189 protein-coding genes and 4 pseudogenes are annotated in these 195,804 nt (G+C 58.3%); 132 read left to right on the top strand and 61 right to left on the bottom strand.

The window, feature by feature from the left end; all coding sequences use genetic code 11:
• Window positions 1-218: 218 nt before the first annotated feature.
• Window positions 219-575, bottom strand: coding sequence for a 6-carboxytetrahydropterin synthase QueD (queD, locus tag AACY07_RS19685; protein WP_019410510.1), 357 nt, complete (start codon window positions 573-575; stop codon window positions 219-221).
• A 205-nt stretch (window positions 576-780) separates the two neighbouring features.
• On the opposite strand from queD, the gene AACY07_RS19680 reads away from it, so the two are divergent.
• The 3 genes from AACY07_RS19680 to AACY07_RS19670 are packed head-to-tail and all read left to right on the top strand — an operon-like array spanning window position 781 to window position 3,094.
• Window positions 781-1,095 carry a PepSY domain-containing protein gene (locus AACY07_RS19680; RefSeq protein ID WP_133078948.1) on the top strand — a complete coding sequence of 105 codons (315 nt, stop codon included), beginning with the start codon at window positions 781-783 and terminating at the stop codon, window positions 1,093-1,095.
• Window positions 1,095-1,763: a response regulator transcription factor gene (locus AACY07_RS19675; RefSeq protein WP_133078949.1), complete on the top strand. Its 669-nt coding sequence runs from the start codon at window positions 1,095-1,097 to the stop codon at window positions 1,761-1,763. Before AACY07_RS19680 ends, AACY07_RS19675 begins: the two co-directional genes overlap by 1 nt.
• A complete protein-coding gene (locus AACY07_RS19670; RefSeq protein WP_339476954.1) occupies window positions 1,760-3,094 on the top strand; it encodes an ATP-binding protein in 1,335 nt (444 codons plus the stop codon). The genes AACY07_RS19675 and AACY07_RS19670 overlap by 4 nt, the downstream gene beginning before the upstream one ends.
• A gap of 20 nt (window positions 3,095-3,114) precedes the next feature.
• Here AACY07_RS19670 and AACY07_RS24335 read toward each other — a convergent pair whose 3' ends face one another.
• Complete coding sequence (locus AACY07_RS24335; protein ID WP_374105729.1) at window positions 3,115-3,870, bottom strand: methyl-accepting chemotaxis protein; 756 nt, start codon at window positions 3,868-3,870, stop codon at window positions 3,115-3,117.
• A 102-nt stretch (window positions 3,871-3,972) separates the two neighbouring features.
• Window positions 3,973-5,043: pseudogene (locus tag AACY07_RS24330) on the bottom strand (HAMP domain-containing protein); the annotation flags it as partial.
• Window positions 5,044-5,578: 535 nt separating this feature from the next.
• Between AACY07_RS24330 and AACY07_RS19660 the strand changes: the two are divergent.
• On the top strand, window positions 5,579-6,898 hold the full coding sequence (locus AACY07_RS19660; protein ID WP_133078952.1) for a Na+/H+ antiporter family protein: 1,320 nt from the start codon (window positions 5,579-5,581) through the stop codon (window positions 6,896-6,898).
• Between the two features lie 19 nt (window positions 6,899-6,917).
• Here AACY07_RS19660 and AACY07_RS19655 read toward each other — a convergent pair whose 3' ends face one another.
• The 5 genes from AACY07_RS19655 to AACY07_RS19635 all read right to left on the bottom strand — a co-directional run bounded on the left by AACY07_RS19655 (window position 6,918) and on the right by AACY07_RS19635 (window position 12,298).
• Entirely contained in the window at window positions 6,918-7,778 is an 861-nt protein-coding gene (locus AACY07_RS19655; RefSeq protein ID WP_339476952.1) for a pirin family protein, read from the bottom strand.
• Window positions 7,779-7,851: 73 nt separating this feature from the next.
• Window positions 7,852-8,268, bottom strand: a complete 417-nt coding sequence (locus AACY07_RS19650; protein ID WP_339476951.1) for an OsmC family protein — start codon at window positions 8,266-8,268, stop codon at window positions 7,852-7,854.
• A 134-nt stretch (window positions 8,269-8,402) separates the two neighbouring features.
• Window positions 8,403-9,623 (bottom strand): beta-ketoacyl-ACP synthase I, encoded by a 1,221-nt coding sequence (fabB, locus tag AACY07_RS19645; RefSeq protein ID WP_016781684.1) that lies wholly within the window; start codon window positions 9,621-9,623, stop codon window positions 8,403-8,405.
• 11 nt (window positions 9,624-9,634) lie between these two features.
• Window positions 9,635-10,150 (bottom strand): 3-hydroxyacyl-[acyl-carrier-protein] dehydratase FabA, encoded by a 516-nt coding sequence (fabA, locus tag AACY07_RS19640; RefSeq protein ID WP_003210552.1) that lies wholly within the window; start codon window positions 10,148-10,150, stop codon window positions 9,635-9,637.
• A gap of 249 nt (window positions 10,151-10,399) precedes the next feature.
• Window positions 10,400-12,298, bottom strand: a complete 1,899-nt coding sequence (locus tag AACY07_RS19635) for an ATP-binding protein (RefSeq protein WP_339476947.1) — start codon at window positions 12,296-12,298, stop codon at window positions 10,400-10,402.
• 251 nt (window positions 12,299-12,549) lie between these two features.
• Here AACY07_RS19635 and AACY07_RS19630 point away from each other — a divergent pair, with 251 nt between their 5' ends.
• From AACY07_RS19630 to AACY07_RS19595, 8 genes are all read left to right on the top strand, one after another.
• Entirely contained in the window at window positions 12,550-13,575 is a 1,026-nt protein-coding gene (locus AACY07_RS19630) for an NAD(P)H-dependent glycerol-3-phosphate dehydrogenase (protein WP_133078956.1), read from the top strand.
• Between the two features lie 18 nt (window positions 13,576-13,593).
• Entirely contained in the window at window positions 13,594-13,926 is a 333-nt protein-coding gene (locus tag AACY07_RS19625; RefSeq protein ID WP_133078957.1) for a DUF4389 domain-containing protein, read from the top strand.
• Window positions 13,923-14,372 (top strand): phosphohistidine phosphatase SixA, encoded by a 450-nt coding sequence (sixA, locus tag AACY07_RS19620; protein ID WP_339476942.1) that lies wholly within the window; start codon window positions 13,923-13,925, stop codon window positions 14,370-14,372. The genes AACY07_RS19625 and sixA overlap by 4 nt, the downstream gene beginning before the upstream one ends.
• A 125-nt stretch (window positions 14,373-14,497) precedes the next feature.
• On the top strand, window positions 14,498-14,941 hold the full coding sequence (locus AACY07_RS19615; protein ID WP_326397599.1) for a hotdog fold thioesterase: 444 nt from the start codon (window positions 14,498-14,500) through the stop codon (window positions 14,939-14,941).
• Between the two features lie 112 nt (window positions 14,942-15,053).
• A complete protein-coding gene (locus AACY07_RS19610) occupies window positions 15,054-15,854 on the top strand; it encodes an alpha/beta fold hydrolase (RefSeq protein WP_339476940.1) in 801 nt (266 codons plus the stop codon).
• Between the two features lie 12 nt (window positions 15,855-15,866).
• On the top strand, window positions 15,867-16,721 hold the full coding sequence (locus tag AACY07_RS19605; protein ID WP_339476937.1) for an alpha/beta hydrolase: 855 nt from the start codon (window positions 15,867-15,869) through the stop codon (window positions 16,719-16,721).
• Window positions 16,722-16,866: 145 nt separating this feature from the next.
• Window positions 16,867-17,685: a DUF4892 domain-containing protein gene (locus tag AACY07_RS19600; RefSeq protein WP_339476935.1), complete on the top strand. Its 819-nt coding sequence runs from the start codon at window positions 16,867-16,869 to the stop codon at window positions 17,683-17,685.
• A gap of 74 nt (window positions 17,686-17,759) precedes the next feature.
• A complete protein-coding gene (locus AACY07_RS19595) occupies window positions 17,760-18,809 on the top strand; it encodes an AI-2E family transporter (protein WP_339476932.1) in 1,050 nt (349 codons plus the stop codon).
• On the opposite strand, the gene AACY07_RS19590 is transcribed toward AACY07_RS19595, so the two are convergent.
• The 3 genes from AACY07_RS19590 to AACY07_RS19580 form a co-directional block, all read right to left on the bottom strand.
• A complete protein-coding gene (locus AACY07_RS19590) occupies window positions 18,806-19,276 on the bottom strand; it encodes an RNA methyltransferase (protein WP_133078964.1) in 471 nt (156 codons plus the stop codon). The genes AACY07_RS19595 and AACY07_RS19590 overlap by 4 nt on opposite strands.
• 165 nt (window positions 19,277-19,441) lie before the next feature.
• Entirely contained in the window at window positions 19,442-19,816 is a 375-nt protein-coding gene (locus tag AACY07_RS19585; RefSeq protein WP_019828707.1) for a YajD family HNH nuclease, read from the bottom strand.
• A 52-nt stretch (window positions 19,817-19,868) separates the two neighbouring features.
• Window positions 19,869-20,555: a spermidine synthase gene (locus tag AACY07_RS19580; protein ID WP_339476929.1), complete on the bottom strand. Its 687-nt coding sequence runs from the start codon at window positions 20,553-20,555 to the stop codon at window positions 19,869-19,871.
• Between the two features lie 82 nt (window positions 20,556-20,637).
• On the opposite strand from AACY07_RS19580, the gene AACY07_RS19575 reads away from it, so the two are divergent.
• Window positions 20,638-20,931 carry a hypothetical protein gene (locus AACY07_RS19575; protein WP_339476926.1) on the top strand — a complete coding sequence of 98 codons (294 nt, stop codon included), beginning with the start codon at window positions 20,638-20,640 and terminating at the stop codon, window positions 20,929-20,931.
• Window positions 20,932-21,158: 227 nt separating this feature from the next.
• Here AACY07_RS19575 and AACY07_RS19570 read toward each other — a convergent pair whose 3' ends face one another.
• On the bottom strand, window positions 21,159-23,204 hold the full coding sequence (locus tag AACY07_RS19570; RefSeq protein ID WP_339476923.1) for a S9 family peptidase: 2,046 nt from the start codon (window positions 23,202-23,204) through the stop codon (window positions 21,159-21,161).
• Between the two features lie 100 nt (window positions 23,205-23,304).
• Here AACY07_RS19570 and AACY07_RS19565 point away from each other — a divergent pair, with 100 nt between their 5' ends.
• The 6 genes from AACY07_RS19565 to AACY07_RS19540 all read left to right on the top strand — a co-directional run bounded on the left by AACY07_RS19565 (window position 23,305) and on the right by AACY07_RS19540 (window position 27,674).
• Window positions 23,305-23,799, top strand: coding sequence for an MFS transporter (locus AACY07_RS19565; RefSeq protein WP_339476921.1), 495 nt, complete (start codon window positions 23,305-23,307; stop codon window positions 23,797-23,799).
• Window positions 23,800-23,835: 36 nt separating this feature from the next.
• Window positions 23,836-24,612: a class II glutamine amidotransferase gene (locus AACY07_RS19560; protein WP_133078968.1), complete on the top strand. Its 777-nt coding sequence runs from the start codon at window positions 23,836-23,838 to the stop codon at window positions 24,610-24,612.
• A 12-nt stretch (window positions 24,613-24,624) separates the two neighbouring features.
• Window positions 24,625-25,158 carry a DUF2937 family protein gene (locus AACY07_RS19555; RefSeq protein ID WP_133078969.1) on the top strand — a complete coding sequence of 178 codons (534 nt, stop codon included), beginning with the start codon at window positions 24,625-24,627 and terminating at the stop codon, window positions 25,156-25,158.
• Window positions 25,159-25,303: 145 nt separating this feature from the next.
• Window positions 25,304-26,056, top strand: a complete 753-nt coding sequence (locus AACY07_RS19550; protein ID WP_339476918.1) for a 5-oxoprolinase subunit PxpA — start codon at window positions 25,304-25,306, stop codon at window positions 26,054-26,056.
• Window positions 26,053-26,757, top strand: a complete 705-nt coding sequence (locus tag AACY07_RS19545) for a 5-oxoprolinase subunit B family protein (protein WP_339476915.1) — start codon at window positions 26,053-26,055, stop codon at window positions 26,755-26,757. Before AACY07_RS19550 ends, AACY07_RS19545 begins: the two co-directional genes overlap by 4 nt.
• Complete coding sequence (locus tag AACY07_RS19540) at window positions 26,754-27,674, top strand: 5-oxoprolinase subunit C family protein (RefSeq protein ID WP_339476913.1); 921 nt, start codon at window positions 26,754-26,756, stop codon at window positions 27,672-27,674. The genes AACY07_RS19545 and AACY07_RS19540 overlap by 4 nt, the downstream gene beginning before the upstream one ends.
• A 105-nt stretch (window positions 27,675-27,779) precedes the next feature.
• On the opposite strand, the gene AACY07_RS19535 is transcribed toward AACY07_RS19540, so the two are convergent.
• Both AACY07_RS19535 and AACY07_RS19530 read right to left on the bottom strand, forming a co-directional pair.
• Window positions 27,780-28,958: a vWA domain-containing protein gene (locus AACY07_RS19535; protein ID WP_339476911.1), complete on the bottom strand. Its 1,179-nt coding sequence runs from the start codon at window positions 28,956-28,958 to the stop codon at window positions 27,780-27,782.
• A 21-nt stretch (window positions 28,959-28,979) separates the two neighbouring features.
• Window positions 28,980-29,825 (bottom strand): AAA family ATPase, encoded by an 846-nt coding sequence (locus AACY07_RS19530; RefSeq protein ID WP_016781663.1) that lies wholly within the window; start codon window positions 29,823-29,825, stop codon window positions 28,980-28,982.
• Window positions 29,826-30,031: 206 nt separating this feature from the next.
• Here AACY07_RS19530 and cysK point away from each other — a divergent pair, with 206 nt between their 5' ends.
• Window positions 30,032-31,006 (top strand): cysteine synthase A, encoded by a 975-nt coding sequence (gene cysK / locus AACY07_RS19525; protein ID WP_339476906.1) that lies wholly within the window; start codon window positions 30,032-30,034, stop codon window positions 31,004-31,006.
• 224 nt (window positions 31,007-31,230) lie between these two features.
• On the top strand, window positions 31,231-32,169 hold the full coding sequence (locus AACY07_RS19520; RefSeq protein ID WP_133078975.1) for an aspartyl/asparaginyl beta-hydroxylase domain-containing protein: 939 nt from the start codon (window positions 31,231-31,233) through the stop codon (window positions 32,167-32,169).
• 262 nt (window positions 32,170-32,431) lie between these two features.
• Here AACY07_RS19520 and AACY07_RS19515 read toward each other — a convergent pair whose 3' ends face one another.
• Window positions 32,432-32,659, bottom strand: coding sequence for a hypothetical protein (locus tag AACY07_RS19515; protein ID WP_339476903.1), 228 nt, complete (start codon window positions 32,657-32,659; stop codon window positions 32,432-32,434).
• Between the two features lie 681 nt (window positions 32,660-33,340).
• Here AACY07_RS19515 and AACY07_RS19510 point away from each other — a divergent pair.
• Complete coding sequence (locus tag AACY07_RS19510; RefSeq protein ID WP_339476901.1) at window positions 33,341-34,204, top strand: DMT family transporter; 864 nt, start codon at window positions 33,341-33,343, stop codon at window positions 34,202-34,204.
• A gap of 165 nt (window positions 34,205-34,369) precedes the next feature.
• Here the strand turns inward: AACY07_RS19510 and AACY07_RS19505 are convergent, their stop codons facing one another.
• The gene (locus AACY07_RS19505) at window positions 34,370-35,263 is read right to left on the bottom strand and encodes a DMT family transporter (RefSeq protein WP_339476899.1); all 894 of its coding nucleotides are present in this window, start codon (window positions 35,261-35,263) and stop codon (window positions 34,370-34,372) included.
• 142 nt (window positions 35,264-35,405) lie between these two features.
• Between AACY07_RS19505 and hrpA the strand changes: the two genes are divergently transcribed.
• The 4 genes from hrpA to AACY07_RS19485 all read left to right on the top strand — a co-directional run bounded on the left by hrpA (window position 35,406) and on the right by AACY07_RS19485 (window position 41,496).
• Window positions 35,406-39,317, top strand: coding sequence for an ATP-dependent RNA helicase HrpA (gene hrpA, locus AACY07_RS19500; RefSeq protein WP_339476897.1), 3,912 nt, complete (start codon window positions 35,406-35,408; stop codon window positions 39,315-39,317).
• 194 nt (window positions 39,318-39,511) lie between these two features.
• Window positions 39,512-40,633 (top strand): beta-ketoacyl-ACP synthase III, encoded by a 1,122-nt coding sequence (locus tag AACY07_RS19495; protein ID WP_339476894.1) that lies wholly within the window; start codon window positions 39,512-39,514, stop codon window positions 40,631-40,633.
• A gap of 30 nt (window positions 40,634-40,663) precedes the next feature.
• Window positions 40,664-41,275, top strand: coding sequence for an RNA polymerase sigma factor (locus tag AACY07_RS19490; protein ID WP_326397609.1), 612 nt, complete (start codon window positions 40,664-40,666; stop codon window positions 41,273-41,275).
• Complete coding sequence (locus tag AACY07_RS19485) at window positions 41,269-41,496, top strand: anti-sigma factor family protein (protein ID WP_339476891.1); 228 nt, start codon at window positions 41,269-41,271, stop codon at window positions 41,494-41,496. Before AACY07_RS19490 ends, AACY07_RS19485 begins: the two co-directional genes overlap by 7 nt.
• Before the next feature lie 120 nt (window positions 41,497-41,616).
• On the opposite strand, the gene AACY07_RS19480 is transcribed toward AACY07_RS19485, so the two are convergent.
• Entirely contained in the window at window positions 41,617-42,909 is a 1,293-nt protein-coding gene (locus AACY07_RS19480) for a putative porin (RefSeq protein WP_339476888.1), read from the bottom strand.
• A gap of 323 nt (window positions 42,910-43,232) precedes the next feature.
• Here AACY07_RS19480 and AACY07_RS19475 point away from each other — a divergent pair, with 323 nt between their 5' ends.
• On the top strand, window positions 43,233-44,357 hold the full coding sequence (locus AACY07_RS19475) for a GNAT family N-acetyltransferase (RefSeq protein WP_339476885.1): 1,125 nt from the start codon (window positions 43,233-43,235) through the stop codon (window positions 44,355-44,357).
• Window positions 44,358-44,375: 18 nt separating this feature from the next.
• Here AACY07_RS19475 and aqpZ read toward each other — a convergent pair whose 3' ends face one another.
• The 4 genes from aqpZ to AACY07_RS19455 form a co-directional block, all read right to left on the bottom strand.
• Window positions 44,376-45,077 carry an aquaporin Z gene (gene aqpZ / locus AACY07_RS19470; protein WP_133078984.1) on the bottom strand — a complete coding sequence of 234 codons (702 nt, stop codon included), beginning with the start codon at window positions 45,075-45,077 and terminating at the stop codon, window positions 44,376-44,378.
• A gap of 200 nt (window positions 45,078-45,277) precedes the next feature.
• The gene (locus tag AACY07_RS19465) at window positions 45,278-47,110 is read right to left on the bottom strand and encodes an ABC transporter ATP-binding protein (protein ID WP_339476882.1); all 1,833 of its coding nucleotides are present in this window, start codon (window positions 47,108-47,110) and stop codon (window positions 45,278-45,280) included.
• Between the two features lie 128 nt (window positions 47,111-47,238).
• A complete protein-coding gene (locus tag AACY07_RS19460) occupies window positions 47,239-47,802 on the bottom strand; it encodes a peptidylprolyl isomerase A (RefSeq protein WP_019828735.1) in 564 nt (187 codons plus the stop codon).
• Between the two features lie 161 nt (window positions 47,803-47,963).
• Complete coding sequence (locus AACY07_RS19455) at window positions 47,964-48,887, bottom strand: LysR family transcriptional regulator (RefSeq protein WP_133078986.1); 924 nt, start codon at window positions 48,885-48,887, stop codon at window positions 47,964-47,966.
• A 155-nt stretch (window positions 48,888-49,042) separates the two neighbouring features.
• Between AACY07_RS19455 and AACY07_RS19450 the strand changes: the two genes are divergently transcribed.
• The 3 genes from AACY07_RS19450 to AACY07_RS19440 all read left to right on the top strand — a co-directional run bounded on the left by AACY07_RS19450 (window position 49,043) and on the right by AACY07_RS19440 (window position 51,366).
• Entirely contained in the window at window positions 49,043-49,642 is a 600-nt protein-coding gene (locus AACY07_RS19450) for an FMN-dependent NADH-azoreductase (protein WP_339476879.1), read from the top strand.
• 261 nt (window positions 49,643-49,903) lie between these two features.
• Entirely contained in the window at window positions 49,904-50,764 is an 861-nt protein-coding gene (locus AACY07_RS19445; RefSeq protein WP_219262939.1) for a carboxylate/amino acid/amine transporter, read from the top strand.
• Between the two features lie 41 nt (window positions 50,765-50,805).
• A complete protein-coding gene (locus AACY07_RS19440; RefSeq protein WP_339476876.1) occupies window positions 50,806-51,366 on the top strand; it encodes an RBBP9/YdeN family alpha/beta hydrolase in 561 nt (186 codons plus the stop codon).
• Between the two features lie 85 nt (window positions 51,367-51,451).
• Here AACY07_RS19440 and AACY07_RS19435 read toward each other — a convergent pair whose 3' ends face one another.
• Window positions 51,452-52,738, bottom strand: coding sequence for a mechanosensitive ion channel family protein (locus tag AACY07_RS19435; protein WP_339476873.1), 1,287 nt, complete (start codon window positions 52,736-52,738; stop codon window positions 51,452-51,454).
• 192 nt (window positions 52,739-52,930) lie between these two features.
• Between AACY07_RS19435 and AACY07_RS19430 the strand changes: the two genes are divergently transcribed.
• Window positions 52,931-54,277, top strand: coding sequence for a DEAD/DEAH box helicase (locus AACY07_RS19430; protein WP_133078990.1), 1,347 nt, complete (start codon window positions 52,931-52,933; stop codon window positions 54,275-54,277).
• A gap of 510 nt (window positions 54,278-54,787) precedes the next feature.
• Here AACY07_RS19430 and AACY07_RS19425 read toward each other — a convergent pair.
• Together AACY07_RS19425 and AACY07_RS19420 are read right to left on the bottom strand one after the other, a co-directional pair.
• On the bottom strand, window positions 54,788-55,510 hold the full coding sequence (locus AACY07_RS19425) for a TorF family putative porin (protein ID WP_339476871.1): 723 nt from the start codon (window positions 55,508-55,510) through the stop codon (window positions 54,788-54,790).
• Window positions 55,511-55,700: 190 nt separating this feature from the next.
• The gene (locus tag AACY07_RS19420; RefSeq protein WP_003441690.1) at window positions 55,701-55,880 is read right to left on the bottom strand and encodes a hypothetical protein; all 180 of its coding nucleotides are present in this window, start codon (window positions 55,878-55,880) and stop codon (window positions 55,701-55,703) included.
• Between the two features lie 358 nt (window positions 55,881-56,238).
• Between AACY07_RS19420 and AACY07_RS19415 the strand changes: the two genes are divergently transcribed.
• The 3 genes from AACY07_RS19415 (at window position 56,239) to AACY07_RS19405 (ending at window position 58,505) form a co-directional block, all read left to right on the top strand.
• Entirely contained in the window at window positions 56,239-57,075 is an 837-nt protein-coding gene (locus AACY07_RS19415) for a CvfB family protein (protein WP_219262941.1), read from the top strand.
• A gap of 23 nt (window positions 57,076-57,098) precedes the next feature.
• Complete coding sequence (locus tag AACY07_RS19410; protein WP_133078993.1) at window positions 57,099-57,503, top strand: DUF2177 family protein; 405 nt, start codon at window positions 57,099-57,101, stop codon at window positions 57,501-57,503.
• A gap of 72 nt (window positions 57,504-57,575) precedes the next feature.
• Window positions 57,576-58,505, top strand: coding sequence for a DMT family transporter (locus tag AACY07_RS19405; RefSeq protein ID WP_339476868.1), 930 nt, complete (start codon window positions 57,576-57,578; stop codon window positions 58,503-58,505).
• Here the strand turns inward: AACY07_RS19405 and AACY07_RS19400 are convergent.
• Complete coding sequence (locus tag AACY07_RS19400; protein ID WP_338648450.1) at window positions 58,453-59,634, bottom strand: MFS transporter; 1,182 nt, start codon at window positions 59,632-59,634, stop codon at window positions 58,453-58,455. The two genes, AACY07_RS19405 and AACY07_RS19400, sit on opposite strands and share 53 nt — an antisense overlap.
• Window positions 59,635-59,737: 103 nt before the next feature.
• On the opposite strand from AACY07_RS19400, the gene ptrR reads away from it, so the two are divergent.
• Window positions 59,738-60,640, top strand: a complete 903-nt coding sequence (gene ptrR, locus AACY07_RS19395) for a putrescine utilization regulator PtrR (RefSeq protein ID WP_339476866.1) — start codon at window positions 59,738-59,740, stop codon at window positions 60,638-60,640.
• A 127-nt stretch (window positions 60,641-60,767) separates the two neighbouring features.
• Window positions 60,768-60,893 carry a PA1414 family protein gene (locus AACY07_RS19390; RefSeq protein ID WP_019828748.1) on the top strand — a complete coding sequence of 42 codons (126 nt, stop codon included), beginning with the start codon at window positions 60,768-60,770 and terminating at the stop codon, window positions 60,891-60,893.
• Between the two features lie 123 nt (window positions 60,894-61,016).
• On the opposite strand, the gene AACY07_RS19385 is transcribed toward AACY07_RS19390, so the two are convergent.
• The 3 genes from AACY07_RS19385 to speB form a co-directional block, all read right to left on the bottom strand.
• Complete coding sequence (locus AACY07_RS19385) at window positions 61,017-61,499, bottom strand: hypothetical protein (RefSeq protein WP_339476864.1); 483 nt, start codon at window positions 61,497-61,499, stop codon at window positions 61,017-61,019.
• A gap of 202 nt (window positions 61,500-61,701) precedes the next feature.
• Window positions 61,702-63,081, bottom strand: coding sequence for a sodium:solute symporter (locus AACY07_RS19380; protein WP_219262948.1), 1,380 nt, complete (start codon window positions 63,079-63,081; stop codon window positions 61,702-61,704).
• Window positions 63,082-63,176: 95 nt separating this feature from the next.
• Window positions 63,177-64,127 carry an agmatinase gene (speB, locus tag AACY07_RS19375; RefSeq protein ID WP_219262950.1) on the bottom strand — a complete coding sequence of 317 codons (951 nt, stop codon included), beginning with the start codon at window positions 64,125-64,127 and terminating at the stop codon, window positions 63,177-63,179.
• Between the two features lie 183 nt (window positions 64,128-64,310).
• Here speB and AACY07_RS19370 point away from each other — a divergent pair, with 183 nt between their 5' ends.
• Both AACY07_RS19370 and AACY07_RS19365 read left to right on the top strand, forming a co-directional pair.
• Window positions 64,311-65,204 carry a LysR family transcriptional regulator gene (locus AACY07_RS19370; protein ID WP_219262951.1) on the top strand — a complete coding sequence of 298 codons (894 nt, stop codon included), beginning with the start codon at window positions 64,311-64,313 and terminating at the stop codon, window positions 65,202-65,204.
• A 17-nt stretch (window positions 65,205-65,221) separates the two neighbouring features.
• Window positions 65,222-65,827 (top strand): tRNA-uridine aminocarboxypropyltransferase, encoded by a 606-nt coding sequence (locus AACY07_RS19365; RefSeq protein ID WP_339476859.1) that lies wholly within the window; start codon window positions 65,222-65,224, stop codon window positions 65,825-65,827.
• A 94-nt stretch (window positions 65,828-65,921) separates the two neighbouring features.
• On the opposite strand, the gene AACY07_RS19360 is transcribed toward AACY07_RS19365, so the two are convergent.
• Together AACY07_RS19360 and AACY07_RS19355 are read right to left on the bottom strand one after the other, a co-directional pair.
• Complete coding sequence (locus AACY07_RS19360; RefSeq protein WP_219262953.1) at window positions 65,922-66,320, bottom strand: YbaN family protein; 399 nt, start codon at window positions 66,318-66,320, stop codon at window positions 65,922-65,924.
• A 4-nt stretch (window positions 66,321-66,324) separates the two neighbouring features.
• On the bottom strand, window positions 66,325-66,912 hold the full coding sequence (locus AACY07_RS19355; RefSeq protein ID WP_095002653.1) for a UPF0149 family protein: 588 nt from the start codon (window positions 66,910-66,912) through the stop codon (window positions 66,325-66,327).
• 269 nt (window positions 66,913-67,181) lie between these two features.
• Between AACY07_RS19355 and recQ the strand changes: the two genes are divergently transcribed.
• Entirely contained in the window at window positions 67,182-69,311 is a 2,130-nt protein-coding gene (recQ, locus tag AACY07_RS19350) for a DNA helicase RecQ (protein ID WP_326397617.1), read from the top strand.
• A 119-nt stretch (window positions 69,312-69,430) separates the two neighbouring features.
• Window positions 69,431-69,865 carry a MarR family transcriptional regulator gene (locus AACY07_RS19345; RefSeq protein WP_133079003.1) on the top strand — a complete coding sequence of 145 codons (435 nt, stop codon included), beginning with the start codon at window positions 69,431-69,433 and terminating at the stop codon, window positions 69,863-69,865.
• Between the two features lie 97 nt (window positions 69,866-69,962).
• Here the strand turns inward: AACY07_RS19345 and AACY07_RS19340 are convergent, their stop codons facing one another.
• Window positions 69,963-72,146, bottom strand: a complete 2,184-nt coding sequence (locus tag AACY07_RS19340) for a patatin-like phospholipase family protein (protein ID WP_339476966.1) — start codon at window positions 72,144-72,146, stop codon at window positions 69,963-69,965.
• Between the two features lie 70 nt (window positions 72,147-72,216).
• Between AACY07_RS19340 and AACY07_RS19335 the strand changes: the two genes are divergently transcribed.
• Entirely contained in the window at window positions 72,217-72,504 is a 288-nt protein-coding gene (locus tag AACY07_RS19335) for a SelT/SelW/SelH family protein (RefSeq protein ID WP_339476964.1), read from the top strand.
• Here the strand turns inward: AACY07_RS19335 and AACY07_RS19330 are convergent.
• From AACY07_RS19330 to AACY07_RS19320, 3 genes are all read right to left on the bottom strand, one after another.
• Window positions 72,498-73,388 (bottom strand): DMT family transporter, encoded by an 891-nt coding sequence (locus AACY07_RS19330; protein ID WP_133079005.1) that lies wholly within the window; start codon window positions 73,386-73,388, stop codon window positions 72,498-72,500. The genes AACY07_RS19335 and AACY07_RS19330 overlap by 7 nt on opposite strands.
• Before the next feature lie 77 nt (window positions 73,389-73,465).
• Entirely contained in the window at window positions 73,466-74,224 is a 759-nt protein-coding gene (locus AACY07_RS19325; protein ID WP_339476856.1) for a helix-turn-helix transcriptional regulator, read from the bottom strand.
• An 18-nt stretch (window positions 74,225-74,242) separates the two neighbouring features.
• Window positions 74,243-75,697: a TrkH family potassium uptake protein gene (locus AACY07_RS19320; RefSeq protein WP_326397619.1), complete on the bottom strand. Its 1,455-nt coding sequence runs from the start codon at window positions 75,695-75,697 to the stop codon at window positions 74,243-74,245.
• 119 nt (window positions 75,698-75,816) lie between these two features.
• Between AACY07_RS19320 and AACY07_RS19315 the strand changes: the two genes are divergently transcribed.
• Window positions 75,817-76,380, top strand: a complete 564-nt coding sequence (locus tag AACY07_RS19315; protein WP_219262955.1) for an NAD(P)H nitroreductase — start codon at window positions 75,817-75,819, stop codon at window positions 76,378-76,380.
• A gap of 130 nt (window positions 76,381-76,510) precedes the next feature.
• On the opposite strand, the gene AACY07_RS19310 is transcribed toward AACY07_RS19315, so the two are convergent.
• From AACY07_RS19310 to AACY07_RS19290, 5 genes are all read right to left on the bottom strand, one after another.
• Complete coding sequence (locus tag AACY07_RS19310) at window positions 76,511-77,845, bottom strand: HAMP domain-containing sensor histidine kinase (RefSeq protein WP_133079009.1); 1,335 nt, start codon at window positions 77,843-77,845, stop codon at window positions 76,511-76,513.
• Between the two features lie 78 nt (window positions 77,846-77,923).
• Window positions 77,924-78,355 (bottom strand): Spy/CpxP family protein refolding chaperone, encoded by a 432-nt coding sequence (locus AACY07_RS19305; RefSeq protein WP_326397621.1) that lies wholly within the window; start codon window positions 78,353-78,355, stop codon window positions 77,924-77,926.
• Between the two features lie 142 nt (window positions 78,356-78,497).
• Entirely contained in the window at window positions 78,498-79,175 is a 678-nt protein-coding gene (locus tag AACY07_RS19300; RefSeq protein ID WP_019828766.1) for a response regulator transcription factor, read from the bottom strand.
• Between the two features lie 71 nt (window positions 79,176-79,246).
• On the bottom strand, window positions 79,247-79,546 hold the full coding sequence (locus AACY07_RS19295; RefSeq protein ID WP_133079012.1) for a YciI family protein: 300 nt from the start codon (window positions 79,544-79,546) through the stop codon (window positions 79,247-79,249).
• A 1-nt stretch (window position 79,547) separates the two neighbouring features.
• Window positions 79,548-80,144 carry a septation protein A gene (locus tag AACY07_RS19290; protein WP_339476852.1) on the bottom strand — a complete coding sequence of 199 codons (597 nt, stop codon included), beginning with the start codon at window positions 80,142-80,144 and terminating at the stop codon, window positions 79,548-79,550.
• A gap of 84 nt (window positions 80,145-80,228) precedes the next feature.
• Here AACY07_RS19290 and AACY07_RS19285 point away from each other — a divergent pair, with 84 nt between their 5' ends.
• The 8 genes from AACY07_RS19285 (at window position 80,229) to arfB (ending at window position 87,670) form a co-directional block, all read left to right on the top strand.
• Window positions 80,229-81,092, top strand: a complete 864-nt coding sequence (locus tag AACY07_RS19285; protein ID WP_133079014.1) for a PHP domain-containing protein — start codon at window positions 80,229-80,231, stop codon at window positions 81,090-81,092.
• A gap of 13 nt (window positions 81,093-81,105) precedes the next feature.
• Window positions 81,106-81,738, top strand: coding sequence for an L-threonylcarbamoyladenylate synthase (locus AACY07_RS19280; RefSeq protein ID WP_133079015.1), 633 nt, complete (start codon window positions 81,106-81,108; stop codon window positions 81,736-81,738).
• 128 nt (window positions 81,739-81,866) lie between these two features.
• Entirely contained in the window at window positions 81,867-82,565 is a 699-nt protein-coding gene (locus tag AACY07_RS19275; protein ID WP_162207958.1) for a segregation and condensation protein A, read from the top strand.
• Window positions 82,566-82,577: 12 nt separating this feature from the next.
• Entirely contained in the window at window positions 82,578-83,534 is a 957-nt protein-coding gene (scpB, locus tag AACY07_RS19270) for an SMC-Scp complex subunit ScpB (RefSeq protein WP_339476849.1), read from the top strand.
• Window positions 83,535-83,653: 119 nt separating this feature from the next.
• Window positions 83,654-83,845 carry a DUF1289 domain-containing protein gene (locus AACY07_RS19265; RefSeq protein WP_133079018.1) on the top strand — a complete coding sequence of 64 codons (192 nt, stop codon included), beginning with the start codon at window positions 83,654-83,656 and terminating at the stop codon, window positions 83,843-83,845.
• Between the two features lie 144 nt (window positions 83,846-83,989).
• Complete coding sequence (gene rluB / locus AACY07_RS19260; protein WP_133079019.1) at window positions 83,990-85,186, top strand: 23S rRNA pseudouridine(2605) synthase RluB; 1,197 nt, start codon at window positions 83,990-83,992, stop codon at window positions 85,184-85,186.
• A gap of 561 nt (window positions 85,187-85,747) precedes the next feature.
• On the top strand, window positions 85,748-87,166 hold the full coding sequence (locus AACY07_RS19255) for an amino acid permease (RefSeq protein ID WP_133079020.1): 1,419 nt from the start codon (window positions 85,748-85,750) through the stop codon (window positions 87,164-87,166).
• A 90-nt stretch (window positions 87,167-87,256) separates the two neighbouring features.
• Window positions 87,257-87,670 (top strand): alternative ribosome rescue aminoacyl-tRNA hydrolase ArfB, encoded by a 414-nt coding sequence (gene arfB / locus AACY07_RS19250; RefSeq protein WP_019828782.1) that lies wholly within the window; start codon window positions 87,257-87,259, stop codon window positions 87,668-87,670.
• A gap of 5 nt (window positions 87,671-87,675) precedes the next feature.
• Here arfB and AACY07_RS19245 read toward each other — a convergent pair whose 3' ends face one another.
• The 6 genes from AACY07_RS19245 to phhA all read right to left on the bottom strand — a co-directional run bounded on the left by AACY07_RS19245 (window position 87,676) and on the right by phhA (window position 91,911).
• Window positions 87,676-88,860: an MFS transporter gene (locus tag AACY07_RS19245; protein WP_326397625.1), complete on the bottom strand. Its 1,185-nt coding sequence runs from the start codon at window positions 88,858-88,860 to the stop codon at window positions 87,676-87,678.
• Window positions 88,861-88,895: 35 nt separating this feature from the next.
• Window positions 88,896-89,072 carry a hypothetical protein gene (locus AACY07_RS19240; RefSeq protein ID WP_019828784.1) on the bottom strand — a complete coding sequence of 59 codons (177 nt, stop codon included), beginning with the start codon at window positions 89,070-89,072 and terminating at the stop codon, window positions 88,896-88,898.
• Between the two features lie 86 nt (window positions 89,073-89,158).
• On the bottom strand, window positions 89,159-89,290 hold the full coding sequence (locus tag AACY07_RS19235) for a hypothetical protein (protein WP_257623040.1): 132 nt from the start codon (window positions 89,288-89,290) through the stop codon (window positions 89,159-89,161).
• Between the two features lie 231 nt (window positions 89,291-89,521).
• The gene (locus AACY07_RS19230; protein WP_339476843.1) at window positions 89,522-90,718 is read right to left on the bottom strand and encodes an amino acid aminotransferase; all 1,197 of its coding nucleotides are present in this window, start codon (window positions 90,716-90,718) and stop codon (window positions 89,522-89,524) included.
• The gene (locus tag AACY07_RS19225; RefSeq protein WP_048360736.1) at window positions 90,718-91,074 is read right to left on the bottom strand and encodes a 4a-hydroxytetrahydrobiopterin dehydratase; all 357 of its coding nucleotides are present in this window, start codon (window positions 91,072-91,074) and stop codon (window positions 90,718-90,720) included. Before AACY07_RS19225 ends, AACY07_RS19230 begins: the two co-directional genes overlap by 1 nt.
• 45 nt (window positions 91,075-91,119) lie before the next feature.
• Window positions 91,120-91,911 carry a phenylalanine 4-monooxygenase gene (gene phhA / locus AACY07_RS19220; protein ID WP_339476841.1) on the bottom strand — a complete coding sequence of 264 codons (792 nt, stop codon included), beginning with the start codon at window positions 91,909-91,911 and terminating at the stop codon, window positions 91,120-91,122.
• A 362-nt stretch (window positions 91,912-92,273) separates the two neighbouring features.
• Between phhA and AACY07_RS19215 the strand changes: the two genes are divergently transcribed.
• Complete coding sequence (locus AACY07_RS19215) at window positions 92,274-93,830, top strand: sigma-54-dependent transcriptional regulator (protein WP_133079024.1); 1,557 nt, start codon at window positions 92,274-92,276, stop codon at window positions 93,828-93,830.
• A gap of 34 nt (window positions 93,831-93,864) precedes the next feature.
• Here the strand turns inward: AACY07_RS19215 and AACY07_RS19210 are convergent, their stop codons facing one another.
• From AACY07_RS19210 to AACY07_RS19200, 3 genes are read right to left on the bottom strand one after another with little or no spacing between them, the layout of a single operon-like run.
• Entirely contained in the window at window positions 93,865-96,444 is a 2,580-nt protein-coding gene (locus AACY07_RS19210) for a T6SS phospholipase effector Tle1-like catalytic domain-containing protein (protein WP_339476838.1), read from the bottom strand.
• Entirely contained in the window at window positions 96,429-96,962 is a 534-nt protein-coding gene (locus tag AACY07_RS19205) for a DUF3304 domain-containing protein (protein ID WP_339476836.1), read from the bottom strand. Before AACY07_RS19205 ends, AACY07_RS19210 begins: the two co-directional genes overlap by 16 nt.
• Window positions 96,947-97,468: a DUF3304 domain-containing protein gene (locus AACY07_RS19200; RefSeq protein ID WP_339476834.1), complete on the bottom strand. Its 522-nt coding sequence runs from the start codon at window positions 97,466-97,468 to the stop codon at window positions 96,947-96,949. The genes AACY07_RS19205 and AACY07_RS19200 overlap by 16 nt, the downstream gene beginning before the upstream one ends.
• A 646-nt stretch (window positions 97,469-98,114) precedes the next feature.
• On the opposite strand from AACY07_RS19200, the gene AACY07_RS19195 reads away from it, so the two are divergent.
• The 21 genes from AACY07_RS19195 (at window position 98,115) to fliJ (ending at window position 122,768) form a co-directional block, all read left to right on the top strand.
• Window positions 98,115-98,855, top strand: coding sequence for a flagellar basal body rod protein FlgF (locus AACY07_RS19195; protein WP_019828794.1), 741 nt, complete (start codon window positions 98,115-98,117; stop codon window positions 98,853-98,855).
• Between the two features lie 45 nt (window positions 98,856-98,900).
• Window positions 98,901-99,686 carry a flagellar basal-body rod protein FlgG gene (gene flgG, locus AACY07_RS19190; protein WP_133075986.1) on the top strand — a complete coding sequence of 262 codons (786 nt, stop codon included), beginning with the start codon at window positions 98,901-98,903 and terminating at the stop codon, window positions 99,684-99,686.
• Window positions 99,687-99,710: 24 nt separating this feature from the next.
• Window positions 99,711-100,406: a flagellar basal body L-ring protein FlgH gene (gene flgH, locus AACY07_RS19185; protein ID WP_133075987.1), complete on the top strand. Its 696-nt coding sequence runs from the start codon at window positions 99,711-99,713 to the stop codon at window positions 100,404-100,406.
• A gap of 14 nt (window positions 100,407-100,420) precedes the next feature.
• Window positions 100,421-101,530, top strand: coding sequence for a flagellar basal body P-ring protein FlgI (locus AACY07_RS19180; RefSeq protein ID WP_133075988.1), 1,110 nt, complete (start codon window positions 100,421-100,423; stop codon window positions 101,528-101,530).
• 10 nt (window positions 101,531-101,540) lie between these two features.
• Window positions 101,541-102,800: a flagellar assembly peptidoglycan hydrolase FlgJ gene (gene flgJ / locus AACY07_RS19175; protein ID WP_326397628.1), complete on the top strand. Its 1,260-nt coding sequence runs from the start codon at window positions 101,541-101,543 to the stop codon at window positions 102,798-102,800.
• A 10-nt stretch (window positions 102,801-102,810) separates the two neighbouring features.
• Window positions 102,811-104,832 (top strand): flagellar hook-associated protein FlgK, encoded by a 2,022-nt coding sequence (flgK, locus tag AACY07_RS19170; RefSeq protein ID WP_338648396.1) that lies wholly within the window; start codon window positions 102,811-102,813, stop codon window positions 104,830-104,832.
• Window positions 104,833-104,846: 14 nt separating this feature from the next.
• Window positions 104,847-106,427, top strand: coding sequence for a flagellar hook-associated protein 3 (locus AACY07_RS19165; protein WP_339476829.1), 1,581 nt, complete (start codon window positions 104,847-104,849; stop codon window positions 106,425-106,427).
• A gap of 356 nt (window positions 106,428-106,783) precedes the next feature.
• Entirely contained in the window at window positions 106,784-107,710 is a 927-nt protein-coding gene (locus AACY07_RS19160; protein WP_326397631.1) for a ketoacyl-ACP synthase III, read from the top strand.
• Window positions 107,711-108,069: 359 nt separating this feature from the next.
• Complete coding sequence (locus tag AACY07_RS19155) at window positions 108,070-110,121, top strand: flagellin N-terminal helical domain-containing protein (RefSeq protein WP_339476827.1); 2,052 nt, start codon at window positions 108,070-108,072, stop codon at window positions 110,119-110,121.
• Window positions 110,122-110,276: 155 nt separating this feature from the next.
• The gene (gene fliD, locus AACY07_RS19150) at window positions 110,277-111,638 is read left to right on the top strand and encodes a flagellar filament capping protein FliD (protein WP_339476825.1); all 1,362 of its coding nucleotides are present in this window, start codon (window positions 110,277-110,279) and stop codon (window positions 111,636-111,638) included.
• 96 nt (window positions 111,639-111,734) lie between these two features.
• Complete coding sequence (gene fliS, locus AACY07_RS19145) at window positions 111,735-112,124, top strand: flagellar export chaperone FliS (protein WP_133075993.1); 390 nt, start codon at window positions 111,735-111,737, stop codon at window positions 112,122-112,124.
• Between the two features lie 16 nt (window positions 112,125-112,140).
• On the top strand, window positions 112,141-112,434 hold the full coding sequence (locus AACY07_RS19140; protein ID WP_019828807.1) for a hypothetical protein: 294 nt from the start codon (window positions 112,141-112,143) through the stop codon (window positions 112,432-112,434).
• Between the two features lie 180 nt (window positions 112,435-112,614).
• Window positions 112,615-114,096: a sigma-54 dependent transcriptional regulator gene (locus AACY07_RS19135; RefSeq protein ID WP_133075994.1), complete on the top strand. Its 1,482-nt coding sequence runs from the start codon at window positions 112,615-112,617 to the stop codon at window positions 114,094-114,096.
• A 207-nt stretch (window positions 114,097-114,303) separates the two neighbouring features.
• Window positions 114,304-115,422 (top strand): sensor histidine kinase, encoded by a 1,119-nt coding sequence (locus tag AACY07_RS19130; RefSeq protein ID WP_339476823.1) that lies wholly within the window; start codon window positions 114,304-114,306, stop codon window positions 115,420-115,422.
• Window positions 115,423-115,427: 5 nt separating this feature from the next.
• Complete coding sequence (locus AACY07_RS19125; RefSeq protein ID WP_339476961.1) at window positions 115,428-116,801, top strand: sigma-54-dependent transcriptional regulator; 1,374 nt, start codon at window positions 115,428-115,430, stop codon at window positions 116,799-116,801.
• Between the two features lie 244 nt (window positions 116,802-117,045).
• Window positions 117,046-117,378 carry a flagellar hook-basal body complex protein FliE gene (gene fliE / locus AACY07_RS19120; RefSeq protein ID WP_339476821.1) on the top strand — a complete coding sequence of 111 codons (333 nt, stop codon included), beginning with the start codon at window positions 117,046-117,048 and terminating at the stop codon, window positions 117,376-117,378.
• 15 nt (window positions 117,379-117,393) lie between these two features.
• Entirely contained in the window at window positions 117,394-119,181 is a 1,788-nt protein-coding gene (gene fliF / locus AACY07_RS19115) for a flagellar basal-body MS-ring/collar protein FliF (RefSeq protein WP_133075997.1), read from the top strand.
• Window positions 119,174-120,196, top strand: coding sequence for a flagellar motor switch protein FliG (gene fliG / locus AACY07_RS19110; protein ID WP_133075998.1), 1,023 nt, complete (start codon window positions 119,174-119,176; stop codon window positions 120,194-120,196). Before fliF ends, fliG begins: the two co-directional genes overlap by 8 nt.
• Entirely contained in the window at window positions 120,197-120,961 is a 765-nt protein-coding gene (gene fliH / locus AACY07_RS19105; RefSeq protein WP_339476818.1) for a flagellar assembly protein FliH, read from the top strand.
• Entirely contained in the window at window positions 120,951-122,309 is a 1,359-nt protein-coding gene (gene fliI / locus AACY07_RS19100; protein WP_133076000.1) for a flagellar protein export ATPase FliI, read from the top strand. Before fliH ends, fliI begins: the two co-directional genes overlap by 11 nt.
• Window positions 122,310-122,315: 6 nt before the next feature.
• Complete coding sequence (gene fliJ, locus AACY07_RS19095) at window positions 122,316-122,768, top strand: flagellar export protein FliJ (protein ID WP_339476814.1); 453 nt, start codon at window positions 122,316-122,318, stop codon at window positions 122,766-122,768.
• Window positions 122,769-122,865: 97 nt separating this feature from the next.
• Here the strand turns inward: fliJ and AACY07_RS19090 are convergent, their stop codons facing one another.
• Complete coding sequence (locus AACY07_RS19090; protein WP_339476813.1) at window positions 122,866-125,673, bottom strand: RHS repeat-associated core domain-containing protein; 2,808 nt, start codon at window positions 125,671-125,673, stop codon at window positions 122,866-122,868.
• A gap of 190 nt (window positions 125,674-125,863) precedes the next feature.
• On the opposite strand from AACY07_RS19090, the gene AACY07_RS19085 reads away from it, so the two are divergent.
• The 36 genes and pseudogenes from AACY07_RS19085 to AACY07_RS18910 all read left to right on the top strand — a co-directional run bounded on the left by AACY07_RS19085 (window position 125,864) and on the right by AACY07_RS18910 (window position 158,386).
• Window positions 125,864-126,169, top strand: coding sequence for an STAS domain-containing protein (locus tag AACY07_RS19085; RefSeq protein ID WP_339476811.1), 306 nt, complete (start codon window positions 125,864-125,866; stop codon window positions 126,167-126,169).
• Between the two features lie 2 nt (window positions 126,170-126,171).
• Window positions 126,172-127,509, top strand: a pseudogene (locus AACY07_RS19080) (ATP-binding SpoIIE family protein phosphatase); the annotation flags it as partial.
• A 30-nt stretch (window positions 127,510-127,539) separates the two neighbouring features.
• Window positions 127,540-127,902, top strand: coding sequence for an Hpt domain-containing protein (locus AACY07_RS19075; protein WP_339476810.1), 363 nt, complete (start codon window positions 127,540-127,542; stop codon window positions 127,900-127,902).
• Between the two features lie 76 nt (window positions 127,903-127,978).
• A complete protein-coding gene (locus AACY07_RS19070; protein ID WP_339476807.1) occupies window positions 127,979-129,181 on the top strand; it encodes a flagellar hook-length control protein FliK in 1,203 nt (400 codons plus the stop codon).
• A gap of 244 nt (window positions 129,182-129,425) precedes the next feature.
• A complete protein-coding gene (fliL, locus tag AACY07_RS19065) occupies window positions 129,426-129,917 on the top strand; it encodes a flagellar basal body-associated protein FliL (RefSeq protein ID WP_339476804.1) in 492 nt (163 codons plus the stop codon).
• Between the two features lie 9 nt (window positions 129,918-129,926).
• Window positions 129,927-130,895 (top strand): flagellar motor switch protein FliM, encoded by a 969-nt coding sequence (gene fliM / locus AACY07_RS19060; RefSeq protein WP_019828822.1) that lies wholly within the window; start codon window positions 129,927-129,929, stop codon window positions 130,893-130,895.
• Between the two features lie 47 nt (window positions 130,896-130,942).
• Window positions 130,943-131,407 (top strand): flagellar motor switch protein FliN, encoded by a 465-nt coding sequence (fliN, locus tag AACY07_RS19055; protein WP_133076007.1) that lies wholly within the window; start codon window positions 130,943-130,945, stop codon window positions 131,405-131,407.
• On the top strand, window positions 131,408-131,842 hold the full coding sequence (gene fliO / locus AACY07_RS19050; RefSeq protein WP_133076008.1) for a flagellar biosynthetic protein FliO: 435 nt from the start codon (window positions 131,408-131,410) through the stop codon (window positions 131,840-131,842).
• Window positions 131,842-132,585, top strand: coding sequence for a flagellar type III secretion system pore protein FliP (gene fliP / locus AACY07_RS19045; protein WP_133076009.1), 744 nt, complete (start codon window positions 131,842-131,844; stop codon window positions 132,583-132,585). The genes fliO and fliP overlap by 1 nt, the downstream gene beginning before the upstream one ends.
• 3 nt (window positions 132,586-132,588) lie before the next feature.
• Window positions 132,589-132,858 (top strand): flagellar biosynthesis protein FliQ, encoded by a 270-nt coding sequence (gene fliQ, locus AACY07_RS19040; protein WP_019828826.1) that lies wholly within the window; start codon window positions 132,589-132,591, stop codon window positions 132,856-132,858.
• Entirely contained in the window at window positions 132,859-133,641 is a 783-nt protein-coding gene (gene fliR / locus AACY07_RS19035) for a flagellar biosynthetic protein FliR (RefSeq protein WP_133076010.1), read from the top strand.
• A 6-nt stretch (window positions 133,642-133,647) separates the two neighbouring features.
• The gene (gene flhB / locus AACY07_RS19030) at window positions 133,648-134,784 is read left to right on the top strand and encodes a flagellar biosynthesis protein FlhB (protein WP_133076011.1); all 1,137 of its coding nucleotides are present in this window, start codon (window positions 133,648-133,650) and stop codon (window positions 134,782-134,784) included.
• Window positions 134,785-135,206: 422 nt separating this feature from the next.
• Complete coding sequence (locus AACY07_RS19025; RefSeq protein ID WP_339476799.1) at window positions 135,207-135,740, top strand: fimbrial protein; 534 nt, start codon at window positions 135,207-135,209, stop codon at window positions 135,738-135,740.
• A gap of 700 nt (window positions 135,741-136,440) precedes the next feature.
• Window positions 136,441-138,927, top strand: coding sequence for an outer membrane usher protein (locus AACY07_RS19020; RefSeq protein ID WP_339476796.1), 2,487 nt, complete (start codon window positions 136,441-136,443; stop codon window positions 138,925-138,927).
• The gene (locus AACY07_RS19015) at window positions 138,924-139,685 is read left to right on the top strand and encodes a fimbria/pilus periplasmic chaperone (protein ID WP_339476794.1); all 762 of its coding nucleotides are present in this window, start codon (window positions 138,924-138,926) and stop codon (window positions 139,683-139,685) included. Before AACY07_RS19020 ends, AACY07_RS19015 begins: the two co-directional genes overlap by 4 nt.
• On the top strand, window positions 139,678-140,274 hold the full coding sequence (locus tag AACY07_RS19010) for a fimbrial protein (RefSeq protein ID WP_445261391.1): 597 nt from the start codon (window positions 139,678-139,680) through the stop codon (window positions 140,272-140,274). Before AACY07_RS19015 ends, AACY07_RS19010 begins: the two co-directional genes overlap by 8 nt.
• A gap of 9 nt (window positions 140,275-140,283) precedes the next feature.
• On the top strand, window positions 140,284-140,778 hold the full coding sequence (locus AACY07_RS19005; RefSeq protein ID WP_339476792.1) for a fimbrial protein: 495 nt from the start codon (window positions 140,284-140,286) through the stop codon (window positions 140,776-140,778).
• A gap of 13 nt (window positions 140,779-140,791) precedes the next feature.
• Window positions 140,792-141,271 (top strand): fimbrial protein, encoded by a 480-nt coding sequence (locus AACY07_RS19000; protein WP_339476790.1) that lies wholly within the window; start codon window positions 140,792-140,794, stop codon window positions 141,269-141,271.
• A gap of 13 nt (window positions 141,272-141,284) precedes the next feature.
• Window positions 141,285-141,839, top strand: coding sequence for a fimbrial protein (locus tag AACY07_RS18995; RefSeq protein WP_339476787.1), 555 nt, complete (start codon window positions 141,285-141,287; stop codon window positions 141,837-141,839).
• A gap of 45 nt (window positions 141,840-141,884) precedes the next feature.
• Complete coding sequence (locus AACY07_RS18990) at window positions 141,885-142,823, top strand: fimbrial protein (RefSeq protein ID WP_339476784.1); 939 nt, start codon at window positions 141,885-141,887, stop codon at window positions 142,821-142,823.
• Window positions 142,824-142,943: 120 nt separating this feature from the next.
• Window positions 142,944-143,135: a hypothetical protein gene (locus tag AACY07_RS18985; protein WP_339476782.1), complete on the top strand. Its 192-nt coding sequence runs from the start codon at window positions 142,944-142,946 to the stop codon at window positions 143,133-143,135.
• Between the two features lie 45 nt (window positions 143,136-143,180).
• The gene (locus tag AACY07_RS18980) at window positions 143,181-144,125 is read left to right on the top strand and encodes a fimbrial protein (RefSeq protein WP_339476780.1); all 945 of its coding nucleotides are present in this window, start codon (window positions 143,181-143,183) and stop codon (window positions 144,123-144,125) included.
• Between the two features lie 126 nt (window positions 144,126-144,251).
• Entirely contained in the window at window positions 144,252-146,381 is a 2,130-nt protein-coding gene (gene flhA / locus AACY07_RS18975) for a flagellar biosynthesis protein FlhA (RefSeq protein WP_133076257.1), read from the top strand.
• Between the two features lie 11 nt (window positions 146,382-146,392).
• Window positions 146,393-147,709, top strand: coding sequence for a flagellar biosynthesis protein FlhF (gene flhF / locus AACY07_RS18970; RefSeq protein ID WP_095021423.1), 1,317 nt, complete (start codon window positions 146,393-146,395; stop codon window positions 147,707-147,709).
• A gap of 119 nt (window positions 147,710-147,828) precedes the next feature.
• Entirely contained in the window at window positions 147,829-148,656 is an 828-nt protein-coding gene (fleN, locus tag AACY07_RS18965) for a flagellar synthesis regulator FleN (protein ID WP_095028721.1), read from the top strand.
• On the top strand, window positions 148,656-149,396 hold the full coding sequence (fliA, locus tag AACY07_RS18960; protein ID WP_019828842.1) for an RNA polymerase sigma factor FliA: 741 nt from the start codon (window positions 148,656-148,658) through the stop codon (window positions 149,394-149,396). The genes fleN and fliA overlap by 1 nt, the downstream gene beginning before the upstream one ends.
• A gap of 202 nt (window positions 149,397-149,598) precedes the next feature.
• Window positions 149,599-149,970, top strand: coding sequence for a chemotaxis response regulator CheY (locus tag AACY07_RS18955; protein ID WP_019828845.1), 372 nt, complete (start codon window positions 149,599-149,601; stop codon window positions 149,968-149,970).
• 20 nt (window positions 149,971-149,990) lie between these two features.
• The gene (locus tag AACY07_RS18950) at window positions 149,991-150,779 is read left to right on the top strand and encodes a protein phosphatase CheZ (protein ID WP_133076019.1); all 789 of its coding nucleotides are present in this window, start codon (window positions 149,991-149,993) and stop codon (window positions 150,777-150,779) included.
• 62 nt (window positions 150,780-150,841) lie between these two features.
• On the top strand, window positions 150,842-153,010 hold the full coding sequence (locus AACY07_RS18945) for a chemotaxis protein CheA (protein WP_339476777.1): 2,169 nt from the start codon (window positions 150,842-150,844) through the stop codon (window positions 153,008-153,010).
• A 49-nt stretch (window positions 153,011-153,059) separates the two neighbouring features.
• Window positions 153,060-154,205: a protein-glutamate methylesterase/protein-glutamine glutaminase gene (locus AACY07_RS18940; protein WP_339476774.1), complete on the top strand. Its 1,146-nt coding sequence runs from the start codon at window positions 153,060-153,062 to the stop codon at window positions 154,203-154,205.
• Window positions 154,205-154,945, top strand: coding sequence for a flagellar motor protein (locus AACY07_RS18935; protein ID WP_133076022.1), 741 nt, complete (start codon window positions 154,205-154,207; stop codon window positions 154,943-154,945). Before AACY07_RS18940 ends, AACY07_RS18935 begins: the two co-directional genes overlap by 1 nt.
• Window positions 154,946-154,947: 2 nt before the next feature.
• Window positions 154,948-155,838 carry a flagellar motor protein MotD gene (motD, locus tag AACY07_RS18930; RefSeq protein WP_219261014.1) on the top strand — a complete coding sequence of 297 codons (891 nt, stop codon included), beginning with the start codon at window positions 154,948-154,950 and terminating at the stop codon, window positions 155,836-155,838.
• 38 nt (window positions 155,839-155,876) lie between these two features.
• On the top strand, window positions 155,877-156,665 hold the full coding sequence (locus tag AACY07_RS18925; RefSeq protein WP_133076024.1) for a ParA family protein: 789 nt from the start codon (window positions 155,877-155,879) through the stop codon (window positions 156,663-156,665).
• Between the two features lie 84 nt (window positions 156,666-156,749).
• Window positions 156,750-157,472: a CheW domain-containing protein gene (locus AACY07_RS18920; protein WP_133076025.1), complete on the top strand. Its 723-nt coding sequence runs from the start codon at window positions 156,750-156,752 to the stop codon at window positions 157,470-157,472.
• A 38-nt stretch (window positions 157,473-157,510) separates the two neighbouring features.
• A complete protein-coding gene (locus AACY07_RS18915; protein WP_133076026.1) occupies window positions 157,511-157,993 on the top strand; it encodes a chemotaxis protein CheW in 483 nt (160 codons plus the stop codon).
• Window positions 157,994-158,386, top strand: a complete 393-nt coding sequence (locus AACY07_RS18910) for a DUF2802 domain-containing protein (protein ID WP_133076027.1) — start codon at window positions 157,994-157,996, stop codon at window positions 158,384-158,386.
• Window positions 158,387-158,501: 115 nt separating this feature from the next.
• On the opposite strand, the gene AACY07_RS18905 is transcribed toward AACY07_RS18910, so the two are convergent.
• Entirely contained in the window at window positions 158,502-159,368 is an 867-nt protein-coding gene (locus AACY07_RS18905; protein WP_339476768.1) for a LysR family transcriptional regulator, read from the bottom strand.
• A gap of 108 nt (window positions 159,369-159,476) precedes the next feature.
• On the opposite strand from AACY07_RS18905, the gene AACY07_RS18900 reads away from it, so the two are divergent.
• Both AACY07_RS18900 and AACY07_RS18895 read left to right on the top strand, forming a co-directional pair.
• Window positions 159,477-159,890, top strand: a complete 414-nt coding sequence (locus tag AACY07_RS18900) for a VOC family protein (RefSeq protein ID WP_339476766.1) — start codon at window positions 159,477-159,479, stop codon at window positions 159,888-159,890.
• A gap of 29 nt (window positions 159,891-159,919) precedes the next feature.
• Complete coding sequence (locus AACY07_RS18895; protein WP_339476764.1) at window positions 159,920-161,197, top strand: amidase; 1,278 nt, start codon at window positions 159,920-159,922, stop codon at window positions 161,195-161,197.
• Between the two features lie 127 nt (window positions 161,198-161,324).
• Here AACY07_RS18895 and AACY07_RS18890 read toward each other — a convergent pair whose 3' ends face one another.
• Together AACY07_RS18890 and fliK are read right to left on the bottom strand one after the other, a co-directional pair.
• A complete protein-coding gene (locus AACY07_RS18890) occupies window positions 161,325-161,639 on the bottom strand; it encodes an EscU/YscU/HrcU family type III secretion system export apparatus switch protein (RefSeq protein WP_339476762.1) in 315 nt (104 codons plus the stop codon).
• Window positions 161,636-163,207 (bottom strand): flagellar hook-length control protein FliK, encoded by a 1,572-nt coding sequence (fliK, locus tag AACY07_RS18885; RefSeq protein WP_339476760.1) that lies wholly within the window; start codon window positions 163,205-163,207, stop codon window positions 161,636-161,638. The genes AACY07_RS18890 and fliK overlap by 4 nt, the downstream gene beginning before the upstream one ends.
• Window positions 163,208-163,452: 245 nt before the next feature.
• Here fliK and ccmA point away from each other — a divergent pair, with 245 nt between their 5' ends.
• The 14 genes from ccmA (at window position 163,453) to AACY07_RS18815 (ending at window position 176,821) form a co-directional block, all read left to right on the top strand.
• The gene (gene ccmA / locus AACY07_RS18880) at window positions 163,453-164,034 is read left to right on the top strand and encodes a cytochrome c biogenesis heme-transporting ATPase CcmA (protein WP_374105687.1); all 582 of its coding nucleotides are present in this window, start codon (window positions 163,453-163,455) and stop codon (window positions 164,032-164,034) included.
• Window positions 164,031-164,699, top strand: a complete 669-nt coding sequence (gene ccmB / locus AACY07_RS18875) for a heme exporter protein CcmB (RefSeq protein ID WP_133076033.1) — start codon at window positions 164,031-164,033, stop codon at window positions 164,697-164,699. The genes ccmA and ccmB overlap by 4 nt, the downstream gene beginning before the upstream one ends.
• Window positions 164,700-164,783: 84 nt before the next feature.
• Window positions 164,784-165,542: a heme ABC transporter permease gene (locus tag AACY07_RS18870; protein ID WP_339476756.1), complete on the top strand. Its 759-nt coding sequence runs from the start codon at window positions 164,784-164,786 to the stop codon at window positions 165,540-165,542.
• Window positions 165,539-165,715 carry a heme exporter protein CcmD gene (ccmD, locus tag AACY07_RS18865; protein ID WP_133076035.1) on the top strand — a complete coding sequence of 59 codons (177 nt, stop codon included), beginning with the start codon at window positions 165,539-165,541 and terminating at the stop codon, window positions 165,713-165,715. The genes AACY07_RS18870 and ccmD overlap by 4 nt, the downstream gene beginning before the upstream one ends.
• Window positions 165,712-166,173 (top strand): cytochrome c maturation protein CcmE, encoded by a 462-nt coding sequence (gene ccmE / locus AACY07_RS18860; RefSeq protein ID WP_133076036.1) that lies wholly within the window; start codon window positions 165,712-165,714, stop codon window positions 166,171-166,173. The genes ccmD and ccmE overlap by 4 nt, the downstream gene beginning before the upstream one ends.
• Entirely contained in the window at window positions 166,173-168,158 is a 1,986-nt protein-coding gene (locus tag AACY07_RS18855; RefSeq protein ID WP_339476752.1) for a heme lyase CcmF/NrfE family subunit, read from the top strand. Before ccmE ends, AACY07_RS18855 begins: the two co-directional genes overlap by 1 nt.
• A complete protein-coding gene (locus tag AACY07_RS18850) occupies window positions 168,155-168,691 on the top strand; it encodes a DsbE family thiol:disulfide interchange protein (RefSeq protein ID WP_133076038.1) in 537 nt (178 codons plus the stop codon). The genes AACY07_RS18855 and AACY07_RS18850 overlap by 4 nt, the downstream gene beginning before the upstream one ends.
• Window positions 168,688-169,164, top strand: a complete 477-nt coding sequence (locus tag AACY07_RS18845; protein ID WP_133076039.1) for a cytochrome c-type biogenesis protein CcmH — start codon at window positions 168,688-168,690, stop codon at window positions 169,162-169,164. The genes AACY07_RS18850 and AACY07_RS18845 overlap by 4 nt, the downstream gene beginning before the upstream one ends.
• Entirely contained in the window at window positions 169,157-170,359 is a 1,203-nt protein-coding gene (gene ccmI / locus AACY07_RS18840) for a c-type cytochrome biogenesis protein CcmI (RefSeq protein WP_339476748.1), read from the top strand. The genes AACY07_RS18845 and ccmI overlap by 8 nt, the downstream gene beginning before the upstream one ends.
• An 87-nt stretch (window positions 170,360-170,446) precedes the next feature.
• Window positions 170,447-170,842, top strand: coding sequence for a hypothetical protein (locus AACY07_RS18835; protein ID WP_339476746.1), 396 nt, complete (start codon window positions 170,447-170,449; stop codon window positions 170,840-170,842).
• 372 nt (window positions 170,843-171,214) lie between these two features.
• The gene (locus AACY07_RS18830; RefSeq protein ID WP_339476743.1) at window positions 171,215-172,882 is read left to right on the top strand and encodes a sodium:solute symporter family protein; all 1,668 of its coding nucleotides are present in this window, start codon (window positions 171,215-171,217) and stop codon (window positions 172,880-172,882) included.
• The gene (locus AACY07_RS18825; RefSeq protein ID WP_219261025.1) at window positions 172,864-172,995 is read left to right on the top strand and encodes a putative transporter small subunit; all 132 of its coding nucleotides are present in this window, start codon (window positions 172,864-172,866) and stop codon (window positions 172,993-172,995) included. The genes AACY07_RS18830 and AACY07_RS18825 overlap by 19 nt, the downstream gene beginning before the upstream one ends.
• Before the next feature lie 144 nt (window positions 172,996-173,139).
• Window positions 173,140-173,982, top strand: coding sequence for a PhzF family phenazine biosynthesis protein (locus tag AACY07_RS18820; protein WP_339476740.1), 843 nt, complete (start codon window positions 173,140-173,142; stop codon window positions 173,980-173,982).
• A gap of 127 nt (window positions 173,983-174,109) precedes the next feature.
• Complete coding sequence (locus AACY07_RS18815; RefSeq protein WP_339476738.1) at window positions 174,110-176,821, top strand: RHS repeat domain-containing protein; 2,712 nt, start codon at window positions 174,110-174,112, stop codon at window positions 176,819-176,821.
• Between the two features lie 50 nt (window positions 176,822-176,871).
• Here the strand turns inward: AACY07_RS18815 and AACY07_RS18810 are convergent, their stop codons facing one another.
• The 7 genes from AACY07_RS18810 to gcl all read right to left on the bottom strand — a co-directional run bounded on the left by AACY07_RS18810 (window position 176,872) and on the right by gcl (window position 185,687).
• On the bottom strand, window positions 176,872-178,809 hold the full coding sequence (locus AACY07_RS18810; protein WP_339476736.1) for a DNA topoisomerase III: 1,938 nt from the start codon (window positions 178,807-178,809) through the stop codon (window positions 176,872-176,874).
• 231 nt (window positions 178,810-179,040) lie between these two features.
• Window positions 179,041-180,048, bottom strand: coding sequence for a sulfate ABC transporter substrate-binding protein (locus AACY07_RS18805; protein ID WP_133076045.1), 1,008 nt, complete (start codon window positions 180,046-180,048; stop codon window positions 179,041-179,043).
• A 93-nt stretch (window positions 180,049-180,141) separates the two neighbouring features.
• Window positions 180,142-180,963: an ion transporter gene (locus AACY07_RS18800; RefSeq protein WP_133076046.1), complete on the bottom strand. Its 822-nt coding sequence runs from the start codon at window positions 180,961-180,963 to the stop codon at window positions 180,142-180,144.
• A gap of 39 nt (window positions 180,964-181,002) precedes the next feature.
• The gene (locus AACY07_RS18795) at window positions 181,003-181,902 is read right to left on the bottom strand and encodes an urea transporter (protein ID WP_339476734.1); all 900 of its coding nucleotides are present in this window, start codon (window positions 181,900-181,902) and stop codon (window positions 181,003-181,005) included.
• A gap of 144 nt (window positions 181,903-182,046) precedes the next feature.
• Window positions 182,047-182,937, bottom strand: coding sequence for a 2-hydroxy-3-oxopropionate reductase (locus AACY07_RS18790; RefSeq protein ID WP_339476732.1), 891 nt, complete (start codon window positions 182,935-182,937; stop codon window positions 182,047-182,049).
• A gap of 138 nt (window positions 182,938-183,075) precedes the next feature.
• Entirely contained in the window at window positions 183,076-183,858 is a 783-nt protein-coding gene (gene hyi / locus AACY07_RS18785) for a hydroxypyruvate isomerase (protein WP_133076049.1), read from the bottom strand.
• A 53-nt stretch (window positions 183,859-183,911) separates the two neighbouring features.
• Window positions 183,912-185,687 (bottom strand): glyoxylate carboligase, encoded by a 1,776-nt coding sequence (gene gcl, locus AACY07_RS18780; protein WP_326397663.1) that lies wholly within the window; start codon window positions 185,685-185,687, stop codon window positions 183,912-183,914.
• A 267-nt stretch (window positions 185,688-185,954) separates the two neighbouring features.
• On the opposite strand from gcl, the gene AACY07_RS18775 reads away from it, so the two are divergent.
• Window positions 185,955-186,395, top strand: coding sequence for a GlcG/HbpS family heme-binding protein (locus tag AACY07_RS18775; RefSeq protein WP_339476728.1), 441 nt, complete (start codon window positions 185,955-185,957; stop codon window positions 186,393-186,395).
• 139 nt (window positions 186,396-186,534) lie between these two features.
• On the opposite strand, the gene AACY07_RS18770 is transcribed toward AACY07_RS18775, so the two are convergent.
• Window positions 186,535-187,140, bottom strand: coding sequence for a TetR/AcrR family transcriptional regulator (locus tag AACY07_RS18770; RefSeq protein ID WP_219261031.1), 606 nt, complete (start codon window positions 187,138-187,140; stop codon window positions 186,535-186,537).
• Window positions 187,141-187,272: 132 nt separating this feature from the next.
• Here AACY07_RS18770 and AACY07_RS18765 point away from each other — a divergent pair.
• From AACY07_RS18765 to AACY07_RS18745, 5 genes and pseudogenes are all read left to right on the top strand, one after another.
• Window positions 187,273-188,016: pseudogene (locus AACY07_RS18765) on the top strand (DUF808 domain-containing protein); the annotation flags it as partial.
• A 55-nt stretch (window positions 188,017-188,071) separates the two neighbouring features.
• Entirely contained in the window at window positions 188,072-189,547 is a 1,476-nt protein-coding gene (locus AACY07_RS18760; RefSeq protein ID WP_339476726.1) for a tyrosine-type recombinase/integrase, read from the top strand.
• Window positions 189,548-189,731: 184 nt separating this feature from the next.
• Window positions 189,732-191,489 (top strand): hypothetical protein, encoded by a 1,758-nt coding sequence (locus AACY07_RS18755; RefSeq protein ID WP_339476724.1) that lies wholly within the window; start codon window positions 189,732-189,734, stop codon window positions 191,487-191,489.
• Between the two features lie 80 nt (window positions 191,490-191,569).
• The gene (locus AACY07_RS18750; protein ID WP_339476721.1) at window positions 191,570-193,492 is read left to right on the top strand and encodes a hypothetical protein; all 1,923 of its coding nucleotides are present in this window, start codon (window positions 191,570-191,572) and stop codon (window positions 193,490-193,492) included.
• Window positions 193,489-193,896, top strand: a complete 408-nt coding sequence (locus tag AACY07_RS18745; RefSeq protein ID WP_339476719.1) for a hypothetical protein — start codon at window positions 193,489-193,491, stop codon at window positions 193,894-193,896. The genes AACY07_RS18750 and AACY07_RS18745 overlap by 4 nt, the downstream gene beginning before the upstream one ends.
• Before the next feature lie 506 nt (window positions 193,897-194,402).
• Here the strand turns inward: AACY07_RS18745 and AACY07_RS18740 are convergent.
• A complete protein-coding gene (locus tag AACY07_RS18740) occupies window positions 194,403-194,906 on the bottom strand; it encodes a helix-turn-helix domain-containing protein (RefSeq protein ID WP_339476717.1) in 504 nt (167 codons plus the stop codon).
• A 174-nt stretch (window positions 194,907-195,080) separates the two neighbouring features.
• Between AACY07_RS18740 and AACY07_RS18735 the strand changes: the two genes are divergently transcribed.
• The gene (locus AACY07_RS18735) at window positions 195,081-195,488 is read left to right on the top strand and encodes a DUF6957 family protein (protein WP_339476714.1); all 408 of its coding nucleotides are present in this window, start codon (window positions 195,081-195,083) and stop codon (window positions 195,486-195,488) included.
• A gap of 42 nt (window positions 195,489-195,530) precedes the next feature.
• A pseudogene (locus AACY07_RS18730) lies at window positions 195,531-195,804 on the top strand (hypothetical protein); the annotation flags it as partial.

The raw sequence follows: 195,804 nt of genomic DNA, 5'->3' as shown, positions 1-195,804 counted from the left end.
GAAACGATGCATCGCCGATGGTAGTGTGGGGTTTCCCCATGTGAGAGTAGGTCATCGTCAAGATTAAATTCCAAACCCCCTGTCTGCTAACGCAGACAGGGGGTTTGTTTTTGGGCCGAGAAAAGTTTCGGTAAGTTTTAAGCAGTGATCAGTACGGTTTTACCTTTCGTCAAAGCAAAAAAAACCACCTTGAGAGGTGGTTTTTTGGAGCGATTTATTCAATCACCGTAGTAGATGCAACCACTGGTGCAGGTTTCATGAATTCGTATCGCAGATAATTCTGGTAGCAAAGGCTTGAGCTGTTGCCAGATCCACTTTGCCAGCACTTCGCTGGTTGGATTTTCCAGACCCGGAATATCGTTCAGGTAGTTGTGATCAAGCAGCTCATAAAGTGGTTTGAAAATCGCTTTGATCTCTGAGAAATCGCGAATCCAGCCGGTGGCCGGATCGATATCACCGCTTAAATGGATTGCCACCTTGAATGAGTGACCATGCAAGCGGCCGCATTTGTGGCCTTCAGGCACGTAAGGCAAGCGATGCGCAGATTCGAAGGTAAACTCTTTGAAAATTTCCACAATATTTATAGCTCTTGAAAGGTGACTATCGCCTGAGCGATGAATACAGGGCGGCAGTTTAGCAGTTAACGCCCAGCGCAGGTGCATACCTCCCGCAATCCGGGGGGTGGGGCAGTTGATTCAGCTTCAATTAAGCCAATACATTTATGCTCCATGTTTTTGATATCGCACAAATGACATTGAACGGAGGCCGCAGAGGCGAGTGATGACAGTGAACCTACGAGTTGGCGGATTTATCGTGTTGGTGTTCTCTGCGTTCTGTTCTTTGGCCATTGCGCGGGACCTGGGGCAGGACGAGGCGCTGCGTTTACGTGAGCAAGGCCTGATCCAGCCGCTAGAGCTACTGCTTCAAAAAGCCCTTGAGCGCCACCCGGGTGCAAAATTGCTGGAGGTAGAGCTGGAGGAGGATGACGACGTTTATGTTTACGAGGTCGAGTTACTTACGACCAGTGGCGTTGTGCGCGAGATCAAACTGAACGCCAGTAATGGTCAATTGCTCAAAGACGAGGTAGATGATTAATGCGGTTGCTGCTGGTAGAAGATCACGTTCCATTGGCTGACGAACTGATGGCCGGGTTAACTCGCCTTGGCTATGCAGTTGATTGGCTGGCCGATGGGCGCGATGCTCTTTATCAAGGGCAGAGTGAACCCTATGACCTGATTATTCTTGATCTGGGTTTGCCGGGGATGTCCGGTATTGATGTGCTCAAGCAGTGGCGCACACAAGGGTTGGCCACGCCTGTTCTGATTTTGACGGCACGCAGCTCATGGTCCGAGCGCATTGATGGCCTTAAAGCCGGTGCCGATGATTATGTAACCAAACCTTTTCATCCTGAAGAGCTGCAACTGCGGGTGCAGGCACTCTTGCGCCGCTCTCACGGTCAACCGAATCAGCCGTTATTGAAATCCGCAGGGCTGCAGTTGGATGAGGCACGTCAATGCGTACTCAAAGATGGGGCCGAGGTGCAATTGACCGCTGCCGAGTTCCGTCTTCTGCGGTATTTCATGTTGCATCCGCAACAGATCCTCTCTAAAAGCCACTTGGCCGAGCATCTCTACGACGGTGAGACTGAACGTGATTCCAATGTTTTAGAGGTCCACGTGAACCATTTACGTCGCAAGCTCGGGCGTGAAGTGGTCGAAACCCGTCGTGGTCAGGGCTATATTTTCGGCGCTGTCGGCCAGTGAAGTCGATCCAGAGGCGTTTGAGCCTGGGGTTGGTCAGCGTTCTGCTGGTTGCAGGTCTGGTCGTAGGCCAAGTCAGTCTCTGGCTATTTGAAAGTGGCCTCCAGCGTTATCTGGAGTCAGGCCTGAAAAACGACAGTGAGAACCTGCTGATAGCTTTGAGCCGTGGCCCCCAAGGTTTGCAGTTGGATGAACGACGGTTGTCATCTGCTTATCAGCGGCCATTTTCTGGACACTATTTCAGTATCGAGTTCGGTGATACTCACTGGCGCTCGCGTTCGCTTTGGGACGCTCAACTACCACGTCCCAGTGAGCCTGGGCTGAGCAGTGAGTTACAGCCCGGTCCAGAGGGGCAGATGCTGCTGGTCATGCGCAGTGATTACCAGCGCCTTGGCCAGGCGGTCTCCATCAGCGTTGCCCAGGACTACACACCCATACGTGAAAGTTTCAGGCAGGTTCAGCGGATCGGTCTGGGGGTGGGCGTCATGGCCCTGATTGTTATTTTGCTGTTGCAGCGTATTACCGTTCGCCGCGCTCTGCGGCCATTGGAAACTGCACGTAAACAAATCGCTCAGTTGCAGTCAGGTCAGCGCTCGCAGCTTGATTCGCAGGTCCCCCTTGAGCTTGAACCCCTGGTCACGCAAATAAACCACTTGCTGGCTCATACCGAAGACAACCTCAAGCGCTCGCGCAATGCGTTGGGCAACCTGGGCCATGCACTTAAAACCCCATTGGCGGTATTGATCAGCCTGGCCAACGATCCGCGGCTTGCAGCTTATCCGCAGATACAAACTACATTGCGAGAGCAGTTGGACCAGATACAGCAGCGCATGAGCCGCGAGCTCAACCGTGCGCGTCTTGCGGGCGATGCCTTGCCGGGTGCGCAATTTGATGCTGATACGGAGTTGCCAGGCCTCCTGTCGACCCTTGGCATGATTCACGGCGAGCATCTGCAATTGACGCACAAGGTTGCGCCGGGGCTGCATTTGCCTTGGGATCGGGAAGACATGCTCGAATTGCTCGGTAATCTATTGGATAACGCCTGCAAATGGGCGGACGCCCAAGTCGAACTGAGTATTGGCCAGACCGTGGACGGGTTTGTGATTGAAGTCCAGGATGATGGCCCAGGCATTCCTGAGGCCGAACGTGATCAGGTGTTCAGTCGCGGTACGCGGCTTGACGAGCAAGCCAGTGGTCACGGTCTGGGCCTTGGAATCGTTCGGGACATCGTTGAAGCGTGGGGGGGAGCTATGCAGCTTGAGACAGCTGAGATGGGCGGCCTGATGGTTAGAATCATGCTCCCAGGGCGAACGAAAAAGGCGACGACGGCTTAACACCGTCATCGCACGACGGATCAGACGCGAAATTGATCCATCAATTTTTGCTGCTGGTTGGCCAGTGAGTTCAGCGCCTGACTGACTCGGGCCGACTCATTGGCCTGTTCAGACAAAGACTCTGTTACATCCCGAATAGTGGAAACGTTGTTGTTGATTTCCTCTGCAACGGCACTCTGTTCTTCAGCCGCGCTGGCAATCTGCAAGTTCATGTCGGTAATCACGGTGACGGCATCACCGATTTGCTGCAAGGCCGTCACCGCCTGTCCTACCTGCTCCACACTGCCTTGAGCCTGGCGATGGCTGTTATTCATGGAGCTCACTACTTCCTGAGTCCCGGCTTGCAGTTGTTCGATGACCTGCCGGGTTTCCTCAACGGATTCCTGAGTCCGGCGTGCCAGGTTGCGGACCTCGTCGGCCACCACGGCAAATCCGCGCCCGGCTTCGCCTGCCCGCGCCGCTTCAATGGCAGCATTCAAGGCGAGGAGGTTGGTCTGTTCGGCAATGGCGCGAATGACCTCCAGTACTGAACCGATTTTTTCACTATTGGCAGCCAGCCCTTCAACTTGCGTCATGGCCACGCTCATATCTGCAGCCAGATGGTCGATGCTGGTCGTGGTGCGGTCAATGATCGTCAGCCCTTGTCTGGTCGCCTGATCGGCATCACGAGCGGCCTGAGCCGCCTGTGCCGCGCTGCGTGCGACATCCTGCGCCGTTGCGCTCATTTCATGGGAGGCCGTGGCCGCCTGGTCGACCTGACGGTACTGCTGCTCCATACCAGCGCTGGTCTGGGTGGCAATGGCCGCCGACTGATCGGCGGTGCTGCGCGCGTCCTGTACCGAGCGTTTGACTTCGGCAATGGTCGGTTGCAGTTTGTCGAGGAAGCGGTTGAACCAGCTGGCGAGCTGTCCAAGTTCGTCTTTTTTGTCGTATGCCAGGCGACGGGTCAGGTCGCCTTCGCCGCTCGCAATGTCTTCAAGCATGTTGGCCACGCCAAGAATCGGACGTGTGACGCTACGAGCCAGCAACCACACCAGCAGAAGCCCGATGATGGCTGCCAGAGACCCCCACGCCAGCTCGGTCAAGGCTCCGGCCCTGTTGCGCTCGTCCAGTTCTGCTTGCAGAGCCTGTGCCGGTCCGACCAGGACAGCTTCAGGCACGTCGAGCAATACGCCCCAGGATTTGCTGCCCGGGATCGGCAGGAAGGGAGTCAGGACTTTCAGGCGTTGCTCGCTGCGAATGCTTTGTACCTGATCACCTTTGGCCATCATGCGGATCAATTCAGCGCCATCACTGGTGTCTACCTGATCGAGACGCTGAGCAAGTTTGCTGGCATCTGCACTGAAGCCGGCGAGTATCCCGGCCGAGCTGATAATGCCAACGCGGGTTTCGCCGTCGTACAGTTTTTGGCTGGCTTGCAGGCTAATGGCCTGCAAGCTGTTGAGATTGATATCAACCGACAGTGACGCAATGACTTTTCCGTCAACAATCAGGGGGAAAACGATGCTGGTCAGTAGTACGTTTTGCCCGTCGATCTCATAGAAGTAGGGTTCGATGATGCACGGTTTGCGCGTAGTGCGAGGGCAGGTGAACCATGTGTTGTTGGCCTGGCCGCTGGGCCCGGTGCTGGTATCGACCATGTCTGATTCGGGCAGCGCCATCGAGCTCAGCTTGCCCGGTGTCGGCTGCGACCAGTAAAGGGCAAAGCGTCCTTTGTCATTGCTGCCCAGTTCTTTTTGATGGTCGAACAGTGAGTCCTTGCCATCCAGCGCGTTGGCTTCAAATACCAGCGACAGCCCCAGCAAGTCCGGATTGGCCTGCAGGGCCGCTTTAACCTGGCGCGTCAGGTCTTCACGCAAGTCAAAGGCGTCCAGAAAGCGCTTTTCAGATTGCTCGCGCAAGAAAAGGACTTGTCGGGCGAATCCATTTCCGTACTGGTAGGCATCCATAAACTGGCGACTGATTGCCAGTGCCTGGGCTTCACCTTGAGCCTCGATACGGGCTTGCGCAGACTCGTTCAGCATTCGTGAACTTGAGGCCTCTACCAGATCGGCAGTGTGATCCATGCGATAGAGAGAAAGTCCCACCAGCAGGGTGACTACGCCGATCAGGCTGAGTCCGGCGAGGAGGGTGATTTTCCATTGGATGGAAAGCTGTCTGAGCGACATGGATGCATCCTAAAAAGAGGCTTTCACTGTTAGCGGCCGCGGGATGTTTTTCTTTACGCAAAAACCTGACTTATTAGCGTTTTACCCGGTCTTGAAAACAGCGATTTAGCCCTTTAAATACTAGGGTTAAGGCCTGTCGGGATGGATTGGCCGGATGCCTTTGGCCTGCGCTTTGACAAGGCGCTGGAGGTGCTGCAAAGTGTGCGCCCCCAAAAAGGTCCACCCTTCCAGATCCGGCGATTGGAACAGTCGTCTTTTGCCCGAAATTTTCCGCTTTACGGTGTTTTATCGTGGTGCGCGCTATGAGGTTGTAATAATGAATGCAGTAATTGCCGCGGTCGGCATCATGCTGGTGCTCAGTTTGTCCCGTGTGCACGTGGTCATCGCACTGATTGTGGGTGCCGTTGTTGGCGGTCTCGTAGGTGGGCTGGGTATCGAGGCAACACTCAATGCTTTCAATGGCGGGTTGGGCGGTGGTGCTCAGGTGGCGTTGTCCTATGCCATGCTGGGTGCTTTTGCAGTGGCGATAGCCAAGTCGGGCATGGCCCATGCCCTGGCAGACAAAGCGCTGATGATGGTCAACAGGCAGCATGCGGCCGGTGGCAATCGTGTCAAATGGCTGTTGATTGGCTTGCTGCTGGTAGTGGCTGTTTCTTCCCAGAATATTCTACCGATCCATATCGCGTTCATTCCTTTGCTGGTTCCGCCCCTGTTGTATGTACTGACCAAGCTGAACATTGACCGCCGATTGATTGCCTGTGTCATGACCTTTGGCTTGATCACGCCGTACATGTTCTTGCCGGTGGGGTTTGGCAATATCTTTCTCAATCAGATTTTGCTCGCCAACGTCAGCAAAAGTGGCGTTGATATCAGCGGGGTCAATGTCACCCATGCGATGGCAATCCCGGCTTTAGGGATGTTGTTTGGGTTGTTGGTGGCGGTTTTCATCAGTTACCGCAAAAAACGCGAATATGACTTGGCCAAAATCGAACAGGTTGAACAGGTTGCCGTCAGCTATAACCCGCGCACCTTGCTGGTGGCAGGTGCGGCCATTGCGGCGGCGTTTATCATTCAGCTGTGGCTGGGCTCCATGATTATTGGCGCACTGGCTGGTTTTCTGATTTTTTCGGCTTCGGGGATCGTGCGTTGGCGCGAGACGGATGATTTGTTTACCGAAGGCATGAAGATGATGGCCATGATTGGCTTCATCATGATCGCAGCCTCGGGTTTTGCCGAAGTCCTGAAAGCCACCGGCGAGGTCAAATCACTGGTTGAAGCTTCTGCCGGCTGGATCAATAACAGCAAGGGCGTGGGTGCTCTGCTGATGTTGCTGGTTGGATTGCTGGTCACAATGGGTATCGGTTCGTCATTTTCCACTGTGCCGATCCTGGCGGCTATTTTTGTGCCGCTGTGCGTTCAGCTGGGTTTCAGTCCAATGGCCATTGTTTGCATCGTCGGCACAGCGGGCGCCTTGGGCGATGCGGGTTCTCCGGCATCGGACTCCACCCTTGGGCCCACTTCCGGCCTGAATATTGACGGCCAGCATCACCATATCTGGGACACCGTAGTGCCCACTTTCCTGCATTACAATTTGCCGCTACTGGCCTTTGGCTGGGTGGCGGCAATGGTTTTGTAAGGCCTCTGCGGGCCGGGCTTCAAGGCAGTTCGATGCGACCGGTTTCACCGGGTACTGTCGGCCAATGCCCTGTGGCCCAGCGGGTTCTAGCCTGTTCGATCAGGACTGGATCGCTGGCGACGAAGTTCCAGTTCATGCGGCGCGGACCATCGAGGGCGGCTCCGCCGATCAACACCATATGGCTGTCACTCATGGCGCACAGGGTCATGGCCTCTCCGGCAGGCAGTAGCACCAGGCAGCGTGGCTCGATGGTCTGGCCCTCCAGCTGCACTTCACCTTCCAGCACATACAGCGCACGCTCCGGGTATTCCGCCGGAACAAGCAGCGTCGAGGCCGTTTGCATCTGCACTTCGGCGTACAGGGTCGGTGAGAGCACCGGCACCGGCGAGCTCAAGCAAAACCCGGTGCCTGCAATCAGGCGAATCATTACTCCCAGGGTCTCACTGACGGGCAAGCTATTGGCATCATGATGGCTGTAGTGGCTTGCGCCTTGTTCGTGTTCCTTGGGAGAAGCCAGCCACACTTGCAGCCCATGCAGGCTTGAGCCTTGCGCCAGTATTGAGGCGGGAGTGCGTTCAACGTGAGCAATGGCCGCGCCCGCAGTCATCCAGCTGACTTCGCCGGGGCCAACCTGCTGGTCGGAGCCCAGGCTGTCCTTATGCTGCAGTTGGCCTTCAAACAGATAGGTCAAAGTGGACAGGCCGATGTGCGGATGCTGTCGGATATTCATCCCGTGGCCGGGTGGATAGTGGGTAGGCAGCATGTGGTCGAAGAAAACAAAAGGCCCGACGCTGCGGCACTTGGCCGAGGGCAGGGGGCGCAAGATCGGTTGGCCTTCGACATCTTCGGCCCGTGGCCGAATTATGGTCAATGTGTGCATTTGAAGGTGCCAGCGGGGGAGAAGCGTTGAGCATAACCCAACGCTTCCCGGGCCTGCAGGTAGAACCTGTGCGTTACTGGCTGAAAGCACCTTCAGATAGATGGGTCTCGATGGTGACCTCGGCGGTAGTCATCAATTTATGCACCGGGCACTTGTCGGCCACGTTGTGCAACTCATCGCGCTGGGCATCGGTCAGCACGCCTTTTAGCGTCAGTTTGACGTGCAGGGCGTATTTCCCTTTCTGTTCTTCGCTGGCGTCGTGTTTGACTTCGACCGTGACCCCGGTCAGCGGGATTTCCTTTTTTTGCGCATAGAGCTTGAGTGTCAGCGCCTTGCACGCACCGAGGGCGGCATCGAAGTAATCATGGGGAGAGGGAGCAGAACCGTCGCCGCCCAGGGACGTGGGCAAATCGGTGAAGACTTCGTGATCGTCGATTTTGATGCTGTGACGAAAACCCTCGTGGGATACGGTATTAACGGTAACAGTCATGGCAAACCTCGTAGTGGCAGAGATAACGGTCCTGATCTTTATAGAGCATCCCGGGAGCCATGCGTTCCATCATGCAAAAAAATGCCCCGGACTGGAAAACCAGCCGGGGCATTTTTATTTCGCGAGGGGAGGGCTTATTTGCCAGCCCAGCGCTTCAGTACCAGAGTGGCGTTTGTGCCACCGAAGCCGAAGCTGTTGCTCATCACATTGTTCAACGTGACGTTCTCGCGGGTCTTGGTGAGGATCGGCATGTCAGCGACAGTCGGGTCCAGTTCCTCGATGTTTGCAGAGCCGGCGATGAAGTTGCCTTCCATCATCAGCAAGCAGTAGATCGCTTCGTGAACGCCTGCGGCGCCCAGTGAGTGACCCGACAGGCTTTTGGTCGAGCTGATGGCCGGAGCCTTGTCGCCGAATACCGCGCGAACACCTTCCATTTCCTTGACGTCGCCTACCGGAGTAGAGGTGCCGTGGGTGTTGAGGTAGTCGATCGGGCCGTCAACGGTAGACATGGCCATCTGCATGCAGCGGATGGCACCTTCGCCGCTTGGGGCAACCATGTCGTAGCCGTCGGATGTCGCGCCGTAGCCGACGATTTCGGCGTAGATCTTGGCACCACGCGCCAGGGCGTGTTCCAGTTCTTCAACAACAACCATGCCACCACCACCGGCGATGACGAAGCCATCACGGTTTTTGTCGTAGGCACGGGACGCTTTTTCAGGCGTGTCGTTGTACTGAGTGGACAGCGCGCCCATGGCGTCGAACAGGAACGATTGGCTCCAGTGTTCTTCTTCGCCCCCGCCCGCGAAAACGATGTCCTGCTTGCCCAGCTGGATCTGCTCAACTGCAGTACCGATGCAATGAGCACTGGTGGCGCAGGCAGAGGAGATCGAGTAGTTCACGCCCTTGATCTTGAAGGGAGTGGCCAGGCAGGCAGAAACGGTGCTGCCCATGGTCCGCGTAACGCGGTACGGGCCAACGCGCTTGACGCCTTTTTCGCGCAGGATGTCCAGCGCCTCCATCTGGTTCAGGGTCGACGCGCCACCCGAGCCGGCGATAAGGCCGGTACGCGGGTTGGAGACTTGCTCCTCGGTCAGGCCCGAATCAGTGATGGCGTCTTTCATGGCCAGGTAGGCGTAAGCCGCTGCGTGGCCGACGAAGCGATAGATCTTGCGATCGATCAGCTCTTCGAGAGGCAGGTCAATGGAGCCGGAAACCTGGCTACGCAGACCCATTTCGGCATATTCCGGGTTGAATCGGATGCCAGGGCGACTTGCACGCAGGTTAGCGGAGACGGTCTCTTTGTCATTGCCCAGGCACGAAACGATGCCCAGACCAGTGATAACGACGCGGCGCATGCGGATAACCCTTAAAAGTTGTCAGTGGAAGTAAATACGCCGACCCGAAGGCCTTCGGCAGTATAAATCTCGCGACCGTCGACAGTGACCGAACCATCGGCAATGGCCAGGTTCAGCTTGCCCTTGAGGACGCGCTTGATTTGAATGTTATAGGTGACTTTCTTGGCGGTCGGCAAGACCTGGCCGAAGAACTTCACTTCGCCCGAACCCAGGGCACGACCGCGGCCCGGCAGACCTTGCCAGCCCAGATAGAAGCCGACCAACTGCCACATGGCGTCGAGGCCCAGGCAACCTGGCATCACCGGATCGCCTTCGAAATGGCAGGCGAAAAACCACAGGTCCGGGGTGATATCCAGCTCGGCGACCAATTCACCTTTGCCGTACTTGCCACCCTCTTCGCTGATATGGGTGATGCGATCCACCATCAGCATGTTAGGGGCGGGCAGTTGCGCGTTACCTGGGCCGAATAGTTCGCCGCGGCTACAGCGCAGCAAATCTTCCCGAGTAAAGGCGTTTTGTTTGGTCATGCGAGCTCCTCAATAATCCCATGCGGCAGGGTGGGGCAAATCTTCCCGACCAACTGAAACATACGAGTTCCAGTTCGCCAGCCTACACATAGACTATTGCGTTGTAGTGAAAGTCACAGCGCAAAGGGCAAGAATGTACACTTGTGCACTGAAAATTTAAATCGGGCCGGTTCAGTGGCCCATTCGGGTGCCTAAGACTGCCGCACTTTTGTGTTTAACGCCAGTCGCAGGTGGCCTTTTAGCCATAAGTTACTGGACCCAGCGCAGCAGAATTTGCTCCAGATCAGCTCGTTTGAACGGCTTGGCAAGGTAATCGTTCATTCCGGCTTGCAGGCAGGTTTCCCGATCACCCTGCAAGGCATTGGCGGTCAGGGCAATGATGGGCAGGGTCATGCACCCGGGCAGTTGGCGGATTTGCCGGGTAGCTTCGTAGCCATTGATGATCGGCAGGCGACAGTCCATCAGGATCGCGGCAAAGCGCTCGGTGTTGGCGAAATGAATGGCCTGAGCGCCATCACTGACCATGCTCACTTCGTATCCCAGGCTGCTCAGCATGGCTTCAATGACGGTCTGATTGACCTGGTTATCTTCCACCAGCAAGATTTTACGCCCGGGCGCACACGTCGCTTCCGGCTCAAGTTCAGGCCTTTGGCTGAGCTCTACGGGCTGGTGCAGTTCCAGCGGGATTTCCAGGGTGAACACGGAACCGCGGGTCTCTTCACTGGTGGCGTGCAGCGTGCCACCCATGCGTTCAGCCAACGTTCGGGCGATGGGCAGGCCCAGCCCTGTGCCGCCATAGCGCCGCGAAATCGAGCTGTCGGCCTGCTGGAAAGCGGTGAACATGGAGTCCAGTTTTTCGCTGTTGATGCCAATACCGCTGTCGCGTACGACACAGGTAAACCAGATCAATTCGTGGTCCAGCCGCTGCCAAAGCGGTTCGATACTGATCTGCCCGTGTTCGGTAAATTTCAGCGCATTGCCGATGAGGTTGACCAGGATTTGCCTGATCCGCGTCGGATCCCCCAGTACGTGCAAATCCTGCAAGCCTTCTGAGAGGGTCAGCTGCAAGTGCAGGCCGCGCTGTGCGGCGCTGTGCTGGAAAGCCTGAGCGCAATTGCTGACCAGTTCTGCGAGGTTGAAGGGGATGCGCTCCAGTTCAAGCGCTGACCGTTCGATTCGTGAGAAGTCGAGGATGTCGTTGATGACCTTGAGCAAGTGCTCGGTGGACTCAGACGCCAGGGCGGCATATTCAGCCTGTTCCTCTGTCATCTGCGTGGTTTCCAGCAGTTGCAGCATTCCCAGTACGCCATTCATCGGCGTGCGAAGCTCGTGGCTCATCATGGCCAAAAAGTCGGTTTTGGCCCGGTTGGCCCGTTCGGCTTCTTCGCGGGTCTGAATCAGCTGAGCAATGGCGGCATGTTGCTCTCGGCTGGCTTGCTCAAGCCCATCGGCCAGATTGTTGATGTGCTGGGCCAGACTGCCCAGTTCGCCATCGTCGACGACTGGCAAGGGCGTGGAGTAGTCGCCCTGCTGGATGGCCTTGACCGCTTTGCTCATGTCACTGATGGGCTTGGACAGGTTGGACGCCAGGCGCCTGGCCAACAGGTAGGTGAAGCCCAGGGCAAACAAGGCAAGGATCACGGCCTTGAGCAGGATTTCTTGTTGACGGGTGCTGAACGCCTCGCCGGACATGCCAACCAGTACCCGGCCCAGATAGTCTTCTACCGGTGCTGGTGTCTGATTATGACTGAGCAAGAAATACTCGCCCGAAGGGCTCTTCTGCAATCGCACTGACGCCTGGAACACTTCAACCTGCGAGCCTTGATCAGCGCCGGGCGGGGAGTGTTCTGCCTGTGCCAGCACCTCGTTTGTACGGTTCTGTACCTGCACAAACTGTACGTGGGGGATGTTCAACGAAGCGTTGATCAGGGTTTCCAGAACGTGGGTGTTCCCCGTCATGAGCCCGTACTCGGTGGCAGGCGCCAATTGGTTGGCGATCAACTGGCCTGTGTGCTTGAGCTCCTGGCGCAAATCCTGGATTCGTACGAACGTAAAAAAACTGATCAACAACAAGGTCAATAACAACGCCGGGCCCAGGCTCATCATCTGCGTGCGGGTGTGAATATCCCACCGACTGCGAGCCATCATGGCAGGGTGTCTCCGACAGTCACCTTGCAGCCAGCAAATACCTCTCCCATATACGTTGTCGTCCTTGACCTGCAGTCGTTCATGTTGAAGTGCAGCAAAGCTGCCTCTTGAAGGTGAGTACCTGAGCGGCATGTTAACCGAGGTCTTGCACTTTTTCAGTCAAAGCCATCTATATGCTATGGGGCTGGTCGCGGGGCATGTGCTCCGTATAATGCCGCCATTGCCACGCTAGATGGAAAACGGGATTGCATATGACTGAACAGCACGCTATTGCGGTCTTGGGAGGCGGAAGCTTTGGCACCGCCGTGGGCAACTTGCTGGCAGAAAACGGTCATCGTGTGTACCAGTGGATGCGCGATCCGGAGCAGGCCGAGGCCATTCGCCTGAATCGCGAAAACCCGCGTTACCTCAAGGGCATCAAGATCCATCCCGGGGTGGAGCCGGTTACTGATCTCAAGGCGACGCTCGATGCCTGCGAGCTGTGTTTTGTGGCCTTGCCGTCCAGCGCCTTACGCAGTGTGCTGGCCGAACACGCAGAGCGTTTGAGCGGAAAAATGCTGGTCAGCCTGACCAAGGGCATTGAAGCGCACAGTTTCAAACTGATGAGCGAGATCCTTGAAGAAATCGCCCCGCAGGCACGTATCGGCGTTCTGTCCGGGCCCAACCTTGCCCGTGAAGTTGCCGAGCATGCGTTGACGGCCACCGTGGTCGCCAGTGCCGATGAAGACCTCTGCAACCGCGTGCAGGCGGCATTGCATGGCCGAACATTTCGCGTCTATGCCAGTGCCGACCGTTTTGGGGTGGAGTTGGGCGGGGCGTTGAAAAACGTTTACGCAATCATCGCGGGCATGGCCGTGGCGCTGGGTATGGGGGAGAACACCAAGAGCATGCTGATTACCCGTGCCTTGGCCGAAATGACCCGATTTGCCGTTAGCCAGGGTGCAAACCCCATGACTTTCCTCGGCTTGGCGGGTGTAGGCGATTTGATCGTCACCTGCTCATCCCCCAAGAGCCGCAATTATCAGGTCGGGTTTGCCCTGGGTCAGGGCCTCAGCCTGGAAGATGCCGTCACTCGACTGGGCGAAGTGGCCGAAGGGGTGAATACCCTCAAGGTGCTCAAGGTCAAGGCACAGGAACTGAACGTCTACATGCCCTTGGTTGCTGGCCTGCACGCGATTCTGTTCGAGGGTTACACCCTGGATCAGGTCATCGGGCAGTTGATGCGCGGCGAACCCAAGACGGATGTCGATTTTATCTCCACCAGCGGTTTCAACTAAGCACCAAGGGAGCAGCACATGAACGACACTAAAAACGCACCCAAATACGAGTCACTCGTTTTGCGCGTGCTCTGGATGCTGGTTTTTTTGCTGGTCTGGCAAGTCGCGCAACTGGTGCTTGGCGGGCTGGTGCTGGTGCAGCTGATTTACCGTCTGATCTACGGAGCACCCAACGGTGGCCTGATGAATTTTGGCGACAGCCTGAGCCTTTATCTGGCACAGATTGGTCGGTTCGGCAGCTTTCACACCGAGCAAAAACCTTGGCCTTTTGCTGATTGGCCAGCCCCTCGTGCCCCGGAAGGTGAAGCACCTTACGCGCAGGCCGCCAAGGGCGAAGAGACCAAACCATGAAGATCTGGATCTTGCGTCACGGCGAAGCCGAGCCTCACGCCCGGCGCGATGCCGAACGCGAACTCACGGCCCATGGTCGTGAACAGGTGCTGCACAGTGCAGCCTTGCTGATTGGCCAGCCACTGGACAGCATTCTGGTCAGCCCTTATGTGCGGGCGCAGCAAACCGCTGAGTTGGTGCGCAAGGCCCTTGGTTTTACCAGCGACCTCATCACCGTGCCGTGGCTGACACCCGAAAGTGAGCCCAAGTTTGCGGTCAGCAAGCTGCCGGACAGTGGCAATGTACTGCTGGTCAGTCATCAGCCATTTGTGGGCGACTTGATCAGCCTGTTGCTGCATGGCCATTTGCGTCAGCCCCAGCCGATGCAGACGGCCAGCCTGGTGGAGCTTGAGGGTGAATGGCCGCTGGCTGGCAGCATGACCTTGATCGGTGTTCATCACCCCTGATCATTGCAGCGGTTGCACATTTTGGTCGTAGTGAAAGATAGTTGGGGCGGATGAATGGCATTTTGGTGGCTGTGTTGAGCGTCAATCACGCCGCCGCCCCTACTCACTGACCAAGGAATGACTGCATGATTTCGTGGACGACTCCGCCTGACCTGGCGCGCCTTAATGAATTGCGCAAAAACACCATTTGCGACGTGCTGGACATCACCTTCGATGCCTTCGATGACGACTCCATCACTGCAAGCATGGTGGTCGATCACCGCACCCACCAACCTTTTGGCCTGTTGCATGGCGGCGCATCGGTGGTTCTGGCGGAAACCCTGGGTTCGATGGCCAGTTTTATGTGTATCGATACCCAGAAATTCTATTGCGTGGGCCTTGAGGTCAACGCCAATCACCTGCGTGGCGTGCGCAGCGGTCGGGTGAGTGCAGTCGCACGCCCGGTACACATGGGCCGCACAACCCACGTCTGGGATATCCGCCTGAGCGACGACAGCGGCAAACTCAGTTGCATTTCCCGCCTGACCATCGCCGTTGTACCCCTGGGTGAAAACCCGCCAGCTCGGTGATCAAACGGCCAGATAATGGCCGTATTGTCGTCACTCATGGCGCATACGGTCATTGATATGAAGAATTTTCCTACAGACAATAAGGCGTACTTCCTACATTTGGACGCCTTGTATGTCTCGGCAGATTTTTTTCGCCCATGCCAACGGCTTCCCTTCGGCCACGTATGGCAAGTTGTTCAGTGCCCTTGCGCCGGATTTCAGCGTGACTCACCTGTCACAGCACGGGCATGACCCGCGTTACCCGGTGGACAACAATTGGCACAACCTCGTCGATGAACTGATTTACCACCTGCAACAACAAGTAGAACCCGTGCTGGGTGTGGGTCATTCTCTGGGCGGTATGCTGCACCTGCATGCCGCGATCCGTTGCCCGCATCTGTACAAGGGTGTGGTCATGCTGGATTCGCCCGTGCTGACGCGCACCGATCAGTGGGTGATTCGTGCGGCCAAGCGTTTTGGCCTGATCGATCGCCTGACCCCGGCCGGCCGCACTCTGGGGCGGCGCGAAGAGTTTGCCGACCGTGAGACGGCGCGAGCCTACTTTGCGGGCAAGTCACTGTTCCGCAGCTTTGACCCGGACTGCTTCGAGGCTTACCTGGAGCACGGGTTGCAACCTGTTGATGACCGCTTGCGGTTGAGCTTCGACCCGGCGACCGAAATCGATATCTATCGCAGCGTCCCTGACACCAGTCCCGGCAGGGCCTTTCAGTTGCAGGTCCCGCTGACGGTGGTGCGAGGGCGCGACAGTCGAGTGGTCATGAATCATCATGCCAAAGCCGTTTCGCGCATGCCCAATGGCGAGTCGCTAAGCGTACCGGGCGGGCACATGTTTCCGCTGGAGCAACCGCAGGACACCGCCCGCCTGCTCAAACAGATTTTTGCCCGCTGGGAACTTCGTCATTCCGGCCTTTGAAGAGCACTTTGCATGAGTCCTGTGGTTGAAGAAATTCGTCTGAGCCTGCCGCATATCGAGTTGGCTGCGCACATTTTTGGTCCCGAGGATGGCGTGCCCGTGATTGCCCTGCACGGTTGGCTGGACAACGCCAATAGCTTCGCCCGGCTGGCGCCAAAGCTTTCGGGCCTGCGCATCGTGGCGCTGGATCTTGCCGGACATGGCCATTCGGATCATCGCCCGCGCGGGGCAGGGTATGGGTTGGCGGACTACGCCTTTGATGTGCTGTGTGTGGCCGAGCAATTAGGCTGGGAGCGCTTTGCACTGCTGGGGCATTCGCTGGGGGCGATTGTCTCGGTGGTTTTCGCCGGATCGTTTCCGCAGCGCGTGACCCGACTGGCGCTGATTGATGGCATTGTGGCGCGCAGTGGCCCCGAAGGGGACGTGGCTGAGCGCATGGGCCAGGCCCTGCAGGCGCAACTCGGCCTGGAGCACAAGCGCAAGTCGGTGCACCCGACCCTCGGTCGCGCCGTTGAAGCGCGGATGAAAGGCCTGGTCGCCGTCAGCCGGGAAGCTGCAGAGTTGCTGGCCCAGCGCGGTTTGATGCCGGTCCCCGGAGGTTACAGCTGGCGTAGCGACATCCGCCTGACATTGCCCACGCCATTGCGCATGAATGACGAACAGGCCATGTCCTTTATTCGGCGTGTGAGTTGCCCTGCGATGCTGGTGGTGGCCGAGCAGGGCATGCTGGCCAGCCATCCCGAGCTGCTGGATCGACTACCCTTCAACCTGGAACGGTTGCCGGGTGGCCATCATTTGCACCTGAATGACGAAGCGGGGGCGATCCTTGTTGCAGACTGTTTCAATCGGTTCTTCGCCGTTCCTTGACTTGCGGCTACCAACTGTCGAGGCTTGGCGGGTTGAAATGGGAGACGACCATGATAGATCTCTACACCGCTGCGACCCCGAAAGGCCATCCGGTCTCTATCGTGAGGATGCTGAGCCACACGCTAGCTCTCGGTGAAGTATGCCGATGAAAATACCCAATCGTTTTATCCTGGCCTTGAGCCTGAGTTGCCTGAGCCCGCTACTCTGGGCCAGCGATGTGCCCGGTAGCCAGGATTTGCCTGACGTACCGCGTCTCGCGGATGCACAAATTGTCGATTATTCCGTCAAGCCTGACATCGAACGCATTTACCCGATGGGCTCGATCCGCAAGATCAGCGGTCGCCTGCGTTTTGAGGGGCAGGTCAATACCCGTGGCCTGACCACGGCCATCACCTACGAGCTGCCTGCAGAGCACTCGGCCACTGAAGCCTTTACCGCTGCCCGTGAGGCGTTGCAGGAACAGGGCGCCGAACTGTTGTTCTGGTGCCAGGCCCGTGACTGTGGCGAAAGCAGCCTGTGGGCCAATGAGGTTTTCGGTAACTCCAAACTGGTCGGTTCCGATGAGCAGCAATCCTACTTGTTGTTACGTCGCGCAGCTCCCCAGCAGAACCAGCTGGTTGCCCTGTACGGCATCAATCGCGGCAGTCGCAAAGGCTACCTGCATGTCGAGCAACTTCAGGCGAGCGCCGATCTGGGTGAACTGCTGCCTACTTCGGCTACCTTGCAGCGCCAGTTGAAAAGCACGGGTGAGCTGGACTTTCCCAAGCTTGCAGGTGAGCCGGATGCACAGTGGCTGACATTAATCTCCAGGGCATTGAACCTTGATTCAACTTCCCGAGTCAGTTTGACCGGGGCCAAGGCTTCCGCCTGGCGCGATGCGTTGATCAACAACGGTGTACGGGCTGCCCGAATGGAGCTTGGTGACAGCGATGCCAAAGGGCTGCGTATCGAGTTACTGCGCTAGACCCTTGTAAACGACGGCTACACTCTGGGTAGTCGTCGTCCTTCTTTGATTTCTGAATTTTCTGTGGAACACACATGCTCAATAACGATCGCCTGCTGGTGCAGATTCTGCTCCTGGTGTTGTTCGGTGCCAGCCTGTGGGTGATGGCGCCATTCTGGTCGGCCTTGTTCTGGGGCGCGGTGCTGGCGTTTGCCAGCTGGCCCCTGATGCGCCTGCTGACACGCTTGCTCGGAGGGCGCGAGTCGCTGGCTGCGGGCATCCTGACCCTGGGCTGGATGTTGTTGGTGGCCGCGCCGCTGGTGTGGCTGGGGCTCAACCTGGCAGACCATGTGCGCGATACCACAACCTTCGTCAAGGATGTTCAGCTCGAAGGCTTGCCCGACGCTCCGAGCTGGCTGGGCGGTATTCCCATCGTGGGCGAGCGCCTGGTCGGCATCTGGAACACCATCGACGAGCAAGGCGCTGCGCTGCTCCTGGCAGTCAAACCTTACCTGGGGCAGGTGGGCAACTGGTTCCTGGCCCGAAGTGCGCAGATTGGCGGCGGCATTCTTGAGCTGACGTTGAGTATTGTCTTTGTGTTCTTTTTCTACCGTGACGGGCCGCGGCTGGCGAGCTTCGTCCATGGTCTGCTTGAGCGACTGATTGGCGACCGTGCCGACTACTACCAGGAACTGGTGGCGGGCACCGTACAGCGTGTGGTCAATGGTGTGATTGGTACCGCCGCAGCCCAGGCGTTGCTGGCGCTGATCGGCTTCCTGATCGCGGGCGTCCCCGGCGCACTGGTGCTGGGGCTGGCAACGTTCCTGCTCAGCCTGATCCCGATGGGGCCGCCGCTGATCTGGGTTCCCGCCACAGCCTGGCTGGCCTGGAAAGGCGAGTACGGGATGGCGGTCTTCCTCGGTATCTGGGGCACCGTGATCATCAGTGGTGTCGACAACGTGCTCAAGCCTTACCTGATCAGTCGCGGCGGCAACCTGCCGCTGGTGATCGTACTGCTCGGTGTGTTTGGCGGGTTGATAGCCTTCGGCTTTATCGGCTTGTTTATCGGTCCGACCTTGCTTGCCATTGCCTACAGCCTGCTGGTGGACTGGAGCTCCAGCCAGCAGAACAAAGGCAAGGTCTAGCCGAACTTGGGGCCGGAGCGGGTGTTGTTGCCCTTGGCCAGTCGGTCGTAAAGCACCACATTGACCGTGGCTGCGAGGTTCATGCAGCCAGTGGTCGGGATGTAAATCACGTCTTCGCACCATTCCAGCACGTCTTTGCCCAGTGAGCCGTCTTCGGGGCCGAAAATATAGATCGCCCGGTCCGGATGGGTGTATTCAGGCAAGGAACGTGCGCCCTCGACCATTTCTACCGCGACCGGAATGCAGCCCAGCGGGATGATCTTTTTCAGGTCGTCGATGCCGATCAGCGGGATGTCCTGATGGATTTTCTTGGTATCGGTGACAAAGTCGCGAGCACGTTCGTAACGCTTGCCGGTGTAAAACACCGAGGCAACGCTGTAGCAACCAGCCGCACGCATCACCGAGCCGACGTTTTCTGGCGATTTGGGGTTATACAAACCAATGCAGCTGTACCGTTTGTTTGCCACTTGCCCGAGCCCTTGCGAAAAAAAGACGCGAGTATACGGCATTGGTACAGGGTGGGCTGCTATCTGTAGTCGCTGCCCCAGGCTGCGAAGGGATCTGTGGGGACTCCAAGAAAACGGGTTGCTCCGCAACCCTTCGCAGCCTGCGGCAGCGACTACAGCACAAGGCTATTCGTCTTTTTTCATCAGGCCGGCCAGTGCGGCGAACGGGTTGTGGGTGGCCTTGGCAATTTTCGGGCTGCTGGTGGAGCCTTCCGCAAAGTACTGCTGGTCGGTGTAGCGCGAGTGCTCATTGTCATGGCAGTACAGGCACAGCAGCTCCCAGTTGGAGCCGTCTTGCGGGTTATTGTCGTGGTTGTGGTCGCGGTGGTGAACGGTCAGCTCGCTCAAGCGCTTGCCGGCAAATTCACGGGTGCAACGGCCGCACACGTGGGGGTACATTTTCAGGGCCTTGTCGCGATAGCCCATTTCACGGTCACGCTGGGCATCAGCCAGAATGCGGTCCAGCTTGGCGGTGTGGGAGGGTGGATTCACCGAACTCATGGGTTCACCTTGTAAGACAAATGACGGTTATGTCGTTAAGTTTAGCTGTTGATCAGCCTTTGATTTTTTCTGCAATCCAGATGGTGTGTCGGGTGCCCTTGTTGCCGTGGGCAAACACCTGGACTTCTTCAGCCTTGAAACCGGCTTTGCGCAGCTTGTCCGAAAACTGTTTGTCGGCACTGGCAGACCATACCGCCAGGACGCCTTTTGGGCGCAAGGCCTTGGCGCAAGCACTCAGGCCACCCGCCGAATACAGCCAGCTATTGGCTTTTTGAGTCAGGCCTTCGGGGCCGTTGTCGACGTCGAGCATGATCGCATCAAACCCGTTGGGCTCGGCTTGCAGCACCTTGGCCACGTCTTCCATGCGGATCACGGTACGCGGGTCTTGCAGGGGGTTGCCCGATTTTTCGCCCAACGGTCCGCGATTCCACTCCACTACGCCTGGCACGAGTTCGGCGACCACCACTTCGGCAGCCTTGCCCAAATGCTTGAGTGCCGAAGCCAAAGTGAAACCCATGCCCAGACCGCCGATCAGTACCCGCGACTGCGGGCGGCCAGCGACTTTGCGGCAAGGGATCTCGGCCAGCGCGTCTTCGGAGCCGTGCATGCGGGTGTTCATCAGTTGGCCGCCGTCGCCGCCCTGAATCTTGATCACGAAGTCTTCGCCATACTCGAACAGGCACAAGGCGCCGCCGTTTTCGGGGATCGGAGTGGTGTCGAGCAAAACAAAACGTTTCATGGAAATCTCATTGAGGGGGGCAAAAACCGCAGGTTACGAGTAGCCTGAGGGCAGACAAGCCGGTCTGGCAACGGAGTGATTGATGAAACGCACTATTCTAACGGCCATTGCAGGGAGCGCGCTCTTGATAAGTGCAGTCCAGGCAACGGAATTGACGACTGTCCCGAGTGCCCCCGTGACTGCCGCGCCGGGTTCACCGGGCACTGCCACGCCAACCCCGTACCCGCAAATCACCCCGCGCGCCGTGCCCAAGCCGGTTGCCGGGAGTGGCAGCCTGATCCCGCTGCCCCCGATTGATCTGCCGCAACCGCCCAAAGACCAGCCGCTGCCGGGGCTTGAACTCAAGGACGGGAAGGGTAAGGCACTGCAAGACTGACCGTTCACAAGCCGCTGACGAGCAAAGCGGCAGATTTCATCGTCTGCCCCGCGTTTTTGTAGGAGTTGACGAGTAGAGCGAGGCTACGATCGAGATGGTGCGCCACTGCGACGCAGCGGTCGCAAAACCGGAACACGCGGTGTGCCTGATAAACCGTGAAAGCCGACTTTACGACTGCTTCGCAGCCGGACGCAGCCTCGCGCAACTCGTCAGCTGCTACGAGATGGTTAAATCCCCAGCACCTTGAACACAAATGCGTACTCCAGTGCCACGTCGCGCAAACCCTGATAGCGCCCGCTCATGCCGCCGTGGCCAGCTTCCAGCTCGGTCTTGAGCAGTAGCAGATGGTCGTCAGTCTTGGTGGCGCGAAGTTTGGCCACCCACTTGGCTGCTTCCCAATACTGGACGCGGCTGTCGTTGTACCCGGCAATCACCAGCATCGCCGGATACGCTTGTGCCGTGATGTTTTCGTACGGTGCGTAGGCTTTGATCCGGTCGTATACCTCAGGCTCTTGCGGGTTGCCCCATTCGTCATACTCGGTGACGGTCAGCGGCAAGTCCGGGTCGAGCATGGTGTTGAGCACGTCCACAAATGGCACTTCGGCAATCGCCGCCTTGAACAGCTCGGGGCGTTGATTGAGCACTGCGCCAATCAGCAGGCCGCCCGCACTGCCACCACTGATGACCAACTGTTCGCTTCGGGTCAGGCCCTGATCGATCAGGTGTTCGGCACAGGCGATGAAGTCGCTGAACGTGTTGTGCTTGTGTTCCTGCTTGCCTGCGCGGTACCAGGCCTCACCCAGTTCGCCGCCCCCGCGCACGTGGGCAATGGCAAAGGCTACGCCGCGATCCAGCAGGCTCAGGCGGGCGTGGGAAAACCACGGGTCGAGACTCTCGCCGTAGGCGCCGTAGCCATACAGGTAGAGCGGCACAGGCTGGCCCACTACGTCGCGCTTGACCACCAGGCTGATCGGCACCTGGGTGCCGTCCGGAGCGGTGGCCCACAGGCGATGGCTTACATAATCATCGGCATTGAAGGGTCCCAGCACCGGGGTTTCCTTGAGTACGACTTGTTCGCCGGTATTGAGCGTCAGTTGCCGTACTTGCGCAGGGCGATTCAGCGCCTCATAGCGCAGGCGGATGTGGGCGCTATCAAATTCCAGGCTGTCCTGAACATACAAGCTGTAAGCGGCGTCCGGCAATTGCACGCGATACGACGGCAAGCCGTTGGGGCGGACTTCGATGATCGGCAGCCCACCTTCGCGCAGGCTCAGGCACAAAGCTTGGGCGTTCAGGCTCAAGCCTTCCAGCATGACGCTGTCGTGATGGGCGATCAGAAGCTGCCAGTCATTGCGTGTCGGCACCTCGCCAAAGGCGTAATACAGCGCAAAGTTGATTCCGTCCTGGTTGGTGCGGATAAACCACGCCCATTGCCCCTCGTGCAGGCCGTGATCGACGCTGTAGTCGTGCCCTTCAACCCGTGCCGCCAGGCAGCTAAAGGCCTGGCGCGGCTGATTGGCGTCCAGTACCCAGCTTTCACTGGTGGTTTTGCTGTTGAGCAGCAGAATCAGCTGGCGCTCGGAACTCGAACGATAGCAATGCAGGAAAAAGCGTCCGTCCGGCTCATGAAATACCTCGTGGGCGTCTGTCTCGCCCAAGGTATGACGCAATAGTTTGTGCGGGCGATGGGTGTCGTCCAGTTCGGCAAAAAACAGCGTCTGGCTGTCATTGGCCCACGTCATGCTGCCATCACACTCTTCAAACGGCAGCTCGGTGACTGCGCCGGTGCTCAGCTCTTTGACAAACAGGCGATAGACCTCTTCGCCGCTGGTGTCCAGGCTATAGGCAAGGCGCTGGTGATCCGGGCTGATGCTGAAGGCGCCCAGAGAAATAAAGCCGCCCGCGGCCAAGGCGTTCGGGTCCAGCAGCAAGTGTTCTGCGTTTTCGTCGACCTGCTGGCTGTCATCGGCCGGGCGCGGGCAGCGGTAATGGCGAGCATACTCATCACCGGCGTTGGTGCGCGTGTAATACAGGTACGGCCCCCAGGGCGAGGGCAGCGACAGATCGGTCTCGCGAATTCGGCCCTTGATCTCTTGAAACAGCGTCTCACGCAATTGGGCCTGGTCGGCGAGTTGCTCCTCCTGATAGCTGTTTTCAGCTTTCAGGTAGTCCAGAACCTCATCGCTATCGCGATTTTGTAACCACGAGTAGGGGTCTGAACCCTCGACTTTATGTGCGATAGGGGCGCTATTTGCGTAGGCTGATTCGGTCATTGAGTGTTCTCTGAAACCTGCATGAAAAGAAGTGGAGCTGACGGCGTTGCAGCCGCACTGTCTAAAAGCCGTTATCATAGCGTCTCATTGCCTGCCGACCATGGATACCATGACCGAGAACGACTATCTGATCGCATGGGGCCTTTACGCCTTTGCTGCTGCGGGCTGCCTGCTCGTATGGTGCCGAATGACCCGCTTCATGTGGCGCTGGTTGCGCGAGCCGCTGCGTGTGTTAATGGCTGTATTGCTGTTTAGCCCGACCATCATTGACCCGGTCAAGGAGCAGTTTGCACCTGCAGTGGCGATCACCGCCCTGGACCTGGCCTTCAAAGTCGGCAACAACGTTTGGCGCGCCGTCTCTGACTTGCTGATGTACACCATTATTGCGTTTTGTGTGTACGCCGTATTTGCGTTGATCCGCTGGCCCATCGAGCGCGCCAGCAAGGCTCGCAAGGCACAGGCCGACCCGTCGGCACAAGCGGCTAAACACGATCCTGAAGACGACCAGCCTTTTGGCTCGGCTGGCAATGATCGTTATGTGCCACCTGGCGCCTCGCGTGCATCGGCCCCGTCCCGGGTCGAGCCGCGGTTGTAATCCTATTTCGTCGAGCCTGAATGCGAGTGTGCGAGCGTGTGTGAATTATTGGGCATGAGCGCCAACGTCCCGACCGATATTGTGTTCAGTTTCACCGGCCTGATGCAGCGTGGCGGGCGTACCGGCCCGCACCGTGATGGCTGGGGCATTGCCTTCTATGAGGGGCGTGGGCTGCGCCTGTTCCAGGACCCGGCCGCCAGTTGCGACTCCGAAGTCGCGTTGCTGGTTCAGCGTTACCCGATCAAGAGCGAAGTGGTCATCGGGCATATCCGACAGGCCAACGTGGGCAAGGTATGCCTGTCGAACACGCATCCGTTTGTCCGTGAGCTGTGGGGGCGCAACTGGTGTTTTGCGCACAATGGCCAATTGGCCGATTTGTCGCCGAGCACCCGCTTTTACCGCCCCATTGGCGACACCGACAGCGAAGCGGCGTTTTGTGACTTGCTCAATCGGGTGCGCGAAAAATTCCCCGAGCCGGTTGACGTCGAAAGCATCCTGCCGGTGCTGGTAGAGGCCTGCGCCGAGTTTCGCAGCAAAGGCGTGTTCAACTGCCTGCTCAGCGACGGAGACTGGTTGTTCTGCTACTGCTCGACCAAGCTGGCGCAAATTACTCGCCGCGCTCCATTTGGTCCGGCACGCCTGAAAGATGTCGACGTGATCGTCGATTTTCAGGCCGAAACAACGCCCAACGATGTGGTCACTGTGATCGCCACCGAGCCTTTGACCGAAAACGAAACCTGGACGCGCTACGAGCCGGGCCAATGGAGCCTGTGGCGACGCGGCGAATGCGTCAGCCAGGGCACAACCGAATAAGGATGGGCGGACATGTTCTTGAGCTACCTGCGGTTGGTGTTGTTTACCATTGGTTTGTTGATGGGTGTGCAAGTACCAGGGTTCATCAATGATTATGCCAATCGCGTCGAAGCTCATCTGATCGAGGCCCAGACCGGGCTGGCGGGTTTCCAGAACACTGCCAACCAGTTTTTCAAGGGCGACCTGCAAGCGTTGGTGGCGCATTACCAGGCCAGCGACGACCCGGTGTTTCGCAGTGATGCCACGAGCCTGGGCACCTTGCTGAACCGTCAGCGCCTGCTCGATGATCAGTTCCAGGCCATGCAAGGCCCGTGGTACATGCGCGCCCTGCAAGTGGCCTATGCGGCCGACCCGGCCATCCGCGAAGAAACCCTGAACGCCTACACCTATCAGGTGTTGCTGTCGCCGGGGGCAATCGGCTGGGCGATGGCGGGGGCCTTGTTGTTCTCCTTCGTCATTGAAGGGTTCTTGCGGCTGGTGGATTGGGTCGTGCTGGGCGGCAAACGCCAGCGTGAACGCCTGGCCCGTCGCGAGCGCAGTTACTAAGCTCACCCTGTTCCAGGGGCAGAGCGTGTTAAGCAATCAAATTTTTCTTATGCCCGAGTCCGGCTTTTATTAGTTGGACGAACGGCGTGCACCTGTCGAAAAATGGCCCGCACTTAAACTATAAAAAGACCACAGGAGCATCATCGTGAGCCGCCTGTTATTGAATTGCGACATGGGTGAGAGTTTCGGCAGCTGGACCATGGGCCTGGATGCCGACGTCATGGCGTTTATCGATTGCGCCAACATCGCCTGCGGCTTCCACGCGGGAGACCCGGGCATCATGCGCAAAACCGTGGCACTGGCCGTGGCGCATGAGGTGACAATCGGTGCCCATCCGGCGTATCAGGACCTGGCGGGCTTCGGTCGCCGCTCGATGGCCTACTCGGCGCAAGAGCTGCAAGACCTGCTGCACTATCAGATCGGTGCGCTGGACGGTATTTGCCGTGCCCAGGGCACACGGGTCAGCTACGTCAAGCCTCACGGCGCGATGTACAACGACATGATGGCTAATCCCGCGCAACTGCGGGCAGTGATCCAGGCCCTGGCCGCTTACGATTCAAGCCTGCCGCTGATGCTGATGGCCACACGTGACAACAGCGCTGCGCAGGCCATTGGTGATGAGTTCGGCGTGACCCTGTGGTTCGAAGCCTTTGCCGACCGCGCTTACGACAGTGCCGGGCGCTTGGTCTCCCGACAGTTGCCGGGTGCCGTGCACCACGAGGCGGATGTCATCGTGCAACAGGCCCTGACCATCGCAGCGGGCAAGGCGCTGATTGCCAGTGATGGCAGCGCCTTGCATCTGCACGCCAATACCCTGTGTGTGCATGGCGATAACGCCAGTTCAGTGGCTGCAGTGCAGCAGATTCGCGATGCCCTGAATCAGCAGGCGCAGGCATGAAGCCGCGTATCGAAGTGGTGGCTATCGATTGCCTGATGCTGCGTTTGTTCGATGAGATTGCCGAAACCAACATGCCCTGGATGCTGGCGCTCAGCGAGCGGCTGCGAGCCAGCTTTGCCGGGTACCTGATCGATCTGGTGCCGTCTTACACCACTATGATGGTGCATTACGATGGCCTGGCGCTGAGCCCGACCCAGGCCCGCGAGTTGATTGCCCTGGCGCTGACTGACCTGCGCCCTGAGACCCAAAACCTTGGGCAATGCCATGTTCTGCCGGTGTGGTATGACGTGAGCGTTGGCCCGGAGCTTACGTTGCTGGCCCAGCGCGCAAGTTGCCCGGTCAGTGAGGTTATTCGCCGTCACAGCGACCATGAGTATCAGGTGTTTGCCTTGGGGTTTGCCCCAGGTTTTGCCTTTATGGGGCTGGTGGAAGAAGCCCTGGCCGCACCGCGGCTGGCGACTCCGCGAAAACGCGTGGCCAGCGGAAGCGTCGGCATCGCCGAGCGCCAGACCGCTGCTTACCCGGCGCAATCACCCGGCGGCTGGAACCTTGTCGGGCGTACACCGAGCGCGCTGTTCGACCGTGAACGGGATGGCTACAGCCTGATGCAACCCGGCGATACGGTTCGGTTCGAGCCTGTTTCCCGCGCCGAATTCATTCGTCTGGGTGGCGACGATACTCCTCAGGAGGCACTGGCATGAGCCGTTTATTGATTCAGGCCAGCACCCCATTGTGCCTGTTGCAAGACCGCGGGCGCTTTGGCGTGCGGCATCTGGGCGTGACCCAGGGCGGGGCAGCGGACTGGTTGTCGATGGCGTGGGCAAACTGGTTATTGGGTAATTCGCCGGATGCGGCTGTTATCGAGATCACCCTTGGCGGCTTGACCCTGGTTGCGCAAGACGATTGCACCCTGGCACTGGCGGGCGCTGACCTTGCTGGCGCAGTGGACGGGCAGGTACTCAAGCCTTGGCGCAGTTTTGCCCTGAAAAAAGGCCAGACCCTGACCCTTGCCCAGCCGCTGCTCGGTGCCCGGGCTTATCTGGCCGCTCCTGGGGGATTTGAGGCGCCCCAAGTATTGGGCAGTTGCGCCACCGTGGCCCGCGAACAACTGGGCGGGCCGGATGGTTTTGGACGCGGGCTGGCGGCAGGCGCTGAATTGAATTATGCCGGGCATGGACAGCCGTTGCGCGAACTGGCCCGTGAGCTGCAACCCGTGTTCAGCCCCAATCCCGCGCTGGACGTGGTATTGGGTGCACAAATCGGTGCCTTCAGCGGCCAAAGCACGTTCGATGCCTTCAACAGCCCTTGGACCCTGGACACCCGTGCCGATCGAATGGGTATCCGTTTACTGGGGCCGGCTCTGGTCTATCAGGGCGCACCGATGATTTCAGAAGGGATACCGTTGGGGGCGATTCAGGTACCGCCCGATGGTCAGCCGATCGTGCTGCTCAATGACCGTCAAACCATCGGTGGCTACCCGCGACTGGGGGCATTGACGCCATTGGCACTGGCGCGACTGGCCCAGTGCTTGCCAGGGGAGGGGGTGACTATGCGCCCGACTACGCAAGAGGCTGCGCAGCGTCAGATGGTCGGGTTCATGCAGCGGTTCGTGCAGTAAATCTTGCAGGAGCGGGGTTGCTCGCGATTTCAGTCAACCCGGTGCATCAGGCATGTCGCGTTGATGCCATCGCGAGCAAGCCCGCTCCCACACGGTAAGCGCGTACTACTTGGCCAAAAACCGCATCCCTTCTTCCAGCCCCTCAAGGTTCAGCGGGTACATGCGGTCTTCGATCAGATCGCGCACGATCCCGATGGACGCCGTGTAGTTCCAGGTGTCCTTGGGGTACGGGTTAATCCAGATGAGCTTTTTGTACTTATCCATAAAGCGCTGCATCCACTTGTAACCCGGCTCTTCGTTCCAGTGTTCGACACTGCCCCCCGCATGGGTGATTTCATACGGCCCCATCGCCGCGTCGCCGATAAAAATCACTTTGTAATCGGCTCCGTACTTGTTCAGCAGGTCCTGGGTTGAAATGCGCTCAACCTGGCGTCGCTGGTTGTTCTTCCACACCGATTCATAGATGAAGTTGTGAAAGTAGTAGTACTCCAGATGCTTGAACTCGGTCTTGCAGGCCGAAAACAATTCTTCGCAGGTTTTCACATGGGAGTCCATCGAACCGCCGATGTCGAACAGCAACAGCAGCTTGATGTTATTGCGCCGCTCGGGACGCATCTGAATGTTCAGCAGGCCGGCATCGCGGGCGGTGTGATCAATGGTGCCGTCAATATCCAGCTCATCCGCCGCTCCCTGGCGGGCGAATTTGCGCAGGCGGCGTAATGCGACCTTGATATTGCGCGTACCCAGTTCGACCTGGTCGTCGAGATTTTTGTACTCGCGCTGCTCCCAGACCTTGGCAGCCTTGCCCTGGCGCGCGCCCGCATCGCCCACACGAATGCCTTCGGGGTGATAGCCACCCGAGCCGAACGGGCTGGTGCCGCCCGTGCCGATCCATTTGTTGCCACCGGCATGGCGCTCCTTTTGCTCCTCAAGACGTTGCTTGAATGCCTCGATCAGCTTGTCCAGACCACCCAGGGACTGGAGTTGCGCACGATCTTCGTCGCTCAGGGATCGCTCGAATTCCTTGCGCAGCCAGTCTTCCGGAATCAGGGCCTCAAGGTGTTCGTTGAGGTTTTGCAAGCCATTGAAGTAGGCGCCAAAGGCACGGTCGAACTTGTCGAAATGACGTTCGTCCTTCACCAGAATCGTGCGCGCCAGGTAATAAAATTCGTCCATGTCGGCGAAGGTCACGCGGTGTTTCAGGGCGTTGATCAGGTCCAGCAGTTCACGCACTGAAACCGGCACCTTGGCCGCACGCATTTCATTGAACAGATTAAGCAGCATGCTTATCGCCTTCTTGAAAAATCAGCGATTGGGGCGACGGCTCATAAACGCCAGGCGCTCAAGCAATTGCACGTCCTGCTCGTTTTTCACCAGCGCACCGGCCAGTGGCGGGATGGCCTTGGTCGGATCGCGTTCGCGCAATACCGCTTCGCCAATATTGTCGGCCATCAGTAGCTTGAGCCAATCCACCAGCTCGGAGGTCGAAGGTTTTTTCTTCAGGCCAGGCACTTTGCGCACGTCGAAAAAGACGTCAAGGGCTTCGCTGACCAGCTCTTTCTTGATGTCCGGGAAGTGAACATCGACGATTTTCTGCAGCGTGGTGCGATCCGGGAAGCTGATGTAGTGAAAGAAGCAGCGACGCAAGAAAGCGTCCGGCAGCTCTTTTTCATTGTTGGAGGTAATGATGATGATCGGGCGGACCTTGGCCTTGATCGTTTCATCTGTCTCGTAAACGTAGAACTCCATCTTGTCGAGTTCTTGCAGCAGGTCGTTGGGGAACTCGATGTCGGCCTTGTCGATTTCGTCGATCAGCAGGATGACCCGTTCTTCAGCCTCGAAGGCTTCCCACAACTTGCCCTTTTTCAGGTAATTGCGAACATCGTGCACCTTGTCGACACCCAGTTGCGAGTCACGCAGGCGGCTGACGGCGTCGTACTCGTACAGGCCCTGGTGGGCCTTGGTCGTGGACTTGATATGCCAGGTGATCAGCTTGCAGCCAAAGGACTCGGCCAGTTGCTCTGCCAGCATGGTCTTGCCGGTGCCGGGCTCGCCCTTGACCAGCAGCGGGCGCTCCAGGGTGATCGCTGCGTTGACCGCCAGCTTCAGGTCATCGGTGGCCACATAGGCGCGAGTGCCTTCGAACTTCATCTGTTATTCCTCAAACCATGACCCGGGCCCTGCATGGGGCAGGGCGGGGGAACTGAAAAGTATGTCCGACTATAACGCGCCGCCCGCCGAACATGAACGCAGACGCACCATTCAGTCTCTGAATGAAGCGTCACGTCATGACTGGACGCATGTCGGCGTGAGGCCTACCCTTGGGATCTTCCCAAAAGGTGCACAAGGACCCCGCCATGAGCCGCATTTTTGCAGACAACGCCCAATCCATCGGCAACACGCCTTTAGTGCAGATCAACAGCATTGCACCCCGTGGCGTGACAATCCTGGCCAAGATCGAAGGCCGTAACCCCGGTTATTCGGTCAAATGCCGAATTGGCGCCAACATGATCTGGGATGCCGAAAGCCGCGGCGTGCTCAAGCCGGGCATGACCATCATCGAGCCTACGTCGGGGAACACGGGGATCGGCCTGGCGTTTGTCGCAGCAGCGCGCGGTTATAAATTGACGTTGACCATGCCGTCATCGATGAGCATCGAACGGCGCAAGGTGCTCAAGGCGCTGGGGGCCGAGCTGGTGTTGACCGAGCCGGCCAAGGGCATGAAGGGCGCTATCGACAAGGCCGCAGAAATCCAGGCCAGCGACCCGGCGCGGTACTTCATGCCGCAGCAGTTTGAAAATCCGGCCAACCCGGCGATTCATGAAAAAACCACGGGTCCGGAAATCTGGAACGACACCGATGGGGGCGTTGACGTGCTGGTTTCTGGCGTCGGTACCGGCGGTACGATTACCGGGGTTTCGCGCTATATCAAGCACACCCAGGGCAAGCCGATTTTGTCGGTGGCAGTTGAGCCCATCACTTCGCCGGTGATTACCCAGGCGCTGGCGGGGGAAGAAATCAAGCCTTCACCGCACAAAATCCAGGGTATCGGTGCCGGTTTTGTGCCCAAAAACCTGGATCTGTCGATTCTCGACAAGGTCGAGCTGGTCAGCGATGACGAATCCAAAGCCATGGCCCTGCGCCTGATGCAGGAAGAAGGCATCTTGTGCGGGATCTCCTGCGGGGCCGCGATGGCTGTGGCAGTACGCCTGGCTGAAACCCCGGAAATGCAAGGCAAGACCATCGTCGTGATCCTTCCGGATTCGGGCGAGCGCTACCTGTCGAGCTTCCTGTTCAGCGACATGTTCAGTGAGCAGGAGCTGCACCAGTAAACACGGGCCTGTAGCCGCCGGCGCAGCCTGCGCCAGCGGCTACGGATGTTGCTGACCCACGTCAAACCGATTTGCTCCTCAACGTGCATAATCATTGGCTTTCGGAGGGTTCATTGCTCCGAATAATGGATTTGATGGGTTTTGTCCTACGTCGCTAGTGTTTATCATGGCCGGCTGCCACGTCGGGCTATTGGTGCCGCACGGTATTTTCGAGGAGTTGTTGCATGACCTTATCCTTCGCCATCAAGGCAGGGCTCATACTGCTGTTTGTCGGCAGCATCCTTTACGTGCATTTTCGCGGTAAGGCACGGCTGCCGGTGTTACGCCAGTTCGTCAACCACTCAGCGTTCTTTGCGCCCTACAACGCCCTGATGTACTTGTTCTCCGGCGTACCGTCCAAACCGTACCTGGACCGCAGCAAGTTCCCTGAGCTGGATGTCCTCAAGGACAACTGGCAAGCGATCCGCGAAGAAGCCATGCACCTGTTCGACGAGGGCTACATTCGCGCCGCAGAAAAAAACAACGACGCCGGCTTTGGCTCGTTTTTCAAAAAAGGCTGGAAGCGTTTTTACCTCAAGTGGTACGACAAGGCGTTGCCATCGGCCGAGTTGCTGTGCCCGAAAACCGTTGAGCTGGTCAACAGCATCCCCAATGTCAAAGGCGCGATGTTTGCCTTGCTGCCGGGCGGTAGCCACCTCAACCCGCACCGTGATCCGTTTGCCGGATCGCTGCGATATCACCTGGGGCTGTCGACCCCCAACTCCGATGCCTGCCGTATCTTCGTCGATGGCGAGGAATACGCGTGGCGTGATGGTGAAGACGTGATGTTCGACGAGACCTACGTGCATTGGGTCAAGAATGAGACCGACATGACTCGCGTCATCCTGTTTTGCGATATCGAACGCCCGCTTACCAGTCCCTTCATGACCCGTATCAACCGCTGGGTCAGCGCGCAACTGGGTAAAGCCACGGCGCCGCAGAACCTCGATGATGAGCGCGTAGGCGGCATCAACAAGGCGTACGCCTGGAGCAAAACCTTCAGCGATCGCTTCAGCGGCGTGGTCAAGCAGTGGAAGCGCCGCAATCCCAAGTTGTATCGCATAGCCCGCCCGATACTGGCAGTGCTGGTGCTGGTACTGCTGTGGCGTTGGTTGTTTGGCTGATTTCACAAGATAAAAAAACCGCTCATCAGTGAGCGGTTTTTTTTGGGGATTATTAAAGCGGGCTGCCTGCTAAAACACCTGCAGGTTCATCTGCTTTGCTGCCATTGACTGCAACGCGTAAAAAACGCTGCTGAGTGGCTGAAGTGGCCGCACCCAGGGGTTTACTCTCACTGTGGGGCTTGGTCTTTGGTAAGGCGGGTGTTGGGGTCGTGACCGGCATATCGCCACCATTTTGGTTGTTTATTGTACAGCGCAAATGATGCTAGTCCTTCTTCAGATCTATAACAAGCCGTCCGAATGCATCCAATTGAAACCCCAGTTCCTGATAGACCTTCATGGCTCCCTGGGCCGGTTCTTGAATTTCCAGCCATCGACTTCCCACCTTTTGCGCATAGTGCTCCACGGCAAGCATTGCCACTGCAGCTACGCGGTTTTTCAGCGGATGTCGGCTGTCGGGGTTGCCTTCCGGCCGGATAATTTTGGTTCGCAACCGGCTCTGGTTGGGGTTGGCGAAACACAGTCCGCAGAGCTCTGAGCCGCACCAGATGGATAAGTCGAATGACCAGGGTTCCCTGGCCTTCTACAGGGGGACTTCTTCCCATGAAAAGTGAACGCCATCCCCCCACCCATTGAATGCGTCAAGTGCCAGGGCGTCGATGGGTCTGAACACTATGGCTTCACCGGACTGTGTTGGCAGTGCGTTGGTCAGCATTGAGCAAGCTGCTGTCCTGGCCTGTGATTTAAAAAGCTGGTGCTTGAGCCGGATTCTGGGTTTTGGCATAGAGCTGTCTGAGCGAATGTGTAGCTCTTCGTGTTACTCGACTCTCGCCCATTCTTAATCAGTTGAGTCGTTGCATTTAATGTCGGGCGCTGGTTATAGTCGGCGCTCGATATCCTCTCTTCAAAAAGATCAGCCCATGCCGGTTTCCTTTCCACATAGCGTTGTCGTTTCAGCAGTCACTGCTGGCGTCGTGCCGTGTGCAAACCAGCAGCCTGCGCAGATCAGTCACTACCCACCTCCTGTCAGCCGCACTGTGGTGTACGTCGTCGTATCGCCACCGGGTGTTGTTGCGGGCTGAGCTGATCGCTCGGCTGCCCGTACCCGTCTAAAAAACCATTGAACTTCAGTTTCGGCTGAGTCGGCTTTTTTGCCTGATGACAGGTGTTATCCATGTTTTATATGACTAAAGAGTCCGCGCTGGCGGCTGCTTCCACGTGCCTGTTTGTACTGCTGTGGAGCAGCGGTGCGATTTTCTCCAAATGGGGGCTGGCTCACGCCTCGCCGTTTGCCTTTTTGTTGATCCGTTTTGCCATTGCCTTGATGGCTTTGGTGCTGATCATCCCGTTGATGAAGTTTCAGATGCCCCGTGGCGCCAGGGCGATCAGTTATGCGATGGCAACGGGTGTGGTGTTGCTGGCGGCGTATCAGATTTTTTATCTGTTGGCCCTGGACCTGAAAGTGACGCCCGGCGTCATGGCCACGGTGATGGGTGTGCAGCCGATTCTCACTGCCGTGATCATGGAGCGTAAACACTCCTTGAGCCGCTCCCTCGGGTTGCTGCTGGGGCTGGCCGGGCTGGTTCTGGTGGTGTACCAGAGCATCGGTCTGGCGGGTTTGTCGTGGGCCGGGATGTTGTTTGCCCTGTTGGCCCTTGCCAGCATGACGGCAGGGACTTTGATGCAAAAACGCATCACCCAGAATCCCCTCGGCACACTGCCGTTGCAATACCTTGCAGGTCTGCTGGTGTGCGCGGTGTTTGTGCCGTTCCAGCCATTTCACTTCGAGCACGGCGCGGGCTTTGTGGTGCCGGTGTTGTGGATGGGGCTGGTGGTTTCGGTGATGGCAACCTTGTTGCTGTACCGGATGATTGCCCGAGGCAACCTGGTCAACGTCACCAGCCTGTTCTATCTGGTGCCCGCCGTGACTGCGGTCATGGACTACCTGATTTTCGGCAACAAGTTGGCAGCGTTGAGTGTGCTCGGGATGGCCATGATTATCATCGGGTTGATGTTTGTGTTCCGTAAGACCACCTGAGTAAACCAAGCCCCCGTAGCAGCTGCCGAAGGCTGCGTTCGGCTGCGTAGCAGTCGTGAAATTTGTCACCTCGGTGCGGCTGATACACCTTGGATTCGGATTTCACGACCGCTTCGCGCTCGAACGCAGCCTTCGTACCTCGGCAGCTGCTTCGGGTGGAAAGGTTCAGGCAGCTTGTCTGGCTCCAGGCTTGAGCACCAGCCACAGCGCCACGGCGATCAGCAGCCCGCCATACAGGTGCGCCATTGACAGCGGCTCACCCAGGAACAGCGCGCCCCACAGCACGCCAAACGGCGGGATCATGAACGTCACGGTCATGGATTTGACCGGTCCAATACTTGTCAGTAAGCGGAAGTACAGGATGTAGGCAAATGCCGTGCACACCAGCCCCAGTCCCAGCAACGATAACCACACACTCATTCCACCCCAGCTCACCGGTGGCTGATTCATCACACTCAGGCCAAACAGGGGCAACAGGAACAGGGTTGCCCCAAGCATGCTGCCCAGGGCCGAAAGCCGTGGGTCAAGACCGCCTTGCTGGTCCAGCCAGCGGCGGGCCAGAAAGCCGGCAAAGCCATAAAAGGTGGTGGCCAGCAGGCAGGCGAGGGCGCCCATCAGCAAGTCCAGATTGAAAGCAACCGGCCCGGCCCGGGTCAAAATCCCTACACCGAGCAATCCCAGAAACACCCCGGCCATTTTGGTCAGGGTCAGTTTTTCGCTGAAAAACAGACCGCCAATCAACACGCCCATCAACGGGGTGGTGGCGTTGAAAATAGATGAGTAACCGGCAGGCAATACCTGGGCCGCCACCGAATACAGGGTGGCCGGAACGCCGGAGTTGATGACCCCCAGAATCAAAATGACCTTGAGCTTGCCGCCGAAATCCCAGCGCACGCGCATCAGCGCCAGGATCACCACCAGGCCCGTAGCGGCGATGGATACCCGAAAGAATGCAGTAGGAATGGTCCCAAGCACTGGTGCGATGATCCGCATAAACAGAAAGCTGGCGCCCCAAATGCCTGCTAACGACAGCATGCGCACCAAATCGACAAGTCTCACGGGATTTTCCTTAAAAGGTTTAAGCCGCGCAGTGTAGGGGATGCAGCGGACAAGACAACGCGCTAATTCCTACAGATTCGTGCATAAGCGCCCAAATCTGCGACAATCCGCCCCCTGCATTTACGAAGATTTTGCGCACCTGATGACTGACGAATCGCCTGCTATCGACCAACTGTTGAAAAACCTTGATCAAGCCATGATCGCCGATCGCCACAAGCTGCGTCGGCAACTCCATGAGCTGCGCAAAAAGCCTGACGAGGCCAAGCTGGCCGTTTGGGCCGAGCGGGTCCAGGCATCCTGTGCGCAGGTGACAGCACGGGCGGCCAGTGTGCCGTTGATTCGCTATGACGAAAATCTGCCGATTGCCGCCAAGCGAGATGAGATCAAGGCGGCGCTGCTCAAGCATCAGGTGTTGATTCTGGCGGGTGAGACCGGCTCGGGCAAAACCACCCAGTTGCCGAAAATCTGCCTTGAAATCGGCCGTGGACAGCACGGTCTGATCGGCCACACTCAGCCGCGCCGGATCGCTGCGCGCAGCGTTGCCAGCCGGGTAGCCGAAGAGCTGGGCACGCCACTGGGCGCATTGGTCGGCTATCAGGTGCGATTTGAAGATCAGAGCGATTCCAATACCCTGGTCAAGTTGATGACCGATGGCATCCTGCTGGCCGAAACCCAGCACGACCGCTATCTCGAGCGCTATGACACGATCATCGTCGACGAAGCTCACGAACGCAGTCTGAACATCGATTTCCTGCTGGGTTATCTGAAGATTCTGCTGCCTCGCCGTCCGGACCTGAAAGTCATCATCACGTCGGCAACCATCGATCTGGAGCGCTTCTCCAAGCACTTCAATGACGCGCCAATTGTCGAGGTGTCGGGCCGTACCTTCCCGGTCGAGACCTGGTATCGCCCGTTGACCTCCGAGCAGGACGAAGAGGGCAACAATGTCGAAGAAGACCTGAGTGTCGATCAGGCCATCATTGCCACGCTGGACGAAATTGCGGCCTTCGAGCGCAGTGAGCGCAAAAGCCCTGGCGACGTGCTGGTGTTTTTGCCCGGTGAACGCGAAATTCGCGATGCCGCCGACATGTTGCGCAAGGCGCAGCTCAAGCACACTGAAATTTTGCCGTTGTACGCGCGGCTGTCGCCTGCCGAACAGCAGCGGATTTTCCAGTCGCACCCGGGCCGTCGTGTGGTACTGGCGACCAACGTGGCGGAAACTTCGCTCACGGTTCCGGGCATTCGCTATGTGATCGACAGTGGTACGGCCCGTATCAGTCGTTACAGCTACCGGGCCAAGGTACAGCGCCTGCCGATCGAGGCGATTTCCCAGGCCAGCGCCAACCAGCGCAAGGGTCGCTGCGGCCGGGTCGAACCGGGTATCTGTGTGCGGCTGTATGCCGAAGAAGACTTTAACGGCCGCCCGGAGTTTACCGATCCCGAGATTTTGCGTACCAACCTTGCGGCAGTAATCCTGCAGATGCTGCACCTGCGTCTGGGCGAAATTACCGCATTTCCGTTTATTGAGCCGCCGGATGGCAAGGCGATCACCGACGGTTTCAACCTGCTGCAAGAGTTGTCGGCGGTTAACCGCGAGAATCAGCTCACGCCGCTGGGGCGCCAGTTGGCACGTTTGCCGGTGGACCCGCGCATGGGCCGTATGTTGCTCGAAGCCGCCAAGCTCGGCAGCTTGCAGGAAGTATTGATTGTCGCCAGTGCGATGTCGGTGCAAGACCCGCGTGAGCGACCGCCGGAGCGCCAACAAGCGGCGGATCAGGCCCACGCGCAATGGAAAGATGTCGACTCTGACTTCGCCGGTCTGATCAACGTATGGCGCGGCTTTGAAGAGCAGCGCCAGGCGTTGACGGCCAGCCCGTTGCGTAACTGGTGCCGCAAAAACTTCCTCAACTACCTGCGGTTGCGCGAGTGGCGTGATTCCCATCGGCAATTGAGCCTGATCTGTCGCGATATGCAGCTCACGGTCAATCAAGAGCCCGCCGACTACCCGAAGTTGCACAAGGCGGTGCTGTCCGGTTTGCTGAGCCAGATCGGTCAAAAAACCGAAGACGGCGATTACCTGGGCGCGCGTCAGCGCCGGTTCTGGATTCATCCCTCGTCGGGTCTGGGCAAAAAGCGCCCGCAGTGGTTGATGACCGCCGAACTGGTAGAGACCACCAAGCTGTATGCGCGCATGGTGGCCAAGATCGAGCCGGACTGGATCGAACCGCTGGCCGGGCATTTGATCAAAAAGAACTATTTCGAACCCCATTGGGAGAAGAAGCGCGGGCAAGTGGTGGCTTACGAGCAAATCACCTTGTTCGGCCTGATCGTGGTCGGTCGCCGTGCCGTGCACTACGGGCCGATTGACCCGGTACTGTCCCGTGAGTTGTTTATCCGTGAAGGGCTGGTGCGTGGCGAGATTCAGTCCCGTGCCAAGTGCCTGACCGCCAATGCGCAGTTGCTGGAGCAGCTCGACGAGCTGGAAGCCAAGGCCCGGCGCAGGGACATCCTGGCCGACGAAGAAACCCTGTATGCGTTCTATGACGCCCGCCTGCCCGCCGAGATTCATCAGACCGCGACCTTTGACAGCTGGTACCGGGTCAACAGCCAGAAAGACCCGCAGCTGTTGATCATGCGCGAAGAAGACGTGCTGGCCCGTGAAGCCACCGAAATCACCGCCCGGCATTACCCGGACACGCTGCACTTGGGTGATCTGACCCTTGAGCTGAGTTATCACTTTGAACCCAACCACCCCCGTGATGGTGTGACGGTCAAGGTGCCTGCGCCGTTGCTGCCGGTATTGCCGCCTGAGCGGCTGGAATGGCTGGTGCCCGGCATGATCGAAGCCAAGTGCATCGCTCTGGTGCGCAGTTTGCCCAAGGCGTTGCGCAAAAACTTTGTACCGGTGCCTGACTTCATCAAGGCGGCATTGGAGCGCATGGAATTTGCCCAAGGTTCACTGCCACAGACCCTGGGCCGCGAACTGCTGCGCATGACCGGTGCACGGGTCAGTGACGAAGCGTGGGCAGAGGCCGCGCAGCAGGTCGAAAATCATCTGAAGATGAACATCGAGGTGGTCGACGCTGATGGCAAGTTCCTGGGTGAGGGACGTGATCTGGCCGAGTTGACGGCGCGTTTCGCCCAGGCCAGCCAGGCGGCACTGGCCGTACCGCAAACGGCGAAAAACCAGCAGCCGGTGGAGGCCAAGGTGTTCGCCCCGGTTGCCGAGAAGACCCAGCAAAAGATCGCGGGCCTGTCGATGACGGTCTATCCGGCGTTGGTGGAAGAGGGCAATACGGTCAAGGAGGGGCGTTTCTCGACTCCGGCCGAGGCTGAATACCAACATCGCCGAGCCTTGCAGCGCCTGTTGATGCAACAACTGGCGGAACCCGCGAAGTTCTTGCGCGGCAAGCTGCCGGGGCTGACCGAACTGGGCTTGCTGTATCGTGAGCTTGGCCGGGTCGAAAGTCTGGTCGAAGACATTCTGCTGGCCAGCCTCGACAGCTGCATCCTTGAAGGCGAAGCGGTATTGCCTCGTGATGGTGCCGGGCTGGCCTCACTGGCCGAGCGCAAGCGCGGAGCCTGGACCGAGCATGCCGAAAAGCTGGCCAGGCTGACGCTGGATATTCTCAAGCTCTGGCACGGTCTGCAAAAACGCTTCAAAGGCAAGATCGATCTGGCCCAGGCGGTTGCCCTGAATGACATCAAGCAGCAGTTGAGTCATCTGGTGTATCCGGGTTTTGTCCGCGAAACCCCGGCCATATGGCTCAAGGAGCTGCCGCGTTACCTCAAGGCGATAGAAATGCGTCTTGAGAAACTGCCGGGCCAGGTTCAAAAAGACCGGGTCTGGAGCGGTGAGCTGAGCGGGCTTTGGGCGCAGTATCAAGCGCGTGCCACCAAGCACGCCCAGGAAGGCAAGCGCGACCCGCAGCTTGAGTTGTACCGCTGGTGGCTGGAGGAATACCGCGTGTCGTTGTTCGGCCAGCAACTGGGTACCAAGGTGCCGATTTCGGACAAGCGCCTGGGCAAGCAATGGAGTGTGGTGGACGCTTGAGCCCCTGTGACTTGTGGGAGCGGGCTGGCTCGCGATGCAGGCAACGCGATCGGGTACCTGTACCGTGTCGATGCAATCGCGAGCAAGCCCGCTCCCACGGAGATTGACCGTAACATCCGCAAATAACGCCAAATGCTGGCATTTATGGCAAACTTCGCGGCTATCGACAGCTGAATACATATAGAGGAACGACCGTGCATAACGTCGTCATTAGCGGCACCGGCCTGTATACCCCGGCCAACAGCATCTCCAACGAAGAGCTGGTGCAGTCTTTCAATACCTATGTGCAACAGTTCAACGCGGACAACGCCGAGGCTATCGAGGCCGGTGATGTCCAGCCTCTGGCCGAATCGAGCGCTGCATTTATCGAAAAGGCATCGGGCATCAAAAGCCGCTTTGTGATGGACAAGGACGGCATTCTTGACCCGCAACGCATGCGCCCGCACTTGCCGGCCCGTAGCAACGACGAAATGTCGGTGCTCTGCGAAATGGCCGTTGGCGCCGCCAAACAGGCGCTGGAACGAGCGGGCAAAACAGCTGCCGATATCGACGGCGTGATTGTGGCGTGCTCCAACCTGCAACGCCCGTATCCTGCGATTGCCATCGAGGTGCAACATGCGCTGGGCATTCAGGGTTTTGGTTTTGACATGAACGTGGCTTGTTCTTCGGCGACCTTCGGCATTCAGACCGCCAGCAACAGCGTCCAGTTGGGGCAGGCCCGCGCAGTGCTGCTGATCAGCCCTGAAGTGTGCACCGGCCACTTGAACTTCCGTGACCGTGACAGCCACTTTATCTTTGGTGATGCGGCGACGGCGGTGGTTGTCGAGCGTGCAGACCTGGCAACGTCCGAGCATCAGTTCGATATCGTCAGCACCAAATTGCTGACCACGTTCTCGAACAATATCCGCAACAACTTCGGCTTCCTTAACCGTGCTTCTGACGAGCCTGCTGACAGCCCGGACAAACTGTTCGTACAAGAAGGCCGCAAGGTGTTCCGTGACGTATGCCCGATGGTGGCTGAGCTGATCGGTCAGCATCTGCAAGAGAACCAGCTGGACGTTGAGCAGGTGAAGCGCTTCTGGCTGCACCAGGCCAACCTGAGCATGAACCACCTGATCGTGCGCAAATTGTTGGGGCGCGAAGCTTCCATCGAAGAAGCACCGGTCATTCTCGATACCTACGCCAACACCAGTTCGGCCGGTTCGGTCATTGCCTTCCATACGTATCAGGACGATCTGCCAAGCGGTGCGTTGGCGGTACTGAGTTCGTTCGGTGCCGGTTATTCGATTGGCAGTGTGATTTTGCGTAAACGTTAATCGCGCAGTGCTCGATCAGACGAGGTATCCATGACCGCTGCTGATGACTCAGAACTGCTCAAACGGCTGTTGAGTGGTGAGCAGCGGGCTTTTCGCGATCTGGTTAGCACCTATCAAAGCGCGATGCGTGCCGTGGCCTATGCGATCGTCGGCAATCGACATGCCGACGAGGTGGTACAAGACGCATGGCTTTCCGTAGTGCGCAATCTGTCCGGGTTTGAGGGCCGTTCCAGCCTGAAAACCTGGCTATTGACCATCACGGCCAATTCCGCAAAAAACCGCTACAAGCAAAATCGCCGTGAAGTGCTGCTCGACGATTTGCCTTCGCCTCACGGCACCATAGACGATGACCGGTTCAGCAGTGATGGCCACTGGTTGCTGGCCCCGTTTGCCTGGCACCAGGACACCCCCGAAGCCCTGCTCACGGAAGACGAGTTGCGCGAATGCCTTGAGCAAACCCTTCTCAGCCTGCCGCAGCTGCAGAGCAGTGTGCTGGTGTTACGCGAGCGTCAGGGACTTGAACTTGAAGAGATCTGTAATATTCTCGAACTGTCGCTCTCTAATGTGCGGGTGCTGGTGCATCGAGCCCGACTAAAAGTCTTTGCGACTGTGGAACACTTCGAGGAAACCGGCGAATGTTGAGCTGCAAACAGCAAGTAGCGCGCTCAAGCGACTATCTGGATGGCCAGCTGAGCGTTCGTGAGCGGTTGCTGGTGCGCCATCATCTGATGTTTTGTCCTAACTGCCGCCGTTTCATCAAGCAAATGCGTTTGATGAGCGCCGCGTTGAAAAAACTTCCCGAACCGTTACCCTCGGACCTTGAGCAAACGGTTGAGCGAATGATGCGCGAGCAATCGCGCTAAAGAAGAAGCATGGGCGAGGGTGTCGTCGGTGGATGTGATGGGGGGCCGACGCCAGCCTCGCTCTGCTGTTCTGACACAAAACGCCGAACGGGTTCGGCGTTTTGTTATGACGGGACGCTTTTAGAACTTGGCTTCCAGGTCCAGTTGCAAGGTGTTGGCCTTGGCATCTTTCTGGGTGGACGTTACGTAGTCAGCCTTGGTCAGGAAGTACGTCAGGCCAACACCAAAGTTCTTGTCGATTTCGTAACCCACTTTGAACTTGTGACCGCGTGAACCGGTAGTACCGTTGGCAAAGTCGGAGTCGGTGAAGGCGCCGACCACGGCGTTACGCTGAAGGTCGCGGTAGTTGTAGTCCAGGCTGAAGGCATTGAGCTTGCTTTTGAAACCCACCAGCCAGGCGTCGTCCTGATCGCTGTCGGTGGCGGCGTTGTGTACGTACTGGCCGTAAAGGGACAGAGGCAGCGGCAGGTTGGCGATATCGACCTGGCCGAAGCCTTCGTACAGGCGGAACTCGCTGGTGCTGTTGCCGTTAACGGCCAGGGCGCAAGGGGTTGTCTTGGTCCCGGTGGTAGGGCAGGCACTGTCCTTGTCATTGTCGTAGCTGTAAACGCTACCGCCCAAGGTCACTTTCAGGCTGTCTGTGGGGGCGAATTTTGCACCCAACTGACCTGCGTACAGACGCAAGTCATGACGGAATTGCACGCCGTCGCCGTCGACGTTGTCCTTGAGGGTGTAGTAACCGGCGCTACCGAACATCTCGACGCCGCTGTTCCCCAGGTTGTGCTTGTAAGTGGCAGCCAGGCCTTCGGGGTTGATATCGCTATCCCAGATCACATCACCCATGCTGACCCAGGGCTGAGCCATCTTGCCGGCGATCAGGTGCAGGTCCTTGACGGCAGTCGGGTGATAGTCGATGAACGCCATGTCCAGCCACAACTGCTTCTTGTCGAAGTAGTTATCCAGATCCTGGTTGGTGGAGCGCGCATCGTCGCCGCCGCCAGTGGCGATACGAATACCGGTGTTCACTTGCGGGTTGATTTCGGTGTAGGCACCCAGACGGGCACGAATGCGCTGACGATCCTTGTTCTTGCCATCGGACTCGCCATCAATCTTGATGTTTTCGTGACGAACCCGGACATCCCCCTTGAGTTCGGTTTTAGCTGCCCAGGCGACTTTTTGTTCGAAGGCGGTGAGGTCGGATTTTTTGACCTGATTGGCCGCAGCTTCTTGCTTGGCTTGATTCTCACTGGCGAGTTCAGTTTGCAGCTCGGAGTACTGAGCTGGCGAAATGGAACCGTTGGCTTTCAGCATTTCGAGCAGTCGGGCATCGACTGCTGCGCTGGCCGGAACGCTCATGGCCAGTACCAGGCCACCACACAGTCCAGCCGCAACCCGTGTAGAAACAAGACGCATTGTGAATCTCCCAGTGCAGAGGTGGCCTTGGCCACCTCAAGAAAAATCGGCCCTATACGGGCTCACGTTAACGAGGCTTGGGTGTGTCATGAGCGTGTTGGCAAACAGGTCACTCATAACCTCGTGATCTAAGAAGCGGCGCCAGTATCGCGGCTGGATATGACAGAAAAGTGGCAGTCTGATAGCAAGTCAGTGACACTCGCGGAGGTCGCCAAACCTGCAGGAGCCGGGCTTGCCCGCGCAGGCATCACGGCGTGACACCAGCGCCCACCTCGGTTGCGGTGCTACCATCGCGGCTCACATGTCGCGCCCGGGGATTCTCAATGCCGTTACAACGACTGGACAGCCTGTCCGCCATCACTGCTCAGGAATGGGATGGGCTGGTGCCGGTGGAGCAGCCGTTCTTGCGGCACGCTTTTCTCAGCGCGCTTGAAGACAGCGGCTGCCTGGGCCCGCATTCCGGCTGGCAGCCCGAGCACTTGCTGCACTACGAAAACGGGCGGTTGCAAGCAGCGTTACCCAGCTACCGCAAGTGGCACTCCTACGGCGAATATGTGTTCGATCACGAATGGGCGCAGGCCTGCGAGCGGGCGGGCATTGAGTACTACCCCAAGCTGTTGACGGCCATACCGTTCAGTCCGGTCAGTGGTCCTCGTTTGTTGGCCGCCAGTGCCGAGGACGGGATGGAGTTGCTGGCGGCTTTGCCCGGTTATCTTGAGATTGAAGGGCTCTCCAGTGCCCATATCAATTTCACCGATACGCTGGCCGATACAGCCCTGGCGCAACAGCCCGGCTGGATGCAGCGGCTCGGTTGCCAGTTTCATTGGCAGAACCGCGAGTACCGCGATTTTCAGGACTTTCTTGATGCCCTGAGCTCCCGCAAGCGCAAGCAGATGCGCAAAGAGCGCGAGCAAGTGGCCGCTCAGGGGTTCGAGTTCGAATGGTTGGAGGGTCAACAGGTCAGTGAGGCGCAATGGGACTTTGTCTACGCCTGTTACGCCAATACCTACGCAGTACGGCGACAAACACCTTACCTGACGCGGGCGTTTTTCAGTCTGCTGGCCGAGCGTATGCCCGAATCCATTCGCGTGGTCCTGGCCAGGCAGGGCTCGACCCCGGTAGCGATGGCGTTCAGCCTGATCGGTGGTGACAGTTTGTATGGTCGTTACTGGGGGTGCCTGGCCGAGTTTGATCGCCTGCATTTCGAGACATGTTTCTACCAAGGCATGGATTACGCCATTGCTCAGGGCATCAAGCGTTTTGATGCCGGTGCCCAAGGCGAGCACAAGCTGATCCGCGGCTTTGAGCCGGTGATCACTCACTCATGGCATTACCTGCGTCATCAGGGGCTGAAATCGGCTGTCAGTGACTTTCTGCAGCGTGAGCGGGCAGGGGTGCTGGCGTATGCAGAGGAGGCGAGGTCGGCGCTGCCCTACCGGCAGGCCTGAACCTCGCCGCCTTGATGCTCAGCTGTCCTGTTTGCCCAGCCATCGATAGGTCAGTGCGCCAATCGCTGCGCCCACCAGTGGCGCCAGCCAGAACATCCACAGTTGTTGAAGCGCCCAGCCGCCCACGATCAAGGCCGGGCCTGTGCTGCGTGCCGGGTTGACCGAGGTGTTGGTGACCGGGATCGAGATCAGGTGGATCAGCGTCAGCGCCAAACCTATGGCGATCGGAGCGAAGCCTGCAGGGACTCGCGTGTCAGTGGCGCCCATGATGATGAGGATGAACATGGCCGTCATCACCACTTCGCAGACCAGTCCCGAGATCATCGAGTAGCCACCGGGAGAATGGTCGCCATAGCCATTGGCTGCCAGCCCGCTTGCAGCCAGATCAAACCCGGGTTTGCCGCTGGCAATGAAGTACAGCAGTGCGGCGGCGATGATGCCTCCCAGAACCTGGGCCACGATGTAAGCGGGTAGCTCTTTTGCAGGGAACCGGCCACCCACCCACAGCCCGAAGGACACGGCGGGGTTCAGATGACAGCCTGAAATATGCCCGATAGCGAATGCCATGGTCAGTACGGTAAGGCCAAAAGCCAGTGCGACCCCTAGCAGCCCGATACCCACGTTGGGGAAGGCTGCAGCGAGTACTGCGCTGCCACAGCCGCCAAGAACCAACCAGAAAGTGCCTACCAACTCAGTTGCCGAACGTTTGAGCAAGGTCATTTGAAGGTCCCGGATAGATAAATCTATCGAGCAATTGAAGCTGCGTCGCGTCCTGCGGTTAACTACAGAACTCTCCCGAATCCTGTTTTAAGTACAGCACTCGCCCGGGTTTTTTCCAGTGCCATAAAAAACGCCAGAGACCTTTGAAACCGGGCGCTGGCGTGGTGTTTCACGGGCTTTACACTTGCGTGTTTTTGGTCTCAGTCGATGCCTACAAAACCACCCGTTTGATGTTGCCAAAGCCGTGAGTACAGACCTCCCCGTGCGAGCAGTTCACTGTGGGTTCCGGTTTGAGCGATATGGCCGTTTTCCAGCACCACCAGACGGTCCATGCGGGCGATGGTTGAAAGGCGGTGGGCGATGGCAATGACGGTTTTGCCCTGCATTAGGGTTTCGAGGCTTTCCTGGATCGCGGACTCGACTTCGGAGTCCAGTGCCGAGGTGGCTTCGTCCATGATCAGGATCGGTGCGTTCTTGAGCAGTACCCGTGCAATGGCAATGCGCTGGCGTTGACCGCCGGACAGCTTGACGCCGCGCTCGCCCACGTGGGCGTCAAAACCGGTGCGGCCCTGAGCGTCGGACAGAAGCGGGATAAACTCATCGGCCCGGGCTTTTCGCACGGCTGCCCACAGTTCTTCGTCGGTAGCGTCAGGTTTGCCGTACAGCAAGTTGTCACGAATCGAGCGGTGCAGCAGCGAAGTGTCCTGGGTAATCATGCCGATCTGTTCGCGCAGGCTTTCCTGGGTTACGTCGGCGATGTTCTGATCGTCGATAAGGATGCGACCGCCTTGCAGGTCGTACAGGCGCAGCAAGAGGTTGACCAGGGTCGACTTGCCCGCGCCGGAAGGTCCGATCAGGCCGATTTTTTCGCCGGGTTTTATCACCAGGTTGAGGTCGCTGATGATGCCGCTGCGTTTGCCGTAATGGAAGTCGACGTGCTCAAAGCGCACTTCACCGCGGCTGACAGTAAGGCGTGGTGCCTGTTCGCGGTCAGTGACGGCAATGGGTTGTGCAATGGTTTGCAGACCGTCCTGCACCATGCCGATGTTTTCAAAAATACCGTTGACCACCCACATGATCCAGCCGGACATGTTGACGATGCGGATCACCAGGCCGGTGGCCAGGGCGATGGCACCGACGCTGATCAGCGACTGGCTCCACAGCCACAGCGCCAGGCCGCTTGTGCTGACGATCAACAAGCCGTTCATGGTGGTGATCGTGACGTCCATGCTGGTGACCACGCGGCTGGCCAGCCGGGTTTTTTCGGTTTGCTCGATAATGGCTTCGCGAGCGTACTGTTGCTCGAAATTGGTATGGGCAAACAACTTCAGGGTGGTGATGTTGGTGTAGCCGTCGACGATACGGCCCATCAGTTTTGAGCGCGCATCGGAGGACACCACGGAGCGCTCTTTGACCCGGGGGACGAAGTAGTACAGGGCGCCGATGTAGCAGGCGATCCAGATCAGCAGCGGAATCATCAGGCGCCAGTCGGCTTCGGCAAACAATACCAGTGAGCTGATGGCGTAGATCAGCACGTGCCACAGGGCGTCGACCGCCTGAACGGCCGAGTCACGCAGCGAGTTGCCGGTTTGCATGATGCGCTGGGCAATGCGGCCGGCAAAGTCGTTCTGGAAGAAGTTGAGGCTTTGCTTGAGCACATAGCTGTGATTTTGCCAGCGGATCATGCTGGTCATGCTCGGGCTCAGGGTCTGGTGCACCAGCAGGTCATGCAGGCCGAAGAACACCGGGCGGATGATCAGGGCCACCACGGCCATCCAGATCAGTTCGCTGCTATGGACCTTGAAGAATTCGGTATTGGGCGTGCCCTGGGTCAGATCGATCAGCGTGCTCAGGTAGCTGAACAGCGAGACTTCGATCAGTGCCGCTATCAGCCCGATCACCAGCAAGGCGACAAACATGGGCCAGACCTGGCGCAGGTAGTAGAGATAAAACGCCCAGACAGTGCTGGGAGGGGCTGCGGTAGGGGCTTCGCGGAAGATATCGATCAGTTGTTCGAAACGGCGATAAAGCATGGGCACTGACGCCCGCAGCGCGGGCTCTCCTTTAGTTGACGTTACCCATCCCGTAGCAGTAACGCAGCCTCGTTCCTTCGGCAGCTGCTACGGGGCACAGGTCAAAGCTCCCTGCTGTGTGCAGCCTGTCAGTCGATACGCTTGGCCGACTTGATCAGCACCGGGTCGATCGGCACATTCTGCATGCCTTGTTTGGTGGTGGTTTGCGAGTTGACGATCTGGTCAACCACATCCATGCCATTCACCACCTTGGCAAATACGGCGTACCCGGCGTCACGGCCCGGATCCAGAAACGCGTTGTCTGCCACGTTGATGAAGAACTGGCTGGTGGCAGAGTTCGGGTTGGAGGTGCGAGCCATCGACAGGGTGCCGCGCACGTTATGCAGGCCGTTACTGGCTTCGTTCTTGATCGGATCGCGGGTCGGCTTTTGCGCCATCTGCGAGGTGAAACCGCCGCCCTGCACCATAAAGCCCGGGATCACACGGTGAAAAATGGTGTTGTTGTAGAAGCCGCTGTCCACATACTTGAGAAAGTTGTCAGTGCTGATCGGAGCCTTGACCGGATCCAGTTCGATTTCGATCTTGCCGAAGCTGGTATCCAGAACGACATGAGGTGCCTTGGATGTATCGGCAGCCATCAGGTTGGCAGCAAACAGCATGGCGCCAGCGGCAAGTGCAATTTTTTTAAGCATGGTTCAGTGATCCTGGAAAGTGGGGTGACTGTTCAATGCCACAAGGCAGTGGCGCCCTGTGGATTGAACCAATGCCCGTGCTACATCCGGTAGTGGCAGATGTTCACGGGCGGCGGGTGTTGGACAGGATATTCTCGAATCGGGTTCCTGCCCACTGATCTTCACGCTTGCTGCGGTGCTGCAAACGGTGCATCCAGCGGGGCCGTGTCAAAAGTTTGCAGCAGTTCAACCAGGATTTGTGTGGCAGGGCCCAGAGGCTTGTCCTTGTTGGCGTACAGGAAAAATACCGGGTGACGCTTGCCGCCCTGATTGAGCGGCAACGGTTTGAGCACACCTTCCTTGAGTTCGCGCTCGATCATGTGCCGCGGCAACCAGGCAAAGCCCAGCCCGCTGCCCACGAAGGCGGCCGCCGTAGCCAGGCTGCCGACGGTCCAGCGCTGTTCGGAGCCGAGCCAGCCCACGTCACGGGGCTGTTGGCGCCCGGAGTCACGAATCACGACTTGCAGCTGGCTTTCGAGATCCTGGAAATGCAGTTCCCGTTGCAGGCGATGCAGGGGGTGGTCGGGGTGAGCCACGGCAACAAACTCCACGGTGCTCAACTCGGTGCCCAGGTAACCGGGAATATTGAAGCTGCTGATGGCCAGGTCAGCCACGCCTTCGAGCAGGACTTCTTCGACGCCGGACAGCACCTCTTCGCGCAGGCGCACGCGGCAACCACGGCTTTGCGGCATGAAGGCGGTCAGGGCACGCACCAGCCGTGCATTGGGGTAGGCCGCGTCGACCACCAGGCGGACCTCGGCTTCCCAGCCTTGCTCCATGTGATGGGCGAGGTCTTCGAGCTGGCTGGCCTGCTTGACCAGTTGCCGGGAGCGGCGCAGCAGCACGCCGCCCGCCTCGGTGAGCACCGCCTTGCGTCCGTCGATCCGCAGCAGCGGCACGCCGAGTTGATCCTGCATGCGGGCCACGGTGTAGCTGACAGACGACTGCGAGCGATGGAGGACTTCGGCGGCTTGAGCAAAGCCGCCGTGGTCGACCACCGCTTGTAGGGTACGCCATTGATCAAGGGTCACGCGGGGCGCTTTCACGATGATTACCTCTGAATGGGAGTGCTGACAGGATACCGCTAAATAAACAGGTTTATAGATAGGTTGTAGCAAATAAATGCGCTTTTTAATCGAACCAATGCTCTCTATTCTCTGCGCCATCGCCTTACCGTATTTACAGATGGAGCTTATCCGCCATGTCCAACGTTCTGATCATTGAAAGCAGCGCACGCCAGCAGGACTCATTCTCCCGACAGTTGACCCGGCAGTTCGTCAGCCAATGGCAAGCGGCACATCCAACTGATCAAGTGACCGTTCGTGACCTGGCCCTGAACCCGGTGCCGCATCTTGATGCCAACCTGTTGGGTGGCTGGATGAAGCCCGAAGCGCAACGCAGCGCTGACGAGCATGTTTCCCTGCAGCGCTCCAATGAGCTCACCGATGAGCTGCTGGCAGCGGATGTACTGGTACTCGCGGCCCCGATGTACAACTTTGCGATTCCGAGCACTCTCAAGGCCTGGCTTGACCACGTACTGCGGGCTGGCGTGACGTTCAAGTACACCGAAACTGGTCCGCAAGGACTGCTGGTCGGCAAGAAAGCATATGTTTTGACTGCACGCGGCGGGCTATACGCGGGTAGCACCTCGGACCATCAGGAACCCTATTTGCGTCAGGTCATGGCCTTTATCGGAATTCACGATGTGACCTTTATCCATGCCGAAGGCATGAACCTGGGCGGTGACTTCCAGGAAAAAGGTTTAAACCAGGCCAAGGCCAGGCTGTCTGCAATCGCATAGGCTGTTAATCGACAGATAATCGCTGAATGGCTTAATCGCTTCATTGCTCCTTCAAGCATGCGGTTCGCGCATCGAACCTCCCTTTGCACTTTTTTGAGTGCTCGTACCCGATCAGCCATAGCGCCGGATCGGGTTTTTTTTGTCCGGGTTTTGCAGGGTGATGGTAAAGGTTGATGGAAAACCGCTAAGGTCGCGGACTTTCTGATGCGCTCGCGGGTGTTTTTGCCGGCAAGCCGTTTCGATTTCCTGGGCGAGAGATTCATGGGCTATCTGTTAATTGTCACCTTGATTCAAGCATTCTCCTTCAGCCTGATTGGCGAGTATCTGGCTGGACATGTCGACAGCTACTTTGCGGTGCTGGTGCGTGTGGTGCTGGCGGGGCTGGTATTCATCCCCCTGACGCGCTGGCGTCAGGTAGAGCCTGGCTTTATGCGTGGCATGCTGCTGATCGGTGCCCTGCAGTTCGGCATCACTTACGTCTGCCTGTACTTGAGTTTTCGGGTGCTTACAGTGCCGGAGGTGCTGTTGTTCACCATCCTCACTCCGCTGCATGTGACCCTGATCGAAGATGCCCTTAATCGCCGTTTCAACCCGTGGGCGCTGGTGGCGGCACTTGTAGCTGTGGCGGGGGCGGCGGTCATTCGCTTTGACAGCATCAGCCCGGACTTCTTTGGAGGCTTCCTGTTGCTGCAATTGGGCAATTTCACCTATGCCGCCGGGCAGGTGTTGTACAAGCGCCTGGTGGCGCGTTACCCGAGCGACGTGCCGCATTACCAGCGGTTTGGTTTCTTTTATCTGGGGGCTTTGGCAGTGGTGTTGCCGGCCTTCCTGCTATTTGGCAAGGCCAACTTCCTGCCTGAGGCTCCCTTGCAGTGGGGTGTTCTGGTATTTCTGGGGCTGATTTCTACGGCGCTGGGCCTGTACTGGTGGAACAAAGGCGCGTGCATGGTCAGGGTTGGCACGTTGGCTGTGATGAACATTTTGCATGTGCCGGTCGGCCTGTTGATCAGTTTGCTGATCTGGAACCAGCACGAGCCGCTGGGGCGACTGTTCATCGGCGGGCTGGTGATTGCATTTGCCGTGTGGATCAGCCGGCTAGACCGCAGGGCTGTGACGGTCTAAGGTCAACCACAGTCCATCTATCGCCTAAAGGGAGAGTCGGAATGACAGTCAGGGTGTTGATCTTGCCGGGCCTGTTCAATTCGGGAACAGAGCATTGGCAATCTCACTGGGAACAGCGCTACAGCGGGCTGCACCGGGTCAAGCAGGAGAACTGGGAAACCCCCGTTTGTACGGATTGGGTGCAGAACCTGCAGAAAAAGATCACCAAGAGTGAGCGTCCTGTGGTGCTGGTGGGCCACAGCCTTGCCTGCACGCTGATTGCCCGTTGGGCGCAGCAGCACCCCAAAGAGGCGCGACGTGTGCGCGGGGCACTGCTGGTCGCGCCCAGCGATACCGAAGCTGACAGTTGTCCGCCAGGCACAACGGGTTTCAGCCCGATGCCGCTCAATACCCTGCCTTTTGACGCAATTACCGTCGCCAGTACCAACGACCCCTATGTCACCCAGGAGCGGGCCAGCGCATTCAGCGATGCCTGGGGCAGCGAACTGGTATGGCTGGAAAATGCCGGGCATATCAATGGTGAGGGGGGGTATGGCAACTGGCCCCAAGGGATCGAGTTGTTGTTCAAGCTCACAGGCGATCCACAGTTCAAGCAAGCCTGAGCTCATTCCGGGTGATGGAACTGTGGGAGCAGGCTTGCACGCGATGGCATCACCCGAATCGCGAGCAAGCCCGCTCCCACAGGGTTCAATCGTCTTTGGACAGCTCCAGCGGAGTATTCAGCTTGCTCAGCAATCCTTTGCGCAGGTCATTGCCGCTCGGTTGCTGATACATGCTGAGCCCGAATTCGGGCAGCACTGACAACAGATAGTCGAAAATATCGCCCTGGATTTGCTCGTATTCGCTCCACACCGTGGTCCGGGTAAAGCAATACACCTCAAGGGGTACACCCTGTGGCGTGGCTTGCATCTGGCGGACCATGCAGGTCATGTTCGGTTGAATGTCGGCATGGCTTTTCAGGTAGGCCAGGGCATAGGCGCGGAAAGTGCCTATGTTGGTCATGCGCCGACGGTTGGCAGACATGGCCGCGACATTGCCCTGGGCTTCGTTCCAGCTTTTGAGCTCTGCTTTCTTGCGATGCAGGTAATCGCTCAACAGGCGTACCTGTTCCAGGCGCTGCTCCTGCTCATCGGTCAAAAAAGCAATGTCGGCGGCGTCAATAAACAGGCTGCGCTTGATCCGGCGTCCGCCGGACTGCTGCATGCCACGCCAGTTTTTGAACGATTCGGACATCAAACGCCAGGTCGGAATCGAGACAATGGTTTTGTCGAAGTTCTGTACTTTGACGGTGTGCAGGGTGATGTCGATTACATCGCCATCGGCACCGACCTGCGGCATCTCGATCCAGTCGCCTACGCGCAGCAAATCATTGCTGGTCAACTGCACGCTGGCCACGAACGACAACAGCGTGTCCTTGTAGACCAGCAGAATGACCGCAGACATTGCGCCAAGGCCGGAGAGCAGCAGCATTGGCGAGCGGTCGATCAGGGTTGCGACAATGATGATTGCGGAAAACACATACAGCAGCATTTTAGTCAGCTGAATGTAGCCCTTGATCGGCCGGGTCTTTGCGTAATTGGTGCGCGAATAAATATCGAGCAAGGCATCCAGCAGTGAGCTGATCACCCGCGTGAGCACAAAAATGGTTATGGCCAGCGCCAGGTTGCCAAGGAAGTGGCGACCGTTGTCGCTCATGTCCGGCACCAGGTTGCGTCCGAACTGCACCATCAGGGAGGGGGTCAGTTGCGCCAGGCGATGGAACACCTTGTGTTCGCGTAAATCGTTGATCCAGTGCAGGGCCGGCTGACGGCCCAGGATTTTGGTCACGCGCAACACCACGATGCGTGCTAGGTAACCGGCCAGCAGGGCAATGCCCACCAGAACGATCAGACCCAGCATGGCACTGACCCAGGGATGTTGATCCAGGTTTGCCCACAGGGTCTGGATTTGGGTCCAGAGTGGTTGAGTTTCCATAAGCTAAAACGATATCCCAGTAATAAATGGCCATGGGATTAGAGCACTTCAGAGCAATTTATGGGCTCAGGTTGGACTAAAGACCCTAAAAAACCATTTGTTTCATGCCGTTCGTGCAAAGTAACTCGGCCTTGGCGCTCGAAACCGTTACTCTATGCCGCTGATTTTTTGTATTTCTTCGAGGTAGCACCCGTGTTTTCCGATTTCGCCCTGCACGAACGCCTGCTTAAAGCTGTGGCCGAGCTTAAATTTGTCGAGCCTACGCCTGTGCAAGCAGCGGCCATCCCGCTCGCGCTCGAAGGGCGTGACCTGCGGGTTACAGCTCAAACCGGGAGTGGTAAAACTGCCGCTTTCGTACTGCCGATTCTGAATCGTCTGATTGGTCCAGCCAAAATCCGCGTAAGTATCAAAGCGTTGATTCTGCTGCCGACCCGCGAGCTGGCACAACAAACGCTCAAGGAAGTTGAGCGTTTTTCGCAGTTCACGTTCATCAAGTCCGGCCTGATCACCGGCGGTGAAGACTTCAAGGTCCAGGCCGCCATGCTGCGCAAGGTGCCGGATATCCTGATCGGCACCCCGGGGCGTTTGCTGGAGCAACTGAACGCCGGCAACCTCGACTTGAAAGAAGTTGAAGTGCTGGTACTCGACGAAGCCGACCGCATGCTCGACATGGGCTTCTCCGAAGACGTCCAGCGTCTGGTCGACGAGTGCCCTAATCGCCAGCAGACCATGCTGTTCTCGGCCACCACCGGTGGTTCGGGTCTGCGCGAGATGATCGGCAAGGTGTTGAACAATGCCGAGCACTTGCAGCTCAATCAGGTCAGCCAGCTGAACGCTACCACGCGTCAGCAAATCATCACCGCTGACCACAACCAGCACAAAGAGCAGATTGTTAACTGGCTGCTGGCAAACGAGACGTATCAAAAAGCGATCGTTTTCACCAATACCCGCGCTATGGCGGACCGTATCTACGGTCGTCTGGTGGCTCAGGACTACAAAGCGTTTGTCTTGCACGGTGAAAAAGACCAGAAGGACCGCAAGCTGGCCATCGACCGCCTGAAGCAGGGCGGCGTCAAGATTCTGGTAGCCACCGACGTGGCGGCCCGTGGCCTGGACGTTGAAGGCCTGGATCTGGTGATCAACTTCGATATGCCACGCAGCGGCGACGAATACGTGCACCGTATTGGTCGTACGGGTCGTGCGGGTAACGATGGCCTGGCCATCTCGTTGATCTGCCACGGCGACTGGAACCTGATGTCCAGCGTCGAGCGCTACCTGAAGCAGAGCTTCGAGCGCCGCACCATCAAGGAAGTCAAAGGCGTTTACGGTGGTCCGAAAAACGTCAAGGCCTCGGGCAAAGCTGTTGGTGTGAAGAAGAAAAAAACCGACGCCAAGGGTGTCAAGAAGAAGTCGGGCGCCAAGGCTCCGACCAAGCGCAAAATTGCCAACCGCCCGAAGACCGATGCACTGTCGTTGGTCAGCAAGGACGGCATGGCTCCGCTCAAGCGCCGCAAGCCAGAAGCACCGGCTGCTGAATAAAGCGCAGGTGTAACCTACAAAAAACCCGGCCTGTGCCGGGTTTTTTGTTGCCTGAAAAGCCTGCTGGCGCTGCGGTTTTTCAGGTAAGTCGAGGTGATGCCATCGCGAGCAAGCCCGCTCCCACAGTGAAGGGGGAAATCACAGGTTTTGAAGACGCCCCAAAACCTGTGGGAGTTGGCTTGCCTGCGATGCTGGCGCTGCGGTTTGTCAGGTAAGTCGAGGTGATGCCATCGCGAGCAAGCCCGCTCCCACAGTGATGGGGGAAATCACAGGTTTGAAGACGCCCCCAAACCTGTGAGCTGACTTGCCCGCGATGCTGGCGCTGCGGTTTGTCAGGTAAGTCGAGGTGATGCCATCGCGAGCAAGCCCGCTCCCACAGTGATGAGGGAAATCACAGGTTTTGAAGACGCCCCAAAACCTGTGGGAGCTGGCTTGCCTGCGATGCTGGCGCTGCAGTTTGTCAGGTAGATCGACTTCGCGAGCAAGCCTGCTCCCACCATAAATCAGGGCTCAGTAAAAAGTCCGTTCGGCCTTGAATGTCAGCAAGCCATCACACTGGGCGTTTTGCCCCGAATACGCTGAACAGTCTGTGCCGTCCAGGCTGGAGTCGCTGTAGATCAGGTCCAGGTCGATGCCCATCCAGGGGCGGGAAAATTTTATCGACCAGTCATTGAAAGCACTCACGCGGCCACCATCGGCAATGGATACGGGGGAGCCCAGTTGGTGGGTGGTGTATTTCATGCTCACTCCGATACCGAAGGGCTGGTTGACACCCAGGTCGGCAAACAGCGTGCTGTCGCGTCGGTCCGGGTCGTTGCTGAAGGCGGCGCCAAAGCGCGTGCCCAGCACGGTCAGGCCGGCAAAAATCTGCTGACTGTCCAGTGAGTCGAGTTTGGGGTAGCTGTAGTGGATTACCCCCAGCTCATAGCTCAGGGTTTGGTCGAAGGGGTGTTTGTAGCCCAGGTAGGAATCAACTTCCAGATTGCTGCCAGGCTTGATGCCCATGGTGGGTGCCCATTGGCCTGCGTACCAGCCACTGTCATGGGTCAGGTCCAGGCCGCCATGAAAGGTCGAGCCGGGGCTTGTAGGCTTGACCAGGCCCTGAGCCATGCTGCGGCTGGGCTGTGTGGCCAGTTTGAGGTCGAAGTTGCCCAGTGCGCGGGAAAAGACCTGTGCATCCACAATCGTGCTGGCCAGCAACGTGCCGGTCAGCAGTACCGCCCGTGTGAGCATAATCGGCTCCCTATATGGGCTCAAAGGCTTGATTCAGAGCCTTTGGAGCATACGCAGGAATATCGGCAATAAAGTGCCGTTCGTCGATTTATCGATTCGAATCAGGGATGTGGCGCAAGGGTGGGATAAATCGATAGTCCTAGCGCCTTGGAAGGCAAAGCGCAAGAGGACCAGATGACGCGAGGGGGTATTACTTCTTGCCGAGCGTGATTTGCTTGGACGGGCCAAAAGTTTGGCCGCTGACGCCTTTGTTGATTTGCTGGATCTCGCCGCCGGATTTCAAGAATGCTTCGATTTGAGCATTGATGGAATCACTGGTTTCTACAGCGGGAGCTGGCTTTGCTTTGCTGGCAGATGCTTTAACGCGCATGGCGGCTATTGACCTTTAGAAAATAACTTGGCCAGCGATAGTACCAGAAATACTTGACAATTGCTTGTTAAATATCTTCGTAAAATAATAGAGGTGGTGTCGGCGAAGACATAAGCAAGTGTCTAATTGCCTGCTAACTCGCTGTTTTAATTCATAACAGTGGAGGGATTTTAAACATGTTCAGGTGCTGCCGGACGGGAGGGTGGCCTCCTGCAGGCTGACGAGTGGCAGCCTGACAGCGTTAGAAAATCCTGATAAATCAAACCTTTCACAGATTTTTTGAATACCGGGTCGCGGCGCTCCAATTTGCCCCCCTAAACTCGGGTAGAATGCCGCCTACGTAATGAGGGTATTGGACATGGCTTTAATCGGTCGCTACAACAGTTTGCAAGTGGTTAAACATACAAGTTTTGGTTTGTATCTCGATGGCGGGGCAGACGGCGAAATCCTGTTGCCGAATCGTTATATTCCCAAAGATATTCCCAGTGAAGATGAAGACTGGCTCAACGTATTTGTTTATTTGGACAGCGCTGACAAGTTAATTGCCACCACTGAAAAACCAAAAGTTCAGGTCGGTGAGTTCGCCAGTCTTAAAGTGGTTGAAGTTAACAGCATTGGTGTATTCCTCGATTGGGGTCTGCCAAAAGATTTGCTGCTGCCGTATTCCGAAGAAAAACGCCAGATGACCGCCGGCGAATATGTCGTGGTGCACGTCTACCTCGACAAGCACACACGCCGTATCACCGCGACTGCCCGCCTGGACCGTTATCTGGACAAAACCCCGGCCAACTATCAGGTAGGCCAGGAAGTTGATCTGTTGGTGGCCGAGGCCACGGACATGGGTTTCAAAGCCGTGATCAACAACAAGCACTGGGGTTTGATCCACAAAAATGAAATCTTCAAGTTCATGCGTGCGGGCAAGCAAGAGAAAGGTTTCATCAAGGAAATCCGCGCTGACGGCAAAATCAGCCTGAGCCTGCAACCGGTCGGCCAGGAAGCAGCCAGCAGCCTGAACTCAAAGATCCTCAGCAAGTTGCGCGACAATAACGGTGTGCTGGCAGTCAGCGACAAAAGTGCTCCTGAAGTGATCAGCAACCATTTTGGCGTCAGCAAGGGCAACTTCAAAAAAGCCATTGGCGCGCTGTACAAGGAAGGCAAGATTGCGATCCACCCGGACCGCATCGAATTGATCTGAACTGACGCAGGGAGGCTGGCGAGATGAGCAAGGCAGTGTGGGCGTATATCGGTGCGTTACTGGCTTTTCTGGTGCTCGACGGCCTGTGGCTCGGCGTGCTCATGAGCTCTACCTATAAAGAGCTGCTGGGCTCGTTGATGCTGGCGCAGCCCAAATGGGGCCCGGCCATCGTGTTCTATCTGATGTACGTGCTGGGCGTGGTGTTCTTTGTCGTGCTGCCGGCCCTTGCCCGGGCCAGTGCGCGCAGAGCTGCACTGGCCGGCGCGTTCTTCGGGCTGGTCGCCTATGGCACTTACGACATGACCAACTGGGCGACGCTGCAAGGCTGGTCTGCCCAGTTGGCTTTGATGGACATGGCGTGGGGCGGGTTGTTGACCTGTCTTGCTTCATTGTCGGGTTACTGGACGGCCCGCAAGCTGGCGTCCTGACTCTATTTTTTTGCACGTTAAACACTGTGCTGTTCTGCATTTGTGCGGGCGTAGCTTTTTTTCGGGTGGACTATGAGTGTTACGCGGCGTGCAACGGATGCATTCGCACTGCAGGTCATGCTGGGCTTATGCCTGATCTGGGGCGTGCAGCAAGTCATCATCAAAATTGCCGCACCCGACATCGCCCCCGTGATGCAAGCGGCCTTGCGCTCAGGTATTTCGGCGCTGCTGGTGGGTCTGTTGATCTGCTGGAAGGGTGGCTGGAGCCAGGTGCCCGCCACCTGGCGTGGCGGCTTGCTGGCCGGTAGCCTCTTCGGCCTTGAGTTCTTTTTCATTGCCGAAGGGCTGCAACTGACCAGTGCTGCGCATATGTCGGTATTCCTCTATACCGCGCCCATTTTTACCGCCCTCGGAATCAACTGGCTGTTGCCCAGCGAGCGTTTACGGCCGTTGCAATGGCTGGGGATCATTCTCGCGTTTGCCGGGATAGCCTTTTCTTTTGCCGGGGGGATTTCGTTCGCCAACATGGACCGCAACATGCTGCTGGGCGATGTCTACGGGATTCTGGCAGGCATGGCCTGGGGGGCGACCACGGTGGTAGTGCGCGGCTCCCGGTTGTCGGAAGCGCCAGTCACCCTGACCCTGTTCTACCAACTTGTCGTAGGTTTTTTCGGATTGTTGGTAATTGCAGCGGCCAGCGGCCAGATCACCCATGTCAGCCTGACCACCGTCGCAGTGGCCAGCGTGTTGTTTCAGGGTTTGGTTGTGTCGTTCTTCAGCTACCTGGTGTGGTTCTGGCTGCTCAAGCGCTATATGGCTTCCAATCTGGCGGTGTTCTCATTCATGACGCCCCTGTTTGGCGTGACCTTCGGTGTGCTGGTGCTTCACGAGCCCCTGAGCGTCAACTTTGTGGTGGGTGCGATTCTGGTGCTGTGCGGCATCACGTTTGTCAGCGCTGAGCAGTGGGTGCGCCGCAAAGTGCGCGCTCTGCTGGGGCACTGATCGACTTCCAGGCAAGCACGCCAGCAAGCAACAGCCCGCTGGCGGCAATGATCAACGCCGGTTGCAGTCCACCGCTGAAATGGCTGCTGAGGGCTGCCAGCAATGGTCCGGACAACTGGCCCACGGCAAAGCAGGCGGTCAACAGGGCTGCGTTTCGGGCGGTGGCGCGGGGCGCCAGATCCCGTGAGCGCTGCATGACCAGCGACATGCAGGCCAGAAACGGCGTGCCGCACAGGATCACACCCAGGGCCAGGCCCGCGCTGCTCGGTATCAGGCACGCAAGTACGCCAAAGGCCTGAACCCACAGCGCGCCCATCAGCCAATAACGGGTGGTGGCAGGGCGATGACGACGAAAACTGATCAGTACCACGCCAATCGCGGCGCATAGCCCGAAGGCAGGCCAGAACAGATCGGCTTGCCATTGGCCGTGAAACCGTGCGTTTGCCATCTGTGACAAAAACGTCGCAGGAATGATGTACCCCAGGCCATACAGCCCATAAATCGCCCCCAGTCGTGCGATTCCGGGTTGGCGGCTGTCAGGTGCTGAGGTGTGGGTTTGTGCGGCAGTCGAAGCCGGTTGTGGCAGGGCGGGCCAAATCACCAGCAGCATCAGCAGCGCCGCCACGGCATAGATCATCCAGAGGGTGGCCGAGTTTTGCCCGGTTACATTGGCTGCCAGTGCCAACAAGCCGGTAAGCATCACGCCAAGACCGGGCCCGGCAAACACCAGGGCGCCCAGGCGTGGCCGATTTTCAGTGAGAGCTATGTGCTGACTAAGCGCGGTAATCATGACCATCACCCAGGCACTGGCGATACCGGAACCAAACCGCAAGAGCAGGTGCGGCCAAAAACCGTAGGCCCAGTACGAAACCAGAGTCAGCAGGACACACAGCCACAGGCCAGTGTGCAAACGGCCGCGCACCTGCTCCGGGCGCCGGGCGCGCATGGCATCCAGTGCACCGAGCAGATAGCCAAGGTAGTTGGCGGCAGCAATCAGCCCGGCGCCGGTCAGGTCGATCTGTCCTTCACCAATCAAGTGAGGCAGTTGCGGGGTCAGGGAGAAGCGTCCAATGCCCATGGCCATCATGAGCGCGATAAAGCTGGCGAGTAAGCGGATCAGGGGCGACATGCTGCAGGTTCCTGGGTGAAGGCAATGACCGTCAGGCTAGTGCTGTTTGACTTTCCTTAAAAATGAATAATAGTGAGTGACTTATTCAGTTTTGGAGAATGCTGTGGAATTCAGCCAGCTACGGATTTTTCAGGCTGTGGCCCAGGAAGGATCGATCACCCGTGCGGCTGAGCGCCTGCATCGTGTGCCTTCAAATCTGTCGACTCGGCTCAAGCAGCTTGAGGAGCAGATGGGCGTCGAGCTGTTCGTGCGTGAGCGCCAGCGCCTGCAGTTGTCTCCTGCGGGGCAAGTGTTGCTGGACTACACCGCACGGCTATTTGCCCTTCACGATGAAGCCCTGAGCGCCGTTCAGGGGGGCGTGCCTTCGGGCAAGTTCACGCTGGGGACGATGTACAGCACGGCGGCGATCCACTTGCCGGGTCTGCTGGCGCACTATCACCGCACGTATCCGGCAGTGAGTTTGCACGTTCAGTCGGGCCCCAGCGGCGAGTTACTCGAAGGGCTGCTGACGGGGCGTCTGGATGCCGCGCTGGTGGATGGCCCGCTGGAGCTGGCCGGGCTGGACGGTGTGGAGTTCTGTGAAGAGAGCCTGGTGCTTATCAGCGATCTGGACCATCCACCGATTGGCCGTGCCCGGGACGTACAAGGCAGGGAAGTCTTTACCTTTCGTCAGGGCTGTTCATATCGCGCCCGGCTTGAAGCCTGGTACGCCAGCGACCGTGCCTCCTTGGGGCGGGTGATGGAGATCGAGTCCTATCAAGGGATGCTGGCGTGTGTGGCGGCGGGTTCAGGGGTGGCGCTGATGCCAGCGTCGATGCTGGCCAGCTTGCCGGGGCGAGAAAATGTCAGGATACATGCCTTGAAACAACCTTTTGCCAGCGCCACAACATGGTTGATGTGGCGAAAAGGCATGATGGGCGCCAACTTGAATGCGTGGATTGAGCTGCAGCAGACGGCGCCGTTGCCAAATGGGGCTGTGTCGCCGCAACTCAAGGTGCTGCCTTGAGTCAGATATGTAGGAAATTAGCCTAAAGTTCATTGACCTTAGGCAAGCATTGAGTAGGACTTAGGACTATTATCTGTGTGAAGCGACCACAGAATTCCCGTCGCCAGAGTGACCCCAAGGGGGATATATGAAAGACAAACTGCAAACCTGGCTTCATGACGTTGGTGTTGCGCTTGGCCTGATCGAGCCGCCACTGCAGCCTGTGCCGATTCCTGTCGATGACACGCGTCGCCGTCCACAACGTCGCCGCTAAGGCCTGATTGCACGTTAGACCAGCGCGCTGGTCGTGTTTCTTTCGGTCCTTGATCGGCGAAAGGGTTGTGTGCTGCAAAAAACAAAAAGGGCAGTGTGAGCTGCCCCCTCCCTCCAGGGTTTTTCAGCCCATGGTGAAGCGCACGCTGTAATTGAGTGGCGCTTCGTCTGTTTTCTCCGTTACCCGCGCTTCACATTTCACATCGTCCATGCCTGTAGAGGTTGCGCTGGCTGATCGCGTAGCGCTCAGTGCCGGCTTGAATACGCCGAATGACTGGGTAACTCTCAGCGCCGTGGTAAAGGTGCATTCCCGATCGCCATTGGCATATGAAATGACTTCGCGCAGTGTTGCAGGGGTTTTTCGCGGGTACCCGAAGTTGGTCTGATAGTTCGCTTCAAAGGAATGCTCGCCATACGGGTCTACATCAAAGAAGCCGGGGGCGGCCAGTGAAAGCTCCCAGCTCGAACGGTTGAGCTTGAGCGCTCCCGAAGTGTTATTGACGACTTCGAATGTCAATGTGGTGACGTCGGCTTGAGCGTTGACGCCGGTTAGCGCCAGGGTGCAAGCCATGACAGCGGTGGCCAGAGAGTTGTTTGAGTGGGTCATGTGTTAAGTCCATTTAGTGAGTTGCACGTTGCTTGAGGGTGTGCGGCGACATCCCATGTGGCCGCTTTTCAAGCGTAGTTGGACTCATTGATGGGCTGGCAGAGATAAGGCGATGTATGGGCGGGGTATTGGTATTCGGGGGTGTATGAAAGAGGAAAACGGGTACGACCTGTCACGTCGTACCCGTCGAACAAAGGGTTTATCAGGCGGCGCTCACCACCGAAGCAGGGCGTCGATCCATCAGGCTGACCACGACAAAGCTGATCAGCGCCACGCCCAGGCTGTAATAAATGGGCGTGTTGGCTTCCAGGCCATCCTTGAGCATGAACCCCAGTGCCGTGACAAACCCCAGGCTCATGCTGGTGATGGCGCCCGCAGTGGTGGCCCGCTTCCAGAAAATCGCCCCGATCAATGGCACCAGCATGCCGCCGACCAGCAGGTTGTAAGCCAAGGTGAGGGCGCTGATGACATCAGAAACCACTAGGGCGATGCCCAGTACGGCAAAGCCTGTCAGCAAGGTAAACAAGCGGTTGATATTGAGGCTCGATTGCTTGCCGCCACGCAGCCTTGGCAGCAGATCCTCGGTCAGTACGGTGGAGGCTGCCAGCAAGCCAGCGCTGGCGGTCGACATCATGGCCGCCAGGGCCGCAGCGATCACCAGGCCGCGAATACCATCTGGCAGCGAGACTTTCACGATGGCGGCGAAAGCGTTGTTGACGTTGTCCAGGTCCGGTAGCAGCACGTGGGCGGCCATGCCGATCAGCGCGCAGGTCAGGCCGTAGAGGATGCAATACAGGCCTGCGAATGTGCCCGCGTACTTCGCCACCCGGGCCGTTTTGGCGGTAAACACACGCTGCCAGATGTCCTGGCCGATCAGGATGCCGAAGAAGTAGATCATGAAGTAAGTGATGATCGTGTCCCAGCCGATGCTGGTGAAGCTGAAGTTCGATGCGGGCAGCTTGCTGACCAGCTCGTCCCAGCCGCCGACGCGGTACAGGCAGATCGGCAGCAGTACGAACATCAGGCCGATGGTCTTGATCGCAAATTGCACGATATCTGTCAGGGTCAGCGACCACATGCCGCCAATGGTCGAGTAAATCACCACCACGCCGCCGCCCAGCAGAACGGAAATCCAGAAAGGAAGATCGAACAGGACTTCCAGTACGGTGCCAATGGCCAGAATCGAGGTCACGCCAATCATCAGCGCGTAGGCCAGCATGATCACCGCGCTGGCCTGGCGGGCCATCGGGTTGTAGCGCTTCTCCAGTACCTGGGTCACGGTGAATATTTTCAGCTTGAGCAACGGCTTGGCCAGGAACAGGTTCAGCGCGATGATCCCGCAACCCAGTGCGGCACACAGCCAGAAGCCTGAAATCCCGTGCACATACCCCAGGCGCACGGTGCCGACGGTAGAAGCCCCGCCCAGTACCGTCGCGGCCATGGTGCCCATGTAGAGGGTCGGGCCCAGGTTGCGGCCTGCGACCAGATAGTCTTCGTGGGTCTTGGCCTTGCGCATGCCGTAGTAACCCAGCACCAGCATTGCCGCAGCGTAGATAAGGACGACCAGTAGATCTAAAGCCATGATGGCGAATCTCCGATTATTTTTTTTATGGATGCAGCAGGCACGGTGGCTTGGTGCCGTAAAGCGCAAGGCTTGATGGCATCGCAAGGATGTCCTTATCGATGTACAACGCCGGGCAGCACGCAGAGCATTTCGTACAGCAGGTTGGCGCCCAGTAACGAGGTGTTGCCGGTGGTGTCGTAGGGTGGCGAGACTTCTACCAGGTCGCAGCCGACCAGGTCGAGGCCTTGGCAGCCGCGGATGATTTCAATCGCCTGAATGGTGGTCAGGCCGCCGATTTCCGGAGTGCCGGTGCCGGGAGCCCAGGCCGGGTCGATGCCGTCGATATCAAAGCTGAGGTAGACCGGGCCGTTGCCGACTTTTTCGCGCACCTGTGCCATCAGGGGCTCCAGGGACTTGTGCCAGCACTCTTCGGCCTGCACCACGCGAAAGCCCTGGTTGCGGCTCCAGTTGAAGTCTTCGGCGGTATAGCCCTGGGCGCGCAGGCCGATCTGAACCACGCGGTCACAGTCCAGCAGGCCTTCTTCAACGGCGCGGCGGAAGGTCGTGCCGTGGGCGATTTTCTCGCCGAACATATGGTCGTTCACATCGGCGTGGGCATCGATATGCACCAGCCCGACCTTGCCGTGTTTTTTGTGCATCGCCCGCAAAATCGGCAGGGTAATGGTGTGGTCGCCACCCAGGGTCAGGGGGATGACATCGTGCTCAAGGATTTCGTCGTAGGACGCTTCGATGATGCGCACCGCATCCAGCAGATTGAAGGTGTTGATCGCCACATCGCCAATATCGGCCACGGACAGCGAGTCGAACGGCGCGGCGCCGGTGGCCATGTTGTAAGGGCGGATCATCACCGATTCGGCGCGGATTTCCCGAGGACCGAAACGGGTGCCGGGGCGCAGCGAGGTGCCGATATCCAGGGGCACGCCGACAAAGGCCGCGTCCAGGCCCTTGGCCGATGGCAGGTGGGGCAGGCGCAGCATGGTGGCGATGCCGGCGAAGCGCGGCATTTCATTGCCGCCCAGTGGTTGATGAAGAATTTTGTCCACGGGTAAGGCCTCGTCGTTTGTTGTGGTTATGGCGTTCGATTCTGCGAAAGGCGCGAGGCGGGAAGAATCGCTGTGGACAAATACTTAGTTCAGGTTTTTCTAAACTAATGGCGGTAGACTCTGGCTCTCAACGTCGCCTGTATGGTGAGCAAGTCCGCTCCCGCCGTGGCAAGTGAGTGATTGATGGCCAGCGCTTTACCCGATCTGAAACTATTACGAATATTTGCCAGCGTGGTCAGGCACCAGGGTTTTGCCAATGCGCAACAGGCGCTAAACCTCTCGACCTCGGCCATCAGCACCTATATGAGCCAACTCGAAGCCAGTCTGGGCCTTGTGCTGTGCCATCGCGGGCGCGGCGGGTTCAGCCTTACCAGCAAGGGCGAGCTGTTTCACCAGGAAACTCTGCGCCTGTTGGGTGAGCTGGAAGGTTTTGAACAGTACGCCGCAGCACTCAAGGGTGAGTTGCGCGGCACTCTGAACCTGGGGGTTATCGATTCCACGGTCAGCGACAAGGCCTTGCCCTTTGCCGAGGCCATTGGCGCCTATAGCCAGGAGCACCCGGCGGTGCATCTGCATTTGTCGGTGATGAGCCCCTACGAATTGCAGCTTGGCGTGCAAGATAACCGCCTTGATCTGGCCATCGGTGCGTTTTCGACGCGCATGAGCGGGCTGGTTTACCAGCCCCTTTATCGTGAGCAGCACTGGTTGTACTGCAGCACACGGCACCCCCTGTTCAGCGAGCGGCGCATTCCCGAGCCGGTGATTACTCAGCAGAGGATGGTGGGGCGCGGCTATTGGAGTCAGGCCGAACTGGCGCGTCACGGCTTCAAGCACAGCGCGGCGACGGTCGACAGCATGGAAGCACAGCTGATCCTGGTGCTTTCGGGTGCTTACATTGGTTATTTGCCCGAGCATTACGCAGAGCCCTGGGTAGAGAAGGGCGACTTGCGGGTGCTGCTCCCCGCGACCTTTGGCTATCAGGCGCCGTTTTCGATGATCGTGCGCCGTGGTCGCAGCCGAGAACCGCTGATTCAAACCTTCCGCGACCTGCTCAAAGCACAGCTTAATCAACCTTGAACGAGAGCTTTATTCCCATGTCACGCGCCCAATGCCCTCGCTGCTTGCGCCCGCAATCGCACTGTTTGTGCGACTTGATTCCACGCCTCGACAGTCGCACCCGTGTGTTGCTGTTACAGCATCCGAGCGAGGTCAATCATGCGTTGAACACTGCACGGCTGGCAGCGCTGGGTTTGATCAATGCCGAGTTGCTGGTGGGCGAAGTGTTTGAGGATCTGGACAGGTTGCTCAATCCGCCGGGGTATCAGGCGCGGTTGTTGTTCCCGGGGGATGATGCACAGTTGCTCCAGGCGAGCACTGCGCCAGGCGAAAGCCTGCCATTACTGCTGGTAGTGCCGGACGGAACGTGGCGCAAGGCCCGCAAGTTGTTGCACCTCAACCCTTTGCTGGCACAGTTGCCACGGGTCACGCTGCCCGAAGGTGCGGTGTCGCGCTACCGACTGCGCAAAGCGCCGGGGCCGGGCGCATTGTCGACTCTGGAAGCCATCGTGCAGGCGCTGGAAATCCTGGAGCCGCCCACGTCGTTTGCGTCGTTGCTGCGCCCGTTCGAGGCGTTGATCGAAGGGCAGATCAAAGCAATGGGCGCTGAAACCTATCTGAAAAATCACGGGGACAAGCCGTAACGTGTGGGAGCGGGCTTGCTTGCGATGCGGGCGGGGGGTATGTCAGGGAAACCGGGTTGATGCGATCGCGAGCAAGCCCGCTGCTACAAAGGTTTCAGGGTTTTTCGAGGGTTTTTTGACGCAGGATGTAAATGCTCACCAGCACCGCGCTGGTCAGCATGAACCCACGTGCCCAGGGTAAAGGCACCAGATAACACGACACGCCGATACTCAACCACATCAGGCCAATGGCGTAGACCTTGCCTTTGAGCGGGATGCCGTTGCCATCAAGGTAGTCGCGGATCCACGGCCCGAGTCGAGGGTGTTCGACCAGCCAGTGATAAAAGCGCGGCGAGCTGCGGGCAAAGCACGCGGCAGCCAGTAGCAGAAAGGGCGTTGTGGGCAGGACAGGGAGGAAGATGCCGATCACTCCCAACGCCACGCTCAGCCAGCCGATGGCAAACAGAACGTGGCGCAGCAACCGCGAACGGTTGCCGAAATCGGGAGGTGTCACTGAATCAGTGGTGACGTGGCTTGAGGATCGCAGGCTTTTCGTCCGGCGCCTGGCACAGCAGGTACAGGGCAGTCAGCGCTTCCGGGATCTGGACGATCATGTCGTCCATCAGGTTGGCATCCTTGGCGATGTCTTCGAACTCAGGCTGATCATCGAACAGGCCCGAACCCACCATGATTGGCAGCAGCATTTCGCTGACTTCTTCTTCAGCGGTTTCGAACCAGGCGGCTTCGCGCATGAATACGCCTTCCATGAAGCCTACACACCAGCCGCGCAGGTCGGAATCATCCGGCTCGTCGCCCAGGTCCAGGTCGCATGGCAGTTCGAACTCTTCATCGGACGCCAGTTGGCGGGCGATGTGAGCCTTGAGCTGGATCAGCGTGCCTTCGATTTCGGCGCGCTGGGCGTCGTCTTTGTAATGTGGGGCTTCGGAGAAGATTGCGTCGATCCACTCACGCTCAGGCACTTCTTCGGAGCAAATGGACAGGGCAGTCAGATAGCCGTGGGTGGCCACGTAGTCCAGCGCCTCGTCATGCAGCTCGTCGGCGTCGAGGAAGGCTTGCAGGCGGGTTAGTTGCTCAGCGAAGGACATTAAGTGCTACCTAGTAAATAAACGATAGTGAATTCTAGGCTTTCTTGAGCTTCCAAGCCAGTCGCAGGGCACATTTGCCATCAGTTCCCGGTTATCGGTGTTGCAATTACACAACCCGCAGCGGGGGAGTGCTCGGGTATACTGCCGCGTTTTGTGATGCCCTGCGTCAAATGTAGCGCGCCGGTGGCCAGTGCCCGAACCTTTTCAAGGTTTGCGGCCGTGCCGGATCGCGCTGGCGCAGGGGTGTTTCGGCGATTTCTGGAGTTTCTATGCTCGAACAGGCTCAACGCGTACTCAAAGACATCTTCGGCTACGACAGTTTCCGTGGTCGTCAGGGTGACATCATTGAGCGCGTGGCCAGTGGCGGTGACGCCTTGGTGCTGATGCCTACCGGCGGCGGCAAATCCCTGTGCTTCCAGGTACCGGCATTGTTGCGTGATGGCCTGGCCGTGGTGGTTTCGCCGTTGATCGCCCTGATGGACGATCAGGTGGCAACCCTTGAAGAACTCGGGGTGGCGGCTGCGGCCCTGAACTCGACCCTCAGCGCCGAACAGCAGCGTGATCTGGCCAACCGCATCAAGCGCGGTGAGGTCAAAATGCTCTACCTGGCGCCCGAGCGTCTGGTACAGCCGCGCATGATGGCGTTTTTGCAGAGCCTGGACATTGCCCTGTTTGCCATCGACGAAGCCCACTGCGTATCGCAGTGGGGCCACGATTTCCGTCCGGAATACCTGCAACTGGGCCAGTTGGCCGAAGTGTTCCCCAATGTGCCGCGTATCGCCCTGACCGCCACGGCAGACAAACGCACCCGCGAAGAAATCGTTACCCGCCTGCATTTGCAGAACGCCGAACGCTTTCTGTCGAGCTTTGACCGGCCCAACATTTTTTATCGCATCGTGCCTAAAGAGCAGCCGCGCAAGCAGTTGCTGGCGTTCCTCTCGGAGCGACGCAGCGACGCGGGCATCGTGTATTGCCTGTCGCGCAAAAAGGTCGATGAAGTGGCGAAGTTTCTGTGCGAGCAGGGCTTCCCGGCCTTGCCGTATCACGCCGGTTTGCCGAGTGATACCCGGGCCGCCAACCAGAAGCGCTTCCTCAACGAGGAGGGGCTGATCATGGTGGCGACCATCGCGTTTGGCATGGGGATCGATAAATCCAACGTACGTTTTGTCGCGCACCTCGATTTGCCCAAGTCCCTTGAAGCTTATTACCAGGAAACCGGTCGGGCAGGGCGTGATGGCCTGCCGGCTGACGCCTGGATGGCCTACGGTCTGCAAGACGTGGTGATGCTCAAGCAAATGCTGCAAAACTCCGAGGGCGATGAGCGACACAAGCGTCTGGAGCACCACAAGCTCGATGCCATGCTGTCGTTGTGCGAAGAAACCCGCTGCCGTCGTCAGACCCTGCTCGCGTATTTTGATGAAGACATGCCGCAGCCTTGCGGGCATTGCGATAACTGCATGGATGGCGTTCAAACCTGGGATGCCACCGAGCCTGCACGTCAGGCGCTTTCGACGATTTATCGTACGGGCCAGCGTTATGGCACCGGGCATTTGATTGACGTGTTGCTGGGTCGAGAAAACGAAAAAACCCGCAGCATGGGTCATCAACACCTGTCCGTATTCGGTGTTGGCAAAGACCGCAGCGAAGGCGAATGGCGCACGCTGTTCCGCCAGCTGGTAGCCCGTGGCCTGGCCGACATTGATATCGAAGGCTATGGCGGCTTGCGGTTGAGCGACACCTGTCGCCCGTTGCTGCGTGGCGAAGTGACCCTGGAACTGCGTCGCGAGCTCAAGCCGCAAACTTCGGTCAAGAGCAGTTCTGCCAGCCCTGCCAGTCAATTGGTGCGCGGCGAAGAGCGCGAGCAGTGGGAAGCCCTGCGTGCGTTGCGGCGCAAGTTGGCGGAAGAACACGGCGTGCCGCCTTACGTCATCTTCCCCGACTCAACCCTGCTCGAAATGTTGCGCAGCCAGCCGACTTCCTTGTCCGAGATGGCAACGGTCAGCGGTGTGGGCGCGCGCAAGCTGGAGCGTTACGGCGAGGCGTTCCTCGAAGTGCTGGGCGGGCAGGCCGAAACGCCAAAAGTGGTGGCCGATATCCGTCACGAGCTGATCAGCCTGGCCCGGGCCGGCATGACTCCGTTGCAGATCAGCGGGCAATTGCAGTGTTCTGAAAAGAATGTTTACACAATGCTGGCCGAGGCCATTGGTCGTCAGGAGCTTTCGCTGGAACAGGCGCTGGACTTGCCTGAAGACCTGATGGAAGAAGTGCAGGATGCCTTCCTGGATGGTGAAGGTGAATTGCCGAGCGTGGCCAGCATCGCCGAGCAGTTCAAGGGCCGTGTACCGGAAGGTGTGCTGTATTGCGTACGTGCGGCGCTGCAATCTGAGTTTGAAATGTGACCATGTTGCTGATTTTGTAACGAATGATTGACTTGCACCTCTTGCCTATGAGCAAGCGGCATGCTTAGCTGACTAATAATTAGCTTCACTCTATTTTCAGTCTAATCATCGAGTTTTTTATGCCGTTAACCGATCAGCACCGTTTTGGTATGCAACTGGCCCAAATGTCTCGTGGCTGGCGTGCCGAGCTGGATCGTCGTCTTGCCGGTCTGGGGTTGTCCCAGGCGCGTTGGCTGGTGCTCTTGCATCTGGCCCGCTTTGACGAAGCGCCGACTCAGCGCGAACTGGCCCAAAGCGTTGGCGTTGAAGGTCCGACCCTTGCTCGTTTGCTCGACAGCCTTGAAGCCCAGGGCCTGGTTCAGCGTCACTCGGTGGTTGAAGACCGTCGCGCCAAGAAAATCGTCCTGAGTGATTCTGCCCGTCCGTTGATCGAGCAGATCGAAGCCATCGCCACGGCGTTGCGCCAGGAGCTGTTTGTGGGCATCGATGAAGAAGAGCAGCGCATTTGCCTGCGCGTCCACAAGCGCATTCTGGATAACCTCGAGAAGAACTGATGTAGACCCGTGGGAGCGGGCTTGCTCGCGATGCAATCGCGGGCAAGCCCGGTTCCCGCAAGTTCTGTGCTGTTTACAGCTCACTGTGAGCGGGCTTTCAGAACGTCTGCCCCAAGTTCAGATACAACGCCTTTTGGTCATCATCGTTAAAGCCATAGCTGAAGTTCAGCGGGCCCAGCGGTGTGTCGAAGCCGATAAAAATACTCGCCGCATTGATATAGCCGCTGTCGAACTCGTTGTCGTTGTTCCAGGCGCGCCCACGCTCCAGCGAGGCACCGGCATACAGCGGGAAATCAAACGGCAAATATGAGCGCGGTGTGAGGCGACGATAGTACACGGCCCGCATCAGGCTGATGTTCTGCCCCGAGATCCCGTCCTCCCTGAACCCGGACAATTGCCGTGCTCCGCCCAGCAGGAAGCTGGAGGTCACCACATTGGCCTTGTCCAGCGTGCGCCCGTAGCGCCCGCCCAGAATCCAGGTGTCGGGCCCTGAACTCAGGGCCTTGTCCAGATTGAACTCCCACTGACGATAACGCTCATCCGAGCCAAGCCCCGGTTCGAATTGGCGCACGCTCAGGCTGATGTCTTCACCCGAGTGGGGGAAGTACACGTTATCCAGAGAGTCGAAGGAGTATTTCAGGTCGTAGAAGCCTTCGTTGAAGCTGGTACTCGGCAAGTCACGGTCCCCAATTCGCACGTCGGCCTTGCCCCATGCCTCGCCCACTCCCAGACGGATCTCGCCGCTGTTGCCGATTTGACGACCAAAATTGAGGCCAAAGCCGTAACGCTCAAGTCGGTATTCGGCAATGGGGTCGTTGTCGAGGATGGCTTCCACGTTTTGTGACTGGGCGTTGATGTAGGGCGCAACGAAGTAGCGCGATCCCGCATCCAGCGGCTGGTAAAACTCGCTGTACAGCTCTTGCTTGTCGCCAATCTGCACCCGCGTCAGCCACTCTGCGCCCAGGGTATTGATGCCGTTGATGCGGTAACTGGCGCCGATATTGAACGCGCTGTCGCCGCGCATATCGTCAGACAGGTTCAGTCCCAGGCGCAGATAGTCGGTGCCGCTGCGTTTGCCGCGGGCGCTGATCACCAGGGTGCGATCCTTGCCCTTGTGCACCACGCGGTATTGCACCTGATCGAAGTAGTCCAGCCCGTACAACGTGCCCATGTCCCGTTGCAGGCGGCCCAGGTCCAGCGGTTCGCCAATGGGCTGGCGAATGTAATAGCGGATCACCGAGTCGCCGATTTTAGAGTCGTTTTCGATCTTGATCGCGGTAATGACCGGGGTGCGCTCTTCGGCTGAACGGGCCTCGGCCAACTGCGTGCTGGAGTCATGGCGCAAGCTGGCCAGGCGTTTTTCGAGAATCTGCGTGGCGCGGTAGCCGGCGTTGATAATGTCTTGCGAGCGACCAAAATCAGTGGCGCCATAACTGGCCAGTGCGGGCTGAATCAGGATGTCATCGGGCTTGAGTGACGCAAGCTGTATCTCGGAGTTGCTGCGGGTCATCAGGGTGATGGACTGATTGAGGATGTCGAACACGGTATTAAGTTGTTTGCGCCCGCGAAGCGGGGTGCCGATATCCACCACGATGACCATGTCCACGCCCATCTCGCGGGCCACATCCACGGGAATATTGTCGACCATGCCACCGTCAACCAGCAGTTGACCGTTGATCTCAACCGGGGCGAACACCGCCGGGATCGACATGCTGGCGCGGATCACCTGGGGTAGATGGCCTTTGCGAAACACCACCTTTTCACCGTTGACGATATCGGTGGCGACGGCGCGGAACGGGATCGGCAGCTTGTCGAAATCACGGATGTCGCTGCTGTGGGCCAACAGGCTTTCGAGCAGCAACGCCAGATTCTGGCCCTGAATCACGCCCAATGGCAGGCCCAGACTGCCATCATCGCGGAAACTGAGTTTTTGTTTGACCAGAAAATCGCGGTCATCCTGCTTGCGCCGAAACGGTACGTCTTCGCGGGCCGGGGCATCTGACAGGGCTTCTTGCCAGTCGATACCCAGCGCGAGCTTTTCCAGCTCATCGATCTTGTAGCCCGAGGCATACAGGCCGCCGATCACAGCTCCCATGCTGGTCCCCGCAATGGCATCGATCTGGATGCCTTGCTCTTCAAGGGCCTTGAGTACGCCGACGTGGGCCAGACCGCGGGCCGCCCCTCCGGACAGCACCAGGCCGATTTTGGGCTTGCCCGCTTCGGCGGCAAACAGCACCAGGGGACATAAACACAGGAGTAAACAGCTCAGCAGGCGGCGCATCATGAATCTCTGGGCAAGCGACAAAGGCGGCTATTATAGCGGCGCCTTTCCTACAAGAGCCTTTGAAATCATGCCGTCGAACAAACCCGAAATCGTCATCACCTACTGCACCCAATGCCAGTGGCTGCTGCGTGCTGCCTGGCTGGCCCAAGAGTTGCTCAGTACGTTTGCCGAAGACCTTGGCCGGGTCGCGCTGGAGCCTGGCACTGGCGGGGTGTTTCGCATCACCTGCGACGGCGTGCAAATCTGGGAGCGCAAGGCCGATGGCGGTTTTCCCGAGGCCAAGGTGCTCAAGCAGCGGGTTCGCGACCAGATCGACCCGCAGCGCGACCTTGGGCACAACGACCGGGCTCAGTGAGCCGCGGCATCCAGCGCGGGCTTGCCTGGAGCAGGGCCGCCGGCCATGCGGCTCGACACCACGATCGCGACAATAATCAGCAGCCCGCCCAGTAGCATGCGCAGCGAAGGTGTTTCGTGGAACAACAGCCAGGCCAGGGTGATGCCATAGACCGGCTCCAGGGCAAAGACCACGGCGGCAGTGCGCGCCTTGATCACGGCGAGGCTGGCGACGAACAGGCTGTGAGCCACGCCCGTGCACAGCACGCCCAGCAGGCAGATCCACAGCCAGTCCAGCGGGCGGACATCGCTTAGCTGCGGGGCGGCAAATGGCAGCAGGCACAAGGCGACCACCGCGTTTTGCCACATCGCCGCCTGCACGGCGGGCACCCGGCCCGAGTTGGCCCGGTTGTTCAGTGACAGCAGGGAGAACAGCAGGCCCGAGGCGATCGACCACAGCAGCCCTTCGGTCGCCTGGCTGGCCAGATCGAAGCTGGGGGTGACGAGGATCAGTCCGACGCTGACCAGTACCACCAGAATGATTTCGTTGAGCCGAATGCGTTCGCGAAAAATCAGCCCTTCGAGAATCACCGTGAATGCCGGAAAACTGGCAAAGCCCAGGGTGGCAATCGCCACCCCGGCGATCTTGACCGAGATAAAAAAACTCACCCAGTGCCCGGCCAGCAGTAAGCCGCTCAACAGCAGGTTGCGGGCATCGCGCAGGGTCAGCGTGTACCAGCTGCGTTTGGCCAGACCGGCGAAGCAGACAAGGGCCAGAACCGCAAAGGCGGCGCGGCCAAAGACGATGATTGCAGCCGAAGCGGCCGCCAGCTTGCCGAATACGCCCGTCAGGCCAAACAGCAAGGCACCGATATGCAGGGCACCCAAAGCGGTACGCGGAGTCATTGCAATCCTTAAATCAATACGGGCAAGGCGTTCAGTTTAAGGGGCGGGGCGGCGGGCTGTCTGTCGTGAGACTGGCGTCAGTTGTCGCCAGACTCGCGGCGCAGCACCGAAGGCGAGGCTCCGAATTCCCGGAGCATGGCGGCTGCAAAAGCGCTTTGTGAACTGTAACCGACGCGGCTGGCGACTTCGCCAATGGGCAGGGTGCTGTGGCGTAACAGCGTCAAGCCGCTGTACAGGCGGCGTTGGCGAATGTAGTCCATGGGCGTTTGCCCGCTCTCGCTGACAAAGCGACTGTGCAAACGGGCGCAGGAAAGACCGGCAATCTGTGCCAGATCTGCAACCTGAAGCGGGTAGGCTGCATTTTGTGCGATGTAGGCATCCATCGCGGCATAAGGCAGGCGTCGGGCTTGTGCCTGATCAGGCGCGAGCGGGTTCAAGCTGGCCAGCAGCAGAATCGCACCTTGGCGGGCAATCAGCGGATCACTCACAGGACTGCTGGCCAGCCAGCTCACCAATTGGTGTTGCCTGGGGTCCAGGACCAGGTGACCGGTCGTGTCGAGCAAGCGACGGCTGGCATCGGCGTGCTCGCCCAGGGTTTGCCCGAGCCAGTTTTGTCCCGGAACATCAAGCACCAGGCAGTGGCTGCCTTGCGGGCTGCCGCAGGTGTGGTGAGCGCCTGCGGGAATAATGATCAGATGCTGCTGACGTAACAGGCTGGCGCGTCCGTCCACTTCGAAATCGAGTTTGCCGGACAGACTGATCACCACCTGCGCGTGCTCATGGCTGTGAGCAATCACCTCTTGGCGGTAATGACGCAGTGACAGGATTTGGTCCATGGCGACCTCATGTGTGGATCAGTGCCGCCAGAATGCCGGAATGCACAGTACGAACACGGTAATGATCTCCAGGCGACCTAGCAACATGCCCAGGGACAGAATCCACTTGGCTGCATCCGGCAGGCTGGCGAAGTTGCCGGAGGGGCCAATGGTTTCGCCCAGCCCCGGTCCAACGCCGGACACTGTACTGGCGGCGCCGGTGAGGGCGGTCATCCAGTCCAGCCCCAGCAGCGAAAGGGCCAGGGCGATCACGCAAATGGTGATGGCAAAGAAGAACGAAAAGGTCAAAATCGAGCGTACGATTTCTTCGTCGAGGCGGTGGCCGTTGTACTTCTGCTTGATCACTGCACGAGGGTGGATCAGCTGATTAAGGTTGGCCTTGAGCAGGATGTAGGCGACTTGAAAACGGAAAATCTTGATTCCGCCAGCAGTCGAGCCCGAACATCCGCCAATAAAGCCCAGATAGAAGAACAGCATAAGCGAGAAATTGCCCCACAGGCTGTAGTCGCCCAGAGCGAAACCTGTGGTTGTAACAACCGACGTCACGTTGAGCGCCACATGGCGGAAGGCGTCCCAGTAAGGCATGTTGGTGGTCCACCACAGCCAGGCGCTGAGTACGATCCAGGTCACCAGCAGCAGGCCCAGCAAGCCTTGAACCTGCTGGTCCTTGATCAGCGCCTTGCGATGGCCGCGCAAGGTGGCGACATACAGGGTAAACGGCAAGCTGCCCATGATCATCACGGCGATGGCCACCCAGTGCACTGCCGGTTGTGACCACTTGGCCAGCGACTGGTCGGAGGTCGAGAACCCGCCGGTGGAAATGGCCGACATGGCGTGGTTGATCGCGTCAAACACACTCATGCCTGCCCACCAGAACGCCAGGCTGCCGATGATGGTGATGCCGACATAAGCGGCCACAATCAGTCGCGCCACCATGTGCGAGCGGGGCATGACCTTTTCGGATCGGTCAGACGATTCGGTCTGGAACAGGCGCATGCCACCGATTCGCAGCAGGGGCAAAATCGCTACCGCCATGCCGATAAAGCCAATGCCACCCAGCCAGTGCAGCATTGAGCGCCACATCAGAATGCCGGGGGACATGGTGTCCAGCCCGCTCAGGACCGTGGAGCCGGTGGCGGTAATGCCGGACATGCTTTCGAAAAATGAGTCGGTGTAGCTGATGTGCTGCGTCAGCAAAAATGGCAGTGCGGCGAAGATGCACACGATGACCCAGCTGGACACCGTCAGCAGGTACATGTCCCGTGGACGCAGGTGAACCTGCTCGGGGCGCCCGGGTATCACCAGCGCCAAACCTGCAATAAAGGTAATCAGGCTGGCCCACAGGAAAGATGGCAAGTCGCCCAGGTGGTCGTAAATCACCAGGGTCAACATGGGCACAGCCATGCTGATCGCGAGCGTAATCAGGAAGATGCCGATAATAAAACCGATGATGCGTAAGGTCGGCAACGCCATGAAGTCAGCTCGGGGATGAAAGAGGGGCGCCATTCTACCTGTGGTCTGGGCTATGTAAACTGCCAGGCCCTCGGGAGATACCGTTAGAATAGCCGCACATTTTCTTCAGGAGGTGGCCAATGGAGGCTCTCGACGCTTTGCTCAACCGTGTTTCTGCCCCGCGCTTGCTTGATCCGGCGCCGACGGCCGAGCAACGTGAAGTACTGTTTGCGGCCGCCTTGCGTGCGCCGGACCACGGGCAGTTGCGTCCTTACCGTTTTTTGACGGTTGAAGGCGAAGCGCGCAACCAGCTGGGTGAAATACTTGCCGAGGCCGTGCAGGCCCAGGGCGGCGAGGTGACACAAGCGGCATTGGACAAGGCTCGCGCCATGCCTTTGCGCGCACCGTTGGTCGTTGTGGTGATTGCCCGTTTGCAGGATCACTTCAAAGTTCCGAAGTCCGAGCAACTGATTACGGCAGGCTGTGCAGCCCATGCCATTGAACTGGCAGCTTTTGCCCAGGGCATTGGTGCGGTATGGCGTACCGGTGAATTGTCCTATGCGCCACATGTGGCCAAGGGACTGGGGCTGGGCGAGGGCGAGGAAGTGGTCGCGTTCTTGTATCTGGGGACCGCGCAGAACGAACTGCGTACCGCGCCGAAAGTGGATAGCGCCGAGTTCGTGAAGGCGTGGCCGGTCAAGTAATCCCGGATCTATAAACCTGTGGGAGCGGGCTTGCTCGCGAGGGCATCACCGCGGTCATCCAGACAAACCGCGTCGTCTGCATCGCGAGCAAGCCCGCTCCCACAACAGCAGTGCAAATGCCGCATCAGATTTACAGATTGCCGTTGGGCTCCAGCGGCAACTCCAGCGTGGCAATAAATCCGCCATCCGGATGATTGCCCAGCACCAGGCGCCCGCCATGACGTTCCGCAGCACGGCGGGCAATGGCCAGTCCCAGTCCGTGCCCGGCGGCCGTCTGGCCAGGCGCGCGGAAGAACGGTTCGCCCAGTTGTGCCAAGTGCTCCTCGGCGACCCCGGGCCCGTGGTCGCGTACCTTGATGGTGATGTGCTCGCCCTCGCGCGCCGCACTCAACTCGATCGGCTGACCGGGCGGGTTGAAACGTTGCGCATTGCGCAGCAGGTTATCCACCGCCCGCTCGATCATGGTTGGCCAGCCATTGAGGCTCAAATCCGGCTCGGCAAGCAATTGCACCGCTTGCTCGGGGGCCGCCATCGACGCATCTTTTTGCACCGCGCCGAGCAGGGCATTGAGCTCCACGTGCTCTGCGCTGGCCTGGTCGGCATCAACCCGGGCCAGGGTGAGAATCTCACTGATCAACGATTCGAGCCGATCGCATTCGCGGGTCAGCCGTGGCCACAGTTTTTCCCGCTCCTCAGGTCCGGCGCGCTCAGCCAGTGCCAGGGCGATTTTAAGGCGGGCCAGTGGCGAGCGCAGCTCGTGGGACACGTCGCGCAGCAACTGGCGCTGACTGCCGATCAAACTCTGCAGGCGGGCGCCCATGCGGTTGAAATCGGTGGCCAGTACGCCAAATTCATCGCGGCGCGAGGCCAGTCGCGCCAGGCTGTTCTGTTGATAGGTGGTTTGCCCCAGATCATGCACTGCAACCCGCAGGCGGCTCAGCGGCCGGGTGATGGAGAGGGTGACCATCAGGCTGAACAGGGTCAGTACCACCAGGGCAATTCCCAGGGCACTCAGCGGCCAGATCAGGCTCTGGCGATGCCAGGCATCCAGTTCCGGGTGTGGAATGCGATAAATCAGCAGGTAGGTTTCGGCGGTTTTTGGGCTGGTGTATTCGACCGTCAGGCGGCGCCAGGGCAACTGCTCTTCGCCCGGATGCTGGCGAGCTTCCCAGGCCGCTGCCCGGCGAGGAAACGTGCCGCGAACCACGGGGTCGCCACTTTCGTTAAGTACCTGCACGTCGATGTGATAGCGACGTTTGCGCTTTTCGAGGAAGTCTTGGGCGGCGTCGGCGCCCTGGGTTTCGTAGCGCTCAGTCCATTGTTGCGCCAGGTTGGCGATCCCTGGATGGCGGGAAAGAATCCACGCATCCTGATTGAGCATGTGCCCCATCAGGATCGAAAGCCCTGCGACCAAGGCAATCGCCAGCCAAAAGCTGGCAAGAATGCGCCAAAACAGTGATCGCACGGTAATTCCTCGCGGGTAATGGATTAAAACGAGTAAAGCCCAACGGCCAAAGGCCGTTGGGCTTCATGTGCGCGTGGATTATTGCGCTTTAGGAGCTTGCTGTGCTTTCCATTCCTTGAACTGCTTCCACTCAGCCTGACGCTCGGCGCGTTTCTGTTGCATCTCGTCGAAGCGTTTTTGCTGATCAGGCTTGAGCAAGGCACGGATATCGCTCTGGGTCTTGTCGTGCTTGGCCTTGATCTCGTCTTTCAGTGCTTTTTGATCAGCGGCTGGAAGTTTTTCCAGGTACTTCTCGACCAACTGCTTGCGGTCATGCATTTGCTCGCCCATCAACTTGCCAATCTGCTGGCGTTGTTCGCGGCTCAGGTCCAGTTGGCTGTAAGGGGCTTCGCCGCGACCGTGGTGCTCGCCACCGTGACGTGGGCCCATTGAGCCGTCGCCACCAGGCATGGCCATTGCGACGGTTGGCAGTGCTGCAGCAAACATCAAAGCAATTAGAGTCTTACGCATGGTGTGTCTCCTTCGATTACGTTCCGGTGAATCCGGATGCGCCCAGTTTAGGGAGATCAAGGTCAAGCGCTGTCAGCCCTGCGTAAAGCTTTGGTAAAGACGGTTTTGCGGGGTATTTACATACGCTCCCGGCAAAAAGGGGTTATGCGCTGTAAAAGTAACCGCGGCTGCGCAGCGCCACAATACGGGGGCTGCCGTCGGGGTGGGGGCCAATCTTCTTGCGCAGGTTGCTGATGTGCATGTCCAGGCTGCGGTCGTACAGGGTCAGCTTGCGGCCCAGGGCAATCTGCGCCAGTTCCTGCTTGTCCAGCGGCTCGCCGGGTTGACGCAGCAAGGCTTCAAGAATCCGGCTTTCAGACACGGTCAGCGTGATGTCGCGCTGGTCGATCGTGACCACGCCGCGCATGGGGCTGAAGCACAAATCCCCCAGCTCCATCTGGCTGGATACCGCTGCCGGGTGGCTGCGGCGCAATACAGCGCGCAGGCGGGCAGTCAGTTCCCGGGGGTCACAGGGTTTGGCCAGGTAGTCATCGGCGCCCAGCTCGAGCCCCAGAATGCGGTCCAGGGGTTCGCCACGGGCTGACAGCATCAGCACCGGCAAGTCCGGATGATCGTTGCGCAGTTGCTTGAGCAGCTCAAGGCCACTGCCATCTGGAAGCATGACATCCAGTACCACGGCATCGGGGCTGGACTCGTTCAACGCCTTGCGGGCGCTTGAACCGTCATGGCAAGCGCGAACCTGGAAGCCTTCCTGGCTCAGCCAACTGACGAGAAGCTCACACAGCTCCTCGTCATCATCTATCAGTAACAGGTCGCTCATGACTTACTCGATTTAACCAGTGCCGACGTTGTCTACGTCGGCTACCGGCAAAGATACCCCAGGGAGGCGGGTTACGGCAGGACTTGCTTGAACGGCTTGACGATAACGCTGGCATACACGCCAGCAGCAACGAAGGGATCAGCCTCGGCCCAAGCCTGGGCGATGGTCAGGGATTCGAACTCGGCCACGATCAGGCTGCCGCTGAAACCGGCAGCGCCCGGATCATTGCTGTCGATGGCCGGATGAGGGCCGGCCAGCACCATGCGACCTTGCGCGTTAAGCTGTTGCAAGCGCTCAAGGTGCGCAGGGCGGGCAGCCAGGCGAGCTTCAAGCGAGTTGGCGACGTCTGTTGCAATGATGGCGTAGAGCATGTCAGTCCTTGGTCTTGGGGGTGGTTGGATCGGTGTCATGCAGATGGCGCGACAGGTAAATGCCTTGGCCGATCAGGAACAGCACGGTCATGCCCAGGCTGCCGAACACTTTAAAGTCGACCCAGAAGCTTTGATAGGTGAACGCAACGTAGAGGTTGGCCGCGCCGCAAAACAGGAAGAATGCGATCCAGGCCAGGTTCAGGCGTGTCCATACCGCGTCGGGCAGGGTCAGTACATGACCCATCATGCGTTTGATCAGCAGTTTGTCGCCGATAAAATGGCTACCGGCAAACACCAGTGCAAACAGCCAGTTCACCACCGGCGCTTTCCACTTGAGGAAGGTTTCGCTGTGGAAGGCGAGGGTCAGGCTGCCGAACACCAGGCAGGCTATCAGGGTCAGCCATTGGCTTTTTTCGAGTTTGCGCTGTTTAAAAAACAGAATGCCGTACACCACCAGCGAACTGGCAATCAGCATCGCCGTAGCGCTGTAGATACCCCCGATCGACAGGCTGTGCCCGCCGATTTCGATGACGCGTGGGTCGGTTTTGTAAACGATGAAAAACAGTAGCAGCGGGATGAAGTCGATGAATTGTTTCACAGTGGCAGCCAGAAGCAGGATGTGGCGGCATAATAACAAACATCAATGACAGCGAAAGTGTCAGCTAGAGGTTATTAAATCCCCGTGGAAATTGACTTGCATTGCCATAGCACAGCTTCCGATGGCGCCCTGGCGCCTGCGGTACTGGTCGCGCGTGCGTTCGAGAAAGGTGTGCGAGTCCTGGCCCTGACCGATCACGACACACTTGAAGGTCTGGACGAAGCCCGCACAGCGGCGCAGGCGCTGAACATGACCTTGATCAACGGCGTCGAATTGTCGTGTACCTGGGGCGGGGCCACGATTCATGTGCTCGGCTACGGTTTTGATGTCAATGCCCCGGCGTTGGTCGAGGCCATTGCCAAACTGCATGAGGGCCGCTGGCTGCGGGCCGAGGAGATCAGTCGCAAACTGGCGCTCAAGGGCATGCCCGGCGCACTTGAAGGCGCGCGGGCCATCCAGCAAGGGCTGGGTGACAGCGGTAATGCCCCGGCCCGTCCGCACTTTGCCGATTTTCTGGTCGAGGCCGGGTACGTCAAGGATCGCGCCGAAGCGTTTCGCAAGTGGCTGGGGGCGGGCAAGCTGGGCGACGTCAAACTGCATTGGCCGACCCTTGAGGACACGGTCGCCACCCTGCGTGCAGCCGGGGCCTGGGTAAGCCTGGCGCACCCGTCGCACTACGATTTCACCCGCAGCAAGCGCCGACGGCTGATTGGCGACTATATTCAAGCTGGGGGTCACGCTATTGAAGTGGTCAACGGGTATCAGCCAGCCGATCAGGTAGGCAGCCTGGCGATCCTTGCGCGTGAGTTCGGTCTGCTGGTCAGTGCCGGCAGTGATTTTCATGGTCCGGGAGGTTGGTCCGAGATTGGCGAGTACCGCCCGGTCCCGGAAGATCTGCCGCCATTGTGGTGTCGATTCAAATATGAACAGCCCACTGCTAACGTCTGAACAGGTAAACACTGTGAGTCAATTTTTCCAGATTCATCCGGAAAACCCTCAAGCGCGCCTGATCAAGCAGGCCGTCGAGATCATCAAAAAGGGTGGGGTGGTGATTTATCCCACCGATTCGTCCTATGCCGTGGGTTGCCAGATGGGCGACAAGGGTGCGATCGAGCGGATCAAGCGCCTGCGTAACCTGGACGACAAGCACAACTTCACCCTGATGTGCTGCGATCTTTCCCAGCTGGGGCTGTTCGCCAAGGTCGATACCGGCACGTTCCGTTTGCTCAAGGCCCACACGCCGGGGCCTTACACCTTCATTCTCAACGCCACCCGCGAAGTGCCGCGCCTGCTGCTGCATCCCAAGCGCCGTACTATCGGCCTGCGGGTGCCGAGCCACCCGATTGCGCTGGCGCTGCTTGAAGAGCTGGGCGAGCCGCTGATGAGCGTGACGCTGATTTTGCCGGGCGAAAGCGAGCCGATGGAAGATCCGTACGAGATTCGCAATGCCCTGGAAAAACAGGTCGACCTGATTATCGATGGCGGTTTTGGCGGCAACAAGGCCTCGACCGTGATCAGCCTGGTCGACAGCGGTGATCCCGAGATTGTCCGTGTGGGTTGCGGCGATCCTGAACCGTTTATGGTCGAGGCCTGATGTCTGACGTTCAAGCTCCTGAGGCGGTAGAGGCCCAGGCCGGTGTCCAGCAAGAACTGTCGCTCGCTATGGTCTATGGCCAGGCGGTCATCGAAATGCCGCAAGACCTGTACATCCCTCCGGATGCGCTGGAGGTGTTCCTCGATGCCTTTGAAGGCCCGCTCGACCTGCTGCTGTACCTGATCCGCAAGCAAAACATAGACATCCTCGACATTCCGGTGGCAGAAATCACCCGCCAGTACATGGGTTATGTCGAGCTGATGAAAACCGTGCGCCTGGAGTTGGCCGCCGAGTACCTGGTGATGGCCGCCATGCTGGCCGAGATCAAGTCCCGCATGCTGTTGCCTCGCTCGGTCGAAATCGAAGAGGACGAGGGCGACCCCCGTGCCGAACTGATTCGCCGCTTGCAGCAATATGAGCGTTTCAAGGCTGCCGCTGAAGGGATTGAAGGGTTGAGCCGGGTAGGGCGCGAGGTGTTTGTGCCCAAACTCGATGCCCCTGAAGCCCGGGCCCGCAAGCTGGTGCCGGATGTGGCGCTGGAAGAGTTGCTGATGTCCATGGCTGAAGTGTTGCGCCGAACCGACATGTTTGAAAGCCATCAGGTCAGCCGTGAGGCCCTGTCGACCCGCGAACGCATGAGCGACGTGCTCGAACGCCTCAAGGGCGGCGGCTTTGTGCCTTTTGTCGAGCTGTTTACTGCCGAAGAAGGCAAGTTGGGCGTGGTCGTGACGTTTATGGCCGTGCTTGAACTGGTCAAGGAGTCGCTGGTCGAGCTGGTGCAAAATGAACCCTTCGCGCCGATCCATGTGCGGGCAAGAGCCGAATAAAGAGCTGAAACCATGAATTTGACTGAACCCCGCGAGCTTGCCTCCTTGCTTGAGGCCTTTCTGTTGGCCTCGGGAAAGCCGCAAAGCCTTGAGCGCCTGTTTGAACTGTTTGAAGAAGGTGAGCGTCCGGAACCGCCTGTATTCAGGAAGGCCCTGGAACTGCTGCGCAAATCCTGCGATGGCCGTGCGTTTGAACTCAAGGAAGTTGCCTCGGGCTATCGCCTGCAGATTCGCGAAAAGTACTCGCCGTGGGTCGGGCGTTTGTGGGAAGAGCGCCCGCAGCGCTACTCGCGAGCCATGCTTGAAACCATGGCGCTGATTGCCTATCGCCAGCCCATCACGCGGGGCGAGATTGAAGACGTGCGGGGTGTGGCGGTTAACAGCCACATCGTCAAAACCCTGCTTGAGCGAGAGTGGATCCGCGTAGTGGGCTATCGCGACGTGCCGGGCAAGCCTGCGATGTTCGCAACCACCAAGGGGTTTCTCGATCACTTCAACCTCAAGAGCCTCGACGAGCTGCCGCCGCTGGCCGAGTTGCGCGAGCTTGAGCCTGATCCGATCCTCGATTTCGACGACGCTCCGGTGCCTGCGCACCTTCAGGCCCTGGCCGACGAAAGCGCCGAGCCGGAAGAGCCCAAAGATGAAACCAGCTTCCGTACCCTGCTGACGGAACTGGATTCGATGGAAGAAGGTCTCAAGACCGACTTTGACGACTTGCTGCGCGACGCTGTGCCCGTCGATGTTCCGGAGCCGGAAGTAGCGGTAGAGGTGGCGGTAGAGGTAGCAGTAGAGGTCGAGGTAGAGGTGCAACCACAACCGCCGCGACCCTCTGCGGCCGAGCTGGCCCGCGAACGATTGCGCGCTGCCGTTGCGGCCCTTGAGCAGCGATCGGCCTTGAGCGATGAAGAACTTGAGGCCCAGGCACTGGCTGAAGCCATCGAGCAGGAGCGCCGCGAGCAGCAAGATTGACGCATAACCCCTGTGGGAGCGGGCTTGCTCGCGATTCGGGCGGCGCGGTGTAGCGGTGCCACCGCGGCGATGCAATCGCGAGCAAGCCCGCTCCCACAAAAAGTACTTGAGGTTTAACCATGACTTCACCCAAAGACCCCTGCATCGGCGTCTGCAAATTTACCGATGACATCTGCATCGGTTGCGGGCGCACCAAGCGTGAAATCAAGGCCTGGAAGAAACTCGGCAAAGACGAAAAGCGTGCAGTGCTGGCGGAGTCGGCGCTGCGTTTGCTGGCGTTTGAGGCCACCGGTCGGCGGAAAAAGAAGTAAGTCGGCCACTTCGTGACTAGCCTTTGATGCGCAATGGCCAACATCAGCGTATGATTCGCGACCCTTTGGCGCTCGATAGAGCCCCAAGGCCCATTTTTAACACTTCAGGCGTTCGCCTGAATTGACACACCGGGAGGTGCCCAGATGAGTGATCTAGACCCTAAAGACAGCCAGGAAATTGGCCCAGCAGGCGAAAAACTGCAAAAAGTCCTCGCCCGTATTGGCGTTGGCTCGCGTCGCGACGTAGAGAGTTGGATCAGCCAGGGCCGTATCAAGGTCAATGGCAAGGATGCAACCCTGGGTCTGCGCGTAGACCTGCACGACGCCATCTCCATCGATGGCAAGGTGATCAAGCGTGAAGAGGCAGCCGAATCGGTTCGCCGCGTGATCATGTACAACAAACCCGACGGCGAAATCTGCACCCGTGACGACCCTGAAGGCCGTCCGACCGTGTTCGACAAACTGCCGCGTCCAAAAGAAGGCCGCTGGATCAACATCGGCCGCCTGGACATCAACACCACCGGCTTGCTGATGTTCACCACCGACGGTGAGCTGGCCAACCGCCTGATGCACCCTTCCTACGAAATGGACCGTGAATACGCGGTACGTGTACGTGGCGAAGTGGATGACGAGATGATCGAGCGCCTCAAGGCCGGCGTTGTGCTGGAAGACGGCCCTGCGCGTTTCACCGACATCAAGCAGGCTCCGGGCGGCGAAGGTTTCAACCATTGGTACCACTGCGTAGTGATGGAAGGCCGTAACCGTGAAGTACGTCGCCTGTGGGAATCCCAGGGCCTGGTGGTCAGCCGCCTGAAGCGCGTGCGTTTCGGTCCTGTGTTCCTCAACTCCGACCTGCCGATGGGTCGCTGGCGCGAAATGAGCCAGTTTGAGGTCGATATCCTCAGTGCTGAAGTTGGCCTCACGCCGGTTGCCATGCCGCAGATGAACGCCAAGAGCAAAGACAAGCTGGAACGTATGCAGCGTAAATCCTCGCGCCCTGTGGCTCGTGGTGATCGTGTTGCCCGCGTTCTGCGTCCGGCCGAAGGTGCCCCGTTGGCTCCGCGTCCAGCCCGTCAGCCACACATCGAAGGCGAGCGCCCGGCGCGTCCTGCCCGCGATGAGGCTGCTCGTCCGGCACGCAAGCCGGCAGGTCGCACTGACCGCGTACCTGCGGGTCGTGGTGCACCGGTTGCCGAGCGTCCGAGCGAAGTCAACAAGCGTCCAACCAAGCCAAGCCGTTCAGGCCCCAAGCTGGTTGACGATGCACCGTCGGGCAAGCGTCGTGGCGCTCCGGCCGGTTCAGGCCAGCGTCCAGGCTTTGGCCGTCGCAAGCCGCAGTAAGCGTTAAGCGCTGTACAAAAAACGCCAGCCCCTCGGGGTTGGCGTTTTTTTATGTCTGAAAAACGCCTTCGGCAGGTGCAGCAGGCAATAAATTAGGTGGAAAATAATCGTTACAGCTCGTCAATAAATCCATACGAATTCAGCCACTTACCGCCCTTAAACCGCTGAAATCACCTCGCTGTAATGAAAATTTGCCGAGTTTTATAGACTTAGGACACTTCCTACATAGATTGCGGCTTGTTTCGTCTTGCTATCGGCTGTGTGATGGGATCTTGCCTACGTGCGGGTGTACAATGCGCCGCGTTTTAACTGTGACTCAATTGCGTACCCGCGCATTTTGCCAAGGCTGCACGCCTTGAAAATTCCGCAATGCCACAAGCGTTGCGGGTTCGATTCCGTCACAGATAAAAACAAACAGGTGACGCATGACTCGTGAAACAACCTTGGATTCCTGGCGCCTGCGCTGGGGTTTGATTTGTGTTGTAGACCCTTCGATCACTGCCTCTGGTGCTCAAGCTACAACGCACTGAATCACATCAAACCTTGTGTGGGACCTTTTCAATGAGTGGAAATACCTCGCATTCGGGCGAGCTTAAACGCGGCCTGAAAAATCGTCATATTCAGCTGATCGCCCTCGGTGGCGCGATTGGTACTGGCCTGTTCCTCGGTTCGGCCGGGGTGCTGAAGTCAGCCGGTCCATCGATGATTCTGGGCTATGCGATCTGCGGCTTCATTGCCTTCATGATCATGCGCCAGCTCGGCGAAATGATCGTCGAAGAACCGGTCGCCGGTTCTTTCAGTCACTTTGCCCATAAGTACTGGGGTGGTTTTGCCGGCTTCATGTCGGGCTGGAACTGCTGGGTGCTCTACATTCTGGTGGGCATGTCGGAACTGACCGCCGTCGGCAAGTACGTGCACTACTGGTGGCCGGAAATCCCGACCTGGGCCTCGGCAGCAGCCTTCTTCGTCCTGATCAACCTCATCAACCTGACCAACGTCAAAGTGTTCGGCGAGGCCGAGTTCTGGTTCGCGATCATCAAGGTCGTGGCGATCGTCGGCATGATTGCCCTGGGCAGCTACCTGCTGGTCAGCGGCAGCGGCGGACCTCAGGCATCGGTCAGCAACTTGTGGGAACACGGTGGCTTCTTCCCGAACGGGACGACCGGTCTGATCATGGCCATGGCCTTTATCATGTTCTCTTTCGGCGGTCTGGAAATGCTCGGTTTCACCGCAGCAGAAGCCGACAAGCCGCGCACCGTGATCCCCAAGGCGATCAATCAGGTGATCTACCGCATCCTGATTTTCTACATCGGTGCCCTGGTAGTTCTGCTGTCGTTGACTCCGTGGGACTCGTTGCTTGAAACCCTCAACGCCGGTGGCGACAGCTACAGCAGCAGCCCGTTTGTGCAAGTGTTCTCGATGCTGGGCAGCAACACGGCGGCCCATATCCTCAACTTTGTGGTCCTGACCGCAGCGTTGTCGGTGTACAACAGCGGCACCTACTGCAACAGCCGCATGCTGTTGGGTATGGCGCAGCAGGGTGATGCACCTAAAGTGCTGGCCAAAATCGACAAGCGCGGTGTGCCGGTCAACTCGATCCTGGCTTCGGCTGCCGTCACGGTGATTGCGGTCCTGCTCAACTACCTGATGCCACACGATGCGCTGGAACTGCTGATGTCCCTGGTAGTGGCCACTCTGGTGATTAACTGGGCGATGATCAGCTTCTCCCATGTCAAGTTCCGCCAGCACATGGACAAAACGGCGCAAGTCCCGCTGTTCAAGGCCTTGTGGTATCCCTACGGCAACTACATCTGCCTGGCATTTGTAGCGTTCATTCTGGTGATCATGTTGTTGATCCCGGGGATTCGCGTGTCGGTGTATGCGATTCCGGTGTGGGTGGTCTTTATGTGGGTGTGCTACCTGATCAAAAACAAGCGCGCGGTGCAGGCATCGGCTGCGGCTTACAGCTCTGCCAAATAAGCTGAGCGGTTAATCCGACAAACCCGGCCATTGCGCCGGGTTTGTTGTTTGTGGGGTATCCTGCACGCCCCGAAGACGGACCCATTTTTGATGCTGGTGATTTCCAATAACGTGCACATCCCCGATGCCGAGATCGAACTGACGGCAATCCGCGCCCAGGGTGCGGGCGGGCAGAACGTCAACAAGGTGTCGAGCGCCATGCATTTGCGCTTCGATATACCCAACTCGTCGTTGCCGCCGTTTTACAAGGAGCGGCTGCTGGCGCTGCGCGACAGCCGGATCACCAGTGATGGCGTGCTGATCATCAAGGCTCAGCAATACCGCACCCAGGAGCAAAACCGGGCGGATGCGCTGGAGCGTCTGGTGGAGTTGATCGTCAGTGCGACCAAGGTGGAGAAAAAGCGCCGTCCGACCAAGCCCACCCTGGGTTCGAAGAAGCGTCGCCTGGAATCAAAGACCAAGCGTGGCAGCATCAAGGCAGGGCGGGGCAAAGTAGATTTCTGAAGGGGTCAGGCTCGGGCTCTCTGAGCCTGGCGATACAGATAAACACTCAGGAGCAACCCACTGAACGCTGCCAGTGCCGCGAACAAGAAGATCGAAGCAAAGCCAAAACCTGCCGCCACAGCGCCCACCAGCGGGCCGGTAATGCCCAGTGACAGATCGATGAACAGCGAGTACGCGCCCACGGCCGCACCACGGCTGGAGGCGGGCACCAGGTTGACGGCTTCAACCCCCAGCGCCGGGAACACCAGCGAGAAGCCGAAACCGCTCAGGGCCGCGCCCGCCAGTGCCAGTTGCGGGTTCGGTGCCAGCCACAGCAACAGCAGGCCCAGGGTCTCGACGCCCAGGCAGGCAATCGCCACCCGAAAACCGCCGATCCTGTTGATAAAATTGCCGAACACCAGGCGTGCACCGATAAAGCTGGCACCGAACAGGCTCAGGCACAGCACCGCGTTTTCCCAGTTGTTGGTCGCGTAGTAAAGGGTGATGAAAGTCGCAATGGTGCCAAAGCCGATCGAGCCGAGTGCCAGCCCGGCCCCGTGGGGGAATACGCGCCCCAGGACATGCAGGAACGGCAGTCGCACACCGCTGACGATGGGTGCTGCCCGCTTGGGCCATGCCAGCAGCAAGCCCACCAGCGCCAGCAATATAATGCTTACGCCCATGCTCCACATGCCCAAGTGCCCGACCATCACCACGCCTAATGGCGCGCCAATGGCAATGGCGCCGTAACTGGCGATGCCGTTCCAGGAAATCACCTTGGCGGTGTTGGCCGCGCCGACCCGGCCAATGCCCCAGCCGATGGAGCCTGAGCCCACCAGGCTTTCGGCGCTGCCCAATACCAGGCGTCCGACCAGCAGGCTGGCAAGGCTAAGCGCCGGCATCGCGGTCAGCCAGCTGGAAGCCAGCATGAAGACGCCGCTCAGGCCGCAGCCCGCCAGGCCGTACATCACGGCGCGCTTGCTGCCCAGGTTGTCGATGATGCGGCTGGCGTAGGGGCGGCTCAGCAACGTGGCCAGATATTGCACACTGATCACCAGCCCGGCGATGACGGTGCCATAGCCCAGGTGGTTGTGTACGTATCCGGGCAACACGGCCAGCGGAATGCCGATATTCAAATAGCCAATAAAGGTGAACAGAACGATGGAGACCACTTGCAGGGTGATCGCCATAGGACGCTGTGTTTCGGGCATGGGGTAGGGGTCCTGCGGGGTGCGGTTGACGCAGATTACAATGGTGCAACCAATTGTGTCGCGATTAAAGCGGCCAAGGCGTTTTCCTGGGTGCCGAAACGCTTGAGCAAGGTTGCTTGCTTCTCGGGGCTGAGACGCTCCCAGAGGTCGATCATTTTTTCGGCGGTGCCGATCAGGACGCTGGCTTGGGTTTCGCTGAAAGTGTCAGTCACGCTTGAATCCGGAATAGGGGGGTGGAGCGATTGTGTCAGACGGTATGAAAAACAAGATGCTTTTCGCACCGTCTGATTGTGAGCCGTCAGTCTTCGCTGTCGGCCTGGAGGCTTTCTGAGGCCTCATCCAGAGCGCTTATTTCGCCACTGGTGTGTTGCGGGACTGGCTGCTCGGTTTCGTGCAGGCTTGGGAAGGGGAGGTTTGGGATCTCGTGCATCGTCGCGCTCCTCGCAAGGTGTGTTTTAAGTAGCTTGCTAAGGATACAGGACAGAGTGTGACAATTTGTCTTTTTATTGCGTCTGGGGGGAATTTAGACCTATGGCTGGGACAGGTCGCGGCAGTCTGCCAGTTCTGTGGGAGCGGGCTTGCTCGCGATGCAGGCGGCGCGGTCTCGCAATCGAACCGCGCTGATGCCATCGCGAGCAAGCCCGCTCCCACAGAGTGCCCGCTAGCGGGTACAAACCTGCGCAATCGCCTTGGCCAGCAGGCTCAGGCGGGTGCCGTCTACGCCGGCCATGTTGGCGCGGCCAGAACCGACCATGTAGACGCTGTGCTTCTCGCGCAACAACTGGACTTGTTCCTGAGTCAGGCCGGTGTAGGAAAACATCCCGCGTTGCTCAGTGATGTGAGCGAAGTGTTCGGCCAGCCCGAATGGCGCCAGTGCTTCCACAAGCCCGCTGCGCAATTGCGCGATGCGGCTGCGCATGGCTTCCACTTCGTCGATCCACAGGTTTTTAAGCGCTGCATCGCCGAGGATGGTAGCGACCACCGCCGCACCATGATCCGGCGGGTTGGACCATAGGTTGCGCGCCAGGTAGGCCAGCTGGCTGCGGATATCAGTCAGCTTTTCGGCATCATTGGCACACACGATCAAGGCGCCAACCCGCTCGCGGTAAAGGCCGAAGTTCTTCGAGCATGAGCTGGTGATCAGCACTTCCGGCAATTCGCTGACGAACAGGCGAGTTGACCAGGCATCTTCCTGCAGGCCGTCACCGAAGCCCTGGTAAGCGAAGTCGATCAGCGGCAGCAGTTCGCGACGGCGTACCACCTCCAGCACCTGCAGCCAGTCAGCCTGGGACAGGTCGAAACCGGTCGGGTTGTGGCAGCAGGCGTGAAGCAGAACCACATCGCCTTTTGGCGCGTGTTCCAGTGCCTGAAGCATCGCCGCAACGTTGAGCTTGTTGTCGCGGCCCACGTACGGGTAGTGGCTGATCTTCAGCCCGGCAGCGGCAAAGATGGTTTCATGGATCGGCCATGTCGGATCGCTCAGCCAGATGCCCCGGCCCGGCAGGCATTGCGCGATAAAGTCGGCGCTCAGGCGCAGCGCGCCGGTGCCGCCCGGGGTTTGGGTGGCTCCCGCACGTTTGCCCGCCAGCAGCGGCGAACCCTCGCCCAGTACCAGCTCGCTGATCAGTTGCCCAAAACGGCTGTCGCCATGACCGCCGATATAGGTTTTGGTCAGTTGCTGGTCGACCAGGCGCTGTTCGGCTTTCTTGACCGACTGCAAGATCGGCGTCAGGCCATTGGCGTCCTTGTAGACGCCCACGCCCAGGTCGAACTTGTTCGGGTTGCTGTCTTGCTGATAGGCATCCATCAAACCGAGAATCGGGTCGCCCGGTACCCGACCTATGGCGTCGAAGTGCATTATTTGCGGCCTTCAGCGGTTTTGGCGACTTCGTCAGTGCGTGCGGCCATGATGAAATCGTTGCGGTGCAGGCCCTTGATCGAGTGGCTCCACCAGGTCACGGTCACCGAGCCCCACTCGGTCAGCAGGCCAGGGTGATGGCCTTCGGCTTCTGCGATTTCGCCCACGGCATTGGTGAAGGCCAGTGCGAACTTGAAGTTCTTGAACAGAAAGACCTTTTCCAGCTGCATGATGCCGTCGCGAACTTCGATGTTCCAATCCGGAATTTGCTTGATCAGTACCGGCAGTTCTTCGTCGCTGACCTGTGGAGCATCGGCGCGGCAGGCTTCGCAGTGGGCTTGGTTCAGTGCGTTCATGGTGGATTCCTGAATTCAGTTTTTATTGATATGTAAAAAGACGTGTTATGCCGCTTTCGGTTTAGGCGCAAATTTGGGCGCATGCAGGCCCATTGCCATGCCTTTTTCGACCATGCCCATGATGTCTTCGTGGGCCAGATCAAACAGACGCTTCAAGTCCGGCAGGACAAAATACAGCGGCTGCAAAATATCGATGCGATACGGCGTGCGCATGGCTTCCAGCGGATCGAAGGCCTGATGTTCCGGTTCTGACGACAGGCTGTAAACCGTTTCTTTGGGCGACGAAAGAATCCCGCCGCCATAAATGCGTTTGCCTTCCGGGGTGTCCACCAGGCCAAACTCGATGGTCATCCAGTACAGGCGGGCCAGATACACCCGTTGTTCCTTGCTCGCTTGCAGTCCCAGCTTGCCGTAGGTGTGGGTGAATTCGGCAAACCACGGATTGGTGAGCAGGGGGCAGTGGCCGAAAATCTCGTGGAAAATGTCTGGCTCTTGCAGGTAATCCAGTTCTTCAGGGGTGCGAATGAAGGTCGCTACCGGGAACTGCTTATTGGCCAGCAATTCAAAGAAGGTCTGGAAGGGGATCAGTGCGGGAACGCGGGCAACTTGCCAGCCAGTGGTGGCACCCAGTACCTGATTGATTTCGCTCAGTTGCGGGATGCGGTCGTGGGGCAGGCCCAGCTTTTCGATGCCTTGCATGTACTCTGGGCAGGCGCGGCCTTCCAGCAGTTTGAGCTGACGGGTGATCAGCGTATTCCACACCGCGTGTTCGGCAGGTGTGTAGTCGATAAAGCCATTGGCATCCGGCTCACGGGCGACGTATTTCGTTTGCTTCATGGGGCTCTCCGCAAGGAAATCGTTTTTATTATTCGGTGTTGTTGCGATGCCTTAGTGATACCCCAAGTGATTGCTCCGTGCAGCTAGCCTAAAGCCAGTAATGCTGGGATGATGGCGATTATTCGTAAAGTATTCGTTACGATGTGAGGGTTTGGCTGTCATTGCTCAGTTTTAAACAGCGCAACTGTCACAAAATCGTGACGATGAAATGCCTGTCAGCGCATTAAATATCCCCCAATGTGGGAGCGGGCTTGTTCGCGATTGCAGCCATGAGGTGTGCCCGCCAGATCGCGGTGCCTGAATCGCGAGCAAGCCCGCTCCCACCTTTGATCTTCATTTTCAGGAACTGCCGAGCCATCCCCATGCGTATCAAAGTCCACTGCCAAAACCGGATTGGCATCCTTCGCGACATCCTTAACCTGTTGGTCGCCTACGGCATCAACGTGAAGCGGGGGGAGGTCGGGGGCGATCAGGGCAACGCGATTTATCTGTACTGCCCCAATCTGATCAACCTGCAGTTCCAGGCCCTGCGTCCGAAGTTTGAAACCATCGCCGGAGTGTTCGGAGTCAAGCGCGTAGGTTTGATGCCCAGTGAGCGCAGGCATATGGAGCTCAATGCCTTGCTCGGGGCCCTGGAGTTTCCGGTGCTGTCCATTGACATGGGAGGCTGCATCGTCGCCGCCAACCGTGCAGCTGCGCAGTTGCTGGGGGTACGGGTCGACGAGGTGCCGGGCATTTCCCTGTCCCGTTATGCTGAAGACTTCGACCTGCCCGAGCTGGTGCGGGTCAACAAGTCGCGGATCAACGGCTTGCGGGTCAAGATCAAGGGACTTGTGTACCTGGCTGACATTGCGCCCTTGCAACTGGAGCACGATGAAAGCGAAGCGATGGCCGGTGCCGTCTTGACCCTGCACCGTGCCGACCGCGTGGGCGAGCAAATCTACAACGTGCGCAAACAGGAGTTGCGAGGCTTCGACAGTATTTTCCAAAGCTCCAAAGTCATGGCTGCCGTGGTGCGTGAAGCCCGGCGCATGGCGCCACTGGACGCGCCTCTATTAATAGAAGGCGAAACTGGCACCGGCAAAGAACTGCTGGCGCGCGCCTGCCACCTGGCCAGCCCCCGTGGGCAGTCGCCACTGATGGCGCTCAACTGTGCCGGGCTGCCCGAGTCGATGGCTGAAACCGAGCTGTTCGGGTATGGGCCGGGGGCATTTGAAGGCGCACGGGCCGAAGGCAAGCTCGGCCTGCTTGAGCTGACAGCAGGCGGTACGTTGTTTCTTGATGGCGTAGGCGAAATGAGTCCGCGCTTGCAGGTCAAGCTGCTGCGCTTTTTGCAGGATGGCTGCTTTCGACGTGTGGGCAGTGATGAAGAGGTGTATCTGGATGTGCGGGTAATGTGCGCCACCCAGGTCGACCTGTCCGAGCTGTGCGCCCGCGGGGAGTTTCGCCAGGACCTCTACCATCGGCTCAACGTGCTGTCCCTGCATATTCCGCCGCTGCGCGATTGCCTTGACGGGCTGGAGCCTCTGGTCGAGCACTTCCTGGATCAGGCCAGCCGGCAGATTGGTTGTTCGCTGCCGCGTCTGGCGCCTGCCGCAATGGACCGCTTGAGCCACTACCACTGGCCCGGCAATGTGCGTCAATTGGAGAACGTGCTGTTCCAGGCGGTTTCGCTGTGTGATGGCGGCGTGGTCAAGGCCGAGCATATTCGCCTGCCGGACTACGGCGTGCGCCAGCCGCTGGGCGAGTTCTCGCTGGAAGGCGGGTTGGACCACATTGTCGGTCGTTTCGAAAAGGCGGTGCTGGAACAACTGTATTCCGAGCACCCCAGCAGCCGATTGCTGGGCAAGCGACTGGGGGTTTCCCACACCACCATCGCCAACAAGCTGCGTGAGTACGACATCATCAAGCCGGGCTAGTGTGTGAGGTGTCGCCTTGGGGAGTGCTCGGTAACTAGCCCTTGAAACTTCCCGCCACGCCCTTTGCCTGATCCAGCCAGCCTTTGGTTGGCTCGGCCTGGGGTGTTTGTGTTTGCAGCGCTTGTTCCAGCAGGTTGTTGGCTTCAAGTGCTTGCGCGGCCTTGAGGATCGCAATCAAATTATCCGTAGTGGCGGTTTTTTCGGTCAGTGCAGGTGGCACGGGCAGCGCCTGGGCCGCTTTCACCGCGTCGCCGGTGTTTTTGGTAAAGGCGCATACGGTTTCTATGTTTTCGATCATCGGCAGTGACAGGCGGGTCACGGTGTCAAACGCATTGATAAACGGGAACTCCACCTTGCCGCGAAGCACCGGAGTGCCCAGGCTTGGCAGAATCAGCCCCACCAGATAACGCGGGTTCTGGCGCCTGATCGTCAGGCCGACACTGGCCACCGCCAGGGCCACGCCCACCACGCGCCCAACGTTCACCAGCAGCGACAGTTCGTTGTTGGATTGAGTGTCGAAGAAGATCCCGCGGTACCGAAAGTAGTCGCTGAACACCTCCCGCTCGTTCAAGGCCGCGTTCATGAACCAGGCGCGTGAATCATGCACATGCTCGTCAAACAGGCCCACGATCGCCCAGGCTTTGTCGTTCACCGGCTTGCCGTTGGCGCCGAACAGCAGGGCGTAATTTTCTTCACCGGCCTGGCGCAGCTGGGCATAGTGCTCGGCCTCATCCTGGCCGTTGGTCATATACACCAGCCCGCCCACCAGGGTGTTGGCGAGGGTGCCAAAGCTGATCATTTCGCTCAAGGTCAAGTTCCACTCCGGCACGTAGTCGCGCCGAAAGTCGGCCATGGCGTTGCTCAACTGCCGGTAATCCAGGTTGGGCTCGAACACTTTGCTGGTGTTGAACGAGGCAGCAGGTTGGGTGCCGGTGCGCTTTTCATAAGCCTCTTTTGTGGCTTGATGTTTTTTTTGTGACGCCCGCTCGGCGTCGGACCAGACCGGCGCTTTAGAGCCGGCGCGCATGGCGGCATCTTCTTCGAGCTGCATGGCGTGCAGGGCCTCGAACGCGTCGACTTCGTCGCCGTTCATATCGCTCGCGGGGCCGTTTTGCAGCACCCGCCGATTGAGACTCGTCCACTTGATCCAGTTCATGGCGTAACGGCTGATGCGCCAACCGGTAATCACTCCGGCCTCGCGGGCCATGACCTCTTCCAGCGGGCCGTTGTCCATATTGTCGAGCCAGGTGTTGAAACGTTCGATCAGGGTGGGGTCGACTTGAAATTCAACCGCCGTCGCGCCATCCATCACACGCCATGGCCAGCGCCTTTCCAATTCGTTTCCGAGAGCATCTTTGGGTGCCTGCAACGGAGCGCCAGCCTTGTAGGCCTCGTCATACATATGGTGCAGGGCAATTTGCGATAGCACCTCTTTTCCCCCAGCTGCAGCTTTGCCTTGATCGCCGGGCGGATAACCTCCGCCAACGTCGGAGTGCATGCCGGGGTAGATATATTCCCTGGTGCCGTTGCGATAGGTGGACAGGCAGTTCGGGTCATTCGGGTTGGCCTGGCGCCGGATCGAGTCTAGGGGGAAGCAACTGCGCTGCTCGTGGGCTGCCACCATATGCACGCAGCGCTCCAGAAATTCTTCGGAGTCGGACAGGCGCAGGGTGCCGTCGGCCCAGCCCATGTGACCTGCGGCAAATGGCGCCAGATAGGGGATACCCACTGAGGCCACGGTGTCGAACAGCCCCATGAACACAATCTTGATCGGCAGTCCGGCAAACAAGTAGCAAGTGGTGCCTTCCACTTCGACCTTGGTCAGGGCTTCCAGCCAGTTGGCAAATGCCCGCGCCTGGGCGGCGCCCCGTGAAAAGCCGTACACGAACAGGCGTATGGCCTTGATGGTCGGGATGGTCTTGCCGGTATGGGCGGCGTCGATCTGGGCTTTGAGTTCGGCCAGGGGCTGGGCCAGCACTTCCTTGCGGCGGGTATAGCTGTTTTTGAAAACCGATGCTGCGAGCATATCTTCGGTGAGACTGGTGCCCATTTTTTGTACGAGAGCGTAGGCGTCTCCATTATCAAGATAAGTATCGCCAGATGCCCTCTTTAGAGCGTCAATTAAACGGGTTAGCCCCCAATTGATCCGGTTTTCGCCGCCTGTCGACATCGTCAAACCTTGGCTATCCGGTTTGAATTCGCCTATTTCCTTGAACTCGGTGCCGACGCCTTGCATGTAATAGGCATAGAGGCCTTCATTCTCAGACGCGTCCTTGTCATCCCTGCCCAAACTTGCGTGGTACAGGCGAGCCACATTGGTAGTGGTCGAAGGTAAAGCCAGGCTGTCTGTTGGTTCATGGTTGTTGGTACCGTCAAAGCAAAGCGTGATCGTCACGATCTGCATGCAGGGCCGGCCCGCGTAAGCCCATCCTGCTGCATGAGCAGCGTCCATCGCCTGTTGTTCGAACGGATCGAAGGCTTGCTGTTGCTTTCGATAATTGAAAAGCACATCTCCCGGTGTTTGCGGTAAAAGCCCGCCCATTTTGAAGTCGGGGGTCAGGCTGAGAAACTCGCCAGTGGATCTTTTAGGGCGCGGCGTCATGGTTTCGGACATGTGGCAGGCTCCTGCATTTTTTGTAGAAATTTATAGGGGTAGTTGGGTGAGCGGGGCGTCATCAGACCTGCCGTAACAGCGACTTGGTTGCAGGGTAGAAAATGCACATTGACGACGCCTAAGCGCTCATATGGCGCCACTGCCGCAACGGCGCGATGGCGGGTGTATTGAGCTTCGTGCTCTTGAGCTGCCTTGGACCAGGCATCGGAATAGCGGGGCTTGGGCCAGTCGGCATATGCATGTGGATTAGGGTCTTTCACCCACTCGACCACCACGGTCAAGCCGGGGTGCCATTTCACGGGAAGCGTGGCGCAGCAGTTCTGTTTGGCGCCGCCGCTATAGGGGCTGATATTGGGCCCGCCATTGCCATTGACCGAAAACCGGTTGATCGCCGCCGAGGTATGGCTATAACCCTCGATTGGCGCGCCCAGTCGGTCAGGCAGGGAGTCGGCACAGCCCTGTAGCGCCATCCCGGCGATAAACATCACCAGCAGTGAGCGAGTCATGGTTTCGGACATGTGGCGGGCTCCTGCATTTTTTGTGGAAATTTATAGGGGTAGTTGGGTGAGCGGGGCATCATCAGACCTGCCGTAACGGCGACTTGGTTGCAGGGTAGGAAATGCACATTGACGACACCTAAGCGCTCATACGGCGCCACTGGCACAACGGCGCGATGGCGGGTGTATTGAGCTTCTTTCTCTCGGGCGGCTTTTAACCAGGCATCGGAATAGCGGGGCTTGGGCCAGTTGGCGGAATCATACGGATTGGGGTCTTTCTCCCACTCGACCACCACGGTCAAGCCGGGGTGCCATTTCACGGGAAGCGTGGCGCAGCACATTTGGCCGCCGCCGTATCCGTAGGGCGCCAGATTGGGTCCGCCATTGCCATTGACCGAAAACCGGTTGATCGCCGCCGAGGTATGGCTATAGCCCTCGATTGGCGCGCTGAGTCGGTCAGGCAAGGCGTCGGCACAGCCCTGTAGCAAGAGTGCGCTGATTGATATCAAAAGATGCAAGCGGTTCATGAGTGGGTCTTGTCTCTTGTCAGGCTTATTGAAAGAACAGCGCCCAGTGCAATGCCAGTGGGTGTTTGCCAAGTGTCTTTGAAGTATCAGTGAGATTATTAAGATGCCCGCGAGCGCAGCTGAAGTTCGGGCGTCTTGTAACTATCAAGTCTGATGTCGATAAATCAAATGCTCTTTGGTTGTTGATATAAGTTTGCTGGTGCAAGAGAGCTGAAGTGTATAAACAAATAAACGAAACTTATAAAAGTGCGCAAGAAGTTGCGCAGTACTGTTCGGTTTCTTGTGTTTTAGTCGGCAGATAACTGTTCGTCAGTTTGTTCTTGTAATAAGTGTGCAACTTCTTGCGCACTGGTTAATACCGAGCATTTACGTGAATTGTCGGCGTCAGGGTTGTCAGAGGCAGGTTGGGGGCAAGGGATGCGCAAGGCTTTGCGGGTTTTGCGTCGTCAGCGACACGTTTCTGGCCATGCATTGCCGCAACCGGCATAACTCCGCCGTTTTCATCCCGCTGATCTTGCCCGGCATCGCACCCCATCTCCTCGCAAACCCGCGCCGCACGGCGTCAAAAAATAGTTGGTGCGCAAATTGCTTTAACCACGGCAGTACAGCGGTGGGCGGCAAGCGTCCGTCAGACAGAGGAAAGACTGTGGACAAGTACCTATATGTGGCAATGACCGGCGCCAGTCAGAACGCTCTGGCGCAAAAGGCCCATGCCAACAATTTGGCGAACATCTCGACCAACGGTTTTCAGCGTGACCTTGAACAGGCCCGTTCGATGCCGGTGTTCGGTGACAGCTTTCCTGCGCGTGCCTTTGCCTTGAGCGAACGCCCCGCGACCGACTTCACTCCCGGCGCTCTGGTTGAAACAGGGCGGGATCTGGATGTGGCCGTGTCCGGCGATGGCTGGCTGGCCGTGCAGGCACCCGACGGCAGTGAAGCCTATGTGCGTACCGCGAGCATGAATGTGGATGCCCTGGGCATTCTGCGTGCTGGCAACGGGATGCCGATCATGGGCAACGGCGGGCCGATCGCGGTGCCGCCCCAGCAACAGATCGAAGTCGGCCAGGACGGCACCATCAGCATTCGTGCCCAGGGCGAAGGCCCACGGGTGATGGCTCAAGTGGACCGCATCAAGCTGGTCCAGCCAGACCTGAAAACCATGAGCAAGGGCCTGGACGGCCTTATCCACACCAACGACGGCCAACCGGCGCCAGCCGATGCCAACGTGCAGGTGGTCTCGGGGTTTCTGGAGGCGAGCAACGTCAATGCGGTCGATGAAATGACCTCGGTGCTGGCTCTGTCCAAGCAGTTCGAACTGCACATCAAAATGATGAACACCGCCAAAGAAGACGACCAGGCCATGACTCGGGTCTTGTCCATCAGCTAATTACTTGAACGCAGCGCCGAAAAACCGGCGCGCGAGGAGAGCACCATGCTTCCGGCACTGTGGGTTGCAAAAACAGGTTTGGCTGCACAAGACACTAACCTGACCACCATTTCCAACAACCTGGCCAACGTTTCGACCACGGGTTTCAAACGTGATCGCGCCGAGTTCCAGGACTTGCTCTACCAGATCAAGCGCCAGCCAGGTGCCCAGTCGACCCAGGACAGCGAACTGCCGTCGGGGCTGCAAGTGGGGACCGGGGTGCGCATCGTAGGCACACAGAAGAACTTCTCCGCCGGTAGCCTGCAGACCACCGACCAGCCGCTGGACATGGCAATCAATGGTCGTGGTTTTTTCCAGATCATGCAGCCCGACGGGACCACGGCCTATAGCCGCGACGGTACTTTCCACCTGGATGCCAACGGCCAGATCGTCACCGCCAGCGGCTTTGCCCTGGAGCCGGCGATTGTGGTGCCCGCCGATGCCCAGACCTTCACCGTTGGCCAGGACGGCACCGTGTCGGTGACCATCGCCGGCAACCCGGCCGCCCAGGTGATCGGCAACGTGCAGACCGCCGACTTTATCAACCCGGCCGGTTTGCAGTCCCAGGGCGGCAACCTGTTCCTGGAAACCGCGTCCAGCGGCGCGCCGCAAATTGGTACCCCCGGCCTCAACGGCTTTGGTTTGACCATGCAGAGCATGCTTGAGACTTCGAACGTCAGCACCGTGGAAGAGATGGTCAACATGATCACCACCCAGCGCGCCTACGAGATGAACTCGAAAGTGATCTCCACGGCTGACCAGATGTTGTCGTTCGTCACGCAAAACCTGTAATTACGTGAAATAGCGGGAGAGCTCATGAAGCGCTTGTTTTCTGTTCTGGCACTGGGCGCCATTACCTTTGTGGCCGGTTGCGTCAGTCCGCCGCCGCGGGCCAACGATCCGTACTACGCGCCGGTCCTGCCGCGCACGCCGCTGCCGGCTGCGGCCAATAACGGTTCGATTTACCAGGCTGGCTTCGAGCAGAACCTGTACAGCGACCGCAAGGCGTTCCGCATTGGCGACATCATTACCATCACCCTGAACGAGCGGACGCAGGCGAGCAAAAACGCCAACTCGGCCATCGGCAAAAACAGCAACACCAGTATTGGCCTGACTTCGTTGTTTGGCAGCGGCCTGACCACCAACAACCCTCTGGGCAGTGGTGATCTGAGCCTCAATGCCGGTTACAGCGGCAGCCGAGCCACCAAGGGCGACAGCAAGGCCGGGCAGGGCAACAGCCTCACCGGCTCCGTCACTGTGACCGTGGCCGACGTGTTGCCCAACGGCATCATCGCCGTGCGCGGCGAAAAGTGGATGACCCTGAACACGGGTGACGAACTGGTGCGCATTGCTGGCCTGGTGCGCGCCGATGACATCTCCACCGACAACACCGTGTCTTCGACCCGCGTGGCCGATGCGCGCATTACCTATTCGGGGACCGGCTCGTTTGCCGATGCGAGTCAGCCAGGCTGGTTTGACCGATTCTTCCTTAGCCCGCTGTTTCCCTTTTAGTGATGAACTTCACCATGCCCAACCTCAAGCATCTGCTGGCAGCCGTGTTGCTGTTGTCGACCTCCCTGGGCGTGCACGCCGAGCGGTTGAAAGACATCGCCAGCATTTCTGGCGTGCGCTCCAACCAATTGATTGGTTACGGCCTGGTGGTCGGGTTGAATGGCACGGGCGACCAGACCACGCAAACCCCGTTCACCCTGCAAACCTTCAACAACATGCTGTCCCAGTTCGGCATCAAGGTGCCGCCAGGCTCGGGCAATGTGCAGCTTAAAAACGTTGCAGCGGTGTCCATCAGTGCCGACTTGCCAGCATTTGCCAAGCCGGGGCAGGTGATCGACATCACCGTTTCATCCATCGGCAATTCCAAAAGCCTGCGCGGCGGTACGCTGTTGCTGACGCCGCTCAAGGGGATCGATGGCAACGTGTATGCGGTCGCCCAGGGCAACCTGGTGGTGGGCGGTTTTGATGCCGAAGGCCGCGACGGCTCGAAGATCACCGTCAACGTTCCGTCGGCCGGGCGCATTCCGGGCGGGGCCTCGGTGGAGCGTGCGGTGCCCAGTGGCTTCAACCAGGGCAACAGCCTGACCCTGAACCTCAACCGTTCGGACTTCACCACGGCCAAGCGCGTAGTGGACAAGATCAACGACCTGCTCGGCCCGGGTGTGGCGCAGGCGATTGATGGCGGCTCGATCCGTGTGACCGCGCCGCTGGACCCAAGCCAGCGGGTTGATTACCTGTCGATCCTGGAAAACCTCGAAGTCGATCCGGGGCAGGCGGTGGCCAAGGTCATCATCAACTCGCGCACTGGCACTATCGTGATCGGCCAGAACGTCAAGGTATCGCCTGCCGCCGTGACCCATGGCAGCCTGACCGTCACCATTACCGAAGACCCAATTGTCAGCCAGCCCGGGCCGCTGTCCAACGGCGAAACCGCTGTGGTGCCGCGCTCGCGCCTCAATGCCCAGCAGGAAGCCAAGCCGATGTTCAAGTTCGGCCCGGGCACCACCCTGGACGAGATCGTACGGGCGGTGAACCAGGTCGGCGCGGCCCCAGGGGACTTGATGGCGATTCTCGAAGCACTGAAACAGGCCGGCGCCTTGCAAGCCGACCTGATCGTGATCTGAGGTCGACATCATGGACATGCGTAAGAGCGGGGTGGTCAGTGGCAGCGATTCGGGAGCGTTTACCGACCTTAATCGGCTGAACAACCTGAAGGTCGGCGACCGTGAAAGCGATGCCAACATGCGCAAGGTGGCGCAGGAATTCGAGTCTCTGTTCCTGAATGAAATGCTCAAGTCCATGCGCTCGGCCAATGAAGTGCTGGGCAAGGACAACCCGCTCAACACCCCTGCGGCCAAGCAGTATCAGGAAATGTACGACCAGCAACTGTCGGTGACCTTGTCCCGCCAGGGCGGCGGTATCGGTCTGGCTGACGTGCTGATGCGTCAGATGTCGAAAAACAAATCAGCCGTGCCGGGGGAGGCTGCGGCGACCACGGCACTGACCGCCGAAGTCAAAACCCCGACGGCCACCGCCACCGGTGACAGCCCGTTTGTTCGTAGCAGTGGCCAGCGGCCGTTGTGGGCTTCGCGGGTCACCCTCGCGCCGGATGCGGCAGCCGGCGGGCACAAAAATGACATGGCCATGCTCAATCAGCGGCGCCTGGCGTTGCCCACCAAACTGACCGACCGCTTGTTGGCCGGGATCGTACCTTCGGCCGACCCGGCGCGCTCAACGCTCAATACGGGCGCCGTGCCGGGCCGCACCTCGCCGGGGCTGGACGCGGTGCTCAAGGGCGGTCGCCAGCCGATGCTCAGCGCCAGTGGCGCTCAAGGGCGGATGCAGATTTACGGTCGTGCCGTGGCGCAGCCGCCACTGGCCCCGGCCAAGCAGGCGTTCAGCTCCCCCGATGCGTTCGTCGCGACGATGTTGCCGATGGCGCAGCAGGCTGCCGACCGTATTGGTGTCGATCCGCTGTATCTGGTGGCGCAAGCGGCACTGGAAACCGGCTGGGGCAAGTCGGTGATGCGCCAGCAGGACGGCAGCAGCAGCCATAACCTGTTCGGCATCAAGGCCACCGGCAACTGGCAGGGTGCGCAAGCGCGGGCCATCACCAGTGAGTTCAAGGGCGGGCAGATGGTCAAGGAGACGGCGGACTTTCGCTCCTACGATTCCTATCAGGACAGCTTCCACGATCTGGTCACGCTGTTGCAGAGCAACAATCGTTATAAAGAAGTGCTCAATGCGGCCGATAAACCGGAGCAGTTTGTACGTGAGTTGCAGAAGGCCGGTTACGCAACCGACCCTGAATACGCGAGCAAGATTTCTCAGATAGCCAAGCAAATGAAAACCTACCAGAGCTACGCCTCGACGGGTTCTCTCACGAATTTATAAGGTTTGAACCATGGCGAGTTTGATCAACATCGGGATGTCGGGGCTGAACGCCAGCCAGGGCGCATTGGCCACCGTGGGCAACAACATTGCCAACGCCAATACCTCGGGCTATTCGCGTCAGCAAATTGTCCAGGGCAGTGGCGCCTCGCAACAGGTGGGTGGGGTGTTTATCGGCACCGGCACCACCCTGGCCGACGTGCGCCGCGTGTACAACGCCTACCTCGACGCCCAGTTGCAAACCACCACCTCGCTCAATGGCGATGCCCAGGCGTATCTGGACCAGATCGGCACGGTCGACAAGCTGCTGTCGGATAAAAACACCGGGGTTTCGGCCGCACTCAGCAGCTTTTTCAGCTCGCTGCAAACCTCCGCCGCGGCCCCCGGTGATGTGTCCGCGCGCCAGTTGCTGCTGACCAGCGCGCAAACCCTGAGCAACCGCTTCAACTCGATTTCGTCCCAGCTCAATCAGCAGAACGAAGGCATCAACAGCCAGCTGGACACCCTGACCTCGATGGTCAACCAGCACACGGCAACCATTGCTTCGCTGAACAAGCAGATCGCCCAGGCCACCACCGGTGGCAATACGCCGAACAACCTGCTGGATGCGCGCAACGAAGCGGTGCGCACGCTCAACGAGCTGGTGGGCGTTACGGTTCAGGAACACGACAACGTTTACGACATTACCCTGGGCACCGGGCAGGCGCTGGTGCAAGGCTCCACCTCCAATACCCTTTCGGCGGTGCCGGGCCAGGTCGATAAAAGTCAGTACAGCATCCAGATCAATTACCAGCAGTCCAGCTCCGATGTGACCTCGGTGCTCAGCGGCGGCAAGATCGGCGGCCTGCTGCGCTATCGCGATGATGTGCTTGCACCGGCGATCAACGATTTGGGGCGCACGGCAATAGTGGTGGCCGATGCCATCAACCAACAGTTGGGCCAGGGCCTGGATGCCAACGGCGAGTTTGGTTCGTCGCTGTTCACTAACATCAACAGCGAAAAGGCCATCACCCAGCGCAGCCTGGCGGCGACGGGCAACAGCGTCGGCTCAAGCAACCTGAACGTGAGCATCAGCGACAGCAGCCAGCTGACGGCTTACGACTACAAGGTGACCTTCACCAGTGCTACCGAATACACGATCCAGCGGTCTGACGGCCAGGATGCCAAGGGCCCGTTCAAGCTTGGTGACAAGCAGGTGATTGACGGTTTTACCCTTCAGCTCCCGAAGGACGGTGCGGTCGCGGCGGGCGACACTTTCAAAGTCAGCCCCACCCGCAGCGGCGCGAGCAATATCGGTGTGCAAATGACCGATGCCAATAAGTTGGCGTTCGCAGGACCCTTGGTGGCGGGGGCGGGCGGCTCCAACACCGGTACCGGGGCGGTGGGCGGTCTGAACCTGTCATCGGCGCTGGATATTTACAGCGGCACAAACCTGGGCCAGTCCCAGATCGAAGCCGCGATGCCGGTGCGTATTGTCTTTGATGGCGTGAATGGCGATGGCGCCCATGCTTACCGGGTGCTGAACGAAAAAGGCGAAAAAATCAGCGACGGTACCTATGTGCCGGGCCAGGACAACGCGGTCACTATCAAGGTGCCAGTCACCAATGCTGACGGCAGCGTGACCGATGTCAGCTTCGATGCCACCCTCAGCGGCTCGCCGGGCAAGGGCGACAGCTTCGATATCCAGTTCAACAAGGACGGCAAGGCCGACAACCGCAACGCCAACGAACTGCTGGGCCTGCAGACCAAAGCGACGGTGGGGGCGGACAGCCAGGGCAATGGCGGCGTGAGCATGGCCACCTCCTACAGCCAGTTGGTGTCCAAGGTGGGCGGCAAGGCCAGTCAGGCCGCCGTCGACGGCACCGCCAACGGCGCGGCGCTGGCGTACGCCAAGGAAGTGCGCAGCTCGGTGTCCCAGGTCAACCTGGACGAAGAAGCGTCCAACCTGGTCAAGTTCCAGCAGTACTACACGGCCTCGTCGCAGATCATCAAAGCGGCGCAAGCAACCTTCAGCACGCTGATCAACAGTCTTTAAGGGAGCCCGCGACGATGCGTATTTCTACTTCGCAGTTTTTTGAATCGACCAGTGCCACCTACCAGAACAACTTCTCGTCGGTGATCAAGACCCAGGGCCAGATCGATTCCGGCGTGCGTATCCAGACTGCCGCAGATGACCCGGTGGGCGCCGCCCGCTTGCTGCAACTGCAACAGCAAAAAGACATGCTGGGCCAGTACTCCACCAACATGAACAGCATCAAGTCTTCCCTGGGGGCTCAGGAATCGGTGCTCGACAGCATCAACACCGCCTTGCAAAAGGCCGGTGAACTGGCGCTTGGGGCAGGCAGCGGGAAAAGCGACGCGGATCGCACGGCCATCGCCAACGAACTGGGCAGCATTGAAGAGCAGGTGTTCAGCCTGCTCAACAGCAAGGACTCCGCAGGCAACTACATGTTCTCGGGCTCCAAGACCGATACTGCGCCCTACACCCGTAACAACGATGGCACCTACAGCTATCAAGGCGACGACACCCAGCTCAACCTGAAAGTCTCGGACACCCTGACCCTGGCCAGCAGCGACACGGCCAAAAGCTTTATGGAAGGTTCGGTCAATACCGGGCGCACCCAGGCGACTTTCGTACCGGTGCTGGACGCTGACGGCGTGGCATCGGTCAATGATGGCAAGCTTTCCGTCTCGGCTGGCCTGGTCACTTCAAGCCCGGTGTTCAACAAAAGCTTTGCCGAAGGTCAGCCGTACACGCTGACGTTCAGCAGCAGCACCCAGTACACCCTGACCGACCGCGACGGCAACGACCTGACCTCCCAGGTAGCGGGCAATGGCGTGTTCGACCCGACCAAGGATGGCTCCCAGAGCATCAGCCTGCGCGGCGTGTCGTTCGACATCACCCCCAACCTCAAGGACATCCCGGCGACGGATCTGGATGCGGCAGTGGCGGGGCGCACCTTTACCCTTGAGGCCAAGCCGGACTCGTTCAACACCTCGCGCACGCCGGGCAACGGCTCGACCGCACAGATCACCAACGCGACCGTGACCGACCCCGGGGTCTACGGCGATAGCTTTCCGAGCAATGGCGCGGTGATCAAATTCACCAGCGCAACGGAGTATGAGGTCTATGCCCAGCCGCTGACGGCCGACAGCAAGTCGATTGCCCAAGGCAACGTTGCCGACGGTGCGCTGGGGATCAAATTCGACTTTACCGGTACGGCGCAAGCGGGCGACCAGTTTGCGATCAACCGCAACAACCACCAGAGCCAAAGCGCGCTGGACACCATCAGCCAACTGCGCAAAGCGCTGGTGATCCCGAGCGACAAAGACCCGCTGGCCCAGCAAACGCAAAAGGACGCGATCAACTCCGCGATCGGCAACCTGAAAAACGCCAGTGCCGGCGTCGACAGCGCCCGGGGTTCGATTGGTGCGCGCTTGAAGACGGTGGACATCCAGGCTGACGAAAACATCAGCCTGGGCCTGGCCAACGACTCCACCACAGCGGCCATTGGCAACACCGACATGGCGGGGGCATCCATCGAACTGGCATTCCAGAAAGCCATGCTCGAAGCCTCGCAACTGGCGTTCGTCAAAATCTCCCAGCTGAGCCTGTTTAACCAGCTTTAAACAGCTGCGCTGATGCTTCTGTGTGGGAGCGGGCTTGCTCGCGAAGGCATCAACGCGTTGATACAGGCGCGTCGCGTCGCCTGTATCGCGAGCAAGCCCGCTCCCACACAATCTGCGTCTTGCCTGAAACCTTTTGTATAAAACCACACAAAATAGCGTGACCTATGAGTCATAACGGGCATCTTCACTGTATCGTGTGAAACGTACGGGCGGGTGCCGGGCCTTTTTCAGGCTGTTTTGTCTATTTTTATGCACCCACATTCGCCGCATTCCTGCGCGATAAAGCCCTTTTATTGTCAGCGCCCCTCGATTGTGCGAGCGGGTGATCTCCAGCTATTCAGTATTGGGAAGCCACAATGATTGGCATTAAAAGCATCGCCAGTTACGTGCCAGCAAGCGGTGTAGACAACTACGCGCAAGGCGCGAAGTTCTCCAAGGACGAAGAATTCATTCTGGGCAAGATCGGTTCGGCCTTTCTGCCGCGCAAAGAGGCTGACCAGGAAACCTCGGACCTGTGTGTCGAAGCGGTTAACGCGCTGTTCGCCAACAATCCGCAGCTCAAGCGCGAATCCATCGACGCGCTGATCGTCGTCACCCAGAACGGCGACGCCGAAGGCCTGCCGCACACGGCCGCCATCGTTCAGGACAAACTTGGTCTGCCGACCCACGTGGCTGCCTTTGACATTTCCCTGGGGTGCTCGGGCTATGTCTACGGCATCTACGCGATGAAAGGTTTTATGGAAGCCACGGGCCTGAAAAACGGCCTGCTGATCACCGCAGACCCGTATTCGAAAATTGTCGACCCTGAAGACCGCAACACCACCATGCTCTTCGGCGACGCGGCCACCGCCACCTGGATGGGCGAAGACGCTCCCTGGCAGCTGGGCAAGGCCAAGTTCGGCACCGACGGTTCCGGCGCTCCGCACCTGAAAGTCAGTGATGGCGTGTTCTTCATGAACGGCCGCCAGGTCTTCAACTTCGCGCTGCTCAAAGTGCCTGCGCACCTGAACGAGCTGCTGGAAGAGTCCGAACTGACCTCCAAGGACATTGACGCCTTCTGCATCCACCAGGGCAGTGCGGCCATTGTCGACGCCGTGGCCCGCCGTTTTGAAGGTGAGCCGGAGAAGTTCATCAAGGACATGGTCGAGACGGGCAACACCGTGTCGTCGAGCATTCCTCTGCTGCTGGAAAAACACGTCATGGAAGCCAGCTGGAAGCGCGTAGCGCTGAGCGGTTTTGGCGTGGGCCTGTCGTGGGGCTCGGCGATCATCTATCGCCCATAAGCTTCAAGCCGACACACAAAACGCCCGTGGCCCAAAAAGCCACGGGCGTTTTGCGTTCTGACAGGGGGGGATGCCATCTGTGGGAGCGGGCTTGCTCGCGATGGCACCAACCCGGTTTCCCTGAAGTACCGCGCCGCCCGAATCGCGAGCAAGCCCGCTCCCACATCAAGGGATGCTTGGCAGGTCATCCCTCGCTAACCCCCTGAAATACAAGGGATGGCCTCCTGCCAGTAAAAAAATTCAAAAAACCCCTCAAGCAACCCGCTTTGACGACGATAACTATTACGAAGGTTCTCTAGGCCACACCCGGCGGTTGCCAGGGCCGGAAGCCGCAGTATTCATCCAATGAGGATTTCGTCATGGCTTTATCAGTAAACACTAACATCACGTCCCAGACCGTTCAGAAGAACCTGAACAAAGCCGGCGATGCACTGAGCACCTCGATGACTCGTCTGTCTTCCGGCCTGAAAATCAACAGTGCCAAAGACGATGCTGCTGGCATGCAGATGGCCAACCGTCTGACCTCTCAGACCAAAGGCATGACCGTTGCCATCGCCAACGCCAACAACGGCACCTCGATCGCGCAGACCGCTGAAGGCGCGATGCAAGAGTCGACCAACATTCTGCAACGTTTGCGAGAACTGGCCCTGCAGTCCGCGAACGGTGATAAAAGCGACGCCGACCGTGCGTCCCTGCAACAAGAATTTACTGCGAAAACCGGTGAACTGACCCGTATCGCACAAACCACTACCTACGGTGGTCGTAACATTCTGGACGGTTCGTTCCAGAACCAGGCGTTCCAGGTGGGTGCTGATGCCAACCAGACTATTTCGTTTGGTATGACTGATATCAGTGCTACTGCTTTGAAGGGTTCTTACAGTGAAGCCTCCGTGGGCGGCGAGGCAATGAAAAACTTGTCAGCCACTTCCGTCGGTACTGCGCTGGCGACTTCTACCACTACGACTACTTCTCGTACTGTAACTGCTGCGGCTGTTACCGGTGCAGCTACGGCAACCCTGCAGACAGCAGGTACTTCCACAATTGCTGTGGCCGATGACATCACGGTTAATGGCAAATCCGTTGCACTGACGGCAGGCATGAAGGGTGCCGATCTTGCTGCGGCCATCACTACCGCAGATAGCACCGTTAAGGCCTCGTGGGATGAAGCCGCAGGTAAGCTGACGCTGAATTCCGCATCGGCTATTACGATGGGTGGTGCGGATATCGCTAAAAGCGGTCTTGGTGCAACAACAACTGCCGTAACAACTGGCGCTACAGCCACTAGTGCTGCTGTTTCGACCTTGACTACCGGTGGCGCTGCTTCGACCCTTGCTGCGACAGACGAAATCACCATCAACGGTAATAAAGTTGCCATTACCGATGGGATGAAAGGTGCCGCGCTGGCGACAGCAATCACTGCTGCCGACAATACAGTAACCGCAACCTTCGATAACGCGACCGGCGTGATGAAGCTGACCTCGGCTGCCGCAATCAACGTGGGCGGTGCTGATGCAGCGAAATCCGGTCTGACCGCTACTTCGGCCAACACCACCGCGACCACCACCACGACGCCTAAAGCAGCCGGTTCTGCAATGGGTACCGCGGGCGAGATCGCAATCAACGGTAAGTCCGTTTCGTGGACCAAGACTGACACCGTTTCTCAAGTCATCGACAAGATGAGCGCGATTGAAGGCATCAAGTCCGCTACCTTCAACTCAGAAGGCCGCGTCGAACTGACCTCCACTGATGGCAATGACATCAAGCTGACCAACACCGCTGGTGGTTCGCTGGCTCAGTTGGGTCTGTCGGCGGGTACTTCTCAGGCTAAATTGAACGCCGATACGTCGATCGAGCTGAACGGCGTTGAAGTCAAGTTCAAGAAGGGTGATTCCGCTGACGCGATCGTGTCCTCGATCAACAGCGCAAGCACCGGTGTAACCGCCAGCAAGAACACTGACGGAACTCTGAAGCTGTTCTCCAACAAAGACATCACCGTCAAAGATGGCAGTGCAGGCACTGGTCTGGAAGCTTTGGGTCTGACCGCAGCTGCCCAAGCTGGCACTGGCACCGGTAAAACCACAGCCACAACCGTGGAAACCACTGTTGCCGACCTGAGCGTCCTGACCGCCGCTGACTCCCAGCGTACCGTCCAGGCCCTGTCTGATGCGATCCAGCAGATCGACACCCAACGTTCCGCCCTGGGTGCCGTACAAAACCGTTTCACCAGCACCGTGGCCAACCTGCAGAGCATTTCCGAGAACTCCACCGCTGCACTGGGTCGCGTTCAGGACACTGACTTCGCCTCCGAAGCTGCCGAGCTGACCAAGCAACAAACCCTGCAACAGGCTTCCACCGCGATCCTGTCCCAGGCTAACCAGCTGCCTTCCGCTGTCATGAAATTGCTTCAGTAATTTCAGCGTTTGGTTGAGAACAAAAGGGCGCGTTTACGTGCCCTTTTGTTTTTTCAGCGTTTGGTACTTGAAGGTGGCACGAAATGTGAAGCTGCCTGCAGCCTTGGCACTTGCTTCGTCAATAAAGCGATAGCCACCGTACAAGGAGAATACAGATGGCCAGTTCAACGATTACCGGTGTCGGCTCGGGTTTTGACACCATCGGGATTGTGAAAGCCTTGGTGGACGCTGAAAAAGCACCCAAGCAAAGCCAGATTACTGCGCAACAAAAAGACACCACGATTCAGCTGTCCGCTGTGGGCACGGTCAAAGCTTCGCTCGAAACCTATCGCGCAGCCATTGCCAAACTCAACAGTGTCTCCAGTTTCAACGGTTTGACCGCTTCGTCGACTGACGAAAAAATTTCTAAAGTCACCATCGATGACAAGGCGTCCAGCGGCAAGTACGCGCTGGAAGTCACTCAGTTGGCGACTTCTTCCAAAATCACCAGCAAGGTGTTCGAAGGGGGGGCATCGGCATCGGTCAATTCGGGCGATAAAGACGAAACCCTGACCATCTCCCAGTCCGGTGACAGCTATGACGTCAAGATCCCGGCTGGCGCGACCATGCAGCAGACCCGGGACGCGATCAACACGCAGCTGCAGTCCAAGGGCATCAGCGCCAACGTTCTGACCGATGCCAACGGCTCGCGTCTGGTGATCGGCTCGCAGACCACGGGCAAGGGCACCGATATTACCGTCAGCGGTGATTCGGAACTGGCCACTGGTTACAGTGCCGGTAAGCCGCCAGTGAACGCCGAGTACACCATCGATGACATCGCCATGGAGTCGTCGAGCAACAAGATCACCTCGGCCATCAGTGGCGTGACCCTTGAGTTGCTCGATACCAAAGCGTCCACCATCACCGTGGCTTCGAACACCGACACCCTGAAAACTTCGGTTCAGTCGTTTGTCAGCGCCTATAACGCGCTGCTGACCAGCATCAACACCCAGACCAAAGTCACCGCCACCGGTGATGCGGCGACCACCACTGCAGGTGCCTTGACGGGGGACGCGTCGATGCGTCAGCTGGTCAACGGTTTGCGCGGCGAGCTGCTGCAAAACTCGGGTACGTCGAGTGTCGGCAACCTGTCCCAGATGGGCATCAGTACCGATCAGAAAACCGGGCTGCTGACCCTGGATGACACCAAGTGGAAAGCCGCGGTTGCCACACCCAACGGTGCAATCGAGATTGCCAAGGTGTTTACCGGCGATACCGGCCTGATAACCCGTATGACCAAGGCGACCGAAAGCTATGTTGGCAGCAGCGGGTTGCTGGCGGCGCGGGCCACGGATCTGAACACCAAGCTGACCACGCTGACCACTCAGCAAGCAGACCTGGACCGGCGCATGGAATCCATGAAAAGCACCCTGACCGCCAAATACACGGCCATGGACGGTCTGATCGCCAAAATCAACGCCAGCAGCTCCAGCATCATGACCACGCTCAACTCCTTGAATAACCCTAAATCCGACTGATTTTGCCCGGCCCTGGCACTAAAGCTTTGGCCGCTTCTGTCGATAAAAAGATCAAGAACCCGCGATTTTTGCCAGTCACCGTAATGAGGTCGAAACATGAACCCGATGCGCGCCCTTCGTCAGTATCAGAAGGTTAATTCCCACGCTCAAATCTCCGAAGCCAGCCCCCATCGCTTGATTCAAATGCTGATGGAAGGCGGTCTGGATCGCATGGCCCAGGCCAAAGGCGCAATGAGCCGTGGTGATATCCCGCAGAAGGCCATGTTGATCACCAAGGCCATCGACATCATCACCGGCCTGCGTCAGGGCCTGGATGAAGACAAGACCGATGACAAGGCTGCGTTGCAGCAGCTGGACAGCCTGTATGAATTCATGGCGGTGCGTTTGACCCAGGCCAATGCCAAGAACGACCCTGAAATCATCGATGAAGTGGCTCGCCTGCTGATCACTGTAAAAAGTGGTTGGGATGCCATTGCCCCGCAATAAGCCCGAGGAGTGTGTCATGAGCCAACTGCAACGAATTCAGGAAACCCGCGTAGCGCTGATTGATGCTCTGGCCGAGCGCAATTGGGATGCCATCGGCGAGCTGGACTCGGCTTGTCGGGTGTGTGTCGAGAGTGTTCTGGATGAGGCGCCGCTGGATGAGGCGGTGTTGCGCGAGAATCTGGAAGGGCTGTTGGTGGTGTATCGCATGCTGCTGGAAGCCGCGACCGATGAGCGTCAGTCAGTCGTTGAGCAAATGGGGCAGATCAATCAAGCAAAAAATGCGTCAAAGGTTTACCATCTATTCGGTTAAGGCCTAAAGAATATGTGGTTAATCGCGTTTTAAACCGCCATAAATTTGACTATGCACAGTTTTTTGACTTAACTAGCTCGTTATTCTGTATTCAGTCGTCTTAGATATCCAACAGGGTTAGGGCGTCTACATATGTCCTGCCATCCGGGGCATTGAGTTGACTAGGGAAGTTGCTATTGCATGTGGCGTGAAACCAAAATTCTGTTGATCGATGACGATAGCGTCCGCCGCCGCGACCTGGCGGTGATTCTGAATTTTCTTGGCGAAGAAAATTTAGCCAGTCCTAGCCACGAATGGGAGCAAGCCGTCAAAGTCTTGCCGTCCAGTCGTGAAGTACTCTGCGTGCTTGTAGGCACGGTGAGTACTGCGGGTGGTCTTTCAAGCTTGCTTAAGACACTGGCTGTGTGGGATGAGTTCCTACCGATCATGCTTTTAGGTGAAGTTTCTTCAGTCGATTTGCCTGAAGACCAGCGCCGCCGGGTGTTGTCCAGTCTTGAAATGCCCCCCAGCTACAGCAAATTGCTTGATTCCCTGCACCGTGCCCAGGTCTATCGCGAGATGTACGACCAGGCCCGCGAGCGCGGTCGTCATCGTGAGCCCAACCTGTTTCGCAGCCTGGTCGGTACCAGCCGTGCGATTCAGCATGTGCGCCAGATGATGCAGCAAGTGGCCGACACCGATGCCAGCGTCTTGATCCTCGGCGAGTCCGGGACCGGCAAGGAAGTGGTTGCACGTAACCTGCATTACCACTCCAAGCGCCGTGACGCGCCGTTTGTACCCGTCAACTGTGGGGCGATTCCTGCCGAGCTGCTCGAAAGCGAGCTGTTCGGGCATGAGAAGGGCGCCTTCACCGGGGCAATCACCAGCCGTGCCGGGCGTTTCGAGCTGGCCAATGGCGGCACGCTGTTTCTCGATGAAATCGGCGATATGCCGCTGCCGATGCAGGTCAAGCTGCTGCGCGTGTTGCAGGAACGTACCTTTGAGCGCGTGGGCAGCAACAAGACCCAGTGCGCCGATGTGCGGATCATTGCTGCGACCCACAAAAACCTCGAAAGCATGATTGAAGTCGGCGCCTTCCGCGAAGACTTGTATTACCGCCTCAACGTATTCCCGATCGAAATGGCGCCCCTGCGCGAGCGGGTCGAAGATATTCCGCTGTTGATGAACGAGCTGATTTCGCGCATGGAGCACGAAAAGCGCGGCTCGATCCGCTTCAACTCTGCCGCGATCATGTCGTTGTGCCGTCATGCATGGCCGGGCAACGTCCGTGAGCTGGCCAATCTGGTGGAACGCATGGCGATCATGCATCCCTATGGCGTGATTGGCGTGGTAGAGCTGCCGAAGAAATTCCGCTACGTGGATGACGAAGACGAGCAGATGGTCGACAGCCTGCGCAGCGACATGGAAGAGCGCGTGGCCATCAACAGTGCTACTACCGATTTCGTCGCCAGCGCCAATGCGATGCTGCCGCCCGAAGGCCTGGACCTCAAGGACTACCTGGGTGGGCTGGAGCAGGGGTTGATCCAGCAGGCGCTCGACGACGCCAATGGCATCGTCGCCCGCGCGGCAGAACGCCTGCGGATTCGTCGCACCACTCTGGTGGAAAAAATGCGCAAGTACGGCATGAGCCGTCGTGAAGGCGAAGAACAGGCAGACGATTGACGCCTGTCTCTGTGGGAGCGGGCTTGCTCGCGATAGCATCACCGCGTTATTCCTGACACTGCGAGGCGCCCAAATCGCGAGCAAGCCCGCTCCCACATAAGTCGGGACCGGCATTGCGGTTCGCTAGTGTTATCTATTCAGGCACGGGTATTGCTTCGCTTGGTTCAACGAACCGTTTTATGACGGTCAGCCAAGCGAGCACGCACCATGCCTCAAGCCGCCGTCCAGCTTTCTTCCGTTCCTGATCCCTACAGCCTGCTCCAAGCCCGTGTTTCGGAGCTTACGGGGGAGCTGGCGGTGGTCAGCGAACAGCGCATGGCTGAGCTGGCGGAAAAAGAGCGGCTGGCCAATCGCCTGCAACACCTGCTTGATCTGCTGCCGGGCGGGGTCATCGTCATCGATGATCGCGGACGGGTGCGCGAGGCCAACCCTGCGGCCTGCGAGCTGCTGGGCCTGCCCCTTGAGGGCGAGTTGTGGCGCCGTGTGATTGCCCGCTGCTTTGCACCCCGCGAAGACGATGGTCACGAAGTCTCCCTCAAGGACGGTCGGCGCCTGTCGATTGCCACCCGTTCGCTGGATGCCGAGCCGGGGCAACTGGTCTTGCTCAATGACCTGACAGAAACCCGGCGCCTGCAAGATCAACTCGCCCGCCATGAGCGCTTGTCGTCTTTGGGGCGGATGGTTGCCTCCCTGGCCCACCAGATTCGTACGCCACTGTCGGCAGCGCTGATCTACGCCAGTCATTTGACCGAGCAGGCGCTGCCGCTGGAAACCCAGCAGCGCTTTGCCGGGCGCCTCAAGGAGCGACTGCACGAGCTTGAGCATCAAGTGCGCGACATGCTGGTGTTTGCCCGGGGCGAATTGCCGCTGACAGATCGGGTCAGCCCCAAGGTCCTGATGCAAACCCTGCAGGCCGCCGCGCAAACCCATGTTCAGGGCGTGTCGATACGCTGGCAGTGTGATGCCTATACGGGGCAGCTGCTGTGCAATCGCGACACCCTGGTGGGCGCGCTGCTGAACCTGATCGAAAACGCCCTGCAAACGGGTGCTGTGCAGGTGCGGCTTAAAGTCCATTTATACCGCCGTGATAACTGCCTGAGGCTGTGCGTGAGCGACAGTGGCGGTGGCATTGAACCCCGAGTCCTGGCGCGTTTGGGCGAACCGTTTTTCACCACCAAGGCGACCGGCACCGGCCTCGGGTTGGCGGTGGTCAACGCGGTGGTACGGGCGCATCAGGGCCACTTGCAGTTACGTTCGCGGCTGGGGCGTGGCACCTGCGCCTTGCTCAGCTTGCCGCTGATTCCCGGTGTGGCGGAGGCAAACTGATGGTGATGCGAATTAACGTGCTGTTGGTTGAAGACGATCACGCGTTGCGCGAAGCGCTGGCGGACACGCTATTGCTGGCCGGTCACGGCTTTAAGGCGGTCAGCTCGGGGGAAGAAGCCCTGGCGGCGGTCACTTCGCAGGCGTTCAGCCTGGTGGTCAGTGACGTCAACATGCCGGGCATGGATGGCCATCAGTTGCTCGCTCGCCTGCGCGCCTGTCAGCCCCAATTGCCGGTGTTGCTGATGACGGCTCATGGCGCCGTGGAGCGTGCAGTGGATGCCATGCGCCAGGGGGCGGTGGACTATCTGGTCAAACCGTTTGAACCCAAGGCCTTGCTCGATCTGGTGGCTCGTCATGCCCTGGGCAGTCTGGGGGTGGCGGACACTGAAGGCCCGGTGGCGGTTGAGCCGGCCAGTGTCCAGCTGTTGGAGTTGGCGGCGCGGGTGGCGCGCAGTGATGCGACGGTGCTGATCTCGGGCGAGTCGGGTACGGGTAAAGAAGTGCTGGCGCGTTATATCCACCAGCATTCCCGTCGGGTTGATCAGCCGTTTGTGGCGATCAACTGCGCGGCCATCCCCGACAACATGCTCGAAGCCACTCTGTTTGGTCATGAGAAAGGCGCCTTTACCGGCGCCATTGCGGCCCAGGCCGGCAAGTTTGAGCAGGCGGATGGCGGCACCTTGCTGCTCGATGAAATTTCCGAGATGCCCCTGGGCCTGCAGGCAAAACTGCTGCGGGTGCTGCAAGAGCGCGAAGTGGAGCGGGTAGGCGGGCGCAAGCCGATTGTGCTGGATATCCGCGTGGTCGCCACCACCAACCGTGATCTGGCGGGTGAAGTGGCTGCGGGACGGTTTCGCGAGGATCTGTTCTATCGCCTTTCAGTGTTTCCGCTGGCCTGGAGCCCGCTGCGCGAGCGTACTGCCGACATCCTGCCGTTGGCTGAGCGGCTGCTGGCCAAGTACATCGGCAAAATGAAGCACACGGCAGTCGGGTTTTCGCCGGATGCCCGGGCGTGCCTGGGCGCATACCCCTGGCCCGGTAATGTGCGCGAACTGGATAACGCGATTCAGCGGGCGTTGATTTTGCAGCAGGGCGGCCAGATCGAAGCGGCAGATTTTTGCCTGGCGGGGCCTGTGGCCTGCGCGCCCTTGCCGCCACTGGCTTCGCCGGTCGAGGTTGTGGAGTCGGCGGGGGCGCTGGGTGATGATCTGCGCCGACGTGAATTCCAGCTGATTATCGACACCTTGCGAGCCGAGCGGGGGCGACGCAAGGAGGCTTCCGAGCGCCTGGGCATCAGCCCGCGGACCTTGCGCTACAAGCTGGCGCAGATGCGCGATGCGGGGATGGATGTTGAGGCTTATCTGTTTGCCGCAACCTGAGAGCGCCACTAAACCAGTGTGGGAGCGGGCTTGCTCGCGATTTGATCGGCGCGGTGCATCAGACGTTGCGCGGTGATGCCGTCGCGGGCAAGCCCGCTCTCACAGGGGTGGGTGTGATCCTTGTCTGCGACGTTTTGTAACGGTAATTGTTATAAAACGACAAAGAGCTGGCACCCTTGTTGCTATACCTCGGTAAGCGCTGTGAAAGTGTCAAAAAATTGCGGGTCGTCGGAGGCAGTTGTCCATGAGCCAAGGTATTGAATTTAATCGATTGATGTTGGACATGCGGGCCATGCAGATGGACGCCATGGCTCAGCCAAAATCGGCTGTGCAGGCGGTTCCCGAAGCCGGTGCCAGCAACTTTTCCGACATGCTCGGCAATGCGATCAACAAGGTCAGCGACACGCAGCAGGCATCGAGCCAGTTGTCGAACGCCTTCGAAATCGGCAAGACCGGCGTAGACCTGACGGATGTGATGATTGCTTCCCAGAAGGCCAGTGTTTCTTTCCAGGCGTTGACCCAAGTCCGTAACAAGCTGGTTCAGGCATACCAAGACATCATGCAGATGCCGGTTTAAGGGCGATATCAAGTCATGGCAGATGCACTCCCGGATAACGTTCCGGCCCAAACAGGTCCAGCCGGCGGCAAGCCGCCGCTGTTTGGCCTGTCTTTTCTGGACAACCTGGCCGATATGACCATGCTGCGTCAGGTCGGCCTGATGGTCGGTCTGGCGGCGAGCGTGGCCATTGGTTTTGCCGTTGTGTTGTGGTCCCAGCAACCTGATTACCGGCCGCTGTATGGCAGCCTGGCCGGTATGGATGCCAAGCAGGTCATGGAAACCCTGGCCTCCGCCGACATTGCCTACACCGTTGAGCCCAACTCGGGCGCCTTGCTGGTCAAGGCCGACGACATTGCCCGTGCCCGCCTGAAACTGGCGGCCGCAGGCGTCACGCCGACCGACAGCAATATCGGTTTCGAGATCCTCGACAAGGACCAGGGCCTGGGCACCAGCCAGTTCATGGAGGCCACGCGTTATCGTCGTGGTCTGGAAGGCGAGTTGGCGCGCACCATTTCCAGCCTCAATAACGTCAAGGGTGCACGGGTTCACCTGGCGATTCCCAAAAGCTCGGTGTTCGTGCGCGATGAGCGCAGGCCCAGTGCGTCGGTCCTGGTTGAACTCTACGCGGGCCGCTCGCTGGAGCCGGGCCAGGTGCTGGCGATCGTCAATCTGGTCGCCACCAGCGTGCCTGAATTGAGCAAGTCCCAGATCACCGTGGTCGACCAAAAAGGCAATCTGCTTTCGGATCAGGGTGAAAACTCCGAACTGACCATGGCCGGCAAGCAGTTCGACTACAGCCGCCGCATGGAAGGCATGTTGACTCAGCGCGTGCACAACATCCTGCAGCCGGTGCTGGGCAATGACCGTTACAAGGCAGAAGTGTCGGCCGATGTGGATTTCAGTGCCGTCGAGTCCACCTCCGAGCAGTTCAACCCCGATCAACCGGCGCTGCGCAGCGAGCAATCGACCAGCGAGCAGCGCACCGCCAGTAACGGCCCCCAAGGCGTGCCCGGTGCCTTGAGCAATCAGCCGCCGAGCCCGGCCACTGCCCCTCAGCAAACCGGCCAGGGCGCCGCCGCAGCGGGCATGATCCAGCCGGGTCAGCCTTTGCTCGATGCCAACGGTCAGCAAATCATGGACCCGGGCACCGGCCAGCCAATGCTGGCACCGTACCCGGCAGACAAGCGCTCGCAATCGACCCGCAACTTCGAGCTGGACCGCTCCATCAGCCACACCAAGCAGCAGCAGGGCAGGGTCAATCGCCTGTCGGTGGCGGTGGTGATCGACGACAAGATCAGCGTCAATCCGGCCAACGGTGAAATCACCCAGGTACCGTGGAGTACCGATCAACTGGCACGCTTTACCCGCCTGGTGCAGGACGCCGTGGGTTTTGATGCCAGCCGTGGCGACAGTGTCAGTGTGATCAACGTGCCGTTTTCCACCGAGCGCGCCGAAGTGATCGCCGACATCCCGTTCTATTCGCAGCCCTGGTTCTGGGATGTGGTCAAACAAGTACTGGGCGTGCTGTTTATTCTGGTGCTGGTGTTTGGTGTGTTGCGCCCGGTGCTCAACAACATCACCGGCAACGGTCGCAACAAGCAAGTGGCAGGCATTGGCAGCGATGCCGAGATGGGCGGCCCGGGCGGACTCGATCGTGAGTTGGCCAACGACCGTGTCAGCCTCAGCGGTCCGCAGAGCATCATGTTGCCAAGCCCGAGCGAAGGCTATGACGCTCAGTTGAACGCAATCAAAAGTCTGGTCGCAGAAGATCCGGGCCGTGTGGCTCAGGTAGTAAAAGAGTGGATCAATGCCGATGAGTGATAACCGTGCGGGCGCCAACGCCAAGTTGACCCGGGTCGACAAGGCCGCCATTTTGCTGCTGTCCCTGGGCGAATCCGACGCGGCCCAGGTGCTGCGCCACATGGGCCCCAAAGAGGTCCAGCGGGTGGGGGTGGCGATGGCGCAAATGCGCAACGTTCACCGTGAGCAGGTCGAGCAGGTGATGAGCGAGTTCGTCGAGATCGTCGGCGACCAGACCAGCCTTGGCGTGGGCTCGGACAGCTACATCCGCAAAATGCTCACCTCGGCCCTGGGCGAAGACAAGGCCAACGGCCTGATCGACCGCATCCTGCTGGGTGGCAACACCAGTGGCCTCGACAGCCTGAAGTGGATGGAGCCGCGTGCCGTGGCCGACGTGATCCGCTTCGAGCACCCGCAAATCCAGGCCATTGTGGTGGCGTATCTGGACCCGGACCAGGCGGGTGAAGTGCTGGGTCACTTCGACCAGAAGGCGCGCCTGGACATCATCCTGCGGGTTTCGTCGCTCAATACCGTGCAGCCGGCGGCGCTCAAAGAGCTGAACCAGATCCTCGAAAAACAGTTCTCCGGCAACTCCAATGCGGCGCGCACCTCTCTGGGCGGCGTCAAGCGAGCGGCCGACATCATGAACTTCCTCGACAGCTCGATGGAATCCCAGTTGATGGATTCGATCCGCGATATCGACGAAGACCTCTCGGGTCAGATCGAAGACCTGATGTTCGTGTTCAACAACCTGGCCGACGTAGACGACCGGGGGATCCAGGCGTTGCTGCGCGAGGTGTCCTCGGACGTGCTGGTGCTGGCGCTCAAGGGCTCCGACGAGAACGTGCAGGAAAAAATCTTCAAGAACATGTCCAAGCGCGCGGCCGAACTGTTGCGTGACGACCTGGAAGCCAAGGGTCCGGTACGTGTCAGTGATGTTGAAACTGCGCAGAAAGAAATCCTCACCATCGCCCGCCGTATGGCCGAAGCCGGAGACATTGTTCTCGGCGGGAAGGGCGGCGAAGAGATGATCTAAGTGAGCAGCGGTGACTCCCCCGGAGATGTGATCCGGGCCAAGGATGTGGGTGCCTTCGATGTGTGGGGGCTGCCCAGCTTTGACCCTTGGCGCGAGCCCGAAGAGCCTGAGCCCGAGCCGGTCGAAGAGCTGCCGGTGGAAAGCGAAGAAGTGCCGCTGGATGAAGTCCAGCCACTGACCCTCGAAGAACTCGAAAGCATTCGCCAGGAGGCCTGGAACGAAGGCTTTGCCACGGGCGAAAAAGAAGGTTTTCACAGCACTCAGCTCAAGGTTCGCCAGGAAGCCGAGGTTGCCCTGAGCGCCAGGGTGGCCAGCCTTGAACGCTTGATGAGCAGCTTGCTGGCGCCGCTTGCCGAGCAGGACCAGCAACTTGAAAAAGCCATGGTCGGGCTGGTCGAGCACATGACCCGGCAAGTGATCCAGCGAGAGCTCAAAACCGATTCGACCCAGATCGAGAAAGTGCTGCGCGAGGGTTTGAAGCTGTTGCCGATGGGTGCCGAGAACATTCGGCTGTTCATCAATCCGCAGGATTTCGATCAGATCAAGGCCTTGCGCGAGCGCCACGACGAACACTGGCGGATTGTCGAAGACGACACCCTGCAGCCCGGCGGTTGCCGAATTGAAACCGAGCACAGCCGCATCGATGCCAGCATCGAAACCCGTATCAAACAGGCCATGAACCAGTTGCTCGACCAGCTCCACGAGCAGTCGCTGCATCCGGCGGCGCCTGACATCGACATCGACATCGACCTCGATGCACCTTAAGCGCACCAGCTTTGCCAAGCGCCTGAGCACCTATGCCCCGGCCGTGTCTTTGCCCGCGCAGCCGGTGGTTGAAGGCCGATTGCTGCGCATGGTTGGCCTGACCCTTGAGGCCGAAGGCCTGCGCGCCGCCATGGGCAGCCGTTGCCTGGTGATCAACGACGACAGCTTTCACCCGGTGGAAGTCGAAGCCGAGGTGATGGGCTTCTCCGGTGGCAAAATCTTCCTGATGCCCGTGGGCAGCGTCGCCGGGATCGCGCCGGGCGCCCGTGTGGTGCCCCTGGCCGATAATGGCCGCCTGCCGATGGGCATGAGCATGCTCGGTCGGGTGCTTGACGGCGCCGGGCGTGCACTGGATGGCAAAGGGCCGATGAAGGCCGAAGACTGGGTGCCGATGGACGGGCCTGCCATCAACCCCCTCAAGCGTGACCCGATCAGCGTGCCGCTGGACGTGGGCATTCGCAGCATCAACGGTTTATTGACGGTCGGGCGCGGCCAGCGTCTGGGCCTGTTTGCCGGTACGGGCGTGGGCAAGAGTGTGCTGCTGGGGATGATGACCCGTTTTACCGAGGCCGACATTATCGTGGTTGGCCTGATCGGTGAGCGGGGTCGTGAGGTAAAGGAATTTATCGAGCATATCCTCGGCACCGAAGGTCTCAAGCGCTCGGTGGTCGTGGCATCGCCTGCCGATGACGCGCCGTTGATGCGTTTGCGTGCAGCCATGTACTGCACGCGAATCGCCGAATATTTTCGCGACAAGGGCAAGAATGTCCTGTTGCTGATGGACTCCCTGACCCGATTCGCCCAGGCCCAGCGGGAAATCGCCCTGGCTATTGGCGAGCCGCCAGCGACCAAGGGCTATCCGCCTTCGGTGTTCGCCAAACTGCCCAAGCTGGTGGAGCGGGCCGGTAATGCCGAGGCCGGTGGCGGTTCGATCACGGCGTTCTATACCGTGCTGTCTGAAGGCGATGACCAGCAGGACCCCATCGCCGACTCGGCGCGGGGCGTGCTCGACGGCCATATCGTGTTGTCCCGGCGTCTGGCCGAAGAAGGGCATTACCCGGCCATCGATATTGAAGCGTCCATCAGCCGGGTCATGCCGTCGGTGGTCACGCCAGAACACATGCGTCGTGCGCAGCAGTTCAAACAGCTGTGGTCCCGCTTCCAGCAAGCCCGCGACCTGATCAGTGTGGGCGCCTATGTGCCGGGTGGCGACCGTGAAACCGATACCGCCATTGCCTTGCAACCGGCAATGGTGGCGTACCTGCGCCAAGGGCTGAACGACAACATCAGCCTGGCCGAGAGCGGCGGGCATCTGGGCAGCATCTTCGCCCCGGCAGAGGGTGGTTAATCGACGATGGCCGGTGATTCAAGGGCAGTGCGCCTGGCGCCAGTGGTCGATATGGCCGAAAAGACCGAGAAGGCGGCGGCCCAGCGATTGGGGCACTTTCAAGGGCAAGTCAACCTGGCGAACAGCAAGCTGGGGGACCTGGAAAACTTCCGTGGCGAATACCAGGCGCAGTGGGTTGATCGCGGCAGCCAGGGCGTGTCGGGCCAATGGCTGCGCAACTATCAATACTTTCTTGGCCAGCTGGAAACCGCCGTCGGCCAGCAGCGCCAGAGCCTGGTGTGGCATCAGAACAACCTCGAAAAGGCCCGTGAGACGTGGCAGACGGCCTATGCCCGCGTCGAGGGGCTGCGCAAGCTGGTTCAGCGTTACGCCGACGAAGCCCGCCAGTTGGAAGACAAGCGCGAGCAAAAATTGATGGATGAACTGTCCCAGCGATTGCCGCGCAGGGACAGCTATTAGAATTGACCCTGTAGAAGCAGTCCCTGGAATAAGGTCGTTCGGCAAAGCCGTTTATGAGTCCGCGCCGCCCCTGTCCTGTTTCCCTATCGCAAAAAGCTCACGGCCCGGACTGTCGAGTCAGCTCATGGCCATGAGTTTTTATATTTTTCGCTGGGCTATTTGGACCTATCTGCATCCAGCTTCTGGCTGTCACACGCTCAAGGGTGTCACGCTGAGTGGCCATCAAGCGTCTAGGGCCTGTTGCAGTTCGTTTTGGGTCCGGATTTGTAAAGAAATCGAAGAAACGTGTTGCTGAATACAAGTGCTGTTGAAAGAAATCGTGTTGAGCTTGACCAGGCTGACGCGGTTTGCGGTCGGATATAAATGTATCCTCGAGGCTGGCACCCTGAGATTGAATGAAATCCAGCGTATGTAGCTTCTGTTCCATAAAGGGTTTGTAGTGACCACTTTTGTTTTCGATATAGGCTACTTTCCCTTCAGACACTACCATCATGCCCGCATCAATGATGCGCTTGCCTGCCATGGGCGAAGAGTGATGGAGGGTGTCAGTGACAGGTTTGAAAACATACATTTTTTTCTCCCCTGCTTTGTTATAAGCCAACACATATCCCCACATGTGTTTGTGCCAGGTATTGCTGCTGACCCACGTGTCATTGTTACTTAACGTTGACACTGGCTTGCCCGAAAAATACATGGATCCGTACTCAAAAGTGACCGCTGCTTTGCTTCGGACTTTGTCGTCCAGGTATTTGACACCTTTATATCGTCTGGAGCTTTTGGTTTGAGAGGCAGGGTCAAGCACGTTCTCAAATAAGTACTCTGCCCCGGGAACCTGATTGTCGCGGCGGCGTAACTTGTCTCGTATTTTTTCCCAGTTTGCCAATGCTCTTTCCCGTGTCTCTCCTTTCGTGTCGATGGAGTTGGTTGGATCGTTTTTAACCATGCAGTACAGATTTAATCCGTCCACATTCCCTGCTGGGTCCGGATTGATCCAGCGTTGCAGCCATGGCGCGTAATATCTGAACCCGTAGTAATACAGCCCAGTTGCGTCCAGTTCCTTGCCGCTATAACGCGCTGTCTTGTATTTCGCGTCAATAACACTCCTGGCCGCCCACCATGCAGTCCCGCCAAAGGGGTAATAACTTTCCTGGCTAATCAGTTCAGCGTGTTGATCCAGTTCCAATACGCTGCTTTCAAGATGATCACTTAGGCTGTACCGAAACTGGTTGTTGGTCACGCTTTTGGGTAATTCGTTTTCCCAGTGCAGCCAGCGCACATTACTGCGCCCCGCCTGGGCGATGACGACGTGCAGTTGTTCGCCCGTGGTCCGGGTACGAATCTCCAATCCGGGCAGGTAACGCACTTCGTTCACCTGCTCTGCACCTCGGGTTTTGGCTCTACGTACTTTGCGTACCCGCTGTTTGTCGCCGTCATAGATGTAAGTTTCTACATCGTCATCCCGACCATCAGGCTCATCACGCTGCACCTGAGTCACCTGATGCAATTGATTACGGGCGTTCCATTGAATGGATTGGCCGGGGGACAAAATCTTTTGATTGCCATTAGCGTCAAAGCCCTGGGCAAAATCAATTGGCGAGCTGCCCTTTAACAGGCTGCGATTACTGTGTTCGTCCACGACCATTTCGCGGTTATAGGAATTACCTGCACCGGCATCGTGCTTGAGCACGCTCAGATTGCCGCCACTATCGTAGTGATAGGTTTGGCTGTAATTGCGCCACCGACTGTCGTCCTGGGCACCGAATGTCTCCAGATTCGGCAGCCCCTGCCCAATGGTCTGACTGGCGTTTTCGCGGCCCGTGGCGCTTGTCAGTTGGTACAAGGTGTCGTAGGTATAGGTTCTGACATCCTCTACCTGCTGCTGAGCAAACCACTGCACCGGTTGGGCAACGTCTTCAATGCGCTCGATATTGCCCACAGGGTCGTACTGGAAGTGCAAATCCTGCAGCAGCTTGCCCCCAGGTTTACTTGCCTTGAGGTTGAGGGGCTGAGAATTTTCTGGCGAATAGATAATCGATGTGACTACTTCATTTCCGGTCTGTTGAAATTCAACCTGGCCAAATGCGTTGTAAAGGGTGCTTTTGAGTAACGCCACGTCATCCAGGTACGAAGCACATGGCCGGCCTGAAACATCTACTTCAAAACGCTGCACATGGTTGAGAGCATCGGTTTGTTCCAGCACTGCGCCCAAGGCATCGTAGCGCCAGTGAGTGACGTAGGTCTTTTCCTCGATTTCCAGCAAGTCATCTCGACCGGCTTCAGCCTCAGGCCAGTTGGGCGATGCCAGCGATCCGCAAAAACGTCGTTTTTCATTGAGTGGCTGGCCTGATATCCCAAATACCTCGTTCCACCGGCTGCCAGCGGGATCATCGTGTCGTATCAGCTCCCCACAGCGATTTTTGCGTGCATCCTCCAGGCTTGCCTGGGCATAGGTCAGGCGTTCGACGCAACATGCTTCGCCCCCTTGCGGCTGTTCAAATTGCGCCACGGGACGAAGCTGCAAGTCGTATTGGGTCGCGTGCCGATTATGTTGGCTATCCCAGGTCTCAAGCGTTTGTCCCGCGTCACCCAGCAGAGAAATTTTCCAGCCAGCGTCTACGCTTACGCTGGCAAGTAGCCGTGCGCCAAGGTCGTAAGCGTTTTTCAGATTTGGCGCGGTCTGTTCTCCTGCTTGTGCCTTGGCCCACAGACGTGTATCCCACTGGGCTGTATTGCGCTGTGCAGCATCGAATTCATTGAGTTCAATACGTGTCTGGGATTGCTCTCCCGCTTTTGAGCGACAGTACTTGACGGTACGTAGCATCATCCCGTGAGGGCCAAGGACACTCAACGTGGGCGTATGCACATGCAGTTCAGGGGAAAGCGAAGTGCTGGATGGAGTGGCCATGGGTATCTCAGAAGCTAGCGGTCAGAAGGGTTATCCCCGGTATGTCTACGCACGCAATGGGGAGGTATTAGTTAAAACCTTTAGATCGCAATCTTAGGGAAAGCAAATCTCTGTCCGACGAACGTAACTCCTTTTTCGCAGTCGTCTATAGTTTCGAAGTTGACTCGATACCTGACGCGGGAGCATCCACATGGCAGTGACATCTGAAGTCTCCGAAGATGGCAGCAAGCTGACAATCGCAATCAAGGGCCGGTTCGACTTTGCCAAACATCAGGAATTTCGCAGTGCCTATGAGGAATTGAACCCCCGGCCCGCTTGCGTGGTAGTGGATTTGAAAGACGCGACCTACCTCGACAGTTCGGCGCTGGGCATGTTGTTGCTGTTACGCGAGCACGCCGGTGGCGATGAGTCGGATATCCGGGTGGTCAACAGCAGCCCGGATGTGCGCAAGATTCTCGGTATTTCCAACTTTGACAAGCTGTTCGATATCAATTGAGCCGCTCAATGGAGCGCCTGCGGCGATTGCAGCAAACCGTGCTGCAGCAGCGTGACTTGATCGCCGAGCACAACGATTACCTGCTCAACGAGCAGCGGGTAGCCAAGGCGGTGTTTGATCGGGTGGCGCATTCAGGGTGTCTGGATGCGCCCAATATCCGCTTCTTGCAATCGCCCTATGCCTTGTTCAATGGTGATCTGTTATTGGCGGCCTACACCCCATCTGGGGATACCCACCTGCTGCTCGCTGATTTCACCGGCCACGGTCTTCCTGCGGCCATTGGCGCAATGCCACTGGCCGAGGTGTTCTACAGCATGACTGCCAAAGGCTATGGCCTGGCCGAAATCCTCCGTGAAATGAACGCCAAGCTTAAGCGCATCCTGCCCGTCGACATGTTCTGCTGCGCCACGTTGCTGTGTGTCAGCGCCCAGCGCCGTTGTGTCGAGGTCTGGAATGGCGGGATGCCCGACGGCTACTTGCAGTCCGGTGGTGAGCGTACGGCATTGACGTCGCAACACCTGCCGCTGGGGGTGTTGCGCGCTGAAGTGTTTGACCATGCCACTCAAGTCTTTGCGATGCTGCCCGGTGATCAGGTGTTTTTGTTGACCGACGGCGTGATCGATACCTGTGGTCCGGATCAGCAACTGTTCGGGGTTGAACGTCTGGAGCGGGTGCTGGATGCCAATCGCCATCCGCTGCAACTGATTGCCGAGGTCGAACAGGCGTTGCGCGATTTTCAGGGGCGGGCCCGGGATGACGTGAGCATGGTGCATATCACCTCACAATTGCCGCAGTTTCTGGGGGTGCCAGCCATCGTCTATTCAGACAGCGGCCAATGCAGCCCGCGGGACTGGTCGTCCCGTTTCGAGTTTCGGGCGCGAACCCTGCAGCAGTTCAATCCACTGCCTTTCTTGCTGCAATTGCTGATGGAGGTTCACGGATTGCGTGCCCAGGGGCCGGTGATCCATGCAGTACTGTCCGAGCTTTACAGTAATGCCCTGGAACACGGGGTGCTGGGCCTCGACTCTCGGCTCAAGCGCGATACAGAAGGGTTTGCCCATTATTACCAGCAGCGCAGGGAGCGTTTGGCGACCCTCAAGAGCGGATTTGTGCGGGTGTCGTTGCAGGTCGAGCCGATCGGGGAGAGCGGGCGGCTGTTTATCCAGGTTGAAGACAGTGGTGCCGGCTTCGATGTCGACAAAGTCATGTCCAGACCCCTTGATTCAGACCGTCTGTCGGGGCGTGGCGTGAGTTTGGTCCGTCAACTGTGCCCTGCAGCCCGCTGGGCACCAGATGGTCGTAGTGCGACCGTAGAGTTTTCATGGGGGGGTCTGGCATAATCCGGCCATTCTTGATCAAGGAGTGAACAAGTGTCTGACATTCATATGGATCCGAAAGTGGTCGATGCGTTGCGAGACGTGATGGAGGGCGGTTTTGCGGACCTGCTCGACACCTTCCTCTCTGACTCCGAAGAGCGCATTGGGCAATTGCACAACACCCGCGAAGCCGACGACCTGACCCTGGTTGCCCACAGCTTTAAAGGCAGCAGCAGCAACATGGGTGCCATTCGTTTGGCGCACTTGTGCGGCCTGCTCGAAGAGCGTGCGCAAAAGAAGCAACTGGCCGGTATCCAGGAGCTGGTGATCAAGATCGACGATGAATACCAGATGGTTCGGCGACTTTACCGTGCCGAGCGCCATCGCTCAGGGCCTCCGTATTTCGCGATCAGCTGATTGCGCAAAGCTGGCCCGAACCTTGCTCTGACTCTCTGACCTGTACCCATGCCAGCCGTACAGCGGAGACCCGTTAATGCCCGTTGCCGCCCAACCCCTGCTTCAGACACCTGCCGTCGCTGCGCCAAAAGCAGCGGCGGGCAGCCCTGCGCAACCTGTCAGTCCCCAGGGTCAACCCTTTGCCCAGGTGTATGCCAGCGCGACTGAACCGGAACCAGCCGTTGCCGATAGCGGCAACCCATTGCCTGGCGGCAAGACCAGGGATGCAGCCATGACTGATCAGGATGACAGCGCTGGCCAGTCGGGCGGTGACTTGGCCGTTGTTGATCCACTCATGCTGCTGCCTGTGACGGCGCCTCCCGCGGCGGTTGTCGAGGCGGTACCCGAGACACCAGAGGTGCCGGTAGCTGCGCAGGCCCAAGCGGCACAGCCAGGGGTGGCTCAAGCTCAGGTTCAGTCGCTACTGCAACCGGCAGCCGACGACACCTTCGACCCCGAAGCGGATCCTCTCGACGCGATGCCAGCCGTGCGCCTGGCGATGGAGCAGGGCGGGCATGTATCAGCCAGCAGCCAGAGCCCGGTCAAAATTCCGTCGAACGAAACCCCACCGCCCACGGTTCAGGGGCAGGCCAGCAGCATCGCCATGCTGATCGATGGCAAAACCGGTGAGTCAGCGACCGGTGATGGCGGCGAGAAGGCTTTCAAGGGCTTGCTCGATGACGGTCTCAAGGACCTGAAAAGTACGTCCAGCGATACGCGGGTCGATGACTTCGCCAATCGCCTGGCGGCCCTCACCCAGGCTGCAGTGCCCAAGACCGTGAACACGCTGCCGGTCAATCAGCCCCTGGCCATGCATCAGGGTGGCTGGTCTGAAGAGGTCGTCAATCGGGTGATGTACCTGTCCAGCGCCAATCTCAAATCTGCCGACATCCAGCTGGAGCCAGCTGAGCTGGGGCGCCTGGATATTCGGGTCAACATTGCCGCCGACCAGTCGGCGCAGGTCAACTTTGTCAGTGGTCATGCTGGAGTGCGCGAAGCGCTGGACAGCCAGATGCACCGCTTGCGCGACATGCTGGCACAACAGGGGATGGGGCAGGTGGACGTCAACGTCTCCGACCAGCCGCGCAACTGGCAAGGGCAGCAGGGCCAGGAGCAACAGGCCCGCAGCGGTAGCGGGGGTCAGCGGCTGGACAGCGTCATGGATGACGAGCCAGTGGACGTCGCGGCGGTCGCGCCAAGCGTAGTACTGGGCTCCAGTGCAGTGGATTACTACGCGTAAAGCCCTTAACCACACCAACCCTGTGTAGCCGCTGACGAGCCGTGCGAGGCTGCGATCGGCGGCGCAGCCGTCGTAGAGCATGAGAGCCAGTTTAGCCAGACACACCGCGCAACCCGATTTTGCGACGGCTGCGCCGCCGATTGCAGCCTCGCTACGCTCCTCAGCAACTACAACCACTTCTGGCATAACACTTGCTGTGCCTACCCCGGCATCTGTGAAAACCAAATAGTGACGGATTATTGGCATGGCGACGAGCGACGCGGTAAATGAACCGGCCGGCAAAGGCAAACTCAAGCTGATTATCCTGATCGTCGTGGCTGTACTGCTGGCGATTGGTCTTTCCGTTGGCGCCACCTGGTATTTCATGCACAGCCCCAAGAGCGAGCCTGTGCCGCAAGTGGACAGCAACGTCAAACCGGCCGCGCTCTATGAGCCCATGGCCCCGGCCTTCGTGGTCAATTACAACGCCAATGGCCGCCAGCGCTACATGCAAGTGAGTGTGACCTTGCAGGCCCGCGACCCTGCCGATCTGAAGGCGCTCATGGTGCATATGCCGGTGATTCGCAACAACCTGGTGATGCTGTTTTCCGGTCAGTCCTTTGACGACCTCGCAACGCCGGTGGGCCAGGAAATTCTGCGCCAGAAAACGACTGCCAGCGTGCAGGACGTAGCACAGAAAGAACTCGGCAAAGTGGTTATCGACCAGGTGCTCTTTACTAACTTTGTATTGCAGTAGGATCACGACATGGCCGTGCAAGACCTGCTGTCCCAGGATGAGATTGACGCGCTGTTGCATGGCGTCGATGACGGTCTGGTACAGGCCGAAACAGCTGCCGAGCCCGGCAGTGTCAAAAGCTATGACCTGACCAGTCAAGACCGCATTGTCCGGGGGCGCATGCCGACCCTGGAAATGATCAACGAGCGTTTCGCCCGCTATACCCGTATCAGCATGTTCAACCTGCTGCGCCGCTCGGCGGACGTGGCGGTGGGCGGGGTGCAGGTCATGAAGTTCGGCGAGTACGTGCACTCGCTTTACGTGCCTACCAGCCTGAACCTGGTCAAGATCAAGCCGTTGCGCGGCACGGCACTGTTCATCCTCGACGCCAAACTGGTGTTCAAGCTGGTGGACAATTTCTTTGGCGGCGACGGCCGTCACGCCAAGATCGAAGGCCGGGAATTCACCCCTACCGAATTGCGCGTGGTGCGCATGGTGCTGGAGCAGGCCTTCATTGATTTGAAGGAGGCCTGGCAGGCGATCATGGAGGTCAATTTCGAGTACATCAACTCAGAAGTTAACCCGGCCATGGCCAATATCGTCGGCCCCAGTGAGGCCATTGTGGTGTCCACTTTCCATATCGAGCTCGACGGCGGTGGCGGCGACCTGCACGTGACCATGCCGTACTCGATGATCGAGCCGGTGCGCGAAATGCTCGATGCCGGATTCCAGTCCGACCTCGACGACCAGGACGAACGCTGGAGCAAGGCCCTGCGCGAAGACGTACTCGACGTCAGCGTGCCGCTCAGTGCCACCGTGGCCCGCCGTCAATTGCGCCTGCGGGACATCTTGCACATGCAGCCCGGCGATGTGATCCCCATCGAACTGGAAGATGAATTGGTAATGCGCGCCAATGGCGTGCCTTCGTTCAAGGTCAAACTGGGCTCCCACAAAGGCAATCTTGCCTTGCAAGTGGTTGAGCCCATCGGGCGGCGATAAGCCGCTCCACACCCATCCAATGATTGACTGCCCGCCGAGGACACCCCATGGCTAACGAACACGATACAACTGCTGCAGACCAGGCGCTGGCTGATGAATGGGCTGCGGCGCTGGAAGAAACCGGCGATGTTGGCCAGGCAGATATCGATGCTTTGCTGGCGGCTGATGCAGTCACCAAACCGGCCCCCAACCGTCTGGCAATGGAAGAATTCGGCAGTATGCCGCGCAACAACCAGCCGGTGACGCTGGATGGGCCCAACCTGGACGTGATTCTGGATATCCCGGTGTCGATTTCCATGGAAGTGGGCAGCACCGACATCAATATCCGCAACCTGCTGCAACTCAACCAGGGGTCGGTGATCGAGCTGGATCGCCTGGCTGGCGAACCGCTGGACGTGCTGGTGAACGGCACCCTGATTGCTCACGGCGAAGTGGTGGTGGTCAACGAAAAGTTCGGCATCCGCCTGACTGACGTGATCAGCCCCAGCGAACGCATCAAGAAGCTGCGTTAAGTGAAGCGGTTACTCGGCGGTTTAGTGGCCTTGCCCTTTAGCGTGCTGGCGGCCGAACCTGTGGCCACGGCTGTCGCGGCTCCGGTGGTGGGCACCAGTATTGGCGGGCAATTGACGCAATTGGTGCTCGGCCTGCTGCTGGTGCTGGGGGTGATATTTGCCCTGGCCTGGCTGCTGCGCCGTGTCCAGCAGGCGGGCCCGCGTCAGGGGCAGGTGATCGAGCTGATCAGTACCCGTGCCCTGGGCGCGCGGGATCGGCTGGTACTGGTGCAGGTCGGCAATGAACAGATCCTGCTGGGCCTGACGCCGGGCCGTATCACCCCGCTGCACGTGCTCAAGGAGCCGGTGCAAGTGCCCGGCACAGCGCAACCTGCAACCCCCGAATTTGCCAAGCGCCTGATGGAAATACTGGGTCAGCAAAAGGACAAGCCGTAATGCGTTTAGTTGTCGCGCTGTTGTTGGCGCTTGTCGCGCCGTTGGCGTCAGGGGCTGACCCGCTGTCGATTCCGGCGATAACCCTGGGCACCGGGGCCAATGGCCAGCAGGAATATTCAGTCAGTCTGCAAATTCTGCTGATCATGACCGCGCTGAGTTTCATTCCGGCGTTCGTCATGCTGATGACCAGCTTTACGCGGATCATCATCGTGTTCTCGATCCTGCGTCAGGCCCTGGGCCTGCAGCAGACACCGTCCAACCAGATCCTCACGGGCATGGCGTTGTTTCTGACGATGTTCATCATGGCCCCGGTATTCGACCGGGTGAACAACGACGCCCTGCAGCCTTATCTTGCCGAAAAGCTCTCGGCCCAGGATGCGATTCTCAAGGCTGAAGTGCCGATCAAGGACTTCATGCTGGCCCAGACCCGGACCAGCGATCTGGAGCTGTTTATGCGCCTGTCCAAGCGCACCGACATCGCCACTCCGGATGCCGCTCCCCTGACCATCCTGGTGCCCGCGTTCGTCACATCGGAACTGAAAACCGCGTTCCAGATCGGGTTCATGATTTTTATCCCGTTTTTGATCATCGACCTCGTGGTGGCCAGTGTACTGATGGCCATGGGCATGATGATGCTCTCGCCGTTGATCATTTCGCTGCCGTTCAAAATCATGCTGTTTGTGCTGGTGGATGGCTGGGCGTTGATTATCGGCACCCTGGCCAGCAGTTTTGGCGGAGTGTGAGTCATGACCCCAGAAGTTGCAGTTGACCTGTTTCGCAGTGCGCTGTGGCTGACCACCCTGATGGTCGCCGTGCTGGTGATCCCCAGCTTGCTGGTCGGGTTGCTGGTGGCCATGTTTCAGGCGGCGACCCAGATCAACGAACAAACCCTCAGCTTTCTCCCGCGACTGCTGGTGATGCTGATCACCCTGATCGTGGCAGGGCCCTGGCTGGTGCAGACCTTTATGGAATACATCCTGCAGTTGTACGGCAGCATTCCGCAGTTGATCGGTTAAATGTCGCTTCTGGCCCTGACGGACGCGCAGATCAGTACCTGGGTCGCCAGCTTTATGCTGCCGCTGTTTCGGGTGGGCGCACTGCTGACCACCATGCCGATCATCGGCACGACCCTGGTGCCCAAGCGGATCAAGCTGTTTCTGTCATTGGCGATCACCCTGGCGATCATGCCCAGCCTGCCGCCGCTACCCGTCGTCAACCCGCTGGACCTTAGCGGCCTGATGCTGATTGCCGAGCAAATCATCATTGGTGCATTACTGGGGTTTTCGTTGCAGCTTTTTTTCCAGGCGTTCGTGGTGGCCGGGCAAATTGTCGCGATTCAGATGGGCATGGGCTTTGCGTCCATGGTCGATCCGGCCAACGGCGTTAACGTGGCGGTGATCGGGCAGTTTTTCACCATGCTCGTGACCTTGTTGTTTTTGTCCATGAACGGCCATCTGGTGGTGTTTGAGGTACTCACCGAGAGCTTCACCACCTTGCCGGTGGGTGGCGGGTTGCTGAGCCATCACTACTGGGAAATCGCCAACAAGCTCGGTTGGGTGCTGGGGGCAGCGCTGCTGCTGGTGCTGCCTGCCATCACCGCGTTGCTGGTGGTCAACATCGCCTTTGGCGTGATGACCCGGGCCGCGCCGCAACTGAATATTTTTGCCATCGGCTTTCCGCTGACCCTGGTGCTGGGCATGGTGATTCTGTGGATCAGCATGGCGGACATTCTCAACCAGTATCAACCGCTGGCCTCCGAGGCCCTGCAGTTTTTACGTGAACTGGCACAGGCGAAGTAGACCGCTATGGCAGAGAGTGAAAGCGGTGCCGATAAAACAGAAGACCCCACGGAGAAACGGAAAAAGGACTCCAGGGAAAAGGGCGAGATCGCACGCTCAAAAGAGCTGAATACCTTGGCCATCATGTTGGCCGGCTCGGCGGGTTTGCTGATTTTTGGCGGTGCGCTGGCCCAGGACATGATGGAGCTGATGCGCTACAACTTCAGCCTGAGCCGCGAGGTGCTGCTCAATCCTGACTCCATGGGCCTGTTTTTACTCCACTCGGGAAAAATCGCCCTGCTTGCCCTGCAGCCGGTATTGGTCACCTTGCTGATCGCCGCTCTGGTCGGGCCGATTTCCCTGGGTGGCTGGCTGTTCGCCGCTGGCAGCCTGGCCCCTAAATTCAGCCGCATGAACCCCGCAGCGGGGATCAAGCGCATGTTCTCGGCCAAGGCGCTGGTCGAGTTGCTCAAGGCCCTGGCCAAGTTCTTCATCATCCTGATCGTGGCCTTGCTGGTGTTGAAGTCCGATATCGACGACCTGCTGCGCATCGCCCATGAGCCGCTGGAGCTGGCGGTGATCCATAGCCTGCAAGTGGTGGCCTGGAGCGCCTTGTGGATGGCCTGCGGGTTAATCCTGATTGCCGCCGTGGACGTGCCGGTGCAGCTGTGGGAAAGCCATCAGAAACTGCTGATGACCAAGCAGGAAGTGCGCGACGAACACAAGGACCAGGAGGGACGGCCCGAGGTCAAGCAGCGGATTCGCCAGTTGCAGCGCGACATGTCGCAACGGCGGATGATGGCGGCGATCCCGGATGCGGATGTCATTATCACCAACCCGACCCATTACGCCGTGGCCCTCAAATACGACCCGGAGAAAGGCGCGGCGCCGATGTTGCTGGCCAAGGGCAGTGATTTCCTGGCGCTGAAGATTCGCGAGATTGGTGAAAAGCACAACATCCTGCTGCTTGAGTCTCCTGCGCTGGCGCGTTCGATCTACCACTCCACCGAACTGGAGCAAGAGATTCCTGCCGGGCTGTACCTGGCCGTGGCCCAGGTGCTGGCCTATGTGTACCAGATCCGCCAGCACCAGGCGGGCAAGGGCAAGCACCCGGACGCGCTCAAGGACCTGCCAATCCCGCCGGATTTGAAGCGCGATGATTGAGACGCCGTTAATTCTTTCATTGCATTAGATAGTGCTTGAATGAAGTGCGTGTAAGTATTCTTAAGTAACAAATATAGTAGAGTTGAAGTGCTTGCGATATGTTTCGTGGAAGACATATAGTCATTACTTCAATGCGCCGGTGATTGAGAAGCTTTCAATTATTACTGGTTTCCTACGTTTGCATTCGAAGTTTCCTTATTTTTTATAAAATTATCCTGCGTGCCGGTAATAAAATTCCTGCGCCTTGTTAGTCAATGTCTTGCATATTTTTTAATGATTTGATTGTTAAATTCCCTCCGCTCTTTTTATAGGGCTGCACTCGATCACAGGAAAGATATTTGACTGTGTTCTGAATTAAATAAACAACTCAACTCCATATTCGTTCCATATGGTTTAACAGTGTTTGTATGGGAGACATTTTAATGAATGTTGTTTTTAAAACAGTCATGGCATCCATGGCCATTCTGGCGGCTTCTATATCGGGAGTTCATGCGGCAGGTGCCGGTACAGGCACGATCAGTTTCGAGGGGGAAATCCTCGAAGCGGCGTGCTCTATCCAGCCAACCAGTGTTGATCAGACGATTCCACTGGGGCAAGTTGCCAAGTCGCAACTGAGCACTGGTGGTGTTACCAGTCCTGAGAACTTTCAAATCGAACTGACCGGATGTGCGCTGACGGCACTCACCGACAAAACAGTCACGGCCATCTTTACAGGTGCAGCCTCGACAGACGTGACAGGGGCATTGGGTATTGCCGGTACGGCCCAAGGCGCGGGCATTATGATTGTCGATGGTGCTGGAACCCCGATCGTTCTGGGAGCACCGACCAGGCCGCAACTCCTTCAGACGGGCGAAAATACCCTGACCTTTGGTGCCTACTTGAAAGGCAAGGCCACGGGCGATATCACACCGGGCGTGTTTACTGCTGTGACCAACTTCTCCTTGGCTTATCAGTAAGTGATTGCCCTGCTACCGCTCACCCGGTAGCAGGGCAACTACAGGTGGGAGTTGGGTGTGAAAATACTCTCGAAGTTGGAAGTTGTCGGCGCGTTTATTCTATTTGCTGTTTCATTCGATACGGTCAGTGCAGAGTAGCTGTATCAGGGGAGCGGTCGGGTCACGTTAGCTGGGCAAGTTATTGATTCCGCGTGCGCACTGGATGCGAACAGTCTTTATCAAGTGATCGAACTTGATCCTCTGCCCATGGGGCAACTTATTCGCCTGGGTGAAAGTGCACCGCGTACATTCACATTGCGTTTAGTCAAGTGTTCATTGGTACGGCCTGATCCTGGTCGCCCGGGTGCGTTTCTGCCCGATTGGCAGCATGTCAGGGTGACCTTTGATGGACAGGCCGACAGTGGCGGCAAGTTGTTTGCCGCTGCGGGCTCCACAAGAGGTCTGGCCTTGCGCATTACGGACTGGCAAGGGCAGCAAAGTGTTCCGGGCGTACCCATGTCCCTGATATCTCTCTCCGGAGGAGATCAGGAGTTGCGATACACCCTTCAAATGGTTGGCAACGGAAGCCCTATGGCGGTTGGATCTCATCGTGCGGCGGTGCGTTTCAGGCTGGAGTATTTCTGACATGTACGGGCTGCTTGATTTGCGAGACCACTCAGTTGCCAAAACGCTTTTTTGGACGGGCGTATTGAGCGGGCTGATGACAATGGGAGGCAAGGTGCTTGCCGTTGAAGACATTCAGTTCAATACCGACATTCTCGATCTGAACGATCGCACCAACATCGATTTATCACAGTTTTCGCGTAGCGGATTTATCTTGCCGGGTACTTACCCAATGCAAGTGCAGATCAACACGCAGTTGCTGGCGGAGCAGCGCATTGCCTTTTATCCGCCGGACGACGACGCCAAAGGCAGCCAGGCTTGCCTGTCACCTGATCTGGTAGAGCAACTGGGCCTCAAGGGCGAAAAACAAGTCGGGCTCAATTGGTGGAGGGGTACAGAGTGCCTGGATATCAGCGGCCTGCCGGGGATGGAAGTCAGCGGCGACCTGAGTACTTCCACGCTGTATATTTCCGTACCCCAGGCTTACCTGGAGTACAACGCCTTGAACTGGGACCCGCCTTCGCGGTGGGATGACGGCGTGCCCGGTGTATTGATCGATTACAACCTGACGGCGCAGTCCATCAACCAGCGCGACACGGCCCGGCGCACCAACTTGACGGGCAATGGTACGTTTGGTGCCAACGCAGGCCCTTGGCGCTTTCGCGCTGACTGGCAAGGTCGTATCGAAGAGGCAACTAACAGCCGTGAACAACGGCTTGAGTGGAGCCGCTTTTATGCGTATCGCTCGTTGCCGTCCATCCAGTCGCGGCTGATGCTGGGGGAGAACTACCTCTACTCGGACCTGTTCGACAGCTTTCGTTTCAACGGCATTGCCCTTAACTCTGATGACAACCAGTTGCCGCCTAACCTGCGCGGCTACGCGCCCGAAGTCGTGGGTGTGGCCAAGACCAATGCCAAGGTCATCATCAGTCAGCAAGGTCGGGTGCTTTATGAGGCGCTGGTCGCGGCGGGGCCCTTTCGCATTCAGGATCTCAATGAGGCCGTCACCGGTACGCTCGATGTCCGGGTCGAAGAGCAGGACGGCAGCGTCACCACTTTCACGGTTGAGTCCGCCAGCATTCCCTACCTCACGCGGCCCGGCACCGTGCGCTACAAGCTGGCCACCGGCCAGCCCTCAAGCCTTCATGATGGCGGGCAGGGGCGTACCTTCGGGACGGGGGAGTTTTCCTGGGGGGTCAGTAATGGCTGGTCCCTGTATGGCGGTGGTATCAGTGATAACAATTACACAGCACTTTCTGTCGGGGCAGGGCGCGACCTGCTGGCTTTCGGTGCGATGTCATTCGATGTCACACGGGCCAGTGCCACGCTTCACGACAAGGCCTTGTCGGGTGACTCCTATCGCCTGAGCTACTCGAAAAAATTCGACGAGTACGACAGTCAGATCACGTTTGCCGGATACCGTTTTTCCGAAAAAAACTACCTGAGCATGAGTGAATACCTGAACGCCCGTCATTACGGAGGGCCTGTGGGGGGCAGCAAGTCACTCTACACGGCGACTTTTAACAAGCAGTTTCGCGATGCAGGGCTTTCCGTCTATTTGAATTACAGCAACCAGTCCTATTGGGATCGACCGGCCAGTGAGCGATGGAATCTGTCGCTGGCCCGCTATTTCAGTGCGGGAACGGTTAAAAACATGAACCTGTCACTTAACGTGTTCAGAAATCAGGAACGCAACCAGCACAACGGCATCTCCAACAACAGCAACGGGATGTACCTGTCGCTCAGCCTGCCGCTGGGCCGCTCGGGCACCCTGACCACCACCGCCAGCAACTCGCTGGGCAAAAACAGTTACGCCGCACGTTTCAGTGACCGACTGGATGAGCGCAACAGCTATCAACTGTCAGCCAGTAATACGTCAGTCAGCGGTTATCTGAGCCATATCGGTGATCAGGCTGAAATCTCTGCGAGTGTCGCCCAGCAAGAAAACAACTACACCAGCCTCAATGTTTCTGCCCGAGGCGGTGCCACGCTCACGTCCAGGGGGGGAGCAGGGCATAGAACGTCCGGCACCGGTGGCACCCGGTTGTTGATCGACACCAGCGGTGTGCCCGATGTGCCGGTGCGGGGGTATGGCACGCCCACCCGCAGCAATGTGTTTGGCAAGGCGGTGATCGCCGATGTCAGCAGCTTTTTGCGCACGGGCGCCAGTATTGACCTGGAGAACCTGCCCGCCAATGTCGAAGCGACGCAGTCCGTGACCCAACTGACCCTGACTGAAGGCGCCATCGGCTATCGCACGCTGGATGTGATTGCCGGCCACAAAGCGATGGTGCTGCTGAGTCTGCCTGACAGCAGCGTCCCGCCATTCGGGGCCACGGTGAAGAATGAAAAACAGCAGGACACCGGCATCGTCAATGACGGTGGCAGCGTCTACCTGAGCGGAATTCGCCCCGGGGAACGGATGACTGTCAGTTGGGGAGGGGCCGAACGCTGCACGCTGATCATGCCTTCAAGCCTGCCGGATGACGGACTGACCACGACCCTGAAGCTGCCCTGCCAAATCCTCGACCCTGCGCCAGCGCCGCTGACCTCACTTATCGATACGGAGAAAAAGTCCACATGATTCTGAATTTGCGCTGTGCGCCTGCAACGCTGGCCCTTTTGACGTTGAGTCTGTTCAACAACGCGAATGCTGCCATAGGCCTTGATCGCACCCGGGTGGTGTTTGATGGCAACAAAGATGCCGTCAGCATGAGCATCACCAACAACAACACCCAGTTGCCTTACCTGGCCCAGGGCTGGGTCGAGGATGAGCAGGGCAACAAGATCACCTCGCCGCTGATCGTGCTGCCGCCGGTCCAGCGCCTGGAGCCCGGCAAGCGCAGTCAGGTGAAAGTCCAGTCGCTACCGGCAGTCAAATCGTTACCCCAGGACCGTGAGACTATCTATTACTTCAATCTGCGGGAAATCCCGCCCCGCAGCGACAAGGCCAACAGCCTGCAAATTGCCTTGCAGACCCGTATCAAGCTGTTTTACCGCCCGGCTTCGATAGTCCCTGGCCAGCAGGAGCAATCAGACCCCTGGCAGCAACAACTGACCCTTACCCGTGAGGGTGATCACTATCGGGTCAATAACCCCACCCCCTACTACATCACCCTGATTGATGCCCGTCGGGGCAAGGGCGCAGAAACCGCCCCGGGTTTTGAGCCGCTCATGGTCTCGCCAAAAGATTCATTGAAGTTGGGGGCGACGGTGACTGCATTGGGTACCGCGCCCTTGCTGACGTATGTCAATGATTACGGTGGCCGTCCGACGCTGGTGTTCAGTTGTACCGGTGATACCTGCAAGGTGGACCAGCAAGCGTCTTCAGCCAATGAATAGCTGGCGCAGACGCCCCATCACACCCGGCAGGGTAGCGGCGCTGAGTTGTTTGTGGTTGGCATTGCATGCCGTGCAGGGCCGTGCCGAGGTTGAGGGCATGGGCGGCGTTCTGGATATATCGGGTTCACTACACAATTCCCCTTGTGTGCTGGACATGGCTTCGGCGGATCAGGCCATAGACCTTGGCAGCGTGCCACGCAGTCAATTGATGCGCCCTGGTGATCAGGCATCCCCCGTGGCTTTTCAGTTGCGCTTGCTCGATTGCCAGCGTGCTTCCGGGAGCAGCCTGAATGCCCGCACAGGCAAGCTGGTGTGGAGCGCCTATCAGCCTGTGGTGTCCGTAGCTTTTGTGGCGCCAGCCGATGCGCACGATCCGCGGCTGGTCAAAGTGCAGGGTGTTACAGGCATGGGACTGCGACTGACCGATGCCCTTGGGCGAGACGTGCGCCTGGGATCTGGCGGTGAACCCTTGTTTCTGGAGCGCGGCGATGACGCTCTGACGTGGCAGGTCCAGCCAACCCGCACCTCGGCTGCACTGAGCAATGGTGCCTTTCGGGCCACGGTTGATTTCAGGCTTATGTATGAGTGAGGAAAAACGATGAGCATGCCATCTGTTTCACGGGTTCTGCTCGCCTGTGGTTGTTTGCTGCTGATCCTCTGCGAAGGTGCTCGGGCAGACGTCAGTGTGTCTATCCGTGGCGTGGTCATGGCGCCTGTGCCTTGCGTTGTTAACGGTGGCAGCACGCTTGATATTTCATTCGGCAACGAGGTAGTCACGAACCGGGTTGACGGTTTGAACTACCGCGTGACGGTGCCCTATACGGTGACGTGCGGGCCACAGCCAACGAACAGCATGACGCTGACCTTGCGTGGCAGTGGGGCCGGGTTTGACAGTGCAGTTCTGCGTACCAGCAAGAATGATCTCGGGGTCAAGCTTCTGGTAAGCGGTGTTGCCTGGCCCCTCAACCGTGCGTTGAATTTCACATACCCCACTTTGCCAAGAATGGAAGCGGTGCTGGTAAAAAAACCTGGCCGCACACTGACTGGCGGGGCGTTTTCAGCCACCGCTACGTTAGTGGTTGCCCTGCGATAAGAAGGATTCACATATGAAACGTTGGCAACTCTCTGCTTTTTTTACCCTGTGCGCTTTGGGTTTTGGCCCCGACGCAATGGCAAACCTCTCGTTCCGCGGCACGCTGGTAGAGCCGCCACCCTGCACCATCAGCAGCGGCAGTACGATCGATATCAACTTCAACTACGTGGGCATCAATGCCGTCGACGGTGTGAACTACCGTCAGCCCTTGAGTTATACGATCAACTGCGCTGCCAGCCCATTGCCCTGGAGGATGATGTTGACGGTACAGGGCACGGCAACGACGTTTGACCCGGCCGCGGTGCAGACCAGTGCTGCAGACATGGGGGTTCGACTCTTGCGAAATGGCATTGCCTTCACCCTCAACACACCTGTGTCGATCAATCCGTCGAGCCCTCCGGTATTGGAAGCGGTTCTGGTCAAGCGCTCGGGGGGCTCGCTCGCATCGGGAGGGTTTACGGCCTCCGCAACGTTGCTGGCCTACTACGAGTGAAGGCGGGTATTCCATGCGCATTCAGATAGAAACCAGAGGCTGGAAACCCTTGGCATTGGCACTGCTGATGGGGGCGCCCTTGTTGTTGCCCGCCAGTGCCAGGGCTGCGGACAATCTGCGTTTCAGCGGGGGGCTTGTGGCCGAGGCGTGCTCGTTCAGGCCCGGCGATGAGGCGATCGTGCTGGATCAGCTGGAAGCTTCGAGCCAGTACCTTTACCTGAACACCCGCACGGTCAGCAAGCCTTTCCAGATCCACCTTGAAGGGTGCGACACCCGTATCAGCAGCTTTGTCACGACCAGGTTCAGCGGTAATGAGAGCCCTGCGTTGCCCGGTTTGCTGGCGCTGGGCGGTGGCAGTACAGCTGCGGGAGTCGCCATCGGAATAGAAACGCCCGGCGATAATCCGGTGCCGTTAAATGTGGTCAGTGACCGGCAGCTATTGAGTAATGGCGCCAATGTCATTTCCTTTAAGGCATTTATTAAAGCTGAGCCACAGGCCATTGCCAATCGATCAATAACGGCCGGTAACTTTACGGCTACTTCGATTTTTATGTTGAACTACCCCTAAGGCCGCATCCCTTTTGTCAGGCTATTTTATAGTGAAGAGATGTATATGAGATATCTAATTGGAATGATGTTGTTGATGCTGGTTAATGTCGCCAGCGCTGTAGAATGTCAAGCGGGTGGTTCCGCCTGGACGAATGTTGAAGTTGATGATCTTAGAGCTGATGCTCTGTTTTTAAGTGGTCTTGTCGCTGCTGAAGGAGGGAGGCTTGTGCCGAATTTAGGCGTTGCCTGCAGGCAGTTAGGCAGCGATAGGGTCGAAATATGGACTACTTACGATCCTGTTTTATTGGCGCCACGATTTGCTCATTACAAAACTGGCTTAAAGCTGGGTGGTAGTTATCACTCATCACCTGTGTCCAGTATTCTCATAGGGGATCAGCCACTTGGGAATACATTGGTACTTAGTAGGGGGAGCCCTTTTATAGTTGTTAATTCACCGCCTAATGGTTATATTGAAATACCTGCGGGAGCAAAGGTGTTTGCGTTTCGTATGTGGATAAAGGTCTTTAGAGGTTCAGTAAAAATCAAGGAGGTCTTTACGCAAGTCCATGTGTATTCGATCTATGCAATCAATTTAAATCCCTCAACCTGTGCGATTAATAATAATAACCCAATTAATGTGGACTTTGGTTCGGTGGATCCTGCTGTAATCGGGGGGGACATACCTGCCGGCACACCCTACAGGCAAAGTGTCACTCTGAATTATTCATGTCCTGATAGGGCTATCGACTCACCCATAGATATCAAGCTGGTGGGGGCGGCCTCTTCGTTTAACTCAAGTTCCCTTGCCACAAGCAACCCTAATCTTGCCGCTGGCATGCATCGTCTTAGCGCATTGGTCCCTCCGGGAGGTTCTTTCAGGACTCGCATAACGAACAGCTCAGGCAGCGACGCGGTATTGTTTACGCTTTTTCGCAAACCCGGCAGCTTCCCTGCCGCAGGGCCTTTCACGGGAAGTGCCACGCTGGTAATGAGTGTGCCTTGAACCTGGCCGGCGTGTGCGCAAACGACGGTTTCAGTCGTATTGGCCAACGTTGCAAGGCTTCTTGAACAGGCAGGTTCCACGGCACACTTGGCGTCAAAAGTTTGCTAAAGGTTTGTCGCAATGTCACTGGATCGCTCTCAGTTAATCAACACCGCGCGCAGCGGTCTGGCCGGCCTGGGTCGGAGACAGTTGGGTGTGCCGCTGTTGTTGCTGGCAATGATGATGTTGCCCGTTCCGCTGTTTCTTGCCAATCGATCACTAACGGCTGGAAACGTGACGGCTGTTTCGATCTTTACCTTGGCCTGTCCTTGAAAGTTCACCACTAATGTAATGCTGTTTTACAGTGGAGAGATTGATATGAAGCATTTAATTGGGCTGATGATACTGATGCTGGCTCGCGTCGCCAGCGCAGCGGAGTGTCGAGTCAATGGCGGCGCCTGGCTTAATGCGGATACTTATGGGTTTAATGTTTATGTCGATGTGACAGCAAACACCAGTCTCGGAAAAATTGTGCTCGATGGTTATACGATGGACTGCAGACATGGAATGCCTAGCTCTTTAAGTCCCTATCAACACGTAGTGACCTATCCCGGAGCTGTAAGGCTGAGTCCAAGTTACAGCAGTCTCGAGGGCGGGTTGAGCGTAAGCGGGAGTGCTTATTATCCGATACCTGTGAGGGGCGGTATTCTCCTTTCGGTACAGAGAAATGAGTCTTATGTGAGTGTGCCAGGTCGGCCATATTTAAACATCACCACGACACCGGGGAGTTATATCAACATCCGATCAGGGACACTCATCGCGACCATTACTTTGACTATACGTCCCTTTACGTTTTGGGGGGCGGAGAGGGAGTTCAGCACGTTTGTCAATGTATATGCCCGCAACTCACTCAACTTGAGCCCGTCCACCTGCACGATTAACAATAACAATCCACTTGATGTGGACTTTGGTTCGGTGGACCCCGTTGCGGTTGGGGAAACACCACACAGCTCACCCAACTTGAAAATTGTGACTCTCAATTACACATGCCCTGACCCGGGTATTTACTCCCCCATAAACGTCACGTTCAGGGGAACTGCCTCCTCGTTCAACTCAAGTGCCCTTGCCACCAGCAATGCCAACCTGGCCACCGCTTTGCTGCGTAGCAATGTAGTCGTCCCTACAGGAGGTTCGTTCAGGGGCACTATCAGCAACAGTTCAGGGAGGGACACGGTCGTGTTTTCGCTTATTCGCAAACCTGGCAGCTTTCCTGCCGCAGGGCCTTTCACGGGGAGTGCCACGCTGGTAATGAGTGTGCCTTGAACCTGGCTGACGCGTGCGCAAACGACGGTTTCAGTCGTATTGGCCAAAGTTGGAAGGTTTCTTGCAAAGGCAGGCTCTACGGCGCACATGGCGTCAAAAGTTTGCTAAAGGTTTGTCGCAATGTCACTGGATCGCTCTCAGTTAATCAACACCGCGCGCAGCGGTCTGGCCGGCCTGGGTCGGGGACAGTTGGGTGTGCCGCTGTTGTTGCTGGTGATGCTGGCAATGATGATGTTGCCCGTTCCGCCGTTTCTGCTGGACGTGTTTTTCACCTTCAACATCGCGCTGTCGATTGTGGTGCTGCTGGTGTGCGTCTACGCCCTGCGGCCGCTGGATTTTGCGGTGTTCCCCACCATTTTGCTGGTCGCCACTCTGATGCGGCTGGCCCTGAACGTGGCCTCGACCCGGGTGGTGATGCTCCACGGTCATGAAGGTCACGCCGCCGCAGGCAAGGTGATCCAGGCCTTCGGTGAAGTGGTGATCGGTGGCAACTACGTCGTCGGTATCGTGGTCTTTGCGATTTTGATGATCATCAACTTCGTGGTCGTGACCAAGGGTGCCGGGCGTATCTCCGAAGTGAGCGCCCGCTTTACCCTCGACGCCATGCCCGGCAAGCAAATGGCAATCGATGCCGACCTCAACGCCGGTCTGATCGACCAGAACCAGGCCAAGGCCCGCCGTCAGGAAGTGGCCCAGGAGGCCGAGTTCTACGGCTCGATGGACGGTGCCAGCAAGTTCGTGCGCGGTGACGCCATCGCCGGTCTGCTGATTCTGTTTATCAACCTGATCGGCGGCATGGCCGTCGGTATCTTCCAGCACGGCATGACCTTCAGCGAAGCGGGCAAGGTGTACGCCTTGCTGACCATCGGTGACGGTTTGGTGGCGCAGTTGCCGTCCCTGTTGCTGTCTACCGCTGCCGCGATCATGGTGACCCGTGCTTCGGGCTCCGAAGACATGGGCAAGCAGATCAATCGCCAGATGTTTGCCTCACCCAAGGCACTCGCGGTGTCGGCAGGCCTGATGGCTGTGATGGGGATGGTGCCGGGCATGCCGCACTTTTCCTTTCTCAGCCTGGCGGCAGTCGCCGGTGGCGTCGCGTACCTGATGTGGAAGAAGCAGAACGTGGTCAAGGTCCAGGCCCTGCAGGAGGTCAAGCGCCAACAGGAGTTGTTGCCATCGCCTGCCCGCGCCCAGGAGACCAAGGAGCTGGGCTGGGATGACGTGACGCCCATCGACATGATCGGCCTGGAGGTTGGCTATCGGCTGATTCCGCTGGTTGACCGCAATCAGGGTGGCCAGTTGCTGGCGCGGATCAAGGGCGTGCGCAAAAAGCTGTCCCAGGACCTGGGCTTTCTGATGCCCACCGTGCATATCCGCGACAACCTCGACCTGGCCCCCAGTGCGTATCGCCTGACCCTGATGGGGGTGATCCTGGCCGAGGCCGAGATCTACCCGGACCGCGAGATGGCAATCAATCCGGGGCAGGTGTTCGGCACGCTCAACGGCATTACCACCAAGGATCCGGCCTTTGGTCTGGAAGCGGTGTGGATTGAGGTCAGCCAGCGCAGTCAGGCGCAATCGCTGGGCTATACCGTAGTGGACGCCAGTACGGTAGTGGCGACCCACCTTAACCAGATTCTGTACAAACACTCCCATGAGCTGATCGGTCATGAAGAAGTGCAGCAGTTGATGCAACTGTTGGCCAAGTCTTCACCCAAGCTGGCTGAGGAGCTGGTGCCGGGCATCCTGAGCCTGTCCCAACTGCTCAAAGTGTTGCAGGCCCTGCTGGCTGAACAGGTGCCGGTGCGTGATATTCGCAGCATTGCCGAAGCCGTCGCGAACAATGCCCATAAGAGTCAAGATACTGCCGCTTTGGTTGCCGCGGTGCGGGTCGGGTTGTCGCGCGCCATCGTGCAAAGCATTGTAGGCGTTGAGTCTGAGCTGCCTGTGATCACCTTGGAGCCAAGGTTGGAACAAATATTGCTCAATAGTTTGCAGAAGGCCGGACAAGGCCAGGAAGAGGGCGTGTTGCTGGAGCCAAGCATGGCAGAAAAGCTCCAGCGCTCGTTGATCGACGCTGCTCAGCGTCAGGAGATGCAAGGTAATCCAGTGATTTTGTTGGTGGCAGGCCCGGTACGCGCGATGCTTTCGCGTTTTGGCCGTCTGGCGGTGCCCAACCTGCATGTACTGGCTTACCAGGAAATCCCTGACAACAAGCAGGTCACGATCGTTGCGACAGTAGGCCCTAACGGCTGAGGGTTTGGTTTATGCAAGTGAAGCGATTTTTCGCCGCCGATATGCGTCAGGCCATGAAGCTGATTCGTGATGAGCTGGGGGCTGACGCCGCCATTATTGGCAACCGCCGGATAGCCGGGGGCGTTGAGTTGACCGCGGCCCTGGACTACAAGCTGTCCGCGCTGGCACCCCGTGTACCGAACATTGAGCTCGAAGAAGAGCTGCGCAAGACCCAGTCGCGGATTGTCTCGGCCCAGGCCGAGTTGAGCCTGCGCGGTGAGGGCGAGGCGGGGGACAACCGTCAGTTGTTTGCCGGTCTGCCGCTGACCGCCGCCGAGCCGTTGATCGAGCCGACCCTTGAAGAGCCGCCGCGCCCTGCACCTGCGCCAGCCGCACCGACGATTGATCAGCGCGCATTCGACAACATGCGTCATGAACTCAACGGTTTGCGCGAGTTGCTCGAAGTGCAGCTCGGCTCGCTGGCCTGGAGCCAGTTGCAGGATGCCAAGCCTGCCCAGGCCAATCTGTGGCGTCGCCTGCAGCGTATCGGCCTGTCCGGGCCGCTGTCCCGTGATCTGCTGGCGCAAGTGGCCGGCATCGAGGAGCCGCGTCAGGCCTGGCGGATGCTGTTGGCGCACCTGGCGCGCATGATTGCCACGCCTGAGCTGGAACCGCTGGAAGAGGGCGGTGTGATCGCGATGGTCGGCCCCGCAGGGATGGGTAAAACCACCACGCTGGCCAAGCTGGCGGCGCGTTATGTGCTCAAGTACGGCGCGCAGAACATTGCCCTGGTGAGCATGGACAGCTTTCGTATTGGCGCCCAGGAGCAACTCAAGACCCTGGGCCGGATTCTCAACGTACCGGTGACCCACGTGGCCCCCGGTCAGTCGTTGGGTCAGACCCTTGAGCCACTGGTGCGCAAGCGCGTGGTGCTGGTGGACACTGCCGGGCTGCAAGCCAGCGACCCGGCGTTGCGCCTGCAGCTGGAAAGCCTCGCAGGGCGGGGCATCAAGGCCAGAAATTATCTGGTACTGGCCACCACCAGCCAGAAACAGGTGCTGACGGCGGCGTACCTCAGTTACAAGCGTTGCGGGCTGGCCGGTTGCATCCTGACCAAACTGGATGAAACGGCAAGCCTGGGCGAGGTGTTGAGCCTGGCGATCAGTCACGGGCTGCCGGTGGCGTACCTCACCGATGGTCCAAGGATTCCGGATGACCTTCACCTGCCGCGCCGTCACCAGTTGGTGAGTCGCGCAGTGAGTGTGCAAATGCAGGAAGAACCCAGCGAAGAAGCCATGGCCGATATGTTCGCTGATATCTATCACAGCCCTCCCAAGCGGGTAGGCTGAGGTAGTCAAGATTACGTTGCAATGTACCTACATCTGATGGTCTGAAGGTTTTGTTCCAATGGGGAACGGGCAGCCAACGCATGTAGCCGCGTCTAAGTAAGACAAGGTAAAAAAAGATCATGGGCAGCATGCATCCCGTACAGGTGATCGCAGTGACCGGCGGCAAGGGTGGCGTCGGTAAAACTAACGTCTCAGTCAACTTGTCCATCGCATTGGCCGAGCTGGGCAGGCGCGTTCTGTTGATGGACGCGGACCTTGGACTGGCGAATGTCGATGTCCTGCTGGGCCTGACCCCCAAATTCACCCTGGCCGATGTGGTCGAGGGGCGTTGCGAGCTGCGCGATGTCTTGCTGCAAGGCCCTGGCGGGATTCGTATCGTGCCGGCGGCTTCGGGCACCCAGAGCATGGTGCAACTGAGCCCGGCGCAACACGCCGGTCTGATCCAGGCCTTCAGCGACCTCGGCGACAATCTGGATGTGCTGGTGATCGACACCGCTGCCGGGATTGGCGAGTCGGTGGTCAGCTTTGTGCGCGCCGCCCAGGAAGTGCTGCTGGTGGTCTGCGACGAGCCGACATCGATCACCGATGCCTATGCGCTGATCAAGCTGCTCAATCGCGATTACGGCATGAACCGCTTTCGCGTATTGGCGAACATGGCCCAGAGCCCGCAGGAAGGGCGCAATCTGTTCGCCAAATTGACTAAAGTCACCGACCGTTTTCTCGATGTGGCCCTGCAATACGTGGGCGCCGTTCCGTATGACGAATGCGTGCGCAAGGCCGTACAAAAACAGCGGGCCGTCTACGAAGCGTTCCCGCGCTCCAAGTGCTCCCTGGCATTTAAAGCCATCGCCCAGAAAGTCGACACCTGGCCGCTGCCCGCCAACCCCCGCGGGCATCTGGAGTTCTTTGTCGAGCGTCTGGTGCAGCAAGCAGGGGGGCGCTTTTAATGACCGCCAGTGGCTATCGCATGTACAGCAAGGCGTCCCGTGACAGCCAGTACGAGCTGATCGAGCGCTACGCCCCTTTGGTCAAGCGCATCGCCTATCACCTGTTGGCGCGCTTGCCGGCCAGCGTGCAGGTGGACGACCTGATCCAGGCCGGGATGATCGGGCTGCTCGAGGTGTCGGGCAAATACGACGCCACCAAGGGGGCGAGTTTTGAGACCTATGCCGGGATTCGCATTCGTGGCGCCATGCTCGATGAAGTGCGAAAAGGCGACTGGGCCCCGCGCTCTGTCCACCGCAATACGCGCATGGTCAGCGATGCAATTCGGGTAATTGAAGCAAAAACCGGTTGTGACGCTAAAGATCATGAAGTTGCGGCCGAACTCCAGTTAAGCCTTGATGATTATTACGCCATCTTGAATGACACCCTGGGCAGCCGCCTGTTCAGTTTCGACGACTTGTTGCAGGACGGCGAACACGAAGGGCTGCATGAGGATGGCGCAAGTGCTCACCCGGAGCCGTCCCGCGATCTGGAAGACGAACGCTTCCAGGGCGCGCTGGCCGATGCGATTGCCCATCTGCCCGAGCGTGAGCGGCTGGTGTTGGCGCTGTACTACGACGAGGAACTGAACCTCAAGGAAATCGGCGAAGTGCTGGGGGTCAGCGAGTCCCGTGTGAGCCAGCTGCACAGCCAGTGCGCAGCGCGGCTGCGTGCACGCCTGAGCCAGTGGCGAGCGCACTGACGGGAACACGCGTACTTATTGTGGGAGCGGGCTTGCTCGCGATGGGATCGACACGGTGAATCAGAAAAACCGCGCCGCCAGCATCGCGAGCAAGCCCGCTCCCACAGTCGATTCTGGCGGTGTTTGAAAACGAATTGATTGAATGGCGTGTCCCCAGACCGGGCGCGTTTAAGACTGCTTGGAGGTCGAATTGGACAAGAACATGAAAATCCTTATCGTTGATGATTTTTCAACGATGCGGCGGATCATTAAAAACCTGTTGCGTGACCTGGGGTTCACCAACACGGTCGAGGCGGACGACGGCATCACGGCGTTGCCGATCCTCAATCTGGGTCACATCGACTTTTTGGTGACCGACTGGAACATGCCGGGCATGACCGGTATCGAGTTGCTGCGCCACGTGCGCGCCGACGAAAAACTCAAGCACTTGCCGGTGCTGATGGTGACCGCCGAAGCCAAGCGCGAGCAGATCATCGAAGCCGCCCAGGCCGGTGTTAACGGCTATGTGGTCAAGCCGTTCACGGCTATCGCACTCAAAGACAAGATCGAGAAGATCTTTGATCGCATCGGTTGATCGGTTGCCTTGGGGGCGCTATGGAGCATAAAGAATCTACACAGGGCGATTTTGAGTCGACCCTGAAAAAACATGCTCACGAATTGGTCGAAAGCCTTGAAAGAGGCCAGTTTGGCGATGCAGTGCAGCTGATTCACGAACTCAACCAGACCCGTGATCGCGGGTTGTATCGCGAAGTCGGCAAACTGACCCGTGAACTGCACAGTGCAATTGTCAATTTCCATATTGATCCGAGCATGCCGCAAGCCGAAGAAGTGTCGCAGATCACGGATGCCACGGAACGCCTGGCTTATGTTGTGAAGCTCACGGAAGCGGCCGCCAATCGAACCATGGACCTGGTGGAAAACAGCACGCCGCTGGTCAACGGCCTGGGGCAGGAAGCCAAGGCCCTGAGTGCAGACTGGGGTCGCTTCATGCGCCGTGAAATCGGTGCCGAGGAGTTTCGCGAGCTGGCGCGTCGGGTTGACAGTTTTTTGACGCGTAGCGACGAGCAAAGTCAGGTCGTGTCCGCCAACCTCACCGACATCTTGCTGGCCCAGGATTTCCAGGACCTTACCGGTCAGGTCATCAAGCGGGTAACGCAACTGGTCACGGACGTTGAAAGCAATCTGCTCAAACTGGTGCTGATGGCCAGTCAGGTAGACCGCTTTGCCGGCATCGAACACGACCGTGATGCGTTGCGTGCTGAAAATAATTCGCAAAAAAACCAGGCCAAGGGTGAAGGTCCGCAGATTCATGCCGATACACGTAATGACGTCGTATCCGGTCAGGATGATGTAGACGATTTGCTGTCCAGTTTAGGTTTTTAGGACTCGATAGACGTGCGGGCGCTGTTGCCTGGCGTCGCGGGCCTTTCTCAAGGAGCACGTACATGAGCTTCGGCGCCGATGAAGAAATCCTTCAGGATTTCCTGGTTGAAGCCGGCGAAATTCTGGAGTTGCTGTCCGAGCAACTGGTCGAGCTGGAAAGCCGACCGGATGATGCGGACCTGCTCAATGCCATTTTTCGCGGTTTTCATACGGTCAAAGGGGGCGCCGGCTTCCTGCAGCTCCATGAATTGGTGGAGTGCTGTCACATCGCCGAGAACGTCTTCGACATCCTGCGCAAGGGTGAACGAGGCGTCGACGCGGAGTTGATGGACGTGGTGCTTGAGGCCCTGGATGCGGTCAACGGCATGTTCAGCGAAGTGCGCGAGCGCAGCCCTATCACCGCGGCGACCCCCGAGTTGCTGGCGGCGCTGGCGCGTCTGGCAGAACCTGCCACCGCTCACGTGGTTGCAGCACCTGAGCCTGTGCCGGTGGCGGTAGTCGCAGCCCCGGTGACGGATATCACCGACAGCGAATTTGAACAGCTGCTGGAATCCCTCGATGCGGTCAAGGCCGCTGCCCACGAGCCCGAGCCGGTTGTCCCGGCAGACATCTCGGCGGGTGACGAAATCAGCGACGCCGAATTTGAGTTGCTGCTTGACCAGTTGCACGGCAAAGGCCAGTTTTCTGCGGATGCCGCAGTGGTCAGCGCAGTGCCCGACGAAGCGCCAGCAGCCGTAGCTGAAGTCAGCAATGAAATCACCGACGATGAATTCGAGGCCTTGCTCGATCAATTGCATGGCAAGGGTGCGTTCAACACCGACGCACTGGGCGCTGCGGCCGTCGAACCTGTTGCCCCGGCCGAGGAGCCAGCGGGCGACCCGAACCTGATCAGCGATCACGAATTCGAAGCCCTGCTCGATGAGATGCACGGTAAAGGCAAGTTCAGTCCGGACTCCGCAGCCGTTGTCGCTGCGGCTGTGCCCGCCAAACCGGTTGCGGCTGCGCGTGCCGCCCCGGCCCGGGCGGCAGCTGCACCGTCGGAAAAGCCGGTTGCCTCTGAGGCAGAAACCACCGTGCGGGTCGATACCGCACGGCTGGACGACATCATGAACATGGTCGGCGAACTGGTGCTGGTACGTAACCGTCTGGTGCGCCTGGGCCTGAACAGCCATGACGAGGACATGGCCAAGGCCCTGTCCAACCTCGACGTGGTCACCGCCGACCTGCAAACCGCAGTGATGAAGACCCGCATGCAGCCGATCAAAAAAGTATTCGGTCGCTTCCCGCGGCTGGTGCGGGATCTGGCGCGTCAGTTGAAGAAAGAAATCAGCCTGGAGTTGGTGGGCGAAGAGACCGACCTGGATAAAAACCTCGTCGAAGCCCTGGCCGATCCACTGGTCCACTTGGTGCGCAACGCCGTCGACCATGGTTGCGAAACCCCGGAAGAACGTGCTGCTGCAGGCAAGCCAAGCTGCGGTCGGGTGGTGCTGTCGGCAGAGCAGGAAGGCGACCATATCCTGCTGTCGATCTCCGATGACGGCAAAGGTATGGATGCCAATTTCCTGCGCTCCCTGGCGGTGAAAAAAGGCCTGATGGACAAGGACGCAGCCGATCGCCTGAGCGAAAGCGACTGCTACAACCTGATTTTTGCGCCGGGCTTTTCCACCAAGACCGAGATCAGCGATGTGTCCGGACGTGGCGTGGGCATGGACGTGGTGAAAACCAAGATCGCCCAGCTCAATGGCTCGCTGAGCATCGAGTCGGTGCTGGGTCGTGGCTCGAAAATCGTCATCAAGGTGCCGCTGACCCTGGCGATCATGCCAACCCTGATGGTGATGCTGGGCAACCAGGCGTTTGCTTTCCCGCTGGTCAACGTCAACGAGATTTTCCATCTCGACTTGTCGCGCACCAACGTGGTCGACGGCCAGGAAGTGGTGATCGTGCGCGACAAGGCCCTGCCGTTGTTCTACCTCAAGCGCTGGCTGGTGGCGTCTGCCGCCCATGAAGAACAGCGCGAAGGGCATGTGGTGATTTTGTCGGTCGGTACCCAGCGCATCGGTTTTGTGGTCGATCAACTGGTCGGCCAGGAAGAGGTGGTGATCAAGCCGTTGGGCAAAATGCTCCAGGGCACGCCAGGCATGTCGGGCGCCACCATTACCGGTGATGGTCGTATTGCCTTGATTCTGGATGTTCCGAGCATGCTCAAGCACTACGCATCACGGCGTATTTGATTCTGGTGAGCCGGGGCTTTTGCGCCCCGCACCGCCTAACGGAGTGTTTATGGTAGTCAAGGTCCTGGTGGTGGATGATTCCGGTTTTTTCCGCCGCCGCGTCTCGGAAATTCTGTCGGCTGACCCGACGATTCAAGTGATCGGCACCGCCACCAATGGCAAGGAAGCCATCGATCAGGCGCTGGCGCTCAAGCCGGACGTGATCACGATGGATTACGAGATGCCGTTGATGGATGGCATCACGGCCGTGCGTCATATCATGCAGCGCTGTCCGACCCCGGTATTGATGTTCTCCTCGCTGACCCACGAGGGCGCCCGCGTGACCCTCGATGCGCTGGATGCCGGGGCGGTGGATTTTTTGCCGAAAAACTTCGAAGACATCTCGCGCAATCCCGAGAAGGTCAAGCAGATGCTGTGCGAAAAGGTTCACAGCATCTCGCGCAGCAACCGCCGAATGTCCAGCTACAGCGCGCCAGCACCTGCGGTCTCAGCCCCTGCGCCTGTGCCTCGGCCTGCCCTTGGCGGTTATGTGTCCCCCGCGCCGACTGCCTCGTTGCCCCCTGCGCGCACCACGCCGATTGCCAGCCGTGGCGCGCCTGCACCGGCATCAACGTCGGGCATGCCCAAGCGCAAGGCCTACAAACTGGTCGCCATCGGCACCTCGACCGGCGGGCCGGTGGCCTTGCAGCGGGTGTTGACCCAGTTGCCGGGCAATTTTCCGGCGCCGATTGTGCTGGTGCAGCACATGCCGGCCGCGTTTACCAAGGCGTTTGCCGAGCGCCTGGACAAGCTGTGCCGCATCAGCGTCAAGGAAGCCGAAGACGGCGACATCCTGCGCCCCGGCCTGGCCCTGCTGGCACCGGGCGGCAAGCAGATGATGATTGACGGTCGCGGCGCGGTACGCATCCTGCCGGGCGACGAGCGTTTGAACTACAAACCGTGTGTGGATATCACCTTCGGTTCGGCTGCCAAGTCCTTTGGTGACAAAGTTTTGGCGGTGGTCCTGACCGGCATGGGCGCGGACGGCCGTGAAGGTGCCCGCATGCTCAAGCAGGGCGGCAGTCAGGTGTGGGCACAGGACGAAGCCAGCTGCGTGATTTACGGCATGCCGATGGCCATCGTCAAAGCCAACCTGGCCGACGCGGTGTACAGCCTTGATGACATCGGCAAACACCTGGTGGAGGCCTGCCACTGATGGATGTGCTCAGCCTGATTGGCATCATCATGGCGTTTGTCGCGATCATCGGCGGCAACTACCTGGAGGGCGGCCATCTCGGCGCCCTGGCCAATGGTCCGGCAGCGCTGATCGTGCTGGGCGGGACGGTGGGCGCGGCACTGTTGCAGTCGCCCATGAGCGCATTCAAGCGGGCGATGCAGACCGTGGTGTGGATCTTGTTTCCGCCGCGTATCGACATGGCGGGGGGCATTGACCGTGTCGTCAACTGGAGCCTGACGGCGCGCAAGGAAGGCTTGCTGGGCCTGGAAGGTGTGGCCGACACCGAGCCCGACAATTATTCGCGCAAGGGCCTGCAGTTGCTGGTCGACGGGGTTGAGCCAGAAACCATTCGCAGCGTGCTGGAGGTCGATTACATGACCCAGGAAAGCCGCGACATCGAAGCCGCCAAAGTATTTGAAAGCATGGGCGGTTATGCGCCGACCATCGGCATTATCGGCGCGGTCATGGGCCTGATCCATGTGATGGGCAATCTGGCCGATCCGGGACAACTGGGCAGCGGAATTGCGGTGGCGTTTGTGGCGACCATTTACGGGGTGGCCAGTGCCAACCTGGTGTTGCTGCCCATCGCCAGCAAGCTCAAGGCCATTGCCATGCGCCAGTCGCTGTACCGCGAAATGCTGCTCGAAGGCATCCTGTCGATTGCCGAAGGCGAGAATCCGCGCTCAATCGAACTCAAGCTTCAAGGCTTCACGGGTTAACTATGAGCCGTCGCCGTCGCCCTGCGGATGAACACATCAATCACGAACGTTGGCTGGTGTCCTACGCGGACTTCATCACCTTGCTGTTTGCCTTCTTCGTGGTCATGTACTCGATTTCCTCGATCAACGAAGGCAAGTATCGGGTGATCTCCCAGGCGCTGGTGGGCGTGTTCAATGACACCGAGCGCAGCATCAAGCCGGTGCCCATTGGTCAGGAACGCCCGCTGACGGTCGCGCCTGCCGAACCCTTGATCAAAGACAGTGAACATACCGACGCGGGCCTTGGGCAAGTCCCCGATGACCCGCTTAAAACCATTGCCAATGACATCACCCATGCGTTTGGCGACTTGATCGCGTCCAAACAATTGACCGTGCGCGGCAATGAGTTGTGGGTCGAAATCGAACTCAACTCAAGCTTGCTGTTCGGCAGTGGCGACGCGATGCCCAGCAATGCAGCGTTCACCATTATCGACAAGGTGGCAGCGATCCTGAAGCCGTTCGAAAACCCGATTCACGTCGAGGGTTTTACGGACGATCTGCCGATCCGTACCGCGCAATATCCCACCAACTGGGAGCTGTCGTCGGCACGCTCGGCGAGCATCGTGCGCATGCTGGCGATGCAGGGCGTGAACCCGGGGCGCATGGCATCGGTGGGTTACGGCGAGTTCCAGCCGGTGGCCAATAACGCAACCCCGGAGGGGCGTGCGCTCAACCGTCGGGTGGTGCTGGTGGTGTCGCGTAACCTGGAGGTGCGTCGCAGCCTGACCGGTACGGGAACCGCCAACGCGACACCGGATGCCGCCCTCAAGCGTGCTGGCACACAAACTGCACCGCCACAGACACAGCCACTGGTTAGAGGGAATGCCGTCAATTCCCCGTCACCAACCCTATAGTCTCGGCCGGCACGCATGCAGCCGGGAGGAACAACTGAATGAGAGTCTGGGCAGTAGCCAATCAAAAAGGTGGGGTCGGCAAGACCACCACATCCATCGCTCTGGCCGGTTTGCTGGCAGAAGCGGGTAAGCGGGTGGTTGTGGTCGATCTCGACCCGCACGGCTCCATGACCAGTTATTTCGGGTATGACCCCGATGGTCTGGAACACAGCGTGTATGACCTCTTTCTGCATCAGGGCCAGGTGCCGGAAGGTCTGGCTGCGCAATTGCTGCTGCCCACCAGCCACGAGAAGATTGCCTTGCTGCCGGCGACCACCGCCCTGGCGACCCTGGAGCGTCAGGCGCCGGGGCAAAGTGGCCTGGGCCTGGTGATTGCGCGCAGCCTGGCGCAACTGTGGCAGGACTATGACTACGCCATCATCGACAGCCCGCCGATCCTGGGTGTGCTGATGGTCAACGCATTGGCGGCCAGCCAGCAATTGATCATTCCGGTGCAGACCGAGCATCTGGCGCTCAAGGGCCTGGAGCGCATGGTCCACACCCTGCGCATGATCAATCGCTCGCGGGCGCAGGAACTGCCGTTTTGCATCGTGCCGACCTTGTTTGACCGCCGTACCCAGGCCTCGATGAGCACCTTGCGGGTGTTGCGCGACGTGTATCCCGACACCCTGTGGCAGGGCTTCATCCCGGTCGACACCCGCTTGCGTGATGCCAGCCGGGCAGGGCAGACGCCTTCGCAGTTCGATGACAAGACCCGGGGGGTAATCGCCTATCGTGCGTTGCTCAAGCACGTACTGACCCGCCAGCTTGCCCCTCAGGTGGCTTGAGGTGGACGGTTATTCAAGTATCGGTCCCGTGTGGCCGATAACGTCTACAAGTCTCTGTCGCGAGGCTGTTGAGTGGGGCACTTTATGACGCAGCCGATAGCACTTTCCAACCGCTCGCAAGTGGCGTTGCAGTCGTATCTGGACGACTTGCTGTTTGATGCAACCCAGGCGCTGGAGTCGGTTGAACCCGCTGCGCCGGAACTTGAACCGGCCACTGACGCGCCTGTTGAAGCGCCGCTGGCCATGCCGGTGGAACTCTCGCAAGTGGGCGTGCCCGCCGAGGCGCTGGCCCATCCGTTGGTCGAGGTACATCGGCCAAGTGCGCCCGGTGCGCATTTGCCGATACCCGATGATGGCCGCCCCGCGTGGGCCGCAGAACCCTTCGAGTGCCTGCTGTTCGACGTGGCCGGGTTGACCCTGGCGGTGCCGTTGGTGTGCCTGGGTTCTATCTATTCGCTGGCCGGTCGTGAACTGACGCCGCTGTTTGGTCAGCCGGACTGGTTCCTGGGGATACTGCCGAGCCAGAGCGGCAAGCTCAACGTGCTGGATACCGCGCGCTGGGTGATGCCCGAGCGCTATCGCGATGATTTTCGCGAGGGCCTGCAATACGTTATTTCTGTGCAGGGCTACGAGTGGGGGTTGGCGGTGCATCAAGTCAGCCGCTCATTGCGCCTGCATCCGAACGAAATCAAATGGCGCTCCCAGCGTGGGCAGCGGCCGTGGCTGGCGGGCACCGTGATTGAACACATGTGCGCATTGCTGGACGTGGCGCAATTGGCCGAGTTGATTGCCAAGGGCAAGCAGTAATTATTTAAATCAGCGGTATTCAGTCAAGGGTTTGGTGTATGAAACAGTCAGCCGCACAACAAAGTAGTGAAGATCCGATCCTGCAATGGGTGACCTTCAAGCTGGACAACGAGACCTACGGCATCAATGTGATGCAAGTCCAGGAAGTGCTGCGTTACACCGAAATTGCCCCGGTCCCCGGTGCGCCTTCCTACGTGCTGGGCATTATCAACCTGCGCGGCAACGTGGTAACGGTCATCGATACGCGTCAGCGTTTTGGCCTCTACAACGCAGAAATCACCGACAATTCGCGCATCGTCATCATCGAAGCGGACAAACAAGTGGTCGGGATTCTGGTCGACAGCGTGGCCGAGGTGGTTTACCTGCGTCAGTCTGAAATCGAAACGGCGCCTAATGTGGGCAACGACGAGTCGGCCAAGTTTATCCAGGGCGTATGCAACAAGAACGGCGAACTGCTGATTCTGGTTGAGCTGGACAAAATGATGACCGAAGAAGAATGGTCGGATCTGGAGAACATCTGATTGATCCTTGAGGTGGCGGTAATCGTCCTGGGCCTGTTGTGGGCCGTGACCCTGTGGTTGTTCGTGAGCCATGTGCGCCGTCAGCGCGTGCTCGCGGCGCAGCAGGTTGCGGGCGATGAGCAGCGTGACCGGCGCCTCAGGGAGCTGGCGCGGCGGCTGGACACCTACCAGAACGGCAATGTGCAAATGGGTGAAGACCTGCACGAGCTGCGCGCGGTGGTCGCACCGCTGCCCGAGAAGCTGACCCAGCTGGAACAGCGCGACCCCACCAGTCTGTCGTTCAACCAGGCAGCGCGCCTGGTCAGCATGGGCGCCAGCGTCGACGAACTGACCCAGGCCTGTGGTTTGACTCAGGCCGAGGCCGAGTTGATGAGCAAGATGCACAAGGGCTGAGCCTGCATCTGCATCTGATCCTGTGGGAGCGGGCTTGCTCGCGATAAGGTCGACGCGATTAAGTTGAAAGACCGCAGCGCCTGCATCGCGAGCAAGCCCGCTCCCACAGATCAGTTCATGGCGTATTCTCCTGCAGCGCCTGTTTCAACGCTTCAACCATTCGCCCCCGTGGCCCTTGTGCATGACTGATCAGCACAATCCTGCGGTCATAGCGTTCGTCACCCACAGGCTCCACGACACAACTGTCCGTCCAGCGCTCAATCCCCGACCAGCAAGGCACCAGGCTGACTCCCAACCCCTGCGCGGTCAGCAGGGCGATGGTTTCCAGCGCATCCAGATCCAGCAGGGCGGCTGGTTTCAGGCCCTGGTCTTGCAGGTACTGGACGGCATGGCGGCCCCCCCACGCATCCGGGTCATATTGAATATACGGGCAGTGTTGCAGGCGCGCGTCGATGCCCTGAGTTGAGTGCTCATTGGAGATAAACACCAAGGGTTCCTTGCGTAGCAATACCCCATCGAAGGTCTTGGCCAGCGTGAACGGCGGCGCGACCACTATCGCGGCATCCAGTTCGTTGGCCTCCAGCGCCTGATACAGCGAGCGGGATGTCCCTGGAACGATCACCGGTTTCAGCTGGGGAGTTGAGCGAGTCAGGCTGCGCAAGGCCTGGGGCAGAAGGCCCGTGAGTACCGTCGAAATCGCACCGATGCGCAAGGGACCGGTCAGGCCCAGGGCGTCGACGTCACTTGCCAGAAGCGCCACTTCATCGACGATGCTTCTGGCCCTGGGCAGCAAGTCCATGCAAGCCAGGCTGGGCTTGGCCTCGTGGCCGACCCGCACCAGAAGCTGGAGCCCCAACTGCCGTTCGAGCGCCACAATACGCTGGCTGACCGCGGCAGCCGTCAGGTTTTCCAGGCGGGCCGCCTTGGCGATTGACCCGCATTCCACCACGGCAATCAGGCTTCTGAGATAGCGCGTATCCATAAGAATTTCTTTCTTTTATGGAAAAAATAACAGGTTATCTCTTTTGAATGGCGCACTGCATGATTTCCTGCAGGGGCATTGGGCTATTTCAAGTTTCAGGAGGTTACTGTGCAATCACTCTTTCATTTTGCTTATCACGTTCACGATCTGGGCTCGGCGCGCCGCTTTTACTGCGATGTGCTGGGCTGCGCGGAAGGTCGCAGCACTGATACGTGGCTGGACATCGATTTTTTCGGCCATCAATTGTCCTTGCACCTGGGTGAGCCGTTTGCCGTCAGCAACACCGGCAAGGTGGGCGATCACTGGGTGCCCATGCCGCATTTCGGGGTGGTGCTGAGCATGCCTGACTGGCTGGCCTTGAAAGAGCGTCTGATGGATCGCGGCGTGGAGTTTGTGCTGGAGCCGACCCTTCGTTTTGTCGGGACCCCGGGGGAGCAGGCGACGATGTTTTTCCTCGATCCTTCGGGCAACCCCATCGAGATCAAGGGTTTTACAGAGTGGGCGTCGGTGTATGCCCAGTAACGCAGTCATGAGCAGAGGTTGAATACAGCATGAGTTTTCTCGACACGGCGGACGCCCACTCGATTGCCGAACAGGTCCGCACCGCGCACCTGAGCCCCGGCATTGTGGCCGAGCATTTCCTGAGTCAGACAAACGCCCGTGAGTCTGCGATCCGGGCGTTCGTCGCCCTCGACCCGCAGGTGGTGCGCAAACAGGCACAGGGGCTGAGTAGCCCCGGGATCAACGGCTTGCTGGCCGGAGTGCCGATTGGGGTCAAGGACATCATTGATACCCGCGACCACCCCACGGGTTTTTACTCCCCGATCTATGACAACAACTGGCCGTCGCGCGATGCCCATGTGGTTGCGCTGCTGCGTCAGGCGGGAGCGGTGATCATGGGCAAGACCCACACCACCGAGTTTGCCTATATGCAAACCGGGCCGACCCGCAATCCCCATGATCTGGACCGGACTCCAGGCAGCTCCAGTGCCGGTTCTGCTGCAGGCATGGCCGCGGGTTTCTTTCCTGTGGCGCTGGGCACGCAAACGGCGGGCTCGCTGCTCAAGCCTGCGTCCTATTGCGGGCTGTATGCGTTCAAACCTTCCTATGGGCTGGTTTCGCTGGAAGGGATCAAACCCTTGGCGCCCAGCTTCGACACGCTGGGCTGGTATGGCCGGTCGGTTCGCGACCTGGCGCTCGTCGCTCAGGTACTGGTGCCCGGTTTGCCGCAATCGGCTCGGGAGAGCGGCAGCAGGACGTTCGGGTTTTGTCGTACTGCGCGCTGGGACCAGGTGGACCCGATGGTGGCTGACGCTTTACTGGCGGCGGTCCAGAGGTTGAAGGCTGCAGGCCACACCGTGACCACAGTGGACCTGCCGGATGATTTTGCGAACGTGTTTGACGACCACCTGTTGATCAATGACTGCGAGGGCGCACGGTCGCTGTCCAAAGAGTGGCAATCGAGCCCTGAACTGCTGAGCTCGTCAGTGGTGGCCATGATCGAGCGGGCCAGGGGTACGACATGGGAGCAGGAGTCAGCGGCCAAGGCTCGCCTGGCTGCGCAGGCACCGAGACTGCAGGCGATTTTTGCACCCTTCGATGGGATGCTGAGCGTTACCTGCGGCATGGTTGCGCCCCTGGGGCTGGAAACGACGGGGCCTTCGGACTTTTGCAAATGCTGGATGGCATTCGGGCTGCCTCAAATCAACATTCCCTTACCCAGACAGCCGGGTGAACTCCCGGTGGGGTTGCAACTGATTGGTGGTTTTCGTCAGGACAGTGTGCTGCTTGAGGCTGCGCAGCAGGTGGACAGGGCTTTGCGATCGTGAGGGTGCCAAACCATGCCCTGTGGGAGCGGGCTTGCTCGCGAGGGTGTCGACACGGTTTGGCTGACTGACCGCTGTGCCGTCGATCGCAGCCTTCGTTCCTCGGCAGCGACTACAAGGCCTGAGGCTGTCAGGGGGTGATATCCCGCTCTTGCGGCTCGGCATCCGGATCAAACCCTGCCGGGAATTTGCCTTTGAGCTGCCAGGCAAAGGCAATGATTTCTGCCAGGGTTCGGTACAACTCCTGCGGGATGCTGTCGCCCAATTCCATGCGCGCCAGTAATTTGACCAGCTCGGCATTTTCATAGATCGGCACCCCATGCTCGCGGGCCAGTATGAGGATGGCTTGCGCCAATTCATCGTCGCCTTTGGCGGTGAGGGTAGGGGCCTGTTTGCCGTCGTATTTGAGGGCTATCGCCTGGCGGGGTACGGACTCTATGTTCATGCGGTTTCGTCCACCCAGCGTTGTTCCAGTCGGGTGTGGCCGCTCTGTGGCGGGGTGCCCTGGTGGCAGTCCAGATCGGTCACGCTCAACCCTGCGTCGTTCAAACGCTGGCGCAAGTCGCCCAGCTGGCTCTCGATCAAGTGCGCCGTAGAGGCCCGTTCGGCCCACAGCTGGCCCGACAGGTTGCCGCGCAGCAGCTGCGCCTGCACATGCAGCGGACCCAGAGGTGCGAGGTCGAAGGCCAGTTCTACCCGCCATAGCGGGTCCTTGATTTCCCGGGGCTCGGGTGTGTCTTGTGGCTCTTTCTCTGGCGGGTCTTCTCGCTGGAACTTGACCTGCAAAGGTACGATGTCGTGGGCATTGCGCATGGGGATTTCCAGTTGCCATGTGGTCAGCACGCTGCCATCGGCCGTGCGTCCGCTTTGCTCAAGACTCGACAACTGATGACTTTGCAGGCGTGAAATGGCCGCCGCTGCCAGTTTCAGCAAATTTTCCAGGCTGTCTTCATGTTCGCCGCTCTGCACCGAACGCTGGGGCAGGGGGAAACCGCCCGGCTGCGGCTTGGCGCTGACCTGGCCGAGCATGCCCAGGGCATTGCGCACAAAGGTCGGCAGTGCCTGGGCCTGGGTGCTGGCGGCCATGCCGGGATTGAAACCGGTACTGGCCGGTACGCCGGGCAGAATCTGCGCAATCAGTCGCAGCAACGTGGCCTTCATGTCCGGAGCCAGTGCTTGTATCTGACCGCTGAGCAACTTGGCTTCCAGGAATGCGCCGCTGTTGAGCAAGGCACTGCTCAGTGCTTTGGGGCTGCTCAGTTGCGAGGGTGTAGGCAATTGAGCCAACAGCGTGTCGATAGAGGCACGTAGTTCAGGAGGCATCTGTGCGTTGGGCGGCAGTTTTTGCAGGGCGCCGAGCAGTCCCTCCAGTGACCCTTGGCGGCTTTGTTGGATTGCGAGTTGCTGCGTGACGGCCAGTTGCTCCTGGCGCCCACTGAGCGGGACAAAGTTCAGGCTTTGCGCATCGTGCACCCGGGCGCTCAACAAACTGCCGATCCGCAAAGGCTGCGGGCTGTCCAGGGTCAGGGTGCTGCCGCTCAAGGCGCTGTTGAGCAGTGTGACCAACGAGCGATAGATTGCCGGTTGCCCGGCGGGTTGGGCCAACGCCTGGGTGGTCAGTACTTTGCCCTGGAGCAGCGTGCCCACGGGGACTTGTTGCGTATCAAGGCGGGTCAGGGTGGCGACGCTGCTACTCAGTGCCTGTTGCAGGCTGATCGCAAGATTGCCTGCTGAAGGCTGGGTCACGGCCAACTGTGTGCCCACGGGCAAAGGAAAGTTGCTGCTGGCCTGGACGTTGGTTTCCCGGCCACCGGCCAGGGTCAGCTTGAGCAGCAACTGGAACGCCAGATCGTTTTGCTTGAGCGATATCACTTCTGCCTGGGCACTTTGGCCGGGTCTTATCAGGCCTTCGGCAGGCTGTAACAACTTGAGCACTTCACCGCCCACAAGACCTGGGCGCAGACTACTGGGCGTGGTTTGTGGAATAGGTGGAATATTCATGTCGCCTTTCATCGTAACAACCTGTCGAAATTGCCCTCTTTAGCGTAGGACATGGCATGTATAATGCTGCCCCGTCGTTCAGAGGGCATGAAAACATTGCAATTGTTTGATCCAGCTCTCTGAAACCGGCCGCAAATGCATTTATTCTGCATCACTTTAACGGCCGCGCCTGAGCCGACTTGAACCGTGAAGGCCTCAATTACGTGACCAGCCCTCTTTTAGAAGCCGTATCGCTCGCCTGTGAGCGTGACTGGCGGATGTTGTTCGAGAACCTCGAATTGCGTCTGGCCAGCGGTGACATGTTGCAAATCAGCGGCCCCAACGGCAGCGGCAAAACCAGCCTGCTGCGATTGTTGGCGGGCCTGATGCAGCCGACGGCGGGGGAAGTACGCCTCAACGGTCAGGCCTTGAGCAGTCAGCGCCATGAACTGACGACCAACCTGCTGTGGATCGGCCATGCCGCCGGGATCAAGGATTTGCTCACCGCCGAAGAAAACCTGGGCTGGCTCTGTGCGTTGCACCGCCCGGCCACCCGCGAAGCGATCTGGACGGCACTGGCAGCGGTAGGGCTCAAGGGCTTTGAAGATGTGCCGTGCCACACCTTGTCGGCCGGCCAGCAGCGGCGTGTGGCGCTGGCCCGTTTGTATCTGGACAGCCCGCCGTTGTGGATTCTCGACGAGCCTTTTACCGCGCTCGACAAACAAGGCGTGGCGCAACTCGAAGAACACCTGGCCCGCCACTGCGAAAGCGGCGGCATGGTGGTGCTTACCACACACCATACGTTGAGCCGGATGCCGGCCGGTTATCGCAATATCGACCTGGGGCAGTGGGCTGTATGAGTGTGTTCGCAACGTTGGTAACGCGTGAGGCGCGCTTGCTGTTTCGCCGTCCGGCCGAGTTGGCCAACCCCCTGGTATTTTTTGCAATTGTGATCGCCATGTTCCCTTTGGCAGTCGGACCCGAGACTCAATTGTTGCAAACCTTGTCTCCGGGGCTGCTGTGGGTCGCAGCGCTTTTAGCGGTTTTGCTCTCGCTGGACGGGCTTTTTCGCAGTGATTTTGAGGACGGATCCCTTGAACAGTGGGTCCTTTCGTCGCACCCCCTGCCACTACTGGTCTTGGCCAAAGTGCTGGCACACTGGCTGTTCTCCGGCCTGGCGTTGGTCATCCTGTCGCCACTGCTGGCCTTGATGCTGGGGCTGCCGGTAGCCTGCCTGCCGGTGTTGCTGATGTCGTTGCTGCTCGGGACGCCGGTATTGAGCCTGCTCGGGGCCGTGGGGGCTGCGCTGACCGTTGGCCTCAAGCGTGGCGGCCTGCTGCTGGCGTTGCTGATTTTGCCTTTATATATCCCGGTGCTGATCCTGGGCAGTGGCGCCTTGCAGGCGGCACTCCAGGGCATGCCCGCAACCGGTTATCTGCTGTGGCTTGGTAGCCTGACCGCCCTGGCAGTAACCCTGACACCCTTTGCTATAGCTGCCGGCCTGAAAATCAGCGTCGGTGAATAATGAGGTCTGGTCCCCGTGGACCAGTAAAGACCCTGGCTGGCATGACACTCGACCTGTCGTGACCGGCACCGTGATGGAAACAGCGTGATGAACTGGACTTGGTTTCACAAACTCGGCTCGCCCAAATGGTTCTATGCCATTAGTGGGCGGCTGTTGCCGTGGTTAAGCATTGCTGCCGTGTTGCTGATCACCTGCGGGGTGGTCTGGGGCCTGGCGTTTGCGCCGCCGGACTACCAGCAGGGCAACAGTTTCCGGATCATTTATATCCATGTTCCGGCCGCCATGCTGGCGCAGTCCTGCTATGTGATGCTGGCGGTGTGCGGTGTGGTGGGCCTGGTCTGGAAGATGAAAATCGCCGACGTGGCGCTGCAGGCTGCCGCGCCCATCGGTGCCTGGATGACTGCCGTGGCGCTGATCACCGGTGCCGTCTGGGGCAAGCCGACCTGGGGCTCGTGGTGGGTCTGGGATGCGCGCCTGACCTCGATGCTGATCCTGCTGTTTCTGTATTTCGGCCTGATTGCCCTGGGCAATGCCATCACTAACCGCGACAGCGCGGCCAAGGCCTGCGCGGTGTTGGCGATTGTGGGCGTGATCAATATCCCGATCATCAAGTACTCGGTGGAGTGGTGGAACACCCTGCATCAGGGCGCGACCTTCACCCTCACCGAAAAACCGGCCATGCCCATGGAAATGTGGATGCCGCTGCTGCTCACGGTGCTGGGCTTTTATTGCTTCTTTGGCGCAGTGCTGCTGTTGCGCATGCGCCTGGAAGTGCTCAAGCGCGAGGCCCGCAGCAGCTGGGTCAAGGCTGAGGTGTTGAAGGCACTGGAGGGCGCGCGATGAGTTTTGCTTCTTTTGGTGACTTCATCGCCATGGGCCATCACGGGGTGTATGTCTGGTCGGCCTACGGCATTTGCCTGGCGGTACTGGCGTTGAACGTGGCGCTGCCGATCATGGCGCGCCGACGTTATTTGCAACAAGAGGCGCGTCGTTTGCGTCGGGAGAATATGAAGTGAATCCGCTGCGTAAAAAACGTTTGATCATCATCCTGGCGATTCTGGTGGGTGTGGGCGCTGCCGTGGCCCTTGCCCTGAGCGCCTTGCAGCAGAACATCAACCTGTTCTATACCCCGACCCAAATCGCCAATGGCGAAGCGCCACTGGACACCCGTATCCGTGCCGGTGGCATGGTTGAAGCCGGATCGCTCAAGCGTTCGGGCGACTCGCTGGACGTACAGTTCGTGGTCACCGATTTCAACAAGTCCGTGACCATCACCTACCGCGGCATCCTCCCGGATCTGTTCCGTGAAGGGCAGGGCATCGTCGCGCTGGGCAAGCTCAATGCCCAGGGCGTGGTAGTGGCCGATGAAGTGCTGGCCAAGCACGACGAAAAATACATGCCGCCTGAAGTCACCAAGGCGTTGAATGAAAGCGGCCTGTCCGCGCCTGTGCCGGCGAGTGAGGGTAAGTACTGATGTCTGGACTCTATATTCCTGAATTGGGCCATCTGGCCATGATTCTGGCGCTGTGCTTTGCCATTGTGCAGGCCATCGTGCCGCTGCTGGGTGCCTGGCGCGGCGACAAATTGTGGATGAGCCTGGCGCAACCCGCCGCCTGGGGGCAGTTTGCCTTCTTGTTGTTCTCGTTCGGCTGCCTGACGTATGCCTTCATGGCCGATGATTTCTCGGTGGCGTACGTGGCGAGCAACTCCAACAGTGCGCTGCCGTGGTACTACAAGTTCAGTGCCGTGTGGGGCGCCCACGAAGGTTCGCTGCTGCTGTGGGCCATGATTCTGGGTGGCTGGACCTTCGCCGTGTCGATCTTCTCGCGGCAATTGCCGCAAGTGATGCTGGCGCGGGTGCTGGCGATCATGGGCATGATCAGCGTGGGCTTCCTGCTGTTTTTGATCCTGACCTCGGATCCTTTCGTACGCTTGCTGCCGCAGATTCCTTCGGACGGTAATGACCTTAACCCGCTGCTGCAGGACATCGGCCTGATTGTTCACCCGCCGATGCTGTACATGGGTTATGTCGGTTTCTCGGTGGCCTTTGCTTTCGCCATTGCCGCCTTGCTGGGCGGTCGACTGGACGCTGCATGGGCACGCTGGTCCCGCCCGTGGACCATCGTGGCGTGGGCCTTCCTCGGTATCGGCATCACCCTGGGTTCATGGTGGGCGTACTACGAACTTGGCTGGGGCGGCTGGTGGTTCTGGGACCCGGTGGAGAACGCCTCGTTCATGCCGTGGCTGGTGGGCACTGCCCTGATTCACTCGCTGGCCGTGACCGAAAAACGTGGTGTGTTCAAAAGCTGGACCGTACTGCTGGCCATTGCCGCGTTTTCCCTGAGCCTGCTGGGTACTTTCCTGGTCCGTTCCGGCGTACTGACTTCGGTGCATGCATTCGCCTCCGACCCTGAGCGCGGCGTTTTCATCCTGATCTTCCTGCTGTTTGTGGTGGGCGGCTCGCTGACCCTGTTTGCGTTGCGTGCGCCAGTGGTCAAAAGCCACGTCAGCTTCAAGCTGTGGTCGCGGGAGACCTTGCTGCTGGGCAACAACCTGGTGCTGGTGGTGGCCGCGTCGATGATTCTGCTCGGCACCCTGTACCCGCTGATTGTGGATGCCATCAGCGGCGCCAAGATGTCGGTGGGCCCGCCGTACTTCAACGCCATGTTCATCCCGCTGATGGGGTTGCTGATGGTGGTGATGGCGGTGGGCATGCTGGTGCGCTGGAAAGACACCCCGGTCAAATGGCTGTTGGGCATGCTGACCCCGGTTTTGCTGGGCAGCGCCGCGCTCTCGGCGATTGCCGGCGTGGCCTATGGCGATTTCAACTGGGCCGTGCTGACCACCTTTATGCTGGCGTCCTGGGTGTTGCTGGCCGGGGTGCGCGACATTGGTGACAAAACCCGTCACAAAGGCCTGGTCAAAGGCGTACGCAGCCTGACCCGCAGCTACTGGGGCATGCAGATTGCCCACCTGGGTATCGCCGTGTGCGCCCTGGGTGTGGTGCTGTCGAGCCAGAACAGTGCCGAGCGCGATTTGCGCCTGGCGCCGGGCGAGTCGATGGAGCTGGGCGGTTATCACTTCATCTTTGAAGGTGCCAAGCACTTCCAGGGCCCGAACTTCACGTCGGACAAAGGCACCGTGCGTGTGATCCGTAACGGCAAGGAAGTCAGCGTGCTGCACCCGGAAAAACGCCTGTACACGGTGCAGAACTCGATGATGACCGAGGCCGGGATCGACGCCGGTTTCACCCGTGATCTCTACGTCGCCCTGGGCGAGCCCTTGGGCGATGGCGCCTGGGCGGTGCGGGTGCATGTGAAGCCGTTTGTCCGCTGGATCTGGTTTGGCGGCCTGCTCACAGGTTTTGGTGGATTGCTGGCAGCGATGGACCGTCGCTACCGGGTCAAGGTTAAAAGCCGCGTGCGTGAAGCATTGGGCATGACAGGAGCCACGGCATGAGACGCTGGTTGATGCTGATCCCCCTGGCCGTGTTCTTGGGCATGGCGTGGTTTCTCTACAGAGGCTTGTACCTGGATCCGACCGAGTTGCCGTCGGCGATGATCGACAAGCCGTTCCCGGCATTCAGCCTGCCTGCGGTGGAGGGCGACAAGGTCCTGACCGAGGCCGACCTCAAGGGCAAGCCTGCGCTGGTCAACGTGTGGGCCACCTGGTGCATTTCATGCCGGGTCGAACACCCGATGCTGACCAAGCTGGCCGAGCAGGGCGTGGTGATCTACGGCGTGAACTACAAGGACGTCAACGCGGACGCGAAAAAGTGGCTCAAGGAGTTCCACAACCCGTACCAGCTGGACATCGACGATGCTGATGGCACCCTGGGCCTGAACCTGGGTGTGTACGGCGCGCCCGAGACATTCCTGATCGACAGCAAGGGCATCATTCGCCACAAGTTTGTGGGTGTGATCGACGAAACCGTGTGGCGCGAGCAGCTTGCGGGCAAATATCAGGCACTGGTTGACGAGGCCAAACCATGAAGCGCTGGCTAGCCGCTGTGGTGTTCGGGTTGACGTTGACGGGTATTGCCCATGCCGCCATCGACACCTATGAGTTTGCCAACGACGCCGAGCGCGAGCGTTTTCGCGAACTGACCAAGGAACTGCGCTGCCCCAAGTGCCAGAATCAGGACATTGCCGATTCCAACGCACCGATTGCTACCGACCTGCGCCGCGAGATTTTCCGGATGCTGGGCGAGGGCAAGGACAACCAGCAGATCCTCGATTTCATGGTCGCCCGCTACGGCGATTTCGTGCTCTACAAACCGGCCCTGACCAGCAAGACGGCAGTGCTCTGGTTTGGCCCGCTGGCCTTGCTGGTGGGGGGGCTAGTGGTGATTGGCGTCATCGTGGGGCGCCGTCGTCGCACAGGGCAGACCGAAAGCTCGGACACACTTTCTGTCGAGGAGCGCAAGCGCCTCGACACTTTGCTGGATAAAACCAAAGATGATTGATTTCTGGCTCGCAGCAGGCCTGCTGCTACTCATAGCCCTCAGCTTTTTATTGATCCCGGTATTGCGTGGCCGCCGCGCCCAGCGCGAAGAAGACCGCACCGCATTGAATGTCGCGCTGTACCAGGAGCGAGTCGCCGAGTTGCAGCAGCAGCGCGAAGAGGGCGTGTTGACCCCCGAGCAATTTGAAACCGGCCGCGCCGAAGCGGCCCGCGAATTGCTCGCTGACACCGAAGGCGTTGCTCCGGGTCGGGTTTCCAGCCTGGGCAAGGCCATTCCGTTGCTGGCGGCTGTGCTGGTGCCGGTGCTGGGCTTGGGGCTGTACCTGCACTTTGGTTCGAGCGATAAAGTCGAGCTGACCCGCGAGTTTTCGCAACCGCCGCAATCCCTTGAAGAAATGGTCGCGCGCCTGGAGCGTGCCGCTGCTGCGCAACCGGATTCGGCCGAAGGCCTGTACTTCCTGGGTCGCGCCTACATGGCGCAAAACCGTCCGGCGGAGGCGGCCAAGGTGTTCGAGCGCGCTGCCAACCTGGCCGGGCGTCAGCCTGAGTTGCTGGGCCAGTGGGCGCAGGCGAAGTACTTCGCCGACGACAAAAAGTGGAGTGACACGCTCCAGGCACTGACCGACGAAGCCCTCAAGGCCGACCCGAAAGAAGTCACCAGCCTGGGTCTGCTGGGCATTGCCGCCTTTGAAGAGCGGCGCTTCCAGGAGGCCATTGGCTACTGGCAGCGTTTGATGGATGAGCTGCCCGAAGGCGATGCTTCACGTTCTGCCCTCGAAGGCGGTATCGCCAAAGCCCGCGAGCAGCTGCAGGCCAGCGGCGCCAAGGTGGAGGCGGCGCCGGTGGCCAAGGCGATGGCGTCGATCAAGGTGAACGTCGATCTGGCGGATGCGGTCAAGGCCAGTGCCTTGCCGGGCGACAGCGTATTCATTTTCGCCCGTGCGGTATCCGGCCCACCGGCACCGCTCGCGGTCAAGCGCGTGACCGTTGCGGACCTGCCGATTACGGTTGAGCTGGGCGATGTCGACGCAATGATGCCGCAATTGAAACTGTCCAACTTTCCTGAAGTCCAACTGATGGCACGCATCTCCCGTGCTGGTCAGCCGACGGCGGGCGAGTGGGTAGGGCGTAGCCAGCCGTTGTCCAGCAGCACTCAAGAGCTGCAACAGCTGACGATCGACAGCCCGGACAAGTAATTTCCTGATTGTGGGAGCGAGCAAGACCGCTCCCGCAGACAGAGGTTTAGCCGGCACAATAAATAATGACTCACAAGAGAAGTCACCATGGCCGTATTTGCACGCATCACCCTGCTCAGCCTGGTCCTTGGCCTGAGCGCCTGTGCGGTTCATCAGCCTTATGAGCCGACGGCGCCATCAACGCCGATGCCGCAGCCAACGCCCCAGCCTTCCGGCAAACCGCTGCCGGACATGCCGATCCCCAAGGCGCCGAAACCCTTGCCACGCACCTCGGCCACCTTCGCCCCGCCGCCGGGTGGCCCCAGTCACTGGGATGCGCGCATGGGCGTTTACGTGCTGGACAACCAGACCAACATTTTCTACCGCCAGCGTGCCTACTACCGTTGGGACAACGGCTGGAGCCGTTCGGTGAGCCCCAACGGGCCGTGGGAAGAGACTGACATCAGCGGCGTACCGCCAGGGTTGAGTCGGCAATTCAAGTAGTGCTCAACGGCGACCTTCGGGTCGCCGTTTTTGTTTGTGGTCGGACGTTGGGTGCCAACCAGCACAATTTGACTCGAATCTGTATACTTCACGTCCGTTCGCGTCAGGGTTTTACGCTTCTGATGTAGGACTTATCTCCCGGCACCTGCCGGCCATTGCTGCAAGCACCGGGCTCAACGTGCTAGCGCACGCTTTGCCTTTTGACCTGGGACGCCACTTGCGTTCCGTCACTTGCCAGCCATCACTCTGACAACCCACGGACCTCTGTCCGCTATCGCCTGCCTGTCAGGAATTCCGGGTTGTTGCGCTTGCCGATTCCTGGCCTTTCGTTGCGTCAGTAGCGATTGCGCGCACATAAAAAAGGAGAAAGGAATGTTTCAACTTTCCACCCTCACTGTGTTGCTGCTTATGTTTTGTTTCTATGGCCTGACTTTTCTGGTTTCTTTGCGTGTGGGTCGCAAGGAAGAAAATGTCGACGGTTATATGGTTTCCAATAACTCCATCGGTTTTGGCATGTCAGCCGCCAGCATGACGGCCACCTGGATCTGGGCGGCATCGTTTTATGCCGCCGCCACTGCGGGTTACAAATTCGGGATCTCGGGGGCGCTGCACTACGGCTTCTGGGGCGCGCTGATGATTTTGTTCATTTACCCCTTTGGCCGGCGATTTCGGCAGCTGGCACCCAAGGCCCACACGCTCGCTGAAATCATGCATGCACGGCACGGGCGCTCCAGCCAGATGATTCTGGCGGGTTCCAATATTGTCGGCAGCCTCATCAGCCTGATGGTCAACTTCACCGCCGCCGGGGCGTTGGTGGCGGTGCTCTCGCCGCTTAGTTTTACCCACGGCGTTCTGATTGCGGGCGTGGGTATTCTCACCTACACCATCTGGTCGGGATTTCGCTCGTCGGTGCTCACAGATTTCGGTCAGCTGTTCGCCATGATCTTCGCTGCCGTGGTGATCATTCCGATTATTTTCTTTCAGCTGGGCGGCCCGGAACTCTTTGCCCAGGGCATGCCGAAGATCACGCCCGAGCAAGCCAGCTTCTATTCCAAAACCGCGATTCTTGAACAGGGTGCGCCGTACTTCGTCGCCGTGCTGGCCTACGCCATCGGCAATCAGACCATCGCCCAGCGCCTGTTTGCCGTGCGCGAGGACTTGATGAAGTCGACCTTCGTCACGGCCACCATCGGTTATGCCTCAATCGTGATCGGGCTTGGCATGCTGGGCTTTATGGCATTGCTGGCCGGTATCGAACCGCTGGACGGCGATCTCAACAACCTGATTCCGCAAATGGCTTCGACCTACTTGCCGCCTTTTGCGGTGGGGCTGTTTTTCATCATGGTGATTGGTTCGCTGTCATCCACTGCCGACTCGGATCTGTCCGCGTTGTCGGCACTGGTCATGACCGACGTGTATGGCAAGAACATCGCCAAGGGCAAGCCAAACCCCAAAACCATGTTGTTTGTGGGGCGCCTGACCATGGTGCTGGCAACGATGCTGGCAATGATTTTCGCCAGCATGAAACTCGACATTCTGACCATGCTGATTTTTGTCGGTGCGCTGTGGGGTGCCATCGTGTTCCCTGTCATCGCCAGCCTGTATTGGGAACGGATTACCAATGCAGCGTTTACCAGTGCGGCGATCGCAGGCTTTGTGATGTTTTTGGTCGCGCGGTTCGAGTTGCTGGAGATGCAGGGTTTGGTGGCGCTGTTTTTCGAAGGTTGCGCCTCGATAGGCGGCGGGGTGGTGATCGGATTGATGGCATTCGGCTTCTTGGGTAAGCGCGCCGGGTTTGTGCTGGGTGCGCTGGCCTTTATGGTGTTTGCGCCCTTTGCGTTTGGTTTTTTACGTGATTACCCGGTACTGCTCAGCTCATTGACGGCCTATGGCGTCAGTACGGTGGTGTGTGTGCTGGTGAGTTTGCGTTCCAACCAGACATTTGATTTTGACTGCATCAACGAGCGGGTGGTGGCTTTTCACCACAACCCTGAGCCTGACACTGAAAACGGAGCCTCCCCATGTCCAGTTTCGCTTTGACTGCTTATGTATTGATCTGGCCGGCCATCGCGGCCGTGGTGATGCTGACACTGTGCGTGAGCCTGTGGCGCGACATGCGCAAGGCCAGGCGTGACGGTACGGATCTGGTTTAACCCGTGTAACAGGGGCTAAGACGAGAAGGCCGCGATCTGCATGTACAGCCGATCGCGGCTTTTGTGTTTCTGCACCCGCGACAAAATCGCGCCATTTTTCCCCTGATTGTGTAGGGTGCTACGGGTCGTTATCAGGAGCTGGCCATGAGCCCATTTGAATTCAAGCAAGTTGATGTCTTCAGTACAGTTGCACTCAAAGGCAACCCGGTTGCCGTGGTGTTGAACGCTGACAGCCTGACCGACGCGCAGATGGCCGACTTTGCGCGCTGGACCAATCTCAGTGAAACCACCTTCGTGCTGAAACCGCAAAATCCTGAAGCGGATTACCGCTTGCGCATCTTTACCACCCTGAAAGAACTGCCGTTTGCCGGGCACCCGACGCTGGGCAGCTGTCACGCCTGGCTGGAAGCCGGGGGCACGCCCAAGGGTGAAGAAATCATTCAGGAATGCAGTGCAGGCTTGATCAGAATCCGCCGCGACGCCGGGCAACTGGCCTTTACGGCGCCACCTCTGTTGCGTACCGGCGCTGTCGAGAGTGAATTGCTGCAACGTATCTGTTGTGGCCTGGGTATCGAGTTGCAGGCGGTGGTGCTGGCGCGTTGGGTCGACAACGGTCCCGGCTGGGTGGCGCTGATGCTGCGCGACCGCGAGCAGGTACTGGCTTTAAACCCGGATTACGCACAATTGCTGGGCCTGTCCATCGGGGTGGTAGCACCCTGGAATGCCGGGCGTGAGGGTGATGAGGCGCAGTTTGAAGTGCGTGCGTTCTGTGCCGGTGAAGGCATGCCCGAAGACCCGGTCACTGGCAGCCTGAATGCCGGGCTGGCCCAGTGGTTGATCGGTGACGGTCTGGCCCCGGCGCGCTATGTGGCCAGTCAAGGGACGGCAATGGGACGAGCAGGGCGCGTAGCCATTGAGCAGATCGGCGACGATATCTGGGTGGGCGGTTCGGCAGTGACCTGTATTTCGGGTTGGTTGAGCATTTGAGCTGGACGGTTGCTTGACCTGTCAGAAGTTACAGGTCAAGCCCGGGTTACACGCTGATACATTGAGAGTATTCGAGCACGGTGCTCGGCGTTGATCAGGTTGGTCAACCTGTCCACGGAGCGTCCGCATGAATACTCTTCTGCACTCCCGCACTCCGATGTTGAATGTCATCGACAGCCGTGGTCTGCCCGTACGCCAAGTGGCGTACTGGCGGTGTGATATGAGTGCTCCATGCCCCGAATCGAGGACGACCACCTGGCACTATGACGGCGCCGGGCATCTGGTGGAGCAACGTGATGCACGGTTCACACAACCGACGGGTCGAGCGAACCTGATCAGGCACTGCAGCTTGTCGGGGAGCGAGTTGCTGGCGGACAGCGTCGACGCCGGGTGGCAAGCGGGATTAAAGGACGCTTGCACACAGGGGTTGGAAAGTTGGGATGGTCGAGGCAGAAATTGGCAGCAGGTTTACGATGATCAATTGCGTCTGATCGAGGTTCGTGAGCGCCAGGGCAGTGCCGATTTCCTGACGTGTGAACGGCTGAGTTATGGCAGTCACTCACCGTTTTTTGCCGATCACAATCAATGCGGGCAACTGATCCGTCACGATGATCCGTCGGGGGTTGAACGGTTCAAAAACTATGGGTTGACCGGTCAGGTTGTGGAACAAACACGCCAATTTGCAACGGGTACGGCGCAACCCGACTGGTCGCAGCCGCTTGCGACGCTTGAGCTGGACGACGAGGCCACCACCCACTCGTTGTTTAACGCCTTGGGCGATCTGTGCGAGCAGGTTGACGCGAAGAATAACCGGCAGATCTTGCGTCAGAATGTGAGCGGCCGATTGGGCGAAGTGCAGTTGCAGCTGGAGGGTGACGCGATTGCGAAAGTGCTGCTCGGCGCCATTCGTTATAGCGCCCATGGCCAGGCAGAACAGGAAGTCGCCGGTAATGGTGTGATCAGTACGCGCAGTTACCGGCCTGAAAGCGGGCGGCTGGACAGATTGCATGTTCGCTCACTAGAAGGGGCTGCCTTGCAGGCGCTGCAGTATGAGTACGACCCGGTTGGCAATGTGCTGAGTATCGAGGACAAGGCCCAGCCGATTCGCTTTTTTGCCAATGTGGCCATCGAACCGCTCAGTCGCTTTGGGTATGACTCGCTGTATCAATTGATCGAGGCCACCGGTTTCGAGGCCGGTGAAGCCAGCAAGGGGCCCGCTTCAGTTGCAGACCCGATGGCGCGTATGCCTTATCGCCAGACGTATCGCTACGACCCGGGTGGAAATTTATTGGAGCTGACCCACGCAGGCCCCCAACACCACGGTCATCGTTTAGTCGCTGCTGCCAGCAGCAACCGTTGTTTACCTGTGCGCGAAGGTGTGGAGCCGACCGAGGAGGATTTTCGTCGCGGGTTCGATGCTGGCGGAAACCTGTTGCAGTTACAGCCGGGCTGGAAACTGACCTGGAATTCGCGCAACCAGTTGAGCGAGGTGTGTCCCGTCGTGCGTGAGGGAGGGGTCAATGACAGCGAGCGGTATGCCTATGACGCGCAGGGCAGGCGAGTGCGCAAAGTCAATGAGGCGTACACCCAGGCAGGCAGTGTGGTGAGCGAAGTGCGTTATTTGCCCGGCCTTGAGGTCCGGACCCGGTCGGCAACAGGCCAGCGGTTGTGGGTCATCGACATTGAAACCGGTCACACCAGGGTGCAGGTGCTGCACTGGGAAAATGATCTGCCGCCTGGGCAGCTCAACGACAGCTGTCGTTACAGCTTCACGGATCATCTGGGGTCGTGCGCATTGGAAGTGGACGCGTTGGCGCGGGTGATCAGTCGCCAGGTCTATCACCCGTTCGGGACCACGGCTGTAAGCGAGAGGGGGGACTCGAGCGAAAACAGTTACCGCACTCAACGCTATGCGGGCAAGGAACTGGATGCGACCGGGCTTTACTATTACGGGCTCAGGTATTACGCCCCGTGGTTGCAACGGTGGCTGAATCCGGACCCTGCGGGGAGCGTCGATGGCTTGAATCCATATCGAATGGTCAAGAACAACCCGGTGCTGTACACGGATGTGCTGGGGCTGGTGCCTGAAGACTTTAACCGCACCGAAAGCGCGCCTGTCGCTGAGATGCCTGTTGCTGTCGCCCGCTCGCCAGGCCTGCTGTCGCTTATAGGGTCAGGCCTGGGCAGGTTCGGCCAGGACGTGTTCAACACGGTGCGCAGCATTGTGTCAGCGGTGAGCAGCGTTTATCGGCATGTGTATCGTTCTGTGCAGGGCGTTGCCCACGAGAAGTCGGTCACGCTCAATTATCCGGATTTCACGATTAAACAGTTCGAGTTGCACAGCCCTTCAGCGCCCAAGGAGTTAATGATTCTGGCGCACGGCAGGTTGCAGTCCCCGGTACACAAGATCTATTCGGCCAGCCATAACCTTAGTTTTTATGCCCATCAGAATCAGGATATGTCGGCTGCCCCGAATGATTTTTACAGGTTCCAGGCCCGCAAAGTGGAGGTTGAACCTGTTGAGAAAATTCACGTAGGAGAAGAGTCGCGGGACTATAAGCTCATGCGCACCCCTGAAGCTGAAAGTCGCGTGTCGTCGTTTTTTCATCAGGGGCAGTTGCTGAATTCTAAACCTGAGATCACGTCGTTAGCTGACCTGGGGAACCAGAACTTCCATGATGTGCTGACGATCAAGCCGGGAAGGGATATTTCGCTCAGCAAGATACTCAAGCAAGTGCCCGGCTATTCACAGGTGCACTGCTTCTTTTGCCGGAGCCGAAACGGCAGCCCGACGGCCTATGAGCCGTTTGCCAAACGAACGCCTGCTGCGGGCCATTGACTGAAAAGGCTCAGCCCGAAGGCGCAGGTTTTACCCACGGGGGGCAATAATTACGCCCCCTTGGCTTTCACCGCCCGTTTTGGCTTGGCCTTGCCGGTTGCGGCCTTGCGTTTCTTTTTCCAGGCAGGTGCCGCACCCGCCGGGCTGGCCGGGCCGCTGATGGTCAGCGTCAGGGCGCTGCAACGCTCGATGTGCTTGCTCATCCAGGCCGCCTGCTTGGCGACGAATACATCGAGGGTCATTTCGCCGCTTTGCACCATGTCCAGCGCCTGTTCCCAGATGGCCGTGGTGCCGGGGTCGGCGATGGCGCGGGGCACGGCGTCGATCAGGCTGAAGGCGGGCGCCGTGGCGGCCAGGGCCTTGCCGTTTTTGATCAGGTAACCGCGGTCCAGCAAGCCCTGGATGATGCCTGCCCGGGTGGCTTCGGTGCCGATGCCGGTGGTGTCCTTGAGCTTTTGCTTGAGCAGTGGGTCTTGCACCAGCTTGGCGACGTTTTTCATCGCCTTGATCAGGTCGCCTTCGGTGAAGGGCTTGGGTGGCTGGGTCCACAGGTCTTTGAGGTTGACCCCGGCAATCGCGCAGTCCAGGCCTTCGCGCAATGCAGGCAACGGTTGTGGTGCCGGGGCTTCGCGGCCCTTGGCCGGGGCCAGGGCTTCGGGCAGTGCGCGCTTCCAGCCGGGCTCGACGATTTGCTTGCCGACGGCACGCACATTTTGTCCTGCGCAATCGAAGTCGGCCTGGGTGCGGTCGTATTCGTGGTTGGGCAGAAATTGCGCCAGGTAGCGTGCGCGAATCAGCGTATACACGGCGCGGTGTTTGCCGCTCAGGCGTTCAAGGTTTTTGGCGGCCGCCGTGGGGATGATGCCGTGGTGGGCGCTGACCTTGGCATCGTTCCAGGCCCGTGAACGGCGCTGGGGGTCCAGATGTGCGGCCAGTGCCCCCAATGCCGGGTCTGCGTGCTGCAGGGCGCTCAGGATCGACGGTGCTTCACCGTGCTGGCTTTGCGGCAGGTAGCCACAGTCGCTGCGCGGGTAGGTGATCACTTTGTAGGTTTCGTACAGGGCCTGGGCGACGTCCAGGGTTTCCTGGGCGCCCAGGCCGAGTTTTTTTGAACACACCTCTTGCAGCGTGCCCAGGTCGAACGGCAAGGGTGCCACTTCACGCATGCGCTCGGTGCGCAGCTTGATCACCCGGGCGCTGCTGGCGCTATTCATCGCGGCGGCGGCCTGCTGTGCATGGGCCTGGTTGAGGCAGCGGTCCTGGTCGTCGCACGTGTCGGGATCCGCGCGCCATTGTGCGGTGAACAACTGCCCGTCGTGTTTGAGTTGCACATCAATGGCCCAGTAGGCCACGGGGATAAAGTCGCTGATGCTGCGATCACGGTCGACGACCAGGCGCAGCGTCGGGGTTTGCACCCGGCCCACCGGCAACACGCCCTGATAGCCGGACTGGCGACCGAGCAGGGTGAACAGGCGGCTCATGTTCATGCCGATCAACCAGTCGGCCCGTGAGCGTCCCAGTGCCGAGTGGTAGAGGTTGAAGGTTTCGGCCCCCGGTTTGAGTGCGGCCAGGGCCTTGCGAATGGAGGCGTCGTCCAGGGCTGACAGCCACAGGCGCTGGATCGGGCCGCGATAGCGGCAGTGCTCGACCAGCTCGCGGGCGATCATCTCGCCTTCACGGTCGGCGTCGGTGGCGATCACCAGTTCGCTGGCTTCCCCGAGCAGGCGCTTGACGGCCTTGAACTGGCTGGCGGTCTTGGGCTTGACGCGCATTTTCCATTTTTCGGGAACGATCGGCAGGTCGGCCAGTACCCAGCGCTTGTAGCGCTCGTCGTAGGCGTCGGGCGGGGCGGTTTCGAGCAGGTGGCCGATGCACCAGGTGACGGTGGCAGCGGGGCCGATCCAGCAGCCATCACCGCGTCGGCTGGCACCGAGTACGGCGGCGATATCTTTGGCCTGGGAGGGTTTTTCACACAAAAACAACCGCATCGCTCAACTCATTCAGGGTGCGCAGAAGACGCACAGCATGGGCAGAGACGGGCGCGAGGGCAAGTGTTTTTACTGGTTTTTTGTACAGCTATTGCGGGGAGGGTAATGCTCTTCCCGTAGTCGCTGCCGAGGAACGAAGGCTGCGAGCTTTTAACTTGCAGCGACGGGAGTCAGGAGCTCGCAGCCTTCGTGCCTCGGCAGCGACTACGGCGCTGTCGAGGTTGGCGGGGATTATTGACCGTTATAGATCTGGTCGAACACGCCACCGTCGTTGAAGTACTTTTTCTGCACGTCGCGCCAGTCACCGAAGGTTTTCTCAACCGACAGGAAGTCGACTTTCGGGAAGCGGTCGTTGTATTTGGCCAGTACTGCCTTGTCACGTGGACGCAGGTAGTTGTTGGCGGCGATTTCCTGGCCTTCAGGGGACCACAGGTATTTCAGATAGGCGTCAGCGGTTGCGCGGGTGCCTTTTTTGTCGACCACTTTGTCGACCACGCTCACTGGCGGCTCGGCTTCTGCCGATACGCTCGGGTAGATCACTTCGAACTGGTCGCGGCCAAATTCACGGGCAATCATTTCAGCTTCGTTTTCGAAGGTCACCAGCACGTCGCCGATCTGGTTGGTCATGAAGGTGGTGGTGGCTGCACGGCCACCGGTGTCGAGTACCGGCGCTTGCTTGAACAGCTTGGCGACAAAGTCTTTGGCCTTGGTTTCGTCACCGCCGTTTTTCAGCACATAACCCCAGGCCGAGAGGAAGGTGTAGCGGCCGTTGCCCGAGGTTTTCGGGTTGGGCACGATTACCTGTACGCCGTCCTTGAGCAGGTCAGGCCAGTCGTTCAGGGCTTTCGGGTTGCCTTTGCGCACGATAAACACAGTGGCCGAAGTGAACGGCGCGCTGTTGTCGGGCAGGCGTGTGACCCAGTTCTGCGGGACCAGCTGGCCGTTGTCGGCCAGGGCGTTGATGTCGGTGGCCATGTTCATGGTAATCACGTCAGCCGGCAGGCCGTCGATGACTGAGCGGGCCTGTTTGCTGGAGCCGCCGAAGGACATTTGTATGTTGAGCTTTTCGCCGTTGTGCTCTTGTGCCCAGTGCTTCTGGAAGGCCGCGTTGTAGTCCTTGTAGAAGTCACGCATCACGTCGTAGGACACGTTCAGCAACGGCGGAGGAGTCGCTGCGTGAGCGACGCTGCCGAGGGCCAGGCCTACGGCCAGAATTGAAGCACTAAAGAGTTTTTTCACTGCGAATTCCTTGTTATGGAGAGCAATAAGGGCAATTTGCCAGCAACTATAGCGGCTGACGCATAGTCCTTAAAAGATTAAAAAGTGCTGTGGTTATGCATTTTTAGCAAAGAGTGCATTGCCGCAACGGGAACAAAAAGAAGCCGATTGTTCGTGGGTGTTTTTCTTGCAGGTGGGGCAGTCGTGTTTGAGTTGTTCGCCGCGCATGGCATTGGCCAGCTCGGCGGTGAAGATGCCGGTGGGCACGGCAATGATCGAGTAGCCGGTGATCATTACCATGGCCGAGATCACTTGGCCCAGCACAGTCTTGGGCACGATGTCGCCAAAGCCCACGGTCGTCAGGGTGACGATGGCCCAGTAAATGCTCACCGGGATGCTGGTAAAGCCGTTTTCCGGGCCTTCGACCACGTACATCAGGCTGCCGAACACCGTGACCAGGGTCGAGACACTGACCAGGAACACGATGATTTTCTGTTTGCTGCCGCGCAGGGCTGCGAGCAGGTAGTTGGCCTGGCTCAGGTAGGGTCGCAGCTTGAGGATGCGAAAAATGCGCAGCATTCGAATGATGCGGATAATCAGCAGGTACTGCGCGTCGCTGTAATAGATCGCCAGGATCCCCGGCACGATGGCCAGCAAATCCACCAGCCCGTAGAAGCTGAAGGCGTAACGCAGCGGTTTGGGGGAGCAATACAGGCGCAGGCCGTACTCGATGGCAAAGACAAAGGTAAAGCCCCATTCGATATAGGCCAGCATGTTGGCGTAGTCGCGGTGAATGCTGTTGATGCTGTCGAGCACCACCACCACCAGGCTGCACATGATGATCAGCAGCAGTGCGGTGTCAAAGCGCCGTCCTGCGGGTGTGTCGGCCTGGAAGACCATGATGTACAGGCGCTGGCGCCAATCCTTGTTGTCCATGCAGGTTGCTCGATGCCCAAATGTCAGAAGGTTCGAGTATTAACGCTCAATGCGCAACCTGCATTGTTCTTCAGCATCGGGTGCCTGGGGGCTGAGTATCCGTACGCTGGCATGTACCAGCCAGCAACTGAGAATAAACGGCGCCGTTAATGGCGCAAGCCCCAGGGCGATAAACCCGGGTGTAAGCAACAGGGTGACGAGGATGCCGACTAATGGAAGCCACGGCCGACGTCGCTGCTGGCTCAGGGCCAATGCGGCGAGTACCGGGTTGTAGCCTGCCAGGCCGTCCAGTGCGGCGGCCGTGTCCTGTTGATACAGCCCAAATGCCAGGCCCGCCAGAGAGCCCGTAATGGCCCATAGCGCCGCCCGATGACTGCTCAGGCACAGGCCGAGCACAATCAGCAGCCCGGCAACGGGGTGCTGTAGCAGCATCACTTGAGCCACGCCTTTGAACACGGCCTGTACCAGCGTCAGGCTGTTGACGGCCTGATCGGGGTTCAGGGCAGGGGCAGGGGTGTTGTTCAGGTGCAGCAAGATCCAGCCAAGTGCCACAAACGGCGCGGTATAGGCCAAGAGGCTTTGCCCGTGGGCGGCGCGTTTTAGCCACTGGTGGACGAGCATCGTGCTCAATCCTGCACTGGCAATAATCAGCAGGGGCAACAGGGCGGACCACTCCAGTTGGTGGCTTAACAGCAACCCCAGCAAGATGCCGTTGTAACTGTAGAGCCCGGCCTGGCGTTCGGCTTTGGGGTAGTCGCGACGTTGTGCGGTCAAGAGCCCCGCAACACCGCCCAGCAAGGCGCCACCGAGCAGGGTGGGAGCACTGAGCAGAATCGCCAGCAGGCACATCACTCCGCACAGCGGATGGCGCTGGAGGAAGATCTGGCTGAAACCGGTGCACAGGGCAGTCGCCCAGTCGGGGCAGGGGTGTGAACTCATGATTGTTACCTGGTAGTCGCTGCCGAGGCACGAAGGCTGCGAGCTCTTGATTGGCTCCCTGCATGATCAAGAACTCGCAGCCTTCGTGCCTCGGCAGCGACTACAGGTAGTGCGGTCTCCCCAAAAAAGGGCAGACCGGCGGGGTTACTTGTCGCGAATCGAGAAGTTGGCCATGTGTTCCAGGCCCTTGATCAGCGCCGAGTGGTCCCAGTTGCTGCCACCGATGGCGGCGCAGGTGCTGAACACTTGTTGGGCGTTGGCGGTGTTGGGCAGGTTGATCCCCAGTTCGCGGGCGCCTGCGAGGGCCAGGTTGAGGTCCTTCTGGTGCAGGCTGATACGGAAACCCGGATCGAATGTGCCCTTGATCATGCGCTCGCCGTGGACTTCAAGGATTTTTGACGAAGCAAACCCACCCATCAGGGCTTCGCGAACCTTGGCCGGGTCGGCACCGTTCTTGGCGGCAAACACCAACGCTTCAGCCACTGCCTGAATGTTCAGGGCAACGATGATCTGGTTGGCCACCTTGGCGGTCTGACCGTCGCCATTACCGCCGACCAGGGTGATGTTTTTGCCCATGCTCTGGAGCAGGGGAAGGGCGCGGGCGAAGGTTTTTTCGTCGCCGCCGACCATGATGCTCAGGCTGCCAGCCTTGGCGCCCACTTCACCGCCAGACACTGGGGCGTCCAGGTACTGCGCGCCCTTGGCGTTGATTTTTTCAGCGAAGGCTTTGGTTGCCGTCGGCGAGATCGAACTCATGTCGATCACCACCTTGTTCGGGCTCAGGCCTGCGGCGATGCCGTCTTCACGGAACAGCACGTCTTCGACCTGAGGGGTGTCCGGCACCATGACGATAATGAATTCGGCTTCCTGGGCCACTTCTCGCGGGCTGGCCAGGGTGATTGCGCCTGCGGCGACCAGATCGGCCGGTGCGGCGCCGTGATGGGTCGACAGAAACAGGCTGTGACCTGCCTTTTGCAGGTTGCTGGCCATAGGCGAACCCATGATGCCTGTGCCGATAAATCCGATTTTAGCCATGACAAATCCTCTTGTTTTTCTTAGGGCGATTCAGAGTAGGTGGGCCGATGTGGGAGCGGGCTTGCTCGCGAGGGGAGCGCTGTGGAGTGACAGGTACACCGCGTCGTTGCCATCGCGAGCAAGCCCGCTCCCACAGAGTTACACCGCGTTATGGGTCTTGAGCCACACCAGACCGGCTTCGGTGCTGGTCAGTGGCTTGTATTCGCAACCCACCCAGCCCTGATAGCCAATGCGGTCCAGGTGATCGAACAGGAAGCGGTAGTTGATTTCGCCAGTGCCCGGCTCATGGCGGCCCGGGTTATCGGCCAGCTGGATATGGTTGATGTGCCCCAGGTGCGTTTGCATGGTGCGGGCCAGATCGCCCTCCATGATTTGCATGTGGTAGATGTCGTATTGCAGGAACAGGTTGGTGCTGCCGACCTTTTCCTGAATGGCCAGGGCCTGTTTCGTGTTGTTCAGGTAAAAGCCCGGAATGTCGAGGGTGTTGATCGATTCCATGACCAGCTTGATACCCGCCGCCTGAAGCTTGTCGGCCGCGTATTTGAGGTTGGTGACGAAGGTTTTTTCGATCAGCGCTTCGTCTGCGCCTTGTGGGCGAATCCCCGCCAGGCAGTTGATCTGGTCGTTGCCCAGTACCTGGGCGTAAGCAATGGCCAGGTCAACCCCGGCACGGAACTCCTCGACCCGATCCGGATGGCAGGCGATCCCGCGCTCACCCTTGGCCCAGTCACCGGCCGGCAGGTTGAACAGCACTTGGGTCAGCTTGTTGGCATCGAGCTGCGCCTTGATCTCGGCAGAGCTGTAGTCGTAAGGGAACAGGTATTCAACGCCATGAAAACCAGCGTTGGCAGCCGCTTGAAAACGGACAAGGAAATCCTGTTCGGTGAACAGCATGGACAGGTTGGCGGCAAAACGCGGCATGGTGAACTCCTGCAAATAGGTGACCCCTCTCCTTTAAAGAGAGGGGCAGTCAATTAATCCAGCATCGAAATGGCGGTCGGTGCATCGTTGCCCACCAGCGCCAGGTCTTCAAATTCGTTCACGGCGTTGATTTCGGTGCCCATCGAGATATTGGTCACGCGCTCCAGGATGATTTCCACCATCACGGGTACGCGGAACTCCTTGATCAGCTCCTGGGCCTTGCGCAGTGCAGGCTGGATTTCACTCGGTTCGAACACACGCAAGGCCTTGCAGCCCAGGCCTTGAACGACGGCAACGTGGTCAACGCCATAGCCGTTGAGTTCGGGTGCGTTGAGGTTGTCGAAAGCCAATTGAACGCAGTAGTCCATTTCAAACCCGCGTTGCGCCTGACGAATCAGCCCAAGGTAGGAGTTGTTCACCACGACGTGGATATACGGCAGGTTGAACTGTGCGCCCACGGCCAGTTCTTCGATCATGAACTGGAAGTCATAGTCGCCGGACAGCGCCACGACATTACGGTCGGGGTCGGCCTTGACCACGCCCAGCGCCGCAGGAATGGTCCAGCCCAGAGGGCCGGCCTGACCGCAGTTGATCCAGTGACGCGGTTTGTAAACGTGCAGGAACTGCGCACCGGCAATCTGCGACAAACCGATGGTGCTGACGTAGCACGTGTCTTTGCCGAACACCTGGTTCATCTCTTCGTACACGCGCTGGGGTTTGACCGGCACGTTGTCGAAGTGAGTCTTGCGGTGCAGCGTGGCCTTGCGTTGCTGGCAGTCTTGCAGCCAGGCGCTGCGGTTTTTCAGCTTGCCGGCGGCCTTCCATTCGCGGGCCACTTCAAGGAATACCTTGAGCGCGGAACCTGCGTCGGAAACGATGCCCAGATCCGGGTTGAACACGCGGCCGATCTGGGTTGGCTCGATATCGACGTGTATGAACTTGCGACCCTCGGTGTAAACGTCGACCGAACCGGTATGACGGTTGGCCCAACGGTTGCCGATGCCCAGTACCACGTCGGACTTGAGCAGGGTGGCGTTGCCGTAGCGGTGGGACGTCTGCAGGCCGACCATGCCCACCATCAGCGGGTGATCGTCGGCAATCGTGCCCCAGCCCATCAGGGTCGGGATGACCGGGATGCCGGTCAATTCGGCGAATTCCACCAGCAACTCGCTGGCGTCGGCGTTGATGACGCCCCCGCCACTGACCAGCAGCGGGCGTTCGGCCTGATCGAGCAGGGCCAGGACTTTTTCAGCCTGCAACCGGGTCGCCGATGGCTTGGCCAGTGGCAGCGGTTCGTAGGCATCGATGTCGAATTCGATTTCGGCCATTTGTACATCGAACGGCAGGTCGATCAGCACCGGGCCGGGACGCCCGGAGCGCATTTCGTAAAAGGCTTTCTGGAAGGCGTAAGGCACCTGGCCAGGTTCCATCACGGTGGTCGACCACTTGGTGACGGGTTTGACGATGGTGGTGATATCGACTGCCTGGAAGTCTTCTTTATGCATCCGCGCCCGTGGTGCCTGGCCGGTGATGCACAGAATCGGGATCGAGTCGGCCGAAGCGCTGTACAGGCCCGTCACCATGTCGGTGCCTGCCGGGCCCGAAGTGCCGATGCACACGCCGATATTGCCGGCCTTGGTACGGGTGTAGCCCTCGGCCATGTGCGAGGCGCCTTCCACGTGGCGAGCAAGGACGTGATCGATGCCACCGACCTTTTGCAGGGCCGAGTACAACGGGTTGATTGCGGCACCCGGGATACCGAATGCGGTATCGACACCTTCGCGACGCATCACCAGAACGGCGGCTTCGATTGCTCTCATTTTGCTCATTGTTTTGTGCCTCTTACGTTTTGTAATTGTATACAAGTGGCTGTTGAGCGAGTGTATTCATCCTCCGCGGTGCAGGTCAATGGCTTTTGTTGAATCTGTGACTGATGAGTCCCAGTCCCTGTATTCAGGCACTGCCGGTATTTTTTAAATGATTGGCTTATTAAAATTGTATACAAAACAATTTTATATTGTGTTCTATTGTCTGCATTGAATGCGCCTTGAAGCGGCGCGCGAAAGGCTTTCCATAACAAGATAAGGACGGCAACCATGAGTGCTTTAACCTTGAAAGTCGCTTTAGACCTTACTGCTCAGGCCTTGAGCACGGGGCGCCAGATCAGCGCGGCACCGTTAACGGTGGCGGTGCTCGACAGTGGCGGACATCTGTTGGCGCTGCAGCGCGAGGATGGCGCCAGCCTGTTGCGTCCCAGCATCGCGATTGGCAAAGCCTGGGGCTCGATTGCCCTGGGCAAGGGTTCGCGTTTACTGGCGCTGGACGCACAGCAGCGCCCGGCGTTTTATGCCGCCCTTAACGGGATGGGGCAGAGTGACGTCGTACCGGCGCCTGGTGGGGTGTTGATCCGTGATCAATCGGGGCAAGTGGTCGGCGCGATCGGCATCAGCGGGGATACTTCTGACATCGACGAGCAGTGCGCGATCAGTGCAGTAGAAGCGCTGGGCTTGCGGGCGGATGCGGGGGTGGTGGTCTAACCGCAGAGACCGTATTGAGAGGGGGCGGTGCGGGCCTTGTGGGAGCGGGCTTGCTCGCGATGCAAACGGCGCGGTCCCTCAGGAGTGCGCGGTGATGCCATCGCGAGCAAGCCCGCTCCCACAGGTTTCGAAGAGGGGCTCAGTCTGGAGTACAACCCTTGAGCACCAGCCGGATGATGGTCTGGGTCGCGGCTTCGTAGTCGCTGTCTTCGAGTTTGGCCTTGCCGGTGATGGCGGTGATCTGCCAGTCAAAATCGGCGTAGGTCTGGGTCGCCGCCCAGATGCTGAACATCAGGTGATGGGGGTCGATCGGGGCTATCTGGCCACGGTCGATCCAGATCTGGATGCAGTCGATGTTGTGCTTGGCCTGGACGTTGAGCTGTTCGACCTGTTTTTCGCTCAGGTGCGGGGCGCCGTGCATGATCTCGCTGGCAAACACCTTGGAGGCAAACGGCAAGTCGCGGGAAATGAGGATTTTTGAGCGGATGTAATTGCTCAGCACTTCGTTCGGTTCGCCATCGGCATTGAACGGTGTCGAAGCCCGCAGAATCGGGTCGATAATGCTCTCAAGTACCTCGCGATAGAGGTTTTCCTTGGATTTGAAGTAGTAGTAGACGTTGGGCTTGGGCACGCCTGCCTTGGCCGCGATGTCGCTGGTTTTGCTGGCGGCGAAACCCTTGTCAGCGAACTCTTCGCTGGCGGCACGCAAAATCAGTTCTTTATTACGCTCGCGGATACTGCTCATAAACCCGATATGTCCTTGCCTGCTGGGGCGGTCGGGCATGGTAGCACCGGGCTTGCAAGTGGCTCAAGATTGCAGCTTTCGGGCTGTCACGCGCTATGCTTGTGGCCATTCAATCCTAAAGGACGTTTTTCTATGGCTGGCAGTAGCTTGCTGATGTTGCTCGACGATATTGCCGCCGTGCTCGATGACGTCGCACTGATGACTAAAGTGGCCGCCAAAAAAACCGCCGGGGTGCTGGGCGACGATCTGGCGCTTAACGCCCAGCAGGTCTCGGGCGTGCGGGCCGACCGGGAGTTGCCGGTGGTGTGGGCCGTGGCCAAGGGCTCGTTTCGCAATAAGCTGATCCTGGTGCCCGCAGCACTGGCCATCAGCGCATTTGCGCCGTGGGCGGTGACACCGTTGTTGATGGTGGGCGGTGCATATCTGTGTTTTGAGGGTTTTGAGAAGGTTGCCCATAGCCTCACACACAGCAAGGCTGACGCCCAAAACCAGCGCCAGGCATTGCAAGAGTCGCTGGCCGGCGCTGAAGTCGACCTGGCGGCGTTTGAAAAGGACAAGGTCAAGGGCGCAGTGCGCACGGACTTCATTCTGTCGGCCGAAATCATTGCCATCACCCTGGGAATCGTCTCCGAGTCACCGCTGATGCAGCAAGTGGTGGTGTTGTCGGGGATCGCGATTGTGATGACGATCGGCGTCTATGGCGTGGTGGGCGGGATCGTCAAGCTCGACGATGGTGGCTTGTACTTGAGCAAAAAAACCGGCGACGGTGCATGGCCGCGGTTCCAGCGCAGTTTTGGCCGCGGCGTGTTGAGCGCTGCGCCTTACATGATGAAAAGCCTGACAGTGATCGGCACGGCGGCGATGTTTATGGTCGGTAATCCAAAGGTACCTATGTGGACAGTAGAATCCAAATTTAGTATAATGTGGACAAATGGACATCGTCGGAATGGGTGGTTGGATGGGAGGCGCTGGTGGATCAGCTAAGCAAGCAGGACGTTACGAATCCGGCGCATACAGCCTGCTCATTCCTGAGTTCAGATTACTGAGTGTGAACTTCGCCGCCGCCCGCGTTAAAAATGTACAACCTTCTCACGAGTTCACTCAAAGCCCGTCCGGGTATTTCCCAAATTTCCCAGTAATTATTCAAGGTGATGGTGCACCTTGGGAAATTGGAAACTTGTATCTAGTGTGTCGTTTACAGAAAACTACTCAGTATGAATCGAGAAGTTTTCGCACAGTCGCAGGTCATATTTTAGACTATCGAAGATTTCTTGAAGATGAAGATCTGGACTTCCTTCATTTTCCAGAAAATGATTTGTTGAAGGTGACATATCGATACCGTCGGCGGTTGATTGATCAAATCAACTCTGGCGAGATTAAGCGTGGAACAGCACGAGCTCGGATTAACGTGGTAGTGCGATTCTATAAGGAAATTATTCGCTGGAAGTTGGTGGGTCAGGAGGAATTTCAGTACCAACCCTTCGAGGTTGTAATGAAGTATCTATCGATTGAGGATAATGTTGGTCTTTCTAGACTCCTACAGATTGAGTCCCATAATCTAGCAATCAAGGTGCCTAAAAAAAACAAAGCGCCAGGATTTATTAAAGATGGCGGGTTGCTTCGCCCCTTGACTGTTGCCCAGCAAGAAAGTCTACTGAAAGCGCTTTTAGAATTCTCCAGAGAATATCAGTTGCTCTTCTATGTGGCATTGTTCACAGGTGCTAGAATGCAAAGCATCTGTACAATTCAAGTCTGTCATATTTGGAGGCCACTAGATGGTGATGGTGATCTCCGGCTGCCTATTGGCGCAGGCACGGGAGTGGACACCAAAGGTGGAGGCTGTATGACCCTCATTATCCCAGGTTGGTTGGTTGAAGACCTTAGAGTGTACAGTCGTAGTCCCGAGTCTATTAAGCGACGAGAGCGATCCTTCTATGGTGATGTTGATACCAACTATCTGTTTCTGACCAACACGGGTAGCGAGTACTACACAAGCAAACGTGAAATCGCGGGTCGTGAGAACTTGAGCGTGAATGGACGTGCGAGTGCCCATAATCGTGCGTACGGATCAATACGGGAAGGAGCCACGATCAGGCAATTCATCACCGACACACTTTTGCCCAAGATCCGTCTTGGTGATCCAGAATACAATAAGTTCCGGTTTCACGATCTTCGCGCGTCGTTTGGAATGAATCTGCTCGAAGTGGAGCTTGAACGCCGTGGTGTAACAGCTACGCTAGAATATGTCCAGCAACGAATGGGGCACAAAAGTAAAGAAACAACTTTATTGTACCTTAACTATAAAACTGAAATGGTAAGAAAGGCTGATATTCAGAAGAAATTTGAAGTGCGTCTGTTTAAATATGTTAATACTACTGCGAAGTTGGATGACGATACCTATGCATAATAATCGAGAGTATCGTCCGGTTATCACGTTGGATTTTCATAACATTAGCACCGGAGTGCTGCGGCCAGAGTTGGTGGTGCTTGAGTTTTTTCAATCAAAGACTAGCAGTCGCTGTAGAGCCGTGGATGTAGGCAGTTTTTGTTACCTGTCGAGGGATAAAGTTGCGGGGAAAGGATCTGTTGGAGTGGCAGTCGATCAGTCGTCGTTGGACTTAGATAGAGTTCCTGTTGTTATGGAGGTTGTAGACTATTTACGAGGTGCTAGCGCCTCGTCAGTCGAAAGCAAATACAGCGCTATCAAAAGGTTCTACGAATGGATTGATGACCAGGACGAGAACTTCTCGTTCAATGAGCATGAGTCATTAAAGTCTGCCTACCGTCAATATACCCTTCATCTGCATCACCTGACCCAGCTTGCGAAAGTTAAGGCCGGGCTCTCTAAAATGACCGCTGAAACATATCAGAAGGGCGCTGCCGTTGTGGTATCGTTGGCCGCAGGTCTGACTCTAGAAAAAGTCCAAAGTTTAACTATGCAACTGCGTCGAAATCGCGGTCGGATTGATGGTCCCGGCAATATATCCTCTCAGGAAGAAAGGTCGCGTACATTTTCAGCGCTTGTAAATTTCATTGATGAAGTGCATAAGTCGGTTGTTTTGGGTGAGGGTCTGCCACTGAGACTAACCTCGCCTAATGATGATGATTTTTTTTATTATACTCCAGGGCAAATAAGATCCAAGGGGCAGGATCCGAACTCAATTGTTTATCATCTAAAAAAATATAATAATTTTCCGAAGCTATCGGTCATTGTTGCAGAGTTAGGGGTGCCGCAAGGAGCGGAGCAAAGTAAAGTGCACCGCTATATTCACGAAAACTGTCGGGTGACGATTCGGAACTTCGAAAGGAATCCTCGCGGTCATGCCGCAACAGCACTGGTGAATCGTGCTTTGACCGCAGGCATGATTACTTTTATTTCTGCAACTGGTACAAACTTAAACGTTGTCCAAGAGCTTGAAATTCACACAGAGGAAATCGTGCCAACAACGCAGGGGAAAAGGTATTCCGGAACTAAGGGGCGGGCCGAAGGAAAAGAAGTCTATCCTGAGTTCGGAGTGGACTACATGCCAGTATTCAAAAAAATAAAGGACTTGCGAAAGTGGCTCCTGAATGGCAGAGAGACACCGTTGGTATTCCCCTATCAAACATCGGAAGAGAGTATTTTTCGCATAGAGCCGTCCTGTATAAGAGAGGTGAAAACCTTTTTAAAGTCAGCTTTGCCTAACACTGTTTGGGTAACCCCAACTCAATGGCGTAAAGGCGTCGGCTCTGAATACATAAAATTGAGTGGTGGTGATACTCATCTAACGTCGGAAAAATTAGGCAACTCTGAAAGTGTGGTTCGCGCGCACTATGCGCGACCATCCATTGAAGATACCGCTACTGAATTGACTGCATTTTTTGATTCGGTATATAGTAAAGCAATTAGCCGGACTAGGTCTTTGTCTGAAATCCCAGTAAAGATCATCGAAGACTTCGAACATCCTTCTAACATGCCTTCAGGCTATTGTGGTAAGCCCGATGAGGTGTCTCCATTTTTAGCTGATGGATTTACTTCTTTCGCTCCTTTGCCCTCATGTGGCGAACCTGTAACCTGCTTGTTCTGTGCCTACTTCAGTGTCCATGCAGATGAACAAGACATTAGGCGTCTCGTATCGTTGGAGTATTTGTTGAAATCTGCTAAAGGGTCTATGGCAGTTGAGAAATACGTCGAAAAGTTCTCACCAATGATCCACCGGATCAGTGAAATTCTAGGCGAAATCAGCAAGTTCTCCGAGGGTGGAGCGTCATTGATTGACTCCATAAGAATCCAAGTGTTAGGTGGCAAGTTAGATAAGTTTTGGCAGATTCATTTCAATACTTTTGTCTCGGTGGGTGTGATTTCATGAGTGTGCTAATTGATCTGAGGGCAAGAGGCTACTCGGATAACGTATTGCCTGACTCACCAGTGAGTTTCATAGGATGCTTGGTGCTCGACGGGAATATTGTTGTTTCTAGATCTCCCGATGGAAGTGTCCTTTCGAGGGCGAAAGATTTAATGTGGAATATGAAGCCATACTGCCCAATGTCTACCTGTGTTTTTAATTTTGAAAACTGGGCCAAGACTCCGCAGAGCTCACATGCCCAGCTAATCATCCGAGAAATGCAGGCCATTCAGTTGGTACGCTTGCATTATTATCATAAGCCGAGAAAAGTAAAATCAGTTGGTTTCACAGCTCTTCGAAAAGCTGCCGAGTATGCCGAAAGAAACATGATCAGTCTTGAGGATTTATTCAATCGAGTAAGCTGTCAGGATATGTTAATCAATAGCCTTTCTCAGCTTGGTAGTAAGTCCGTGCTGCGTCAGTTCTATGATTTGTTTGTCGAATTGTACCGCATAAGACTGTTTCACCCTCAGTTTAATTTGGCACCAAGTGATTATGGGTTCGTCGAAAGGGTTGGTGCGCTCGCAGGCACCTATGCAGAGTACGCGGAAAGTTTTGAACAGACAAAGTTGATCCCATCGAGAATCTACGCGCAGTTGATCTGTGGTTTTGATGATGAGCTAACATTTTTCAATCAACATTCGGCTCAACTCGTCGAGTTTTATACCAGAAGAACTGAAGATCCTCTTTTCGGTACCAACTGCCGAAAACGCAGCAAGAAATCATTGCTATGGGCTGACGCGATTGCTAGCTGCAAAATTACAGGGATATGTGATCGTTTCAGTCTAAAAAATATCAATAATCTAAACTCATACGTAAATTCTATAAGCATTCTTGCGAAACATTGGATACATGTTTTTACGGGGATGCGAGATAATGAGGTTCGCACCTTGCCAGCTAATGCCCTAACGAGTATGAGGGTTGGCGATCAAGTCGTAACTTTGCTGAGAGGTTATACTTCAAAAACCGCAGGTGTAAATAATTTTGAAACATATTGGGTTAGCGCTCCTGTTGTCGAAAAGGGAGTGTCGGCAGCTCAAGCTATTGGTCGGATTGCCGCGATAAGACATGGCTGGGTTGACTCGGACTTATCTTGCTATCCGCTTTTTCCTCTCACAATAAGGAGTGCCAAGGATTCGGCTGCTTATATTTACAGTACAGCCCCTATGCAATCTTCGTCTCAGTCGAGCCAGATTAATAATCTGAAGCTCAGAATTCCGAATATCGAGATCACTGAAGCTGATATTCTTGAGTTGGAGAGATTTGATGGCTTCAGAGATTGGCGTTCAGATCCAAGTATTCAGATTGGAAAGCCCTGGCCTTTCAAAACTCACCAATATAGGCGCTCGCTTGCGGTCTACTCTGCACGCTCTGGAATAGTGTCGTTGGGAGCACTGGCGAACCAATTTAAGCACTTGGCTGAGACAATGGCCTCCTACTATAGGAACGACCAGATTTTTGCAGTAAATTTCTTGGCCACTGAGGATCAACAGGCGCTAATTCGCGAGCTCGAATATGAGCGTCGCGTTGCAAGTCTCGCCAATTATGAGGCCGATGTGATTAATTCTTCCGGAAAACTATGGGGAGGCGAGGGTCATCGTATCCAAGTGGCCCGAGATCGTGGAAGACCGCTGATCATAACCACCGACCGGGAGATTACTATCCGCAAGTTTGATAAGGGTGAAATGGTGTGGAAAGAGGGCCCGCTAGGAGGCTGCACTAATCTTAATTCATGCGACAGAGTTGGGTTCGTCAGTATTTTCGCTTGCTTAGACTGCAAGTACTCTGTTCTAGATGATAATAAGAGTATCAAAAAAATTCGGTATGGAATTTCAAACCTCCAGCAAAGTCGCGCAATGTTTCCGCCTACTAGTCCTTTCTATAAACAGCTCAGTCTCGAAATTGATACTGTTTATAACCAAGTAGATCGAGCAGGTTATGGCCATGAAATTGGGGATCTGAGATGAGTGCTGAGGAAAACTACTATTCTGCTTTGGATCGCCTTGAGAGAGATGAACCTCAGATCTTGCCCGAAGGAACTCTAATTAATAATGATACAGTGGCGCTGGAGGGCGGTCGCAAACGAGGCTCCATAAAAAGGCAGCGTTTTCCCGAACTATGTACGGCAATTGACGATGCTGCTAAGCGCCAGCAATCTAAGGTTCTGGCTGTGCAAACTTCCAATGTCCAGGATGATAGAAAGGGGGGCGCAGCTGACAAGCTGCTTAAGGAACAATATAAGTCTTTGAACCGTGATTATAGGATAGCTCTTCAGCAGAATATATCACTGGTGCATGAGGTTTTTACGCTTAGAAAAAAATTAGCTGAGCTGGAGCAAGGCAGTAATGTGCTTGATTTCCCTCTGTCTTGAATATTAAGTCCAGGACTCGATCATCAAGGCTGGAGCCGAGCCTCTCTTAATCAAGAGACACGCACGCATAGCATTTCATGCGTAGTGGCTCGGCGGTCTCTCATTGGCGCGCCTGGAGTGCCAGGAAGCGGATTTCCGTTTTGACGCTGACTCGAATGACCTCGGCGCCGCTCGACACCAGAAATCGCTGTAGTAATGCCTTAGATGGACAGATGGGCACCTGATGCCCTGCAACCCCGGCTAACCTTCCCCTGTAGCGTTAGCTTGATTTTGGCTCGAAGCTTTTGATAAATCTCTTTGTGCAGTCGGATTTTCCCAATCGCCAGCACAGTGACGAACTCCATGGATGCATCGCCACGTTCAAAACCGTCCCCCTGCACAACACGCAAGATTATATTGGCCAAGCTATTGGTTTCGGTAATTTCAGCCTTAGCTGATCCCTACCTAGTGTTCAGTTCGGCTTTGGGTCGTGTTGCGTTGGCTCGTACACCTAATATCCGAATGGGCTACGTGGGTTGTTGCCAGTACCGATGCACTGTCGAGCTCGCCAAACCAAGCCTCCGCGCCACCTCCGCCTGACTCAACCCTAAAGCCTTCAGTTCTCTTACAGCATTGGCATTCTCGGTATTGCCAGGCTTACCCGCAGGCCTCTTTTTCAGCTCTTTGCCCGCAAGCTGACGCCGGACAAGCTCCTCTCCTCCTTCTGCTTTGAATGATTCAAGTTCTGCACGTGCTCGCTCTAGAGTGGTGTCGGTAGGTTCATCCTTCTGGATAGCGACGCATAGGGCCATAAGAGCAATAGGATCGAACTGGAGGGCATCTGCTAACTCGATCAATTTCGCAACCGTGATATTGCTCTTTCCTTGCTCCAGCTTTCCTATGTTTGCTTTTGCACTGACGTCTGCCAAATCACCATAGTCAAATCCTCGGATTGTCCGGATTGCCCTGAGTGCTCCGGCGATCTCATTCTTAAGCGACATGGTCTGCCCTAAAAGCGAGGATAGAGCCATAACGCCTATCTTCCGATAAACCATGCTTGGTGGTAGTATCGGAAATGTGCGGTGACGCTTTCTCAGAGTTAAGCCGCACAATCATGGGTTCAGAGTCTTTTGGAGATGGGCGTTAGGCAGTTTTCGCGACCTGAGTATCCAAACATATCACATGTATTGTCAGAGGTTTTTTGATTGAAATTCGAAAAAGTCCAGGCAGCCAGCGAGCTCCTCTCTACCACCGGAGAGCCCCGCTCTGGATCTGGAGAAAGCCAAGAAGCGCTAATTCATATCGCTCAGACCCGCTTCCCAAACAAGGGCTTTTGCATCGTCCAGCAGTGGACAATCGTGCACGCGATAGCGAGCGATGGGGATCTCACTAAAATCCACGTTCATGGCCACCTGCCGCTCTTTGTTTTCGCCGAAAAAGTCATCCTAGACAGCCGAGGACGCTTCGATTACGGAAATTGGGTGCGCAGTACCATGGCCATTTCATTCCAAGATGGCTTTCTCTTTGAAACCAAAAATACTGTGTACGTTTTGATGGGAGACGGCGACGAAAAGTCGGCCAATCTCGCCGCGATACTGTCTCTTTATCAGTGATGTCAGCTGCAACTGCGGTCTGTAGATCCACGGGAATGCGAAATGTTTAGAAGTCATGAAGCCTTTGCCGAGGGCGCCCCTAATATCTTTGGGGATGGGTATTCAAACTGGCGGATATTTGAACGCCACTTGGCTCATCCTTGGTATCACGTCGTTCTTGAAGAGTGCTTGGATGGCAAGGTGTGGCCGCGCACCATGATGATTAGTGACATCGATATGCTCGAAGAAATACTTTCCCAACAAACCAGCGAGTTTGTCGTTACGGAAATTCAGGTCGTCACGCCGGGGTGGATGAACAAAAACGGCAAGTGGATCA

Origin of the sequence: Pseudomonas sp. RL_5y_Pfl2_69, assembly GCF_963970465.1 — a bacterium.
Classification (GTDB): domain Bacteria; phylum Pseudomonadota; class Gammaproteobacteria; order Pseudomonadales; family Pseudomonadaceae; genus Aquipseudomonas.
This window is presented reverse-complemented; position numbering and strand designations above follow the sequence as displayed.

What these genes read in the sequence shown, in the direction of transcription:
- flhB (WP_133076011.1), top strand. Translation starts at nt 133,648, where the DNA reads ATGGCAGAGAGTGAAAGCGGTGCCGATAAAACAGAAGACCCCACGGAG.
- AACY07_RS19015 (WP_339476794.1), top strand. Translation starts at nt 138,924, where the DNA reads ATGATTCTGAATTTGCGCTGTGCGCCTGCAACGCTGGCCCTTTTGACG.
- ccmB (WP_133076033.1), top strand. Translation starts at nt 164,031, where the DNA reads ATGAGTGTGTTCGCAACGTTGGTAACGCGTGAGGCGCGCTTGCTGTTT.
- fliE (WP_339476821.1), top strand. Translation starts at nt 117,046, where the DNA reads ATGAGCCAAGGTATTGAATTTAATCGATTGATGTTGGACATGCGGGCC.
- AACY07_RS18905 (WP_339476768.1), bottom strand. Translation starts at nt 159,368, where the DNA reads ATGGATACGCGCTATCTCAGAAGCCTGATTGCCGTGGTGGAATGCGGG.
- AACY07_RS19245 (WP_326397625.1), bottom strand. Translation starts at nt 88,860, where the DNA reads ATGCCCGAAACACAGCGTCCTATGGCGATCACCCTGCAAGTGGTCTCC.
- AACY07_RS18745 (WP_339476719.1), top strand. Translation starts at nt 193,489, where the DNA reads ATGAGTGCTGAGGAAAACTACTATTCTGCTTTGGATCGCCTTGAGAGA.
- fliS (WP_133075993.1), top strand. Translation starts at nt 111,735, where the DNA reads ATGAACCCGATGCGCGCCCTTCGTCAGTATCAGAAGGTTAATTCCCAC.
- AACY07_RS19410 (WP_133078993.1), top strand. Translation starts at nt 57,099, where the DNA reads ATGAGCAAGGCAGTGTGGGCGTATATCGGTGCGTTACTGGCTTTTCTG.
- AACY07_RS19480 (WP_339476888.1), bottom strand. Translation starts at nt 42,909, where the DNA reads ATGCGTCTTGTTTCTACACGGGTTGCGGCTGGACTGTGTGGTGGCCTG.
- AACY07_RS19210 (WP_339476838.1), bottom strand. Translation starts at nt 96,444, where the DNA reads ATGTCCGAAACCATGACGCCGCGCCCTAAAAGATCCACTGGCGAGTTT.
- AACY07_RS19135 (WP_133075994.1), top strand. Translation starts at nt 112,615, where the DNA reads ATGTGGCGTGAAACCAAAATTCTGTTGATCGATGACGATAGCGTCCGC.
- sixA (WP_339476942.1), top strand. Translation starts at nt 13,923, where the DNA reads ATGAAGATCTGGATCTTGCGTCACGGCGAAGCCGAGCCTCACGCCCGG.
- AACY07_RS19390 (WP_019828748.1), top strand. Translation starts at nt 60,768, where the DNA reads ATGAAAGACAAACTGCAAACCTGGCTTCATGACGTTGGTGTTGCGCTT.
- flgJ (WP_326397628.1), top strand. Translation starts at nt 101,541, where the DNA reads ATGGACATGCGTAAGAGCGGGGTGGTCAGTGGCAGCGATTCGGGAGCG.
- AACY07_RS18815 (WP_339476738.1), top strand. Translation starts at nt 174,110, where the DNA reads ATGAATACTCTTCTGCACTCCCGCACTCCGATGTTGAATGTCATCGAC.
- AACY07_RS18855 (WP_339476752.1), top strand. Translation starts at nt 166,173, where the DNA reads ATGTCTGGACTCTATATTCCTGAATTGGGCCATCTGGCCATGATTCTG.
- fliP (WP_133076009.1), top strand. Translation starts at nt 131,842, where the DNA reads ATGCGTTTAGTTGTCGCGCTGTTGTTGGCGCTTGTCGCGCCGTTGGCG.
- AACY07_RS18925 (WP_133076024.1), top strand. Translation starts at nt 155,877, where the DNA reads ATGAGAGTCTGGGCAGTAGCCAATCAAAAAGGTGGGGTCGGCAAGACC.
- AACY07_RS18945 (WP_339476777.1), top strand. Translation starts at nt 150,842, where the DNA reads ATGAGCTTCGGCGCCGATGAAGAAATCCTTCAGGATTTCCTGGTTGAA.
- fliK (WP_339476760.1), bottom strand. Translation starts at nt 163,207, where the DNA reads ATGAAAGGCGACATGAATATTCCACCTATTCCACAAACCACGCCCAGT.
- AACY07_RS19650 (WP_339476951.1), bottom strand. Translation starts at nt 8,268, where the DNA reads ATGACTGTTACCGTTAATACCGTATCCCACGAGGGTTTTCGTCACAGC.
- AACY07_RS19415 (WP_219262941.1), top strand. Translation starts at nt 56,239, where the DNA reads ATGGCTTTAATCGGTCGCTACAACAGTTTGCAAGTGGTTAAACATACA.
- AACY07_RS19200 (WP_339476834.1), bottom strand. Translation starts at nt 97,468, where the DNA reads ATGAACCGCTTGCATCTTTTGATATCAATCAGCGCACTCTTGCTACAG.
- AACY07_RS19230 (WP_339476843.1), bottom strand. Translation starts at nt 90,718, where the DNA reads ATGCACTTCGACGCCATAGGTCGGGTACCGGGCGACCCGATTCTCGGT.
- fliN (WP_133076007.1), top strand. Translation starts at nt 130,943, where the DNA reads ATGGCTAACGAACACGATACAACTGCTGCAGACCAGGCGCTGGCTGAT.
- fliF (WP_133075997.1), top strand. Translation starts at nt 117,394, where the DNA reads ATGGCAGATGCACTCCCGGATAACGTTCCGGCCCAAACAGGTCCAGCC.
- AACY07_RS19140 (WP_019828807.1), top strand. Translation starts at nt 112,141, where the DNA reads ATGAGCCAACTGCAACGAATTCAGGAAACCCGCGTAGCGCTGATTGAT.
- AACY07_RS19440 (WP_339476876.1), top strand. Translation starts at nt 50,806, where the DNA reads ATGACAGTCAGGGTGTTGATCTTGCCGGGCCTGTTCAATTCGGGAACA.
- scpB (WP_339476849.1), top strand. Translation starts at nt 82,578, where the DNA reads ATGAATTTGACTGAACCCCGCGAGCTTGCCTCCTTGCTTGAGGCCTTT.
- AACY07_RS19425 (WP_339476871.1), bottom strand. Translation starts at nt 55,510, where the DNA reads ATGCTCACACGGGCGGTACTGCTGACCGGCACGTTGCTGGCCAGCACG.
- AACY07_RS18740 (WP_339476717.1), bottom strand. Translation starts at nt 194,906, where the DNA reads ATGGCTCTATCCTCGCTTTTAGGGCAGACCATGTCGCTTAAGAATGAG.
- AACY07_RS18820 (WP_339476740.1), top strand. Translation starts at nt 173,140, where the DNA reads ATGAGCCCATTTGAATTCAAGCAAGTTGATGTCTTCAGTACAGTTGCA.
- AACY07_RS19020 (WP_339476796.1), top strand. Translation starts at nt 136,441, where the DNA reads ATGACAATGGGAGGCAAGGTGCTTGCCGTTGAAGACATTCAGTTCAAT.
- AACY07_RS19355 (WP_095002653.1), bottom strand. Translation starts at nt 66,912, where the DNA reads ATGTCCTTCGCTGAGCAACTAACCCGCCTGCAAGCCTTCCTCGACGCC.
- AACY07_RS18825 (WP_219261025.1), top strand. Translation starts at nt 172,864, where the DNA reads ATGTCCAGTTTCGCTTTGACTGCTTATGTATTGATCTGGCCGGCCATC.
- AACY07_RS18770 (WP_219261031.1), bottom strand. Translation starts at nt 187,140, where the DNA reads ATGAGCAGTATCCGCGAGCGTAATAAAGAACTGATTTTGCGTGCCGCC.
- AACY07_RS19575 (WP_339476926.1), top strand. Translation starts at nt 20,638, where the DNA reads ATGAAACGCACTATTCTAACGGCCATTGCAGGGAGCGCGCTCTTGATA.
- AACY07_RS19595 (WP_339476932.1), top strand. Translation starts at nt 17,760, where the DNA reads ATGCTCAATAACGATCGCCTGCTGGTGCAGATTCTGCTCCTGGTGTTG.
- AACY07_RS19265 (WP_133079018.1), top strand. Translation starts at nt 83,654, where the DNA reads ATGACTTCACCCAAAGACCCCTGCATCGGCGTCTGCAAATTTACCGAT.
- AACY07_RS19345 (WP_133079003.1), top strand. Translation starts at nt 69,431, where the DNA reads ATGCCGTTAACCGATCAGCACCGTTTTGGTATGCAACTGGCCCAAATG.
- AACY07_RS19570 (WP_339476923.1), bottom strand. Translation starts at nt 23,204, where the DNA reads ATGACCGAATCAGCCTACGCAAATAGCGCCCCTATCGCACATAAAGTC.
- AACY07_RS19320 (WP_326397619.1), bottom strand. Translation starts at nt 75,697, where the DNA reads ATGGCGTTGCCGACCTTACGCATCATCGGTTTTATTATCGGCATCTTC.
- AACY07_RS19300 (WP_019828766.1), bottom strand. Translation starts at nt 79,175, where the DNA reads ATGAGCGACCTGTTACTGATAGATGATGACGAGGAGCTGTGTGAGCTT.
- fabA (WP_003210552.1), bottom strand. Translation starts at nt 10,150, where the DNA reads ATGACCAAACAAAACGCCTTTACTCGGGAAGATTTGCTGCGCTGTAGC.
- AACY07_RS19085 (WP_339476811.1), top strand. Translation starts at nt 125,864, where the DNA reads ATGGCAGTGACATCTGAAGTCTCCGAAGATGGCAGCAAGCTGACAATC.
- AACY07_RS19295 (WP_133079012.1), bottom strand. Translation starts at nt 79,546, where the DNA reads ATGCTCTACGCCATCATTGCAACAGACGTCGCCAACTCGCTTGAAGCT.
- fliI (WP_133076000.1), top strand. Translation starts at nt 120,951, where the DNA reads ATGCACCTTAAGCGCACCAGCTTTGCCAAGCGCCTGAGCACCTATGCC.
- AACY07_RS18940 (WP_339476774.1), top strand. Translation starts at nt 153,060, where the DNA reads ATGGTAGTCAAGGTCCTGGTGGTGGATGATTCCGGTTTTTTCCGCCGC.
- AACY07_RS18760 (WP_339476726.1), top strand. Translation starts at nt 188,072, where the DNA reads ATGGACATCGTCGGAATGGGTGGTTGGATGGGAGGCGCTGGTGGATCA.
- fliD (WP_339476825.1), top strand. Translation starts at nt 110,277, where the DNA reads ATGGCCAGTTCAACGATTACCGGTGTCGGCTCGGGTTTTGACACCATC.
- AACY07_RS19180 (WP_133075988.1), top strand. Translation starts at nt 100,421, where the DNA reads ATGCCCAACCTCAAGCATCTGCTGGCAGCCGTGTTGCTGTTGTCGACC.
- AACY07_RS19205 (WP_339476836.1), bottom strand. Translation starts at nt 96,962, where the DNA reads ATGTCCGAAACCATGACTCGCTCACTGCTGGTGATGTTTATCGCCGGG.
- AACY07_RS19405 (WP_339476868.1), top strand. Translation starts at nt 57,576, where the DNA reads ATGAGTGTTACGCGGCGTGCAACGGATGCATTCGCACTGCAGGTCATG.
- AACY07_RS19475 (WP_339476885.1), top strand. Translation starts at nt 43,233, where the DNA reads ATGCCGTTACAACGACTGGACAGCCTGTCCGCCATCACTGCTCAGGAA.
- AACY07_RS19520 (WP_133078975.1), top strand. Translation starts at nt 31,231, where the DNA reads ATGACCTTATCCTTCGCCATCAAGGCAGGGCTCATACTGCTGTTTGTC.
- recQ (WP_326397617.1), top strand. Translation starts at nt 67,182, where the DNA reads ATGCTCGAACAGGCTCAACGCGTACTCAAAGACATCTTCGGCTACGAC.
- AACY07_RS19215 (WP_133079024.1), top strand. Translation starts at nt 92,274, where the DNA reads ATGCGTATCAAAGTCCACTGCCAAAACCGGATTGGCATCCTTCGCGAC.
- fleN (WP_095028721.1), top strand. Translation starts at nt 147,829, where the DNA reads ATGGGCAGCATGCATCCCGTACAGGTGATCGCAGTGACCGGCGGCAAG.
- AACY07_RS19325 (WP_339476856.1), bottom strand. Translation starts at nt 74,224, where the DNA reads ATGGACCAAATCCTGTCACTGCGTCATTACCGCCAAGAGGTGATTGCT.
- AACY07_RS19420 (WP_003441690.1), bottom strand. Translation starts at nt 55,880, where the DNA reads ATGCGCGTTAAAGCATCTGCCAGCAAAGCAAAGCCAGCTCCCGCTGTA.
- AACY07_RS18810 (WP_339476736.1), bottom strand. Translation starts at nt 178,809, where the DNA reads ATGCGGTTGTTTTTGTGTGAAAAACCCTCCCAGGCCAAAGATATCGCC.
- AACY07_RS19005 (WP_339476792.1), top strand. Translation starts at nt 140,284, where the DNA reads ATGAGCATGCCATCTGTTTCACGGGTTCTGCTCGCCTGTGGTTGTTTG.
- AACY07_RS19010 (WP_445261391.1), top strand. Translation starts at nt 139,678, where the DNA reads ATGAATAGCTGGCGCAGACGCCCCATCACACCCGGCAGGGTAGCGGCG.
- AACY07_RS19600 (WP_339476935.1), top strand. Translation starts at nt 16,867, where the DNA reads ATGAAAATACCCAATCGTTTTATCCTGGCCTTGAGCCTGAGTTGCCTG.
- AACY07_RS19460 (WP_019828735.1), bottom strand. Translation starts at nt 47,802, where the DNA reads ATGCTTAAAAAAATTGCACTTGCCGCTGGCGCCATGCTGTTTGCTGCC.
- AACY07_RS19585 (WP_019828707.1), bottom strand. Translation starts at nt 19,816, where the DNA reads ATGAGTTCGGTGAATCCACCCTCCCACACCGCCAAGCTGGACCGCATT.
- AACY07_RS19680 (WP_133078948.1), top strand. Translation starts at nt 781, where the DNA reads ATGACAGTGAACCTACGAGTTGGCGGATTTATCGTGTTGGTGTTCTCT.
- ccmA (WP_374105687.1), top strand. Translation starts at nt 163,453, where the DNA reads ATGTTGTTCGAGAACCTCGAATTGCGTCTGGCCAGCGGTGACATGTTG.
- AACY07_RS18830 (WP_339476743.1), top strand. Translation starts at nt 171,215, where the DNA reads ATGTTTCAACTTTCCACCCTCACTGTGTTGCTGCTTATGTTTTGTTTC.
- AACY07_RS18795 (WP_339476734.1), bottom strand. Translation starts at nt 181,902, where the DNA reads ATGAGTTCACACCCCTGCCCCGACTGGGCGACTGCCCTGTGCACCGGT.
- AACY07_RS18920 (WP_133076025.1), top strand. Translation starts at nt 156,750, where the DNA reads ATGACGCAGCCGATAGCACTTTCCAACCGCTCGCAAGTGGCGTTGCAG.
- AACY07_RS19615 (WP_326397599.1), top strand. Translation starts at nt 14,498, where the DNA reads ATGATTTCGTGGACGACTCCGCCTGACCTGGCGCGCCTTAATGAATTG.
- aqpZ (WP_133078984.1), bottom strand. Translation starts at nt 45,077, where the DNA reads ATGACCTTGCTCAAACGTTCGGCAACTGAGTTGGTAGGCACTTTCTGG.
- AACY07_RS18985 (WP_339476782.1), top strand. Translation starts at nt 142,944, where the DNA reads ATGTCACTGGATCGCTCTCAGTTAATCAACACCGCGCGCAGCGGTCTG.
- hrpA (WP_339476897.1), top strand. Translation starts at nt 35,406, where the DNA reads ATGACTGACGAATCGCCTGCTATCGACCAACTGTTGAAAAACCTTGAT.
- fliG (WP_133075998.1), top strand. Translation starts at nt 119,174, where the DNA reads ATGAGTGATAACCGTGCGGGCGCCAACGCCAAGTTGACCCGGGTCGAC.
- fliM (WP_019828822.1), top strand. Translation starts at nt 129,927, where the DNA reads ATGGCCGTGCAAGACCTGCTGTCCCAGGATGAGATTGACGCGCTGTTG.
- AACY07_RS19555 (WP_133078969.1), top strand. Translation starts at nt 24,625, where the DNA reads ATGTTCTTGAGCTACCTGCGGTTGGTGTTGTTTACCATTGGTTTGTTG.
- AACY07_RS19070 (WP_339476807.1), top strand. Translation starts at nt 127,979, where the DNA reads ATGCCCGTTGCCGCCCAACCCCTGCTTCAGACACCTGCCGTCGCTGCG.
- AACY07_RS19125 (WP_339476961.1), top strand. Translation starts at nt 115,428, where the DNA reads ATGCGAATTAACGTGCTGTTGGTTGAAGACGATCACGCGTTGCGCGAA.
- AACY07_RS18955 (WP_019828845.1), top strand. Translation starts at nt 149,599, where the DNA reads ATGAAAATCCTTATCGTTGATGATTTTTCAACGATGCGGCGGATCATT.
- AACY07_RS19610 (WP_339476940.1), top strand. Translation starts at nt 15,054, where the DNA reads ATGTCTCGGCAGATTTTTTTCGCCCATGCCAACGGCTTCCCTTCGGCC.
- AACY07_RS18835 (WP_339476746.1), top strand. Translation starts at nt 170,447, where the DNA reads ATGGCCGTATTTGCACGCATCACCCTGCTCAGCCTGGTCCTTGGCCTG.
- AACY07_RS18915 (WP_133076026.1), top strand. Translation starts at nt 157,511, where the DNA reads ATGAAACAGTCAGCCGCACAACAAAGTAGTGAAGATCCGATCCTGCAA.
- AACY07_RS19490 (WP_326397609.1), top strand. Translation starts at nt 40,664, where the DNA reads ATGACCGCTGCTGATGACTCAGAACTGCTCAAACGGCTGTTGAGTGGT.
- AACY07_RS18800 (WP_133076046.1), bottom strand. Translation starts at nt 180,963, where the DNA reads ATGGACAACAAGGATTGGCGCCAGCGCCTGTACATCATGGTCTTCCAG.
- AACY07_RS18845 (WP_133076039.1), top strand. Translation starts at nt 168,688, where the DNA reads ATGAAGCGCTGGCTAGCCGCTGTGGTGTTCGGGTTGACGTTGACGGGT.
- fliQ (WP_019828826.1), top strand. Translation starts at nt 132,589, where the DNA reads ATGACCCCAGAAGTTGCAGTTGACCTGTTTCGCAGTGCGCTGTGGCTG.
- AACY07_RS18790 (WP_339476732.1), bottom strand. Translation starts at nt 182,937, where the DNA reads ATGGCTAAAATCGGATTTATCGGCACAGGCATCATGGGTTCGCCTATG.
- AACY07_RS18995 (WP_339476787.1), top strand. Translation starts at nt 141,285, where the DNA reads ATGCGCATTCAGATAGAAACCAGAGGCTGGAAACCCTTGGCATTGGCA.
- ccmD (WP_133076035.1), top strand. Translation starts at nt 165,539, where the DNA reads ATGAGTTTTGCTTCTTTTGGTGACTTCATCGCCATGGGCCATCACGGG.
- AACY07_RS19535 (WP_339476911.1), bottom strand. Translation starts at nt 28,958, where the DNA reads ATGCTGCTTAATCTGTTCAATGAAATGCGTGCGGCCAAGGTGCCGGTT.
- AACY07_RS19445 (WP_219262939.1), top strand. Translation starts at nt 49,904, where the DNA reads ATGGGCTATCTGTTAATTGTCACCTTGATTCAAGCATTCTCCTTCAGC.
- AACY07_RS19335 (WP_339476964.1), top strand. Translation starts at nt 72,217, where the DNA reads ATGCCGTCGAACAAACCCGAAATCGTCATCACCTACTGCACCCAATGC.
- AACY07_RS19580 (WP_339476929.1), bottom strand. Translation starts at nt 20,555, where the DNA reads ATGAAACGTTTTGTTTTGCTCGACACCACTCCGATCCCCGAAAACGGC.
- AACY07_RS19305 (WP_326397621.1), bottom strand. Translation starts at nt 78,355, where the DNA reads ATGCGTAAGACTCTAATTGCTTTGATGTTTGCTGCAGCACTGCCAACC.
- AACY07_RS19155 (WP_339476827.1), top strand. Translation starts at nt 108,070, where the DNA reads ATGGCTTTATCAGTAAACACTAACATCACGTCCCAGACCGTTCAGAAG.
- AACY07_RS19165 (WP_339476829.1), top strand. Translation starts at nt 104,847, where the DNA reads ATGCGTATTTCTACTTCGCAGTTTTTTGAATCGACCAGTGCCACCTAC.
- AACY07_RS19255 (WP_133079020.1), top strand. Translation starts at nt 85,748, where the DNA reads ATGAGTGGAAATACCTCGCATTCGGGCGAGCTTAAACGCGGCCTGAAA.
- AACY07_RS19485 (WP_339476891.1), top strand. Translation starts at nt 41,269, where the DNA reads ATGTTGAGCTGCAAACAGCAAGTAGCGCGCTCAAGCGACTATCTGGAT.
- AACY07_RS19340 (WP_339476966.1), bottom strand. Translation starts at nt 72,146, where the DNA reads ATGCGCCGCCTGCTGAGCTGTTTACTCCTGTGTTTATGTCCCCTGGTG.
- fliA (WP_019828842.1), top strand. Translation starts at nt 148,656, where the DNA reads ATGACCGCCAGTGGCTATCGCATGTACAGCAAGGCGTCCCGTGACAGC.
- AACY07_RS19675 (WP_133078949.1), top strand. Translation starts at nt 1,095, where the DNA reads ATGCGGTTGCTGCTGGTAGAAGATCACGTTCCATTGGCTGACGAACTG.
- gcl (WP_326397663.1), bottom strand. Translation starts at nt 185,687, where the DNA reads ATGAGCAAAATGAGAGCAATCGAAGCCGCCGTTCTGGTGATGCGTCGC.
- AACY07_RS19465 (WP_339476882.1), bottom strand. Translation starts at nt 47,110, where the DNA reads ATGCTTTATCGCCGTTTCGAACAACTGATCGATATCTTCCGCGAAGCC.
- AACY07_RS19630 (WP_133078956.1), top strand. Translation starts at nt 12,550, where the DNA reads ATGACTGAACAGCACGCTATTGCGGTCTTGGGAGGCGGAAGCTTTGGC.
- fliR (WP_133076010.1), top strand. Translation starts at nt 132,859, where the DNA reads ATGTCGCTTCTGGCCCTGACGGACGCGCAGATCAGTACCTGGGTCGCC.
- AACY07_RS19635 (WP_339476947.1), bottom strand. Translation starts at nt 12,298, where the DNA reads ATGATGGCTCGCAGTCGGTGGGATATTCACACCCGCACGCAGATGATG.
- AACY07_RS19160 (WP_326397631.1), top strand. Translation starts at nt 106,784, where the DNA reads ATGATTGGCATTAAAAGCATCGCCAGTTACGTGCCAGCAAGCGGTGTA.
- AACY07_RS18950 (WP_133076019.1), top strand. Translation starts at nt 149,991, where the DNA reads ATGGAGCATAAAGAATCTACACAGGGCGATTTTGAGTCGACCCTGAAA.
- AACY07_RS19130 (WP_339476823.1), top strand. Translation starts at nt 114,304, where the DNA reads ATGCCTCAAGCCGCCGTCCAGCTTTCTTCCGTTCCTGATCCCTACAGC.
- AACY07_RS19540 (WP_339476913.1), top strand. Translation starts at nt 26,754, where the DNA reads ATGAGCCGTTTATTGATTCAGGCCAGCACCCCATTGTGCCTGTTGCAA.
- AACY07_RS19625 (WP_133078957.1), top strand. Translation starts at nt 13,594, where the DNA reads ATGAACGACACTAAAAACGCACCCAAATACGAGTCACTCGTTTTGCGC.
- AACY07_RS19365 (WP_339476859.1), top strand. Translation starts at nt 65,222, where the DNA reads ATGTCACGCGCCCAATGCCCTCGCTGCTTGCGCCCGCAATCGCACTGT.
- AACY07_RS19545 (WP_339476915.1), top strand. Translation starts at nt 26,053, where the DNA reads ATGAAGCCGCGTATCGAAGTGGTGGCTATCGATTGCCTGATGCTGCGT.
- AACY07_RS19435 (WP_339476873.1), bottom strand. Translation starts at nt 52,738, where the DNA reads ATGGAAACTCAACCACTCTGGACCCAAATCCAGACCCTGTGGGCAAAC.
- AACY07_RS19660 (WP_133078952.1), top strand. Translation starts at nt 5,579, where the DNA reads ATGAATGCAGTAATTGCCGCGGTCGGCATCATGCTGGTGCTCAGTTTG.
- arfB (WP_019828782.1), top strand. Translation starts at nt 87,257, where the DNA reads ATGCTGGTGATTTCCAATAACGTGCACATCCCCGATGCCGAGATCGAA.
- AACY07_RS18850 (WP_133076038.1), top strand. Translation starts at nt 168,155, where the DNA reads ATGAGACGCTGGTTGATGCTGATCCCCCTGGCCGTGTTCTTGGGCATG.
- AACY07_RS18980 (WP_339476780.1), top strand. Translation starts at nt 143,181, where the DNA reads ATGAAGCATTTAATTGGGCTGATGATACTGATGCTGGCTCGCGTCGCC.
- phhA (WP_339476841.1), bottom strand. Translation starts at nt 91,911, where the DNA reads ATGAAGCAAACGAAATACGTCGCCCGTGAGCCGGATGCCAATGGCTTT.
- AACY07_RS19315 (WP_219262955.1), top strand. Translation starts at nt 75,817, where the DNA reads ATGGAGGCTCTCGACGCTTTGCTCAACCGTGTTTCTGCCCCGCGCTTG.
- AACY07_RS19380 (WP_219262948.1), bottom strand. Translation starts at nt 63,081, where the DNA reads ATGGCTTTAGATCTACTGGTCGTCCTTATCTACGCTGCGGCAATGCTG.
- AACY07_RS19400 (WP_338648450.1), bottom strand. Translation starts at nt 59,634, where the DNA reads ATGTCGCCCCTGATCCGCTTACTCGCCAGCTTTATCGCGCTCATGATG.
- AACY07_RS19090 (WP_339476813.1), bottom strand. Translation starts at nt 125,673, where the DNA reads ATGGCCACTCCATCCAGCACTTCGCTTTCCCCTGAACTGCATGTGCAT.
- AACY07_RS19510 (WP_339476901.1), top strand. Translation starts at nt 33,341, where the DNA reads ATGTTTTATATGACTAAAGAGTCCGCGCTGGCGGCTGCTTCCACGTGC.
- hyi (WP_133076049.1), bottom strand. Translation starts at nt 183,858, where the DNA reads ATGCCGCGTTTTGCCGCCAACCTGTCCATGCTGTTCACCGAACAGGAT.
- cysK (WP_339476906.1), top strand. Translation starts at nt 30,032, where the DNA reads ATGAGCCGCATTTTTGCAGACAACGCCCAATCCATCGGCAACACGCCT.
- AACY07_RS19330 (WP_133079005.1), bottom strand. Translation starts at nt 73,388, where the DNA reads ATGACTCCGCGTACCGCTTTGGGTGCCCTGCATATCGGTGCCTTGCTG.
- AACY07_RS19385 (WP_339476864.1), bottom strand. Translation starts at nt 61,499, where the DNA reads ATGACCCACTCAAACAACTCTCTGGCCACCGCTGTCATGGCTTGCACC.
- flgK (WP_338648396.1), top strand. Translation starts at nt 102,811, where the DNA reads ATGGCGAGTTTGATCAACATCGGGATGTCGGGGCTGAACGCCAGCCAG.
- AACY07_RS18935 (WP_133076022.1), top strand. Translation starts at nt 154,205, where the DNA reads ATGGATGTGCTCAGCCTGATTGGCATCATCATGGCGTTTGTCGCGATC.
- motD (WP_219261014.1), top strand. Translation starts at nt 154,948, where the DNA reads ATGAGCCGTCGCCGTCGCCCTGCGGATGAACACATCAATCACGAACGT.
- AACY07_RS19000 (WP_339476790.1), top strand. Translation starts at nt 140,792, where the DNA reads ATGAAACGTTGGCAACTCTCTGCTTTTTTTACCCTGTGCGCTTTGGGT.
- AACY07_RS19450 (WP_339476879.1), top strand. Translation starts at nt 49,043, where the DNA reads ATGTCCAACGTTCTGATCATTGAAAGCAGCGCACGCCAGCAGGACTCA.
- flhF (WP_095021423.1), top strand. Translation starts at nt 146,393, where the DNA reads ATGCAAGTGAAGCGATTTTTCGCCGCCGATATGCGTCAGGCCATGAAG.
- flgH (WP_133075987.1), top strand. Translation starts at nt 99,711, where the DNA reads ATGAAGCGCTTGTTTTCTGTTCTGGCACTGGGCGCCATTACCTTTGTG.
- AACY07_RS19530 (WP_016781663.1), bottom strand. Translation starts at nt 29,825, where the DNA reads ATGAAGTTCGAAGGCACTCGCGCCTATGTGGCCACCGATGACCTGAAG.
- AACY07_RS19655 (WP_339476952.1), bottom strand. Translation starts at nt 7,778, where the DNA reads ATGCACACATTGACCATAATTCGGCCACGGGCCGAAGATGTCGAAGGC.
- AACY07_RS19370 (WP_219262951.1), top strand. Translation starts at nt 64,311, where the DNA reads ATGGCCAGCGCTTTACCCGATCTGAAACTATTACGAATATTTGCCAGC.
- AACY07_RS18890 (WP_339476762.1), bottom strand. Translation starts at nt 161,639, where the DNA reads ATGAACATAGAGTCCGTACCCCGCCAGGCGATAGCCCTCAAATACGAC.
- AACY07_RS19605 (WP_339476937.1), top strand. Translation starts at nt 15,867, where the DNA reads ATGAGTCCTGTGGTTGAAGAAATTCGTCTGAGCCTGCCGCATATCGAG.
- AACY07_RS18895 (WP_339476764.1), top strand. Translation starts at nt 159,920, where the DNA reads ATGAGTTTTCTCGACACGGCGGACGCCCACTCGATTGCCGAACAGGTC.
- AACY07_RS18775 (WP_339476728.1), top strand. Translation starts at nt 185,955, where the DNA reads ATGAGTGCTTTAACCTTGAAAGTCGCTTTAGACCTTACTGCTCAGGCC.
- fliL (WP_339476804.1), top strand. Translation starts at nt 129,426, where the DNA reads ATGGCGACGAGCGACGCGGTAAATGAACCGGCCGGCAAAGGCAAACTC.
- rluB (WP_133079019.1), top strand. Translation starts at nt 83,990, where the DNA reads ATGAGTGATCTAGACCCTAAAGACAGCCAGGAAATTGGCCCAGCAGGC.
- fabB (WP_016781684.1), bottom strand. Translation starts at nt 9,623, where the DNA reads ATGCGCCGCGTCGTTATCACTGGTCTGGGCATCGTTTCGTGCCTGGGC.
- AACY07_RS19235 (WP_257623040.1), bottom strand. Translation starts at nt 89,290, where the DNA reads ATGCACGAGATCCCAAACCTCCCCTTCCCAAGCCTGCACGAAACCGAG.
- AACY07_RS18990 (WP_339476784.1), top strand. Translation starts at nt 141,885, where the DNA reads ATGAGATATCTAATTGGAATGATGTTGTTGATGCTGGTTAATGTCGCC.
- AACY07_RS19025 (WP_339476799.1), top strand. Translation starts at nt 135,207, where the DNA reads ATGAATGTTGTTTTTAAAACAGTCATGGCATCCATGGCCATTCTGGCG.
- AACY07_RS19225 (WP_048360736.1), bottom strand. Translation starts at nt 91,074, where the DNA reads ATGAACGCACTGAACCAAGCCCACTGCGAAGCCTGCCGCGCCGATGCT.
- flgG (WP_133075986.1), top strand. Translation starts at nt 98,901, where the DNA reads ATGCTTCCGGCACTGTGGGTTGCAAAAACAGGTTTGGCTGCACAAGAC.
- AACY07_RS19565 (WP_339476921.1), top strand. Translation starts at nt 23,305, where the DNA reads ATGGATACCATGACCGAGAACGACTATCTGATCGCATGGGGCCTTTAC.
- fliJ (WP_339476814.1), top strand. Translation starts at nt 122,316, where the DNA reads ATGGCCGGTGATTCAAGGGCAGTGCGCCTGGCGCCAGTGGTCGATATG.
- ccmI (WP_339476748.1), top strand. Translation starts at nt 169,157, where the DNA reads ATGATTGATTTCTGGCTCGCAGCAGGCCTGCTGCTACTCATAGCCCTC.
- AACY07_RS24335 (WP_374105729.1), bottom strand. Translation starts at nt 3,870, where the DNA reads ATGGAGCAGCAGTACCGTCAGGTCGACCAGGCGGCCACGGCCTCCCAT.